A 230686-nucleotide genomic window follows, 5' to 3' on the forward strand; every position below is an offset into this window, starting at 1 on the left:
ACTGCGAAGGGGGGACGAAGAAGGCTAGGCTATCCGGGCGACGGTTGTCCCGGTTTAAGCGTGTAGGTGGGTCGATTAGGTAAATCCGGTTGACTATTAACACTGAGGCGTGATGACGAGCCACCACGGTGGTGAAGTAGTTGATGCCCTGCTTCCAGGAAAAGCCTCTAAGCTCCAGGTAACATTAAATCGTACCCCAAACCGACACAGGTGGTCAGGTAGAGAATACTCAGGCGCTTGAGAGAACTCGGGTGAAGGAACTAGGCAAAATGGTGCCGTAACTTCGGGAGAAGGCACGCTGACGTTAGGTGAAGAGACTTGCTCTCGGAGCTGAAGTCAGTCGAAGATACCAGCTGGCTGCAACTGTTTATTAAAAACACAGCACTGTGCAAACACGAAAGTGGACGTATACGGTGTGACGCCTGCCCGGTGCTGGAAGGTTAATTGATGGGGTTAGCGTAAGCGAAGCTCTTGATCGAAGCCCCAGTAAACGGCGGCCGTAACTATAACGGTCCTAAGGTAGCGAAATTCCTTGTCGGGTAAGTTCCGACCTGCACGAATGGCGTAATGATGGCCAGGCTGTCTCCACCCGAGACTCAGTGAAATTGAACTCGCAGTGAAGATGCTGTGTACCCGCGGCAAGACGGAAAGACCCCGTGAACCTTTACTATAGCTTGACACTGAACATTGAGCCTTGATGTGTAGGATAGGTGGGAGGCTTAGAAGCGTGGACGCCAGTCTGCGTGGAGCCAACCTTGAAATACCACCCTTTAATGTTTGATGTTCTAACTTTGACCCGTTATCCGGGTTGAGGACAGTGTCTGGTGGGTAGTTTGACTGGGGCGGTCTCCTCCCAAAGAGTAACGGAGGAGCACGAAGGTTAGCTAATCACGGTCGGACATCGTGAGGTTAGTGCAATGGCATAAGCTAGCTTGACTGCGAGAGTGACGGCTCGAGCAGGTACGAAAGTAGGTCATAGTGATCCGGTGGTTCTGAATGGAAGGGCCATCGCTCAACGGATAAAAGGTACTCCGGGGATAACAGGCTGATACCGCCCAAGAGTTCATATCGACGGCGGTGTTTGGCACCTCGATGTCGGCTCATCACATCCTGGGGCTGAAGTAGGTCCCAAGGGTACGGCTGTTCGCCGTTTAAAGTGGTACGCGAGCTGGGTTTAGAACGTCGTGAGACAGTTCGGTCCCTATCTGCCGTGGGCGTTGGAAGATTGAGAGGGGTTGCTCCTAGTACGAGAGGACCGGAGTGAACGCACCACTGGTGTTCGGGTTGTCATGCCAATGGCATTGCCCGGTAGCTACGTGCGGAAAAGATAACCGCTGAAAGCATCTAAGCGGGAAACTTGCCTCGAGATGAGTCTTCCCTTGGACCTTGAGTCCACTGAAGGAACGTTAAAGACTATGACGTTGATAGGTCGGGTGTGTAAGCGTAGCGATACGTTGAGCTAACCGATACTAATGAACCGTGAGACTTAACCTTACAACACCGAAGGTGTTTTGATGAGAGAGACGAATTTAAATTTCAGCGAATGTTCAGGATTGGAATGGATGGTTGTGCGGGATAGCGATATCGGAGTACAACGGTTCATGAAACGGAATATGCCTGGCGGCGATAGCGCGGTGGTCCCACCTGACCCCATGCCGAACTCAGAAGTGAAACGCCGTAGCGCCGATGGTAGTGTGGGGCTTCCCCATGCGAGAGTAGGGAACTGCCAGGCTTTAAATTAGAGAAACCCTCAGCGAAAGCTGGGGGTTTTTTGCTTTGGTGCAGATACCGTTCGTTACTCGAGAGCGTAGGACAAACTGGCGAAACAGGTTTGAATAATGCAAAGCGTTGACCCAAAGGGCGAATGACGGCGTCATTCATAAACTACCAAGCTTTATTAAGAAGAACCTCAGTCGACAGGCTGAGGTTTTTTGCTTTATACGGACAGTGAAATACCAATCGAGACATTCAGGCGCTGGGATAATGCCGGTCAGACACTATGGGGATATGCTTTTACGACCCGAATATCCGCTGAAATTAGAGTCTAAATATAGTCCTGAAGGATAGCTACAATATAAAATGAAAATAAGCCAGAAGGTTGATTGAAGGGAAGATTAAAAGGCCCCGAATCTCGAGGCCTTAAGGATTACAGAATACGACTAATTAATTTATCGATGCGAATACGTCGTAATCGACGAATCAGCTTACGTATTTTGACTGGATAGAATTGAATACTTTGCAGTTGCTGATAGTGATTAACCACAAAAGTGTGTGCCCGAATACATTCCAACTCGCGTTGACGTGCTTCTTTCAACTCACCCCTAGGGTCGTGAATCAAAATCGCATTTTCTAGATCCAGATGCCATGCTCGTGGGTTTAGATTATTCCCCGTTATTAGCTGCCACTCACCATCAACCCACATCCCTTTCAGATGATAAGTATTATCTTCATCTTTCCATAATCGAACGGTTAACAGGCCTTGATCTACATAACGCTGTAATCGTGTAACAAAGCGGCGAAGATTGATTTCATACAGATAGGGCAGTGCCCCGATAATTTTGAACGGTTGATCTTCGGGAATATAAAAATCGTTAGCGGTTTTATCACCAACGATAATTTCGACCTGTTTACCCTGACGTAATAATGAAATGATATTTTTCACTAATGGCGCGGGTAAATTGAAATAGGGTGTACATAACGTCAGTTTATGTTCGGTACTGTTCATCAGCCGATCAATGACTTTGTTCAATGGGCTATGGCGACCTAACCCAACGAATGGGGCGACCGATAGCTCTTCATTCGTCGCACTGTTTTCAAATTCATACCCATGAACACGTAGGCTTTGTCTGAACTTTTTAATGTCGTTTTTAATTTCCTGACCGCGAGGTCGGTTTTGGCAATCTAAATTACGCACGGCTTCCGCGGGTAATAGGGACTGTTTGACATAACCTACCATGCTATCCGCTAATGCGGCATTGGTGATGAACTGATAGCGGTCATAGCGGTATTTATCGTGTCGATGCAGATAGACGTCATTGACGCTGGCACCGGTATAGGCAACGGTATTATCAATAACGCTGCCTTTTAAGTGCAGCACACCTAAGGCTTCGCGGGTATTAACCGGAACACCATAGACAGGAACCTCTACCCCAGGGTGTTGTTCAGCCATTTTGAAGTACCAGTCAGCATTGGTATTTTCAGCGGCTGCACCAATACGACCCCGTTGAGCACGATGCCAGTCTACTAATATAGCGACCTCTAACTCAGGGCGACGCATTTTGGCCTGATAAATAGCAGACAAGATATCGATACCAGCATCATCATGCTCAAGATATAGGGCAATCAGATATATGCGTTGCTCTGCGCGACTAATCGAGTCAAGTAAAGTAGAACGATAATCACCTGGCGTTGATAATATTTTAATATCATCAATCCGTTGGGAAATTTTCGGCAGTTGTGCAAGGTGTTGTTGAGATTTCTTTCGTTTAAATGATGACAACATCACAAAGCGTTCTTCTCTTGTTGGGTTACGGCAACAGGCCATAACGTGCAAATATATTATCAGTTGGATCTGGTAATACTACCACCACTCGATGGGATTGTGATTAAAAAACCACGTGAATATTGCAAATCTGTTGCTGATATAACAAATTTTCATCTAAATCAATTTCAATGTATTGATATTTAATAGTATTGTAAACTGAAAATTCTAACTTTTATCACTTTCAGAGGCTGAAAAAGCGATAAAACTTTCCAATGAGCGGTTAGCTTTACCTGCCAAGTAACGTTGACGAAAATCAGCGAAATAGCGATTCAGGCTTTCTGAAGCGTGTTGTTCTCCCGTCTGGCTCAGAATTTGAATGGCAACCTCAGCGGTGCACAGTTGTTCTTTGCGACTGGCTTCCCGCAGTTGGTAATTTGAATTCTGGTCGTTATCAATAGAAAGTACCGGGAAGCGATCCAGATAGGGGCTTTTACGAAACATTTTTCTTGCTTCTGTCCAAGTGCCGTCCAGAATAATAAATAGTGGGCGTTTGGTACTCTGTTTTTCAACCCCGGTAACCACCCGTTCGGGTAACGCATAAGCGGCTGGGAAGATTATGTAAGGCTGGTAATCAGGATTGGATAGCAGAGCCAGCAACTGAGGATCAATATTGGTGCGTGACCAGAGGAATGCTTTGGTATCGGGCAGAATGTCGGCAATCAGGCGACCCGTATTACTTGGTTTTAATGGCTCGGTATCGTACATCAATAAACAGAAGGTACTTCCGGCGATGGTAGCTGAAAAGGAATGACACAAACAGTGAATTCGTGGTAACAAACAGCGATGGCAACGAATGACTCTGCATCCTCTGGCACGAAAAGGTCGAGTGGATTGAACCAGTCGCTGATCTCTTAATTGCAATACAGCATTATCAGTAAGTTGGGAGGGTACGATATCCGAAGTCATAAGCGGTAACCTGAGCCAATCTTTCGAGGTTGACGTCGATAAATAATAAAGGGCGCATAATATCGTATTCAGCGCCCCCGGGATAATTTTTTAGCGATGTCCTCAGATTTACCGAGAAATATTAGCCATGCTTAGCTAATACTTCACTCAACCACCGGTCAAATGACGCTTTTGGAAGGGAACCGTTCAACATATCTATACGTTGTCCCTTCTTGAATACCATAATGGTAGGTATACTACGAATACCAAAACGAGCACTCAGTTCCTGTTCGGCTTCGGTGTCGACTTTTACAAAGCGGACTTCTCTTTCCCTTTCTTGAGCGACATCTTCAAAGATAGGAGCAAAGTTGACACAAGGGCCACACCACGGAGCCCAGAAGTCAACGACGACAGGAAGGTCGTCATTTAATAATGAATCAAAAGAAGCTTTGTTAGCGTTAATTACTTCGCCATCAAAAAGCTCATGTCCACAGCGGCCACATTTTGCATCTTCCTGAACGCGATCTTCAGGGATTCGATTTGTAGTCAGACAAGAAGGACAAAGGGTATTCATGCTGTTACCTCAGTGAAATTAAACATCGATTTCACTTATTATGTACAACTGGTTAACTATCAACAATGTGATTTCGTCGATAGTTACAATAGATTTAGACTTTTGGCAGATGATAGTGGCTTACCGACATAACATCAGGTAATCTGCGCGCCGGATGCGATGTGGAAGTGGAGATATAGGTATGAATGACTCTTTTAGCGGTAAGAACGGCAAAGTTAAAGTAATGTACGTCCGCGGTGACGACGACAAAGATGATAAGAACAACCGTCGCTCAGATAAAAAGCGCCCGGCAAACAGAAGTAATGAGCGGGGCGATAAAAATGCACGTTGGGGAGATAAAGATCTTCCGCATCGTCCGGTCCGTAGTGCTAATGAAAAACCACCTCGTTCCCCATGGCAGGCGAAGCTGCAAGACGTCAGCGAGCCGGAGCCTTTTGATCATGGCGGAATCAGCGGCAAGAGCCATATCGATCCAGCTCAACTGCGTCGTCAGCGTGACGAAGAGACCAAAGTGTATGGCGAAAATGCTTGTCAGGCACTGTTCCAGAGCCGTCCTGATGCTATCGTTCGTGCCTATTTTGTTCAGTCGGTTACACCTAGATTCCGAGAAGCGCTGCGCTGGATGGCTGCTAACCGCAAAGCCTATCATGTAGTTGATGAAGATGAGCTTATTCGCGTTTCTGGTACTGAGCATCACGGCGGTGTTTGTTTCCTGATTAAGAAACGCGGAGGTTTAACCGTAGCGGACTATTTAGCTAAAGCAGGGAAAAGCGATTGTGTACTGGCGTTAGAAAACGTAGGTAATCCGCATAATCTGGGCGGTATGATGCGTTCTTGTGCTCATTTTGGTGTTAAGGGCGTTCTGTTACGCGATCCGGGTATGCTTGAGTCCGGTGCAGCAATTCGTACCGCAGAAGGTGGTGCAGAACATTTAACCGCTATCGGTATTGATGATTTCCCTCAAGCGTTAGATATGTTCCGTCGGGCGGGTTACACCATTGTGACTACATCCAGCCATAAAGGAACGCCACTACCAGAGGCAGTTCTGCCAGCGAAAACGGTATTAGTGTTGGGTGAAGAACGTGATGGTCTGTCAGATGTAACCATGAAACAAAGCGATATAAGCGTGTCGATTACGGGAACAGGTAATGTCGAAAGCTTGAACGTCTCCGTGGCTACCGGTATTTTACTGGCAGAGTGGTGGCGCCAAAACGCTTCCCGCTAATAGAATAGCGACAAATACCAAGATCAAAAAAGAGCGCATAGCGCTCTTTTTTACTGCCGATAGAGATATTGATAATTTAGAGTTTATCGGCATGATGTAGCAGCACGAACTTATCCCACAGTTGTTCATTACTCTCTTTATGTGCTGGGTCATGAATAATCGTGTTATCAATCGGACAGACTTTCATGCAGGTTGGCTCATCATAATGGCCGATACATTCAGTACAAAGGTCAGGATTTATTTCATAAATCTCAGCACCCATTGCAATTGCTTGATTTGGACACTCTGGTTCGCACATGTCACAGTTGATGCATTTTTTTGTGATCAGTAAAGCCATACCATATATCTCTTAAGTTCGAGCGGGGGATTATACGCTTGCCCTACGTTGATACCAATGGTTTATTCTTTTTTTTCCGCGAAAAAAAGTGCATTAAACGGTATACTCACTTCACATGTTGCTGAATAGCTGGATGTTCGCGGGCAATAGCCCCTGCTTTTAGCCAAGATATTTTAGGAGTCAATGTGTCAGATAATCAATCACAGAAGAGGAACGTATTTTTCGATCTGGATGGGACATTGCACCAGCAGGATCTCTTTGGCAGTTTTCTTCGTTATATGATTCGTCGCTTGCCCGCCAATTTGATTATTCTGATACCTTTGTTACCGGTGATTATTTTAGGGTTGCTGATCAGCGGGCGTAATAGCCGTTGGCCAATGAGTTTGATGTTATGGGCTATAACCGCAGGACAAAACGAAGCCCGGTTGAGCTGGCTGGAACAGCAGTTTATTCAGAATTTTCGGCAAGATGTCGTACCGTTTCCCGTCGTTCAGGGGCGTTTAGCTGAATATCTGAATGATGAGAACACACAAGTATGGTTACTTACGGGGTCACCTCAGCGTCTGGTTGAAGAGGCTTATGCGGACTCTTTCTTTCTTGGGAAGGTTAATCTGGTGGGTAGCCAAATGGCTAGTCGTTATGGTGGTTGGGTTATTGATTCGCGCTGTTTAGGCAAACAGAAGGTCGTTGAACTAGAACAGCGTTTGGGTAAGCCGCTGTCACTATACAGTGGCTACAGCGACAGTATTCAAGACGATCCTGTGCTTGCCTGTTGCCAACATCGCTGGCGGGTTGATGGTCAGGGCAATCTTAAAGAGCTGGAGTAGCCATCGGTAACGATGGTCGTGATTCATATAAAAGGTAGAGTTAATGATGATGACGCATTACAGTGACGAAGACTGGATGCGCTATGCGCTGGAACTAGCTGAACGGGCCGACAGCGAAGGAGAAATCCCGGTTGGCGCAGTATTAGTTCAAGATAATCGGGTGATTGCTGAAGGTTGGAATCGTCCTATTGGTACCCACAATCCAACGGCCCATGCAGAGATTATGGTGTTACAGCAGGGCGGATTAGTACTGCAAAACTATCGGCTGTTAAATACCACGCTGTATGTCACATTAGAACCCTGTGTGATGTGTGCAGGAGCAATGGTACACAGCCGTATTCAGCGTGTGGTATATGGCGCTAGTGATTTAAAAACCGGCGCAGCCGGCTCTCTGATGGATATTTTGGGGCACCCCGGAATGAATCACCATGTTGAGGTGACCGCCGGCATATTGGCGGAAGAGTGCTCTGCAAGATTGAGTGACTTTTTTAAACGCAGACGAGAACAGATTAAGTTACAAAAAATGCTGCGACAGGGGCTCTGTTAATGACCACATCAACAGTCAGTTTTGTTCCTGAGGTATTGGCTGCTTGACTTGAAATTGATTGGGTTTAATTGCAGGATAAGATTTTCCCAGTTCAACCTCTTGCTCTGTTGTTTGTTGTGCTTTAGCCAATTGGCGATCTTTTTCCTGCAAATAGCCTTCAAGACTAAGCTGATAGCGCCGAATATTCTCAACAAACTGATAGGCTTGATAGCCACGCGCATAGCCATAGCGAGTTTTACTGTAATATTGTTTTTGCGTCAGCATAGTCAGGCGCTTTTTAACGTCCACCCAACTGTCCGGATTCCCTCCTTGTTGTGCCGTCAGGCTTCTGGCATCGAGCATATGGGCATATCCCATATTATAGGCAATCAGAGCAAACCAGATTTTTTCTTCTTCAGAAACGCTATCCGGAATTTTTTCCATCAGCTGCTCCAGATAAATCAGTCCTCCTCGGATGCTTTGTTCAGGATCCAGACGGTCGGTAACACCCAATGAGTCAGCGGTACTTCGGGTCAGCATCATAATACCGCGTACACCCGTTGCTGAGGTTGCGGTTGGGTTCCAGTGGGATTCCTGATAGGCAATGGCTGCGGCCAGACGCCAATCTATCCCTTTTGCATATTTCTCGAATAAAGGATTCAGATTGGGAAGCGTGTTCTCAATAGCATTCAAAAAGGTTTGGGTGTCGACATAATCAAATTCACCAACATGGCCCAGATATTTCTCTTCCAGTTTTGCCAGAGAACCATCTTCATTAATTTGATTGAAGAAGTTCAGCATGGCTGCGTCTAGGCTGTTATCCTCAGTTTTACGCACGTACCACATTACCGGCTCTTCTTCCGTGATGTCGAAGGCAACAGCCAGATTAGGATAAACTCGCTGGATCATGGCAATAGTGACCGAGTCGGCGATGGTATAATCCAATTTACCATCGGCTACCTGCTTTAACAGATCAACGGGAGAATCGGATGGGGTTGCATCCCAACTAAGGTTTGGATATTTGCTTTTTTTAAGCTGATGCAATGTAGAAATGCTGGCAGCACCTGCCACGACCGTTAACCGACCTTTAATATTGGCCAGTGATTGAGGTTTTGGCGTATTTTGGCGATAAACCAACTGTTGTGAAACAGAATAGTAGGCTGGGCCTACATTCAGGTTTTTCATACGATCAGGGTTAAAGATCAGCCCTGCCGCTAGCATATCGGTTTCACCACTTTCTAGCTGAGTAAACAGGCTGCTAACGTTGTGTTCGGTTTCAATATTTAATTTAACACCAATATACTCGGCAAATAACTTAGCCAACTCATAGTCAAGACCGTCAATTCCGGTACTACTTTGATAGTAGTAGGGAGTAACGTTGAGAGTGGCGACATTGAGTACGCCTCGTTGCTTAATTTTCTGTAATTGGGTGTTGTTATCGCCGCGCCATTGGAGCGTTGGCCACATGGCCAACGCCAGTAGCAGTGTTACAACACCAATAAACAGATAGTTAATCTTTAATGGCTTCAAATAACGTTCTCTAAATCAAGTGAATTTTTTGCTGAATACGAATAGAGTTAAACATTCATGGGCTTTGAAATCACTCTAGTTTGGGTTATCTCGTACAGCTGCTTATCGTTTGATAATAAATGGAATTCTCAGTTAATTTCACATCAGGAAAAGGATAAGCCTGAATTTATAGACAGGCATTCTGCTTAACTAAAGGCAACATAGCAAACACTATGTTTCATTGGATTCGTTATTCGGGCTAAAAATAATAGCTACGCAAACGGTTTCGTCATTGCGTTTGATTCTCTATAATAGGCGCAGTTTTTTCCGCTTAAGCCTTAGAGGTCATCACAATAGGCGATTTTCCGGGGTGTTAATGAAGGTAAAACCGGTTGTGATGAAAGTACCTATTGTGATGGCCTCTTTAGACCAGAGAAATTCTATTATGGAAATTTTGCGTGGTTCTCCTGCGTTATCTGCTTTTCGTATCAATAAGTTACTGACAGTTTGTCAGAGTCTCCACCTGCCGATTGGCGACATTTATGCTGAATATGTGCACTTTGCGGACTTGATCACACCATTGTCAGAAGATGGGCTGACGAAGTTAAAACGGTTGCTGAAATATGGTCCATCACTGGCAGAACATGAACCACACGGTCGATTGTTACTGGTGACGCCAAGACCAGGAACCATCTCACCCTGGGCATCAAAAGCGACAGATATTGCACATAACTGCGGGTTGTCACAGATCCACCGTTTGGAGCGAGGTATAGCCTACTATATTCAGGCTGAAAATCTTTCTGAGTCGCAATGGCATATTTTGTCCGGTTTACTACACGATCGGATGATGGAATGCGTGTTTACGGAGCCTCAGCAGGCGCAAGCGTTGTTTTCTCAGCATCAGCCAGCCCCATTTGTGGTGGTTGATGTACTCACCGAAGGTCGAGAGGCGTTGGAGAAGGCTAATGAAAAGCTGGGGCTGGCATTGGCACCTGATGAAATTGACTATCTGCTGGATGCCTTTACTGGCTTACAGCGCAATCCAACTGATATTGAACTGTATATGTTCGCTCAGGCCAACTCTGAGCACTGTCGGCATAAAATTTTTAATGCCGACTGGGTGATTGATGGTAAAACACAGCCAAAATCGCTGTTTAAAATGATTAAGAATACCTATGAGCAGACGCCGGATTACGTTTTGTCTGCTTATAAAGATAATGCCGCAGTCATGGAAGGCTCAGAGGTTGGGCGCTTCTTTGCTAAACCTGACAGTGGCGTTTATGACTACCATCAGGAAGCCGCTCATATTCTGATGAAGGTAGAAACTCACAACCACCCAACAGCCATTTCACCGTGGCCAGGCGCGGCAACAGGTTCTGGCGGTGAGATTCGTGATGAGGGGGCGACCGGTCGCGGCGCTAAACCCAAAGCGGGGCTGGTTGGTTTTTCGGTTTCAAACCTGCGTATTCCTGGTTTTGAACAACCATGGGAACAAGACTTCGGTAAACCAGATCGTATTGTTAACGCGCTGGATATTATGACCGACGGGCCGCTGGGCGGCGCTGCTTTTAATAACGAATTTGGTCGGCCTGCATTATTGGGTTATTTCCGTACTTATGAGGCGCGAGTGAACAGCCATAATGGCTTAGAGCTACGCGGTTACCATAAGCCCATTATGTTAGCTGGGGGCATTGGTAACATTCGCGCCGATCACGTACAAAAGGGTGAAATTACCGTTGGCGCCAAACTGATCGTGCTGGGTGGGCCAGCGATGAATATCGGTCTTGGTGGTGGCGCGGCTTCTTCAATGGCGTCTGGCCAGTCTGATGCAGATCTGGATTTTGCTTCAGTACAGCGTGATAACCCGGAAATGGAGCGTCGCTGTCAGGAAGTGATAGACCGTTGTTGGCAGTTAGGTGATGACAACCCGATTCTGTTTATTCATGACGTTGGTGCCGGTGGTTTATCCAATGCGATGCCTGAATTAGTCAGCGATGGAAATCGTGGCGGTAAGTTTGAACTACGCGATATTCTCAATGATGAACCAGGAATGAGCCCGTTAGAGGTTTGGTGTAACGAATCTCAGGAACGTTATGTTCTGGCGGTAGCGCCAGAAAAATTAGCGTTATTTGAGAGCCTGTGCCACCGTGAGCGCGCGCCTTATACCGTGATTGGTGAAGCAACGAAAGAGAAACACCTTACCCTTCACGATCGTCATTTCGACAATGACCCTATCAATCTACCGTTAGACCTCCTGTTGGGTAAAACACCGAAAATGGTTCGGGATGTCAAAACCTTGAATACCCGGTCTCAACCGCTAGCAAAAGCAGATATTTCACTGGAAGAAGCAGTTAATCGCGTATTGCATTTGCCAACGGTGGCAGAGAAAACCTTCTTGATCACCATCGGTGATCGCTCAGTAACCGGTATGGTTGCCCGTGACCAAATGGTTGGCCCGTGGCAAATTCCGGTTGCGGATTGTGCTGTGACCACCGCCAGCTATGACAGCTACTATGGTGAAGCCATGTCTTTAGGAGAAAGAGCACCGGTTGCGTTACTGGATTTTGCTGCCTCAGCTCGTCTGGCGGTAGGGGAAGCGCTAACCAATATTGCTGCAACTCAAATTGGTGAACTGAAGCGGATTAAACTCTCCGCTAACTGGATGGCTGCTGCGGGTCATCCGGGAGAAGATGCCGGTCTCTATGCTGCAGTAAAAGCCGTTGGTGAGGAGCTGTGTCCCGCGTTAGGTATCACTATTCCAGTAGGTAAAGATTCGATGTCGATGAAAACCCGCTGGCAGCAACAGGGCGAAACTGTGGAGATGACATCTCCACTTTCTCTGGTGATTACTGCTTTTGCTCGGGTGGAAGATGTCCGTAGTACGGTTACTCCACAACTGCATATTGGGAAAGATAATGCATTGCTGCTTATTGATCTGGGTGAAGGTCGAAATGGGTTGGGTGCGACAGCATTAGCTCAGGTATATCGCCAATTGGGCGATCGACCAGCAGACGTGCACAGCGCAGATAAGCTGGCCGCTTTCTTTAATGCGATGCAGGCGCTGGTTGCCAGTCGTTTACTTCTGGCTTATCACGACCGCTCTGATGGGGGATTAGTGGTAACTCTGGCGGAAATGGCATTTGCTGGTCATTGTGGGTTAAAGGTCGATCTACAGTCGCTGGATAGCGATATGTTATCCGTGCTGTTTAATGAAGAGCTGGGTGCGGTTATTCAGGTTTCTCAAGATAAGCTAACAGACGTGAAGGCTTGCCTAGCTTCGTTCGGATTAACGGATTGTGTACATCATATTGGATGTGCCGTGTCGGGCGATGAGATAGAGATTCGTTATGGTGAGACACCAGTATATAAACAAAGCCGCCAAACACTACGGCTGTGGTGGGCTGAAACAACATGGCAAATGCAACGCCTGCGCGATAATCCAGACTGCGCTGATATGGAACATCAGGCAAAAAAACAGGCGAATGATCCGGGTTTAAATGTCAATCTGAGCTTCGATCCTAAAGATGATATTGCAGCTCCTTATATTGCTAAACAAGCGCGACCTCGGGTTGCGGTGTTGCGTGAGCAAGGGGTGAATTCTCACGTTGAGATGGCCGCTGCTTTCCATCGTGCAGGGTTTGATGCTGTTGACGTGCATATGAGTGATTTACTGTCAGGACGCATTCAATTGGATAGTTTCCATACCTTAGTCGCCTGTGGTGGCTTCTCTTACGGTGATGTATTGGGTGCAGGTGAAGGGTGGGCGAAATCGGTACTGTTTAATAACCGGGTGCGCGATCAGTTTGATGCTTTTTTCAATCGTCAGGATACGCTCTCTCTTGGCGTATGTAATGGCTGCCAGATGATGTCTAATCTGAGTGAGTTGATTCCCGGCTCTGAACACTGGCCGCGTTTTGTACGTAATCTATCAGAACGTTTTGAAGCGCGTTTCAGTTTGGTGGAAGTGACCCGCAGTCCATCATTGCTGTTGCAGGGCATGGAAGGTTCACGCTTACCGATTGTAGTTTCTCATGGTGAAGGGCGGGTTGAAGTGCGTGATACGCAACATCTGGCGGCGTTAGACCAATCAGGGTTTGTCTCTATGCGGTATGTGGATAATTTCGGTCAGGTTACCGAGAACTATCCGGCAAACCCGAATGGTTCACCGAAAGGAATCACGGCCATCACGAATCGGGATGGCCGTATTACGGTCATGATGCCACACCCTGAGCGCGTTTTCCGTACGGTTAGTCATTCCTGGCATCCCGTCGAGTGGGGTGAAGATGGGCCATGGATGCGGTTATTCCGTAATGCGCGGAAACAGCTTGGTTAATCACACATTATTAATTAAAAAGGCGACGGAAGTCGCCTTTTTAATTAAATGATAAATAAAGAATTTATTTTCATTGTTGGTAAATGAAGACAATCGGCCTAATAGTGTGTCTCAAATAAGAGACATTTAAGATATTGATTTTATTATCCAATAAAAGAGAGGCGGAACAGTGTCGGTTTTTAGAGACAGATCGAGCAGGTATTCACTTTATGGATAACGCCACTCAATTGTTCAATTAGTATAATAAAAATAAAATTAATTAATTATCAATATGTTGATTTTTATTTTTAAAATATGGCACGCTATGTGCATTACCTTGTACGTCGCTCATTCATCTTTTTATGTCAGAACACAATTTGTGGTGCTACATAAGCCTTAGAATGATGCCAAAGCCATGGTACCTATCGTCTACCAACCCGATATTCACTGCTTCGGCAGCTTATCAAACATCAGACGACACGTTGAGTGAGGTGCCAGCCTGTGTCAGGTTGTGATGAACCTTCTGTTATAAACAGCACTTCATCAATTATTGACACATATGGATGTTATTCGTCAGGTCTATCGATGTCAGGTTATACCTCCATCACTCAGAAGACGAAAACTCAGGACATCCACGTATTTCTCCCGAAGGATGTTTCCCATCCTTCGGGAACTCACGCACCAAAAGTAGACGAAATTCGTTAGGCACTTACCATTCTTGGTTAAGTGCTTTTTTTTTGGCTGCGATACGGTAGAGGAACAGCTTAACGCAGAAAAGCTTGAAAACTGTTTTTGAGTTATTATGCCGCTAATGGACAAATGCATAACAACCCGGATGTAAGAAAATCTTTGATGAAATAGGTTAAAGCGCTATTTTCTGCCATCAGGGTTAGTTAGCATCGTTATCGATTGATTTATCGTGAGAGTATTAGGTTGAAAAATTTGAGCCGTTTTCCTCATTCCCTTCGTCAACTGGTATTACTGGCATTCTTGCTGGTGCTATTGCCATTGCTGATTTTGGCCTATCAAGCCTATAAGAGTTTGGATTTACTGAGTGAGCAGGCAGCAGATATTAACAACACGACCCTAAAAGATGCACGACGTAGTGAAGCGATGACTAACCTAGCGTTAAGTATGGAGCGTAGCTATCGGCAATATTGTGTACTGGGTGATAAAACGCTGGAAACGCTCTACCTCAACCAACGTCAGCAATATGCTGAAATGCTGGATATGCATGCAGCCATTATTCCCGATCAAAACTATTATAAAACCCTCAAGCAACAACAGACAGGGCTGGCGGAAATTCACTGTAAGAATAGTGGGCCAAATGAAGAGTCATCAATTTTGTTGGAACAGTTTTCCAAAGCAAATGCGGATATGGTTCAGGCTACGCGATCTATTATTTTCTCTCGTGGTGAAAAATTACAGCAAGCGATTGCGGATAAAGGCTACTTTTTCGGGCAACAGGCGCTGTTACTTTTCTTACTGAGCGTGTTTTTGGTTTTCCTGTTTACCCGTATGATTATCGGGCCAGTAAAGCGAGTTGAGCGTATGATTAACCGCTTGGGGGAAGGGAAGTCTCTGAGTAGCCTCACTGCATTTAAAGGCCCACGGGAGATCCAGTCGCTCGCTCAACGTATTGTTTGGCTGAGTGAACGCCTTTCATGGCTGGAATCACAGCGTCATGAATTCTTGCGGCATATATCTCATGAACTGAAAACACCGCTTGCTAGCATGCGTGAAGGTACGGAATTATTACTCGACCAAGTTGTTGGGCCATTAACCGACGATCAAAAAGAAGTTGTGTCTATACTGGATAACAGCAGCCGACATTTACAGCAACTGATTGAACAATTGCTGGACTACAACCGCAACCAGACAGATGTACGTACCGAAAAAGAACATATTGATCTACAGATTATGGCTTCAGCGGTGATTTCCGCCCATAGTTTGCCTGCACGGGCTAAACTTATGCGCACGGAATGTCAGTTAGCACTGAGCCATTGTTGGGCAGAATCGGTGTTATTAATGCGTGTTCTTGATAATCTCTATTCCAATGCAGTGCACTATGGTGCGGAATCCGGTACCATTTGGGTTATTAGTCGTCAGGTTGGGCAATCTATTCAAATAGATATCGCCAATACTGGAGAAAAAATTCTGCCCCAAGAGAAAACGATGCTGTTTGAGCCGTTTTATCAGGGGAGCCGCCAGAGAAAAGGGGCGGTAAAAGGCAGTGGCTTAGGATTGAGCATTGCCCGTGATTGTATCCGCCAGATGGACGGTGAATTGTGGCTGGTCGATGTAGACTATGCCGATGTGTGCTTTCGAATTGAACTACCGTTAACCGCTGAGAAGTAATGCATAATGCCTAAAAGGTTTACCAAACAAGATTCAAATTATCATTCTGCGCTTAGCCCGGAGAACGCCGCTGGGATGACAGCGCGATGGCGGAAGGCTCGGGCGCTTTCTGCTTTTATTGTGCCTGTTATGTTGGCCGGATGTAGCTATTCGTCGTTTACTGAAAGCGTCGCAGGTGAAATCCGATATGAAACACCAAATCGTAAAGTTAGTGATTATTCACGGGTTAGTTGTGACGGTGATATATGGAAAGCACAGGATAATGAAACTTATGCCAACTCGCTGTATTGGCTACGTTTGATTACCTGTTCGCAGGCAATTCCGGCGACTCAGGCTCAGGCTCAATCTGGAGAATATGAAACGACAATCTGGGATGGCGTTATGAAACGAGCTGTCTTGTTATCCCGGGGGGAGGTCAATAATTCAGAACGCCGTCGTTCACTGGAACAGCTAAAGAATTTCCGCTCTATGTATCCGGATACGGTCTATTCTCTGATTCAGATCTGGGTTGATGAGCAGTCGATGGAGCTTAGCCTGTCGGATGAAAGAGCTCGCCATCAGCGCCAAAAAGAAAATAATGATACACAAATGGATGCGCTGCACGCTCAGTTACAGGATACCAAACGCCAGCTTCATGAGATGACACGCAAGCTGGAAAACCTGACAGATATTGAACGTCAGCTCTCATCACGTAAGAATCTTCCGGCTGATAGTGCTATCGGTAGCGCATCAAAAACCGAACCTGCATCGGCCATTATTCCGCCACCTCCAGCGGTGGCTGAGAAGCCAGCAGGGGCAACTCATTCAGAAACTCAAAAAATAGCGCCTGATGCTAAGCCCGCAATAAATGAAAAGGCGGTTGAGCCAGCAAAACCTGCATCGGAAACTAAGCCACCCGTGAGTGATAAACCTACGGAACCTGCAAAGATTGCCGCGCCAACTGCGAATAAACCCGCAGCGTCTCAGGATAAAGCAGAAAAAGAGAGTGCAAAACCAGCACAGCCACCGGCAACAACTGCTCCGGCTAAAGTAGATACTCCAGCAGCAGAGAAAAAATAGACCAGCCGTTATTAAAGGAGTTTAGTTGATATGACATCGCGTAAGCCTGCCAATTTGTTACTGGTTGATGACGATCCCAGCCTATTAAAATTACTGGGGATGCGTTTAACCAGCGAAGGTTTCAATGTCACAACGGCAGAGAGTGGACAAGAAGCACTACGTCGTTTAGGCCGTGAACAGATAGATCTGGTTATCAGCGATCTGCGTATGGATGAAATGGACGGCATGGCGCTGTTTAACGAGGTACAAAAGCATCAACCAGGCATGCCGGTCATTATTCTTACCGCTCATGGTTCTATTCCTGATGCGGTTGCTGCGACGCAACAAGGGGTCTTTAGTTTCCTGACTAAACCCGTGGATCGTGATGCATTGTATAAAGCCATTGATGATGCTTTAGTCATGAAAGTCCCGGCAGGTGATGAAAGCTGGCGTGAAAATATTGTGACTCGCAGTCCGCTGATGTTACGACTGCTTGAACAAGCCAAAATGGTCGCGCAGTCTGATGTTAGCGTGCTGATTAATGGCCTGAGTGGAACCGGTAAAGAGGTTTTGGCCAAAGCGATACATAGCACCAGCCCACGAGGAAATAAACCATTTATTGCTATTAACTGTGGCGCATTACCGGAACAGCTACTGGAGTCAGAGTTATTCGGACATGCCAAAGGGGCGTTTACCGGCGCGGTAAGTAGCCGTGATGGTCTGTTTCAGGCGGCGACTGGCGGCACACTGTTTCTGGATGAAATTGGTGATATGCCGTTACCGTTGCAGGTAAAACTGCTACGGGTATTACAGGAACGTAAAGTGCGTCCATTAGGCAGCAATCGCGATCTGGATATTGACGTACGGATTATTTCGGCGACTCACCGTGATTTGCCGAAAGCGATGGCGAAAGGGGAGTTCCGTGAAGATCTCTACTATCGATTGAACGTGGTTACACTAAAAATTCCCGCGCTAAATGAACGGGCTGAAGATATTCCTCTGTTAGCAGATCATCTGTTACGCGAGTCTGCGAAACGCCATAAGCCTTTTGTACGTAGTTTTTCGACCGATGCAATGAAACGTTTGATGGCCGCCAGTTGGCCGGGCAATGTACGCCAATTGGTCAACGTTATTGAGCAATGCGTCGCGCTGACCAGCACACCGGTTATCAATGAAGCATTGGTTCAACAGGCTTTGGATGGTGAAAATACGGCATTGCCAACTTTTGTAGAAGCGCGTAATCAGTTTGAACTACTTTATTTACGCAAGCTTTTGCAGATGACCAAAGGTAATGTTACTCATGCCGCCCGCATGGCGGGACGAAACCGAACTGAATTTTATAAATTGTTGTCTCGCCACGAATTAGATGCGAACGATTTTAAAGAGTAGCGTTTAATTTTTTTTAATCCGGGCGACAGTCATTTATACTGCTGCCTTTGTAACCTGATAGCGAACAGTGAATTGATATGAGCAAAGCTCTCTCTATCGCATTAGCGCAGTTAAATTGGTTGGTTGGTGATATTGAAAGTAACACTAACCGAATGCTACAAACCATCAGCGAGCAACAGCAGGCGGGAGCCGATCTGGTGATGTTTTCTGAGTTGGCCTTGACCGGTTATCCACCGGAAGATTTGCTTTATCGTGACGATCTCTATCAGCGTTGTGATGAACAATTAGCCCGGCTACAGGCGGCTTCCTCTGAGACGGCGGTTATTGTTGGGCATCCATGGCGGGACAATGGGCATTTATATAATGCTCTTTCTATGTTCTGGCAGGGAAATCTGGTGACTCGTTATTACAAGCAGCAACTACCCAACTATGGCGTATTTGATGAGAAACGTTATTTCAGCGCTGATGACAGAACCTGTTGCATCGAATTTAAAGGTTACCGCATTGGCTTACTGATTTGCGAAGACTTGTGGTTTAACGGCCCGGTTGATGCGCTGAAAGCGGCTAATGTTGATATGATCCTGTCAATTAACGCTTCGCCTTATAACCGTGAAAAGCCTTATATCCGTAACCAATTACTGGCTGAACATTGTCATCGTACTCACTTACCGCTGGTGTATTTGAATCAGGTTGGTGGTCAGGATGAGCTGATTTTTGATGGCTGCTCGAAGGTTTTCGATGCCACTGGCAATATGACGCACAAACTGGCGGCATTCAAAGAGCAGACACAGTTGGTTAAATTTAACGGTTATCATATTGAATCAATGGTGCTGCCATCGCAGCCATCAGAACTGTCGCTGATTTATGATGCGTTGGTATTAGCGGTGCGCGATTATGCCAGCAAGAATGGCTTTAAAGGGGCGATTCTTGGTTTATCCGGCGGTATTGATTCTGCCTTGACACTGGCGATTGCCGTTGATGCATTGGGCAAAGATAAAGTTCAAGCTGTGATGATGCCTTTCCGCTATACCGCAGAAATCAGTATTGCAGATGCACGAGAAGAGGCGGAAATATTGGGCGTTGAGTTTGATATCATCTCTATTGAACCGATTTTTGATGCCTTCATGACTCAACTGGCACCGATGTTTGTTAATACGCGTCGTGATACCACCGAAGAGAACCTGCAGGCGCGCTGCCGCGGCGTTATTTTGATGGGGTTATCGAATAAACGTGGTAGCTTGGTGTTGACTACCGGAAATAAAAGTGAAATCGCTGTAGGGTATTCAACGCTTTATGGCGATATGGCTGGCGGTTTCGATGTATTAAAAGATGTACCAAAAACGCTGGTGTTCAAGCTATCGGAATATCGTAATACTCGTTCTCCGGTGATCCCTCAGCGGGTGATTGATCGTCCACCTTCTGCGGAACTGGCCCCCGATCAGAAAGATGAAGATAGTCTGCCGCCTTATCCGGTGCTGGATAAGATCCTCGATGGCTATGTGGAACGGGATATGTCCGTAGACCAATTGGTGGCTGAAGGCTTTGATGAGGCGATTGTGCGTAAGGTTATTCGTCTGGTTGATATTAATGAGTATAAGCGTCGGCAGTCACCGGTAGGTCCGAGGATTACTGCACGTAACTTTGGCAAAGATCGGCGTTATCCGATCACTTCCGGCTTTGGCCGTAAAAACTGGTAAGGGATTGATTTAATGAAAAAAATTGACGCTATCATTAAGCCATTTAAGTTAGATGATGTTCGAGAAGCACTGGCGGAAGTGGGTATTACCGGTATGACGGTAACGGAAGTGAAAGGCTTTGGTCGTCAGAAAGGGCATACTGAACTGTATCGTGGCGCTGAATATATGGTGGATTTTCTACCAAAAGTGAAAATTGAAATTGTTGTTGCCGACGATATTGTTGATACCTGTGTTGAAACTATTATGAATACCGCCCAAACGGGTAAAATTGGTGACGGTAAGATTTTTGTATTTGATGTTGCTCGCGTGGTACGTATTCGTACCGGCGAGCAAGACGAAGACGCTATCTGATTCCCCTTCCTTTTTAGGCCGTTGCTTGTAAAGACAACGGCTTATTCATCTTTTTATAGCTCGCAGTTTACAATATCGTATGTGGACCAAAATGCTCGATAGCCGTTTTTTCTTAATTGAATGAAAAGCAATCGATTGCTTAAAAACCTCAATTTGGGTCTATTTAACAAGATGAAAACATATTACACTGGTTCAATGTTGTAATTAGTTACACCTTTACCAGTTGATTAGCTTACTCAGGAGATGCGGATGTTAAAGCGAGACATGAATATTGCCGATTATGATGTCGAATTATGGCAGGCCATACAAAAAGAAAATGTTCGCCAAGAAGAGCATATCGAGTTGATAGCTTCTGAAAACTACACCAGCCCGCGCGTCATGCAGGCTCAGGGAACTCAATTAACCAATAAATATGCCGAAGGGTATCCTGGTAAGCGTTATTACGGTGGTTGTGAGTATGTTGATATTGTTGAGCAGTTAGCTATCGATCGGGCCAAAGCGCTGTTTGGGGCTGACTATGCCAACGTTCAACCGCACTCTGGTTCTCAGGCTAACTCTGCGGTTTACATGGCATTACTGAATCCGGGAGATACTGTTCTGGGGATGAACTTGGCTCATGGTGGTCACCTGACTCACGGTTCTCCGGTTAACTTCTCCGGTAAGTTATACAACATCGTACCTTACGGTATTGATGAAAGCGGTCAAATTGATTATGACGATCTGGCTCGTCAGGCTGAAATCCACAAACCCAAAATGATCATTGGTGGTTTCTCCGCCTATTCCGGTATTGTTGACTGGGCAAAAATGCGTGAAATCGCAGACAAAATTGGTGCTTACCTGTTTGTTGATATGGCTCACGTTGCGGGTCTGATTGCTGCGGATGTCTATCCAAACCCGGTTCCTCATGCGCATGTGGTCACTACCACCACGCACAAAACGCTGGCTGGCCCTCGCGGTGGTTTGATCTTAGCCAAGGGCGGAGATGAAGAGCTGTATAAAAAACTAAACTCAGCCGTATTCCCTGGCGGTCAGGGCGGCCCATTAATGCATGTGATCGCAGCAAAAGCGGTAGCGCTAAAAGAGGCAATGGAGCCTGAGTTTAAAACTTACCAGCAGCAGGTGGCTAAAAACGCCAAAGAGATGGTGGAAGTATTTAAATCTCGCGGATATAAGATTGTTTCTGGCGGAACTCAAAACCATCTGATGCTGCTGGATCTGGTTGATAAAGATATTACCGGTAAAGATGCCGATGCTGCTTTAGGCAGAGCCAACATCACGGTAAATAAAAACAGCGTACCAAACGATCCAAGAAGCCCGTTTGTTACTTCAGGCGTCCGTTTGGGTACTCCTGCGGTGACTCGGCGTGGCTTTAAAGAAGCAGAAGTTCGCCAATTGGCTGGTTGGATTTGTGATGTGCTGGACAATATCAATGATGAAGCCACCATTGCCGCAGTGAAAGCGAAAGTTCTGGATATATGTAAACGCCATCCGGTTTACGCCTAGTTGCGTCAACAGCCATGACGCTGATTTTCATATATCGTGATAATTAGCGTCAGGAGCGACTCTGTTAATTACAGGCACTATATCGATATATAGCGCCTGTTTTTTTACTGGCAATCGTCACGACAGACACTGATAATCTACAGTGTATTTATGATAACCAAGGAGAAGTGTGTGAAAAAGCATAACCCAGGTTTTGAACAGTTGTGTGAAGCTGCGCGTAAAAATGTACATGAAGTCAGTATCCAGCAAGTAAAAGAGATGATGGATAAGGGAACAATCCCTCTGGTTCTGGACGTTCGTGAAGAGAGTGAGTTTCATAAAGACCATATTCCCAACGCAAAGCATCTGGGTCGTGGCATTTTAGAACGTGATATTGAAACCGTTGTTCCTGATAAAGCGACACCATTAGTATTGTATTGCGGCGGTGGCTATCGTTCTGCGTTGGCGGCAGAAAGTATCCAAAAGATGGGTTATACCAACGTGCTTTCAATGGATGGGGGATACCGTGGCTGGAATGAGGCCAACTATCCGTTGGTAAAAGAGTAATCTATTAAGCAAATCCTCATGGCACTGATAACTCGAACCCTGCTGTTTGTCATGATGTGCCTGCTGAGTCCATTAGCGGGCGCTCATCCCCATAGCTTTATTGATATTGATTCAAGCTTAGTTATCCAAAAACAGGAGCTGGTCGGTGTTCGTATGGTATGGGAGATGGACGAACTGACATCGGCAGAATTACTGCTGGATGCGGCCATGGCAAAAGATTCACCTACGGTTTGGCAAAGTATGGCGGATGAGCTAATGGAAAATACGCGTAATCAGCTCTACTTCAGCTATATGAAATCCAACGGTAAGCCGGTTCAGTTTGCCGAAAAGGCGGATAACTACTCGCTGTCACGACACGGTAATAAAGCCGTATTTACCTTTGTTCTGCCAATAGCCAATCCAATTCCGTTGAAAAATAGCACCATCACGCTGTCAACTTATGAACAAAGCTACTATGTGGATATGCGCTATCCGTCAGAAAAGTCAATTCATCTGCCTGATGACATCACTGGAATATGTAGCGTTAAGTTAACCTCGCCCAAACCGGATGTTTCTTTGATGGCTTATGCCAACTCGCTAGATAAAAATGATTCACCGGGAGAAGATATGATGTTGGGTAGTAAATTTGCCCAAATCGTGACGTTGAAATGCCATTAATAAAGCGTAAACCCAATAATTTCTCTGGCCGTTTTTGGCCTCTATACCTTTGCCTGATTATTCTTGTATTGCTGGCTGCGCTGGTTTGGTTAAAGTGGCCAGACTTTCTATTACAAAGCTCTGTTTGGCAAAAGCAACTGCATCAACAACTGGTTTCATTGTTACAGCAGGTTAAGCAATTTCCGCTGGAAAGCGGCGGCATGCTGATGTTATTCAGCTTTATCTACGGCGTACTTCATTCCGCCGGGCCGGGGCACGGCAAGGTGATTATCACCGCCTATCTCGCGACTCATCCCTTGAAACTGCGGGCCAGCCTGTTATTAACTTTAGCGGCTTCGTTGGTACAGGGCGTGGTGGCAATTTTGCTGGTTACCGTGGTGCTTTCACTATTTCAGCTTTCAACCCGAACCATTCATCAAAGTAATTTCTGGATGGAGAAGGGCAGCTATTTGCTGATTGTGTTGGTGGGAGGCATTCTTTGCTGCCGAGCTATACGGCAATTGAGTCGTATGGCAAAACAAAAATCTGCACCACAAATGATTAAAATAAATTCTCTGACACCGCTGGAACTCGGACATGTGCATAGTGCCAACTGTGGATGTGGTCATCGTCATTTACCTACCGCCGATGAGTTGGAGGTTTCCGGTGGATGGAAAACCAATCTAGCGATTATTCTTTCTATTGGTATTCGCCCTTGTTCTGGCGCAATTCTGGTATTACTGTTTTCTAAAGTGATTGATGCTTATCCGTGGGGAATAGCCGCAGCGATGGTGATGGCGCTGGGTACTGCCACAACCATCTCTCTGCTAGCGCTGTTTGTTCATTATGCTCGACGGCTAGCGGAAAAAGTGACGGCAACCCGCCAGCGCCCTGAATGGAGCAAGGTGGCGCTTATTTCTTTTTCATTATTCGGTGGTGTGATGCTGATTCTGTTTGGCTTGGTTCTGTATTATGGTGTGTCGCCAGCGGTATCCGGTGGATTACGCTATTTTGGGTGATGGTATTCGAGTTTATTCACGGGAAATATTATGAGAACTATTTTCGCCCATCGGGGCGTGTCATCACTGGCGCCAGAAAATACCTTATCTGCCATTAAGCTATGTACTGACTATCAGGTGCGCTGGTTTGAGTGTGATATTGATATTCTTCACGACGGCACCATTGTACTGTTTCATGACTCCACTCTCGATCGCTGTACCAACCGTTCCGGTTCGCTGTTTGCATTAAATCGGCAAGACTTGGATCAGATTGATGCCGGAAACTGGTTTGGTGATGAATATCGCGACGAACGCATTCCTACTCTGGAACAGCTGATAGCGATGATGAACCAGTATCAGCTAAACGCCAATATTGAAATCAAATCCGGTGATGTCAGTGCAGAAGCCAGCCATCGTTTGCTGGCAGGATTAGATCGAGCGTTAAATCAGCTTGATGACGGGCGGGAATATATTATTTCTAGCTTCAATCCAATGCTGTTGGCGGAGTTTAAGCGATTACGACCTCAGGCTCGAGTCGCTTGCCTGTTTGAAACCCATACGCTAAACGATGATTGGCATATGATTATGGAATGGACAGGAGCGGAGTGTATTCATCCTCAAAATGAAGGGCTGACTCAACAGCAGGTACAGCTGTTTAAAAGTAAAGGCTATCAGGTCAATGTCTGGACGGTTAACACCAAAGATCGCGCCAATCAGCTGTTTAACTGGGGGGTGGATGGCATCTTCACCGATTTTCCGCAGCACTTACCCAAATATTCACAGCTCAATGACGTATAGATGACGTATAGATGACGTATAGATGACGTATAAAAAGCGAAGTTGATTTCTCGGATTCAGGGGGAAGAGATTGAGACTTGGGATCAAGAAATGAATACCATTATATTTCAGGGAAGCACAGTGAGGCTTCCCTGAAATAAAACAAGACAGCATTAACGCTTTAATGCATCGCTTAACTCATCACGTACGGTTGAAAGCAGAGCTTTCACCACGCGTGGATTACCTGCCACAACGTTGCCTGAAACATAAGAGTTATGTCCGCCAACGAAGTCAGTCACGATACCGCCAGACTCGCGTACCAGCAGTTCGCCAGCAGCAAAATCCCACGGTTTCAGACCAATTTCAAAGAAGCCATCAACGCGAGAAGAAGCAACATAAGCCAGATCTAACGCGGCTGAGCCGGTGCGGCGGAAGTCCGCGCATTGGGTGAACAACTTGCCAACCATATTGATATAGGTCGCAGAGTGCTGTTTTGCTTTGAATGGGAAACCGGTAGCCAGAACGGTGCCGGAAAGATCTTTCGCGTTTGTACCACGTAAACGGTAGCCATTTAGCTGCGCGCCCTGACCGCGGGTCGCGGTAAACAGTTCATTACGCATAGGATCGTACACCACAGCAACTTCCGTGCGGCCTTTTACGCGCACAGCAATAGAGACGCTGAAGTGTGGGAATCGTTTAATAAAGTTGGAGGTGCCATCCAGCGGATCGATAATCCATTGTACATCCTGGTCTTCTCCAGCCAGTTCACCGCGTTCTTCACTGATGATGGTATGTTGAGGATAAGCTTTACGGATAACATCAATAATCAGATGTTCTGCTTCGCGATCAACGTTGGTGACAAAGTCATTGTTACCTTTTTGGCTTGCTTCAACGGCGTCAGGTGTTTCATAAAACTTGGCGATCAGATTGCCGGCCTTACGTGCAGCACGTACGGCGATGTTCAGCATAGGATGCATGGGTATCTTCCACTAAATGTTAAAGAACAGAGAAATATAAAGCGGGCGAAGTATACCAGAGGATCGGCAAAATATATAGGCTGTGTTACTATTCATTCCCATAACTTTTAGCGCACAGAATTTTGTTTTTTATGTCAGAGCTTATCTCCGAGAAAATTGGACTGGATAATATCCGTATCGTGCTAGTCGAAACCTCCCATACTGGCAACATGGGTTCTACCGCCAGAGCCATGAAAACCATGGGGCTGACAAATTTATATTTGGTGAATCCACTGGTAAAACCTGATTCGCAAGCCATCGCTTTGGCTGCTGGTGCCAGCGATATTATCGGTAATGCCACCATTGTCGATACCTTGGATCAGGCATTAGAAGGATGCCGTCTGGTGGTGGGTACTAGCGCGCGTTCCCGTACTCTACAGTGGCCAATGCTAGAACCGCGGGAATGCGGCGTAAAAATGTGTCAGGAGTCATCTCAGGCACCGGTAGCGCTAGTTTTTGGTCGCGAACGAGTTGGCCTGACGAATGATGAACTGCAAAAGTGCCATTATCACGTAGCGATTCCTGCCAATCCGGATTACAGCTCGTTAAATCTGGCGATGGCGGTACAGATTCTGGCTTATGAAATTCGTGTTGCCTGGTTGGATCAGCAAGAGAGCAATAAACCACAAGCCGTGGTAGTGGAAGATGATGTTTATCCACTGGCAGAAGATTTGGAGCGTTTCTATCAGCATCTGGAATCGGTACTGTTGAATATCGGTTTTATTCGCGCGGCTCACCCAGGGCAAGTGATGAATAAACTGCGCCGCTTAATTAATCGTGCTCGCCCAGAGAGTCAGGAATTAAACATTCTGCGCGGGATTTTAAGTGCTATAGATAATCCCGATACAAGAAATAGGCAGAAATAATCCTGAATGAACACCTTTTCAATTGTTAAAATACGGGCGACAATAGCGGGCCTGTCTGGATTGAGCGGTGTTTTAGTGGCTTAATAATACCTGACTAAAATACTCAACTAAATAGTTGACTGAAATACTTGGGAATGCCAAACTACCTGCATCTTCAGAAACAGATGGGCATTAACAATGAGACTGACATCAAAAGGTCGCTATGCAGTAACAGCCATGTTGGACGTGGCTTTGCACTCACAAGACGGACCTGTCCCTTTAGCTGATATTTCCGAACGTCAGGGGATTTCTTTGTCTTATCTTGAGCAATTGTTCTCCCGTTTGCGCAAGAATGGTTTAGTGACCAGTGTTCGCGGTCCTGGTGGCGGCTATTTGCTGGGCAAAGATGCCGGTGATATTGCCGTAGGTGCAGTTATCAGTGCGGTTGATGAATCTGTCGATGCCACGCGTTGCATGGGAAGCGGTGGATGCCAAAGTGGTACGCGTTGTCTGACCCATACCCTGTGGCACGATCTGAGTGAACGGATCAGCAGTTTCCTCAATGAAATTACGCTGTCTGAATTGGTGAAAAATCAAGAAATTCTGGATGTAGCCGACCGTCAAAATAACGAAACTCAAGGTTCGGTTACCAGCACTCATCGTGTATTCGATGAGGCAAAAAAGATCAATCTGCGCGCTTAATTGCTAGTGATGATTGCATTATTTAGAAGCCGTGTACGGAGCAACGAATGAAATTACCTATCTATCTGGACTACTCAGCAACAACACCGGTCGACCCGCGCGTTGCCGAGAAGATGATGCAGTATTTGACCCTTGATGGCATTTTCGGTAACCCTGCCTCGCGTTCTCACCGTTTTGGCTGGCAGGCAGAAGAGGCAGTCGATATTGCCCGTAACCAGATTGCAGAGCTGGTGGGTGCCGATCCTCGTGAGATTGTGTTTACCTCTGGTGCTACGGAAGCCGATAACTTGGCGATTAAAGGTGCAGCTAATTTTTACCAAAAGAAAGGTAAGCACATCATTACCAGTAAAACGGAACATAAAGCCGTACTGGATACCTGCCGTCAACTGGAGCGCGAAGGTTACGAAGTGACTTATTTAGCGCCACAGGCTAACGGAATTATCGATTTAAGCGAGTTAGAAGCAACCATGCGTGATGACACTTGTGTGGTCTCTATCATGCATGTGAACAATGAAATCGGTGTGGTTCAGGATATCGCTACCATTGGTGAAATGTGCCGTAGTCGCGGTATTATTTTCCACGTGGATGCTACCCAGAGTGTGGGTAAGTTACCGATTGACCTGTCGCAGCTGAAAGTTGACCTGATGTCATTTTCCGGCCATAAAATTTATGGGCCAAAAGGTATTGGTGCTCTCTATGTTCGTCGTAAACCACGGATAAGAATTGAAGCTCAAATGCACGGTGGCGGCCACGAACGCGGTATGCGTTCAGGTACGTTACCGGTGCACCAAATTGTTGGCATGGGTGAGGCTTACCGAATTGCCAAAGAAGAGATGTCCACCGAGATGTCTCGTCTTCGGGCTTTGCGTAATCGCCTGTGGGACGGTCTGAAAGACATCGAAGAAGTTCACCTGAACGGCTGCTTAGAACAGGGTGTTTCCAGCATTCTTAACGTGAGTTTTAACTACGTTGAAGGTGAATCATTGATAATGGCCTTAAAAGATTTGGCTGTTTCTTCTGGTTCAGCCTGTACTTCTGCAAGCCTAGAGCCTTCTTATGTGTTACGTGCTTTAGGTATGAGTGATGAATTGGCACATAGCTCAATTCGCTTCTCTCTGGGGCGTTTTACTACTGAAGAAGAGATCGATTACACCATTGATTTAGTCAAGAAGTCGATTGGCCGCCTGCGTGACCTTTCTCCACTGTGGGATATGTTCAAACAGGGCGTGGATATCAGTACCATTGAGTGGTCTCATCATTAATTGATTTAAATCGCGCTGGAGTATCGGGCGCGATAATCAGCAGGAGTAATAAACATGGCTTACAGCGAAAAAGTTATTGAACACTACGAGAATCCTCGTAACGTAGGTTCATTTGATAATGAAGACCCTACCGTTGGTAGCGGTATGGTGGGTGCGCCAGCCTGTGGCGACGTAATGAAATTGCAGATTAAAGTTAACGATCAGGGTATTATTGAAGATGCCCGTTTTAAAACTTATGGCTGCGGTTCGGCGATTGCTTCCAGCTCTCTGATTACCGAGTGGGTTAAAGGTAAATCTTTAGATCAGGCCGGCGCAATTAAAAACACTGAAATTGCTGAAGAACTGGCGTTACCGCCGGTTAAAATCCATTGCTCTATTTTGGCAGAAGATGCCATCAAAGCAGCCATTGCGGATTATAAAAACAAACATAGTAGTAAATAAGCAATAAACGATAGAGGTTTGGTTATGGCGATTACCATGAGCGACAGCGCCGCATTGCGCGTTCAGACATTTTTATCTAATCGTGGCAAAGGCGTTGGCCTGCGCTTGGGGGTAAGAACGTCTGGCTGTTCCGGGATGGCGTATGTTCTTGAGTTTGTTGACGAATTACACGATGAAGATACGGTGTTTGAAGACAAGGGCGTTAAGGTAATCGTCGATGCAAAAAGCCTGGTCTATCTGGATGGCACCGAGTTGGATTTTGTTAAAGAAGGCCTGAATGAAGGGTTTAAATTTAATAACCCTAATATTTCAAGTGAATGTGGTTGTGGCGAAAGTTTTAACGTCTAGTCTGCTATCGTAACGTTTGTAGATTAAATACAGCATTCGAAAATGTCGACTTTGAAAAGTGCTCCCTTGCTGATAATCGGTAAGGGAGTTTTCGCCTAACTTATATCATCAGAGCACGTCATGGACTATTTCACACTGTTTAACCTTCCGGTCCACTACGTAGTGGATGCTTCATCGCTTTCATCCCGTTATCAGGAATTACAGCGTCAATACCACCCTGACCGTTATGCGACGGCTTCTGAGAGTGAACGTCTCCAGTCGGTTCAGCGCGCTGCAACGATTAATGATGCTTATCAAACGTTGAAAGATCCGCTGCGTCGTGCAGAATACTTGTTGTCTCTTAACGGAATCGATGTCAGAAATGAACAGCAAACCATGCATGATACCGTGTTCCTGATGGAGCAACTGGAGCTGCGTGAAGAGCTGGACGGCATTGAACAGCGTAATGTCAGTCAGAAAGAAACCGAATTAGTACTGTCTGCCTTTAGCCAACGAGTAGAAAAAATGACCCGGCAGCGCAGTGAGCAACTAAAACAAGAATTGGATAGCCAGAACTGGAAGAGTGCGGCAGATACCGTACGTAAACTGAGTTTTCTGGATAAGCTTCAACAGCAGGTCGAACAACTGGAAGAAAAGTTATTCGACGCCTGACGGAAATTGAACATGGCTTTATTACAAATTAGCGAACCGGGGATGACGGCAGCACCCCATCAACGCCGGCTCGCAGCGGGTATCGATTTAGGTACCACTAATTCTCTGGTTGCCACTGTCCGCAGCGGGCAAGCCGAAACGTTACCCGACGATCACGGGCGCCATTTACTGCCTTCCGTTGTGCATTATCAACATGAAGGAACGGATGTCGGCTGGAGCGCGCGCGCTCAGGCGGCGGTCGATCCTTCTAATACCCTAAGCTCGGTGAAACGAATGATGGGTCGCTCACTGAACGATATTGTTCAACGCTATCCTAATCTGCCTTACCAGCTGCAAGCCAGTGAGAATGGTTTACCGGTTATTGTAACGGCAAGTGGAATGGTCAATCCGATTCAGGTCTCAGCAGAGATTCTGACGACGCTGGCAAAACGTGCTCAGGATACATTAGGTGGCGATCTTGATGGTGTAGTGATTACTGTTCCTGCTTATTTTGACGACGCTCAACGTCAGGGCACCAAAGATGCTGCTCGTTTAGCGGGTTTGCATGTGTTGCGCCTGTTAAATGAACCCACGGCGGCGGCTATTGCTTACGGTCTGGATTCAGGACAGGAAGGGATCATCGCCGTTTATGACTTGGGTGGCGGTACCTTTGATATCTCGATTCTTCGCCTGAGCCGTGGTGTGTTTGAAGTGCTGGCAACCGGCGGTGATTCCGCTTTGGGCGGCGATGATTTCGACCATCTATTGGCTGACTGGCTGCGTGAACAGGCCGGTTTTGGCGGCCACAGCGATCACCAGCTTCAGCGTCAGCTATTGGATGCGGCGATAGCCGCCAAGATTGCGCTTAGCGATAGTAGCCGTGCTGAGGTTAGAGTGGGTCATTGGCAGGGTACGGTGACCCGCCAAGTGTTTGACGATCTGATTTCGTCGCTGGTGAAAAAAACATTATTAGCCTGCCGCCGCGCACTGAAAGATGCCGGCGTCAGTGCAGATCAAGTGCTGGAAGTGGTTATGGTGGGCGGCTCCACCCGCGTGCCATTAGTGCGTACTTTGGTAGGTGAGTTTTTTGGTCGCACTCCTTTGACCACGATCGACCCCGATCGGGTAGTCGCGATTGGCGCAGCTATTCAGGCCGATGTGCTGGTAGGTAATAAACCAGATTCAGACATTTTATTATTAGACGTTATTCCGCTTTCGCTGGGGATTGAGACGATGGGGGGATTGGTGGAAAAGATTATTCCACGTAATACCACTATCCCGGTGGCCAGAGCACAAGAGTTCACCACCTTTAAAGATGGCCAGACTGCGATGATGGTACACGTGCTGCAGGGCGAGCGTGAGCTAGTTGATGACTGTCGTTCACTGGCACGTTTTACACTGCGAGGCTTACCGCCAATGCCCGCCGGTGGTGCACATATTCGCATTACCTATCAGGTGGATGCGGATGGTTTACTTAGCGTTACGGCGATGGAAAAGTCCACCAACGTACAGGCGTCGATTCAAGTGAAACCGTCTTATGGCCTAAGCGACGATGAAATCGCCACCATGATTAAAGACTCAATGACCAACGCACAGCAAGATGTTAGCGCTCGTATGCTGGCGGAACAAAAAGTAGAGGCCGCCCGCGTACTGGAAAGCCTGAATGCTGCTTTGAACAGCGATAGCGAACTGCTCACTGAAACTGAACGCGTCGAAATAGATAGCGCTATCAGACAACTACAAACTGTTATGCAGGGTAGTGATGCTGCGAAGATAGAGGCGTCTATTAAGACACTGGATTCTGTAACTCAAGATTTTGCCGCCCGCCGTATGGATTCATCAATACGTCGTGCTTTGGCGGGTCATTCTGTAGATGAGGTTTAAGCATGCCTAAGATAGTGTTCCTACCCCATCAGGACTTATGTCCAGACGGTGCGGTTGTCGAAGCAAAAGAGGGTGAAACCATATTAGACGCCGCGTTACGTAACGGTATTGAAGTGGAACATGCCTGTGAAATGTCCTGTGCTTGTACTACCTGCCACTGCGTTGTGCGTGAAGGATTTGATTCACTGGCGGAAAGCAGCGAGTTAGAAGACGACATGCTGGATAAAGCTTGGGGACTGGAGCCAGAGAGCCGTTTAAGCTGTCAGGCGAAAGTTACCGATGAGGATCTGGTGGTTGAGCTTCCTCGCTATACGGTTAACCATGCCCGCGAGCATTAATTGACAACGGGATATAAAAGATGAGTTTAACCTGGAAAGACAGTCGTGAAATTGGTGAAGCGCTGTACGATCAGTTTCCGGATACCGATCCAAAAACGGTACGCTTCACGGACTTACACCGCTGGGTGTGCGAGCTGGAAGATTTTGAAGATGATCCTAACGCCTCAAACGAGAAGATCCTCGAGGCGATTCTGTTAGTCTGGTTGGATGAAGCAGAATAACTATCATTGAATGGGGCCGCCTTTGGGGGCCCCTGTTTTATTGGTTTAAGTAAATATAAAAATAGCGGGAGCCATAACAATGACGAATCAATTTATGCCTGTTTATCTTTCCCATGAACCTGCAAATGCGGTTTGGGGAGACAAAGCCTTGTTGAGTACCAACAGTGACGGAATGACCATTCACCTTCATGGGAATGGCAAGCTGGGTGCTATTCAACGCGCAGCCCGTAAGATCGACGGTCAGGGTATCAAAAAAATTAAACTGGCGGGAGAAGGCTGGGATTTAGAACGCAGTTGGAGTTTCTGGCAAGGCTTCCGTGGACCAAAGGGCGAAAGAAACGTCGAGTGGGCGGCACTGGAGCAGCAAGAACAACAAGAGTTGGAGCGCCGTTTACAGATTATTGACTGGGTTCGTGACACCATTAATATGCCAGCGGAAGAACTGGGGCCTGAACAGTTGGTTAAGCGCACGGTTGATCTGTTCTGCAACATTGCTTGTGATGCAGTGAACTACCGCATTGTTAAAGGTGAAGCACTGCGTGAACAGAACTACATGGGTCTTTATACTGTAGGCCGTGGCTCTGAGCGCGAGCCCGCTCTGCTGGCTCTGGATTACAACCCAACCGGCAATCCAGACGCACCGGTATATGCCAGTTTAGTCGGTAAAGGTATCACCTTTGACTCCGGTGGTTACAGCATGAAGCAAAGCGCCTTTATGGACTCAATGAAGTCCGATATGGGCGGTGCGGCGACCATCGCCGGTGCATTGGCATTAGCGATTAGCCGTGGTTTAAAGCAACGTGTAAAACTGTTCCTGTGCTGTGCTGATAACTTGGTGAGCGGTAATGCTTTCAAGTTAGGTGATATTATTCGTTATCGAAATGGTAAAACCGTTGAAGTCATGAATACGGATGCAGAAGGGCGTCTAGTATTAGCGGATGGCCTGATTGATGCGGAAGCGCAAAACCCACAGATGATTATTGATTGCGCCACTCTCACTGGCGCAGCAAAAATGGCGTTAGGTAATGATTACCACGCGCTGTTTAGTTTCGACGATGCGCTGGCAAATGAGATGTTAAATAGTGCTAATAGCGAAAACGAACCGTTCTGGCGTTTACCGCTGGCCGAGTTCCACCGTAGCCAACTGCCATCAAATTTTGCGGAATTAAATAATATGGCCGGCGCGGCCTATACTGCCGGTGCCAGCACCGCCGCTGCTTTCCTGTCTCACTTTGTGAAAAATTATCAGCAGGGTTGGATCCATATTGATTGCTCGGCAACTTACCGTAAAGGCGCGGTTGACCAGTGGTCGGCGGGTGCAACGGGGTTAGGGGTTCGTGCGATAGCTAATTTGCTGCTGAAGTAGGGTAAGTCAGTCTGGCAACTCAGTTTTGTACCCTAAAATAGCCAATTTTGGGGAGGGACGGGGTTGGGGGCTACTTGGTGTAACTCAATGACAAACCAGATAAATTGGCTTTAATGAATATTCCGGCCGTAAAAACGATGTTGCTCATATTACCATTATGCTCGGCCGGAAGACCGTCTGCACTTTAGTTCGGAGAGCTCCGCTCCTAGTCCGCCTAGGGGCGGTTATGAAACATCTTGCGGTGTTTCACCCTGTGGGTCAGCGCTAGCGCTGTTCAAATAGGCTTTGCCTGTTTGTCGTTGGCTGACTAAGTCGACTCCAATGGCGACCTCTTCCTCCGATTGGCCGCCAGACATAAACCCATCAGACTTTGTCAGCAGTCTTGCCAAAAGACATTACCCACACTAAAAATAAGTTATTCTTGTTTTACACACTCATCTATTTTTTTAGCCATATTCCGGCTAATATGTTGTTACAGATCTGTTTATCACACCATCTTCATCTCAGAGAGAATCGCTTATGCGTCAGGGAAATTCTGATTTTTGGGGGCTGAGGGGGCTACTTCTGGCCTCGTGTTTTGGCTTCGCTTCTTTACCTCTCCACGCAGCACCGGAAGCACCACAGGTTACGCCTGCCGCAGAGCAGCAAACTTCTCGCTATGCCGGTAAGTCATTCACTATTCTTGATGCCTCTGAAGTCCAACTGGACGGCGCCAGTGCGATGGTGGTGACCTTTTCAATTCCGCTGGCGGCTAATCAGAATTTTACCTCTCTGCTGAATCTGGTGGATGAGGCCAGCGGTAAAGTTGATGGGGCATGGGAGATGTCGGACAATATGATGGAGTTGCGTCTTCGTCATTTGGAGCCTTCCCGTAAGCTGATTCTGACCATCAATAAAAACCTGAGCGGCGTTAACGGCATGAAGCTGGACAAAGAGTTCCAGCAAAAGTTAACTACCCGGGATATCGAACCATCCATTGGTTTTGCCAGCAGGGGATCCCTGCTACCGAGTAAAGTGATTACCGGATTGCCGGTCATTGCCCTGAACGTGAATAAAGTTGACGTTAACTTTTACCGCATTAAGCCAGAAATGCTCTCCGGCTTCTTGGCCGACTGGGAAGGAACAGGAGCAAAAAGTTACTGGGAATCCCAAGAATTTTTGAAAAAAGTCGATTTAGCCTATACCGGGCGCTTTGATTTAAGCCCACAGCGCAATACGCGTGAGCAGGTGTTGCTGCCCCTGAATAGCATTAAAGAGCTGCAACAGCCGGGGGTCTATCTGGCAATGATGCAGGAAGCCGGCGCTTATCAATACAGCAATCCGGTGACTATTTTCACCCTGAGCGACATTGGTATCTCTTTACACCGTTATCATGACCGTCTGGATGTATTTACCCAGGCTCTGGAAGGGGGGGAAGGCGTTTCCGGCGTTAAAGTTGAGCTGTTTGACGAAAAAGGTAACTCACTGGCTCAGGCTAAAACTTCGTCTGATGGCCACGCTCAACTGATAAAAGATGATAAAGCTAAAATCATGCTGGCCACCAAAGATGGGCAAACTAGCTTAATCGATCTGAATAAAGCGGCATTGGATCTGTCGGAATTTGATATTGCCGGGCCGGAAGGTTTTGCTACTCAATTTTTTGCTTTTGGCCCGCGAGATTTATATCGCCCTGGAGAAACGCTGATTGTTAACGGATTACTGCGCGATCCCGATGGGGCGGGGCTGCCGGACCAGCCGGTAAAAGTCGACGTGCTTAAGCCGGATAATCAAGTTACGCGCAGTTTTGTTTGGCAGCCGAAAAAGAACGGCTTCTATCAGTTTATGTATGACATTCCTAACAATGCAGCAACTGGCGAATGGTCATTACGCATTAACTTAGGGGACAAACAGCCCCGTTTCTATAAGTTTAAAGTTGAAGACTTCCTGCCTGAGCGTATGGCACTGGAGCTGAAGTCGGTTGAAGATGTTCCTGTATCTCCTTCTCAGGAAATCACTTTTGATGTTACAGGCCGTTATTTATATGGTGCGCCAGCTTCAGGTAACCGTTTGCAAGGGCAATTGTTCCTGCGTCCGGCGCGTGAGGCGGTAGCAAAACTACCTGGTTATGAGTTTGGCTCTGTTCTGGATACCAACCTGAGTCGTTCACTCAATGAGTTTGACCTGAAATTAGATTCTGAAGGGTTAACCAGCGTAACGGTACCGAGCGACTGGGCCGAGAGTAAATCACCGATGAAGGTGATTGTTCAGGCCAGTTTGATGGAATCCGGCGGTCGCCCTGTAACCCGCCGTGCCGAGCAGGCTATCTGGCCAGCCACTAACATGCCGGGCATCCGTCCGCTGTTTAACAAAAAAGAAGTTTATGACTACAAGACGAATAACTATAAACCTCAGTTTATGGTGGATTCTGACAGCTTAGCCGGTTTCGATATTGTTTATGCTAATGCTAAAGGCAATAAGCTGTCGGCGAATGGGCTGAATGTTCGTTTGGTTCGTGAACGTCGTGATTATTACTGGGAATGGTCTTCCGGTGATGGTTGGAGCTCCCGTTACGATCAAAAAGATTTAATTATTAATCAGGAAACTATATCCATCGGTGCCGATCAGGTAGCTAAAGTTAGCTATCCGGTGGAGTGGGGTTCCTATCGTCTTGAAGTGGAAGACCCTCACAGTGGCATGGTGACCAGCCTGCGTTTCTGGGCGGGTTATAGCTGGCAGGATAACACCGATGGTACCGGTGCATTACGCCCGGATCAGGTCAAACTGAAATTGGATAAGCCAGCTTACCGTCCGGGTGAGAAGGTTAACCTGCACGTTGAAGCACCAACCGCGGGTAAAGGCTACCTGATGCTGGAATCTAGCGATGGACCTTTATGGTGGCAAGAGATCGAAGTACCGGTTGGTGGCGCTAATTTTAACGTACCAATCAATGAAGAGTGGAATCGCCACGATCTCTACCTGAGTGCGTTAGTGGTTCGCCCCGGTGATAAGAATTTACAAGCCACGCCAAAGCGCGCTGTAGGCTTGTTGCACCTGCCGCTGGTGGATGAAAACCGTAAAATTACCTTGGCGTTGGATGCACCAGAGCGTATGCGTCCTAACCAAACATTGACGGTAAAAGTAAAAGCGTCAGTTAAAAATGGCGAGTTACCTAAATCGATCAATGTACTGATGTCTGCGGTAGACAGTGGCGTATTGAATATCACCAATTATGTCACGCCAGATCCTTATGAAGCCTTCTTCGGGCGTAAGCGCTATAGCATTGACCAGATGGATATCTATGGTCAGTTAATTGAAGGAAAAGGTAAAACGGCCAAGCTGAGTTTCGGTGGTGACGGTGAAGATGATGCACTGGCACGCGGTGGTAAAAAACCGGTTACCGTAGTGAAAATCGTAGCGCAACAGGCCATGCCGGTGGTGTTGAATGATAAGGGCGAAGGCGAAATTCAAATGCCAATCCCTGACTTTAACGGCGAACTTCGGCTGATGGCTCAGGCTTGGAGCGATGAAGAGTTTGGCAGCGCAGAACGTAAAATGGTCGTGGCAGCTCCGTTAATTGCCGATTTATCTATGCCGCGTTTTATTGCCGGTGGCGACCGTAGCATTCTGGCGTTGGATCTCAGTAATCTTACCGATGGCGAACAGTCTCTTAATGTGACGGTTGAAACTAAGGGTTTAGTTAAACAAACTGGCGCTGCGGAACAAACGGTTAAACTAACAAAAGGTCAGCGCAAAACGTTAAGCATCCCGGTTGAAGCTTTGAATGGCTTTGGTCAGGGGGATGTTACCGTTCGGGTCAATGGCTTGGTGTTGCCGGGTGAGCCTTCAACGGCGTTTGAACGTCACTGGACATTGGGCGTTCGTCCTGCAACGCCGGCGAAGACTAACAGCTACGCGATGACGTTGCGTGCGGGTGAAAGTTGGGCACTGCCACAGGATGCGCTATTGGGGCTATCCACACCAACGGTGGAAGGTCAAATGTCGTTGACTGCCGTGCCACCGCTGAATGTGGCGCAGCATATTCGAGAACTGTTTGCCTATCCGTATGGCTGTCTGGAACAAACCACCAGTGGGCTCTATCCATCGCTGTACACCAATCAGGCTCAATTGGCTGCGTTAGGTATCAAGAGCGATAGTGACGATGTGCGTCGTCACAACATTGATGTTGGTATCGAACGCCTGCTGGGGATGCAGAAAGATAACGGCAGTTTCTCTTTGTGGGAACATGAAGGTAGTGAGGAGTACTGGTTAACGGCTTATGTTACCGATTTCTTGGTACGTGCACGTGAACAAGGCTATTCAGTGCGTGAAGATGCGCTGAATAAAGCGAATCAGCGTCTGCTACGTTATCTACAGGACCGTAATCAGATCGAACCTCAGTATATTTCTAACGCTGCGGCGACCAATGCCGCTAAGTTTAGCGTGCAGGCCTACGCGGGACTGGTGCTGGCTCGTCAACAGCAGGCCCCATTAGGGGCGTTACGTCAACTGTACGAGCGTCGTAGCGAGGCCATGTCTGGTTTACCGATGGTTCAGCTAGGTGTTGCTCTGCAATTGATGGGAGATATGCCGAAATCCAATCAACTGATTCAGCAGGGCGTCTCTATGGGCGGCGCTAACCGTAATACTTGGTTAGGTGACTATGGCAGCGATCTGCGAGATAACGCCTTGATTCTGGCGCTGTTGAATGAATATCACCTGTTACCTCAGCAGCAGGATAGTGCTTTGATGTCGCTGTCAGATGCGCTAGTTTCAAACCGTTATCTGTCGACGCAAGAGCGTAATGCTGTTTATCTGGCGGGACGCGACTTACCAAAACGTGAATCGGCAGAGTGGGAAGTTGAAGTCTCTGGCGTTGAAAGTAAAGACTATGAAGAAACCAAGTCAATTTCTGCGCTGTATGATGCCAATCAGTTGGCAAAAGGCATCAACCTGACTAACAGCGGTAGCGTAACGGTGTACCCTCGAATTGATATCACCGGCTATCCATTGAAACAGCCAGCGCCGGTGAGCAACCGCCTGCATATTGAACGTAACTTCCTGAATCTGGATGGTTCCACCGCTTCTCTTGACCACGTTAGTAGTGGTCAGCTATTGGTGGTTCATTTGAATCTGTGGTCTGACAATCAGGTGAACGATGCGTTAGTAGTGGATCTGTTACCGGCTGGTTTTGAGTTGGAAAACCAAAACTTGGGCAGCAGCAGTGCCAGTCTGAGTGAAAGTGCGGGTGAGCTGATGGCATTACAAACCAAGATGCAAAGCGCTGAAATCAAGTATCAGGAATACCGTGACGATCGCTATGTTGCCGCCGTTAAAGTGGATGGTTCCAAGAGCAATCCGGTGACGTTGCTGTATCTGGTGCGCGCAGTAACGCCAGGTACCTATAGCGTTCCGGCTCCGCAGGTTGAATCGATGTATAAGCCTGAGTGGCATGCAATAGGTTCGACTCCGGCGAAGTTGGAGATTAAATAAGGTTGTAAATGGGGTGATGAGCATCGCCCCTCTATAGCTTATTTAAATTGGCGTTAGAGAATATTCCGGCCGTAAGGACATTGTGCCTATATTATTTTATGTGTGCGGCCGGAAGACCATCTGTACTTTGCACTGGTGTGCGTCGGGCCTACCTTCCCTAGGGGCGGTTATGAAACACCTTACGGTGTTTCACCCTCCGGGTCAGCGCAAGCGCTGTTCAAACAGGCTTTGCCTGTTTGTCGTTGGCTTAAGCCAAGTCGACCCCAACGGAAAGGTCTCCCTCCGTTTAACTCTGCTAATAATATTGGTTTGATATTGTTGACGTTGTCGAGCTAATTTCCGCTTTATATGAGTAACCGAATTGCGTAGTTTATTTTCCCGATGGTTCACATTTCGTTTTTGGCGTAGGCTGGCGATTGTTGTGGTGGTGTTGGTTGCCGTTACGGCGTCGGGGCTGTGGCTGGCGAATAAGATTTGGCCTTTACCGGCGCCGGATGTGCAAGTGGCGAAGGTGGTGGTGGCGGAGGATGGTTCCCCGCTGTGGCGGTTTGCCGATGCGGATGGGGTATGGCGTTATTCGGTTTCGCTGGATGAAGTGTCTCCTTATTATTTACAAGCCTTGTTGACCTACGAAGATCGCTGGTTTTATTCTCATCCGGGAATTAACCCCTTGGCTATTATGCGAGCTTTGTGGCAGAACTTGACTAATCAGCGCATTGTCTCCGGTGGTAGTACCCTTTCAATGCAGGTGGCTCGCCTGATTGAACCTCATGATAAAACTTTCCTTGGTAAGCTGCGGCAGGTGTTTCGTACTCTGCAACTGGAGTGGCATTACACCAAAGATCAGATACTGACGATTTATATCAACCGAGCCCCTTATGGCGGTACTCTACAGGGCATTGGTGCTGCAAGCTGGGCTTATCTGGATAAACCACCTTCAGAGCTTACCCGCTCAGAAGCGGCGCTATTAGCCGTATTGCCTCAGGCTCCCAGCCGTTTACGGCCCGACCGTTATCCTGAGCGAGCACAGGCCGCTAGAGATAAAGTCCTCGATCGTCTCGAAGAGTATGGAATTTGGGATAAAGAAAAAATAGCCGATATAAAACAAGAGAGCGTTTGGTTGGCTGAGCGCCAGGCCCCGCAGTTGGCACCGTTGCTTTCACGACGTTTGCTGGCAGAAAGCAGTTCCGATGTCATTCATACCACCATTGACGCCTCGCTACAGCGGCGTCTCGAAGATATGGTCATGGGCTGGAAGAGTCAGTTACCTCCCAGTACCTCCATGGGTATTCTCGTCGTTGACCATGCGGATATGTCGGTAAAAGCCTATATTGGCTCAGCGGATCTCAACGATCGCAGTCGATTTGGTCATGTGGATATGATTACCGCATGGCGTTCTCCTGGTTCCACCTTGAAGCCTTTTGCTTATGCGATGGCGTTAGATGACGGTCTGATTCATGCGGAATCGCTGTTGCAGGACGTACCGCGTCAGTTTGGTGATTATCGCCCCGGAAATTTTGACACCGGATTTAGTGGCCCAGTCAGCGCTTCCGACGCGCTGGTTCGCTCACTAAACCTGCCGGCGGTTCAGGTTCTGGAAGCTTATGGCCCCAAACGATTTACCGGAAATATGCGTAATGCCGGTATTATTTTGCGTTTCCCGCTTAACAGCGATCCTAATCTATCTCTGATTCTGGGCGGAACCGGTATGCGGATGGATCAGTTGGTTAGCGGTTACAGTGCGTTTGTGCGACAGGGCAATGTTGCAGCATTACGCTATCGACCGGAAGATCCTCTGGTGGAGCGCCCGTTAGTCTCCCCCGGTGCAGCGTGGATTGTTCGCAGAATTATGGCTGGCGAAGGTCGGCCGGTTCCCGATAGTCAGATTTCAGATATTACGCCATTGGCATGGAAAACCGGTACCAGTTATGGCTACCGCGATGCCTGGACTATTGGCATGAACGGCGGTTATCTAATCGGTATTTGGGTTGGGCGTCCGGATGGTACTCCGGTAGCCGGTCAGTTTGGTTATGCCACCGCGGTACCGATTTTGCATCAAATTAACCATCTGCTGATAAATCGTAATAGTCAATTAGCCAAAAATTGGCCAAAGGATCCGCGTCCAAACTCTGTCAGTCGTGCGGTCATTTGCTGGCCTCAGGGACAAAGTTTGGAGACTGGTGATACCAACTGTCGCCAGCGTCGTCAGGCATGGATTCTGGATGGCACTATACCGCCGACGCTATCGTCTATTGGGCAGGATACGGGTATTGGTGGCTGGTTGAACCTTTCGGTTAACGCCGAAGGGAAACGTGTTGCTCCGGACTGTAGTGGCGCAATATCACGTCGAATTGCTTTGTGGCCGGTTGCATTGGAAACCTGGTTACCGCCGTCTGAGCGCCGGGCCAGCCGTCTACCTGAACGTGATACTGAGTGCCCACCTATCAGTTACGATGTCAGCCCGCCATTGTTGATTCTAGGATTAAAAGACGGGGCGATTCTTAAACGGATTCCGGGAACGCAATCCCTTGATTTACGGTTGGATACTCAGGGAGGACGGGGCAAACGCTGGTGGTTTATTAACGGTGAATCTCTGATGGAAACCGAAGAAGACAAACCAATGATTCATACTCTGACGAATTCCGGTAAATATCAGATTAGCGTGTTGGATGAGAGTGGGCAGGTTAGCAGCGTAGGGTTTGTGTTGGAGTAATATTTATGTTCTTGACCTTATGTTTTTGCTCTCTCAGAACTCTGGAATTCAACCGACAACTGAATGAGGGTAGCACGCCGAACATGGATGTTAGGCGGGGCACAGCGACGTAGGGAGCGACTCTGTGTCGGTGCGTAAGCCCGAATGAAGGCGGAGGGAAGTCGCGTAGCGATCTGGATTCGGGTGCGAAGGTGAGGAGGCGCAGGAGGCGTTCGCCTTAATGCCTCTTGCCCGGCCACTTGCGCATTTGCTCATTTAGACTCAGTACTATTAGTGGACGAAATTTCCTCGATACTACATTCATCGCATTTTGCTTTAATATTGCACCTCAAGTCTCAATCTGCCGTTATTCTGCGCTAAAAATGCGGCATACCTCCAAAAATGTGTATTAACTTCGGTTTATTTTAAAGAAATGTTACATCCGAGATAGGCAAGCCTGATATCTGCTCGTATAATCAGCCACGAATTGCGTCTAGCTACAATGATTTACCCTATGAATTAAAGAATATAGAACAGTTATCAGTAACCCCGAGGTGAATATGTCTATCGAACGTACTTTTTCCATCCTTAAACCTAATGCCGTTGCTAAAAATGCGATTGGCTCTATTTACTCGCGTTTTGAACATGCAGGATTCACCATTGTGGCTGCAAAAATGCTACACCTGACTCGAGAGCAGGCTGCAGGTTTTTACGCGGAACATGATGGAAAGCCGTTCTTCAATGGTCTATTGGATTTTATGACCTCTGGCCCAGTCGTCGTGCAGGTGCTGGAAAGTGAAAATGCGGTTCAGCGCTATCGTGACCTGATGGGAGCCACCAATCCTGCCAACGCTTTAGCTGGGACGTTACGCGCTGATTATGCGGATAGTATGACTGAAAATGCAGTTCATGGTTCGGATTCACTTGCCTCAGCCGTGCGTGAAATTGCTTATTTTTTCAGTGATGATGAAGTTTGCCAGCGTACTCGCTAATCTGAACGAATTAATGATAGAAGCCAGAGAGTTATCCTTCTGGCTTTTTACTGATTTCAAGTTCATTTCAGCGGTAAATAAGTGTATCAGTTAATGACAAAATGATGGGGGCAATATTAAAACTCTTTTAATATCAAACAGTATTTTCGACCCTACCAGACTATGACTGAATATTCATTTTTAACTATGCTGATGCGCATAGAAACGTTTAACTAAAAGCAGTACAATGCCACCTGCACCATGCCCTGCAAATTAAGTATCGCAGGGGTAATTTTAATACCCTTTAAATTCTCTAGATTTTCTAGCGCCATAAAGTGTAATAACGAGGCCTTCAATACCATGTCCGAGCAGATTTTAACGTCATCTGACGCGGCTGTTTTATCAGCCAATCCGTCAGAAAAAATTAACTTATTAGATCTTAACCGACAGGCAATGCGTGAGTTTTTTGTCTCTTTAGGCGAAAAACCATTCCGAGCCGATCAAATCATGAAATGGATTTATCAGTTCGGTTATGACGATTTTGAGCAGATGACGGATATTAATAAAGTTCTGCGTGCCCGCTTACAGCAAGTGGCAGAAATTCGTGCACCGGAAGTGGTGGCAGAGCAGCGTTCAGCAGACGGCACCATTAAGTGGGCATTGGCGGTTGGTGATCAACAGGTTGAAGCTGTATACATTCCTGAAGAGGATCGGGCAACACTGTGTGTTTCATCACAGGTAGGTTGTGCATTGGAGTGTAAGTTTTGCTCAACGGGACAGCAGGGTTTTAACCGTAATCTGCGAGTATCTGAAATTATTGGTCAAGTCTGGCGCGCAGCCAGAGTAATAGGCCCTGCTCGGATTGCCGGGCAACGTCCAATTACCAACGTGGTGATGATGGGCATGGGTGAACCCCTACTGAATTTATCCAATGTGGTTCCGGCGATGGAAATTATGCTGGATGATTTTGGTTTTGGCTTGTCCAAACGTCGGGTAACGTTATCAACATCGGGGGTGGTTCCTGCTCTGGATAAGTTGGGGGAGATGATCGATGTTGCGTTGGCAATTTCGCTGCATGCACCTAACGATCAAATCCGTGATGAAATCGTACCGATAAACCGTAAATATAATATTGAGACCTTCTTAGCGGCTGTTGGTCGTTATTTGGAGAAGTCTAATGCTAATCAGGGGCGAGTTACCGTTGAGTATGTGATGCTTGATCACATCAATGATGGAACAGAGCATGCCCATCAGTTAGCTGAGTGTTTGAAAAACACTCCTTGCAAAATTAACTTAATTCCGTGGAACCCATTCCCTGGAGCCCCCTATGGACGAAGTTCAAATAGTCGGGTAGATAGATTCTCTAAAGTACTGATGGAATATGGTTTTACCGTCATTGTACGTAAAACCCGCGGAGACGATATTGATGCGGCTTGCGGCCAATTGGCGGGCGATGTTATTGACAGAACCAAGCGTACTTTAAAAAAGAAAATGAATGGGGAACCTATTTCAATTAAAACGCTCTAAAACACGATATGTTACAACCATATATGAAAGTGAATTATTGTTGTAGTATAGGGCGTTATAGATACAAGGACTGTAATATCAGTGCAGAAGATATTGTTATCTATACCGTTGTTGGCTGGTATATTGATGGGGTGCAGCAGCCAAAGAACAGATGAAAATGTCGCCGATATGGGACAGGCCGCAGAGATTCGACTAACCTTAGGTATGGCTTATTTATCCCAAGGTGATATTGTGGCTGCTCGAAAAAATCTTGAACGAGCAGTGAATTATGCTCCACAAGACTACCGGACACAGTTAGGCATGGGGCTATACCTGCAGGGGATTGGAGAGAATGAACAAGCGGCTTCGCGCTATCATTTGGCTTTGCAGCTAGCGCCAGATAATGGTGATGTGTTAAATAATTACGGTGCGTTTCTCTGTAGTTTAGGGCAGTATGATGTAGCGCAACGTTATTTCGAGCTGGCAGCAGCCACTGAGCGTCTCGATGATGTTTCCAATAGCCTTGAGTATTCAGGTTATTGTTTATTGCAGGCCGGGCAACCAGATGAATCAGATAAAAAATTAACCCGGGCAGTAAAGCAGAATCCAGAAAAGGGTGTGCGGATATTAAATACCGCGGCCCGTTACTGGCAGGAAGGCAAGCGCGAAGAGGCTCAGTCATTGCTTAACCTCTACCAGCAGGTACTTCCTGTCAGTGCTGAAAGTTTATGGATACAGATTCAATTTGCGGCGTCAGATAATCGCTTAAATGATATAAAACGTTATGGTAAGCAACTGGCGCAAGGTTTTTCACAATCAAAACAATACCAATTATTCTTAGCTCATGAATACTGATACACCGCAAGAAAGACAAACACCACTGGCTGAAATCGGTTACCGACTCAGTGAAGCCAGAAAAGCATTGAACCTCAGCCAACGTACTGTGGCGGAGCAACTGCGTTTAAAGGTGAGTACCATCAAAGAACTGGAGGATGGCTTAAATCCGTTAGATTTAGCGCCAACTTTTATCAAAGGCTACATCCGTTCTTACGCCAAATTGGTTCAGGTGCCAGAAGATGAGCTAATTGCATTACTGCCGAAAGGTGGCGCAGAAAAGAATATTATTGAAACTAACCGAATAAAGGGTTTTACGCTGGGTAAGCCGCGTAAAAAGGTTGACCGTTGGTTGACGCTATTTACTTGGTTGATTTTGTTCGTGGTGCTTGGATTGACGGGTGCTTGGTGGTGGGAAAACCATAAGGCACAGCAAAACGAGCTGACTCAGTCGTCATCTGGTGAACAAAACCAAATCCAATTGTCAGCTAATCAGCCTGATACAACACCGTCTAATGCAGTCACATCTCAGCCGTCTACGAATTCAGTAAATCCGGATTCGGCCAACAGTGCGCCTGTGGCTAATAATGTTGTTCAGATACCCTCTCCAGCTCAACCTACTCAAAATGTGGCTCCAACGCTGGAAGAAGCGGTTGCCGCTCAGGTCGCTGAAGCGGAAGCTGCAACGGGTACAACAGTACAGCCAGTGCAGGATACTAATGATATCTATATGACCTTTATTCAGGATTGTTGGGTAGAGGTGACTGATGCCAGAGGTCAGAGTCTATACAGCGGCCTACAGAGAAAAGATGGTAAGTTGTCACTATCCGGACAAGCCCCTTATCGGGTGAAAGTGGGTGTGCCAGCAGCAGTAGAAATTAGCTATAAAGGCAAACCTGTCGATATGAGCCAGTATAAAAGTTCAAATCGTCCTGCTCGCCTGACGTTAGCGGCTGAATAACAAATAAGGTTAACCAGTCGTGGTAGTTTTCGGGGAGAGCTTATAATGCATAATGAAACGCCGATTGTTCGTCGTAAATCAAAACGTATTTATGTAGGTAATGTACCTATTGGTGATGGCGCTCCCATCGCCGTTCAGTCAATGACCAATACCCGAACTACGGATGTAGAGGCAACGGTAAAACAAATTGAGTCGCTACAGCGGGTCGGCGTCGATATCGTGAGGATCTCTGTTCCAACGATGGAAGCCGCAGAAGCGTTTAAGCTGATTAAACAGCGCGTTTCAGTTCCTTTGGTGGCAGATATTCATTTTGATTACCGCATTGCTTTACAGGTTGCTGAGTACGGTGTTGACTGTTTGCGTATTAACCCTGGCAATATCGGGCGTGAAGACCGTATTCGTGCAGTGGTTGATTGTGCTCGAGACAAAAATATTCCTATCCGTATTGGTATTAACGGCGGTTCGTTAGAAAAAGATATTCAGGAAAAGTATGGTGAGCCAACGCCTGAAGCGTTGGTAGAGTCTGCTTTACGTCACGTTGAAATTCTTGACCGCATGAACTTTGATGCATTTAAAGTTAGCGTTAAAGCTTCAGACGTCTTTTTGGCAGTGCAATCTTATCGCTTGTTAGCAAAACAGATTGAGCAACCTTTGCATTTGGGTATTACCGAAGCAGGGGGAGCACGTAGTGGTTCGGTGAAGTCAGCGATCGGTTTGGGTATGCTACTGGCAGAAGGTATTGGTGATACATTACGTATTTCACTGGCGGCAGATCCGATAGAAGAAGTAAAAGTTGGTTTTGATATTCTGAAAGCGTTACGCATTCGCTCCCGAGGGATCAACTTTATTGCCTGTCCAACGTGTTCTCGTCAAGAGTTTGACGTTATAGGTACGGTTAATGCACTGGAACAACGTCTGGAAGATATTATTACTCCGATGGATGTTTCAATTATTGGTTGCGTGGTAAACGGACCGGGTGAAGCGTTAGTATCTGATATCGGTGTAACAGGTGGTCATAATAAGAGCGGTTACTATGAAAATGGTGAGCGCCAGAAAGAACGGTTTGATAACGATAATATGATCGATCAACTGGAAGCGAAGATCCGCGCAAGAGCCAGTATGCTGGATAAATCCAAGCGTATCGATATCAGTCAGGATTAATGAAAAATTGTGACACTATGCGTGACGATAGGTAAAAAAACAGATTAATCGGGCGGTATTACTGTGTAATAACCGCCTGTTTGCATTGATGTGGAGAGGGAATACCTCCTATAATTATCAAAATTTTAAAGCATATAGAGAATTGACGTGTCAAAGAAAATTCAATCTGTACGTGGTATGAATGACTATTTGCCAGAAGACACCGCAGTATGGCAGCAAGTTGAGGACATTATTAAGCGTGTTGTTGAGTCTTATGGATATAGTGAGATTCGCACGCCGGTTCTTGAACAAACGCCACTGTTTAAGCGTGCTATTGGTGAAGTTACCGATGTAGTAGAAAAAGAGATGTACACCTTCAGCGAGCGCGATGGTGAAGAGATAACATCGTTAACTATGCGCCCAGAAGGAACTGCGGGTTGCGTTCGCGCCGGTATTGAACGGGGTCTTATCTACAATCAAGAACAGCGCCTATGGTATTTAGGGCCAATGTTTCGTCATGAACGCCCGCAGAAAGGACGTTACCGCCAATTCCATCAAATGGGTGCCGAAGTATTCGGCCTTGCTGGGCCAGATGTGGATGCTGAACTGATTATGCTGACGGCTCGCTGGTGGCGTGAGCTGGGTATTTTGGATCATGTTACTCTAGAGCTGAACACTATCGGTTCGCTGGAAGCTAGAGCCAATTACAAAGAAGCATTAGTTGCGTTTCTGGAACAGCATAAAGATAAGCTGGATGAAGACTGTAAGCGACGGATGTATTCCAACCCGCTGCGAGTGTTGGACTCAAAAAATGCTGAGGTTCAGGTTCTGTTAAATGGTGCTCCAACATTGATGGATTATCTGGATGACGAGTCTAAACAACATTTTGCCGGACTGTGCGTATTTTTGGATAATGTTGGTATCAGTTATACAATTAATCCACGTTTAGTTCGTGGGTTAGACTACTATAATCGCACGGTGTTTGAGTGGGTAACCACCAGTTTGGGTGCTCAGGGTACAGTTTGTGCCGGCGGTCGTTATGATGGTCTGGTTGAACAACTGGGTGGACATGCAACACCAGGGGTTGGCTTTGCGATGGGGCTCGAGCGTCTAGTGCTATTAGTTCAGGCGGTTAACCCAGCGTTTAAAGCCGTGCAGGCAGTCGATGTTTATCTAATTTCTTCCGGTGAAGGTACGCAAATTGCGGCTATGAAGCTGGCAGAAACGATTCGTGATACAACGCCAGAGTTGCGTCTGATGACCAACTACGGTGGCGGTAACTTTAAAAAGCAGTTTGCCCGAGCCGATAAATGGGGTGCTAAAGTGGCTCTGGTTCTGGGTGAAAATGAAGTATCAGCCGGGCAGGTGGTAGTGAAAGACTTGCGTAACGGCGAACAACAAACTGTGGCGCAGGCTGAAGTCGCTGTGCATTTAGCAACATTGATCGGTTAATCAAGAGGGACACCGTGGAAATCTATAACAATGAAGACGAGCAGCTAGATGCGGTGCGTAACTTTTTCCGTGAAAACGGAAAAGCTATCGTGGTGGGTGTCGTATTAGGTATTGGAGGTCTGCTTGGATGGCGTTACTGGCAGTCGCATCAACATACCAGTTTAACGACTGCTTCGGTCTCCTTTGATAATGCTATGTTGCAAAGTGAGAATACTGCTGGTTTAGAGGCATTTATTCAGGGCAATGACAACACTTATGGTGTTTTCGGTGCACTGAAACTGGCTCAGGATCTGGTTGAGAAGGGTGATTTTGCCAAAGCTAAGCAACAACTGCAGTGGGCGCAGACTCATACCAAGGACGATAATCTATTGCCAGCCATCAATCTGCGTCTGGCGCGTATTCAACTGCAAGAGAAGCAGTTCGATGATGCGCTAAAAACGCTGGATGCCGTACAAAAAGGTGGTTGGTTTGCACAGGCTCAGGCAATTCGTGGGGACGTTTTAGTGGCTAAAGGTGATGCAAAAGGCGCTCGTGATGCTTATACGCAGGCGTTTGAAGATAATTCATCACCGGTACTGAAAGAGTTACTGCGCATTAAACTGAACAATCTGGCCGCCTAAGGGGATTTGAATGAAATTACGTAGAATTTTTTGCGTAGGGTTACTTTCTGTAACCATGTTGAGTGGCTGTTCGCTGTTTGGTGGTGATGATGACGCTGTAAAGGTTTCACCATTGCCGCAGGTTAATAACCAATTCTCACCGAATAAGATGTGGAGTACGTCAGTGGGGAATGGTGTTGGTGAATATTATTCTCACTTACGTCCTTCTTGGCAGGACGGGCGCATCTATGCAGCAGCGCGTAATGGTCAGGTCAAAGCAATGGATGCTGATAGCGGCAACCAAGTTTGGAAAACGGACGTTACTGAAAAAGCAAGCTTTTTCTCTTCAGATAAATCACCGATGTTATCCGGCGGGGTAACGGCGGCGGGTGCACATGTTTATGTCGGTAGTGAAAACGCGATAATTTATGCCCTCAATAGTGCCGATGGCACGTTGGCATGGAAAACGCTTGTTGCAGGTGAAGTGTTATCTCATCCGGTGGTTAACAATGGCTTAGTGCTGGTTCACACGACTAATGGTGTGCTGCAAGCGTTAAGTGAAGCGGACGGTAGCATTAAATGGACCGCCAACCTAGGCATGCCTCTGCTTTCTTTACGCGGTGAATCAGCGCCTGCAATTGCACATGGTGCGGCGGTTGTTGGTGGTGATAACGGTCGTGTCAATGCGGTATTGTTAGAGCAAGGTCAGTTAATTTGGCAACAGCGTATTTCCCAGCCAAGTGGTGCAACTGAAATTGACCGTTTAGCTGATGTGGATAGCTCGCCGGTCATTGTTGATAATGTGGTTTATGCTCAGGGTTACAATGGTAGCTTTACTGCAATGGACCTGCGTTCAGGCCAGATTATCTGGAAGCGCGATATGGGTTCAGTCAGTGATTTCTTCATCGACAGTGGCCGCGTTTTCCTAGTCGATCAGGATGATAAAGTAGTTGCTCTGTCGCTAAACGGCGGAACCATCCTGTGGACACAGAACGATCTGTTGCATCGTCAACTGACGGCGCCTGTGCTGTTTAATGGTTATGTTGTAGTCGGTGACTCAGAGGGTTATCTGCACTGGATGGATAGTGCAACAGGTCAGTTTGTTGCACAAAATAAAGTTGATAGTGATGGATTCCTGTCCTCGCCAATCGTTGCAGGCGATCGACTAGTGATTCAGGCTCGTGGCGGTAGTGTCTACTCCTACAACCGCTGAGTTAATCGTTATCCATAAGGCATGATGTTGCGTAATGATGCCTGTTGAAAAACGGCTCCTGACACCAGGAGCCGTTTCGTCTTCTATAAAGCTGGCGATGTTTTTTAATTAATCAGCTTAAAATCATAGAGTTATAAAGAAAGAGGCTTTAATAATGATCCCTGTTATCGCGCTGGTCGGGCGTCCCAACGTGGGTAAGTCCACGCTATTTAACCGCTTAACGCGTACTCGTGATGCATTGGTTGCTGATTTCCCGGGATTAACCCGCGACCGAAAATACGGTAAGGCCGAATCTGCTGGCCACGAATTTATCGTTATTGATACCGGTGGTATTGATGGAACTGAAGACGGCGTTGAAACCCATATGGCAGGTCAGTCGCTACTAGCGATTGAAGAAGCAGATGTTGTTCTATTTATGGTGGATGCACGCGCAGGGTTGATGCCTGCGGATCAGGGCATCGCTCAACACCTTCGGATGCGTGAGAAGGCGACTTTCTTGGTTGCTAATAAGACTGATGGCCTGGATCCTGACAGTGCGGTAGGCGATTTTTATGCTTTGGGATTAGGGGAAGTTTATCCGATAGCGGCTTCTCATGGGCGCGGTGTGACCTCTTTAATTGAGCAAGTGCTGGGGCCGGCCGTTGAGGAAGATGAGTCTGCCGAATCAGAATATGAACAGTTTGCCGGTATCGATGGCGATATTGGGGATGAAGAGTTTGATGAAAATGCGGTAGAAGATGAGGAAGAAGATACCTCTTATCTGGAAAATTTACCGATCAAACTGGCAATTGTTGGTCGGCCAAACGTGGGTAAGTCAACGCTAACTAACCGGATTCTGGGTGAAGAGCGCGTCGTAGTTTATGATATGCCGGGAACAACCCGCGACAGTATTTATATTCCAATGACTCGGGATGAAAGAGAATATATCCTGATTGATACCGCTGGCGTGCGGAAACGGGCGAGAGTGACAGAAACGGTAGAGAAATTCTCCGTCATTAAAACCCTACAGGCCATTGAAGACGCTAATGTTGTGTTGCTGGTGATCGATGCCCGTGAAGGCATTTCCGATCAGGATCTTTCCCTGTTGGGATTCATCATCAATAGTGGGCGCTCACTGGTTATCGCGGTAAATAAATGGGATGGCCTATCGCAGGAAATCAAAGAACAAGTCAAAGAGGCATTGGATATGCGCTTAGGCTTTGTTGATTTTGCTCGTGTTCATTTTATCTCCGCTTTACACGGTAGCGGTGTGGGTAACCTGTTTGAATCAGTCCAAGAAGCCTATCGCTGTGCAACCCGTAGAGTGAGCACTTCTTTACTGACGCGTATTATGCAAATGGCACAAGACGATCATCAGCCACCTTTAGTGGGTGGTCGCCGTGTAAAGCTGAAATACGCTCACGCGGGTGGCTATAACCCACCGATTGTCGTGATTCATGGTAATCAGGTAAAAGACCTGCCGGATGCCTACAAGCGTTATTTGATGAATTATTTCCGTCGTTCGCTGGAAGTAATGGGAACACCAATCCGTATTCAGTTTAAAGAAGGTGATAATCCGTTTGCGGGTCGCCGTAATAAACTGACGGCAACCCAACAGCGCAAACGTCGTCGATTGATGCAGCATATTAAGAGTCGTGGCAAGTAAGATTAAAGAAAGTAAAAAGGGGCGCAATACGCGCCCCTGAGTCTACCGACAAACCAGATAAATTGGCATCAATGGATATTCCGGTCATAAAATCTAAAATACTTATATTAGCTTTGTGCTCGACCGGAAGACCACCTGTACTTGGCTTTAGTGCATACCGGTCCTAGCCGGGTTAGGGGCGTTTGGTTGGCTTACGCCAAGTCGACCTCAACACCCGTCCCTCCCGTCAATTGGCTAACTTAAGAACTATCAGGCTTTGTCATCAATCTCAAGGGGCGCGAGCGCCCCTTTTGCTATGTTGGTCAGAACTCTGATTCCAGATAATCCCTGTGATAAAGAATGCTTATCAACCCGCTTCTGGTCGTTGATGTGGTTCCAGAGTTTTATCATCGACATCGGATGGAAGCTCAACATCAGTATCAATGATGAGAGGAGCCCTTGCTGTATTTGATTCTGCTTCAGCATCGTCAACTTCTGGTTCTTCTGCCGTTGCCATCATTCCATCTTTACGCAGAGAATCGACCAACTCGGATACTTCCTCATCCGCCACGCCCAGAACTTTCAGCGCTTCGGCACCAATATGCAGACTGCTTTCCAGCGTTTCAATGACAACCCAGTTCGCACCGGCTTCTAGCAGTTGATCTTTTAAATCTCTATCCAGTACTCTGGCCAATATCTTTAGCATTGGATAGAGGGTACGTAGCGTCGATACCGCTTTCAACGCACTGGCGTTATGGTCAATAGATACAATCACCATTTGAGCCTGCTCAACACCAATCACATTAAGTAGCTTTGGATCGGTGATATCACCAAAATAGGCTGGAACACCTGCTTTTTGGGCCTTCTTCACGACTTCTGGATTCTTCTCAATCACAATATGAGGAATTGAGGTGTCTTGTAGCATTTGCGCTAAGACATGGCCGGTATCGCCGTAACCGGCTACCACCACCCGTGCGTTATTGGCGGTTTCATCCGGCATCAGCGACTGGTCAACTTCGGACAGTAGACCTCTTCTGGTCAAACGGCAGCCGAAGGCATACAGGCTCGGTGTAAACGCCATACTTACCGATATAACGCCGATACCCATGATAAAGGTCTTATCATCAATGACACCGAAGGCTTTAGCTACGCCAAACAACACGAAACCGAATTCACCACCCTGACAGAGTAGGAAAGCGACTTTGGTGGCGGCTTCTTTGGAGGTGCCAAACAGTAGCGATAGTAAAAACAGAATAATAATTTTAATCAGCAGAATAACTGCAACATTACTGACAAACAGCAGCGGGGTTTGTGCCAGAGTAGCGAAGTCGATAGACATACCCACTGAAATAAAGAAGATGCTCATCAGCAGGCTTTTAGCCGATTCAACGCTGGCGTGAATTTGGAACCCATATTTTGATGTCGACAGCATCATACCCATGATAAATGCGCCCAACGCCATGGATAAACCGAAGTGTTCCATCACATAAGCTGCCAGTACGACAGCGAACATCACAAACAGTGAAAAGCTTTCACGATAGCCTTTACGCGCCATTCTGTTCAGTAACCAAGGCACCACATAACGGCCAAAGATAATCACCAGCAACAGTGCGCCAATAACTGAAATGGTCTGCATCCACATAGGGGAATCATCTGGCAGTACCGCAATTTTATCGGAAAGTAATGGAACCAGTGCTAACAACGGCACAATAGCTAGATCTTGCATCAGCAGAATAGCAAAACCAATACGCCCGTGTTCGCTAGAGAATTCATTATGTTCCTGTAATATCTGAATCACGAAGGCGGTGGAAGAAAGCGCCAGCGTCAAGCCAATAATGAAAGCCGCATTGGCTGAATTTCCAAGCAAATAGAAGTAGATACCGATGGCGGTGCCAGACAGTAAAATTTGCAGCGAACCCAGACCAAAAACCACTCGTCTCATTGACCAGAGGCGCTTTGGTTGCATTTCTAAACCAATAATGAACAGTAACAGGACGATACCAAATTCGGAGACATGTAGAATATTATCAACATATTCTTTATGGATAACCTGACCTGGTGTATGAGGTCCGATAATCACACCAGTGATCAACAAGCCAAGGATAGAGCCTAGCCCGATCTTTTTCGACAGCGTAACGGTAACCGCCGCAACAAACAGAATAATGGTAAGTAGTAACAAAGGCTCATTCATCGGGCATGTTTCCTGTTGTTGTTGCCCGGCAAAATATAGCCATCGGGAATGTGATTCTCCATAGAAAGATATTCCTTATCATCAATTTTATCGTTAGGTTTCATATTTGAAGTGTTGTATCACGCAGGGCTGAGGAGGAGGGTAAGCCCGTAAACACTAACGTCCGAGAGATTATTATACTCAACAGTTACCACTTATAGCAGATAAATTTATTGATCGCGGTAAACTTATTAATATATTTTATAAATATTTTCATTTGTTATAGTTATCAAGGGAATAATATTATTCAGGGCCTTATATATAAACCTCACCAAAAGGGTGGTGTTTACTTATTTGTTTTGGGCGATAGAATGGCAATACTTTAGTCTTATCCTTATAGAATAATAATATCTTAGCGATGTTTCGGCTCTAATGAGCTGTTTGAAGGAATAAACAGAAATGATGTCATGGGAAACATGGAGTTTCGCTTTTAGCGTAACGGTTCCTACCTTATTAATGATGTTGCTTGGTATTCTCTTGCGGCATCTTCGCCTGATTGACGACCGATTTTGCGATACAGCCAGCAGGGTGGTATTTAATATCGCACTACCTTGCCTGCTATTTTTCAGTATTGCAGGTAACCATGAAGATCTTCAAAGCCACCTCCCAATGATGCTTCATGCTGCGGTTGGTACTATTGGCAGCTTTTTATTGCTGGAGTTGGTTGCGCCTTATTTGGTTAATGATCCCAGAGAGCGGGGGATTTTTGTTCAAGGTGGTTTTAGGGGAAATGCGGCAATATTAGGGGTTGCATACGCGTCAATGGCATTTGGTAGTGAAGGGGTTTCTGTGGCTTCATTCTATATCGTCGTGACGGTCATTCTGTATAACGTTTTGTCGGTGATTACCCTTGCACGCAGTTTATCTACCGGACCGAATGGGCGGCCAAGCTTCACCAGCATAGCGAGAGGAGTAGCAACCAATCCTCTGATTATCGCTATTCTGCTTGCGCTACCGTTCTCTCTATATTCTATTCCTATTCCAGAAGTTCTAACCAAGACCGGCAATTATATCTCTGGGATAGCGTTACCTCTGGCGTTGTTGTGTACCGGTGCCAGTTTGGATTTTCGTGCGATGTTCCGATCATCAAATGTTGCCATGCTCTCCTGTGTTGCTCGGGTTATCGTGGTACCGCTATTGTTGTTTTTAGGTGGATGGTTATACGGCTTCCGTGGTGCTCCTTTAGGCGTTATATTTTTACTGGCGGCGACACCGACTGCCGCTGCCAGTTATGTTATGGCGCGAGCGATGGGTGGAAACCCCACGTTAGCGGCCAACATTATTGCGCTGACGACTCTGACGTCATTTTTCACCACCGCACTCGGTTTGTTGTTATTAAGAGGGAGCGGGCTGATTTAGCGAGGAACCATAATGGATACGCTCTGTCCCCACTGCCACCGAGCTATGCGCTGGAAGCAAGGTAATCTATTTTATTGTGAAGGCTGCTGTAAGGCTTATCAGCAGTTTGCCCTTTGTCCTGATTGCAATAAGCCACTGGAAAAAATGCAGGCCTGCGGTGCGGTAGATTATTTCTGCCAGCATGGCCATGGTTTGATATCGAAGAAGCGTATTACGTTGAATTACGCTGAAGATAAATAGATAAGTATTTTCGGGTCTTCACAAGCGCTTCCCGTTTAATATTTTAGTTTAATTGAATAGAAATGGGCGTCTTTATCGCCCATTTCTATGATGGAGATATTATTGTAATTTACAGTCATTGTGAGGATATGACTTCTTATTGCTTTTATCTTTATATACTAATGTACCCATATCGCCTTTGAGTGAAAGAATATATTGCTTGCTCACGTATTTTTCACCAGAACCTGACTGCTGTATTTTTAATGTGGATGTATTGCCCGCAGCATCGACAATCTTAACTTTATTTGAATTTATACGGGTAAGTTCAAATGTATAATTGCCCTCATCACAGCTATAGCTGGTCGTTTTTTGTGTTGAGGCAGCGATAACCGATGTTGATGCCATTCCGAGAATCATAATCATAAGTAGATTTTTCATTTCATATCTCCATATATTGTTAATTACCAATTTTTGGTAGTTAACAATATATCTCATTAATTAACTCAAATAGGTAAATTGATAATAGTAACTTAATGTAACAACATGGCTGATTGTTGTATTGATAATCGGTTTATGACTTGATGAATATCATATATAGGCATACAGAAAAATATGATGTTCGATGAGTTTTTTTGATGGTTTTTTAAATATTTATAATTACAAATAGAGAAATATTTTTCAGAATCAAGATTTATTATTTGTTGAATAAATACCGCTTACTTGGCTTTCAATCCAACCATCACTAAGACGAGTTTTCAACATATCTCCTGTTTTCACCTGCTTTGATTTTTTCAGCATTTTTCCATCGGGTGCGGTTGTCACACTATAACCTCTGGCAAGCGTTGCTAGAGGGCTTACCGCTTCCAACTGCGAATACCCGACACTAAAACGCTGGCGAGCGGCGTTAAGTTGTCGTTCTAGCGCTTGCTGCAATTGATATTGGTACTGTTGTAACTGCTGTTGGCAACGGTGAACTTTAACCTGCGGTTGGGTGTGTAACAAACGCTGCTGTAAACGTTCTGACTGGCGGTTTGCTAGGCGTAGACGGGTTTGCATCCCTTCTTCCAGCCGACTTTGCAGTTTCAATAGCGCCGTTTGTTGGCGGGATAATCTTAACTGAGGGTGCTGCTGTTGTAAGCGGCTGTCCTGACGAGTAAGACGCTGACGCAAATGGGTTAGATAATAATCCATTGCCATTTCCAACCGCTGCTGCTGGGACTGCAAACGACGGATTAATTCAGGTTGGTTACGGCTAATAAGTTCTGCTGCCGCAGATGGCGTAGGTGCCCGCAAATCTGCTACAAAGTCAGCAATAGTGACATCGGTTTCATGACCCACCGCGCTAACAATAGGAATCTGGCTGTTAAATATGGCCCGTGCAACCAGCTCTTCGTTAAAACACCAGAGATCCTCAAGGGATCCCCCGCCACGGCCAACAATCAAAACGTCACATTCATTGCGCTGATTGACCAGTTCAATGGTTCGGGCAATTTGTAACGTCGCTTCACTACCCTGTACCATGGTTGGATAGATGATCACTGGCAGAGAGGGATCGCGCCGCTGAAGGATCTGCAACATATCGTGCAGAGCTGCTCCAGAGGCGGAGGTAATAATACCAATACAGGTTGCCGGAGAAGGAAGAGGGCGTTTACGCGCTGGATTGAATAACCCTTCATCAGACAACCGCTGTTTAAGCTGTTCAAATCGCTGCTGTAATAAACCATCGCCAGCGGGCTGCATGCTTTCGGCAATCAGCTGGTAGTCACCACGCGGCTCGTATAGGGTAATGGACGCCCGCACTAAAACCTGCTGACCATTTTGTGGTTGGAAGGTCGTTTTGCGGTTAGCGGTACGGAACATCGCACAGCGCACCTGAGCTTTATCGTCTTTTAGCGTGAAATACCAGTGACCAGAAGAGGGTTGAGAGAAGTTAGAAATCTCTGCGGATAGCCATATCTGGCCCATCTCCATTTCCAATAGTTGACGAACCGTTTGGTTTAAACGGCTGACAGTAAAAATGGGGGGAGACGAAGGTAGTGACATCATGTGATGAAGATCAAACTCAATAACGGCGGCTTAATTCACCGATACTACATAGCTATACGCACTAATCAAGTTTTTTTGAAAAAAGGATGGTGTGGGAGGATATGTTTCTGTATACTTCCTCTGCAATATTTTATCTGTTTCTAAACCCCTAACCCGGTGAGATATTGCCCATGCTACGTATTGCTAAAGAAGCCCTGACATTTGACGACGTTCTGCTCGTCCCCGCTCACTCTACGGTATTACCCAATACTGCCGAATTATCAACGATGTTGACCTCAACAATTCGTTTAAACATTCCCATGCTTTCTGCCGCCATGGATACCGTGACTGAAGCCAGTCTGGCAATCGCTCTGGCACAAGAAGGCGGGATCGGTTTTATTCATAAAAATATGCCAATTGAACGCCAGGCGGAAGAAGTTCGTCGGGTAAAAAGACATGAAAGTGGCATTGTCAGTGACCCTATTGCCGTCACGCCGGAAACGACAGTTCGTGAAGTTAAAGAGCTAGCGCTGATTAATGGTTTTGCCGGTTATCCGGTGGTGACTAAAAATAACGAACTGGTGGGTATTATCACTGGCCGTGACGTGCGTTTTGTGACTGATCTTGACCAACCCGTTAGCGCATGGATGACGCCAAAAGCGCGTCTGGTAACGGTCAACGAAACCGAAGCTAAAGATCGCGAAACCGTATTCCAGAAAATGCATGAAAAGCGGGTAGAAAAAGCGCTGGTTGTGGACAGCAAATTTCATCTGCGCGGTATGATTACGGTTAAAGATTTCCAGAAAGCCGAACGTAAACCTAACGCCTGTAAAGATGAATTGGGCCGTTTACGCGTCGGTGCTGCCGTCGGTGCTGGTGCTGGCAATGAAGAGCGTGTAGCGGCACTGGTGGAGGCGGGGGTTGATGTTCTATTGATTGACTCCTCTCACGGTCATTCTGAAGGGGTATTACAGCGCATCCGTGAAACGCGCGCCGTTTATCCTGACTTACAAATTATTGGTGGTAACGTGGCTACGGCTGCCGGTGCCTTGGCGCTGGCACAGGCGGGTGTTAATGCGGTGAAAGTGGGTATTGGTCCTGGTTCTATCTGTACCACTCGCATCGTTACCGGCGTGGGCGTACCGCAAATTACGGCTATTGCCGATGCGGTTGAGGCGGTTGGTCACTTGGGTATTCCGGTGATAGCCGATGGCGGTATTCGTTTCTCTGGTGATATTGCTAAAGCCATTGCTGCCGGTGCTGCCTGCGTGATGGTGGGTTCGATGTTAGCCGGTACGGAAGAGTCCCCGGGTGAAATCGAACTGTATCAGGGCCGCTCTTTCAAGTCTTATCGCGGTATGGGATCGTTGGGTGCGATGTCCAAAGGTTCTTCTGACCGTTACTTCCAGACCGATAATGCGGCAGACAAGTTAGTGCCGGAAGGTATTGAAGGTCGCGTGGCTTATAAAGGTCTACTGAAAGTGATTATTCACCAACAAATGGGTGGATTACGCTCCTGTATGGGGCTGACCGGTTGTGGCACCATTGATGAACTGCGTACTAAAGCGGAGTTTGTTCGTATCACCGGTGCCGGTATTCAGGAAAGTCATGTGCACGATGTGACCATCACTAAAGAGTCACCAAACTACCGTATGGGGTAATTCAGATCGCTTCTGGATGCCAAAAAATTGAAGCGGGAGTGTGAGTTATCCACATTCACCTCTCGTATTCTTCTTGCCGACAACGCTATAATACCGGGCAATTTCTTCTTGTTCGGTCTGCTATCAGGCCTCACATTACCGTTTTTGGAAAGCGATACATGTCAAAAAATATTCATCAGCAACGCATTCTGATTCTGGATTTTGGTTCTCAGTACACTCAGTTAATTGCTCGTCGCGTCCGCGAAATCGGCGTTTATTGCGAACTCTGGGCATGGGATGTCAGCGAAGCGCAAATTCGTGAATTCAATCCAACCGGCATTATCTTATCCGGCAGTCCGGAAAGCACCACCGAAGCCGGAAGCCCACGCGCACCGGAATACGTATTTAACGCCGGTATCCCTGTTCTGGGTATCTGCTATGGCATGCAAACCATGGCAATGCAGCTAGGTGGTAAAGTTCAGGGCTCTGATGAGCGTGAATTTGGTTACGCCAAAGTTGATATTATTCATGACAGCCAATTTGTGCGCGATATTCGCGACTCCCTATCCGCAGAAGGCAAGCCACAGTTAGACGTGTGGATGAGTCATGGGGATAAAGTTACCGCTATTCCGGCAGGCTTTACCGCCGTTGCCAGTACCGATACCTGTCCTTTTGCCATTATGGCAAACGAAGAAAAACATTTTTACGGTCTGCAGTTCCACCCGGAGGTGACCCACACCAATCAGGGACTACGCCTGTTAAAACGTTTTGTACTGGATATCTGCGGCTGCGAAGTTCTGTGGACGCCTGCATCAATTATTGATGACGCCATCGAACGCATTCGCCAGCAAGTGGGTGAAGATGAAGTTATTCTCGGCCTGTCCGGCGGCGTTGACTCATCGGTAACTGCTATGCTGCTGCATCGCGCTATCGGCAAGCGTTTAACCTGCGTATTTGTGGATAATGGCCTGCTGCGTTTGAATGAAGCAGAGCAAGTGATGGATATGTTTGGCGATCGTTTTGGTCTGAATATTGTTCATGTGCCTGCGGAACAGCGCTTCCTTAGTGCACTGGCCGGTATTAACGATCCGGAAGCCAAGCGTAAAGTGATTGGCCGTGTATTTGTTGAAGTGTTTGATGAAGAAGCGTCTAAACAGTCTAACGTGAAGTGGTTGGCACAAGGCACCATCTATCCTGACGTGATTGAATCTGCCGCCTCTGCGACGGGTAAAGCACATGTGATTAAGTCTCACCACAACGTGGGCGGCTTACCAGAAGAGATGAAGATGGGGCTGGTTGAGCCGCTGAAAGAGCTGTTTAAAGATGAAGTGCGTAAAATTGGCTTAGAGCTAGGCTTGCCTTACGACATGCTGTACCGCCATCCATTCCCGGGCCCAGGCTTGGGCGTTCGCGTACTGGGTGAAGTGAAGAAAGAGTACTGTGATTTACTGCGTCGTGCTGATGCCATCTTTATTGAAGAGCTACATAAAGCGGACTTGTACAATAAAGTCAGTCAGGCATTTACCGTGTTTTTACCGGTTCGCTCAGTTGGCGTAATGGGGGATGGTCGTAAGTACGATTGGGTTGTTTCGTTGCGTGCGGTGGAAACCATCGACTTTATGACCGCTCACTGGGCGCATTTACCGTATGACTTCCTTGGTCGGGTATCTAACCGCATCATTAATGAAGTGAATGGTATTTCTCGTGTGGTTTATGATATTTCGGGTAAACCTCCGGCAACGATTGAGTGGGAATAGTTGACAGTGAGCTGAAACGCCTTTAAATAAGGTGGTTTCAGCTCCTTTTTATTTATTATTGCGTTGTCATTGCATTTTTTTCTACGGTTTTTTCTAAATATCGTGCCGTATGAGCATTATTTTGTTGGTGATGAATTTGTTTAAATAACGTCTGCTAATAAGCATTTTAATAAATTAGTAGCAACTCATTAAATTTGTATTTCTATCGTTTTTTTCGACATATCTAATTTACATTTCCTCATGGAAATATTTTATTTTATGCTTAGATATTAGAAAGAAATGATTTTTTTGACAACGATTGGTTATATTCAAAATTTTAATAATAGAAGATTTATATCCTGACGATACTGTTATTCCTGACCTTAGTCATATTGCTTCTTCTTTAGATTTTTTGATTACTATTCTTAATAGAATAAAGCACTTTGATATTATCCCGATCTTTATAAAATAAAATATCAATACCTCTGCCATCAAATTACCACTCTTCATTTTTTTATTATCAAACGCCATTGATTTTTTAAAAATGATTACTCAAGGAAGTTGTATCGTATCCGTATTATCTAGCGTATTTTTATTAGATAGTTGCTTTCTACTCGTTCATTTTAAAACCAAAGCGCTATGATATAATCAATAACATTATGATTCCCGTATGGACTTGTTAATAAAGGATTCTATTTGATGGCCAAAAAGGAAAAAATTTTACCAAAAAACATCAATGAACTACTGGACGCCGGTGATATTGATGAATTAAAAGCGATTTACGATAGCTGTGAGTTGGATGCTCGTGGGGGCTTGGTAAGAGAACGGCTTTGAGCCTTTTTAAGATCCCCGATGAATTGACTCGCTGGCTGATTGAGCAGGGGGCAGACATCGAAGCGACAGATAATTATAAGCGTACCGCGCTACATGAGCAGGCTGGCACTCTGTACGGTAATATTGAATTACTTTTGGCGTTAGGGGCAAACATTGAAGCGCAAGATTATCAGGATGCTACCCCATTACATAAGGCAGCCAGCGCTTATCGTGTAAATCACGTTCAGACATTAATTGCTCATGGGGCAAATATTTACGCTGAAGATCAGATGGGGCGAACCCCGCTAGCTGCTGCGCTTGACCGCTGTCAAAATGCTAACATTAACCGAATGGCTGATATCGCAGAGCTTTTGTTGGAGGCGGGAAATAAAATTCCACCAAAAATGCGTGAGCGTGTTACCAGTATCGGTGAAATGTTTGAATTTCACCGCGCTAATTTTTCTAAAGATAATATTGCTAAAACTGAGGCCGGCTTATCAAAGCTGTACCGCTTATTTGATGTTACGCCAGTGGCTAAACGGCAGATGTATGATGGTGTTTCTGATATCGTTGTCAGTTCTTCATGCTGGCAGCAGGCTCATCAGGAACTATGGGAACGTCTGGTACCTTCCAGCGGTAGCGCCGATACGGTGCAGGGTGAGGTGATTCGTGTCACTGGTCGCTTATCTCATGAAATATTGGATAACGGCGGAGCTAACTGGGATGCAGATTTTCGCAAAATGCTGAGTGCATTGCTGGTGTATTTTAAGTTAGGCAATGCGCTTGAGGCGGAAAAATGGGAAGAAGCAAAAACCATTGCGGCTCCAATCAAAGACGGTAGTGGTGATACAGAGGCGCTTTACCGTTTAACCGAGTTTGCGGTTGATTGGGTGAGGTTGAATCCAGTGCCGGTGGCCGTTGGGAAGGTGGAGTATCGGCGGTAATAACTCCAGATATTCAGTGGGCTTCATCACCTCTATTAACCAAACTTATTCAGGAAAATTGCAAAATGCTCAGAAGTTGCTTAATGACAATCATGCTGATGTTTTCCTCTTACGTGTTGTCGGCAGAACACTGGATTGATGTTCGCATAGCGGAACAGTATCAGGCCGAACACATTGCCGGCGCTATCAATATCCCGTTGAGGCAGCTTAAAGAGCAGATCGCCAGCCAGATAAGTAATAAGGATGATACGCTGCACCTTTATTGTAACTCTGGACGTCAGTCGGGAATGGCAAAGCAGCTCCTTCTTGAACTGGGATATACCCGGGTGCTGGATGAAGGAGGGATCGGCGGGATAGATCGTCCAAAAGAGAATCAAAATGGCGGTTGATAATCATCTCGCCAGATACCACGGTTATGTTACATAGCGCTCAGATTTATTCTTTTGAAACGATGATTAAGCCGAAACAGCTACGGATTCTTTACTAAAAGACGAAAAGGCATCGATTCCTTAGCTCAATAAATTTAGGGGGTTAAGCTAGTGCCTGACTAAATTGTTCTAACTGTAACTATATTATGTTTAATGATTGCATTTGATTGTCTTAAATCGCTTCATGCACTATTTGGGGTATGCCGTCGTCACTAAACGGCATAAATTGAAATAGGCATGAGGTTTTTGTTTATTGAAACTAGACAAAGGTTAAAACCAGTTAGAAATACAGCGGATATAGGCTAGCAGCCCCTGTAATATACAGAGAAATGGAGCGGTAAATGAAAGTGATAAAACTCTTTTTGATGATCGGCGCACTATCATGCAGTGCTGGTGCGATGGCAACGACTGTTGAGCAAAGCTGTCTGGATTATGGCAAGAAAGTGATGAAGCAGAACCCAGATATGGTGTCTTTGTTACGTCAGGCCAAGATTGATCCGCAGGATGTTGTCGTTGAACGCTTTGAAGGGAAAGTGGGTAAGCAGCCGGTGAGCACGGTTGTGACAGCGAAAATTCATAGTACGCAGGAAAAACTGGGAACAATTTTTTGCCTAGTTAATAACTCTCCACTGTATTTTCATTATATCCCCATTGAAGAGTAATCTGACTTAGCGGTTTAATCCGAAGTGGCTCATCCAATCATGGTTTTGGGTGAGCCATAGTTTTGGGATGAAAGATAAAAATCTTACTTCTCAATCAGCTGTTGCCAGCTATCCTTCAACTGTTCCGCATTGGGCGTACTATTGCAACTGGCTGGAAATTCTTGATTGGTTCTAGCCATATCGGCAATTTTTTCTGGCTGGCACAGCTCATCCTGACCTTTGGCGAACCCCTGTAAATAAGCGGTGCGGTTAATTTCTGCTTCGCCATACCATTCGGACAACACCATATTGTCTTTAACACCGTTACCTGTGATGGCTTCATAGTGACCGATTTCAAACCATTTTGATGGTAGTCCGCTGTTATCTGAACTGTCCAGTATGCCGTCTGGTGAGCTGGAACAGCCGCTAATAAATAACAGGGTGCATAATATCGCTATCATATGTTTCATCACATTGCCTTTGTCTTAAAGTTCCTGCACATCATATCAGGATTGAGCATCATATTGAAAACGATACCCAAGGCTATGACAGGCCCAACTGCTCTTTCAGTGGTTTTAGGTAACGGCGGCTGACAGGAATATGCTTTCCTGAGCGGGTGATGACTTCGGCAGAACCATTTTCTAATAGCTGAATTTCTCTGACCTGATCGAGATTGATCAAATATTGGCGGTGACAGCGTGTGAAAGCGGTTTTTTCTTCTAAAATTTTCAGTGTAAGCTGGGTATAACCGCTTTGCTGAGTACCAATGACGTGAACACCGCTAAGTTCGGAGCTCAAATATTCGACCTCTTCCAGACGAAGTAAAAAGATTCGGTTATGTCCGTAACAGGGAATATGTTTTAAGGTCGTATCGGTGATTAGTTGTAAATTATTATTTACGGTTTTTGCATTCTTTAATCGAGAAATAGTTTTGGTGAGGCGCTGAAGGTCGACCGGTTTTAACAGATAATCAAAAGCGTGTTGCTCAAACGCTTTTATGGCGTATTCGTCATATGCAGTGATAAAAACGATGTGGGGCATGTTGGCAGGGTCGAGCATTGCAGCCATTTCCAAACCGTTAATTTTTGGCATTTGGATATCAAGAAAAACCACATCTGGTTGCAAACGATGGATGGTTTGAATAGCCTCCAAAGCATTGCTGCACTCACCAACGACGGTGAGGTCGTCTACTTCAGAGAGTAGCTCAGACAGCTCTTCTCGGGCTGGCTGTTCATCGTCAACAATAAGTGCTCTAAGCATAAACCCTCCATTCGTTTTCTCTAGTTTAACATGGTAGCGGTTATCTGCGAATTCTCGTCATTGAAGACAGTACTTATTGAGAGCGTTTACCGCATTATCGGGGATATATTTTCAGATTAAAAAATAGAGTAAAAATATGTTTACAAAATTGGATTTAAAAGTTTACACTGGATTTGTGCTATCCTGATTTCTATCACTATCTGGTGTTTGGCCGCCAACGGGAGCGGCGATTATTTAAGGAATTACTATGATTATGCAGAAAGATGTACTTAACAACGTCAATATCAGTGCGGAGCAGGTTTTAATTACACCAGAAGAACTGAAAGCACGATACCCGCTGAGCGCCAGTGACGAAGTCAATATTTCTGCAGCTCGCCAGACTATCGCCAACATTTTACACGGCCGTGACGATCGTTTGTTGGTGGTGTGTGGGCCTTGCTCGATTCACGATCCTGATGCCGCTATCGATTATGCACATCGCCTGAAGAAACTGGCTGATGAAACACAGGATCGCCTGTACATCGTGATGCGGGTTTACTTCGAAAAGCCAAGAACCACCGTAGGCTGGAAAGGATTAATTAACGATCCCCATATGGATGGCTCATTTGATATGGAGCATGGCTTACACCTTGCCCGTCAATTATTGCTGAAGCTGGTTGAAATGGGATTGCCGCTGGCAACCGAGGCGCTTGATCCAAATAGCCCGCAATACTTAGGCGACCTGTTCAGTTGGTCAGCCATTGGGGCGCGCACAACCGAATCACAAACCCACCGCGAAATGGCATCTGGCCTGTCGATGCCGGTTGGTTTTAAAAATGGTACCGACGGCAGCCTAGGAACCGCGATTAATGCGATGAAAGCCGCTTCTATGCCGCATCGCTTTATGGGAATTAATCAATCAGGTCAGGTTTGTCTGTTGCAAACGCAGGGCAATCCAAATGGTCATATCATTCTGCGCGGTGGTAAGACACCAAACTACGAAGCGGAACACGTACAGGATTGTGAAGAGCAAATGCGTAAGGCTGGACTTAACCCGGCGTTAATGATCGACTGTAGCCACGGTAACTCCAATAAAGATTTCCGCCGTCAGGCTGACGTAGTCTACTCCTTGCTGGAACAAATTAAGGCCGGTAACCGTTCTATTATTGGAATGATGCTGGAAAGCAATATTCATGAAGGCAATCAATCATCGGAACAGCCAAGAGCTGACATGTGCTATGGCGTATCCGTAACCGATGCCTGCATCAACTGGGAAACTACCGACACCTTATTACGCAAAGTACATGAAGAACTGAAGGTAAAGACCTTAGTTTGTCCGTGATTTGTAGTGATATTTGTTGATATATTAGCCTACTAAATTCAGTCACCAGCAGGTGACTGAATTGTCTTTATCCGACAGCTTATCGGAGGGAGAGACCGCCGTTGGCGTCGTAGCAGCTTTAGCTGCCGGAGTGCCCCTAAGCGGGCTAGTTCCGAGGTTCTCCGATGCTAAGTACAAATGGTCTTCCGGTCGAGTACAAAGATAATATGGGCACAATGCCGCTATGGCCGGAATATCCTCTGAAATTTATAAACAACAAGACCATATCCTTATCCCAGGAGAAATACACACAATGGTGGCTGAACTAACGACACTGCGCGACCAGATCGATGAGGTGGATAAAGCGCTACTCAAACTACTGGCCAAACGATTAGATTTAGTGGCAGAAGTAGGTGAAGTAAAAAGCCAACATGGGTTACCTATTTACGTTCCTGAACGTGAGAGCAGTATGTTGGCTTCCCGCCGTAAAGAAGCTGCTGATTTAGGTGTTCCCCCCGATCTGATTGAAGATGTACTGCGCCGGATCATGCGTGAATCTTACTCCAGCGAAAATGATAAAGGTTTTAAAACCTTAAAACCGGAAATGGGGCCGATAGTGATTGTTGGTGGTAACGGCAAAATGGGGCAGCTATTCAGCAAGCTGTTTCAACTTTCAGGTTATCAAGTCCGGGTACTGGAACAGCAGGATTGGGAGAGGGCAGAGACTATTCTATCCGGTGCTGGCATGGTGATTGTTAGCGTCCCTATCCACATTACCGAACACATTATCCAGCGTTTACCCAAACTGCCTGATGATTGCATTCTGGTGGATATCGCGTCGGTAAAAAACCAGCCGCTAAAGGCAATGCTGGAAGTGCATCAGGGACCGGTATTAGGTTTACACCCCATGTTTGGACCCGATGTTGGCAGTCTGGCGAAGCAAGTTATCGCTTACTGCGATGGTAGAGGCGCAGAAAGTTATCAGTGGCTTCTAGAACAGTTGCAGGTATGGGGGGCGAAGTTACATGCTATTGATGCAGTGGATCACGATAAAAATATGGCCTTTATTCAGGCGCTGCGTCACTTTGCAACGTTCACCTATGGCTTGAATCTGTCTCAGGAGAATGTGAATTTGGCACAGTTACTGTCATTGTCTTCGCCCATTTACCGTCTGGAGCTGGCGATGATTGGGCGTTTGTTTGCTCAGGATGCACAGTTGTATGCGGATATTATTATGTCATCACAGGACAATCTGGCACTGATTCAGCGTTACTATCACTGCTTTGGTGAGGCGATTAAACTGATTGAGACGGGTGATAAAACTGAGTTTATTGAGAGCTTTAATCAGGTGAAGAACTGGTTTGGTGATTATGCAATACGCTTCTTAAACGAAAGTCGAACGCTGTTACGCCAGGCCAACGATAGTCGGCAGTAAATCAAAAGTTTCTCTTTTTGTACCGCCACGCCCGAATGGGCGTGGCGTATTCCTCGCTATACCATGACTTCCGGCATGTTTCTACCGTAGTAAATTTCTTGCATCTCTTTACGTAGCAAACGAGTGATATGTCGGCGCTCGTGCTGATTCAGATCTTCCGGTCTGGTATTAAACAGATAATGGTCAAGCTCGAACTCTTTTAGCATCATCTTAGTATGGAAGATATTTTCCTGATAAACATTCACATCCACCATATGGTAGAGGGAGGTAATGTCATCAGTCATAAAGTTCTGAATCGAATTAATCTTGTGGTCAATATAGTGTTTCACCCCGTTGATATCACGAGTAAAGCCGCGAACACGATAGTCTAGCGTAACAATATCTGATTCCAGTTGGTGGATCAGATAGTTCAATGCGTTAAGCGGAGAAATCACGCCACAGGTTGAAACTTCAATATCCGCCCTAAAGGTACATAGGCCGCCCTGAGGATGACTCTCTGGATAGGTGTGAACGCAAATATGACTTTTATCTAAATGCGCCACGATAGAGTCTGGCAGAGGGCCAGGATGCTCTGACCGATCAACCAGACTCGGATCCATCGGTTCTTCACTGATGAGGATGGTAACGCTGGCACCTTGAGGATCGTAGTCTTGACGGGCAATGTTCAGAATATTGGCGCCGATTATGGAACAGGTTTCGCTCAGAATCTCAGTCAGCCGGTTTGCATTATACTGTTCGTCAATATAAGCAATGTATTGTTCTCTGTCATAATCCGTTTTGGCATAGCAGATATCGTAGATACAAAAACTCAGGCTTTTAGTTAAATTATTGAAGCCGTGCAGTTTTAGCTTATGCAATTTGGTTCACTGCCTTATGTTTTATGGTTGAAGAAAGCGGTGTTATTGATTTAGGGCATCTTGTAAATACTGGGGCAGGGCGAAACTGCCAATGTGTATGGCCGGATTATAGTAGCGGCAATGAATTCCCAGTGACTTAAAGCGTGACTCCAACGTCGTCAAATCGAGCTGACGTAATAGGGGGTTTTGGCTTGCCCAAGCGAAGGTCATAATGCCACCGTAATAGGTGGGAATAGCAGCTTGGTAAAAGCTGGCATCTTCAAAATAGGTAGAGAGTTTTTGATGGCTGTTTACCGCTTCATCCTGCTGTAGAAAGCATACGCCGTTCTGGGCCACGAAGATGCCGTTTTCATTCAGGCAGCGAGCGCAGCCCTGATAAAACTCAGAGGTGAACAGACTCTCTCCGGGGCCAATAGGATCGGTACAGTCGGAAATTATCACATCAAACTTCAGATCGGTTTGGTTAACGAAGTTTACACCATCTTCAATCACCAAATTGAAACGCGGGTCTTCATAGGCACCGGCACTGTGATTAGGCAGGTACTCACGGCAAAACTCCACTACGTTTTCGTCAATTTCCACCATGGTAATATGTTCAACGCTCTGGTGGCGGCATACTTCACGCAGCATTCCACCATCGCCACCGCCGATAATCAGAATCCGCTTGGCTTTACCGTGGGCCAAAATCGGCACGTGGGCCATCATTTCGTGATAGATAAACTCGTCGCGCTCGGTGGTTTGTATTACCCCATCCAGCGCCATCACTCTACCCATGAGGTCATTTTCAAAAATGATCAGATCCTGATGTTCCGTTTTGCTGTGATATAAAGTTTTATTAATAGAAAAAAACTGACCAAAGCCGCTGTAAAGGGTTTCAAACCAGATTTCTTTATTTGACATCACCGCTAATCCTCTGGGCTGGATGAAAAAGTTAGCGCAACATAATAGCGAACTGGCGAGCGTTATGCACGATTAATGGCTATTTAATTGTTTTATTGAGGAAATTAGCCTGAAGCTAACGAAAGAAAAGGATTAATGCCCCCTACAGATGAAAACAGGAGACGAATGGAAAAACCGATGTGTTGCTATAACGGACAAGTTTAAAAGCACAGTACTGTCTGGGCTAATTATTCATGATGCCAAACGAATCTTTAGCTAACCCTGCACATTTCTTATCTTTATCGATAGGAATACGGTTTAAATCGTCATAACTTGACTGACCTAATTGCTCCATATTTATCTGGTTGTAGTTCGCTAGATCCCAATGATTTTGTTGGGCAAAATAGATTAAAGCGCGTTTTATTTCTGGAATCGGTAGGTCTTTATATCCGCACTCTTTTTTCAGATAGAAAAATACCGCTGTAAGATCGGCAAGCTCTTCTGCTTCTGAATCTGTTAATGCCTGACAGGTAGATGAAAACCCAATAAGCGACAGCAATAATAACGGTAAATTAAATAGGGATTTGTTGTTCATTGGCTAGCTAATAAGTTCATTAAGGTAATGACGGTATCATATAGTTAGGGGATGACAAATCTTTTTATAACGTTGTGATACAGTGAATTCAACATATTCATTCTGATTGAGTACCTGCTATTTTGTCCAGTTCCAGCACAATTTTAATTGTTACTATCCGCTTTATTATATTTTCATAAGTTGACATAGGTGACCGTCTGTCAGACAGGTATCTGGCCCGGCAATCGCTTTTCCCTCCTGAAAATCCAGCGTATGATGAGCCGAATATAAAATCCTGAAGGATGAAAGCCATGAAGCTATTTTCGATGCTGGCTGCGGCATTTCTCGTTTTTAGCCTTAATTCGGCTTATGCCATCACTGAAATTATCAATACTGAACAGGCTGAAAAGATGAATCTCGCCAGTTTGGGGGTCGTCAGCGATACGGTAAGAGTAGAGACGTTAGATCAGGCGGTGCAGGCCATAGGGGAGAAGGCGGAAAAAGCCGGAGCGACCTATTTTCGTGTCATTGGCGCTCGTTCTATTGATACCGCACTTTACTGGCGAATTTCTGCGGAAATCTATAAGTAGCTAATAATCTGTTGATAATAACGCCCGTCTGCATATGCAAACGGGCGTTATTTTTTAGTTAGCGACTGATGTTTTTAAACTGACGGGTCGTGTCCGTCAGCGCGGATTCTGTTGGCAGACGTTCCATTGAGCTGGCGCCGTAGAAACCATCGCAATCTGGGCAGTTGGCCAGAATGTAGTGAGCATCTTCTGGAGAAGAGATAGGTCCACCGTGACAAAGAACAATAATGTCCTGACGCACAGTTTTAGCGGCTTTAGCCCAAGCGTTGATCGCCGGAACACAATCTTCTAACCGCATGGCGGTTTCAGCACCAATGTTACCGCCAGTGGTCAGGCCCATATGGGGAACGATGATATCAGCCCCGGCTTCCGTCATGGCAATAGCGTCAGCTTCACTGAATACGTATGGCGTCGTCAGCAGGCCTTTTTGATGAGCCTGACGGATCATCTCCACTTCCAGCCCATATCCCATACCCGTTTCCTCAAGGTTGGCCCTGAAGTTACCATCGATCAAACCAACGGTAGGGAAGTTTTGTACGCCAGAAAAACCAACCCGAGCGATATCGTCTAAAAACACATCAAGATTAATAAAAGGATCGGTACCGTTGACTCCGGCTAAAACCGGGGTGTTTTTTACGACCGGCAATACTTCTTTCGCCATTTCCATAACGATATCGTTAGCATTACCGTAGGCCAGCAAACCAGCTAGAGATCCTCTGCCTGCCATGCGATAACGTCCTGAATTATAGATAACAATCAGGTCGATACCACCCGCTTCTTCACACTTAGCTGATAGCCCAGTACCGGCACCACCGCCGATGATGGGTTCTTTACGAGCAATCATGGTGCGAAATTTTTGCAATAGCTCTTCACGGGTAAAACGTGACATAAGGACTCCTTATTTTTTGTTCCAGATTTGGTTAAATTGGTTAACAGCCTCATCAGCAAAACGCGGATCGTTAATATTATAAGGAACGCGGATCAGACGACGACGTTCAGTTTGGATCACGGTTTTTTCTAGCGCTTCAAACAAGGCGGCGTCATTTTCTGGTGACCAGAATAGTTGGCCCGGTGCATCTAATGCTGAAACGCCGCCTTCAGGTATTAAAAAACGGACTTCGCCGTTACAGGCATTCAGTTTACGGCCTATCCATTCCCCCATCAGTTGATTTTCCTCTTTGGTGGTACGCATTAGCGTTACCTGAGCATTATGGGGATAGAACAGGCGGTCTTTATAGTGAGCCGGTATGGTATTGGGGTTGCCGAAATTAACCATGTCCAGCGCACCGCAGGAGCCAACATAAGGAAGTTCGGTTTGGGCCACAATATCCAAACGGTCAGGGCCACAGGCAAGCACTCCGCCAAACAGCAGGTCACAGATTTCAGTCGTGGTAATATCCAGCAGTCCGTTCAGCAAATGGCTGGCAGCCAGTTTTTCCATTGCGGTGCCGCCGGTTCCGGTTGCGTGGAAAGTCAGACAGTCAAACTTATCGATTAGCTGGGCTGAAATGGCTTGCATGCAGGGGGTTGTCACACCAAACATCGTCAGGCCCAGAGCCGGTTTCTCATTTTTAGCTTGAGGAATAACGAATTTCACCGCGCCGGCAATGCTATGGGCGGCATTGGCCAATACCTGACGAGAAATTCGGTTCAGACCGGCAATATCGGTCACGGAATAGAGCATGGCGATATCGCTAGCACCGATGTAGTTTGATACATCGCCAGAAGCCATGGTGGAAACCATTAGCTTAGGTAAGCCAATCGGCAGGGCTTGCATTGCAGGCGTAATCAGAGCTGTACCTCCCGAACCGCCAAGGCCGATAATTCCTGCTATATCATCTCGGGATAGCATAAATTTTTCAAAAGCTTGAGCCATTGCCACCATCGATTTTCCACGGTCATCGCAAAACACGCTTTTGGCACCCTGAGGATGATGATGAGCAATTTCTTGAGCTGAAAAGGTCGTATCAAAATGACTATCTGGTGATTTGGTCGATAAATCCACGGTGGTGACTAAAAGGTCAGTTGCATTAATCAGGTCGCAAATGTAAAAAGCCTCTTCACTTTTTGTATCAAAAGTCGTTGCAACATAAACAGTTTTTCTTTTCATCGTAACACTTCCTTGGCTCTGAATTTATTTAGACGAGGTATAAGCTAGTAAACGTAACATACTGTACCCCATGTATGTAAAATAGCCATAATGAGACTAGAGTATCATATTAAAAATGAGAAATGACTTACAAAATGAAAAAAAAGTCGCTTCAAATGAAGGGCAACCAACAACGTTAACTCGCGCTCGGGCCCGTACGTTAACCAAGCTCATTTCCACTGCGATGGTAATGCTTGAGAAGGGATGGTTCCCCTCCATTACCGAGCTGGCAAATGAAGCAGGGGTTTCTCGTGCCACAGCTTATCGCTATTTTCCTACTCAAAGTGCTTTGGTTTCGACGATTGTCGATGAAAGTTTAGGGCCAATACAAGAGTGGCGGCCTCAGCAAGATACAGTAAGTGAGCGAATTTCGGCTTTATTGTCATTTGCTTATCCGCAGATGGAAAAGCATGAAGGTGCATTGAGAGCGGCTTTACGCGTCTCTTTGCAGCAGTGGGCCGATTTACGCGCCCAGAAGTTGGATAAAGTAGCAGATCAAGAAAAATTGTTTGTCCGGGGTAATCGTAAACGTTTAGTTGAGATGGCGGCGGAACCGCTGAAAAACCGGGTAACGGAAGCGGATTTGGATCGCATGAAACATGCCTTCTCGTTAATTTATGGTTCAGAAGTTTTTCTGGTGTTTAAGGACATCTGGAACCTAGAGTCAGATCAAATTCAGGATATCGTTCAGTGGATGGGGAAAGCCATTGTTCGTCAGGTAGAAGAAGATGCTGGGTTAAAAAATTAATGATCTGGCCGGTTAATTCTTTCGTTAACCGGCTATTTTTATACATAAATAGATTTTTTCAACAAGAACGGCGACTAAAGCACGCATCGCGCCAGTGAAAGAGTTGTGGTAAACTCTGTTGCTTTCTTTCAGCCAAAGGATCTACGTTCAGGCAAACTGAACGGATTTTTCTATGAAACACATTGTTGAAGTTATGATTTCCGAGCAAGACGTGAAAGTGCGTATTGCTGAACTCGCCACCCAAATTAATCAACACTATCGCGATAGCGGCAAAGAGCTGGTCCTGGTTGGGCTACTGCGAGGTTCGTTCATTTTTATGGCTGACCTATGCCGTATGATCACGGTAAATCACGAAGTCGATTTTATGACCGCTTCTAGCTATGGCAGCGGCATGAGCAGCAATCGTGACGTCAAGATTCTGAAAGATTTAGATGAAGATATTCGTGGTAAAGATGTGCTGATCGTTGAGGATATCATTGATACCGGCTATACCCTGACCAAAGTGCGTGAAATTTTGCAGTTGCGAGAGCCTAACTCTATCGCGCTGTGCACCCTGCTAGATAAGCCATCGCGCCGTGAAGTCCCGGTGCCAATCGACTATATTGGTTTCTCGATTGAAGATGAATTTGTGGTTGGCTACGGCATTGACTACGCACAACGTTATCGCCATCTGCCTTATATTGGTAAGGTTGTGCTGCTGGACGAATAATTGCCGATAAAAATAAAAGCGGAATCGCCATTGTTCAGCCATTCCGCTTTTATTGTCTTGCTGACGGGGGTTATTTACTGTCCGTTGCCAACAAGTTAGATATCGCTTTGCGATACAGTAGCTCGAGGGATTCACGGCTATTAGCACTGACTTCTAAATCGCGTAATTTGCCATCCTGCATACCGTACACCCATCCATGAATCAGTACTTTTTGCCCACGTTTCCAAGCAGACTGAACGATAGTGGAGTGGCCTAGGTTATACACTTGCTCAACCACGTTGATCTCACTTAACAGGTCGGCGCGTTTTTCTGGCGGTAGTTCACCAATCAGTGAGCTGTGTTTATACCAGAGATCGCGAATGTGTAGCAGCCAGTTATTAATCAGGCCCAGCTCCGGGTTGTTAATTGCCGCTGTTACCCCGCCACAATCGTAGTGACCACAAATAATAATGTGTTCCACTTCCAGCACTTCAACGGCGTATTGAACTACGGATAAGCAGTTAAGATCGGTATGGATGACCAAGTTAGCAACATTACGGTGTACAAACAGTTCGCCTGGTTCTAGACCGGTTAACCGTTCTGCGGGAACACGACTGTCCGAGCAACCAATCCATAAAAAGCGTGGCCGTTGTGCCAATGCCAAACGCTCAAAAAATTCGGGGTCGTCCTTGCTGATACTGGCTGACCAGACCTCATTATTATGCATTAGTCGTTCTATTTCTTTCATACAGTTTAATAGCTCGTAGTTTTTAATGGCGTTAATATAAGGTAATGGTGGTACTTTTCAAAACAGAACCACGGATTGACTATCGTTTTATAGTGTTGCAGGTTATTCATACTGACGGTGCGGGCGTCTATGGCAATCAGCGAAGATAGCTGGCCTGACTCGTTGGGGCAGTAGGATAACAGCAAGATGATTATGTTATACCTGATTGATATGTTTCAAAAGTGTTAATGTTTAAATTGTTAACTTTTGATGTAACGATTAAGCTAGCACAATAAAGAACAGTCGTATTTTTCAGCCTGTTTCTATTTTTTGCATCGATACAAGGTAATCCTTAATTTATGACATACGCGTTGGAGTTATCGCAATTAAGTAAAGTTTACGCCGGTGGTGTGGAGGCATTGCGAGGCATAAATCTGAACGTGGAAGCCGGCGATTTTTATGCGCTGCTTGGCCCTAATGGAGCCGGTAAATCCACAACAATTGGCATTATCAGCTCTCTGGTGAATAAAAGCGCAGGTCATGTGCGCGTGTTTGGCTACGACATCGATAATAATTTAGTGAATGCCAAACGCCAGTTGGGTCTGGTTCCTCAGGAGTTTAACTTTAACCCGTTCGAAACGGTTATGCAGATTGTGATAACTCAGGCGGGATATTATGGCGTTCCTCGCCAAGAGGCATTGTCTCGTGCTAAAACCTATCTGCAACGTTTAGAGTTATGGGAAAAGCGCAATGAGAAAGCTATGCGCCTTTCCGGAGGGATGAAACGTCGTCTGATGATTGCTCGTGCGTTAATGCATCAGCCAAAGCTGCTAATTCTTGATGAACCAACCGCCGGTGTTGATATCGAGCTGCGTCGCTCAATGTGGCAGTTCCTGAAAGAGCTAAATCAGCAGGGGATTACCATTATTCTCACTACTCACTATCTGGAAGAGGCGGAAATGCTATGCCGCAATATCGGTATTATTCGCCAAGGGGAACTGGTGGAAAATACCTCGATGCGCGAGCTGCTGTCGAAACTGAAGTCGGAAACTTTTATTCTCGATTTAGCGCCAAAGAGCCCAATTCCTCAGTTGGAAGGCTATGTCAGCCGTTTATTGGACACTTCGACATTAGAAGTAGAAGTTGAAAGAGAACAGGGGCTAAATAGCGTATTTGCTCAGCTTAGTGCTCAAGGGGTTTCTGTGCTGAGTATGCGTAATAAAGCCAACCGACTCGAAGAGCTATTTGTTAATCTGGTTAATGATTATAAGGAAGAGGCGGAATGATGAATCTCTACTGGATAGCGTTAAAAAGTATCTGGATAAAAGAGGTCACTCGTTTCGGCCGTATCTGGGTGCAGACTCTGGTTCCACCAGTGATCACCATGACGCTCTATTTTATTATTTTTGGTAACCTGATTGGCTCGCGTATTGGTGAGATGCAGGGCGTAGACTACATGCAGTTTATCGTACCTGGCCTGATTATGATGTCAGTGATTACCAACTCGTATTCTAACGTGGCGTCGTCATTTTTTGGTGCCAAATATCAGCACAGCATTGAAGAATTGCTGGTAGCACCGGTACCCACGCACATCATTATTTTGGGTTTTGTCGGGGGTGGCGTCGCTCGCGGTATTTGTGTCGGCGTACTGGTTACCGTGGTATCACTGTTTTTCGTCTCGCTGGAGGTTCATTCTTGGTGGGTGATTGCCGTAACGCTGCTGCTGACCTCCGTGCTGTTCTCATTAGGTGGGTTGGTGAATGCGATTTTTGCTGAAACATTTGATGATATCAGCATTGTTCCAACCTTCGTGTTGACGCCGCTGACCTATCTGGGCGGCGTGTTTTATTCGCTGACGCTGCTTCCTCCGGTATGGCAGATGATATCAAAAGTAAATCCGATCGTTTATATGATAAGCGGTTTCCGTTACGGTTTTCTTGGTATCTCAGACGTATCATTAACGTTGACTTTTGGGGTGTTAATGGCGTTTACCGTGGCGTTTTATCTGTTAAGCTGGTGGTTAATTTCTCGCGGACGTGGGTTGCGTAGCTAGCGGTAATTATGCCGTGGGGGCCCGAATTTCAATGCGGTTTGAATCACATCACATTTATCTTCGGGTTCTTTTGTTAAGGTCTATTCGAAAAGGATTTAGAAATGAAGGTTTTCAGTAGGGCTATCGCGCTTCTCTCCAGTCAAAAAGCAGACTAATCAAGCATTGGCATTAAGCACCGAAGATCAGATAGGGAAAATCCGACTTATGCTTCTCTGCCGTATCCCGACGGTGACGGTGACGTTGATATTGAACGAGGCGTTTGCTCTGATGTGGTGATCCGGGCTTTACATCAGCAAGGGGGCGATTTGCAGAAGTTAGTTCACCTAGATATGAAAGCCAATTTTTCTTCTAACCCACACCATTGGGGATTGACGAAACCGGACACAAATATTAATCATCGGCGAGTGCCGAATCTTGAAACTTATTTTAAACGGCATAAAATAGAGCAGCCAGTCTCACTTCATGCAAGGGATTACTTACCCGGCGATATTGTTTCTTGGCGTTTGGATAATAGACTACCCCATATAGGTATTGTGACTGACCGTTATACCCGCGAAGGCAGGCCGTTGGTGGTGCACAATATAGGTTCCGGAGCTCGGACTGAAGACATTCTGTTTTTATGGAAGATTAATGGGCATTACCGCTATTTCAGTCAATAGCGGTATGTGAGATGCGTAGATCCTATAATAACGCGCTTTGTTTCATCATCGCATAAGAACAATTTTCATCTTCAGTTCTACTATTTCCGGTGTTTTGTATTCCTATAAGAAAAATATAACTTATGCGTCTTAAGTCGCTTCTCATTACGCTGATTACATTACCTTTGTTTATATTTTCGGTTTACGCTGCGGCGGAAGGCGAATCGCAAAGTGATGATATAAAACCAGTTCAGGTACGCATTATTCGTGACAGCCAGATCATGGCTCAAGTTGGCAATGATATTATTAACGTGGGTAATCTGAACAAAGATCAGGAGATAATGGTTTACCCTCTGAGTCCTAACTATTATGAATTTACGTTCGGTAATGCTCATGGGCTGATCCCGAAAGATGCCGTATTACCTCTCAGTAAGTCGAAAAAAGCATTGGGGTTGGCCTTAGCCGATCTGCAGAAGCTAAACCAGAACTTGATTACTATTCGCCCGACCACGGTTTACGATCAGCCAAAAGATACCAGCAAAGTGTTTGGGGTACTGAATGATAATTTACGTTATCCGATTCTTGGTCGCTTAAAGGATGAGGATGGTTTGCTCTGGTATGAAATCAATATCGGTGATGATGCTAAATATATTCAGGCGGATGAGTGCGAACTGGATAACGGCGTCCCGGTACTGACTTATCACCACATTTTGCAGGACAGCGAGAATAAGTATTTTCGCCATACTTCAACGACGACCTCAGTCACGGCATTTGATAACCAAATGGCTTATCTGAAGGAGGCGGATTACCAAACTATCAGCCTGTATCAGTTAGAGGGATATTTGAATAACACCGTCAATATTCCTGCCAGAGCGGTGGTACTGACGTTTGATGATGGGTTGAAATCGGTTCACCGTTACGCTTACCCGATACTGAAAAAGTATGATCTCCAAGCCACGGCTTTTATTATTTCATCGCGGATTAAGCATAATCCTCAAACTTGGGATCCGAACTCTCTGCAGTTTATGAGTATCAGTGAGCTAAAACAAATTCAGGACGTTTTTGATATTCAGTCGCATACTCACTTTTTGCATCGTTATTCGGATGATAAACGACCGGTATTGTTGAGTCGTGATGAACATAATATTGAGTTGGATTTCGAACGTTCCCGTCGGGCGTTAACTCAATTTAATCCACGGGTGCAGTATATCTCTTACCCGTTTGGTGGTTATAACGACAATGCGATTCAGGCGGCGAAACTGGGGGGATATCATCTGGCGGTAACCACCGTTAGAGGAAAGGTCAAACCTGGGGATAATCCTTTTACCCTTAAGCGTTTGTATATCCTGAACTCAGATAGCATTCAGGCAATGGCGGAACGCATTGCCAATACCCGCTCGGATATTAAGCCAATGGTGCCAAAGCAATAAATTGAGTTATCAATTGGAGTTTTGCGTACTCGATATTATCAGACGTGTAGAAGATTCGGTTTCTACCGTCTGAGACAGCAAAAGTATCGTCGCCTGACGCCCTGTCAAAGCGACTTATCGCTAACAGTTGGTGTTATTGCGAGTGCTGTAATTATGACGAGAACCAAGGCATGAGCCCGTCAGCCGGTACTTGAGAGAGCCGTGAGGCGAGCGATACGCCATCAGGAAAAATCAGGTCTGGGGCAATATCGGCGAGTGGATAAAGCATAAACGCCCGGTTGTACATATCATAATGAGGTACTGTCAGACGCGGAGTATTAATGGTCTGATGGCCAAACAGTAAAATATCCAGATCCAGTGTGCGTGGTCCCCAACGATGGGCTTTTCTTTCGCGCCCTTGGTTCAGTTCAATAGCCTGAGTTGCATCAAGCAGGTTTTCGGCTGGTAGCTGAGTATCGAGTTCTACGACGGCATTCAGATAATCAGGCTGATCTTGTGGGCCTAGCGGTTTGGTGCGATATAACGGCGAGCAGGTGACCAAACGGGTTTGAGGGATCTGCTTTATAGCATTCAATGCCGCTTCAACCTGTGCCAGTGGCTGATTAAGATTACTGCCTAATGCGATAAATACCTGAGTCATTCTCTCTGTCCATTATGTTATTAAGCCTCCGTCAGGAGGCTTAAATTAGAACGCTATTGCGGTTTGGCAGTATTCTTGCGTGGCCGCCGCGACCTGCGATGGCGGGACGGTTCATCCCCCAGCACATTAAGCATGGTCTTTTGACGCTGCATATCAGCCTGTTGAAATTCATCCCACCAGTAACTAAGTTTTTGCACTTCGCCTTTTTCAATTTCGGCTCTGAGCAGCAATAAGTCAAATGAAGCACGGAATTTTGGATGTTCCATTAGCTTATAGGCTTTCTTACCTTGACGACGCGGCAGACGCAACTGCAATTGCCAGATATCCCGCACTAACGACGTTATACGTTTAGGGATGGCCAGCGTCAGGCACTGTTCATCCAGAATATCATTCATGGCAAGCGCAAAAGCATCATAATAGGCTAGGCCACTTTCTTGCGTTAGTTCCTGAGCTCGCTCAACCAGCGGATACCACAACATGGCTGCAAACAGAAACGCTGGATTGACGCGCTTACCGTTTTGCAGACGTTGATCGGTATTCTTCAGCACCTGACCGAGGATCTTCTCCATATTGCTATCGCCTTGCGGCGTAAAGTGCTTATCAATCAGCGGGAACAGCGCCTTAAACAGATTCTGTTCACGCAGCAATTGATACGTGGGGTAGCCATACCCGGCCTGCAGTAGCTTTAAGGCTTCTTCAAACAGACGTGCAGGAGGAATCTCTCGCAGCAAATGGGCTAAGCGGGTAATAGGTTCCGCTGTTACCGTCTCTATACGCATATCAAGCTTAGCGGCAAAACGGATTGCTCTCAGCATTCTCACCGGATCTTCGCGATAGCGGGTTTCCGGATCGCCAATCAGACGGATAACGCCCTGCTGTAAATCTTGCAGCCCTCCGGTGAAATCACGCAGGGTGAAATCATCAGCGCTGTAGTACAGGCTATTAACGGTAAAATCGCGACGGTGGGCGTCTTCAGTAATCGAACCGTAGACGTTATCACGCAGCAACATGCCGTTATTAGCCTGTTGAGATTCATTTTTATCATTGTTATCGCTGTGTACGCCGCGGAAGGTAGCGACTTCGATAATCTCTGGTCCAAACATAATGTGGGCCAGACGAAAACGACGACCAATCAGACGGCAGTTGCGAAACAGTTTACGCACCTGTTCTGGCGTTGCATTGGTGGTGATATCAAAATCTTTTGGTTTTTTATTCAGCAGCAGGTCTCGGACACCGCCGCCAACCAGATAGGCCTCATATCCCGATTTATTTAATCGGTACAGGACTTTCAGGGCATTATCGCTAATGTCCTTACGAGAAATAGTGTGTTGCGCACGGGGAATGATAACCACATCATTAACGGTGTGGCTCTGTTCCTGTATGTCTGAATCAGACTCTCGAGTGAGTACCTTGCGGCAAAAATTAGCTACGCGGGTAAAAATAGGGCACCTCGGTCATAGTGTATCTGTCAGTGATGAGCGGCGCCGTTTAGGAGACTCATCAAATAATAAAATAGTCGTCAGTAAACCACGTATGGTAAACGGCGGCTTATAATAGCTCACACTGAATCATTTGAGAATGGAAAGTATGTGGTTAGCTCCGGCGTTGCGGGGACGCGGCGATAGTCCCAATGGTCAATACCCCACGCCAGTAATGCTTCGATGGACGCATCCTGCCAGTCATCGGGTAGTGACTGTCCTAAAAACTGCATAGCTTCAACCAGTATCGGCAACGGATGCTCAAGGGATAACGGTGGGGCATGATTCTGCTTCGACAATTTATGCCCCTGATTATTTAACGCCAGTGGAAGATGGAAATAGTCTGGCACTTTCCAACCTAACTGCTGGTGTAGGGCAATTTGTCGTACGGTAGGCTGAATCAAATCGGCACCGCGTACAATTTCTGTTATCCCTTGAAAATGGTCATCCACCACCACGGCGAGATTATAAGCAAACAGTCCATCTTTACGATGGATAATAAAATCTTCACTGGCAAAGGCCGGTTCAACCACTAATGTTCCCAAATGGCGGTCATAAAACTGATAAACCGGTTGTGTCACATGTAATCGTAAAGACGCATCCTGCGGTGGCAGTGATGAATAGCGACAGTGCTCATCATAAAAGCCGCCGGCTTGCTGAATTCGGGCGCGGGTACAGTGGCAATAGTAGCAACGATTTTGCTGATAAAGCTGATGCAGAATCTGACGATAGTCGTCACTGCGCTGCGACTGGTAGAGCACTTCACCGTCCCAGTGTAATCCATAACGTTCTAAGGTGGTCAGAATACGGGAAGCGGCACCGCTAATTTCTCTGGGTGGATCAATGTCTTCGATGCGAACCAACCAATCCCCATGATTTGACCGCGCCTGCAGAAAACTGCCCAACGCGGCAATCAGGGAACCAAAATGTAAATCTCCAGAAGGAGAAGGGGCAAAACGCCCCACATAGCGGTTAGTCATTATTGTGGTTGAACGACCAGAATCTATCATCTCTGCGCCCTTGTTCTGCCATCAAAAGGTGGCAGAACCAATAAGGGAATCAGATATTACCGATAGATTAACCCGCCATTTGTTTTTCGCGAATCTCAGCCAACGTTTTACAGTCGATACACAAATCGGCAGTAGGACGGGCTTCAAGACGGCGAATACCGATTTCCACGCCGCAGGATTCACAGTAACCAAAATCGTCTTCTGCGATTTTTTGCAGTGTTTTATCGATTTTTTTGATCAGCTTACGTTCACGGTCACGGTTCCGTAGTTCCAGGCTAAACTCTTCTTCCTGCGTTGCACGGTCTGCAGGATCGGGGAAGTTCGCCGCTTCGTCTTGCATGTGGCTGACAGTACGATCGACTTCGTCTCTCAGTTGGCCTCGCCATGCTTCAAGAATCAGCTTGAAATGTTTAAGCTGGGCTTCGTTCATATATTCTTCTCCCGGCTTCTCTTTATAAGGCTCTAAGCCTGCGATAGCCAGGATACTTAAGGACGATGTTTTACGCTTTTGCCCTTCTTGCATTTTGCTTCTCCTACAAAATACGCGTTGTAGTTTTAACACTAGAGAAAAAATCAGGCCGCTATAAATAACAGATGAAGATGAAGTTAGCAATTTTTCCTACCTTAAGTATGACAATGCTTTGCAGAAAAGCATGTTCATGCAAGTGTAATTGCTGGTTATTTGACCAAAAACATCTTCTTTCGTTACTGCTTACCTGAAAATTTAACCCGTGACGGATACCGGACTTTGTAGTATCACCTCTGTTGGCGATAGTCTGGCTTTATAACAGACGACTTCGACACCGTGTTTCTTAACTTGTTCAAAAAGCTTTGCGTAAATTGGGTCAATATGTTGTGCCACTTTAACGCTATCAATTCCACTGTGTAGCACGGCAAAGAAAAGCATAGCCCGATGTCCATTTTCTGCCATTATTTCTAATTCGCGCAGATGTTTTTGACCGCGCGTTGTGACCGCATCGGGAAAATAGCCACAGCCTTGATGTAGCAGGGTGACGGATTTCACTTCAACATAGCACTTTGGTCGATCGGGATGCTCTAGCAGAAAATCAATGCGGCTGTTCTCATCACCATAACGGACTTCACTGCGTAGCGAACTGTAGCCAGTTAACTCTTTAATCCAGTGGTTTTCCAGCGATTCTTTAACCAGTGCGTTGGCCTGTAGCGTGTTGACACAAATAGTATCACCCGCTTGGGTTTGGGTTAGCTCCCATGAATGGGGATATTTCCGCTTGGGATTATCAGAGGTGGAGTACCAGACGGTGTCGCCGGGTTCGGCACAGCCGGTCATGGCACCGGTATTGGCACAGTGTAGCGTGAGTTCTTCCCCCTGCGGAGTGATGACATCGGCAAGGAAACGCTTGTAGCGTTTGATTAGCGTGGCGGGTTGCAGTGGGGTGGTGAAGTTCATGGTGGATCCTAGTTTGGGATTAACTATTTCTGGTAAAGGTTAAAATTATCATTCGGGAATATTCCGACCGTAATGGCAGTATACCTATATCACCTCCGGTGTGTGGCCGGAAGGGCCATATACTTGGCTCGGGAGCGCGTTGGGCCTAGCCCACCTAGGGACAGTGTTGAAACACCGAAAGGTGTTTCACCCTTCGGGCCAGCGCAAGCCAACCCCAACGGTGGTCTCTCCCAACGATTAGCATTACTAACAGAGCTAATAGATAGGGGATTTTATTTACGCGAAGTCGATTTTAACGCGCCTTATTATTCACCATGTCTCCAGTTTGGTAAATCAATGAAAGTTATCCTGTCGGTTGTTTTGGTGGCTGGTACACTATGGGCCGATAAAATTTATTTTGATACCTAAGTTATCTGATTGAGGTTATGCGTGTCTCTGCCGGTAAGTGAAGTTCTTCAGCCATTACTTGATGCCTTACAGCATTCGCCGTGCGTATTGTTGCAGGCCCCGCCCGGTGCGGGGAAGTCGACGTGGTTGCCGTTGAAGTTGCTTGAACAGTCATCTTGGCTGTCAGGGCGGATTATTATGTTGGAGCCGCGCCGTTTGGCGGCTCGCAGTGTTGCCCAACGGTTAGCACAGCAGTTGAATGAGCCCGTGGGGGAACGAATTGGTTATCGGATGCGTTCTGAAAGTCTGAGCGGGCCGGCGACGCGACTGGACGTGGTGACGGAGGGGGTGCTGATCCGTATGCTGCAACAGGATCCGATGCTGGAAGATGTTTCGCTGGTGATTCTGGATGAATTTCATGAACGCAGTTTACAGGCGGATTTAGCCCTTAGCTTGTTGTTGGATGTTCAGAGCGGCCTGCGGGATGATTTGAAGCTACTGATTATGTCGGCAACGTTGGATAATCAGCGGTTGCAACAGTTTTTACCGGACGCCCCCGTGATTTCGGCACAAGGGCGCAGTTTTCCGGTTGAACGTCACTATCTATCGTTACCTGCCAGCGGATATTTTGAAGATAAGGTGGCTCAGGCGGTCAAGCAGATTGTGAATCAACATTCAGATTCAATGCTGCTGTTTTTGCCCGGCGTAGCAGAGATTCGGCGGATATATGATTTGTTATCCGGCAGCCTGACGGATGAGATCGACCTTTGCCCACTGTATGGCGCACTGTCTCTGGCGGAACAGCAAAAAGCAATTTCCCCCTCTCCTTCAGGGCGTCGGAAAATTGTGTTGGCGACCAACATTGCAGAAACCAGTTTGACCATTGACGGTATTCATCTGGTGGTCGACAGCGGCCTTGAACGAGTGGCGCGTTTCGACCCGCGCACGGGGTTGACGCGCTTAATCACTCAACGTATTTCTAAAGCGTCCATGACCCAACGAGCTGGTCGTGCTGGACGTTTATCTGCCGGCGCATGCTGGCATCTGTTTTCCCGCGAGCAGGCAGAGCGTGCAGCAGAGCAGGGTGAAGCAGAAATTATGCAAAGTGATTTATCCGGGCTGACGATGGAACTGCTGCAATGGGGTTGTCGCGATATTCAGCAAATGCATTGGCTGGACTCGCCTCCTTCCTCTTCTCTGGCTGCCGCTCGACGGCTCTTGATCCAGCTTGAAGCCGTTGACGAACAGGGAAGCTTGACCCAAATTGGCCGTCAAATGGCCGAAACCGGCTGTGAACCGCGGCTGGCGGCGATGCTCGTTTGTGCGCTGAAACAGAAGCCAGGATCTTTAGCTACCGCCTTATTATTGGCCGCTATCGTGGAAGAACCGCCGAGAAGCGGAACCAAAGATATTAGCTATTGGCTGATGCATCCACAGGCAACATGGACAAAACGCGCTCGACAACTGGGGCAACGATTACAATGTCGCCATACCACAATAGACAGTGATGACATTCCCTTTTTATTGGCGGCTGGCTTTGCCGATCGTATTGCTCAAAAACGTGGGGAAGAGGGCCGCTACCTGTTGGCTAACGGCATGGGTGCCCAAATTGATACGGATGATGGCCTGTGCCGCTCCGAATGGTTGATTGCAGCTTCACTATTGCAGGGGGCTAACAGCCCAGATGCGCGTATGCTGTTGGCGGCCAAAGTAGAACCAGATGTATTAGCGCAACGTATGCCACGGCTGGTCACACAGCAAAGTGCCATTGAATGGGATGAAGAGAAAGGAACATTGCGCGCTTGGCAGCGCCAACAAATTGGTCGTCTGGTGCTAAAGGCCCAACCGCTTAGTAAACCTTCGGAAGCGCAATTACACGCAGCATTGTTGGAGTGGGTGAGAACGCAAGGTATTTCGGCTTTAGCTTGGGACGAAGAGGCGGTGCAATTACGTACCCGTATTCAGCGAGCACAGGAGTGGCTGCCTCAGTATCCGTGGCCGTCGGTGGATGACAGCGAACTGTTAGAAACGCTGGATGCATGGTTATTACCCTCACTGAAAGGCGTTAGAGATATTAAGGGGCTCAAACAGATTAATCTTTCTGAAGCGTTAAAAAGCAAGCTGGACTGGCAGCAGCGCCAGCGTCTGGATGGTGAATTGCCCGTCAGCTATTGCGTGCCGACCGGTTCACGCTTACCAATACGCTACGATAGCGAACGACCGCCGGTACTGGCGGTTCGGTTACAGGAAATGTTCGGCGAAAAGCAAACTCCGGTGATTGCTGATGGTCGGGTTTCTCTGGTGGTTGAGCTGCTATCCCCGGCACACCGGCCATTACAAATTACTCAGGATTTAGCCGCTTTTTGGCAGGGGGCTTATAAAGAGGTGCAGAAAGAGATGAAGGGCCGCTACCCAAAACATGTATGGCCTGACGACCCGGCGAACGCGCTTCCTACCCGTAAAACTAAACGTTTTCATAATGGTTGATATCTATTTCTCGGCGGGCAAAAACCAATGGTCTACCCTGCCGGTTAATTAGGGTACAATACGCCCGCTATTTTATTACCTGTAGTGAAGCTAAACGATGATGACTGAAATCAAGAGGAAAAGCGCAATGATATCGGGAGCTGTTCATGCCGCCTAAAGTAAAAAAATCCCGTAAGCCTAGCTGGCTACGCCGTACCGTCGGACTTTGTATCAAGCTGGCGATCGTGGTTATTGCCCTGATGGCATTTTATGGCATCTATCTTGACTCACAAATCCGTAGCCGTATTGATGGTAAGGTTTGGAATCTACCGGCGGCGGTGTATGGGCGCATGGTAAACCTTGAACCGGGTATGTCCTACAGCAAGAAAGAGATGGTGGATTTGCTTAATGGCATGCAGTATCGCAATGTCACTAAAATCACCCGTCCTGGCGAGTATACCGTTCAAAATAATAATATCGAGATGCTACGCCGTCCGTTTGATTTCCCTGACGTCAAAGAAGAGCAAATTCGTGCCCGATTGGAATTTAATAACGCCGGGTTGTCACGCATTATGAATCTGGATACGGGGCGAGAGTTCGGCTTCTTCCGTCTCGATCCTAAACTGATTACGATGTTGCAGGCCCCTAACGGCGAACAGCGCCTGTTTGTAGCCGGTAAAAGCTTCCCTTATCCAATGGCAGATATGCTGATTGCCACTGAAGACCGTAACTTCTATAGCCATGACGGTATTAGCCTGTTCTCTATTGGTCGTGCGGTATTAGCTAACCTCTCTGCAGGTCGTACCGTTCAGGGGGGAAGTACTTTAACGCAGCAATTGGTGAAGAACCTGTTCTTAACCAATGAACGTTCCCTGTCGCGCAAATTACGTGAAGCCTATATGGCGGTTATTCTGGATGCCCGATACAGCAAAGAACGCATTCTTGAACTGTATATGAACGAAGTCTATCTGGGGCAGAGTGGTGCCGATCAGATTCGTGGTTTCCCGTTAGCCAGTCTCTATTTCTTTGGTCGTCCAATTAATGAATTAAGTGTCGATCAGCAGGCCATGCTAGTGGGCATGGTGAAAGGGGCTTCCCTGTATAACCCGTGGAAGAACCCGGATATCGTTCTGGAGCGGCGTAATTTGGTATTGCGTTTAGCTCAACAGCAAAATGTTATCGATCAGGAACTCTATGGGGTGCTAAGCGCTCGACCACTGGGTGTTCAGCCTCGCGGTGGGGTAATTTCGCCTCAGCCAGCGTTTATGCAGTTAGTTCATAATGAACTGCAGGAAAAGCTGGGGGATAAAGTCAACGATCTGTCCGGGGTGAAGATTTTTACTACGCTCGATCCCGTATCGCAGAATGCGGCAGAAAAAGCGGTGGAAGATGGCATACCGGCACTACGAGCTGCGCGTAACGTAAACGATTTAGAAGCGGCAATGGTGATTGTTGACCGCTTTAGTGGAGAGGTTCGTGCGGTAGTGGGTGGTTCACAGCCGCAGTATGCCGGTTTTAACCGCGCAGTTCAGGCCCGTCGTTCTATTGGTTCTTTGGCTAAGCCACCCACTTATCTGACGGCGTTGAGTGAACCTAATAATTATCGTTTAAATACCTTGCTGAAAGATGATCCGCTGTCGGTCAATATTCCCGGGAATAAGCCGTGGCAGCCGCAAAACTATGACCGTCAGTTCCGTGGCCGAGTGATGCTGGTTGATGCACTGGCAAATTCGTTAAACATTCCGACGGTAAATCTCGGTCTGGACTTAGGTCTGGATAAAGTGAAAGACATGCTTCAACGCTTGGGTGTGCCAGATAGCTCAATTCAAACTGTTCCGGCTATGCTGCTGGGCTCAACCAGCCTAACGCCAATGGAAGCCGCGCAGATGTATCAAACGATCGGTAGCGGTGGTCAGCGGGCGAAGCTTTCTGTTTTGCGCTCAGTACTCTCGGAAGATAATACCGTGTTGTTCCAAAGCTTGCCTCAGGCCCAGCGCGTTGTGGAGCCTCAGGCGGCTTATCTGACCTTATATGCTATGCAGCAAGGGGTTGCTCGCGGAACCTCGCGTTCACTGGCGGGTAAGTTTGGTAATTATAATCTGGCGGCAAAAACGGGGACTACCAATGACCTGCGTGATAGCTGGTTTGTGGGTATTGATGGTAAAGAGGTTTCCATTGCTTGGGTTGGTCGTGATAATAATGGCCCGGCTAAACTGACGGGCGCTAACGGTGCATTAACCCTGTACCGCCGCTATCTGGAAAACCAAACTCCACTGGCCCTAACCTTAACGCCTCCAGAGCATATCAGTATGATGGGCACCGACAGCGATGGTAATTTCATATGCAACGGTGGCGATCGCCAGTTACCGGTTTGGACTGACAACCCTGAAGGCCTGTGTGTGGCACCACAGCAGCCGGTTCAGCAACAACAGCCACCGCCACAACAACAGCAAAATGAGAGCAGCGCCCCTGAGTGGGTGAGGGATATGTTTGGTGGGTAGCTAAGTCATTGCCGTTTGTATTCAATCGCGGCATGACGTCAATATCTTTAATGAGTAAGGCCGCGATATAGCGGCCTTACTATTATAAACGGCGTCCATCTGACCAAAATATCCAATGAAGCCGATTTACTCATGGTTAAATCAACTAACTTACTTTAACCGGCACCACGGTTTCACTCGGATAACACCCTACTACCTTCACCGACCGGGTAATGGGCATTAGGTCTTCCAGTGCGTTTTGCATGGCTTCTGATTCGAGGTTGACCTGCATATCGATATAGAACATCTCTTCCCACGGGTTACCGTTAATTGGCCGAGATTCCAGTTTAGTCATCACCACATTGTGTTTACGCAACACCAGCAGGGCTTCCACCAGTGCACCAGACTGTTGACCGGTGGCAACGATAATGGTGGTTTTCGCCGGTATCTGTGGCGCGACTTCAACCGGTTTACGCGCCACGACAATAAAGCGGGTGATGTTCTCTTTTTGGTTAGCCAGACTGTGTTCCAGCACCTGAAGATTATACAGTGCACCACCGGGCTCGCTGCCCAAGGCTACCGCTTTAGAAGATTTCAGGCTGGCGACTTTTTCCATTGCCGCTGAGGTGCTTTCGCAATATTCGATTTTCCAGTTCGGGAAGCCGTTAAGGTACTGGCTACACTGCTGGAAAGGTTGTGGATGACTATAAACCACTTCAATCTGGTTCAGATCGGTATCGACCGACGATAGCAGACAGTGATTAATCGGATTGGTTAATTCCCCCACGATAAACAGATTAGTGGACTGTAACAGGTCATACACTTCATTGATGGAGCCGGAGCTGGTGTTCTCGATAGGGAGAATTCCGTAGTCAGCCTGACCGATTTCGACCTGTCTGAAAATATCATCAAACTTATTGCAGCCGCATTCTACCAAGGTATCAAAGTGGCGCGCGGCGTATTGACGCGCCGCCAGATGGGAGTAAGAACCTTTAGGCCCCAGGAATGCGATACGTGCCGAGCTAAGTTTGTCCTGATTAACATACTGTTGCAGCAGCGCTTGCTGGGTCAGTACCGAGTCTTCAATGATGATTTGAAACAGACGGGTAATATAGTGACCATCAAGCCGATGCTTTTTCCCTTCTTCCACCAAGCGTTTTAGCAGATCGCGTTCGCGCTCTTTATCGCGAATAGGGAGATGGGTTGATTGTTTGGTTCTGGCTACGTCTAGTGCTAAATCACGACGTTCGGCCAGCAGTTCCAGCAGTTTAAGATCGAGTGCGGTGATACGTTCTCTCAGCCCCGATAGTGGGTTATCGCTCATGATGTCGTCTTACCTTATTTTTATCTTATCCAATAAAAAAGCCCCCCGGTGGTGGGAGGCTTTAATGTTCGTCTTCGCTTTATCTCTGCTCGTTTCCAAGCCACGGACGAATCGCCTCCCAGTCAGGGGACGCTAAAAAAGAAAGCGAAGAAAAACGGTATATAGCGCATAAATAACAAAACTCCGATATATGACGCCTCTAACTTAACCGCGCGGTTTTGGTTCTGTCAACCGCTATTATTATTTAGGGGGGCGTGGTGAGTGGGCAAAGGGGGGCAGTTTGGGATAAAAAAACGCGCCCGAAGGCGCGTTGATAAACGAAAAAAATGATTAATCTTCTTCAAGCTGCTGCAAATTGGCCTCTTTCACGCTGCCCTCGGTACGCCGGGCTTCACTCTTATGCTGTACTTTGTTGAGTTGTCGTTCGAGCTTGAGTAGTAGCTCATTGATGGCGACATACATATCTTCATGCTTAGCACTTGCAACCAGAGGGCCATTTGGCGTAGTGATTGTTGCGTCGGCGACGAAACCTTTGGGGTCTTTCGATAACACAATATGCGGATTAATTAACTGAGCCTGCCATTTATCTAGCTTTTTAAGACGGTCCTCGACGTGTGAACGGATTGCCGGTGTAATGTCCATTTGTTTGCTAGTAATATTTAATGTCATATAACCTACCTCTTTGTCAGTCAATTGCCGTCAGATATGATTTTAGAATACCTATGTGACCAGACAATTGTGTGATCTGGATCGATTTTTTCGGTGCCCTAAAACAAAGATGACAGAAGTGTGATAGCCATAATGATTTATGCCTCTCCGCTTGTATATTGAGTATAGCTCAATCAGTATTAGAGGTTGTGTATTTCTCCTGAATGTGTGTAAAAATCCACCTCCCTCTTTTTTCATCAATTACGTCCTTTTTCATCGAGTTATATGCCAATTATTTCTTTGTGATTTTTCAGTAATAAATTAGGCCTTTTGTTTTGTTAAATTATTATTTGTCCAATGTGTTAGATGAACGTTTTTTTGATACTATAGTCCAATTATTAACAAGTATTTTTTATATTATTTTTAATTTATTGCTTTTATTTTGCATTATTTGGATATTTGATTTTATTGCCATATCGCTTTGTTTTTATTGTTGTTATTTTTATTTTTCTTGATTTTGTCATTTCAAATTATTTCGTAAATTAATTAATCGAAATATTTTTTCTCATTTATTTTGCGTAAATGAAAATCATTGCTTATATATCTACTAATAAAAAATAATGAAAACTCATTATTGCTTATTTCTTCTTATGGATATTTTTCCCTCGGACTGAGATTCACTCTCTGGTAACGAAACCGTTATCAAGGGGTACTTACTGATGCCGATTTTTACGGCACATTTACCTAATTTATATAGCAAGGGGTTATCAATGGCTCAGGAAAATAGCGTCTTAGGAACTGTTGAAGTTGTCGCTCGAGATAATGGCGCTCAACTGGCACACTATACTCAGGGAAGTCAGGTAGTTACATTAACTCAATCCAGTGTAGTGCGAATTCATGGAACTTCTGCGCTAGTTTCCAGCTATGAACGACAGGGAAACGATCTGATTGTTCATATGAAAGATGGCAGTACCGTACGCTATCAGGGCTTCTTTACCCTTGATGAAAAAGGTGAACACAGCGAACTGGTATTTGATGATGGTAAAGAGGTCAACCACGCGGTATTCCCATTAGCGGATATGCCGGGACCCGCGGCGGCAGAAGCGATTTCACCGACTTATACCACTATCGGTGCTGACAGCCTGCTTGACGATGGATTATCTGCGGGCGCTATTGCCGGTATTCTGGGCGCTCTAGCCGTCGGTGCAGGCATTGCTCTTGCCGCTGGCGGTTCCGGAGGTGGAGGAGGAGGCCATAGCAGCAGTAATCAGGATAACGGCGGTAATCTCGGCAACGGTGATAATAGTAACAATAATGGAAATAGCGGTAACAATGGTGGTGGAGACAATAGCGGTAACAATAACGGAAACAATAGCGCTACGACGCCAACCATCACGGTAAACCCTTTCGCAACGGACGATGTACTTAACGCAGTTGAAGTGAAATCTGTTCAAACGCTCAGTGGTTCTACGACCCATGTCGAGGCCGGACAAACGGTTACCATCACCTTAGGCGGCAAAACCTATACAACACAAGTCGCCGCCGATGGAAGCTGGCAAGTCAGTGTTCCTGATACGGATCTACAACTTTTAGCCGATGGAAAGACATCACTTCAGGTTAGCGTGAGTAATCAGGCTGGCCTAACCGCTCAGGATAGCCATGACTTCACGGTTGACGTTACCCCTCCGGTCCTGACGATTTCCTCTTTTGCCGGCGATAATACGCTGGATGCGAGTGAATCAGCCGCTAATCAAACCGTCAGCGGAACAGCGATAGGGGCAGAAGGCCAGATAATCACGATTACGCTCGGACAAAATAGTTACACCGCGACGGTGGATGGGCAAGGAAATTGGCAAACGGTAATTTCCAGTACTGATTTACAGGCGCTATCGGACGGAAATTATACCGTGAGTGCTTCCGTCAGCGATGCGGCGGGTAACAGCGCCAGTGGTACGTTGGATATCGTTAAAATCACTGCGCCAGCCATTAGCATTAGTACATTTGGTGGCGATGATAAGATTGATAGCGCGGAATCGAAGAGCGATCAAATTCTAAGCGGGATGACACAGAATGCCGAACCAGGCAGCTCGGTGGTGGTCAATATTTCTGATAATAGCGTATTAACTCGTTCTCTGTTCGTCAGTGAAAAAACCTTCCAGCCCGCCAGTGGACAAACCTATCTGGCTACGGTTGATGCAGATGGCAGTTGGCATCTGACAATACCAGCCGGGGCGTTGGAGCAATTCTCCTCTGGTACCTACACCATTGTGGCAACGGTCACCAATCTCGACGGGCAAACCGCCACCAATACCCATACCTTTGTTGTCGATCTTGACCAGTCAGGGATCTCCATTTCGATTGTTTCTAATGATGATTACCTGAGCGCGGTTGAAGCAACTCAGGACTTATCCATCAATGGCGTCACCACGGGCGTTGATGCGGGTTCTGTGGTTACGGTGATCTTAAATAGCAAAAGCTACCTCGCCATTGTCGATGGTGCTGGTCATTGGAGCGCGTTGGTTCCGTCCAGTGACCTGAAACTGCTAAGTGATGGGGCAACAACCATCACTGCGTCGGTAACCGCACCGGCGGGAACCTTTAGTACTGAACATATTTTAAACGTTCTGATTAATCAGCTACCGCAACCGACACTGGATACCCCATTTGGCGATGGAATTGTCAATGCTGCCGAAGCGCTGTCAAACCAAACCCTTGAGGGAAAATCAGGCCTTACCGGGGCGGGACAAACAGTGGTGATTTCCCTGAACGGAAAAAGCTATGTCGCTACCGTTGATGTGCAAGGGAACTGGAGTACAACAATACCAACGGGGGATTTACAACTGCTGTCTGACGGTAGTTTCCCGCTGGTGGTCAAAGCGACGGATATTGCCGGAAATATCGGTTCAGTCGCCCTCAATATCGTGGTAGATACCACGCCGCCAACGCTGGCAATAAAAGCGTTGGCTACCGACAATATTTTGACCGCTTCTGAAATGGCGGTCACTCAGACCATATCCGGTTCGGCATCAATTACCGAGCAGGGGCAGACGGTCATTATCACGCTGAATGGAAAATCTTATCAGGCTCTGGTTGGTGCGAACGGGCAGTGGAGTACATCCATACCGTCATCCGACCTTCAACTGCTGAGCAGTGGCGATGACACCATAACGGTTTCACTGCAAGATGTCGCCGGCAATAGCAGCCAAATTTCACAAGTTATTACGGTTAAAACAGAATTACCAGAGGTCACTATTCTACCATTTGCCGGTGATGATGTACTGGATGGTTCAGAAGCTAAAACCGCTCAACTGTTGAGTGGCTCCACCACCCATGCGGAAACGGGTAGCCTGATTACCGTAGAGCTTAACAGCCAAACTTATACGACACAGGTATTGGCAGACGGTTCTTGGAGCATCATTGTTCCAGCAGGGGATTTGGCTCAACTGGCCAATGGCACGTTTACTATTCAGGTTAGCGTGACTGACGTTGCTGGACAAACCGCTCAGGCAGAACACAGTTTTATCGTTGATAACAATCAGGGCGGAATTGCCATTGCGATTGTAGCGACAGATGATTATCTGAATTTTCAAGAGGCCAGTCAGACTCAGGTAATTAGTGGCACCACCAGCCATGTTGATCCCGCACAGCCCGTTACGGTGATGCTAAATGGTAAAACCTATACCGCGATTGTACAACCGGATGGTTCTTGGAAAATCGCTATCAGCAGCAATGACTTACAGCTGCTACAGGATGGCAAAGCCACCATCACCGCCTCTGTGACAGACAGTGACGGTAACACAGTGACAACCAGCCATGACTTTACCGTTATTATTCACGATCTGCCGCAGCTAACGATTGATACCCCCTTTGTGGATGGTTACTTGAATGCACAGGAAAGCCAAAACAGCCAAACCTTGAGCGGCAGAACAGGAATAAACGGCGCGGGTCAGGCGGTGATCGTAGCGATTGGTGACGATACTTACCAAGCCAGCGTTGATGCGGATGGGCTTTGGAGTGTCACTTTACCGGCGGGGGCGTTACAACAGCTTCCAGAAGGCAGTGTTTCAATTAGTGTCTCTTACACTGACGTCGCCGGTAATACGGACACGTTAGGAATAACGGCGACGGTTGACAGAGTGCCGCCACAGCTAACGGTAAATAGTTTTACGGGCGACGATCGCCTCAATATTGCTGAGGCATTAGTCGATCAAACCCTGTCTGGCACGGTGTCGGGTGCAGATAACGGTCAGATAATCACCGTCATTCTGAATGGTCAAACCTATACCACTACCGTGGATGGCAGCAGTTGGAGCGTGAATATTCCTGCCGCCGATCTGGCGGCGCTACAGGATGGTCAACAAAATATTCAAGTCAGCGTATCGGATGTTGCTGGAAATACCGCGCTGGTTCAGCATCCGGTAGAAATTAATGCCAATCCATTTAGCGCACCGTTAATCAGTGTTTATCCTTTTGCTGGCAATGATGTACTAAGCGCCGCTGAACAGCAGGTTAATCAGTTAGTCACCGGTAAAGTGCTCAACGTTGAAGAGGGGCAAACGGTTACCGTTGTGCTGGGTGGTCAGTCCTACTTCGGCGAAGTCACTACAGGGGGAAACTGGGCCGTTTCAATTTCTCCTTCGGTTTTAACTGAGTTATCCGATGGTTATTACACCTTTGAGGCTAGCGTTAGCGATCTCAGCGGCAATAGTATATCGACAACCCATGGATTTACCGTCGATACCCTAGCCAGTTCAATATCGGTTGCGCCCGTTACCGAAGATAACTACCTCAACCTAGAAGAAGCGAGTCATGGTTTCTTTATCACCGGTACTTCGGTGGGGGTATTGCTCGGTACGACGGTCACTTTGACATTGAACGGAAAATCTTACGTTACTGCGGTTCTGCCGAATGGCTCATGGTTTGTTGCAATCGCTGCAGAAGATGCGCTGGCGTTAGCCGATGGCACTGCCAGCGTCGTGGTTTCAACCATAGACAATATGGGAAGTGTGATATCCGGCAGCCATAACTTTACGGTAATCACCACGGTTCTCCCTGCGGCCACTATCAATCTTCCCTTTGGTGATGGTTATTTGAATTTGCAGGAGTCAAATCAGGATCAAACGCTGAGTGGTTCAACGGGGATTACCGGCAGTGGACAAAGCGTAACGGTAACTATTAACGGCATTGATTACACTGCGAACGTTGACAGTAACGGCAACTGGCAAGTGATGCTACCTAGCACCGATTTAGTCAAACTCGACGATGGTCAGCAGCAAATTACTGTTGTTGCAACCGATATCGCAGGCAACAGCTCAACGCTGGACAGTTTGGCAAACATTGATAGAACACCACCTACGTTATCCGTGAACCTTATCTCTGACGATAATATTCTTAATGCGTCGGAAATTCAGGATGCTATTTCGATTAACGGTTTTGCGTCACTGAATGATGCAGGGCAATTGGTGCTGCTCACCTTATCTTCTACCGGCGTTACCTACTCCGGTATCGTTCAGCCTGATGGTTCTTGGACGATTATATTACCGGCGGGAGAACTGGCGGGTGTCGACGATGGAACGGTTAACTTCAGCTTTAGCTTGACCGATGTGGCCGGTAATACCACCACACTCCCGGTTACCATTCAGCTTGATACCGCAGCCGAGATTCATATCAATGCGATTTCTGGTGATAACTATATCAATGCGATGGAGTCGTTGACTCCTCTGGTGATTTCGGGGACATCGGCTGACATAGAACCCAATCAGGAAGTGACGATCGCCCTGAATGGTAAAACTTACACCACCACCATACAGGTGGATGGAAGTTGGAGTTATACGGTTCCTGCCGATGATGTACAACAACTGCCTGATGGGGCATTGAATGCCACGGTAAGCGTGACGGATGTTGCTGGCAATACCGCACAAGACAGTCATGGAATTACCGTTATTACCGATACGGTTAACCTCCCGCAACTTCACCTAAATACCATTGCTGGCAATGACGTTATCGATAGATCTGAAGCACAAAATGATGTGGTGATTAGTGGATTTACGCAAAATATCACTCAAGGACGAATTGTCAGCGTAACGTTAAACGACGTGAAATACACCGCAGTGGTTGATGCAGATGGCAACTGGTCTCTGAGTATTCCTGCTCAGGTAGTTCAGGGATTACCACAAGGCTCTCAAGCGGTGACGGTTGAAGTCAGTGACTTAGCCGGCAACCCCGCCACGGTTACCCATACGATTGAGGTTGATACCATCCCACCATTATTAACCATCGATATTTTTGCCGGAAACAATGTACTTAATTTCGATGAGGCTTCGCTGGGCCAGCTATTAAGTGGCACCACGGAAGCCGATCTGACAGTGAATATCACTCTGAATGGCGTAACGACTCAAGTTACTGCCGATAGCGATGGCCATTGGCAGTTAGCCTTATCAGCCAGTGAGCTGCTGGCTTTAACTTCCGGCAAGGTGTCGGTGATAGAGGTATCGGTAGCGGATGAGGCGGGTAATATCAGTTCAGGATCGCTAAATCTGGCGGTAGCAACTGCATTGCCGGTAGTCACCCTGGACCAGCCTTTTACCGATGGCTTACTGAATATTATTGAAGCAACGGCTGGCGGCGTGATTACCGGAACGACCACAGAATTGGGCGCGACGGGATCGATAACTATCACCATTGGTGGTCAAAGCTACCCGGTAGTCGTTACGGGTGATGGTCGCTGGAGTGCCACTATTCCCCCAGGCGCACTGCTGTCATTAACCGATGGTACGGTGCCTATTGTGCTTACGGCGGTAGATTCAGTCGGCAATACGACCTCGGCCTTAAGCTCAGTGGATGCGTTAGTACATACTTTACCTATCGCCGAGCTTAACACCCCGCTGTTTGGTGACGACGTGCTGAATTTATCTGAGGCGACCTCCGGGCAGATTCTTACCGGTAGGAGCGGCCTGACAGGATTGGGGCAAACGGTTGACCTAAACCTTGATGACACGACATATTCCGGTTCGGTTGATATTAATGGTAACTGGACGGTTTTACTCCCGCCAAATGCACTGTTAGCGCTGGAGGATGGGCCTCACGACATAAGCGTGACGATCTCTGATCGGGTAGGCAATAACACCACCAGCGGCGGGTTAATCTTCGATGTGGTGATCCATCATCTACCGGCACCAACCATCGATTTACCGTTTACGGATGGAATATTGAATGCTGCCGAAGCGGCAGTGGGTGGAACGCTTACCGGTTCAACCCATGTGACCGGAGAGGGCCAAAGCGTAACGGTTAGCATCAATGGTCAATCCTATTCCGCTACTGTAGATAGTAGCGGTAACTGGAGCCTGTCACTGACCTCTGACGATCTGAAGGCGCTGCCGGATGGCACTTGGCCCGTCACCATTATTGCCAGCGACAGTGCGGGCAATACGGTTAACGGTAGTGCCTCGGTAGAAGTGCTGACCCATACACTGCCAAATGCCAAAATTAATCTGCCTTTCGGCGATGGTTTACTGAATATAGCGGAGGCGAATTCATTAACCGGACAGGTTATTAGTGGAACCACCGGCATTACCGGAGCAGGGCAAACGGTGACGGTAACCATCGATGGCAAACCGCAAACCGTGACGGTATTAGCCACCGGTCAATGGAGCGTAAGCCTAGACAGTACGGCACTCAATGCGTTAGGAACCGGTGAACATGATGTTCAGGTGACGGTGACGGATAGAGCGGGTAATACCTCGCAACAGGATCTCAGTTTTAATGCGCTATTAACGCTGCCAACCCTGACCATTGAACCACCGTTTGGCGACGGCATTCTTAATCTCAGTGAGGCCGGAAACATCGCGGCAATCACCGGAACCACCAACGCCAATATTTCCGGGCTGGGTGCAACGTTAACCTTAACCATTAACGGTGTTTCTTACCCAACGATTATCGATGCTAACGGTAACTGGTCAGCCAATATTCCGGCCAATGCACTGTCAACGCTGATGAGTGGAGGTACCTATCCGATTGGTCTGACCGTCACTGATGCAGCGGGTAACAGCACCTCTATCACCCAGAATTTCTCTACTCAGTTCTCTTTGCCGCAGCCAACGTTGGCAACGCCGTTTGGTGATACCTATCTGAGTATCAGCGAGTCCGGTGCCGATCAGACGCTAAGTGGACAACTGAATGTCGTGGGGGATTCGAGCAAAGCAAAAGTCAGCGTTTCTATTGGTGGTATCGATCATGATGCCATCGTGAATAATGACGGTACTTGGTCTCTGCTCCTGACATCGAATGAACTGAAAGGGCTGGGTAACGGCGATAAACCGATTGTGGTTACCGTGACCGATGAAGCGCTGAATACTAACAGCGTGAGTGGATTGGCGCATTTCTCCCTGACACCACCAACCATTAGCATCAATGCTTTTGCCGGTGACAACACACTGAACTATGCGGAAAGTCATCAAACTCAGATTTTGAGTGGTACCACCAGCAATGTAGAGGTAGGGCAAACGGTACAAATCAGTATTGGTGGTCTGAGCCGAAGTGCGTTGGTGACCACCGATGGTAGTTGGTCTATTGCATTAACGCCGGCAGAACTGGTATTGCTGGCTTCTGGGCAAATTACTGCCACCGTAGCGGATAAAGCGGGTAACAGTGCCGACGCATCGGCAATCAGCCTCGTGGTAGACATTGCGGAACCGACCCCATTCCTGACTCTCGATCCGGTAGCGGGAGACAACGCCATCAACCTGATTGAATCAGGCGGAATGCTAACTATCAGTGGAACAGCCGATCCCTCTATGGCTTTACAATTGATTAGCCTGAGCCTTGGCAACTTATCGATTCCGGCGGCCATCATTGCTCCCGACGGTAAGTGGAGTGTCTCGATTCCTTCCATTGCACCGCTGCCTGATGGTAACTATGTTTTATCTGCATCAACCCTCAGTGGCGCAACCGCATCAGCCAATATTTTGGTTGATCGCATTCCACCTCAACTTTCGGTAGGCGTTTTTGCCGGAAACGATGTGCTAAACGTTTCTGAAGCGGGAAGCGTACAGATTCTTCGCGGTACCGGCAGTGAAATTGGCACTAACGTGTCAATCACATTACATGGCGTAACCCATTATGCTCCGGTGCAGAGTGACGGTAGCTGGAGTCTGTCACTGAGTTCAGCAGAGCTGAAGTCGTTGCCACAAGGGCCTCAGGACATCGTGGTTGAACTGGCGGATAAGGCCGGTAACCTCACCAGTGTGACCCACCCCATTACGGTCGACACGATTACGCCATTCCTGACGGTTGACGCTCTCGGCGTAGGAAACGTACTGACGGCGGCGGAAATTCTGCTTGGCTTACCGTTAGGTGGAAAAGGCGATCCGGGGGATAACGTAACGGTAAAACTGGGGCCATTGCAGTTGTCGGCCATTGTTGATGATAACGGTAACTGGAAGGTTAATTTCCCAACCCTACAATTAGAGACACTGACGGATGGCCCGCAGGTTATTAACGTCAGTGTAGGGGATAGTGCCGGTAACGTTACGTCAGTGAACGTAGGCCTCAATGTCGCATTGAACAGCACATTGGGGGCCGGAATCAGCACCATCTTTGGGCCGGACGGTATTTTGAATCTGGCAGAATCACTGCTGATACAAACCTTGAGTGGAACCGCAACCGGTGACTACAACGGAGCGAAGGTTAGCGTAACGCTACTGGGGCAAACCTTCACCGCCAATGTGGGTAACAATGGTAAGTGGAGTATCGACCTTACCCCTGATTTATGGCTGGGCCTGACGCAAAAAACTCTCGATGTAAATATCGGTATTACCGATGCCAATGGCAATACTGTTAATCAACTGGTGCATACCGGATTAGCGCTGACTGATTTGCCTGTCATCAACAATATCATCGCGTTTGGGGATAACTTCCTGAATAAAGCTGAAACTGCCCTCGATCAACTGATTAGCGGTAAGATTGGCAATATGGCGGCGGGAACATCGGTTAGCGTAACGCTGGGTACCAATACTTATAGCGCAGGGGTTGATTCCAACGGTAACTGGTCGGTATCCATTCCTAAAGCGGATTTAACATCGCTACTGGATGGCATAACTAAAGTCGGTGTGACCGTCACGGATGCTGGTGGCAACGTGGTGAAACAATCCATCGATCTTGACGTTATCACCCATAACCTGCCAACCATCAAATTTAATCCACTGTTTGGCGATGGCGTATTGAGCCTGAGTGATTTACTGGGGCTGGTATCCATCGGCGGAACCGCAACCGGGCTGACGGGGCGAACCATTACACTAAGCATTGCGGGTTCTTCAACCCTTAGCGCGGTCGTGGGGGACGACGGCAGTTGGAGCGTGGCACTGACCCCATCGATTATTAATATCCTGAAAGGTATTGGCAGCGGTGATATTACCGTTTCGGCTAGCGCCACCGATATTGCGGATAACCCAGTAAACGTGAGCGCGGGCGTGCATCTTTCGCTGTTGGCTCCGCTGTTGCAAACCGTATCGGTATTTGGCGATGGCCTGCTGAATGCGGTGGATGCCAGCGCATCACAGCTCATCAGTGGAACCATAGGCAATGCGCCGGAAGGCACTAAAGTGAGTGTTCTGCTGGGAGGGAAAACCTTCGCCGGTATCACGCTGGCAAACGGTTCGTTTTCGATTGCCCTGTTACCGTCTGATTTGTCTCAGTTACCTGATGGGCCTCTCACGGCGGCAATTACCATTACCACTCCGGATGGCAACACCAACACCGGCAGTGCCAACGTGGTGGTTGGGTTGAAAAATCTGCCGCAAATTAACCTCGATCCTCTGTTTAATGGCGATGGCTTCCTCAATCATCTGGAAGCTGGCGCGGCTCAGTTAATCAGCGGAACCGTGACGAATCTTACCACGGGTAGTGTCGCCATTAAGGTGGGTGATAATACGCTGACGGCGACGATTAATCCGAACGGCACTTGGAGCACGACGATCCCATCCAATATCCTGAGCTTATTGCCTGATGGGCCATTGGCCGTCAGCGTATCGGTCAGCGATAGCGTGGGGAATACCGCCAGTGCGGGTCTCTCACTGAATACCATTATTCACAACTTGCCGACCATCTCCATTGGTTCGATTTTTGGTGATGGCATTCTTAGCCTGGTGGATTTACTGACATCACAGGTGATTAGCGGCACCAGTGCTAATCTGGCGGTTGGGGCGGAAATCAGCGTGAAGCTGGGCAGTCTGGCATATACCGCTAAAGTGGGTACCGGTGGAGCATGGTCGTTATCGATACCGCCTCTGGATCTGAAAGCCTTGTTGGACGGCAACTTTAGCGTAGACGTGTCGGTTAAAGATGTGGCGGGGAACGTTGCCACATCCAGTGGGTTGCTGAATGTGATTTCTCACGTACTACCAACCTTGTCACTGGACAGCATCTTTAACAATGGCGGTCTGAACGCGACGGATATCCTGAATGCACAGGTTATTAGCGGTAGTGCAACCAATGCGGAAGGCTCAATCGTTAATATCACGTTGGGGCTGAACCATTACACCGCGACAGTAGATGCCAATGGTAAATGGACGCTAAGCGTGCCGAAGCTGGACCTGTCGGCATTGGCGGATGGTAACTTCGACGTCAATGCAACCTTGACCAACGCAGCCGGAGAAGTGGCGAATGCCCTTGGCAAACTGGATGTTATCACGCACAACTTACCGGATATTTTACTGGGTAGCCTGTTTGGTAACGACAGTATTCTGAATATCCTCGATGCGGGACAAACCCAAACCCTGAGCGGAACGTTGAGCAATTTGGTGGGGGGAAGCGTAGTGGTCTCGCTGGGCAGTACCAATTACACCGCGACTGTGGGAGCAAATGGAACTTGGTCGCTGGATCTATCATCCAGCGTACTGAACTTATTGAAAGACGGTTCACTGCACGTCGGGGTGACGGTCACCGATAAGGTTGGCAACAGTAAAACCATCGGAACAGATGTCTACGTTAAGCTGAGTCCGCCGTTGCTCTCCTACAACCCATTAGCCACGCTGGATATTCCAACCCTATTGAGCAAGGGGCTGACGATTGGCGGTAGCTCACGCAACCTTAAAGTGGGGGCTGAGGTCAATGTTTCACTGCTGGGGCTGGCTTCGGTCGTAGCCCAGGTCAAAACGGATGGAAGTTGGAGTGCCAACATTCACCTGACGCTGCTTCAGTTACTGTCGCTGAATCTACTGACGCCGATTCTTCATCTGTCCGCACAGGATGAGGCACAAAACGGATTTAGCGTCGATTTGGGGTTGGGCACGGTGCTGAATCTGCCTCTGCTGGCTGTTACCGCACAGGCAGAACCCTTGATGCACGAAGCGGATGCCTCTGCCAATTCTGATGCCTTACATACCACTCCACTCCTTTCGACGGAAAGCACAACGGAAGAGCGCCTGAGTTCCACGTTGACTTCAAGCAATGACGCTTCAGCTACGGCGGAGAAGAGTGCTGCCGCAGTTTCGGGAACCTTCACCATTGGCGGGGTGAGCATCGATTTAGCCGATGGAACCCACAATAGCGGAAGCAGCGTTCAAGGGGGCAGTGGAAACGATGTGATTCACCTGAGTACGCTGGGCTTTAGCTATATCGATGGCGGTGCCGGCGTCGACACCTTGGTGTTGGATGGCGCGAACCTCCATCTGGATCTTACCCAACTGGGCGAGAAGATAACTCATATCGATATCTTCGATCTGGGTCTGTCCGGTAGCAACAGCATCACCTTGGATCTGAATGAGGCGCTTAACGTTAAAGATCCAACTCAGGAGCAGCTACTGATTAAGGGTTCTGAAGGGGATAAGGTCAATTTGGTTCATGGTCAGGGCGACATCTGGAACTTAAATGGACAGAGCACCATTGGCGGGGTGATTTACGACGTTTATCACAATTCATCCCAAGGGAATAACACGCTGGGCGATGTTCTGGTTCAGCAAGGCTTGCACGTTAATCTGGTTTAAGCAGTAAACACCGGTGCGATCATTGGTCGCACCGGTCAGAGATAGGGATCGACTCTGGTATAGCATTATTTATAACAACCATCATCTAATAGAATGTGGGAAAAATGAAATACACCAAACATTGTCCCCGTGCCGAACATCGATCCACTGTTCGGCCCTCTGGTTATATCATCGGGTTATGTTGTGGATTAAGTAGCCTATTTCTAACTTTTCCGCCCGTAAGCTATGCGGCAGAAGAGTATCAGTGGCAGGTTGCGCCCAGTGAACAAAACCAATCCAGTTTATCCATTCATGAAGCGGTTCTGCGGGCATTTGCCCGCAACCCGCAAATAGCGCAGGCCGCAGCACAAATTCGCGTAGGGAAAGCCAACCTGAACGTGGCGAAAAGCGGTTGGTTTCCCCAAGTTTCATTGCAGGGGGGCGTAGGCCGTTCTCATCAAACCGATTCTTCAGGTTCGTTGGATAATAATGGTTCCGTTGGCCTTAACCTAAAACAACTGCTGTATGACTTTGGTAAAACCGGAGGCAGCATTGATGAGCAACATGATTTATCCGATGCCTACAATTATCAGCTTTACAGCACCCTAAATGGCGTGGGGCAACAAACCCTACAGAGTTATCTTCAGGTCAAACGCTATCAGGAGTTGGCGCAGGCAGCGCAGCGTAATCTGGCTTCCCTTGAAAGCGTCCGAGAAATGGCCACGCTGCGCGCAGAGGCAGGATTAAGCTCTCAATCAGATGTATTACAGGCAGAAACGCGTATTGCCGGTATGAAAGCCACCTATCAGCAGTATCAGGCTCAGGTGATGTCGGCGCAGGCTTCGCTATCGGCGTTGACCGGCGTTGTTGCGACTGACTATCCGGATTTACCGAAAGATCTGTTGGGACAAAAAATTTCCGTTAAGTCATTACCCTATCAACAAAATAACGCGGTACGCAGCACCCAAGCTAAACAACTGGCCGCCGAGAAGCGCATCCAACAGGCTAAAGCTCAACATTGGCCCACCATTTCAGTACAGGCTGGGCGCACCCGTTATGCCGATGGCGACGGTTCGTATTGGGACGATCAGGTACAGCTGGTGGTCGACGCGCCTATTTATCAAGGTGGTGCCACCTCGGCTCGGGTCGATGCTGCCGAAGGGGAACGCCAGAATGCACAGGCTGAAGTTGAAGCCAGCAAGCTGGATATCGATCAAAAAGCCTCAACCGCTTATGCGGATCTGCTAGGCGCACAGCAGCGCCAGCAGGCTGGAGAAGCACAGCAAGCCAGCGCGGGACAAACGCGCAGCGTCTATCAGGATGAATATCGCCTGAACAAACGTAGTTTGAATGACTTACTCAGCGTTGAACAAGATGTTTTACAGGCAGATAACGCCGCCATTATGGCTCGCTACGACGCTTGGGATGCCGCAGTACGCTATGCCGGTGCAGTCGATAACTTGTTAGATATGTTGGGGATCGAACGTCAAAAAGTGACCGGCGATGACCTCCCGACACTTGGAGGATCGTCTTAATGGCTAATTTACCTAATTCTGATAACTGGATAATCGCAATGTCCCGGGCTGCCGGGCGTTTCGGCATCTCGACCGATATTCATGCGCTGCGCCAGCAAATGCGCTGGTATGAGAGCTTACCGCTGCCTCGCCGGTTGGAGCGATTAAGTAACCTGATGAACATGCAGGTAAAAATTCAGCCGGCGGCCAATGTTCGCTGGCGCAATGAGATCCTGCCGGTGATGGCACAGTTGCAGGATGGCTCACTGATTGTTCTGGAGTCATTGGATGAAGAGCAGCGCGCTGTTTATTGGCTGGGAGAGGGGGGCGACTTGCTTCGGGAAGAGCCGTTGCCTGAACTGCTTGCCCGTATTCAGCCCGATGTGGTGTTGCTGGGCATTGCCGCCCGCGGGCAGGACTCACGTATTGATGAGTTTGTACAGCCTTACCGTGAGCACTGGTTTTGGCGTCATTTTCGCCATACCGGTCGACAGTTAGCGGAAATTTCACTGGCTTCGATTATCAGTAATGTCTTGGCGCTAGCGGGAATATTGTTCTCCATGCAAGTGTATGACCGAGTTATTCCATCACAGTCTTATCCCACATTATGGGTGCTGTTTTTTGGGGTGTTGCTGGCAGCGTTAATGGAGTTTTTTATTCGCCTGTCGCGTACCCATATTTCGGATTTGATGGGTAAGCATATCGATTTAAAAGTGTCTTCGATGTTTTTTACGCGTGCGCTGGCGATTAAAAATGATGCGCGTCCCAAATCGACAGGCTCCTTTATTTCTCAACTGAGAGAAATCGATCAGGTACGTGAATTGCTCACTTCAACCACCGTTGGCGCCGCGTTGGATATGCCGTTTGTACTGCTGTTCTTGGCTATTATGGCTGCGGTGGGCGGTGAACTGGTGTTGATTCCACTGTTGGCCATTCCGCTGATTGTCATTCCCGGTTTGCTGGTACAGTGGCCGATGGCCAAATTAGCCAAAGAAGGAATGCGTGAAAGTGCGCTGCGTAATGCGGTATTGGTGGAATCAATCGAGGGTGTTGAAGACATTAAAGCGTTACAGGCCGAGCCTTACTTCCAGCGCCAGTGGGAACAAACGCACAAAGTGAGTGCTGCGATTGGCATGAAACAGCGGGTATGGGGCGCGAGATTAAGCGGTTGGGCATCGTCGGTTCAGCAAATAACTTACGCGGGAATGCTGGTATTTGGTGCCTATCTGGTACTGGAGGGCACGATTACCACCGGTACGATGGTGGCCTGTAGTTTATTGTCCTCCCGCACCATTGCTCCCCTGATGCAGCTCACTATGGTGTTTTCGCGCTGGCAGCATGCCAAAAGCGCCATGACCGGGCTTAACGATCTGCTTAAAAAACCGTTGGATCGCAATACGGAAAAACCGATGGCGCGCTGCCCGGTTTTGGCCGGTCATTACCAGCTAAAAGATGTGCAATATAGCTATGACGAAGAAAAAAGTGATTTAGCGCTACAGATATCCAGTCTGGATATTAAGCCGGGCGAGCGGATAGCGATTCTTGGCAAGGTAGGGATGGGGAAATCAACTCTGCTGCGTCTGCTGTCCGGGCAGGCATTAGCCACCAAGGGAAAAGTTATTATCGACGGTGTCGACATGGCGCAAATCGATCCGGCGGATATCCGGCGTCAGGTGGGCTACCTGTCACAAGACTCGCGGCTATTTTTTGGCACTCTGCGTCAGAATTTGATGCTGGGTCACCCTCATGCTACCGACCAGGAACTGATTCAGGCCTTACGCATCAGCGGGGCATTAACGCTGGTGCAGCAGGATGCTTCCAGTCTTGACCGGTTAATAAACGAAGGTGGGCGAGGGTTATCCGGAGGCCAGCGCCAGATGGTGATGTTGAGTCGACTCATTGTGCGAAATCCACAGGTGGTATTACTGGATGAACCTACCGCATCCATGGATGAACAGCTGGAAAGCTATGTTATCCGCCAGCTCCAGTGTTGGCTGGTTGGTCGTTCACTGATTTTAGTGACGCATCGTCCGGCGTTACTGGCTTTGGTGGATCGTATTGTGGTGGTTGATGGGGGAAAAATTGTCGCAGATGGCCCACGCGATGAGATCCTGAATCAGGCTCGCCATAACACCCATGTCGCATCTATCGTCGCTTGAGGATAAAGCCATGACTGAACTATCAATGCAGGAAGATATGGCCCAGCAAGGACGCCGTCATTCATCAGTGGTTTGGCTGACGTTATTGGGTGGAATACTGCTGTTTATCTGGGCGAGTTTTGCTTCATTAGATGAAGTGACCGTGGGAACGGGGAAAGTGACGCCTTCAACTCGCGCTCAGGTCATAGAGAGTCTGGATGGCGGCATTGTTTCTGCCATGCCGGTACATGAAGGCGACATTGTTAACAAGGGACAGGTGCTGGCCCAGCTCGATCCTAAACGTTTCCAGTCTAACTATGGTGAGGCGGCATCACGGGTTAGAACTCTGCGAGCCTCTGCAGAGCGTTTGCGTTCTGAATTGACTGGGGCACCGCTGGAATTCAGTCCCGATACATTACAGGAACCAGAACTGGTGGCGCGGGAACGTCAACTGTATGAATCAAGGCGGCGTAATCGGGACGAAACGGTTTCCAACTTGCAGCGTTCGTACGATCTGGTTAACGCCGAACTGAAAATGACCCAGCCACTGATTGAAAAAGGGGCCGCCAGCCGGGTTGAAGTGATTCGCTTGCAGCGTCAGGCCTCTGAGTTACAGGGAAAAATTGATGAAGCACGTAATCAGTATGCGGTGCGGGCGCGTGAGGAACAGGTAAAAAATAACGCCGAGCTGGATGCCCAAATGGAGGGGATGACGGGCAAAGCCGATCAACTGGATCGCGCCACGCTCTATTCTCCGGTGCATGGTGTGGTAAAAGATATTCAGGTCACCACCGTGGGCGGCGTTTTGCCTCCGGGCGGTAAGTTAATGGAGATTGTGCCGCTGGAAGACCATCTGCTGATTGAAACCCGAATCAACCCGCGTGATATCGCGTATATTCGGCCAGATCTTCCGGCAACGGTCAAACTTACCGCTTACGACTCCTCTATTTATGGCAATCTGGATGGAACCGTGGTGGTGGTTTCACCGGATACCATACAGGATGAGGTGCGGCGAGATCAGTACTATTATCGGGTTTATGTACGCACCAAAAATGCCGATCTGCATAATAAAAACGGTAAGCGTTTTCCGATTATGCCCGGCATGGTTGCCAACGTAGAGATTAAAACCGGACAGAAGACGGTGCTGGATTATTTGATTAAACCGCTGAATAAGGTGCAGGAGGCATTGCGGGAACGTTAATGATTCCCCCGACAATGTCTTGATCCTTTGACTCAATCGTCTAATATGTTACTTCGACTCGGGGTGCCCTGTGCAACATGTACAGCGGCTGAGATATCACCCGTATTACCTGATCTGGATTATGCCAGCGTAGGGAAGTCACGGTATCCCACCGGTACTGCCTTCTTTAACGCCGGTTGGGAGCTTTATGAATTTATCTCACAACCTTCAACCTTTTCCCGCTTCTGCTGCGGCCCATTGGCTGACGCAACTACGAACCGCTTCCCCCTTAGTTCACTGCCTGACGAATCAGGTGGTGCAAAATTTTACCGCCAATGTTCTGCTGGCTTTAGGTGCTTCACCGGCAATGGTGGTGGCTCGACAAGAAGTCGGTGATTTTAGCGCGATTGCCAACGGGCTTCTGGTCAATGTGGGAACCCTGAATGAAACTCAGGCAGAAGCTATGTTGCTGGCCGTTGCGTCGGCAAATGGTGCGGGTGTTCCTTGGGTTTTGGATCCGGTAGCGGTCGGCGGACTGGGCTACCGTACCGACTTCGCCCGCCAATTACTGACCATGAAACCCACAGCCATTCGCGGTAATGCTTCCGAAGTTATGGCGCTGGCCGGTTTTAACTCAGCAGGACGCGGCGTTGACAGCACCGATGACTCTTTAGCTGCGCTACCCGCCGCCATCGAGTTAGCCAACCACAGTGGTGCCGTCGTGGCGGTGACCGGCGCTATTGATTATGTGACCGACGGTCAAACCTGCTATGCCTTACCTTTTGGCGATCCGTTAATGACCCGAGTGGTGGGAACGGGCTGCGCGTTATCGGCGGTAGTGGCCGCATTTTTATCACTGGATAAAGAGAAGGCTCTCGAGCTGGTTGCCAGTGCCTGCATGATGATGGCCTTTTGCGGTGGTATGGCTGCCGGAGCAGCGACCGGGCCGGGGAGTTTTGTTCCTCGTTTTCTTGATTTACTTTATCAACTGCAACCAGAACACCTGATGGGTAAAACATTATGAGAATTAATGCATTAACTATTGCCGGTACCGACCCCAGCGGCGGTGCTGGCATACAGGCTGACTTAAAAACCTTCTCTGCCTTGAGTGCTTATGGTACCAGCGTGATAACCGCGTTGGTTGCACAAAACACCCTCGGTGTGCAGTCAGTTTATCGCATTGAGCCTGATTTTGTGGCAGCCCAGCTTAGTTCGGTGCTGGACGATGTGCGTATCGACAGTGCCAAAATTGGCATGTTGGCCGAATCAGATATTGTACAGGTCGTGGCTGAGTCATTAAAACGCTACCCCATTCCTTATGTGGTGCTGGATACCGTGATGGTAGCGAAAAGTGGCGATCCGTTACTGGCTTTGGATGCAGTAGAGGCCATTCGCCGTCAGTTGTTGCCGATAGTTTCTCTGATTACGCCTAACCTACCGGAAGCTGCCGCTCTGCTTGATTGTCCTGTTGCCACCAGTGAGTCAGAAATGTTGGAGCAAGGGAAAGCGCTGTTAGGGATGGGCTGTTCGGCGGTGTTAATGAAAGGCGGTCATTTAAGTGAGGCGGAAAGCCCGGACTGGTTGATTACCCCACAGCAAACGCTGCGCTTTAGTGCCAAAAGAATCGCTACGAAACATACCCACGGAACCGGGTGTACGCTTTCCGCCGCGCTGGCAGCGTTACGCCCTCGCTGTGATAGCTGGGCGCAGACGGTACAAATGGCTAAAGATTATTTGCAGCAGGCATTGATCATGGCGGACAGTCTGGAAGTGGGGCACGGCATCGGCCCGGTACACCATTTTCATCGCTGGTGGTGATAATAAAATCTTCTGTAATTAACTAACGGGCTAGGCCCGACACACTCTATGGTTGAGTTCAGATGGTCTTCCGGTCGAGCACGAAACTAATATACGCGCTTTAGGTTTTACGACCGGATTGTCCATTGACGCTTATTTATTAGGTTTTCCTGTCAGGTAACAAACACAGTGAAGACTACAGACTGTGTTCCGTGACTTTTTCAGCGGAGCTTTCTTCCGATAACTGCTCACTGGCAACCATAGCCAGTGTGGTATCCAGCATACGGTTAGCAAATCCCCATTCGTTATCACACCATACCAGCATTTTTACCAGATGCTGACCGCTGACTCGGGTTTGTGTACCATCGACAATGGCGCTGTGCGGGTCGTGGTTGAAATCGGTGGAGACCAGCGGCAGTTCGGTATAATCCACAATACCCTGAAAGGTATGTTTAGCCGCCTGTACAAACAGTTGATTGACATCCTGTACGCTCACCGGTATTTCCAGCGTAACGCTCAGGTCGATCGCCGTTACATTGATGGTGGGCACTCGCACCGAAATCGCTTCAAAACGATCGCAAAACTTAGGGAAGATACGGGTAATCCCTGCTGCCAATTTGGTATCTACGGGAATGATTGACTGGTTAGCGGCACGGGCGCGGCGTAAGTCTTTGTGGTAAGCATCAATGACGGGCTGATCGTTCATTGCAGCATGAATGGTGGTTACCGTGCCGGAGCGAATTTCAAAGTTGTCATCCAATAGTTTGATTATCGGAATAATGCAGTTAGTGGTACAAGACGCATTGGAAACGATACGGTGTTCAGCTTTCAATTCATGGTGGTTAACGCCATACACAATGGTTGCATCTAAGTCGTTTCCTCCTGGATGGGAGAAAAGAACCTTTCTCGCACCGGCTGCAATATGCGCTTCACCATCGGCACGGCTGCCGTAAACGCCGCTGCAATCCAGTACGATATCTACGTCCAATGATTTCCACGGCAGATTGGCAATCTCTTTGTGATGAAATAGCTGCATTGCATCATCATCTACCCATAGCATTCTGCCTTCTTGGCGGACGCGACGGGCAAAGCGTCCGTGGGTTGAATCATATTTCAATAAGTGCGCCATACCATTAGGGTCGGCTAATTCATTGATAGCAACCACACTGATTTTTTTATGATGTTCTGACTCGTATAAAGCGCGTAAAACGCTGCGACCAATACGGCCAAATCCATTAATAGCTACTCGGATGGTCATGTTATTCCTTTATTGTTCGTTATCATGCCGGTTGGTTAGCGTAATGCAAGAAAGTGAGTGTGCTGTGAGATAAAAATATCACAAGCTAGACTAGCGATAATTGTTCTGATGATGCCGGAAGATAATGGACAAGATGACAGACTTCAGGTGCCTGTGTAAAGCTCGCTAATATCCTCCTTGTATAATTCGATGGACTATCATTAACTGTAGTCATTATCCCGTAGTGATGAGGTCGGAATCTTTATGATTAGAATATCGTTAATCTCTTGTATTGCGCTGTTTTTACTGGGATGTACTTCCCAGTCTTACACGGAACCTTGCCCGCGTGGCTCCGGCTGTGTTGTTAACGATCGGGAACAACCGATTTATGATTATGACGCTGACTCCAATAGCATGAAAAGGGATCGCCGCATGGAGAGGATCAGAGATCAGGGGGCGGCAGATAAATCTACCGATCAGGGAACCGTATTTGGCTGGTAGCGCTATTTTAGGCTAGGGGCAGCAAGATCCGGCTACAACACTGATAATGGATATCCTAGCCATAGACCTTTTATCAGACATCGGCGTACCCGTGAGGCGGTAAAGGTTGATTATCCATCCAGACTTTGCCCTCACGCATTGCCAGTCGGCCATCCATAAACCAACTGACAACTAGCGGATAGATGCGATGCTCTTCAATTTGTACACGTTTAATCAACTCAGCTTCGCTATCCTGAGCTAATATCGGTACTGCGGCTTGCAGAATAATCGGGCCGCCATCCAGCTCTTCGGTAACAAAGTGAATGGTTGTACCGTGTTGCTTATCCCCGTTACTCAGTGCCTGACTGTGGGTATGCAGACCCGGATATTTAGGCAATAGGGAAGGGTGAATATTTAGCAACTTCCCCGCATAGCGATTAACAAATATCGGGCTCAGAATACGCATATAACCAGCGAGAACGATCAGGTCGGGTTTATAGCGATCGATGGTATCCGCCAGCGCTAAGTCATAATCGGTACGGCTGTTAAAATACTTGGGCTCAACCACTTCCGTAACAATGCCAGATTGCTGTGCCCGTACCAATCCATAAGCTTCGGGAACATTGCTGAACACCGCACTGATGGTTCCGTTAATTTGCTCATTATCACAGGCATCAATGAGGGCCTGAAGATTAGAGCCGCTACCGGAGATTAGAACAACAATAGTTTTCATTAGCCGATAACCACCTGCTCATCAGACGTAGACGCTTTGATAGTGCCGATTTTCCACGCAATTTCACCGGTAGATTGTAATTGTGTGATGGCGGCATTCGCCTGAGCTTCCGGCAGGGCAATCACCATACCGACGCCGCAGTTAAAGGTCCGGTACATTTCATGGCGACTGACGTTACCTGCCTGTTGTAACCAGTTAAAGACTTCTGGCCATTGCCAACTGGACTCGTCGATCGCTGCCTGAGTACCTTGCGGTAAGACGCGCGGAATATTTTCCCAGAAGCCACCGCCGGTAATGTGGGCGATAGCGTGAACGTCGATCTGCTCCAGCATTTGTAAAATGGATTTTACATAAATTTTGGTTGGTGTTAGCAAATGGTCTGCCAGTGATTTACCGGCTAGCATGGTCGCCTGTGGATCGGTTTTGCTGACTTCAAGAATTTTACGTACCAGTGAGTAGCCGTTGGAGTGCGGGCCGCTAGAGGCTAAGGCTATCAGGGTATCACCCGCAGAGACTTTGCTGCCGTCAATGATTTCGGATTTTTCTACCACGCCAACGCAAAAACCGGCCACGTCATAATCTTCACCCTGATACATGCCGGGCATTTCGGCAGTTTCACCGCCGACCAGCGCGCAGCCAGATTGCTTACAGCCTTCGCCAATGCCGGTGACCACACGGGCAGCGGTATCGACATCCAGCTTGCCTGTGGCGTAATAGTCGAGGAAAAACAGCGGCTCTGCACCCTGAACAATCAGGTCATTAACACACATGGCAACCAAATCGATACCGATAGTATCGTGGCGCTTTAAGTCCATAGCTAATTGAAGTTTGGTGCCGACACCGTCGGTACCTGAAACCAGAATCGGTTCACGGTATTTTTGGGGCAGTGCGCAAAGTGCGCCAAACCCTCCGAGTCCACCCATAACTTCAGGACGACGGGTTTGTTTTACGACACCTTTGATTCTATCGACTAAAGCGTTACCAGCATCAATGTCAACACCAGCGTCTTTGTAGCTTAGAGAAGTTTTATCGGTCACTGCGGGGTTCCCCATGGAGATAGGTGATATTGAACAGAAACGCTGGCATTCTATCAGTTATAGCAAACGTTTGCCTATGGTTTTTATCGCTGACTTATAAACTCATTTTGCTATCGTCTGAGTTTGAATTTCCTTATGCTTGGGGTGATGTTTTATCACCGCCAATGATTAATTGGAAAAAACAGCGCTCTGTTAACAGTATTAGCACAATCTATAGCCTATCATGATCAGAATCATGCATTTCTTTGTCACGGCTCTCACATTATCAGGTATAATTTGCCGATTTTTTTGAGAGCGACAGTGCACCATCCGCGATATGGGAGAGGAATAAATGAAGATCGTTGTAGTTAAGCATCCACTGGTTAAACATAAGTTAGGCCTGATGCGTGAAGAAGATATCAGCACTAAACGTTTTCGTGAATTAGCCTCAGAGGTTGGTAGTTTACTAACCTACGAAGCAACAGCAGATTTAGAAACTGAAAAAGTTACCATCAATGGCTGGAATGGCCCGGTAGAAATCGAGCAAATCAAAGGTAAAAAAATCACCGTAGTGCCGATTCTGCGTGCTGGTCTTGGCATGATGGAAGGCGTATTGGAGCACGTTCCAAGCGCACGTATCAGCGTCGTTGGTGTGTATCGTGATGAAGAAACCTTACAGCCAGTTCCTTATTTCCAAAAGTTGGTTTCCAATATTGAAGAGCGCATGGCTCTGGTAGTTGACCCCATGTTGGCAACAGGCGGCTCGATGATTGCAACCATCGATTTACTGAAAAAAGCAGGCTGTCAGTCAATTAAAGTCTTGGTGTTGGTTGCGGCTCCTGAAGGCGTTGCCGCATTAGAGAAAGCGCATCCGGACATTGAGCTATACACCGCCTCTATCGATCAGGGCTTAAACGAGAAAGGTTACATCATTCCGGGGCTGGGTGATGCCGGTGATAAGATCTTCGGTACTAAATAGTCAGTAAACTGTAAATAGTCAGTAAACTGAGAGATAACAAGGATGTTGTTGCCGGGGCCGGCGTTGATTGCGCTACCTACTCTACCTCTGATAATTAGGGTGGAGCATCAGTAGCCGGTACCCGTTTGATTATGATAAAAATTTCGCTGAATGACATCACCAACAAGATATCCAATTAGAGATCAGGTCAGTGGGCATCGCTCTATTGTGGCGGCGCTCTGAATGGCTGAGTCATAGACAGATAAATATGGGCGACACGATCGCCCATATTTATGGATGCGAGTTGGCTAATCGTATGGTGTCTTTACTTAGCGTCCGGGTGTTATCAGGCTAAAAAAATTAGCCTGTAGTAGTTATATAAGTCATAAGAAATTGGTTACAGGCAAGACGAGCGGCACCAGTATCAATGTGTAGCAGTGCCGGATAACAACATCATTTCAAATTAGAGGTTTATTTTATGCAACAGCCGTCAATGACCGGCGCACAGCCACCTACCTGGCAGAACGTTCTGGTGGGAGCTCAAATGCTGTTTGTGGCATTTGGTGCGTTAGTACTGGTACCGCTGATCACAGGGTTAGATACCAACGTAGCGCTGTTTACCGCAGGCTTCGGTACCTTGCTGTTCCAACTCTGTACTAAAGGTAAGGTGCCTGTATTTCTGGCGTCGTCTTTTGCCTTTATTGTTCCTATCAGCTACGGCGTTCAAACCTGGGGGATACCTGCCACCATGGGGGGATTGTTTGCTGCTGGCGTGATGTACATGATTTTTGGTGGGCTGATTAAGCTGCGTGGTTCGCACATTATTGAAAGGCTGCTGCCACCGGTGGTTACCGGCCCAATGATTGCGATTATTGGCCTGACGTTGGCACCAGCAGCGGTCAACATGGCATTAGGCAAAAGTGGTGATGGTGGTTCAGTGATTCTGGGGGATTACCGTACTGCGCTGTTCATTTCAATGCTGTCGCTGTTGACCACGTTACTGGTCGCCGTTTGGGCTAAAGGTATTTTCCGTTTAATCCCCATTTTGTCCGGTATTGTGGTGGGCTATGTCACGGCATTATTGATGGGTGTTGTTAACTTCCAACCAGTGTTAGATGCGCCGTGGTTTGCTATCCCTAATTTTACCGCGCCGGAATTCCACTGGCAGGCCATTCTGTTTATGTTGCCGGTAGTTATCGCGCCAACCATTGAACACGTCGGCGATATTATGGCGATTAGTTCGGTTTCCGGTAAAGACTATGCGAAAAATCCTGGCCTGCACCGTACGCTGGCCGGTGATGGCTTGGCCACTTCGGCAGCAGCCTGCTTTGGTGGTCCACCGTGTATTACCTATGCAGAGGTTATTGGAGCAGTAACCCTGACCCGCAATTTTAATCCATTAGTGATGACCTTTGCTGCCTGTTGGGCGGTGTTCATGTCATTTATCGGTAAAATTGGTGCTTTCCTGAATACCATTCCATCGGTGGTCATGGGCGGTATTATGGTTCTGCTGTTTGGTTCTATCGCCGCGGTAGGTATCAATATCCTGGTGAAAAACCGGGTGGATATGTCTATTGCGCGCAACCTGTGTATCGTCTCTATCGTTTTGGTATTCGGTATTGGCGGCATGGTATTTAATTTTGGTCAGTATTCACTACAGGGTATTAGCCTGTGTGGTGTGATTGCAATTCTGTTAAATCTGATCCTGCCTAAAGCGCCGGTTTATCCTGAAACAGAGAAATCAGTCCATTAAGTTGGCAACCGGCAACCTTGTGTTGTCGGTTCTCCCCCTCACTTCGGTATGATAAACTGCATCGATTTCCAATTTTTTAGTTTGAGGTGTTTCTGAATACATCGACGCAGCTATCGTTTCCTCTCTATCTTTCTGATGACGAGACGTTTGCCAGTTTTTATCCCGGCGAAAATGCGTCACTGCTTTCTGCTATTCATTCCGCACTGGAGCAGGATCACAGCACTTATATCTATTTCTGGTCTGGGGATGCCAGCGGAAAGAGCCATTTGTTAAATGCAGCCTGTTCGGCACTGTCTCAAAAGGGCGTCGCGGTAGGTTATGTGCCGCTGGATAAGCGAACCTATTTTGTGCCCGAAGTGCTGGATGGTATGGAACAATTGGCGCTGGTCTGCATTGATAATATTGAATGTATTGCCGGTGACAGTGAGTGGGAAATGGCAATCTTCAACCTGTACAACCGCATTCTTGAAACAGGGTTTACCCGTTTGCTGATTAGCGGTGATGTTCCACCCCGTCAGTTAAACTTGTCATTACCCGATTTGGCTTCACGCTTAGATTGGGGGCAAATCTACCGATTACAGCCATTATCAGACGAAGATAAGCTTCAAGCTCTGATTCTACGGGCAAAACTACGCGGTTTTGAATTACCGGAAGACGTGGGGCGTTTTTTGCTTAAACGACTCGAGCGGGATATGCGAACGCTGTTTGAAACGCTGGATCGTTTAGATTCGGCATCTATCACGGCCCAGCGTAAATTAACCATTCCTTTTGTTAAAGAAGCTCTGAAGCTCTGAAACTATAGGCTTCATGCGTCATTTCATAACGTTCAGGGCTGAAAACGCTCAAAATCAGTTCTGGTTTCACCCAATGGACCATAAGTCACATTAATAATCAGCTCATCGAGATCGGAAACCATCGAGTACGGCAGATCTTTATTGGCTTTTTTCATGGCTTGATAGAACGGCTGATAAAAGTCAGCGGTTTGCCCTTGAGGGTCGTATTTGAGGCTGACATAAAACACCGGATAATCGCTGCTATTGCATAGTTTGGCGGCGGTGACATCAACGCCATACTTGGCTAGAACATCTCTGGTTGCTGGTTTCCAGTCTTTCAGTACCACATCCTGACAGTCATGGGTTATTTCGGTAAATAGCTTGGTTTTTTCCAGTGACGGAATATGCTCATTGGCGAAAATGCTGCCGGAAATAACCAGGCAGGCAGAGAGCAGGCTACCCATAAATAATGAGTGTAGATACGGCTTTTTCATCATTCTTCCTTAAACAACATAGGGATAGATTCAGATAATTTCTAATACATTCTCTGGTGGTCGACCTAACCGTGCATGATCACCAACCACCACGATGGGGCGCTCAATCAACTTAGGATTTGCCGTCATGGCGTCAATCAGTACCTGTTCTGATGCATCGGCCAGATTTAACGCTTTGTATAGATCTTCTTTAGTGCGGATTAGCTGGCGCGCAGAGCTAAAATTCAGCTGTTTTAACAGCGTGTGAATCTGTTTATTATCCGGTGGCGTGTCCATATATAAAACAACATCAGGCGTAATCCCTTTTTCTTCCAGCATCTCCAGCGTTTTTCTACTGGTGCTGCAACGCGGGTTATGAAAAATAGTTACTGTTCTCGTCATTATTATTGTTCTCCTGAGGCCATTCTTAAGATCTTTCAAACTGCTTAAAGCGCTGCTGCAACTGGCGTAGCTGGTCGATACGTGCATCATAACGTGCTTGTTTCAGGCTTCCAACCTGCACAGAAGAACTGGCTGTGGTGAGCAGATTAATCGCCTGATCGAGACGGCCTAGCAATGCCATGCTCTCGGCCCGGGCAGCCAGCTCTTCATCACGTAGTCCCTGATCGGCAGCGGCTTTAGCCAGCAAGTCCCAACCGTTAGGATCTTCCGGATGGCTATAGGTATAGCGATTCAGCAGCGTGGTGGCCTTAGCTGCCTGACGCGCTTCAATATAGGCATTACCCAGATTGAGCTGTAGCACGGCACTATTTGGCTGGCTCTTAATCGCTTGTTCTAAGCGGCTAACGGCCTGTGGAGCACGGTTCTGTTCCAGATCGATATCGGTGGCAAGATCGAGAAACCAAACATTACTTGGCTGTTGGGTTAGCAGCGGCTGAATGACGTTACGAGCTGCATCGTACTGTTTTGATTTGTAGTAGAGAATGGCTTGACCATATTTTCCGGCCATCTGCTCACGCGCATTGCCTTTTTTATACTCATCCAGCATAAATTGGCTTATCCCATCCATATCGCCATACATGCCCAGTATCCGTAGTTTAGCGAACAGGTAATCCTGAGAAGACGCAATAACTTTATGGCCCAGTTGTTCAGCACGACTGCGCGTATCAGACATTCTGCTATCAGGCATAGGGTGGGTTAGTAGCATTTCTGGAGGCTTGCTGGCATAGCGATATTTGTCTGCCAGTTTTTGCATAAAGTCTGGCATGGCCATTGGGTCAAAACCTGCACGCTGCAGTACGCGGATGCCAATGCGGTCAGCTTCTTGTTCATTGGACTGGGTAAAACTGATCATACCCTGTTGGGTTCCGGCGATAGTGGTGCTCAATGCTGCCATACCTGCCTGCGGGTTGGCCATCGTCAATAAAATAGACCCTAAAGCGCCTACCCAAGTAAGCGGTGCGTTACGCTGCTGTTCTTCCATGGCGCGAGCTAAATGGCGTTGAGTCACGTGTGAAATTTCGTGCGCCATGACTGAAGCCAGTTGGTTTTCATTGTCTGTTTCGCGAAATAGCGAAGAGTGAAGCACGACATTGCCCCCAAAGAAGGCGAAGGCGTTGATCTCATTATTTTGAATGAGATAAAAATGGAAGGGTGTTTTTACCGCATCGGCTTTGGCAACCAGCCTTTGACCCAGGCTATTAACGTAATCAGTCAGCAGTGGATCGTAAATCAGTGGTGCACCAGAACGCAGTTGCCGCAGGTAAAAATCTCCCATCAGCAATTCTTGATTGATACTGAGAGTCCCACCAGCAGTGGTACCAATATCTGGCAGGTCACTGGTAGTATCAGCAATAACTGGAATGGCTAGGCTGCATAGCAGCGTACTACTTAATAAGGTGGCGAGTAAGGATTTACCAAAACGGGTCGACATATCGATATTAATTCCAGAAGTTTATTAGCCTACAGAACACACTCTGATGCTTATGCAGCAGGAGCTGTTTTCCCTAAACCTACATTTGTCTGTATTTTCCCGAGAAAACCATCGGGTTACCTTAAATCTTATCGTGTTAACAGCTGATTTGTTGTTATTATAGCGATAGCTTCGGTTAGCCATCCTTCAGTATGCAATACAGGATAAATTATCACTGTTATGCGGCGGTTGCACCGAATAACTGAAGCTTCGTAGAGGCATTTTCGAACGAGTATTTATTCGCTTGGTGATGTAGACAACGAATATCATGTTTTGTCCTGTCTATTTTTGTTCTTCATATGGGTTTTTTATTTGAATCTATATGAAGAATTGAAACAGATTCAATGAAAGATTTTCTCCCCCGGAGGTTGTTATGTTGGATATGTTGTCTCGCTGGTATCGCCGGCGTTTCACCGACCCCCAAGCCATAGCGCTACTGATTATTTTAGTCGTAGGCTTCGGTATTATCTATTTTTTCCATGGCATTTTAGCGCCGCTATTAGTGGCGATTGTACTGGCCTATTTATTGGAATGGCCAACCACCAAAATACAAGGTCTGGGGCTTTCTCGCGGGTTGGCGGCGACCAGTGTTGTCATCTTGTTTGGTGGAATAATGTGCGTTGCCATTCTGGTCGTGATGCCAGCCGCTTGGCAACAAGGGGTGACTCTGGTTGCAGATCTGCCAAAGATGCTTAATCGTTTTCATGACTTTGCCGCAACGCTTCCTGCTCGTTATCCGGCGCTGGTTGACGCGGGCATTATTGATTTGTTTGCGGAAAATTTGCGTACCAAACTGGCGGGGCTGGCGGATTCGGTGGTGAAATACTCGATGGCATCACTGATGGGGTTATTAACACTGGCGATCTATTTGATTCTAGTACCACTGATGGTCTTTTTCTTGCTGAAAGATAAGCGGCAGATGATTTATGCGGTACACCGCATATTACCTCGTAATCGAGGGCTAGCGGGTAAAGTATGGCTGGAGATGAATCAACAAATCACCAACTATATTCGCGGCAAAGTGGTAGAGATGGTGATTGTTGGCGTGGCGACCTATCTGGTGTTCTGGTTTCTGGATATGCGTTATTCCCTACTGCTGGCGGTGCTCGTTGGAATATCGGTATTAATTCCTTACATTGGCGCGGTGCTGATCACTATACCGGTGTTTATTGTGGCGTTATTTCAGTGGGGGATTGGGCCTGATTTCTGGACGCTGGTGATTGCCTATCTGGTGGTGCAAGGGCTGGACAGCAACTTACTGGTGCCATTTTTATTCTCAGAGGCCGTTAACCTGCATCCGTTGGTCATTATTCTGTCGGTTGTGATTTTTGGCGGGTTATGGGGTTTTTGGGGGGTGTTCTTTGCCATTCCTCTGGCCACACTGGTTAAAGCGGTTATTCACGTTTGGCCGGACGATCTGATTGCAGAAAACCTGCGTTGAAAAGACGAGACAAACAACGGCTACCTCCCCTGATGGGGTAGCCGTTGCTAGAAAAACCCCTCAACGGTTACCGTTAAGATAGTTAAGTACAATCTCATGGTGGTTGTTGGTTTTGAAATCATCAAAGACGTTTTCGATTTTTCCGTTAGCGCCAACTAAAAAGCTGATGCGATGAATGCCGTCATAGGTTTTGCCCATAAAGGTTTTTTCACCCCAAACGCCAAACAGTTCAGAGACTTGGTGTTCTTCGTCGGAAAGCAGCGTAAAGTTCAGCAGATCTCTTTCAACAAAGCGAGAGAGCTTTTCTGGTTTATCGGTACTGATACCCAAAATGTCCACGCCGAGTTTTTTCAGATCATCCATGTTGTCCCGTAATCCGCAGGCTTGTACGGTGCAGCCTGGGGTCATGGCTTTTGGATAAAAATAGATAAGAACTCTCTGCCCTTTAAAATCACTCAGGCTGATATCTTCACCATCTTGATCCGGGAGTGTAAATTCAGGGGCGGTATCACCGGCTTTTAATGGGTTTATCACTAGTTCCTTCCTTTTTCATGCTTGTGGATTGATTACGATGTTAATACTGCCTTGTGCATTTAATTCTGTACAGAGGCGATAGAAATCTTGTTCAACCTTTTTATGTGTGCCGGTCAGGGCACTGTGTAACGTTATCTCAATATAAAGCTTAGCTTCTTTTGTTATTTCGCACGTGCTGGTTTTGGAAGTAAGTTCAGCAATGCTGGTTTCTGCTGCATCAAATAAGTTGGTAAAACGTTCAATTAAGTGGGGGGAATCTTTTACTTCTACTTTTACCCACATCGTGACCGGCATGGGAGGACGAGGGTGCTGAGTTGTGCGCTTCATCACAATCAAGAGCTCTAATTCAACACCTTTTTGTGGCAGAGTAGATTCGAGCAACATCATGGCGCTCCATCCACCGGAAAGCAGCATAATAAAAGTAAATTCTTCACCCAACAGTGCCAGACGGCTATCCTCTATATTACAGCCGCAGCTACTGACATGCCGGGTAATCGTATTGACTATTCCCGGACGATCGGTACCCAAGGCGGTAATGACAAGGTAATATTCAGATTGCTGTGGCACGTTAAAACTTCCTGCCTAAAAATGGTGATACTATGGTAAACATAAAAAAATCACCCAGACAAGCAGTTAGAGTGATGTTGTTGCTTGCTTTTCGCTATTGGTCAAAAGTACCATGTTCGGTATATCTATTAAGGGGAATCGCTTATGTTTACGGGAAGTATGGTTGCACTGGTAACGCCAATGGACTCAACAGGTTCAGTTGACCGTGCTAGTTTGAAAAAACTGATTGATTATCATGTGGCTAGCGGCACTTCTGCGATAGTTTCCGTAGGCACCACAGGGGAATCAGCCACGCTTAATCATAATGAACATGTTGATGTGGTGAAATTAACGTTAGATTTAGCCGATGGTCGTATTCCTATCATCGCCGGGACTGGCGCTAATGCCACGGCGGAAGCTATTTCTCTGACCCAGCATTTCAATGATACCGGTGTTATCGGTTGTTTATCCGTAACACCCTATTACAATAAGCCAACTCAGGAAGGTTTATTCCAGCATTTTAAAGCGATCGCCGGGCATACTGATTTACCTCAGATCCTTTATAATGTTCCTGGTCGCACCGGTTGTGATATGTTACCTGAAACCGTTGCCCGTTTAGCGGAAGTACCAAATATTGTTGCATTGAAAGATGCAACCGGTAACTTAAGCCGGGTTAGTCAAACTCAGGTGCTAGTAGGAAATGATTTCAAATTACTCAGTGGCGACGATGCGACCTCTTTAGAGTTTATGCAGTTGGGTGGTCACGGTGTAATTTCTGTTACGGCAAACGTTGCTGCACGTGAAATCGCAAAATTATGCGAATTGGCTGCACAAGGAAACTTTGCTGAAGCTCGTTGTCTTAATGAACGGTTAATGCCTCTACATCTGAAATTGTTTGTTGAATCTAACCCAATTCCAGTGAAGTGGGCATGTCATCGTTTAGGTTTAATTGCTGATGATACGATGCGGTTACCAATGACTCCGCTGGCGCAAAGTGCCCGGCCGATAGTTGAACAGGCGTTAAAGTCTGCTGGTCTGCTATAAATCTTAGGAAAAATTAATGGTTCATTCATTACAAAAAATAGTAGGTGTCTCGCTGGTTGTGCTGTTGGCGGCTTGTTCTAACGATCAGACGTATAAGCATCAGGTCAGTGGCGATGAAGACTATTTAAAAGCCCCTGCGTTAAAGGAATTACGCGCGCCGGCAGGAATGATATTACCTGTCCAGAATGGTCAGTATGCGGTAAGTAACCGTGCCGTCTCAACGGGTAATGTTGGTTTAGCGCTGGATATTCGTCCGCCATCTCAGCCGCTGGCTCTGATGACGGGATCGCGAGTACAGTACAGTGCAAACACCGCGACGCTTTCATTAGAAAACAGCGGCAAGAATCAAGCGCTTTGGCCTCAGGTTATTGCGGTGCTTGAGCAGAAAGGTTACCGAATTGCCGATCGTCAGGACGCCAATCAAACCCTGACAACTGACTGGGTTAACTGGCAACGTAGCGATGAAAACACCGCTCACAGCGCCCGCTATCAAATCACGGCTCAGCCTCAGGGCTACCAGAACCAGCTATCAGTAAAAGTATTAGAACTGAAAGCGGGCGACAAGAGCGTGTCTGATGCGGCGTCTATGCAGCGCTATAGCATCAGTATGCTGAATGCCATTACTGAAGGGTTAGATAAAACTCAAAGCAACCTGATTTCTCAGCAGGCTGGAAAAGCGGGTGGCAGCATTGTTCTGCAAGCCGCTCATGATGATACAGGCCTGCCAGTAGTGATCGTTCGCGAGGCTTATGCCAACGTTTGGGAGCGCCTGCCAGCGGTGCTGGAAAGTGTGGGGATGAAGATCAACGATCGTAATAAGCAACTGGGCTTAATTACGGTGACCTTCAAATCATCAAACAGCAACTGGGCCGCATTAAGCGTGCCAAATCCAGATTTGAAAAACGGTGATTACAAAATTCAGGTGGGCGATTTAGATAACCGCAGCAGCCTGCAATTTAGCACCGATAAAGGCCAGGTGTTAAAAGAGTCAGACAACAATGCACTGGTTACAATTCTGCAATCCGCGTTTAACCATAGCTCGATAGCTGAATAATGAAAAAAGGGGCTAAATGCCCCTTTTTTATTCTACATCTCATCATAACCATCACATTTGAAATCAACGGAGAAAACTGAAGATGCAAAAGGTAGCCGAACTTTATCGTGGTAAGGCAAAAACCGTTTATACAACAGAGGATCCGGACCTGCTAGTTCTGGAATTTCGTAATGACACTTCAGCCCTAGACGGTGAACGTATTGAACAGTTCGATCGTAAAGGAATGGTCAATAATAAATTTAACCATTTCATTATGAGCAAATTGGAAGAGGCGGGAATTCCGACTCAGATGGTGCGCCTCCTTTCTGATACTGAAGTTCTGGTTAAAAAACTGGACATGGTGCCGGTTGAATGTGTTATTCGCAACCGTGCGGCAGGATCACTGGTGCGTCGTTTAGGCGTAAAAGAAGGAATGGAATTAAACCCACCGTTGTTCGATCTGTTTTTGAAAAATGATGCTATGCACGACCCAATGATCAATGAATCTTATTGCACTACGTTTGGTTGGGTGAATGAGTCTAATCTGGCACGGATGAAAGAACTGACCTATAAAGCTAACGACGTGCTAAAAAAACTGTTTGATGATGCCGGTCTGATTCTGGTGGACTTTAAATTGGAGTTTGGTCTGTTTAAAGGTGAGGTTGTACTGGGTGACGAGTTCTCCCCAGATGGTAGTCGCCTATGGGATAAAACAACCCTTAACAAAATGGATAAAGACCGTTTCCGCCAAAGCCTAGGTGGCTTGATTGAAGCGTACGAAGAGGTTGCACATCGTCTCGGTATTAATTTGGGCTAATTACGCAATCGATTCCGTGAGGTCAGTATCATCTCTAAAGCCGGTTTATCCGGCTTTTTGCTTATCTGATGGTGGGGGCGCTCACAATAAAATGGTTTTTTATTACGGGTTTTATCCTACATGAGTAGGGTTTTTATGTTTTGCTGCATATACTCAGGTTATATAATGTAACTATTGGCCTGAATTGTGGCCGTTGATGATGAGAGACAAGATTATGCGTTGGCAAGGTCGTCGGGAAAGCGATAACGTTGAAGATCGCCGCAGTGAGTCAGGTGGTTTTTCTCGTGGAATGGGTGGCGGCGGTATGCGAGTGCCCCGAGGCAAAGGGGGATTGGTTCTGCTGGTTGTTGTGCTGGTCGCGGGATACTACGGCGTAGACCTGACTCCACTGTTAAACGGTGGCAATGTACCGCCTACGCAGCAAACTCAGGCGCTTTCTCCACAAGATAACGAAAAGGCTAAATTTACGTCGGTGGTTCTGGCCTCAACGGAAGACACTTGGGATGCCATCTTTAAAAGAGAGGGCAGTAACTATCAGGATCCTAAGCTGGTGCTGTATCGTGGTGCAACCCGCACCGGTTGTGGTACCGGAGAATCAGTGATGGGGCCGTTCTATTGCCCGGTAGATAAGACCGTATATATCGATCTATCGTTCTATCAAGATATGGAAAACCGCCTGAGAGCGGGTGGCGACTTTGCTCAAGCCTACGTTGTTGCTCATGAAGTTGGGCATCATGTGCAAAACCTAATGGGTATCGCTAACAAAGTTCGCGCCATGCAGCAACAGTCCCGCAATCAGGCTGAAGTGAACCGTCTTTCTGTGAAACAAGAGCTACAGGCTGACTGCTTTGCTGGTGTCTGGGGCCACAGTATGCAAAAGCAACAGATACTGGATATGGGCGATATGGAAGAGGCGCTCAACGCGGCTCAGGCTATTGGTGATGACCGCCTGCAAAAGCAAAGCAGCGGCCGCGTGATTCCAGATAGTTTTACTCATGGTTCCTCACAGCAGCGTTATACTTGGTTCAAACGGGGTTTTGATTCTGGTGATTTCCGCCAGTGCGATACTTTCTCGACCGATAAACTGTAACGCTTCTGATTATTTGCGGTATGATGAATATCGGAACGTATTAGCCGATATTCATCAAGCCATCATTGGTATCTTTATTCATGAGAATTACCGCAAATGCCCAGTATTGATCCCACACTTATCATCCTGTTGGTATTGGCCGGGCTAGGTATTCTTAGCCACAACAATACGGTCACTATCGCCATTCTGGTTCTGCTTATCCTCCGACTGACGCCACTTGAAGCTGCATTTCCAATGGTGCAGAAATATGGATTAACCGTGGGTATCACCATCTTAACCATTGCGGTGATGACTCCGCTGGCCAACGGTAAGATGAGCCCGGCCATGCTATTGCAGGTATTTGTTAACTGGAAATCGATAGTGGCAATCATCATTGGAATTGCCGTAGCTTGGCTGGGGGGACGAGGTGTGACGTTGATGTCCAGCCAACCCACCATTGTGGCCGGGTTGCTGATTGGTACCATTATTGGCGTGGCCTTTTTCCGTGGGGTGCCGGTTGGCCCATTGATTGCCGCCGGAATGGTGTCACTGATTGTTGGTCGAACCTGACGGGAGTCTTGATTTCGGAAAAGGACGGTTTCTTCTCTATCGCATCTTTCTGGATTATAGGGCCGAACAATCGCCCCCTGATTTAACCCATATGTATTCAGCAATAATATGAATATAATCAACTACCGGACAAATGAATCAATCATAAAGTGATAGCTCAGCGATGAATATTGATTTAGCGCCTTACCTTAGTCAGATGCAGCAGTATGGTGTGCGCCGCCTGTTGATTTTAAGCGGTCAGGCAGCATGGTGCCGCCAGCAGGCGCTGGACGTTACCCGTCAATATTCTGGTGATTGGTTATGGGTAGCCGATACGCCAATCTCGGATTACCCCCATTTACAGCGAAAACCAGAATCTGTCCAAAGTTTGCTGGGTTCAGAGTTTAGCCACGCCGTGTTTGATGCCAGTAAAGGGATTCATGCTGAGGCGTTGATTGCGATTTCCGGCACGTTGTCATCAGGAAGTCTGTTGGTGTTGTTGTTACCAGAGTGGGACAGACTGGATCAACAACCAGATAACGATAGCCTGCGCTGGAGTGAAACACCTGAACCCATTTGTACTCCCCATTTTATTCAACATATTAAACGCCAACTGCAGGCTGATAACGATGTCCTGTTTTGGTCTCAGAACAGTGGGTTCACTGGCCAATTACTGGCAAAACGAAACCTATGGATGAGGCCTGACGGCACTTCTACACGGGAACAGCAGCATTTATTGGAGAGCCTATTGCAGGCCGATACCGGAACCTATGTTTTAATTGCTGGTCGCGGGCGGGGGAAATCTGCGCTGGCGGGAATGCTGGCAGCTCAGTGGTCGGGTGAAGGTGAATGCTGGCTGACGGCACCGGCTCAGGCATCAGTGAATACTTTACAGCAATGGGCTGACGGTAAGGTTAGCTTTTGGGCGCCTGATGCGCTATTGGAGCAGTGTCTAGCAGAACAACCGCAACATGTTGACTGGCTGATTATTGATGAAGCGGCCGCCATACCAACGGCACAACTCTATCGTTTAATATCCTGTTTTCCCCGAGTATTACTGACCACCACCGTTCAAGGCTATGAAGGTAGCGGCAGGGGCTTTTTATTAAAGTTCTGCGCTGGCTTAACGGATATGCACCTGCTAAATCTGCAACAACCCATTCGTTGGGCGGACAACGATCCACTGGAACGCTGTATTCATCAATTATTGCTGGTGGAAGCAGAAAATAGCTTGAGTGAACAACCGGGTAAGCTAAAGCAGATTATGGATATTAATCAGCATCAGTTGGTTAATAAGGAAAAGCTGCTTAATCAGTTTTATGGTTTATTAACCAGCGCACATTACCGCACGACACCGCTAGATTTACGCCGTTTATTTGATGCGCCAGGTTTATCTTTTTCCGTTGGTTTAGATGATAAGCAGTCAGTGATTGCCGCGCTGTGGTTGGTGGATGAAGGTGGACTCTCTCCAGAGTTGGCTCGGGAAGTTTGGGCCGGACGTCGGCGACCTCGGGGAAATTTGGTTGCTCAGTCACTGGCGGCTCATGGCACCGAGTATTTGGCTCCTCAGCTACATTCCGCCAGAATTAGCCGTATTGCAGTGGTTTCTTCTCTGCGTCGTCAGGGTATTGCTCGAGCCCTGATTGCTCAGCAAATTGAACGGGCAAAGCAGCGTGGCTTAGATTATTTGTCGGTGAGCTTTGGCTATACCGAAGAACTATGGCAATTCTGGCAGGCTTGTGGCTTTGAACTCATTCATATGGGAAGCCACCAAGAGGTCAGTAGTGGATGTTATGCAGCAATGGCGATTGTACCTTTTAGCCAAGATGCGGTCTTACTAGCCAGAAGAGCGAAACGGCAGTTTTTACTCAATCAATTACTGTCTTGCGTCAAATTGCACCATGTTAATGATATTGCTCCGGCAGAGTTGGCACAGGAAGATTGGCGTGAGCTGGCCGGTTTTGCATTTGCTCATCGCACGTTGGAGGCCAGTCAGGTATCACTGTATCGTCTGCTGCGCCATCCGTCAGCAATATGTAGTAGTTTAAGACAGCGATTAGAAGGCCAGACGACACCCGATATATTAGTAAAAGAAGGCAACCTCAGTGGACGTAAGGCGTTAATACAGCAGTGGAGGTTAGAGGTTGCCGAGGCGCTGTTGATGTTAAATCAGGAAAAATGTCACCACTGGAAAAACTGGGTAGCGGCGCAACTGCCGGTTATCAGTCCGGCAGTCGAGAGCATACAATAACCTATTTTTTATTGTTGCGGTTCCACTCTTCATCTTCCTCTTTGTCCCATGCCGCGTTGTTATCTCGGTGAGGCGGAAGTTTAGAGTTCTCTTTCATTGAACTCTTATAATTCACTTTATACAGTGCTTTTATACCATTGATAATCATACCGACCAAAACGATCAGGATTACCCACCAGTAGTCTGCGAGCCAATGCATGATGATGACACTCCGTTGGGTAGGGTGAGAAAACGTTTAAATATCTGGTTAAGATGGCAAGAGAGCCAGTCAAAACCCGCAATTTCTTTATCTTGCCAAGCGAACAGCAAAAGTTCTGGTGTCAACAGATGTTCTGCCTGCTGAGCCAGTGGATAATAGCTGAGATGCCAAGGTTCTGCGGCAACACCACCCAGATCGCTAACAAAAGGTCGATAGAAGCCGTATCTATTCATATTAGCGCTTAACCAACAGGTTAGCGGATAAAAATAGCCATTTTCTTCATATTCCCAAGGTTCCAGCTGTAGCTTTACCCCTTCAGGTAGCAGGTCGGGATCGTAAATATCCAGATCGGTTCCCCAATGGTGGCGGCTAGCACCCGGCATAGCCGACCAACGCAAAATTGCGCAGCAGCGTTGCTCATCGTCCAGCGTAGAGATATCCATCGGTTGACTCATGGCATCCATAACTGGACGCAGGCCGATAAACTTCTCATTCCAAATCATTTGTTGGCGGGCAAAATCACGAAAGGTGCTAGCGGGTTGAAGGTTAAATCCAGCCTGCTTTGCGGCGGCCTGCATGGCAAGAAATGCATTGACCGCTTCCGGCTGCAGGCGGTGATTTCCCGTCAGTGTGACCAGATGTTCTTCGCTTTGGCCAGTCAACATAGCAGGGGTCATCATACCAATAACTGCTCCATGATTTTCTGATACATGCGGCTAAGCAGTTGCAAATCCGACGCTTTAACACATTCGTTCACTTTATGAATGGTGGCATTGACCGGCCCAAGTTCGACTACTTGGGTTCCCATTTGGGCAATAAAACGACCATCGGAAGTACCACCGTTAGTGAGCAACTGCGGCGTGGTGGCTGCGTAATATTCCACCGCATGGGATACGGCCTCAACCAATTTACCGCGCGGGGTCAGGAACGGTTTACCGGACAGGTTCCATTCGATGGTATAGCGTAACTGATGGCGCTCCAGCATGGCCTGCACTTGATGCATGATCTGTTCATGGGTCAGTTCCGTACTGTAACGGAAGTTGAACTGCACAAACATCTCACCGGGAATCACGTTATTGCTGCCGGTTCCGGCACGAATATTAGCGATTTGCATGCTGGTTGCTGGGAAGAACTCATTGCCTCTGTCCCATTCGGTATTCACTAGCTCGTTGATAAATGGTGTAGCACGATGAACCGGGTTGTCCGCCAGATGAGGATAAGCCACGTGGCCTTGAGTGCCATGAATGGTCAGATTGGCGGTAATTGAGCCTCTACGCCCATTTTTAACTACATCACCCACTCGCTCAGTACTGGAAGGCTCCCCCACCAGACAGTAATCAACGCGCTCGCGACGAGCGGCTAACGCTTCAACAACTTTAACCGTACCGTTAACCGCGCTGGCTTCTTCATCAGAGGTGATGAGAAAGGCCAAACGGCCACTATGGGTAGGATTGGCCGCAACAAAGCGTTCGGCGGCAACCACCATAGCGGCCAGCGAACCTTTCATATCTGCGGCACCTCGACCATACAGGAAGCCATCCTGAATGGTCGGTTCAAACGGAGGCTGATGCCAGTGGCTTTCGTCACCAGGCGGAACCACATCGGTATGACCAGCAAACGCTAACGTAGGCGCTCCACCATAACCACCGCGCCATGCCCAGAAGTTAAGGGTGTCGCCAAAATTCATCTCTTCAACGGTAAAGCCAATGGCTTTTAGCCGTTCAATCATAATTTGCTGGCAGCCTTCATCATGAGGGCTTAAAGAAGGGCGTTTAATGAGCTGTTGAGCCAGAGTAATCACCGGACAGAACATTATTTATCTCCACCGATAAATTGCTGATAATTGTCTACGGAAAATCCTAACAGAATTTTGTCATTAGCAACCAGTACCGGGCGCTTGATAATCGATGGCTGTTCCAGCATGAGTGCTTTAGCACCGGCCACAGTAGCAGCCGTCGCTTTTTGATCGTCACTCAACGTGCGCCAAGTAGTTCCACGGGTATTGAGTAGCGGCTCCCAGCCCAATCCATCAATAAGCTGCTGTAGTAATTGGTCATCCAAACCATCAGTGCGGTAATCGTGAAAACGGTAGTCTATTTGGTGTTCTTCCAGCCAACGGCGGGCTTTTTTGATGGTATCGCAGTTCTTAATGCCGTAGAGGCGGTATGTCGTTTTCAAAGAAATTCCCTCATCAGTCAAAATTTGTACACCTGCCGTAAACTTACTCCTTCAGCAAAAGGCTGACAAAGCAGGGAGGATAGCGAATAAATTTACCATTAAATCAGGGGAGAGAGGGAAAGTATTTCAGTTATCGAATGAAGCAGGTTTAAAAATTCGGGCATATCAACATGGTGAAAAATAGAACGTTTTTTTAAAAAACCTCTAATTTTAATAAAAACTAGTAATTATAACAGGATGAATTATGAGCATTTGAAGGATAGTATGCTTTTATCAATGATTATAACGCGTTGTTTTTAAATAGTTATTTGCAACACATTTATGAGGCGTATCTTTTGTCTTTTTTGCGGTAGCTGTTTATTGCAGGGTATCTGTAAGGATATAGAATGAAAGATTTGTTGATGAAAACGGGTAAAGAACTGCTAAACCAACAGCTTAATGACTATGGATTCGGGGATGCGGCAAGTTTATTGAAAAGAGGATATTCAGCGTCAGAGGAGGGTCTAAGTCGCTATCTGTTAGCGGTTGACGGATTGAACGCTCAGTTTTCAGTATTAAGTGTACTCGGGTATGAGCACTTAAGTGAACCATGGTCATATGAGATCCAATTTTCGGCTCAACACGGCCTGACGATGGAACAGGTTCTGAGTGAGAACGCGGTGCTTATCCTGAAGCCGAGCGGTGCCAGCGGACTGGGCGGTGAGCTGAGTCATGAATTAATGAGTGCTTTCAATGCATTTGGCGGCATGTTCAGCGATAAAATTGGCAATGTCGGTAATTCTATTTCACATCAGGCCAACTCGGCAGCCGGCAAGCTGGGAAGCGTAGCAAACTCGATAGGCGGTACTACCAGTAAAGCCTCAGGCTTACTGGGCAAAGCCGGCTCCAGCCTGTCGACCCTCAGCGGTATCACCCGTTCACTAGGCGGTAGTGAAAGCGAAACCCGAATTTTATACGGGGTGGTCACCGCGTTCAGTCAGTTAGCCACATCGGCAGACGAAGCCCGTTACGCCATTACGCTCGCCCCGCGTTTAGCCCTGCTGGAAAATACCCAAAACAGCGCCATCTACCAGAACCAGACGGTTCCCCAAGTGGTAGAGCAGGTGCTGCGTCAACACGAAATGACCGGGGTGGATTTCCGCTTTGAGCTCACGGAAAGCTACCCGGTCAAAGAGTACATCTCTCAATGGCAAGAGAGCGACCTGACCTTTATTCGCCGGTTGCTGGCGGACAGCGGTATCTGGTTCCGCTTTGAAACCCACACCAAACACAACTGTGATGTGGTGGTGTTTGGCGATTGTGAACAGCAATATCAGGACGGCCCAACCGCCAGCTATCGTCAGCCTTCTGGCAATAACGATAACGGGGTGGAATCGGTATGGGATATGTCGGTAGCCCGCAAGACCGTGCCCAAAAATGTGCTGACCCAAGACTATAACTACCGTAACGCCCAAACCGGCATGAAGTCCGACGTTAACAGCGCGCAAAAAGATAACACCACCCGCGGTCAACATTATGTTTACGGTGAGCACTATCGCGACAAAGGCGAAGACACCAACCACGCCAATGCACAGGATGATTTAGTCGGTCAGTTCAGCAATATGATGCCAAACGGCTTAGGGGATATCCCCGGCGTCAGCCAGTTAAGCGGCGTGGCAGGCTCGGTGGGCGGTGCGGTCAGCGGCGTTAAGGGTGGGGTTTCATTACCCTCGCCAGCGGGTATCGCCGGTGGAACATCGGCTGCGGGTATGGGCAATATCGCCAGCGCTGCCGCGGGGTCAGTGGGTTCCTCTGCTCGTTCAGCGGTTTCCGGCGTGACCGGTACGGTACAGAACATGGCGGGTCAGGCCAAAGGGGCTTTCGACAGCGTCGGCAGTTCGCTGGGAGGCTTATCCGATAAAGGTGGAGACCTGCTCAATGGCTTGAGCGACAGTGAAAGTGACGCTGCTGCCAGCGAAGAGCCAGAAGGCGTGGGTCAAGGCGCGTGGTATGCTCGCCTGCGCCATCAGCGCTTTATGACTGAACAAATCACCATCAGCGGAAAGACCACCTTATCCCATCTGGCACCGGGGCAAATTCTGACCGTATCCGGCTCACCGATAGCGGAAGCGGGCAGCGGCATTCTGATTGTTTCAGTAGAGACGCAGGGCGACCGTCAACAGGCCTATGTCATCAGCTTCACCGGTATTCCTTACGACGTTCTGCGCCCTTACCGCCCAGCTCGTTTGCCTTGGCCGACCATCAGCGGCACCTTACCGGCAAGGGTCACCAGCCCAGATAACGACACCTACAGTTATATCGACGCACAGGGTCGCTATCGGGTGAAGATGGACTTCGACCTGAACGACAACTGGCGTAAAGGGGAAGAGAGTTTGTGGATGCGGTTGGCGAAATCCTACGCCGGTGAAACCTACGGCATCCACTTCCCGCTGATTGACGGCACCGAAGTGGCTATCGCCTTCACCGAAGGCAACCCCGACCGACCGTATATCGCCCACGCCATGCACGACTCCCGTCATGGGGATGTGGTCACTCTTGCCAACCATAAACGCAACCTGATCCGCACCCCAGCCAATAACAAATTGCGAATGGACGACGAGCGCGGCAAAGAGCACATCAAAGTCGCCACCGAATACGGCAAAACCCAGCTGAATATGGGGCATCTGGTGGATGCCGAACGGAAACAGCGGGGAGAAGGGTTTGAGCTACGCACCGATGAGTGGGGGGCTATACGGGCGGGGAAAGGGCTGTTTATTAGTGCGGATGGGCAACCGAAAGCCAAAGGTGAAGTGCGGGGGATGGAGCCTGCACTGAGCCTGCTAGACGCGGCCTATGCGCAAATGCAAGGGCTAAACCATGCGGCAGAGCAGGCCCAGGCGCTGGTGGCTGAAATCGCGGCACAGAAGACGTTAATAGAGCAGAAGCTAAAAGACCTGACGGCAAGCGTGATATTGGCCAGTGCGCCGGACGGTATTGGTATCGCCAGCGGTGACGATATGCAACTGTCGGCGTCCAGTAATCTGTATATCAATACGGGCAGCAATGCGGATATCGGCGTGGGTAAAAAATTGACGCTGGCAACGGGCGGCGGCATCAGCCTGTTTACTCAGCAGAACGGCATGAAACTGCTGGCGAATCAGGGAAAGGTGGAGGTTCAGGCGCAAAATGACGCGATGCAGTTGGCCTCGAAGCAGGATATGGAGATTGCCAGTGTGGATGGAACCTTATCCATTGCGGCGAGTAAAGAGCTGATATTGGTTTGTGAAGGGGCATACATCAAAATCGCAAATGGGAATATAGAACTGGGTTGTTCGAAGAATGTCACCATTAAGTCGATTGCGATGCAGAAGATGGGGCCAGCGCAGTTAAATAATGAGCGTAAACCAATGCCAATTACTCACTATAAGTATGTGAAACCCTCAACCAAAAAATTTAGTTTCTCTATGTAACTCACTGTTATATGGATAATAAGGATATATGATGAGTACACTCGCACCGGTAAACAAATGGTCTCTGTTTTTAAAAGAGGGGCCTGATAAAGCGAATCCAACCAATACCCCTAATCGAAATGAAACTCCTGCAGAGGTCAAACCGGGAAAAATTATTCAGGAGCCCGCTATCTACTATCAACGTCAGGCTAATGCAACTGGCGGATTTTATCCCATGGGTGTTCATGGTATATGGCATGGTGGTATTCACTTTGATTACGGCTCTGAGCTTCAATGGGCTATGTCTTTATATAATTTGGCTGATGGTGAAGTGGTCGCCACTCGAATTAATAATGAGTATGTCTCTGTCAACGTAGATGAGCCACAGGTGCTATTTTCCTCAAGCTTTGCTTTAATCCGCCATCGCCTTGAGTTACCTCCGGAGCCTCCCGCGGAGAAAGAAACTAAACCGGAGGAAACGCCCGCACCGGCCACACAACCTGCTCAAGCCCCCGTACCCGCTACGCCTGACAGCAATAACGCACCTGCGGAAACTCCAGCTTCACCCACAGAACCCCCAGCGGCAACACCGGAACCACGTCCGTCCATGACGTTCTACAGTTTGTTTATGCATATGCTGCCGTGGAAAATGTATCAGCAAGAAGGGCTTAAGCTTCCCGCGTTTTGGGGTAAATCCCAATATCAGATAAAAGCAGATAAAAAGAACGATGCACTTATCGGTATTCGTATGCGGCCACTGAAAGCGGGTGTGACAAAGGATATCAATAACAAATCTGTTCTATGCGTCATTGCGAGGGGAAGTATCATTCGTGTTGGCGATGCGCTGACAACCAAGCCTAAGTATAAAAAGGTGGAAGAGATTGTCTCTGGCGCAGCCTATCCTGCCTGGGATGGCACAACGGAGGGCTATGTATTTACCAACGATCTGGAGGCGGTACCGGGAGAAACTGATCTTTGGTTTGTGGGAGTAAAGTCCAAAGATCCACACGAAGAAACGGTGTTGAAAACGGTAAAAGGACAGAATATTCGGGAAACGGCAGACGCTACGTCAAAGATACTGGCGGTGCTATTACCGGATAAAAAAGTCACGTTGGGAGAGGCAACGGGAAGCCGCAGTAAACTTAAAGGGCTTGAGTCGGCGGACTCAACGGTTCCACCATTAAAAGCTGACGCTGAAGGAAATTTACCCGGTTGGTTATCTACTGCTGATTTAGAGGTGGTTGCCACGGTTCCTGAAAAATTGGATCAAATACAAATATTAGAGTCGCCTGTTCCTATTAAAGCCGGCGAGATGGTGGGTTATCCGGGCACTGATAATTTGAAAGTCGAGGCAGGATACGGTTGTCATGGTTATCCCATTCTCCATCTGGAGTTTTTTAGCGGTGATAACGTTCCCGAGTTTATGGTTAAGAGCAGGGAGTTTGCAGGGCGTCTACCGGATAATCAGAAGAGCTTGTTAAAAGTCGACAAAGGTACGCGTCTGACTCAACCGTCAGCATCTGATACAGAGATCCCTGCGGGGTGTGATGTTGAGCCTGAAAGCGATTCGCCAAAAGATAGTGGTTGGTTAAAAGTTAAAATTTTCTATCTTGTAAAAGTGTTAGATAGAAGCACTGAGTTAGGTGCTTATACGGCAGCGAAAAAGCAGTATGCGATAAATAAAGATCAACAAAAGGCGATTGCTGACAGTGTGTCGTTGGATGCCACTAAGATGCCGGCTAGCGTCAAACTTATTGAGGAACTGGAGGAGAATGATAAGAAAGCACGGCTGATTGGTTTCTCCCCGACGGATGCTCAGCCATGCTGGGTGGCCAAAGGGGGTCTTAATGAGCGGGGGCGCAGGACGGATACTGCATCAGCCTTGCCGGCATGGAAAAGTTTTCCATTGAAAGAGGTGACGGCAGAAAGCCCTGTTACCGGCTTTATGCGAGTGTTGCCGCTGTCTCAGATAAAGAAAGAGGATAAAGTCAGTGAGGGGCAAACGATCTGGTGGCGAATTGAGTCAGGGAATGAACAGGGTGAGGATATCAGTGGCTGGGTCAAGGAGGGGGGAACGGTTACCCGCTGTTCTCCTTGGTCGTGGCCCGGATTTGAGTTAATCGAAGAACAAAGTCAGCCTTCTGAGCAGGCGGCGGCGAAGGAACTTAATCATGGCGATCCCGCGTCAGAAGAGGGGACTAAAAAGGAAGTCAACCTGCGAGCTCAGGCCAATCAGGCAGATCGGGGAGAGTTATTACAGAAGCTGCATGAAATTATCGATGGGCAGGGTGAGAAGGATGATCGACTGATGGTATATGAATATCAGAAGGCGTTGTCTAAACCTTGGCTAGCAGAACAAATGGCCCGGTTGGTGGTGAAGTATGAAAGTGAATGGTATGCGGATGAAGGGCTGAGTAAATGGGAAGCACTGTTTAACGTTCTGGATCCGGAAAATAAAGATGCAAAGCACTGGGAAAATGAGAGAGAAAAGATTAAGGCGTTGATTTGGTATAAGGATGTGGCGGGGAAGTTGGGGTTGCCGGAGGATGGGAGGGTGTGGCATTTTCATCCGGTGGGGGTTGTTGATTTGATGCTGGCTGATAGAAGTTGTAGGTGTGTACAAGAATTAACTATTGATTTGCTAAAATCACTTTCTGTTAGTGAGCGAAATGCAAATAAATACTTAAGTCATTTTAATGAAAGCTTTGTAACATATGATGTTGATACATGTTTACGGAAGGGACATTTTTTATCTCAACTTTTAACTGAAAGTGGATATCTTCAGTACACAAAAGAGTTAGGTAATGATTTAAGTTATGACCCTTGGCGTGGACGGGGCTTGATACAAATAACATTTAAAGATAACTATAAGGAATATGGTGATTATATTAATGAGGATGTCACTTCGGGAACAAATTATATAAAACTTGAATCTGAACCTCATAGCATAACTTCAGCTATTTGGTATTGGAATGTTAAAGCAATACTAACACCACATGCAGATAATGACGATTTTATATGGATAACAAGGAAAATTAATGGGGGATATAATGGGTATGACCATAGATTATCAGTGTTAAATAAATTTATAGAGAAAACTAATGGGGCGTTATGTTTTAAAAAGAATCATAGTGGAATATATTATATAGAGGAAAGTCAAGCATATAATGAAATGAGAGGTATTTTTGCGTGGGGGTTATGGAATGACCCTGAAGGTAATAAGTCAGGGATAAGTGAAAAGTCTAAGGTAGAAGCGTTGAAAGGATATAGAAGATATATTTCATTACATGATGCTGCAGGAAAACCAGAGCAAAAAGGTAAATGGTATGGATATTCGGATGCAAGAGAACACAGTGAGAATAGAATTTTGGAGTTATCTAAATGAAAATTAAAAATTTTATAATAAGGTTTTTATGTGTTTTTTTTGTAACTCTTATTTTTAAAAATTACACGTATGCTAATGTGATTACGTATGATTATGATTATGATAATGATGGTATTCACGATAAGATAGAAGAAAATAAAATTAATGGCATTTTACATTTAACCATGTACTTGTCCTCTGTAAATGAAAGAATCAATTACATTATTAAACCGGACGATAGTGAAATTATTCCATCCATCCATAAAAGCTATAAAAAAGGTGATATTGAAGTAGATAGTACCTACTACAGTATGGGGGGGCAAGTTTATTCAGAGGTATATAGTTGGTTTTTAAATGAAAAGCAGTTTTTTCTTACCAGAGTCATAACTGGTGAAAGAGCAGATCCTATATCTGAAGTTTTTTTCCCCTCATTGAAAATAGATAGAGTAAAGTGCTGTAGGGTTCTTGGTAGTAATGAGAAATATATTATTGTGCCAGATGTTGATGTGAAAAAAGAAGTCATTTCTAGTTTAAGAAAAATTGAAGTATTAATAAACGAAAAAAAGACAGATGATGCTATTTCAGGTGTTAGTATTTACGATGCAATAGAGTATGCAGATATTTTAGATGATAACAATGTTGTTCTATTAAATGATTTGGCATTTTTTCTTGCTAAAAATGATATGATATCAAGTGGTATTATACTAGAGAAAATAGTAAACAACTATCCTTCTAGAGTAGTAGCCAAGCTTAATCTTGCAGATGTATATTGGGAATTAGGCAAGGAATATAATAAATATGATAAATCTAAGCAGTTATATAAAGAGTATAAAGATTTTATGATAGAAAAAGGAAAGGGGGGGAAGATTCCAAAAAGAGTGTTTGTAAGATTAAGTTCCTAGCCTTATTGTTTGTGATTAATAAGTTTCTCATCTAGAATTGAATGACTAAAAAATAAGAGAAATGACAATGTGGTTATATTTTTTAGGGGAATGATTAAGGTTTGCATGATGTGTAAATTTGTTATTTTTATTATTGTTCTCTTTGGATGCACTTATGTATATAGTGACGTTACAATACCGCATTCACCAATTACAATAGATAGAGCTAAAGGAAAAACTATCTTGTTATTCATTCAATTACCATGCCAGAGTGAAGGTGAAAAGTATTGTACTGGTATGTATAGCATTAATATGAAAAATAATAAGATGAATTTCATATTTAGTTTTAATGATTGGAAAGTAATATCTGTGTTTTCTGTGAACATACCAGGTAAACCAGTATTTGTTTTGTCAACAAAGACCTCTGATGTAAAAAATTTGAAAGGAAAATACTATAGAGCATTACAGTTTGAGGTTATTGAAGGGAATGATGGTGTTTATGTGGATTTTTTCCCCAAAGAACCTCAGTATGATAAGTTTAATTATTGCTTTGATGGTATTGATGAAAATAATAATATAGTATCGTGTTCGTTTAAAGATTCATCTTCAATTAGAAAAGAATTGATTAATATTTATAGAGGGATTTAACTGTGAGGCTCTGGGGAAGTGAATATAATTGGTAAGAATAATTGAATGGCTTAGATGGGGGATTTAATGGGGAAGAATCATTTTTTAAGTACAAAGATTCTTCATCATTAAGAAATTATCTAAAAAATAAATTTAATTAATTGAGGTTTACTGGTGCTATTTAATGATGTAGCGTTATGTTTTTACTGTTAGGGATATAGATTCTATAGTTATATGCTCAATTGAGGGGAATTGAAATGAGACTATTGATAATAATATTAAGCTTTCTCTTTTCGATACCAGTATTAGCTGATTGAGGTTATTAAATCATCTAATGGAAATGAAATTATATTTTCTACTCCATTAAAAGGAAAAAATATTGATAGTAACTCATGGGAAAAAATATTTTTTATAAAAAACGGAAAAAAAATAGACATATCAAAAAATGAGCGTTATTACAATTATTCGAAATCATCCACAAACCTCTTATCTCCATCCGGAAAATACTTTAGAGTAACTAGTATTGAGGGAGGGATCGTATCCATGATCTGTCCTTGATTTAACACCACAGAAAGTGATATCTCATGTCCATGGTTAAAAATAGCATGGGGAGAATATCACAAGTATAAAGATGTGAAGGAAACTGATGAGCCATTATCATCAGCAATAAGAATATATCATAATACGACTAATGCAGCGGGAATGGGCCCAGGTACTTCTTGGTGTGCTTCATTTGTTAATTGGTGTATGAATCAAGCTGGATATATTAATACCTATAGTTACCCTGCATTAGCTTATGGATGGAAACCAAATGCCTGGGCTGAGGGTGAAATTCATGGGATAGATAGAGATCCGAAAGGTGTGCCATTTTTAGGGGCAATTGTTGTATTTAATTTTAGTCATGTTGCTTTTGTCGTAGGTCAAACTAATGATGGTAGAATAGTGGCATTAGGGGGGAATCAGGGTAACTATTATATGAATATTACAAGTGTTGGTAGTGGGGCAGTGCTATATTATATGAAACCCAGAGGATATATAGTTTCCTCAGAATCTGAAAAGTTACCAGTGCTAAATGTAGCAGGAGGAGAAATGACATATGAAAATACTCATAATTAACAAGAATGAATTAATTAGGAAATTATTATTGGTATTGATTATGCTCATATTATCATCATTTCCTTTAAGGGCTGAAGTAAATAAATTTAATTCCTCTATAAATAAACTATCTTCTTTTATAAGTAAGAAAAAACTGACCGATGAGGAATTTAACACATTTTTATATGCTGAGGTTTTTTTTATATAGCGAAAATCGAGGCCGTTCTTAATAAAAAAGATGTAATAAATAATGCAAAAAGTGACATAAACTATCTTTTCCCAGATATGTATTCATATAAATATACAAGGTCTTTTTTAAAATGGGTGTTATATAATTTTAAAACTATTACACAAAAAGAATATATTAATGGAAATAAAAAATACATACTCACATTAAATTGTAAAACTGATAATAATGATATTTTTATCGACATAAATATGAATATTGAAGGAGCGGCTGTTGATGGTTTTTGTTGTCCAGAATTTTCATATATATACACATTTAAAGTAACAAGAGATAAAATTTATTTATATAAAATTAATGCTGCAGGATAGCTGCTAATGGTGGGAGTAATGGTCTTGAGGAAAGACAAAGTAATTTTGATAAAATTAAAAAAGAGTGGGAAATGAAATGATTAAGTTTATATCGCTTTTTTTGATGATTTTTCTTTCTTTTATTTCAGATTTACAGGCTGAAGATAAGAGTTGTTCAATTGATTTTTGTGGTGGAATTGCCCTTCCCAAGAGCATTAAAGATTTAATTAATGGCGGTTATAATAATATAGAGGTGGTGAATTTGCTTAATAAAAGATATTTGACAATCACATCTAATAATGAAATTAATAAGTGTTCTATTTTATTTTCAATAAATGAAAATAGCATTGATGATACTTCTGTTTTTCCAAAAGGTAACCAAATATGTAATTATAAAATTATAAATAATAACTTTGTAAGTCATTGGCGTGATGGTGGTAAATGGTATGAAGATATTTATCAAATGAAGGATTCAAAGGGTGAGTTGATTTTTCGGGATGAATGCATTGGATGTGACCTTATAAAAAGGACAGTATATTCAAAAAATAAAATAAAAAGCACAGCTTTACTTACTGGTGATGACAACTTCACGGAAAGAAAGACAATATCAGGTGTTATTTCAGTAAATAAAGCCATTCTTCTAAAATCAGCTAATTCAAATGATAAGTTAAGAGCATATCTGATCAAGGGGGATGTGTTTGATCTGATTGACATGAGTGATGATGGGGGTTTTTATAAAATAAAATATTTAATGAAAAATAATAAGATACTTGTTGCTTGGATTAGTGTTGATGAATTTTCAATTAGTAGATAGATATAATCGAAGGGTTTCATATGCTAATAGGTGAGTTAAGAACTTTTTTTGCATAGGGCTTTTTTTGGTCAGTTTTAATTGCCATTCAGTATTTAATAATCAAGAGAATGAACAATTAAATGAAGTATCCAAAAAAACTAAATGAATCAAATGAAAATGCTAGGTTGGCAATGGAAAAAATAAATAAAATTTATCCGGAGAGACGGCGGTTAATTAAGTCATTAGATATAAAAAATGGACTAAGTTTGCCATTCTATATAATGGTGCTGGTTATAAAAAGAATGAATATGATACAAAACTTGAGGGGATATACAATGGATTATAATAAATGCTTTTTTGGGATTCTTGTGTGTTTTTTGTCTTTTCAAAGTTATGCTATTAATCTTGAAGATTATTTCAATTCCTCATACAGTTTTGACAAGGTTTACTTTCTATGTGAAACCGATAAAGGAAAGTTTATTGCATTATATGGAGATGTAAACAATGAAAAGAAACCAGTCTCATTATTTTATTCATATGGATATAAGAATAAAACTGAGATTACTTACCCATCTTTAGATTTAAAAAATAGTCTGAAAGCATTTGAATATAAGTATTATAGTCGTCCGCTTACATCATATTTATTTATTACCTTCAATAATAAAGGATACTCTTATACATTGAAAGATACACAAGAAAATGGAGTTGAGTCAATAAGTCTGGGTGTACGAACTTTGAAAAATGATAAAGAATATAATTTTTGTGTAAAAGTGTTTTAGCTAATAAATTGTATGATATTGTTGATTACTTACCTTGTAATAAGAATAATGATGGTCCGTTTGTATGTTTAGGGGATAAGTAATCCAATAAAATAATTAAGGGAACCTGATCTGTCCTTGAATTAATACCCACCTTGTTTTCAAATCAATTAGCAAAATCGAAACTGAAAACTCAAAGAATATATGACTACGCTCGGAATCTGAAAATACTCATACCTGACTAATAAACCGGACTCCCCACCGAAAGCCCGGTTTTATCACCGCATGAATCCACGATAGTTACTGGCTTTTTCTTTCCAGATACATCACGGTTGCCGCCACGCGTGAACGCACGTTCAGCTTACGCAGCATATTACGGATATGCACTTTTACCGTTTCTTCGGAGATGTGCAAATGAGAGGCGATTTGTTTATTAGACATACCGCGAGCCACTTCTTGCAGAACATCTAGCTCACGTTCAGTTAGCGACTCAAATGGATCGCTCTGATCATCGCGGGTACCAAGGTATTCAAGAATAATGTCGCTAAACACATTCTCACCGTTGGCCGCTTGCAGAATTTTCTTCAATAGCAGTTCAGGTTCGCTGTCTTTTAGCAAATAGCCATCGGCACCGGCATCAATCAGCGCATAGATATCACTGCGGGAATCAGAAACGGTCAGCACGATAATACGGGCCGCAATACCCTCATTACGTAAGGCTTTCAACGTATCCAGACCGGACAGACCTTTCATGTTCAGATCCAGCAGAATCAAGTCAGGTAACAATTGACAGGCATAGGTAACTGCTTCATTGCCGTTGCTGGCTTCTGCAACAATATTGAGTGAAGGTTCCAGTTCAAGCAACTGCCGGACTCCACGTCGCATCAAGGGATGATCGTCTACGATCAAAATATTGCATTGTTCTTGCACTGTCATTACTCCGTTTTTAAAATTATTGAAAGGCGCCGCAAATCTATTTTTAACCTTGCCATTCTTATTGTTGAGGGAAGATGAGACGGACTAATGTCCCACCACCTTTATGCGGCCCAATGGCTAACGTTCCACCTAAACGTGAAGCACGTTCGCTCATAATGTTGAGTCCATAATGTCCTTCAGGCTCATCTAAACTTTTTATCCCAGCTCCATTATCGGTAATGCTAATCATATTATTACCGTCATTCGTAGGCTCACAGTTGATGCTGATAAGACTTGCGTTGGCATGCTTTATGGCATTCAGGACGGCCTCTCGAACAATTTGTAATGCATGAACCTGTTGTTGTGCATTTAATGCCTGTGACGAAAGGGCACAGTGCATTTGAATCGGAACTTCCGTTTGCCCTTGCAACGGAGTGATTAACTGATTTAGCGCTTCGTGTAAGTCAGCTTCCTGAATTGTGAGTCGAAATGTTGCTAATAGTTCCCTTAACTGACGATAGGCACTGGACAGTGCCTGATCGAAATCAGTGATTACACTCATAGCTTGCTCATTATTACTGGGAATAACGCGTTTAAGCAAGGTGAGTTGAATTCTCAAAAAAGAAAGAGACTGTGCCAGCGAGTCATGAAGTTCCCGGGCGATAGTGGCTCGTTCTTCCATAAGTAACACCTGCAAATAACGCTTTTGTGCCCGGTTAAAATAGATCCCTCGACTAAGGATATTACTGACGTTTTCAATTAGCTGAGGGTGAACGGCCGTGTCAGAACATTGCCAACTCAGCTTACCTAGAATTTGTTCATCTTGTTGTAGTGGCAGATGCTGCCATGTGCGGCTTTCATCTTCAGCACCCTCTTCAAGTACCCAGCGGCCTTCGCCGCCGTCTTGAACTTCCAGACGAATCGCTACCAGATTTTCACTGGTACGTACAATATGCAGAACCTGCTCGAAACACTGGCGGTCAACCTGACTAACGCTCAGGGCCTGAAGGCAATCGTATAGCACGCCCAATGAACGATTGGCCTGAGTTAGCTTGACGGTTTTCTCTTCCACTTTTTCTGCCAGCGATTGATACATCTTTTCCAAATCAGATGACATGGAGGTAAAAGCCGTTGCCAATACACCCAATTCATTATGCTGTCCTACATCTAACGGTTGATGGTCAAAACGTCCCGTCTGAATATAGTGGCTGGCGGTAACCATGCGGCTAAGTGGCTCGACGATTTCTCGACGACTGAAGTGAATAACATAAAATACCAGCCCAATAGTGCTCAGTACGCTGATAATACTGATAAAAACCGCTATTTTTAGTTTCAATTCAGAAAAAAGTTGGATGGCAAGCACGAACTCATTAATTTCATTAACGTAATCAGCTAACTGATCGATGTAGATATCACCGTTATTATGCGTTAACTCTTGTTCCAATTCTTGCCAGCGATCCAGTAAGGTTTGGTATTTTTTTTGTATATCTGCTGGAAAGTAAAACTCATTAATTTCTTTTAATGCAGGGGCATTTATCGACAGCGCATACTGTTGGATATGGGGGTTCAGATAGGGGGAGTTAGTGGTCAGATCATAGGCTAGGCGGTAACTCTGCATACGCAAAGAACCCGAAATATTTATTGCCTCGGCGTCCGTGCGGCTGGCTGCTAACGAAATCAAAGCAAGCCCTGTGGAAAGAATCGAAAGGATCACGATTGCGATCAGCATACGGGCTATACTATTGGTTACTGAACGTTTAACAGATGCCATAAATCCCCAAAGCGTTAATTGATTTGTACTTTGTTGTCTGTGTACCAGACAAATTATCAGTTTGCCGCTGTTAATCTGTAGTGGTGATAACCTGCTTTACTATTAGTTTACTGATTATTCTGCGGGGCTTTAACCCAAAAATAACTAAATAGGATGCAGTGTGGGGCAAATATTGGATTAAAAATCCAACGAACGATTGATCTAGCGCAAGCTACCTACCTATTTACCCCTTAAGAGTAATTATATATCTACCTCGCAAGGATTAACTTACTCTGGCCAGAATCTCTAAATAGGTTGTTTTTGGTAATAGAGATGATGTAAGTAATAAATGATGTCCTCCTGAAGGAGTGGAGTAATAAAGCATGTCAATCTTATCCCGGCGAAATCTGTTACGTGGTCAATGGCGAGGCCACGATGTTATTAGGCCGCCGTGGTCGGTAGATGAAGCGTTGTTTATCGATGGCTGTAGCCGTTGCCATGCTTGCGTTGAGGCCTGTGAAACTGGGGTCATTACCGTAAGTGGTAACCAAGGTTTTCCTGAGCTTGATTTTCAACATGCCGAGTGTACGTTTTGCAAACGTTGTGTGGAAGTTTGTCCGGAACCGATATTTCATTCAACTGAAAGTCAGCCTTGGCAGCGTTATGCGGTGATTAATCAAACGTGTCTCACTTATCAGGGGGTGGCCTGCCGAAGTTGTCAGGATGCCTGTGAGCCTTACGCGATTAAGTTCAAATTGCGGTTGGGGGGCATTGCTCAACCGGAGATCGAAAGAGAAAGCTGTACAGGATGTGGGGGCTGTGTCCGAAGCTGTCCGGTTCAGGCAATAACAACCCGTGAGAGTGATAAAGATAATGACGGAAAATAATGACTGGCACGTTTGTAGTTTGATTGTTCAGGTTCGTCCACAGGACATACCTAAAGTAAGTGAAGCGTTGTACGCACTACCAGGAACAGAGATTCCCGGGGTGAATGAAGACGAAGGAAAGTTAATTGTTGTTATGCAGGCGGACAATTCAGATGATCTGTTTGCCCAAATTGAGTCAGCACGAGATATAGCCGGTGTGTTGGCGGTGTCGCTGGTTTATCACCAGCAAGATGAGCAAGGTGAGGATACGCCATGAAACTCAGTCGTCGAGACTTCATGAAAGCAAATGCAGTAGCTGCTGCCGCAGTTGCCGCAGGAATGACTATCCCAACAGTGGCTGTTGCTGCTGAAGGGGAACAATCAATTAAGTGGGATAAAGCTCCGTGCCGCTTCTGCGGTACCGGCTGTAGCGTACTGGTTGGTACGCAAAACGGTCGCGTAGTGGCTTCTCAGGGTGACCCGGATGCACCAGTTAACCGTGGGTTAAACTGTATCAAGGGTTACTTCTTACCTAAGATTATGTATGGAAAAGACCGTTTAACTCAGCCGCTACTGCGGATGAAGAACGGTGAATATGACAAAAATGGTGAATTTACTCCGGTTAGCTGGGATAAAGCCTTCACCGTTATGAGTGAAAAATATAAGAAAGCCTTTAAAGATCAAGGGCCGAACGGTGGCGGTATGTTTGCTTCCGGTCAGTTCACTATTTGGGAAGGTTACGCCGCAGCTAAACTGTTTAAAGCGGGTTTCCGTTCTAACAATATTGACCCAAATGCCCGTCACTGTATGGCTAGCGCTGTAGTTGGTTTTATGCGTACTTTCGGTATGGATGAACCAATGGGCTGTTACGATGACATTGAGCATGCCGATGCCTTCGTACTGTGGGGCTCCAATATGGCAGAAATGCACCCGATCCTGTGGTCGCGCATTACTGACCGTCGTCTGTCTAATCCAAATGTTAAAGTTGCGGTCATGTCGACTTATGAAAACCGCAGCTTTGAATTAGCCGATAATCCAATTATCTTTAAACCGCAAACGGACCTGGTTATCCTGAACTATATTGCTAACTACATTATTCAGAATAATGCGGTTAATCAGGACTTCCTAGACAAACACGTGAACATTCGACGTGGTGATACCGATATCGGCTACGGTTTACGTCCAAATCATCCGTTGGAAAAAGCAGCTAAAAACCCAAACAGCGACAAATCAACCCCAATGACTTTCGACGAATATAAAGCGTTCGTTGCAGAGTACACATTGGAGAAAACCGTTGAAATGACCGGCGTACCAAAAGATTCGTTGGTTGAGCTGGCGAAGTTATATGCCGATCCAAATGTAAAAGTGGTTTCTTACTGGACCATGGGTTTCAACCAACACACCCGTGGTGTATGGGCCAATAACCTGTGTTACAACATTCACCTGTTAACCGGAAAGATCTCCACGCCTGGCTGTGGTCCATTCTCGTTGACTGGTCAGCCGTCTGCCTGTGGTACCGCTCGCGAAGTGGGTACTTTCGCACACCGCCTGCCTGCGGACATGGTGGTGACCAATGAAGAACACCGCAAAATTTCTGAACAGAAGTGGAAATTGCCGGAAGGTACCATTCTGGGTTCTATCGGCCTGCATGCTGTAGCTCAAGACCGTGCGCTGAAAGACGGTAAGCTGAATGCTTACTGGACGCTGTGTACTAACAATATGCAAGCTGGTCCAAATATCAATGAAGACCGTATGCCGGGCTGGCGCGATCCGCGTAACTTCGTGGTGGTATCCGATCCTTACCCAACCATTAGTGCGCTGGCCGCAGACCTGATTCTGCCTACGGCAATGTGGGTGGAAAAAGAAGGGGCTTACGGTAATGCTGAACGCCGTAGTCAATTCTGGCGTCAACAAGTTAAAGCTCCAGGTGAGGCAAAATCTGACCTGTGGCAAATCGTTGAGTTTTCCAAGTACTTCAAAACAGATGAAGTCTGGCCTGCTGAACTGTTAGATAAGAATCCGGAATATCGCGGTAAAACGCTGTATGAGATTCTTTTTGCTAACGGTCAGGTTAATAAGTTTAAGCTGGATGAACTGGCGGAAGGTCAATTAAACGACGAATCCCATGACTTTGGTTTCTATCTACAAAAAGGGCTGTTTGAAGAGTATGCCGCTTTTGGTCGCGGTCATGCTCACGATCTGGCTAATTTTGATGATTACCACAAAGCTCGCGGTCTGCGCTGGCCGGTTGTTGATGGTAAAGAGACCCTGTGGCGTTACCGCGAAGGTTATGACCCGTATGTTAAGGCGGGTGAAGGCGTCAAATTCTACGGTAAGCCAGATGGTAAAGCGGTTATTTTTGCTCTGCCTTATGAACCACCGGCAGAAAGCCCAGATGCAGAATATGACCTGTGGCTGTCAACGGGTCGTGTGCTAGAACATTGGCATACGGGTTCAATGACGCGTCGCGTACCGGAATTGCACCGTTCTTTCCCTGAGTCAGTACTGTTTATTCATCCACAAGATGCTCAGAAACGTGGCATGCGTCGTGGCGATAAAGTGAAGATTCAGTCACGTCGTGGTGAAGTCATCTCTATTGTGGAAACTCGCGGCCGTAACCGAGTGCCAGAAGGGCTGGTGTATATGGCGTTCTTTGACGCAGCACAGTTAGTTAACGTATTGACATTGGATGCAACCGATCCACTGTCAAAAGAAACTGACTACAAAAAATGTGCGGTTAAAGTCGTTAAAGCATAAGGAAAACAGAGCGCACGATGATGGCTAATGAAAGGGATAAAGGACCCGCACGTCGCCGCTTTTTACGCGACGTAGCGCGCAGCGCAGGCGGTTTGGCCGGGCTGACGCTGCTGCTGGGTATTCCACAGAAACAGTCTCAGGCACGTGAGGGGGTCGCTCTGCGTCCACCTGGCGCGTTGCCTGAGGAGGCGTTTAATCGCGCCTGTATCCGCTGTGGGCAATGCGTACAGGGCTGTCCTTACGATACGTTAAAGCTGGCAACTCTGTTGTCACCGGTATCAACGGGCACTCCGTATTTTGTCGCTCGCCAGATTCCCTGTGAAATGTGTGATGATATTCCTTGCGTTAAAGCCTGTCCGAGCGGCGCTCTCGATTCTTCTCTGACAGATATTGATCATTCCCGTATGGGACTAGCGGTATTGCTTGACCATGAAAACTGCCTGAATTGGCAGGGTTTACGCTGCGACGTTTGCCATCGCGTATGTCCGTTGATTAATAAAGCGATTACGTTGGAATTACATCGTAATGAGCGAACCAATAAACACGCGATGTTTTTACCCACAGTGCACAGTGAATACTGTACCGGCTGTGGTAAATGCGAAGAGGCTTGTGTACTGGAGGAAGCCGCAATTAAGGTGCTTCCTCTGTCACTGGCGCAGGGCAAACTGGGTAAACACTATCGGCTGGGATGGGTAGAGAAAGATAAGGCGGGGCATTCATTAATCCCTGAGACTCTGACTCTGCCAACCCGTAAACCGGAAGGGGGGCAATAATGGCAAATGCAGCTAAAAACGCAGGCCATGAGGCGCTCGTGAAGTATGGCTGGTGGTATAGTCACCGCTTTCTGGTTTTGCGTCGTATTAGTCAATTGCTTATTCTGGCGATGTATCTGACCGGGCCGTTGCTTGGCGTCTGGATTCTACGTGGTAATTACAGCGGCAGTATGCTCTTGGGTGTGATTCCGCTTAGCGATCCATTAATGATGCTGCAAACGCTGGTCAGCGGTCATGTACCTCAGGTGCCAGCGCAATCTGGCTGGGCTGCATGGTCTGAATGGTATGCCCTAATAGGTGGCATAATCATTGCGCTGGCCTACGCGCTGTTTGCCAGTCGGCTGTTTTGTGGTTGGGTTTGTCCGTTAGGATTGGTCACCGATTTCGCTGCTTGGTTAAGGCGTAAGCTGGGGTTGCGCAGTAGCGCAACGATTCCGGCGACGCTGCGCTACGGCATTTTGGTGGCCATTATCATCGGCAGTGCTATTACTGGCACGCTGGTGTGGGAATGGGTAAACCCAGTATCCGCATTGGGTCGGGGGTTAATCAGTGGGTTCGGCCACTCAGCATCATCTGGTGTTATTACCGGTTTGATCTTCGGTTTTGGTGCCAGCATATGGCTGATTGTGGTGGTATTCCTGTTTGACCTGTTGGTGGTGGAGCATGGCTGGTGTGGTCACTTATGCCCTGTTGGTGCTCTTTACGGCGTGATTGGCTGTAAAGGTGTACTGCGCATCAGCGCGGAAAATCGTCAGGACTGTACCCGTTGCATGGATTGTATTCATATCTGCCCGGAACCGCAGGTGCTGCGAGGCCCCCTGTTTGGTAAACAGGAGAGCCCATTAGTGCTGAGCAAAGAATGCATCTCCTGCGGTCGCTGTATTGATGTCTGTTCAGAGAAAGTATTTCAAATAAAAACACGATTCCATCGTTCGGGAGTAGAGGAATGAAGAGTAACGTCTTGAAAAAGCAGCTTACTTTATGGACTATGCTGGTAGCATTAGTTTCCGGTAGTGTAGCGTTTGCTGCCGATAGCGTTGATTTGAGCCAGTCACCGGAAGTATCTGGTACCGCTGAAGGCTCAATTGTTATGCCTAAAGAACAATCTCGTATGGCGCTCGATTATGTAAACCAACCTCCGATGATTCCACACAGCGTGGAAGGCTATCAGGTGACAGCTAAAGTGAATACCTGTCTGAAGTGTCACGGGGTACAAAGCTATCGTACCACCGGCGCACCGCGTATCAGCCCAACTCACTTTGTTGATAGTGAAGGTCATGTCAGCAGTAACGTGGCACCGCGCCGCTACTTCTGCCAGTCTTGTCACGTGCCTCAGGCTGATGCTGCACCAATCATTGGTAATACGTTCACACCGGCACCGGGATATGGTAAGTAATCGGGGGATTCATGAGTAAAGATAAAAAACCAGGTGTAATTCGCCGGGCATGGACTTGGTTCCGAACCCCCAGTCGTCTGGCGATCGGTACCTTGTTGGTAATGGGCTTTGTGGCGGGAATCATCTTTTGGGGCGGTTTCAATACCGGCATGGAAGTCATGAACAGCGAAAAGTTCTGTATCAGCTGCCATGAGATGCGCGATAACGTCTATCAGGAGTATATGGATACGGTGCACTACACTAACCGAACTGGCGTGCGCGCCATTTGTTCGGATTGCCATGTGCCGAAAGAGTTTATTCCTAAGATGATCCGTAAGATTCAGGCATCAAAAGAGCTGTATAGTAAAGCGATGGGCGTTATCGATACTAAACAGAAGTTTGATGAGCATCGCTTGGCAATGGCGAAGAATGAGTGGGCACGGATGAAAGGTAACAACTCTCAAGAGTGCCGTAACTGCCATAGCTTTGATTACATGGACTTTACCGAGCAGAAAACTGTAGCCGGGAAGATGCACTCTATGGCGATTAAAGAGGGTAAAACCTGTATTGATTGTCATAAGGGGATTGCGCATAAGCTTCCGGATATGACGGGGATCCCGAACGGGTTCTAATGCTGAGATTATGGTTGACGAGATTGCTTTAGTCGGCTGCTTAGGGTATTCCGGCCGTAATGATAGGGTGCTTATATAAGCGCTTTACCCGGCCGGGAGGGTATCTGCACTTAGCATCAGAGTGCGTCGGGCCTAGATTCCCTAGGGGCGCTTCGTTGGCTTACGCCAAGTCGACCCCAACGGGAATCTCTCCCTCCGTTTGAGTTTCTTAATATTAAAAACCCGCAAACATAGTTTGCGGGTTTTTCTATTTCGGTTATTTAAACAACAAAATCTATAAATATATACTTCCAGACTTTGACTGGGGATAGCGTTAAGTAGCCAATCGCCGGGAGAGGGCGCTGTTGGGGTCGACTTGGCGTAAGCCAACGAAGTGCCCCTAAGCGGCCTAGGCCCGGCGCACACGGTAGCTAAGTATGGCGGTTCTCCCGACCTATTCGGTGCTCATTAAAGCACACGGCTTTTACGGTCGGAATATTCACTGATGTTGATTAATTTGGTTTGTCAGCGATCAACATTTCTGCTGCTTAAACATCAACAACCATTTATCCAATTCATTGGCGAACTGTTGGCGATCGCGTTGGTTCAGGGTGCTGGGGCCTCCGGTTTGGATGCCGCTGGAGCGCATGGTGTCCATAAAGTCGCGCATGGTGAGCTTTTCACGGATGGTGGCTGGCGAGTAGCGTTCACCTCTGGGATTGATGGCGGCACCACCCTTCTCCAACACTTCGGCAGCCAGTGGAATATCGGCGGTGATCACTAAATCACCGGGTTCGGTGCGTTTAACGATTTCGTTATCTGCTACGTCAAAGCCTGATGCAACCTGCATACTGCGGATATAAGGGGAAGGTGGCGTTTTGATGAATTGATTGGCTACCAAGGTGACCATGACGTGCGCGCGATCCGCGGCGCGAAATAGCACTTCTTTTATCACATTGGGGCAGGCATCGGCATCGACCCAGATTTGCATAGTTGATCCTTATCGCTCTGATGTCATCATCAGGAAAATTGAGTGAAGATTCAGTACTTAATTTAAGCAATGAACCGGTGAATCTTCACTTATCTGTTGCACTTAACGCTAAACTTACCATAATCGTGCACTATAACAGGGTTAAACGGTGAAGATGATGGAAATCCGTATCTATAAACAAGATGACTTTGAAGATGTTGTGACGCTGTGGGAACGCTGCGATTTGCTACGCCCGTGGAACGATCCTGAAACTGATATTGAACGTAAACAGAATAACGATCCTGAACTGTTCTTGGTTGCGGAGGTCGGAGGTGAGGTAGTTGGTTCTATTATGGGCGGATATGATGGTCATCGTGGCTCCGCTTATTATCTTGGTGTACACCCTGACTATCGTGGCCGAGGCATTGCCAATGCCCTTATCAGCCGTTTGGAAAAAAAGTTGATAGCGCGTGGGTGCCCGAAATTACAGCTCTTATTGCGTGACGATAACGATGCCGTTATTGGTATGTATGAGAAACTGGGTTATGAAATCCTGGATACGGTGTGCATTGGTAAACGTCTGATTGAGGATCAGGAGTATTGAGACGTTGTATGATGCCCTGATTTTATTCACTTAATAGGATAATAGATGAATATACGTATTGTTTTACTGTTGGTTCCTTTTTTAATTACAGGGTGTTCAACAGTCAGTAACTTTTCCTGGTCTAAGCTATCGCCAACGAATTGGTTTGGCAGTGCTCTGGAGTTAAATAATGCAGGATTAGGAGCGATTTCCTCTATGACTCCGATGGAAGATAACGCGCTGAATCAAACGTTGAATGGTGATTACCGCTTGCGTAAAGGGATGGGGATGAGTGCCGGTCAGATGACCAGCTACTATGAGGCGCTGGACGGCGATAAAGTGATATTGGTTTTCCATGGCAATCCATCAAACCGGGTTGAGCGCATTGAAGTGATGGATAAGTCTATTGAGACACCAAAAGGCTCTCATGTCGGGACGCCATTCAGCGATCTGTATCAGAAAGCATTTGATGTTTGCCGAGTGGGTACCGGAGATGATAGCGGCAAAGTGCTTTGTCGTTCACCGGAAAGTACTCGCATCACTTATGTGTTTAGCGGCGAGTGGATGGGGCCATCAGAGATTATGCCTTCAGATGATAAGTTAAAAGTCTGGACTATCAGTAAAATGGTATGGCAATCAAAGTAGTAGATTAAATCTTTATTCAGATTTGAGCTAGCGCATGATAGCGCCGTCTGATTTAGTTATTATAGACCGATGCTTAATTAAAGCGGTGCCTGTAAACAGCACCGCTTTTCATTGATATGAGGATGAGTCATGGCTCAGGTTCAGAGCGGTATTTTGCCGGAACACTGTCGTTTTGGTATTTTTATTGAAGCTAAGGTTGGCGAGGATTTAGAACAGATCCGTACCGGCTGCAAAACGTTTGTTAACACATTGACCGAACTGCAACAAAAATTTCCTGACGCTGCATTAGGTGCTGTCATCTCCTTCGGCTCCAATCTGTGGAAGACCTTGTCTGATGGTCGTGGCGCGAGTGAGCTTAAGCCATTTACTCCGTTGGGTAATGGATTAGCACCCGCGACTCAGCGCGACATACTGATTCATATTCTATCTCAGCGCCACGATGTTAATTTCACTCTGGTTCAGGCAGCATTAAAAGCCTTTGGTAAAGCCATTACCGTGGAAGAAGAAACTCACGGTTTCCGCTGGACAGAAGAGCGCGATTTAAGCGGCTTTATCGATGGTACAGAAAACCCAGCAGGGGAGGCGCGTCCCGGTGTAGGTATTATTCCTGAAGGGGAAGATGCCGGTGGTAGCTATGTCATGGTACAGCGTTATGTCCATAATCTTGATGTCTGGAACGATATGCCGGTGAAGGCACAAGAAAATGCGATGGGTCGGACCAAAGTGGATAACGAAGAGTTACCATCCGACAAGCGCCAACCAACATCTCATTTGGGGCGGGTTGACCTGAAAGAAGATGGCAAAGGGCTGAAAATTATTCGCCAGAGCCTGCCGTACGGGACTGCTAGCGGTGAACATGGTCTGTTCTTTATCGCTTATTGTGCACATTTGCACAATATTGAGCAGCAACTGCTGAGTATGTTTGGTGAACGTGATGGTAAAACCGATCAACTGTTAAGATTCAGCAAACCGGTAACCGGCAGCTATTTCTTCGCACCATCGTTAGATAAGTTACTCTCTTTATAATTTGAATCAGAACAGGGCGGAGGTAATCCGCGCTGTTCGATTGTTTTTTCTGATAAATTCCCTTCTGTTATTTCCTTCATGCCAACGTCCATATTGCATATTCTTTTTCGCTCTTAATCAGTGCGAAACGGTATATGAAAATGTTATAAAAAAGTGAATTCAGCCCATACACTATGACTTATCAAAGCATCATTTTTAGCGATAAGTGAGAGGGTAAAATGAAAAAATTAGGGCTGAAAAGCTGGGTTATCGCAACGATGATTGCGACCTCTTCTGTCTCTGCTGCGGAGCTGCTGAATAGCTCCTATGATATTTCTCGTGAGCTGTTTGCTGAAATTAATCCGGTATTCGAAAAAGCATGGAAGCAAAAAACTGGCGAAGAGTTAACGATCAAACAATCTCATGCGGGTTCATCAAAGCAAGCGCTAGCGATTTTACAGGGCTTGAAAGCCGACGTGGTCACTTACAATCAGGTGACTGATGTACAGATTCTTCATGATAAAGGCAATCTGATCCCAGCCAACTGGCAAAGCCGTCTGGCAAATAACAGCTCCCCTTATTATTCCACTATGGCGTTTCTGGTACGCAAAGGAAACCCGAAAAAGATTCACGGTTGGAACGATCTGGTTCGAGATGACGTGAAGCTGGTTTTCCCTAATCCTAAAACTTCTGGTAACGGTCGCTATACCTATCTGGCAGCCTGGGGAGCCACTAATCTGGCAGATGGTGGTAATGAACAGAAAACTCGTGAATGGATGACCCGCTTGCTGAAAAACGTGGCGGTGTTTGATGTGGGCGGACGCGGCGCTACGACCTCATTTGTTGAGCGCGGATTGGGTGATGTGCTGATTAGTTTTGAATCTGAAGTGAAGAACATTCAGAAGCAGTACGGTGCCGATAATTACGATGTGGTGGTTCCTGACGTCGACATTCTGGCGGAGTTTCCTGTGGCATGGGTCGATCGTAACGTTGAACGTAACGGTACGGAAAAGCAGGCTAAAGCCTATTTGGATTTCCTCTATTCCCCGGAAGCCCAGCAAATCTTTACTCGTTACAACTATCGCGTCTATGACAAAGCGGCGATGGATGCGGTGAAGGATCAATTCCCACAGGTAAAACTGTTTAAAGTGGAAGATCAGTTTGGTCGCTGGGAGCAGGTAATGAAAGTCCATTTCAATACCGATGGTGTCTTAGACCAACTGCTGGCTGCGGGGCATAAAAGCTAATGTTGTTCTCTATACCTGCTAAGCGTGTATTACCGGGTTTCTCCCTGAGTTTAGGGAGCAGCCTGTTATTTACCTGCTTAATTCTGCTGTTGCCCATGAGCGCATTAGTTATGCAGCTCGCCAAGATGAGCTGGCATGAATACTGGCAGGTAGTCACCCATCCACAGGTGGTAGCGGCTTATGAGGTCACATTAGCCGCTGCCGCAGTAGCCAGCATCTTCAATGCGGCCTTCGGCATGCTGATGGCATGGGTTTTAACCCGTTATCGCTTTCCAGGCCGGACGCTGTTGGATGGCCTGATGGATTTACCCTTTGCTCTGCCAACGGCGGTTGCAGGCTTAACGTTGGCCAGCCTGTTTTCAACCACCGGCTGGTACGGTACCTGGTTGGCGGAACTGGGAATTAAAGTTTCGTTTACCTGGTTAGGTATTGCTGTTGCTATGGCATTTACCAGTATTCCTTTTGTGGTGAGAACCGTTCAACCGGTATTGGAAGAGCTGGGGCCTGAGTATGAAGAAGCCGCCGAAACGCTGGGAGCCAGCCGCTGGCAAAGTTTTCGTCGGGTCGTTTTACCCGAAGTCGCTCCAGCACTCATGACTGGCACGGTGCTTTCGTTTACTCGCAGTTTGGGGGAGTTTGGTGCAGTGATTTTTATTGCCGGCAATATTGCTTGGAAGACGGAAGTGACTTCGCTGATGATATTTATTCGCCTGCAGGAGTTTAACTATGCGGCGGCTAGCGCCATCGCTTCTGTGATTCTGGCGGCTTCTCTGGTGCTGTTATTTATTGCTAACGTTTTGCAGAGCCGCTATGGCAAACGCGTTGGAGGCCACTAATGACAGACTTCACTGTCCAACAGACATTGAGCTTTCGCCAGATTAACTGGGGTAAGTGGGCGCTTATTATCACTGGTGTGGTGATTTCGTTATTGCTGTTAGTGATACCGATGGTGGCTATTTTTGTCACTGCATTTTCTGCCGGACTTGAAGCGCTATGGAATAACCTGAGCGATTCAGACATGCTGCACGCGGTTTGGTTGACTGTCCTTATTGCGCTAATTACGGTACCGGTGAATCTGGTTTTCGGTACTTTGCTGGCGTGGTTGGTTACGCGTTTTGAGTTTCGTGGCCGCCAGCTTCTGCTGACATTGATTGATATTCCTTTTGCCGTATCGCCAGTGGTGGCGGGACTACTGTATTTGTTGTTTTATGGTTCAAACGGTGTGGTTGGCGGCTGGTTGGAATCACACAATATTCAACTGATGTTTTCGTGGCAGGGTATGGCTCTGGTCACTATTTTTGTCACCTGTCCGTTTGTGGTGCGTGAACTGGTACCCGTAATGATGAGTCAGGGTAGTCAAGAAGATGAAGCCGCTGTACTGCTTGGCGCTTCCGGCTGGCAAATGTTTCGACGCGTCACGCTACCCAATATTCGCTGGGCGCTGCTGTACGGTGTGGTATTGACCAACGCCCGGGCGATTGGTGAGTTTGGTGCGGTTTCGGTGGTGTCAGGTTCCATTCGGGGCGAGACCTATACCTTACCGCTACAGGTTGAGCTACTTCATCAGGATTATAATACGGCTGCCGCTTTTACTGCTGCTGGTCTGCTAACCCTGATGGCGATTGTTACCTTGTTCTTAAAAAGTACCCTGCAATGGCGTATTGCCCGTCAGAAAAAGCAAGACACTCAGGAGATAAATCATGAGCATTGAGATTAAAGGTATTAATAAATACTTTGACCAAACCAGAGTCTTGCAGGACATCTCTCTGGATATCCATTCCGGTGAAATGCTGGCGCTGCTGGGGCCATCTGGCTCAGGAAAAACGACGCTGTTGAGAATTATTGCCGGGCTGGAGTATCAAAGCTCCGGTCTGTTAAGTTTTAATGGTAAAGATGTGAGCCGCCTTCATGCTCGGGATCGTCAGGTCGGTTTTGTATTCCAGCACTATGCGTTATTCCGCCATATGACGGTGTTTGATAATGTCGCCTTTGGCTTGACGGTGCTGCCTCGCCGTGAACGCCCAACGGCAGCGGTAATTAAACAAAAGGTTGAAGGGCTGCTGGAAATGGTACAACTGAGCCATCTGGCAAATCGCTTCCCTTCCCAATTATCCGGGGGGCAGCGTCAACGGGTGGCATTGGCGCGTGCGCTGGCGGTAGATCCACAAATCTTATTACTGGATGAACCCTTTGGTGCGTTAGATGCTCAGGTTCGTAAAGAGCTGCGTACTTGGCTGCGTCAGTTGCATGAAGAGCTAAAATTTACCAGTGTATTTGTGACTCATGACCAAGAAGAAGCGATGGAAATTGCCGATCGCGTGGTGGTAATGAGCCAAGGGCATGTTGAGCAGGTTGGTACACCTGAAGCGGTGATGCGCGAACCGGAAAGTCGCTTTGTGCTGGAGTTTCTTGGGGAAGTTAACCAGATTAAGGCGGAAATTAAAGGTCATCGTTTGCTGGTGGGATCGCATCACTGGCCGTTGGACGTATCGCCAATACATCAGGGGGCGGTGGAGCTTTATTTACGCCCGTGGGAAGTAGAGCTAAGTGCACAACCGACATCTCGTTGTGTATTGCCGGTACAGGTGATGGACAGCATACCAAAAGGCCATTACTGGCAGCTCACATTGCAACCGTCAGGCTGGCAACAAGCGCCACTTAGCGTTACCTTTAGTCATGAACATGGCGCACCACCACAAAAAGGCGAGCGCTACTATATCGGAGGAGAGCGGGCGCGTCTGTATGCCGGGGATAAGTTGTTGTTGCAAAGCTATCCCTACGCAAAAAGCGCCTGAGGCCTCTATGTGAATAGCCATCTGCATCCGGAAAAGCACGTGTCAACTTTAGAAGACTATATTGGAAATACGCCGCTGGTAAGACTACAGCGGCTGGCGGAAGGACTGGAAAGTGAGGTTTGGGTTAAGCTGGAAGGCAATAACCCGGCAGGATCGGTGAAAGACCGCGCTGCTCTATCAATGATCCAGCGAGCTGAACAGCGGGGTGAAATTCACCCGGGCGATCGACTGATTGAAGCCACCAGTGGTAATACCGGTATCGCTTTGGCGATGATTGCTGCACTGAAGGGGTACTCTCTGCGTTTGATTATGCCGGACAATATGAGTCGTGAACGTCAGGCTTCTATGCGTGCTTATGGGGCGGAGTTAATTCTGGTAAGCCGTGAGCAAGGTATGGAAGGTGCCCGGGATCTGGCGCAACAGATGGCCACAGAGGGGCAGGGGAAGATTCTCGATCAGTTCAATAATGATGATAATCCTTACGCGCACTTCACCACGACGGGCCCAGAAATCTGGCGGCAAACTTCAGGTCAGGTTAGCCACTTTGTTTCCAGTATGGGAACTACCGGAACTATCACCGGCGTTAGCCGTTATCTGAAATCGCAAAGTTCATCTGTTCAAATAATTGGTTTGCAGCCTGCCGAGGGCAGCAGCATTCCGGGTATTCGCCGTTGGTCTCCCGGATATCTGCCGGGTATCTTTCGCCCTGAACTGGTAGATACCATTATGGATATCAGTCAGGTTGAGGCGGAATTTACCATGAAGCAGTTGGCTATCCGTGAAGGTATTTTTTGCGGAGTCAGTTCCGGCGGTGCGGTCGCGGGAGCATTACGTATTGCTGCCCAGAATAAAGGAGCGATGATTGTGACGGTTATCTGCGATCGTGGGGATCGCTATTTGTCTACTGGGGTATTTGATGAATAGTATTGGATACTACTGATGGTGAATGCCTGTAGTCGTTGTGAGCTGGTTATAAACTTAATAAATCAGCACCTGCAAATATTCCGACCGTAAAAACAATGTGCTTATATCTGCATCGAATGCGGTCGGTGAACCGTCTGTACTTAGCAATGGCGTGCGTCGGGCCTGGCCTGGCTAGGGGCGCTTCGTTGGCTCACGCCAAGTCGACCCCAACACCCGTCCCTCCCGACGATTAGCTATCTTAAGGTACAAAAATTAGACTATCAGATTTTATTCTTGATCTGATGCCCACAGTCGTTGCGGGCATTTTGCTTTTACAGGAAATGCTATTCTCGCTCCAGAGCGTTGATAGGGTCCATTCTTGCGGCTCTGCGGGCGGGGAAGAAACCAAATACCATACCAATCATCGTTGAACAGACAAACGCGGCAACGATGGATGTGATGGAGTAGATCATGGAGAAGCTACTGACTAACCGATCGAAGATGGCGCCAATACCCAGAGCCAACCCCACGCCCAATGCGCCGCCTAGCAGGCAGACTAGAATCGCTTCGATCAGGAATTGCTGCATGATATCGCTGGAGCGGGCACCAACGGCCATGCGTACCCCAATTTCCCGAGTTCGTTCGGTTACCGATACCAGCATAATGTTCATCACGCCAATACCACCCACGATCAGTGAAATTACGGCAATCATGGAAACCAGTAGCGTTAGCGTTGCGGTGGTCTTTTCAATCGTTTGGCGAATACTGTCGGTATTCAGAATAAAGAAATCCTGAGTGCCGTGGCGTTGGGTTAATAACTTAGTAACCCCTTGTTCAGCCACATCCATATCAATATTGTCCTTGATACGCACAGTGATACTTCTCAGATATGACTGACCAAGCATGCGTTTCATCACGGTAGTGTAAGGAAGCCAGACGTTAAGGCTTTCACTGCTGCCAAAGCCACTTTGCTGCTCTTCTGCTACGCCAATGATGCGGGCAGGCAGGTTGCCCAATAAAATCACCTGACCAACGGGATTACTGCTCTTACCAAACAGCTTCTCTTTGGTGTTAGCGTCAATGACCACATCCTGAGCCAGAGAATCGACACTGCTTTGGCTAAAGGCCATACCCAGTTCCATTTTATAGCCGCGTACATCAAAGAACTGTTGGCCTACACCGTTCACCGTCCCCGTCACTGACTGATTATTGACCCGAAAAGTCGTGGAGGTGGAGACGCTGGGGGTAACGCTGTGGACATAGCTTTGCTGACTGAGGGCATCCGCATCTGTTCCGCGTAGCGTGTGTATAGTAGAGGCTTTACGATCGCCAAAGTCTTTGCCGGGAAAGACTTCCAGTGTACTGGTGCCCATTGAGCTGATATCAGCCAGAATTTTCTGACGAGATCCCTCACCCAATGCCACCACGGAAACCACCGAGGCGATACCAATAATGATACCCAACATGGTCAGAAAGGTGCGTAAGCGCTGGGAAAACATAGCCAGCAGCGCCATCTTGAAGGCATCAACAAAGCGATCGCGTAGGGCAAACCAACCGTTGTTGGTTTTGGTTGCATGGGATGATGACGATTTTTGAACTACAGCTTCTGGTGCTTTATGCACTTTTCGATCGGCGATAATATTGCCATCGCTGATTTCGATAATGCGTTCTGCGTGTTCAGCAATTTGCATATCGTGGGTAACAATCACCACAGTATGGCCTTGACTGTGCAGATCCTTAAGGATCTTCAGTACTTCTTGCCCACTGTGCTTGTCTAACGCACCGGTCGGTTCGTCCGCCAGAATAATCTGGCCGCCGTTCATCAACGCACGAGCAATACTCACACGCTGCTGCTGGCCGCCGGAGAGCTGACTAGGGCGGTAGCTGGTACGTTCATCCAAACCTAGTCGTGTTAATAGCGCTACGGCCCGTTCCTTGCGTTTTTGACGCTCGGTTCCTGCATAGATAGCAGGAACCTCGACGTTACCCGCGGCGGTTAGATCGCCCAGTAGGTGATAACGCTGAAAGATAAAGCCAAAGTGTTCACGACGTAGCTCCGCCAAATCATCGGGAGCCAGTTCATTGGTGGCTCGCCCGGCAATACGGTAAGTTCCGCCGCTGGGCTTATCCAGACAGCCGAGGATATTCATCAACGTTGACTTACCTGAACCGGAGGCGCCAACAATTGCGACCATTTCGCCGGAATGAATCGTTAGATTTATTCCTTTCAGGACGGTAACGGTTTGCTCTCCGGCCGGGAACTGGCGAGAAATATTATCCAGTTGCAGTAACGGTTGGCTCATCAAATTACATCCTCATCCGCATGCGTGCCGGTTGAGTCGATCCCGCAGCCCCTGATTCGCTGATAATGACATTTTCACCCTCTTCCAGACCAGAGGTGATTTGTACGTCAACGTTATTGTTGATACCGGTTTTGACTTTCTTCTGGACGATCTTTCCCGACGTGTCAACAACCTGAACGCTGGCGTTACCTTGGTTATCCGTATTGTTGAGCGCCGTGGTTGGGATAACAATGGTGTCTTTAGCCTGATCCAGAACAATGTAGACTTGAGCCGTCATGGATATACGTAGCTTGCCATCCGGGTTTTCCGCATCGAACAGACCGTTGTAGTAAATTGCGGTGGTTGTAGCACTAGATGAGGTAGTTGTGGTGGTATCGCTGCTATTGATAGAGTCTGGCGCAGGCTCGATGGCGCGTAACTTGGCGCTATAGTGTTTGCCTGGCTCTCCCAGAATAGTGAAGTAAACCGGCATACCGATTTTAACTTTAGGTACATCTGCTTCAGAAATTTGAGCTTCAATAGTCATGGTGTCTAATTGAGCAACTTTCATAATCGTTGGAGCACTTTGTACGGCGTTAACCGTTTGTCCTTCCTCAACAGGAATAGCGACCACAACGCCATCAATAGGGGAGCTGATTTTGGTATAGCCAAGATTCAATTTGGCGGTATCCATCGCGATTTGCGCCTGAATAATTTGCGCATCCAGTGATTCAATTTCCGCTTTAGTGACATCTAATTGGGCTTTAGCCGCATCATAATCCGCTTGAGCACCAACGCCTTTTGCCAGAATTTGGCTTTGGCGATTGAAGGCTAATTGATAGTTTTTTAACGCGGCTAATTTGGCTTGACGTTGGGCCTGTACGCTTTTTAAGCCAGCTTCAGCATTATGTAAGTCATTGTTTTGCGGTAGATCATCAATTTCTGCCAGCGCCTGGCCTTTGGTAACCTTATCACCCAGCTCTACATGCAGCGCTTTAATCTGACCAGAAACTTGAGCACCTACGTTAACCTGTTTTAAGGCTTTAATGGAGCCGTCTGCCAGAACGGTTTGCTCTATACTCGTCTTCGTTGCCGGCGTAGTAATATAGTTAGGTTTTACCACTTCGGGAAAAAAGAATAGCTTTATCAACCAACCGGCGATCAAAATGGCTGCAATAATCAGCACATATCGTAGTTTGGATGTAGGTAATTGCATAAGTTTCAGTTGCCTTAAAAGTACTAAACATGGAATAAAAACTTGAGGACTTCGCTGTCCGTTATGGATTATGCACTAATGTACAATGAGTTTATGGCGTCTGGAGTAAGCTCATCATAAGGAAAGTGTAAGGTTTAAGTAAAAGTAGCTGCATATTACAACCGAAGACGTGAGAATGATAAAAATATATCCGTCATCTTTAGCGTTTGCTACCTTCCGGCAGCCCGAAATCTAACGGATATAAACAGAATAATCAGGAGAAAGGCATGAAAATTCTTTTGGTCGATGACGATGTGGAACTTGGCAGTATGCTACGGGAATACCTTCAGGCTGAAGGTTTTTCGGCTACCGTCGCCTTAACCGGACAGGCGGGCATTGATGGTGCCATGTCGGGAGAATATGCCGCCATGATTCTGGATATTATGCTGCCGGATATGAGCGGTATTGATGTTTTGAATAAAGTCCGTAAGAAAAGTCGCTTACCCATCATTATGTTGACGGCAAAAGGCGACAATATCGATAGGGTGATTGGTCTGGAGATGGGGGCTGATGACTATGTACCAAAGCCTTGCTACCCACGAGAGTTAGTCGCTCGCCTACGCGCCGTATTACGCCGTTTTGAGGAGCATGTTGAGCCTCAGGATGAAGTGATTATATGTCTGGGGGACTTATGCCTAGATGCATCTCAACGCACCAGTGAATGGAAAGGGGATGCGTTTGAATTAACAGCATCTGAATTTAATTTACTGATGCTGTTAATGAAAGAGAAAGACCGGGTGGTTTCTAAAGATGAACTGTCTGAGCAGGGATTGGGGCGACCAAGGGAAGCTTATGACCGTAGCGTAGACGTTCATATCAGTAATATCCGTCAAAAATTGAGTCAGATTGCTGGCGATACCTTATCCATTGAGACAGTGCGTAGCATTGGCTACCGCATCAGGTAACAAATTATGCGCCGAAGTCTGTTTTGGAAAATATTGATTGGTTTCTGGATAACCTTCATTGTGATTACTCAAGCGGTATGGCTGGTGTTTTATTATTACGCCAGTCAGAAAGAGCCGCTTGAAAACAGAATCGCCAATCGCATTGTTTCGCTTCAATTTACCTCGGCGGTCACCGTGCTGGAAGCCGAAGGTATTGATGGCCTTAATCGCATGACCGATGGCTGGCCAACTACCGATCAACGGCATATTGCGATTATTCCACTGAAAATCCCATTAACTCAAAATCCTCAACGCACATCATTGATTCCACTCACGGATGATGTGCGGGTTGAACATGTTAAAGGTGGGGATGGTAAATACTATTTGTTGAAATACGATGTGGAAGCGCTTAGGAAGGAATATCGTCCAAATCGTTCAGGTAGAGTATTGTTCTTCAATATTCCTAATCCATTATTGATATTAGGTGGAATAGGCGGCTTCTTATTTAGTTTTATATTGGCATGGCACTTAACCCGCCCAATGCGTCTGTTGAGATCCGGTTTTGATCGGGTTGCTCAGGGTGACCTGAATGTGCGACTTTATCCTGTGATGAATAAACGTCGGGATGAACTCAGCGATATGGCGCGTGATTTTGATTCTATGGTGGAACGTTTAAAGTTATTGGTAGGGGCAAGAGAGGCATTACTACACGATGTTTCTCATGAATTGCGTACTCCGCTGGCGCGTTTGCAGTTGGCTATAGGGTTAGCGCGACAGAATCCGCAAAATGTAGAAAACTCTCTACAGCGCATTGAGCATGAATCTGTGCGGTTAGATAAGATGATTGGCGAGCTGCTAACGCTGTCTCGGACTAACGCCGCCGGCCTTTCTGATGAAGAGTATTTTGACCTGTATGGCTTATTGGAAGCTGTAGTCAGCGATGTTTGCTATGAGGCTCAGGTGCCTGGAGTAGATATCCTTCTTGAGGCTGATGACTGTGTCAAAGAGGATGCTACGGTAAAAGGTAATTCTGAACTAATGCGACGCGCGGTAGAGAATATTGTACGTAATGGATTACGCTTTTCGAAAGGCGGGCAGCAGATTCGGGTTGAATTGAGTAAAGTAGAAAGTGAATTTGTTATTAAGGTCAGCGACCAGGGGCCTGGTGTGGATGAAGATAAACTCTCCAGCATTTTCGACCCATTTGTTCGGGTGAAGTCAGCGGCTTCAGGAAAAGGCTATGGACTGGGGTTAGCCATCGCTCAGAAGGTTGTTAAGGCCCACGGTGGCACTATAGAAGCTAAGAATGGTGCAGATGGTGGATTGATTATCGATATTCACCTTCCGCTTTGGGAAGGGTGCTGAACCAGTCAATATTCAAACCAATAAAAACGGAGCCAGAAGGGGCTCCGTTCTCAAATAAAATTTAATCATTACTTCTTAATACGAATGACGGGCGTTTCTCCCACGACAACACTGCCGCTAAGCTTAGTCAGCTCTTTGATTTCATCCATATTAGAGATTACAACAGGAGTCAGTGTAGATTTAGCTTTCTCTTCAAGTAAAGCCAGATCAAATTCGATCACTAAATCGCCTTTCTTGACGTGTTGGCCTTCTTCAGCAATACGCTTAAAACCTTCACCTTTCAGTTCAACGGTATCAATACCGAAGTGAACGAACAGCTCGATACCACTATCAGATTCGATAGAAAACGCATGGTTAGTTTCGAAGATTTTACCAATGGTGCCATCAACAGGAGCAACCATTTTGTTGCCGGTTGGTTTAATTGCAATGCCATCACCAACGATTTTTTCAGCAAAAACAACATCAGGTACATCTTCAATGTTGACAATTTCACCGGACAGCGGAGCAACAATTTCAATGCTGCCTGCATCTTTCTTATCATCAGAAACGAGTTGTTTCAGTTTGTCGAACAAACCCATGATTTTCTCCTCAGCAATAATATTTTAATCGGCGTTGCCTTAAGCTTACCTATTAGACTATTTTACATGTTCTTTTGTGCCTGAGTAGTGTAAAAATACCTCAATTATACGTTTGTCGCTTGAGGTATTTGTTCACTAATTCGGCACAAAGTGACTGTAACAATAGCGGCTACAGGGATCGGCTTTTATTATAAAGCGAACTTAGCAGAGCGTTTTTTCTTCAATGAATTTATTTACAATCGCTAATATCTGCTCAGCTGTTGGCTGTGCTAATGCATTTTCCGCCAGCGTTTTTACATCAGAATAGTTCGCGTTGCGAATAATTTTCTTGATGCGAGGTATTGAGATTGCACTCATACTAAATTCATCCAAGCCCATGCCGAGCAGCAATAGGGTGGCACGTTCGTCACCCGCTAACTCACCACACATACCCGTCCATTTGCCTTCTTTATGAGAAGCATCGATAACCTGTTTGATTAAGGTTAACACAGATGGAGAGAGTGGGTTATAGAGATGAGAAATCAGCTCATTGCCACGATCTACTGCCAGAGTATACTGGGTTAAGTCGTTTGTCCCAATACTAAAGAAATCAACTTCTTTTGCTAAGTGATGTGCGATAGCAGCAGCGGCAGGGGTTTCTACCATGACACCCACTTCAATAGACTCATCAAAAGCAACATTTTCTTTTCTTAGCTGATCTTTTAGCATTTCCAACTCAGTCTTCAGTAAACGCACTTCTTCTACTGAGATGATCATTGGGAACATAATACGTAACTTACCGAAAGCAGATGCACGCAGAGTTGCACGCAACTGTGCATGAAGGATTTCTTTACGGTCTAAGCAGATACGGATAGCGCGCCAGCCAAGGAATGGGTTTTCCTCTTTCGGCAAATTCATATACGGCAGGTCTTTATCACCGCCGATGTCCATAGTACGCAGAATAACAGGTAAATCACCCATGGCTTCAACCACGGCTTTATAAGCCTGAAATTGCTCTTCTTCTGTTGGAAAAGCATCGCGATCCATAAACAGAAACTCAGTACGGTAGAGCCCAACACCTTCAGCGCCATTACGCTCAGCACCCGGTACATCGCGTACAGTACCTATGTTAGAGGCGACTTCAACCTGATGACCATCCAGCGTAATTGCTGGCAGATCTTTTAGTTTAGCTAATTCATTTTTATCACTCAGGTACTGAGCCTGAGCCGCTTTTAGCTGCTCAATGGTTTCTGTTGGTGGGTTGACGTAAACCTTGTTGTTAACGCAATCCAGAATCAGATAATCACCATTTTTCACCTGTTTGGTGACATCATTTGTGCCGACGATCGCAGGAATTTCTAGCGAACGAGCCATAATGGAGGTGTGGGACGTCCGGCCACCTAAGTCGGTGATAAAACCGAGAACTTTATCTAAATTTAACTGAGCGGTTTCTGATGGAGTCAGATCGGTTGCAACCAGAATAGCTTCATCCTGAATAGCACCCAGATCGACAATGGACATCCCCAGAATGTTTTGTAATAGGCGCTTGCCGATATCACGAATATCAGCAGCGCGCTCTTTTAAGTATTCATCTTCCAGACTTTCAAGTTCGATAGCCTGAGCTTCAAACACGCCATGAGCGGCGGCATCAGCACTTTCTAATTTCGTTTTGATTCGGCTTTCGACTTCCTGCTCGAGGTCTTCGTCCTCCAACAGCATGATATGACCTTCAAAGATGGCCGCTTTTTCTTCACCAAACGTTTCGCTCGCTTTTTCCATAATGGCATTAAGCTGGGTGCTGGCTTTATCACGACCAGCTTTAAAACGGGCTATTTCTTGCTCGATGTTATCGCTGGAAATTTTCTTGCTATTAATAACGATAGGGTCGTCTTTTAATATAAGAGCCTTACCAAATGCAATGCCTGGAGATACTAAGATGCCTGAAATCATAAGCCTACCTTAATCTAAAACGGGTGTTAAAATGTAATACAGGGCTTATTCAAGTTCTGCCATTAATTTTACAAGATGCTCAACAGCCTGTTGTTCATCTTCGCCTTCAGCTGAAATAGTTACCACAGTACCTTGAGTCAAACCAAGCGTTTGTAATTTAAACAGGCTCTTAGCGCTTGAGCTCTTGCCATTTGAAGTGACAGTGATATCAGAAGTAAAAGCTTTAGCTTCTTTTACAAACTGTGCTGCTGGGCGGGTATGCAGTCCGTTTGGCGCGGTTACTGTAACATCTTGCTGGAACATAGTGATCCTCAACTTAGTTGGATTAAAGCTTTTGGCGTTAACACTTAAGTTTAGCCTATTATTTTTATTAATACGGCGTTAGCGTAACAGCAACATTGCCATATTAATGCTGGGATGCGCGGGATAGAAGGAACGAACTTCGGTGCTTTTAATGCTCCACCGTTTTGTTGTTCCGAACTACGCTATATCACTTACGCTATTATATATGGCTCCTTTTAGCAAGAAGCTAAACGATTAAGAAGTGATTTAATTCGCGCATCGAAAAAAGTATTTAGCTTGATACTCGCTGAGACGAAAAAAATCAAATTTTTTTATTTAAAAGCGAGATATGGTGCACAGAAAACAGACTAAAAATGACATTGGTTACAAAAATGTTATTGATTGAATCATGGGTTTAAACAGAATGGATAATTTTTAACGACCGAATATTTAATAGGAAATTGATTATCTGGTAATCTAAAAAAGTTGATTTTTTATTCAAGTAAAAAAGCTACCGCAAGAAATTTTGTAGTAGCTTTTAGCATAATGGTTAGTGAGTGCTCTCTTACTGCTGCAACTCTTTTTCGGTAAATAAGTCAGCAAAAAGAGGGGTGCTTAAATAGCGTTCTCCAGATGAAGGCAGAATCACTACGATATTTTTGCCGGCAAACTCTGGCTTCTCAATTAAACGTAAAGCAGCAGCCACCGCGGCACCGGATGAAATACCGGCCAGAATGCCTTCTTCGTCCATCAAACGACGAGCTGTGGAAATAGCTTCTTCATTACTGATTTTTTCAACCCGATCAATCAGACTAAGGTCAAGGTTGCCTGGAATAAAACCGGCACCAATGCCTTGAATCTTATGTGGTCCAGGTTTCAAATCTTCACCGGCTAATGCCTGGCTAATAACCGGAGAGTCGGTTGGCTCTACAGCGACTGAAATAATTTTTTTACCTTTAGTCTTTTTAATATAGCGGCTTACACCCGTCAATGTACCACCGGTACCAACGCCAGCGATAAATACATCAACGTTACCATCCGTATCTTCCCAAATTTCAGGGCCGGTCGTTTTCTCGTGAATTGCGGGGTTAGCTGGATTGTTAAACTGCTGCAGCATTAAGTAATGTGCAGGATCGGATGCAACAATCTCCTCTGCTTTTGCTATTGCACCTTTCATTCCTTTAGCTGCTTCGGTCAACACAAGGTTTGCGCCTAACGCTTTTAACAATTTACGGCGCTCAAGGCTCATTGATTCTGGCATAGTAAGCGTTAACTTATATCCACGGGCGGCAGCAACAAATGCTAAGGCAATCCCAGTATTACCACTGGTAGGTTCGACTAACTCAACACCTTTCTTTAATGCACCACTCTTTTCTGCATCCCAAACCATATTTGCACCAATTCGGCACTTCACACTAAAGCTGGGATTGCGGGATTCTATTTTTGCTAGGATTTTTCCATTCCCAATGCTATTCAGGCGCACCAGCGGGGTATGACCGATGGTCTGTGAATTATCTTCATAAATCTTAGTCATGGTTTATCCTGTATATATTATGAGTTTTTTAGAGAACTCATATAGCATAGCGCCAAACTTATGAGAGTGAAGGAAAGTTTTGATATATCGATATGTGATTAGGGAATAAGTTTTATAAGAAGTCACATAATCTTTGATGATCTTTGGTTGACGTAGTATAGTCGGAGAATAAACCTATGGTACCTCATGTAATAGTTGAAATAGTGATTTTCAACATGATCAACTATTGGTTTGTTTAAGCTTTTAATGAGCATGATTATACACCGTTAATTCATCTGAAATTTAATTAGTAATCATAAGTGTGTCTGGAAATATATAATTCATAACTTATGTATTAGTCATGTTAAATATTAAATTGTTTTTTTTGGATTAATAATGGGTTTTAGTTTTGTTACATTGTTGTGAGTATATTAATTTTGATTGTATTGCATTGGTGTTTATTGAACCAAGGGCGGTAGCGTAGATTTTTTAGAGTAAAAATCCCACTGATTGTAAGGTCTTATATTGTTGATTTTATAAATAAATATTTAAGAAAGTTAACGTAAATTTAATTTTGCTGTAGCTTGTAACTAATACTCAGTAAATAATAATTTTATTAACTTGTTTGTTTTGTATCTATTTTCTTGAGTTTTATTTTAAATCATTAAAGCCAATCAAATTATAATCCAAAAGGGAAGCCACTATTAAAGTCTGTTTTCGTAATGCGTGCATCTGACTCATCAATAACCCATTGAAATTATAATGATTTAAGTTGATTTAACATTTGTAATATTTTGTAGTTACATGGAGTTGCTTAAATAAACAATGAAGTATAAAGCCAGTGTTTGATAAAGGGCTATGTAAGTTGTTTTATTAAAGCTAAAATTATTTATAGGATATAATATGAAAAAAAAGGTCATTCTTATCGGTGCTTCAGGTTTTGTTGGCACTCGTCTTATTGAAAAGACAATTTCTGATTTTGATATTAAGAATTTAGATAAACAACAGAGTCATTTTTATCCTAATATTACGACATTAGGTGATATTCGTAATCAGAACTCTTTTGATAGTCACCTGGAAGGGCAAGATACAGTGATCCTTCTTGCTGCGGAGCATCGTGATGATGTTCACCCTACATCCCTTTATTATGATGTAAATGTACAGGGCACTCGAAATGTTTTAGCTGCAATGGACAGAAAGAATGTTAAAAATATTATTTTTACAAGTTCTGTGGCAGTTTATGGACTGAATAAAGTTAACCCAGATGAGGGGCACCCTGTCGATCCTTTTAACCATTATGGTAAAAGTAAGTGGCAAGCCGAAGAGGTACTAAGGGAGTGGTATCATCGTAATCCTCAAGAGCGTTCATTAACTATCATCAGACCAACGGTTATTTTTGGTGAGCGTAATCGAGGGAATGTTTATAATTTACTTCGACAAATTGCCAGCGGAAAATTCGCCATGATAGGAGATGGAAATAATTATAAATCTATGGCCTATGTTGGTAATGTTGTTGAATTTATTAAATATAGACTAGAAAATCTATCTCAAGGATATGAGGTTTATAATTATGTTGATAAACCAGACCTTAGTATGAATCAACTGGTAGCTGAAGTGGAAAAAAGTCTGGGTAAAAAAATTCCATCGTTTCACTTACCCTATACTTTAGGCGTATTAGGTGGTTTCGGTTTTGATGTCTTAAGTAAAATCTCTGGTAAAAAGTACCCTATTAGCTCAGTGCGTGTAAAAAAATTCTGTGCAACTACGCAGTTTGATGCAACTAAAACGCACGACTCTTCTTTTCTTGCTCCATACACTTTATCGCAGAGCATTGATCGTACGATACAATATGAATTTGTAAAAGTTAAAGAAGACGATGTTACATTTATTTCTGAATAAATTCGAATTGAACGTTTAAAATTATTATAGATACGTATTATATTAGGTATAAATTGTATGAAAAGAGTAATAACATTTGGTACGTTTGATGTGTTTCATATTGGGCATATAAATATACTTGAACGAGCAGCTCAATTTGGTGAGCATTTAGTTGTTGGCGTGTCATCAGACAAACTGAATTTTTCAAAGAAGAATAGATATCCTATTTATAATGAAAAGGATAGAGTGAGAATTATCTCGTCAATGAGAGTTGTTAATGAAGTCTTTATAGAAGAATCTTTAGAATTGAAATTGGAGTATATAAAGAAGTATAGGGCTGATGTATTAGTTATGGGAGATGATTGGGAAGGGCGTTTTGACTGGGTTAAAGATACGTGTAACGTAATTTATTTACCAAGAACACCATCAATATCAACTACTGAAATAATAGAAGTTGTTAAGACAACTAGGTAAACTCTATAAGGTCTCTTGTGAGTAATAGTAATAGACTTTTTAAAAATATACTATCGCTGACTATTGTTCAGTTTTCTAATTATATTGCGCCATTATTAGTGTTACCATATCTTACTCGTATATTGAGTGTGGAAAATTTTGGCATTGTAGTAATATCTTTTTCTATTTGTAGTATAGCTATGATTATTACTGACTTTGGCTTTGGTTTGTCAGGTACTTATTGGATATCTAAGAATAGAAATGATAAAAAAAACGTGGCAAGTTATATAGGTGCTATCTACTTAATTAAATTGATGTTAAACGCTGTAATTGTTTTTTCTCTTCTTCTATATATTTTTATATGGCAAGAAAACTTTCTAAATGAGCCCTTATTGGTTATTGGTATATTATTAACAATAATTTTTCAATCTTATCAGCCAATGTGGTTTTTTCAGGGAATTGAGCGAATGAAAAACGTCACCATTTGCATGGTGGCATCTAAGTTAATTTATTTGATTTCAGTTCTTGTATTTGTAAAAGGAAAAAGTGATTCAGATATTGTCTTATTATGCCTTGCTTTAAGTTCTTTAGTTTCTGCAGTATTAGGAATAATTAGAATTTATAAAGAGAATTATAAACTAGCTTGGCCACATATAAGTTTAATAAAAGAAGTTATCCAAGCTAGCTTTAATTTTTTTATCTCTCGGGCATCGGTGGGTATTTATACCAGCGCCAGTACCTTTATCGTCGGAAGCTTTTCTGGTCTGGGTCAAGCGGCTCTATATTCAAGCGCAGAAAAATTGTATCAAGCAGGGTTAAGTATATCATCACCTATATCACAAGCAATTTTTCCATATTTGGCACGATCAAGAAATATAGGCGAATTATTTAAAATACTGCTGGTAATATTTCCATTGTTAGTGGTAACTGTCTTTATCTGTTTATTTTATACAGAAAATATAATTATTATTTTTTATGGTGATTTATATAAAGATGCAGCTCCAGTTTTAAGAGTGTTCCTTATTACATCACTGTTCAGTTTCATCAGTATAAATATGGGTTACCCTGCGTTTTCTATATATGATCGGTTAGATCTTGTAAATCTTTCAGTTTATATTGCTGCAGTACTGCATATACTGGGACTCGTAATTTTATATTGCGGTAATAATATAACGGCAATTAATGTGTCTTTATGTGTTTGCATTATAGAGTTTGTTGTTCTTATTATTAGAGTTTCGATGTTCATTAGTTTGAGGAAGAGAAGTGGAAACTAAATTAGAAATCATACAAAAAGAAATGTTAAGAATTGCATTATATTTTCATGAATTTTGTCAGGATAATAATTTAAAATATGCCATTTGTGGGGGCACATTACTGGGCGCCATTCGTCACCATGGATTTATTCCATGGGATGATGATTTCGATGTTTTTATGCCCAGAGAGGATTTTAATAGATTTCAAGAGTTATGGAAAAATTTGGATGATATTGAAGTAATAAAAAATGGTGATGAGGATTATTATAAAGTTGCCACACCAGCTAAATTGCATAATCCGAATACCAGAGTAATCGAGTTAAATGAAAGAGAAAATGGAGTGAGTGAGCGGTTTTTAAACAATGGTATCTTTATTGACATATTTCCTATAGATTATTATCCCGATAATTATTTTGGGAAGTTTCTAAATCTATATTTGGGTAAAATCAATATCAAGAAGTCTCTGTCTCGTTTTCCAATGTCGACATTACCTTTTAAACATAGACTATTCATCAGGCTTTTTAAATTCATTCCTTCATTTATTGTAAATTATCTCATTAAAGCAGGTATTAACTATCTGGAAAATAGACATAGTGGGATGGTAGGTTACGGAATAGAATCTGCTATAACGAATTTGTGGTTAGAGGATAGGGCTATTTATCCATTTAAAAAAGAAGTTTGTATTAATGGATATGAGTTTTATATGCCAGCAGACCCACATAGGTATCTTACTCATAGATTTGGTGATTATATGAAAGTACCTTCTCCTGAAAATAGAATTAGCCATATTAGCCAGCTTTATATTATGGGTAAAGAATATATTTGAATGTGAAGATTATGAAATTACACTCCAAGATGGTTAACTCTTCTCTCTTAATATTAATAACGTTATTTTTGATTTTTTTGTATTCTTGTGATCTTATTAGTTCAAACATTCTGTTTGTATTAAGTGTGGCGATTGTTATTGTTTTTTCTCTTTATAAGAGACGTATAGAACTTCAGACCCTTTTCCTTTTAGCTGTTATTGTCTTCATCCTTGGTCGAGGAGTTATTGGTGCTTTTGGAAATACTGATGTATATAGTGTGATTTGGGGAAGAGCGTATAATCTAGATAGTCATCATGTTGATAGTTTACTCGAATTCTGGTCATATACTCTTTTATTTCTATATATAGCTTTCATATCTTTTGATAAACAAGTGAATGAGGAGTCGGCCTATTCTTTTTCAGACAATATTGACTATTCATTTTATCGTTTTACTTTTAGTTGTTGCTACTATAGTAGCCTAATACTAATACCAATAAGTTCTTATTCAAAATTATTAGCTTTTATAGGTGGTGGATATGCTGGTCTATATAGTGGACAAACAGAGTATTCATTTAGTTTTCTGAGGTTGATTACATTTTTTATACCAATAATGTTTTCTTTAGCGCTAATTATTAATGAAAGCAAAATAAAAAAGCAGTTTGTTTTTATTCTTAGTTTATTCCTTATTGCGTCATTGATCGTTGGGCAAAGAGGTGCGTTTGGGTCATGGATGTTGGTTTATATATGGTATTTGACTTGCTTTAAGAAAAAAAGAAACTCTACATTTATGTTAGTTGTATTAGGAGCAGTTTGTTTGCCATTGTTTCAATTTATTGAAGCTTATCGTAGTGGGTTAGGTCATTGGGATAATGTTATATTTTCCTTTTTCACCAATCAAGGAATGACCTTCTTTATGCCATATTTTTATTCAATATCAGGTATCCCGCCAGTTCATACAATACTCGCCAGCCTTTTACCTTTAGGTGGGATATTCCAGACTTTATCAATATCTACTCCAGAGACAGCAACAATAAGTAGCTGGATTAGTTCTGGTCTTAGCTCCTCCCATTTTGAGCAAGGATATGGAGTAGGTAGTAGTATATTTGTAGAATTATTTGCTTTTTCGGGTAATAATCTGGGGATATATTTACCAGTATTATTTCTATTTTTTTCGTTTATTCAAATTATTAATATAAAGGCAATGACGAATAGAAAATATTTTTCTGTTTTCTGTCTTATATTACCATATATATTTTTATTGCCGAGGGGCTCTATTGGTCAATTAACTTCACAAGTGTTTTACTCAATTATAATTGTATCTTTTTTTTATATCATCTATAGATCCTTACCTAAAAAATTGGCTAAATAATGAACTACAATCCTTTGGTTAGTGTATTAATACCTGCCTATAATGTACAAGATTATGTCGAGGAGGCTATTAATAGCCTTTTAGATCAAACATATGATAATATTGAAATTATTGTTGTGGATGATTGCTCTAACGATAATACATTATCTGTACTGAGAGAAATTGAGCGTCAGAATAAACATGTTCGTGTATTTTCAAAATCAGAGAACTCTGGAATAGTCGATTCACTTAACTATGGATTATTATATTGCCAAGGGGAATTTATAGCTAGAATGGATGCAGATGATATTGCTATTAATAATAGGATTGAGTTGCAGCTTAAATATTTGCTTGAACATTCTAATATCGATATTGTTGGTTCATCCACTATTACGGTTGATATGCATGGGAAAGGGAAGCAAATTTCTAATGTACCTATAGGTAAGGATAAAATTAATAGAACAATTACTCTATTTTCACCGTGTTTTCATATATGGTTAGCTCGTGCTGAAGTTTATCGACAGCTTGAGGGGTATAGGCAACTTGCACCGGCAGAAGATTACGATTTTTTATTGAGAGCTGTAACTTATGGTTATGGAATTGATAATATAGATATTCCATTGATGAAGATTCGTTGTAGAACTGGAAATACTGCTGATATTGCAGGATTAAAGCAAAGAAAAGCGCACAACTATGTGGTACGACTTTACGATTATAGGAAAAGTAATAATAAAAAGTCAGATTTATTTACTGCTAAGGAATTTAAGAATTTTATAGTCGAGGGTAGTTTAGAAGCTAAATTATATGCTCTATCAATTAAATTTATTAAGAAAGGCTTTATGCAGTCTAATAAGATTAAGAAGATTGGATTTTTCTTCTTGGCATCAATCGTATCTAAATGGCAATTTATTTATGCGATTAAACGAGTGTACTTCAAAATTTTACTGAAGATATAATATGCAGAAGATAATTTTCCTTATACATGATATTACCAAGCCTGGTGGTACAGAAAGAGTAACATTAACGCTGGCGAGAAATTTTCAAAAAGAAGATGTTCCGTGTGAAATTTTTTCTTTGAATAAAGAAAATAATATACCATTCTATTCCAGTGGTAAAACACTAATAAAATATGCTAAAAGTAATATAAGAATATTGTCTATCATTGAAGCGATTAATTATGCAAAAAGAAATAATGCTAAGTTAATAGTGGTTTCTATGGGGCGACTTTCAATTGAAGTTTCATTTTTGGCTAGAGTATGCTTATTTAAAAATATTTATCTCTATGAACATATCTCATTTGAATCATTTGGGATGCATATAAGAATATTAAAATATTTTTCATATCTAATTTCAAAAGGAACAATCTTTTTAACTAGGCATGATGTTGAATTCGTGAAATCTAAGTTGCCAAAAATTAAAGCGTATTCAATAGATAATATTAATCCATATGAAAACATTAACTATATAGATATTAATGAGAGAGAAAATATCGTATTAGCTGTAGGGAGATTGACAGATCAAAAAAATTTCTCCAGGTTAATCAATTTATGGAGCAAATTTGAAAATTTAGGTTGGAAGTTACTGATTATTGGTTCTGGGCCTGAGAAGAAGAAGCTTGAAAATGATATTGTTGATCTGAAAATTAAAAATATACTTATTCATGATGCAACACCAAATGTTGATAGCTATTATAAAAGATCAAAAGTATATGTAATGACTTCTAAATATGAAGGTTTACCAATGGTTCTTATTGAGGCTCAGGGTTTTGGTCTGCCTGCTATATCTTTTGATTGTAAAACAGGGCCAGCTGATATTATTCAAAATAATGAATCCGGATATATTATTCCATACGATGATGATGATGATTTTATTAATAAGCTACAATCGATTATGAATGATGCAGCATGTTTAAGCAATATGAGTAAAAAGGCTTTTGTAAATGCTCAACGATTTACTTTCTTGGAAGTTAAAAATGAATGGTTTAAGATATTATCCGAGGAGAGTAAATGAAAGAAATCGTTTCAATTATCATGCCTGCTTATAATGCTGCTGATACTATCCATGAAAGTATTATGTCTGTTTTAGAACAAACATTTACCGATTTTAGACTATATGTAGTAAATGATTGCTCAACTGACAAGACAAAAGATGTTATTATGAGTTTTAGTGATAAACGTATTGTTTATATTGAAAATAACATTAACTTAGGGGTGTCAGAATCAAGAAATCTAGGAATAAAAGAATCAAGAGGGAAATATATAGCATTTTTAGATAGTGATGATCTATGGAAATCTGAAAAACTAGAAATACAATATAACTTATTGTTGGAAGGGTGGGATATCGTATGTAGTAACTATCAAACTTTTTCAGGTTCACCCGATAATATATTGAATTTACGTATTTCACCGGAAGTAATCAGTTATAAAGAAATGCTTAAATCAAACTTCATTGGTAACCTTACTGGAATTTATAATTCTGATAAGCTATCTAAAATTTATCAAAATAAAGTTGGGCATGAAGATTATGTAATGTGGTTAGAGTTAGTAAAGAAAGCTCAAAAAATTTATTGTGTCCAAGAATCATTGGCTTTATATAGAGTTACTGATAAATCTCTTTCATCTAATAAAGTTAGAGCGATGTTTTGGCAATTGAAAATATATCGCAATGTACTTGGATTTTCTTTAATAAAAAGTGGCTATTATTTTTTCTTCTATATTTTATATGCGATTCATAAAAGAAAGTAATTAATATTCTATGAAAGTGCGAGTGTAATTAAGATGTCAATACTAGTAACTGGTGGTGCGGGTTATATCGGTTCACATACAGTCCTACTTTTATTAGAGTATGATTATGATGTGGTAGTTATAGACGATTTTTCAAACTCATCCTACGAATCATTACGTAGAGTAGAGCATTTGACCAATAAGCATATAAAATTTTATCAAGGTTCTATACTTGATAAGGATCTTCTTAATAATGTTTTTTCTGAAAATGATATATCTGATGTTATACACTTTGCAGGACTTAAGTCTGTTAGCGAATCAGTAATAAATCCACTACATTATTATTCAGTAAACGTTAGCGGAACTTTATCTTTACTGAATACAATGAAAGACTATAAAGTCAAAAGCTTTATTTTTAGTTCTTCTGCTACTGTATATGGCAAACCAGATAGGCTCCCTTTAAAAGAAGAATCAAATACAGGTAATACAACGAATCCCTATGGTACTAGTAAACATATGGTTGAACAAATATTGTTTGATTTGGCTAAGACTTGCCGTGAATTAACAATTACTGTTCTTCGATATTTTAATCCGGTAGGTGCTCACCCTTCAGGGTTAATTGGTGAAAATCCAAATGGAATACCAAATAATTTAGTTCCTTATATTTCACAAGTGGCGAGTGGAAAACTAGAATGCTTGAATATTTTTGGAAATGATTATCCAACTATTGATGGGACTGGTGTAAGAGATTATATCCATGTTATGGATTTAGCTGCCGGTCATATCAATGCTCTAGAAAAAAGAGATAATCTTTCGAATATTAATGTATTCAATTTAGGTACTGGCATAGGTTATTCTGTACTTGAAATTATTCATGCATTTGAATTAGTTTCTGGGTGTAAAATTAATTATTCATTCAGTAGCAGAAGGGCTGGAGATATTGCTGAGTGCTGGTCAGATCCTACCCATTCCAATAAGATTCTTGATTGGTATGCAAATTATAGCTTGGAAGATATGATGAGGGATACATGGAATTGGCAAAGAAATAATCCTGACGGGTATCCAAAATAGAATATTTAAAGATAATGAACTGAACTGTAAACATACTATTTTTAGTTTCATGTGCTTTTTGAGATTTCCGGTTTTTTAGCCGTCAGCCGGTATTCTTTCGGTGTCAGGTTATTCAGGGACTCATGAGGTGTAAGTACACCCATTTTAGTACCACATATTTTTTGAGATTTCTGGGTTTTCAGCCATCAGCCGGTATTCTTCCGGTGTCAGGTTATTCAGGGATTCATGAGGTCGCTCACTGTTGTATTCATTCAGCCAGCGATCTGTGATCTCCCGTACTTCATTCAGCGTTTTGAACAGGTAAAAATCCAGTATTTCTGTCCGATACGTCCGATTAAACCGTTCGATATACTCATTCTGCGTCGGCTTGCCCGGCTTGATAAATTCTAGCTTCACACCATGATCTTCAGCCCATTGTGCCAGCGTCAGTGATATCAGTTCCGGCCCATTATCCATTCGCATCTTCAGCGGATATCCCCGGTTTTCCACTATCCTCTCCAGTACTCGAACGACGCGCTGTGCCGGGATATTCAGATCAATTTCTATGGCCAGAGCCTCACGATTAAAATCATCCACAATGTTGAAGGTCCGAAAACGTCGGCCACAGACCAATGCGTCGTGCATAAAATCGATGGACCAGCTCTGGTTAAGTGCGTCCGGCGTTGCCAGCGGAGCCGGATTGCGCACCGGCAGGCGTTGCTTACCTTTACGACGAAAATTCAGTTTTAGCAGGCAGTAAATCCGGTGCACACGTTTGTGGTTCCAGACATGCCCCTGCCTGCGAAGCACCTGAAAAAGTTTCTTAAATCCGTAGCGTGGATAACGCTCAGCCGCTTCAGTCAGCGCCTGGATCACCGGTTCATCACGTCTCGTATCCGGTTGGTAGCGAAACACTGTCCTGCTCAGCGATAACGTCCTGCATGCCTGGCGTATGCTCATCGTAAATTGTGTAGTCAGATAGCCGACGAGTTCACGCTTTATCGCTGGTTTTAAAGCTTTTTTTCGATGACATCCTTCAGCGCTCGGCATTCCAAACTCAGATCGGCAAACATCTGTTTCAGGCGACGATTCTCGTCCTCAAGATCTTTGATTTTTTTGATATCAGCAGCTTCCATACCGCCATACTTCGCCTTCCAGTTGTAATAGCTGGCTTCAGAAATAGCGGTCTCACGGCAGACATCTTTCACCGTTCGTCCGGCTTCAACGGATTTAAGAACGGCGATTATCTGGTGCTCTGTGAATCGGATTTTACGCATGGTGATCTTCTCTGGGGATATAATCAGTATGTCAGAAGATCTCTAAAAGTGAATGACTCGTTTTGATGGGGTACTTACAACAGCATACCGCGCTTTACTTGCGATTGGGGGGCAAGTGAGTATAATCGACCAAGAATATGACATCATATTTATAAGCCTGTATAAAATATAAACAAATTTATTTTTTTATATTGGTTTTGGTTTAACTAGTTAACTTAGATATGCTAGTAACTACCTTTTATCATTAACTATTATGCTTTTAGGAGCCTCACCTAAGGGCGGTAGCATGTGTAAAAAGTATACAAGAGCTTTATTATTTAATAAATACATTAAATTTCAATTAATTGGGATGTCAATGAGCGATAAAGAGCAAATTCAGCCACACCTGCAACCAGTTATTTCTGGTTACTATCCTATGTATCAAGCGCCGAAAAATGATGAGATCGATTTATTTGATCTCATTGTACAAATATGGAAGAAAAAATACTGGGTGATTGGTTGTATTTTGGCAACCACACTTGTGGCGGCCGTTTATGCCTTTACAGCTAAAGAACAGTGGACAGCAACCGCTGTGGTTGATATACCAAGCTTCGATACAATGGATAACTATTATCAAGGTGCGAGGCTGTTGGAAGGCAATGTTGATAAACCTACCTCATCGGAAGAAGTTGCTAATAAATTTTTCAAGCAATTTATTTCACAGGCTGGCTCCTATAATGAGTTAAGTAGGTTTATTAGTGAAAGCGATTATTTTAAGAAGTTAGCTGAAGGAAAGAACGAACAGAGCAAAGCGAATTTATTGAATGAACTTATTGATAATATGAAGTTAACGAAGAATCTGGAAAGCTCAATTTATTCTTTTAGTCTTTCAGCCACGACACCTTCTCAAGCAAAGAGTCTATTGGAAAAATATATTGATGGTGTTAATGCTAATGTTAGCCAGATTTGGTATGCCCAGTTAATTTCTCAAATAAAGAATAAAAAGCAAACACTAAAAAATCAGATGGCAGCTATTAAGAAAGTGGCTGAAGAACAGCGTCAGGAAGAAGTTAAGAATATAAAAATGGCGCTTACCATTGCAGAAAGAACTAATATTCAAAAGCCAGCGATAACTGGGTTAACTCAACTAGATAGCAACAGATTGTTTTTATTAGGCAAAGATGCATTGAGTGCTATGTCTGAAAGCATTGAGAAGCAGCCTTTGACATTAGGTGATTTTTATTATGATTTGCAGCGCCAGTGGATTAATTTAGATAATTTCAAGGTTGATAGTACAGATGCTAAAGGGTTTAGTTATTTGAAAAGCCCAACGCTTCCAGTAAATAAAGATAAACCCAGAAAGTTATTAATACTTACATTTGGTAGTTTATTTGGATTGTGTGTGAGTTCTTTTTTGGTTTTAATTTATGATGGTATAAAAAGAAGAAAGTAGACTAAAGATAATTCGTATATGAATTTTATATGATTTATTGTTCTTCGCTTTTAGACACTATTATTAAGCAACTAGCTATATCCTGAGTTAGAAGTTACCAGAAAGCGTTGAATTTAGTATTTGGATAACTTAATACATTGAAAATGTTAAAAGTTGTGTTTATAACAGTTGAATTAAACAGAACTATTATAGAGAAATAGAAATGTCGATGACAAAAATTCTTTTGTTTGGCAAAACAGGGCAAGTAGGCTGGGAGTTGCAGCGCTCACTGGCGCCGTTGGGAAATATCATTGCAGTTGATGTCCACTCTACTGAATATTGTGGTGATTTTAGCAATCCGGAAGGAATTGCTGAGACTGTGCGCAGTGTAAAACCCGATATTATCGTCAATGCTGCAGCACACACTGCTGTAGATAAGGCAGAAAGCGAACCTGATTTTGCTTACTTGCTGAATGCTACTAGTGTAGAAACTATTGCGAAAGAGGCTGAAAAGCTAAAATCTTGGCTGGTTCATTATTCGACTGACTATGTTTTTCCTGGTAACGGCGAAAAACCTTGGTTGGAGACAGATATGACTGTCCCGCTAAATGTTTATGGCAAGACTAAACTTGGGGGGGAGTTGGCAGTTCAAAATAATTGCACAAAACATCTGATTTTTCGTACCAGTTGGGTATTCGCATGTAAGGGTAATAATTTTGCAAAAACGATGCTGAAGCTGGCAAAAGAACGTAATTCGCTCTCGATAATTAATGATCAATTCGGGGCACCAACAGGTGCTGAATTACTTGCCGACTGTACTGCACACGCTATCCGTATTGCGTTAGATAAACCCGAGGTTACAGGGCTTTATCATCTCGTTTCTGCGGGAACGACTACGTGGTTTGACTATGCTAAATTTGTTTTTGATGAAGCGAGAAAGGCTGGTTTAGTTTTGGCTGTGGAAAACACTTATCCGGTGTCAACAAGTTCCTATCCAACAGCTGCAACTCGTCCCCATAATTCACGCCTGAATACACAGAAGTTCCAGCAAACGTTTAACTTAATATTACCTGAATGGGAAGTTGGTGTTAAGAGGATGCTGGTAGAGTTATTTTCTGCCACAGAAATCTAAAACTGTATTATTTTTCAAGACTGCATCAGTAAAGAATGATTGCAATAGATATTTGCTGGAAATGATTAAAGGTTATCTATAAATGATGAATGTTATTAAAACTGAAATCCCTGATGTATTAATTTTTGAACCACGAGTTTTTGGTGATGACCGTGGATTTTTCTTTGAAAGTTTTAATCAGAAGGTTTTTGAAGAGGCTGTAGGATATAAAATAGACTTTATTCAGGATAATCATTCTAAATCAAGCAAAGGTGTTTTACGCGGTTTGCATTATCAATTGCCACCATTTGCGCAAGCTAAGTTAGTTCGCTGTATAGTGGGTGAGGTTTTTGATATAGTGGTTGACATACGTAAGAATTCACCAACCTGCGGTAAATGGGTTGGAGTAAATTTATCTGCTGAGAATAAGCGCCAACTTTGGATACCTGAAGGATTTGCTCACGGTTTTCTTGTTTTGAGTGAATTAGCTGAATTCGTTTACAAAACGACAAATTATTATTCCAAAGAATGTGAAAGAAGTATTATTTATAATGATCTATCATTAAATATAAATTGGCCTGGTGACAGTGTTTCTTTTGTGCTTTCTGAAAAAGATAAATTAGCAGATAAATACAAAGATATAATATATTTTTAATTTAAAAATCATATATCTTTGCTAAAGAATATCATATATCACAATTACATATTACGAGAGAAATAATGGAAATTCAATTAATTCCTTTACAAAAACATGGCGATGAAAGAGGTCTATTAATTGCACTGGAAGAGGAAAAGAATATTCCATTCCCTATAAAGCGTGTTTATTATATGTTTGATACATTGAAAGACATTCGCAGGGGGTATCATGCCCATAAATCAATTAGACAAATAGCTATTGCCGTTAGAGGACAATGTAAATTTCATCTTGATGATGGAAAGTTAAAAAAACAAGTATTATTGGATGATCCCGCAAAGGGATTATTAATTGAACCATATATATGGCATGAGATGTATGATTTTAGTGATGATTGTATATTAATGGTATTAGCAAATGATTTTTACGATGAGGCCGATTATATTCGTAACTATACAGAGTTTATGGAGGATATAAATGAACATCCATAGTCTTAGTGACGTAAAATCAACGTCTATAGGTAAGGGGACTAATATTTGGCAATTTGTCGTTGTATTGAAAGGCGCTGTTATTGGTGAAAACTGTAATATTTGTGCAAATACTTTAATAGAGAATGATGTAATAATTGGAAATAATGTCACCGTTAAAAGTGGTGTATACATTTGGGATGGTGTAGAACTTGAGGATAATGTATTTATTGGACCGTGCGTGACATTTACGAATGATAAAATTCCACGTTCAAAAATATATCCTGATAAGTTTTTAAAAATAAAAGTCAAAAAAGGTGCTTCAATAGGAGCAAATGCAACTATTCTTCCCGGTGTAACTATCGGCGAGATGGCTATGGTTGGTGCTGGCAGCGTGGTGACCAAAGACGTTCCTGCATATGCTGTTGTTGTCGGCAATCCTGCAAAAGTAATTAGGTGGATGAGTCAAGATGAATAATATTATTTTTTTGGATTTAAAAAAGATAAATTCTCAATACGAATATGAATTAAAAGAAGCATGTAGCAGAGTAATTGATTCTGGCTGGTATATCATGGGAAAAGAGTTAACTGAGTTTGAGGCTGAATTTGCTTCTTATTGCAATACTAAGCATTGTATTGGAGTAGCTAATGGGCTTGATGCCTTAATATTGGTGTTAAGAGCATGGAAAGAACTTGGCTTACTCAATGATGGCGATGAAGTTATTGTCCCTGCGAATACCTACATCGCATCAATTTTAGCAATTTCTGAAAACGGATTGAAACCGGTATTGTGTGAGCCTAATATAGATACTTATAATCTTGATGCTCAGGGTATTAAAAAGTGTATTACATCTAAGACAAAAGCCATTCTACCTGTCCATATTTATGGAACCATATCTCCAATGGATGAGATTTGCCAGTTAGCAAAAGATCACAATTTACTTATTCTGGAAGATTGTGCTCAGTCACATGGTGCAGAAATTGCTGGCGTTAAAGCTGGGGCATGGGGAGATGCCAGTGGATTTAGTTTCTACCCAGGTAAAAACCTGGGAGCGCTAGGTGATGCCGGTGCTATAACAACAAATGATGATAAGTTAGCTGATATCTTAGTTGCTCTTAGAAACTATGGCTCACATAAAAAATATGAGAACCTATACCAAGGGGTCAATAGTAGACTTGATGAAATCCAAGCTGCAATGTTGAGAGTGAAAATAAAATACTTGGCTGATGAAACTATACTTAGACAGAAAATTGCTGAGTACTATTTATCAAAAATTAATAATCCGCTAGTTACATTACCGAATTATCAAGAGAGAAATAGGCATGTCTGGCATTTATTCGTGCTGAGATGCAAAGAAAGGTCCAGATTACAAAGCTATTTATCAGAAAATGGCATTCAAACACTAATTCACTATCCTATTCCTCCACATAAACAGAAGGCATATCAAGAGTTCAATGATTATGTTTTACCTCTAACGGAACAGATTCACAGGGAAATTTTATCTATCCCTATAAGTCCTGTTATGGAGACTGCTGAAATTGATTGTGTTGTAAATATCATTAATAACTTTAGATAATGAAAAAAATTTATAAAGTCACCTTCTTTTCTGGATGTTATACACTTCTAAAGATGGCGGCTGGGTTTATTGTTAGCAAAGTCATTGCAATATATGCAGGACCGTCAGGTATGGCGATGCTTGGCCAATTGCAAAGTATTATTGTTATTATCAATGGACTTGTTACAGCCCCGGCAGGCAATGGTCTTGTACGATATACAGCAGAAAATCATAACCAGAGTATAGTTTCATGTATTCCATGGTGGCGAGCATGTTTATGTATTTCATGTGCTCTAATGTTGTGCATAATTCCTTTAGTAATCTTTTGTGCGGATACTATTTCTTATTATGTATTTTCTACGAATAAATACGCATGGTTAATTATCTTAGGTTGTGTGGTATTGCCATTCTCGTTGGCTAATACGATTATATCATCAGTATTAAATGGTAAGGAGAAGTATAAGGAATTTATTTCACTTGGTATGTTTTCCGTTATTATATCTACGACTTTAATAATAATACTGATAATCAATTATGGCTTAACAGGTGGATTGATTGCTATTGTACTAGGTAGCGCCTTATCTGGACTAGTTATGCTTATTTACGCAATGACAACATCATGGTTTAAAATAAAGTATTGGATAGGAAAGACAGATAAGGAAAGTTTAAAAGGAATATTTGGTTATACCATTATGGCATTAACCACTGCAGTAACGGCTCCCATTGCTCTAATATTAGTGCGTAATATCATAGTTGAGGAGTCCGGTTGGAATCAAGCTGGTCAATGGCAGTCAGTATGGAAAATATCTGAAGTTTATCTTAGTGTAATTACAATAGCACTAAGCACATATGTTATACCAAAGCTTTCATTGCTTAAGAATCCAATAGTTATTAAGAAAGAAGTTGCAGTATTAATGAAAAATATTCTACCGATTGTTGTTCTTATGGCTGCTGGTATTTATTTTATGCGAGATATCTGCATTACTTTACTTTTCACAGAAGAGTTTAGAGCAGCTAGGGAGCTGTTTTTATATCAGTTAATTGGTGATGTAATTAAAGTGGCTGCATTTATCTATGCATATCCTATTTTGACTCAAGGTAAAACTAAGATTTATATTATATCTGAAGTGCTATTTTCATTCGGCTTTGTTATATTATCGTTAATTTTTGTTAAACTGTATGGAGCTCAAGGAGCAAATATAGGTTATATGATTAATTATATACTTTATTTTATCTTTGCTTTTACATACACAAACATCATAAGCATAAAGAAAGAAGAGGCCATAAGTTGAAAATAATATTTCCTGTTTTTGGGTTTGGGAAATCTGGTGGTGAAAGAGTAATTTCAAAACTAGCAACACAACTTAAGAATTGCGGTCATGATGTGATCTTTATAGCTCCAGAACATAATGCTAAGCCGTATTATCCGACCTCAGCTGATATTGTAAAGGTTAAACGAGAAACTCGATATATAAAAATAATATGTTCGGTAATTAATTTTTATCGAATATTGAGAGTTTGCAAAGCTATTAAACCTGATTGTGCAATAGCTAGTTTTCATCCAACTGCATTTTTAGTTTTTCTGTTACCATCTAAGCTAAAGAAATTTTATTATATACAAGCGTATGAGGTCGTTTTTTATAAGCAGTTGTGGCGACGAGCAATAGTTTATTTAAGCTATATTTTACCTTTAAGAAAAATAGTGAATAGTGCCCAGTTGTTGCCAAGAAGTATCAATAATTTTGATGGGATAGTTTCAGCAGGTGTTGATACAGATCTCTTTAGACAAAGAATAAATGAAAACGAAGGAAGGAAAAAAACTGTTGGGTTGGTAGGAAGAAAAGAAGCGCATAAAGGAACTAATGAAGTCATTGATATTTTGATATCGGGCAGTTTTAGTAGCCAATTTAATATTAATATCGCGGTTTATTTGAGTGAAGAAAATAAAATTAAGCTAGATAAAAACAATATGTCTTATACGTATATTGATATCAATTCAGATGAGGAACTGGCAAATTTTTATCGTATGAATGATATTATGCTGGCCGTTGGGTTAGTTGAAGATGGTGCGTTTCATTATCCATGTGCGGAAGCAATGGCTTCCGGGTGTTTGGTTATATCTAATTATGCACCATTAGTAGGTACCAATAGTAAACTTGTACTAACTACTTTTGGTGCTCACTACATATTTGATAGCCTTAATACAGCATTGGAATTGAGTGATGTAGAAATAAATCATGAGATTGAACGTAACTTGAAAATAATAAAAAAAATCTCATGGGATATAGTCGGTATTGAATTTAATAATATACTTACAAAAAATAATTGAATACTTGTAATGTATTTTTATGAAAAATAATAACTTCTTTTTCTTGATGTATTAGAGAGAAATGAATTTTGCGATATCAAACGAATATATTTAAGGTAATTACTACTAATGGCTAACAAAAGCGTACTAGCTATAATTGTACTTTTTAATCCTGACTTTTCGACATTAAGTCGACTACTAATTAGTGTTGTCAATCAGGTTGAAAAAATTATTATTGTTGATAATACTCCTAATGCTAATACAGAAGAGTTAAAGAAGGTTTTTTTGCAGTTTAATAATAAAATCATATATAAACCCCTTGGTGATAATTATGGAATAGCTGCAGCGCAGAATGTAGGTATTAAATTCTCCCAAGGTAATTCTTTTTCCCACGTGTTACTTTTGGATCAAGATAGTGAATTACCATTGAGTATGGTCCGTGATTTGCTTGATGCAGAACATAAACTGCTAAACAACAATATACAAGTAGCTGCTGTTGGACCTGCATTTATTGATGAAAAAACAGGTGAAAAGGCTCCGGCGATTAATGTTAAGTTGCTGCATACTAAAAAAATACCTATAGATGAAAATAAAGAATATATTAAGAGTGATTATATTATTGCATCAGGTAGCTTAATAAGAACAAACATTCTTAGTAAGTTTGGTATGATGGATGAAAAATTATTTATAGATTGGGTTGATATTGAGTGGGGAGAGCGATGCAATAAGCTGGGTTATTATACTTTTATTATACCTTCAGTTTTAATGAAACATAGTATTGGCGATGATTTCGTTAAATTTACGGGGAAAAATATTAATTTACATACTGATTTTAGAAACTATTTTATTGTCAGGAATGCAACCTACTTGTTATTTAATAATAGTCTTCGATTCAGAAGTCGTTTATTGTTTCTTTTTAAAATCCCGTGTTATATTATTTTTTATTCTACTGTATCTAAAAGAAAAATTTATTCTGTAGGGTTATTATGTAAAGCAGTTATAGATGGTTTTTTTCGTAATATGTATAAAGGGCATTTTAAATAATGTATCAGATGCTTTATACAGGAGTGATTCTGTGTTTGTGTCTGACGGGGCTTTTTAAGATATATGTAAGCCCCAAAAAACACTTTCAGTCATTGATGTTGCTATCTATGGCAATTTTCTTATCTGTATTTTCTGGAAGTCGAAAGCCATTGGTTGATCGAGATTATCTTGGCTATACCCGCTGGATCGATAATATTGGAAGTTCTTTTAGTGACGTAGTAGCTCAAGGTAAAGATATAGGGTTTATTTTAATTTATAAATTTTCATCAATTTTTAGCGATGGTTATATTCTATTTTTTACTTTAGTCTCTTTTCTTTCCATTCTATTCAAACTTAAATTCTCATCAACCATTTTTAATGGAAAATTTACTTTATTAATTTTTTTTCTGATATTTTCTAGATTCTATTTATTACATGATTTCACACAGGTTAGAGCCGGTCTTGCGATTGCGCTAGCGTCATATAGTATAGTGTTTTTAATGAAATATCATAAGAAAAAGACATATTTATTTGTATTGCTTGCTGGGTTAATACATCTATCTTCATTATTATTAATAGTTTTGTATGTAATATATGGTTTTATTAAAAACAAAAGGATGTTTTTTTTCTTATTATTAGCATTACCCCTTCTGGGGATTTTTATGGGGGAGGGAATAAAAAATATTTTACCATTGATAAATTCTGATAGATTAAATGTTTATCTCAATGGTGAGTATATGACTGAGAAAGTTTCACTACTTACATCCTATTATTTAGTGAGATTTTTTGTATTCTATTTTTTAATGTTTATCTGCTATTCTAAATTGATATCTGAATATAAAATTTATTTATTTTTTACTTCTCTGAGCTTGTTTTTTCACGCCGCATTATCATGGAATGATGCGATAGCATTAAGAACAGTTGAAGTAATAGGCTTGTTTGATATGGTGACGCTTATTTTACCTTTGATGTGTCTTAATAATAGAAGTCGCCTGCTATATGGTTTCTTAATTATAATTGTAGGTATTCTGTTTTATATGTCGACGATGAAAATAGTGAACCCATACGAAAGCTATATTTTTTAATAATATTCATTATGAATGCTTTAAGGAAATATATTTATCTATACATTCCTTACAAAGAATACGCGTAGCAATACTACTTGTGGCTTATAATGGAATAGGCATGCTTATCTTTGCATGATGTTACGCCGAACGTTGTAAGCAAGTATCGTTTTGTTTATTGCCATAATCCGTCGCCTTTTTATCGCCGAGCAGGGTTGAGGGAATTAACTATAGAACCATCCTTTTTCGTTTTTAGATACCTTTATAGCTTTTTTTATCGATTTAACATCCGAAAAAATGATGCGATATTCGTTCAGCAACAGTGGTTAGCTAAAGCATTTAAAGAACGATATGATGTTAATAATATCGTTGTTTCATACCCCACTGATTCACGTAACTCTGATAATAATGTTGATGTTAGGGTTAAAGAATTTGCTGATGATAAGATTATCCGGGTTATTTATCCTGCGGTGCCTCGGGTTTTTAAGAATTATGAATATCTTTTTCAGGTGGCTGAGTTAGTTGAGAAAGATGGTGGTTTTTCATTTAACGTTACAATTGACGGTAGTGAAAATAAGTATTCTAAAGAGTTATACAGAAAATATTCACATTTAAGGAATGCTAATTTTCTTGGTTATCAATCAGCCAAAATGATGAAACAGGCATATCAGAATTCGGACGTTCTTTGTTTTCCATCGATGCTGGAAACTTGGGGGTTGCCAATTAGCGAAGCCAAAGATTATGGTTTAAGAATCTTTGCCGCTGATTTACCTTATGCTCATGAAACTGTAGGAAAGTATCCCTATGCTAGTTTTTTTTCTCCTGGATCACCTAAAGAGTTAGCCAATTTATTGTTGGATTTGAGAAATCAAAAAAATGATTTTTCTTTTTCTAATAAGGGCAACAATAGTGATGATAATCATAGTGATTCAAGGGAAATATTTGGATGGGATGATTTTCTAAAATTTATCATATATAAGGTTAAAAATGATTAACATAGTCATTGTTTCGCACGGCCATACTGAGTTTATTTACAACTTAGTAAATTTGCTTAACACTTCATCTGATTTTTATAATCTTTATGTGAAAGATAATCTAAAAGATAATGCTCTTAAACATTTCTGTTCTAAAAATAATATAGGTTATATTGTCACTGATAATTCACTAGGATTTGGAGCTAATAATAACGAAGTTGTTAGATGTTTAAATGAGAATCATGAGTTTCATAATGATGATTATTTTTTATTTCTAAATCCAGACGTTAGTATCACCGATGATTCTTTAAGAGAACTTTATAATATCACTATCCAAAATAATTATGAACTCGTAACGGTAAATTTATTTAGAGATAATGAACTTACTCTTTCTGATAATTCAATTAGAACATTCCCAACGATTATTGATTTTGTTTCCTCTTTATTATTTCGTCAAAATAGAACTATCCTTAATAAAAACAATATATCTAGCCATACAAAAGTTGATTGGTGTGCGGGTTCATTTATTTTAATCAAATCTAATACTTTTATTTCGATTGGTGGATTTGATGAATCGTATTTTATGTATTGTGAAGATGTGGATTTATGTTGGAGATTAAAAGATAAAGGTATCTTAGTTACTTATCTTCCCGAAGTAAAAGCAGTTCACTACGCCCAGCATGATAATAGAAAACTGATGTCAAAAGCATTTTTTTGGCATTTAAAGAGTGCATTAAGATTTTCATTGAAGTCAACATTACACAGTTTAGGTTTTTCGTTTGGAATAAAATCTAGGTTATAAAAGTTATTGTTCTCTCTAATCGGTAATGAGATATGTTAATAAAGAAAACTAAAATATCAGGTGTAAAAATTATTGAGCCCAAAGTCTTTGGTGATAAGAGAGGCTTTTTTCTTGAAACGTATGAAAAAAAACGCTACCAAGATCTTTTAGAACTCGACGTTGAGTTTGTTCAAGATAATTATTCGCGCTCCCAAAAAGGTGTGCTTCGTGGCTTACATTTTCAACGTATAAATCCTCAAGGTAAGTTAGTACGAGTAGTGCGCGGTGAAGTCTTTGATGTTGCAGTTGATATTCGTCCCGATTCGCCAACATTTGGTCAATGGGACGGTGCGTTTCTTTCTGAAGACAATAAAACTCAATTTTGGATTCCTCCTGGATTGGCACATGGCTTTGTGGTGTTATCTGATATTGCCGATTTTGAGTATAAATGTACTGACTATTATAACCCAGCTAGTGAGGGATGCTTGATCTGGAATGATCCTGACGTTGGTATTGAATGGCCAATTGATAACCCAATACTTTCAGATAAAGATATGTTAGGTAAAAGATTTAAGGATCTTTTTTGATGCGTGTATTACTTACTGGTGCCGATGGGCAGTTGGGTCGGTGTTTTCAGGATCGTTTGCCTGTCGGGTGGGTGATCCGTGAAACTGATGCAAAAACATTAGACATTACTGATAGTTTAGCTGTGTTTGCTGAAGTCGATTCTTTCAAGCCAGACCTAATTGTAAATGCAGCAGCCTATACTGCCGTGGATAAGGCTGAATCAGAGTCTGAAATTGCATCACTAGTGAATGTTGATGGTGCTAGAAATTTGGCTAATGCAGCATTACGAGTTAATGCTAAATTTATCCATATCTCAACGGATTATGTATTTGATGGGAATGCGGTAACTCCATATCAAGAAACAGATGTTACTAATCCATTAGGTATATATGGAAAAACCAAACTGGATGGTGAATTATCAGTTTTAGCTGTGAACGATGAATCTATCGTTATTCGTACAGCTTGGGTTTTTAGTGAATATGGTAATAATTTTGTAAAAACTATGTTGAGGTTAGGAGTAGACCGTGCCTGCTTAGGAGTGGTTGCCGACCAACGTGGTTGTCCAACTTATGCTGGAGATATTGCAAATGCTATATTGTTATTAGTGCAAAATAGCAATGTTAAAGGTGGTATCTACCATTACTGTGGCGATAAAGACGTTAGTTGGTTTGAGTTTGCTGAAGCCATCTTTAAACAAGCGAAAATGGTAGGTTACTCTGGTAGTCCTGAAGTAAAAGGAATTACAACGAAAGACTATCCAACACCAGCTGCCCGGCCTAAATATTCAATATTGAACTGTCAAAAGATCAAGCAATATTCAGGTATTGAAGAGTCTGATTGGCGAACGGCATTAGCTGCAATATGTATTAAGTTAATTTAAATTTCGTAGGCGGCCCATTTTTACTGAAATGGGCCATATTGCGTGTTTTATCTGGTTATTTATTCCCCGACCAACTTCCCCCGATACCTCTCAACCCACATCGCCGTCGCACCACACACGGCAACCGGCATAATGAACAGATTCAGAAACGGTATCATGGTGAACAGGCTGACGACTGCGCCAAACTGGATATTGCGAACTTTTTCCTGACTCAGCGTTAGCTTCATATCTTTAAAACTAACTTTATGGTTATCGAAAGGATAGTCGTTGTACTGGATGGAAAGCATCCATGAGCTAAACAGAAACCATAAAACAGGAAATAGTGTTTGGCCAACGCCAGGAATAAAGTAAAGAACCAACAGTAGTAGAGCTCGAGGCAGGTAATAAGCCAGTTTTAGCCATTCGCGCTTCATAATGCGTGGGATATCTTTGATGATGCTGGTATCAGGTAATGGTTTTCCTGTTAACTTTGCTTCAAGCTTTTCGGCTAAGAGGCCATTAAATGGCGCAGCAATCCAGTTAGCTATAGTACTAAAAAGATAACCAAAAATTAGTAGAATGGTGATCACTGACACAGGCCAGAGCAAATAACTCAGCCACTGCAACCAGTTCGGAACATAGCTCATAAGAGTGGGGATCCATTCGCCTAACTGGCTGTATAACCACCAGAATGCACCACCGATTAGCAAAATATTGATTAATAGGGGGAGGATAACAAAGCGTTTGATACCAGGAAGAGTAACAAGCTTAAAACCTTGTGTGATATAGTGAAAACCGCTTTTAGCGGATTGGTCATATTGATCAGATTGTATTGTCATGCATTAAAAGTTCCAGTTATAAACGCAAATCAGGTTATCATATTCTATGATAAATACATTGCGAACTTTGTGAAGGCTAAAAAGTAAGCAAAAAAGTAAAAAAACGTATTTATCGAGAATAAAATCAAGCACAGGCTTGCACTTGGATACGCGGACAAATAGATTAGTAGGGTGAATGTTTGCCGCGGTGGCATGTATTAGAAGAGCAGAGATAGCGATGATGCAGAATTTGCGTCTAGTATTGATAGTTGTTGGAGCTATAGCAATTTTAGCGTTGTTAATACACGGTTTATGGATCAGCCGTAAGGAACGCTCGTCAATTTTTCGGGATAAACCACCGAAGCGTGGGATGACACAAGAAAACTCAAGGCCTTTTGACTCTTTGGAGGAAGGGGTTGGAGAAGTTCGTGTTCGCTCAGTTTCAGTATCTCGAACCGAACCATTATCTGTTCAGGAACCGGTTGTGGAAACTAAACCACTGCCCGAGTTCTCGTTAGTATCAAACGAGCTGAAGCCGCCAGCCTCTGAATTAGAGCTGGAGCCTGAAGATGATGAGGTTTCACCGATTCAGATGTCTTTTGATGATGTTTTGGCTTTCCCGGAAGAACCTAAACCGGTAGAACAAGAAATCGTGGAGGTTATTACTGCTTCTGCACAGGTGCAGGAGGAGACCAGAGCTCAGCTTACGGATAAACCACGGGAACTGGTGATTGTATTACACGTTTCTGCATTGAATGGCGGTAGTATTGCTGGCGATGTACTGTTACCGAGTATTTTGCATGCAGGATTTAAATTTGGCGCTATGGGTATATTCCATCGCCATGTTGATCCGGCAGGAAGCGGCCCGGTATTGTTCAGTTTGGCTAACATGATCAAACCCGGTTCGTTTGATCCAGAAAATATGGCTGACTTTTTAACGCCTGGTATCTCCATGTTTATGATGGTGCCGTCTTATGGCAATGCTCATCAGAACTTTAAGCTGATGCTTCAGTCTGCACAGCGTATTGCTGATGATGTCGGTGGCGTGGTTTTAGATGATGCTCGTCATATGATAACTCCTCAAAAGCTTGAAACTTATAAGGCCCAAATCAGAGAAGTACTTGAGAGTGCATCCAAGTAATAATGAATAAGGCTGTTATTTGATTATCTATTTATTTAATAAAACCCCCGCTAGCCGGGGGTTTTTTATCATTATCGGTGAATGAATGATGGAATCCCTTAAGCAACGTTTAATTGAACTCTGTGAACAACTGCGTCATCACGAATATCTGTACCATGTTCTTGATGCACAAGAAATTCCTGATGCTGAATATGATCGTTTGATGCGCGAACTGCGAGATATTGAGGGCGCTCATCCTGAGTGGGTAACCGATGATTCACCAACACAACGCGTTGGCGCTGCGCCTTTATCTGCATTTGAGCAGGTAACTCATGAAGTCCCAATGTTATCGTTGGATAACGTATTTGATGAACAAAGTTACTTGGCTTTTGATAAACGGCTACATGACCGTTTAAAGATCGATGAAGATATCACGTTTTGTTGTGAGTTGAAGCTGGATGGATTAGCCGTCAGTTTACTATATGAAGATGGTCGTCTGGTACAGGGCGCTACTCGGGGCGATGGTACTACCGGAGAAAATATTACCTCGAATGTGAGGACAATTGGCGCTATACCTTTACGTCTGACGGGCGAAAATATTCCACATCGTCTTGAAGTTCGGGGTGAGGTTTTTATGCCGCAGGCAGGCTTGGAACAGTTGAATGAGCATGCTCGACGTAATCATGAAAAAATATTTGCAAACCCACGTAATGCCGCAGCAGGGTCATTAAGGCAGTTGGACCCAAGAATTACGGCCAAAAGGCCGCTGACTTTCTTTTGTTATGGTGTGGGCCTGATTGATGGCGGAGAACTTCCTGATAGCCACTGGGAACGTTTAATGCAGTTTAAGCGCTGGGGATTACCTGTCAGCGATCGTATTCAATTATGTAAGGGTAGTCAGCAGGTATTGGATTTTTATCATCAGGTTCAAGAGCAGCGTGTTAGCCTAGGTTTTGATATTGATGGTGTCGTTATCAAAGTTGATGATTTAGCACTCCAGAAAGAGTTGGGGTTTGTGGCTAAAGCACCTCGCTGGGCAGCGGCATTTAAATTTCCGGCTCAGGAACAGATGACCATATTACGTGATGTCGAGTTTCAGGTAGGACGTACTGGGGCAATAACGCCGGTGGCTCGTCTGGAGCCGGTTACCGTTGCTGGGGTCACTGTGAGTAATGCGACTCTGCATAATGCCGATGAGATTGCTCGTTTAGGGCTCTGTATTGGCGATACGGTAGTGATTCGTCGCGCAGGTGATGTCATTCCTCAGGTCGTCGGCGTTATCGCGTCAAAACGTCCCTTAGACGCAAGAGAAATCGTTTTCCCGACCGAATGCCCTGTATGTGGTTCAAGCGTTGAAAAGATAGAGGGTGAAGCAGTCGCTCGTTGTAGTGGTGGCTTGGTTTGCGCCGCTCAAAGAAAAGAGTCTCTGAAGCACTTTGTTTCTCGCCGGGCCATGGATGTAGAAGGGATGGGGGATAAGATCATCGAGCAGTTAGTGGATAAAGAATATGTTCATACGCCTGCTGATTTATATCGCTTGTCGATTGGTATTCTGAGTCGCCTTGAACGCATGGGGCCTAAGTCAGCACAGAATCTGGTCGAAGCGCTGGAAAAATCCAAAAAGACCACGTTTGCTCGTTTTCTGTTTGCTTTAGGTATTCGTGAAGTGGGAGAAACAACGGCAGCTAATCTTGCCAGCCATTTTGGTTCTCTAGAGGCTTTGCAAGCTGCGGATATGGATGCGCTTAAAACTGTGCAGGATGTAGGAGAGGTTGTGGCTAAACATACCTTCAATTTTCTGTGTGAAGAGCATAATCAGCACATTATTAACGAGCTAACTGGTCCTGAAATTGCGATTCATTGGCCTGCACCCGTGGTGATTGTTGCCGAAGAGATAGATAGTCCTTTTGCTGGTAAAACGGTGGTGCTAACGGGGTCACTTAGTCAAATGTCCAGGGATGACGCTAAAGCCAGACTGATTGCTTTAGGCGCAAAGGTTAGTGGAAGCGTGTCGAAAAAAACGGATATGGTAATTGCCGGCGAAGCAGCAGGTTCAAAACTGGCTAAAGCTCAAGAGTTGGATATCCCGGTGATTGATGAGGCAGAGATGATCCGCTTACTTGACGCATAATAGCTAAACAGGATACTGATGGAATGATAGAGAAAGAACATTTGCTTCAGATTGCCAATACGCCAATGCCGTTTGGTAAATATAAGGGCAGAATGTTGGTGGATTTACCCGACGAATATCTATTATGGTTTTCTAAGAAAGGTTTTCCTGCGGGTCCATTAGGGCAACTGATGGAGCTGACCTTAGCGTTAAAGATAGAAGGGCTGGATAATGTTATCCGACCATTAAAACGCGGATAAAGTTATTTGAGAGAGTCTGACTTGTTCAGGCTCTTTTTTTGTATTTTTGATATTGAGATCGGTTATAGAAGCGAAAATAAGAGTGTAAGTACACCCGTTTTAGTACCACATATTTTTTGAGATTTCTGAGTTTTCAGCCATCAGCCGGTATTCTTCCGGTGTCAGGTTATTCAGGGATTCATGAGGTCGCTCACTGTTGTATTCATTCAGCCAGCGATCTGTGATCTCCCGTACTTCATTCAGCGTTTTGAACAGGTAAAAATCCGGTATTTCTGTCCGATACGTCCGATTAAACCGTTCGATATACGCATTCTGCGTCGGCTTGCCTGGCTTGATAAATTCTAGCTTCACACCATGATCTTCAGCCCATTGTGCCAGCGTCAGTGATATCAGTTCCGGCCCATTATCCATTCGCATCTTCAGCGGATATCCCCGGTTTTCCACTATCCTCTCCAGTACTCGAACGACGCGCTGTGCCGGGATATTCAGATCAATTTCTATGGCCAGAGCCTCACGATTAAAATCATCCACAACGTTGAAGGTCCGAAAACGTCGGCCACAGACCAATGCGTCGTGCATAAAATCGATGGACCAGCTCTGGTTAAGTGCGTCCGGCGTTGCCAGCGGAGCCGGATTGCGCACCGGCAGGCGTTGCTTACCTTTACGACGAAAATTCAGTTTTAGCAGGCAGTAAATCCGGTGCACACGTTTGTGGTTCCAGGCATGCCCCTGCCTGCGAAGCACCTGAAAAAGTTTCTTAAATCCGTAGCGTGGATAACGCTCAGCCGCTTCAGTCAGCGCCTGGATCACCGCTTCATCACGTCTCGTATTCGGTTGGTAGCGAAACACTGTCCTGCTCAGCGATAACGTCCTGCATGCCTGGCGTATGCTCATCGTAAACTGTGTAGTCAGATAGCCGACGAGTTCACGCTTTATCGCTGGTTTTAAAGCTTTTTTTCGATGACATCCTTCAGCGCTCGGCATTCCAAACTCAGATCGGCAAACATCTGTTTCAGGCGACGATTCTCGTCCTCAAGATCTTTGATTTTTTTGATATCAGCAGCTTCCATACCGCCATACTTCGCCTTCCAGTTGTAATAGCTGGCTTCAGAAATAGCGGCCTCACGGCAGACATCTTTCACCGTTCGTCCGGCTTCAACGGATTTAAGAACGGCGATTATCTGGTGCTCTGTGAATCGGATTTTACGCATGGTGATCTCCTCTGGGGATATAATCAGTATGTCAGAAGATCTCTAAAAGTGAATGGCTCGTTTTGATGGGGTACTTACAAGAGGATGCTACATTTGAAATGGTGCCCGGGGCGAGACTTGAACTCGCACGGCGTTGCCGCCGAGGGATTTTAAATCCCTTGTGTCTACCGATTTCACCACCCGGGCCACGCTGGAAGTTTACATAAAAAAAGCGCCTTGAGCGCCATTTCCATACTATCACAAACTATCCATAATTGGTGGGTCGTGCAGGATTCGAACCTGCGACCAATTGATTAAAAGTCAACTGCTCTACCGACTGAGCTAACGACCCAATTAATGGTGGGTGATGACGGGCTCGAACCGCCGACCCCCTCCGTGTAAAGGAGGTGCTCTACCAACTGAGCTAATCACCCAAAACTCAATACTGCTATTTTTACTACGCTACACAAATCATGGTGGGTGATGACGGGCTCGAACCGCCGACCCCCTCCGTGTAAAGGAGGTGCTCTACCAACTGAGCTAATCACCCAATACTACATGCCGTTATTTTACTGCGTTTTTACTACAGTACACAAAGAATGGTGGGTGATGACGGGCTCGAACCGCCGACCCCCTCCGTGTAAAGGAGATGCTCTACCAACTGAGCTAATCACCCTTCTCGTGTGGAGGTGCATTATAGGGATCCGTCCAACTGAGTCAATGATTTTTTGAATGAAACTGACTGTTCGTCGTAATTTTAGTCAGTATGGTAAATACTTTTTAAATTTATCTCTGTTTTCAGTGTGCCTTGAACATTGAGGATTCAGTATGGAGTGATAGAATGTGCGCCACTATAGCGAAAGGTAGATATTAAATTGATCTTTGCTAATTAAATCTTGTAACAAGGCTAACGCTCCATGACCATGAAAATAAAAACACGTTTTGCTCCAAGTCCAACCGGTGATTTACACGTCGGTGGTGCTCGTACCGCGCTTTATTCCTGGCTGTTTTCACGTCATTTGGGCGGTGAGTTCATTTTACGAATTGAAGATACCGATCTGGAACGTTCAACCCAGAAAGCAATCGATGCGATTATGGATGGCATGAACTGGTTAGGTATTGATTGGGATGAAGGCCCTTATTTTCAGACTAAGCGTTTTGACCGCTACAACGCTGTTATTGATGAAATGTTGACGGCGGGTACTGCGTATAAATGCTATTGCTCTAAAGAGCGTCTGGAAGCATTACGTGAAGAGCAAATGGCTCGTGGCGAAAAGGCTCGCTATGATGGTCATTGCCTTCATGAGCAGTGCAATCATGCGGATAATGAACCTCATGTGGTGCGTTTCCTGAACCCACAAGAAGGTTCAGTGATTTTTGATGATAAAATTCGTGGCCCAATTGAAATTAGCAATCAGGAGTTGGATGATTTAATCATCCGTCGTACTGATGGTGCTCCAACCTATAACTTCTGTGTCGTGGTAGATGACTGGGATATGGAGATCACTCACGTAATCCGTGGGGAAGATCATATCAATAATACACCTCGCCAAATTAATATTTTGAAAGCGCTGGGTGCACCAATTCCTGAATATGCCCATGTTTCAATGATTCTGGGTGATGACGGGCAGAAGTTGTCTAAACGTAATGGTGCTGCCAGCGTGATGCAGTATCGTGATGCAGGTTATTTACCCGAGGCGCTGTTGAATTATTTGGTTCGCTTGGGGTGGTCTCATGGCGATCAGGAAATTTTTAGCGTTGATGATATGAAGCAGCTATTTACGCTGGACGCTGTTAGCAAATCAGCCAGTGCATTCAATACTGAAAAATTACAGTGGTTAAATCATCACTATATTAATCATTTGCCACCTGAATATGTCGCAGTTCATTTATCATGGCATATACATGAACAAGGTTTTAATACTCAGAATGGTCCACAGTTAGTCGAAATTGTTCAACTGCTGGGTGAGCGTTGTAAGACTCTGAAAGAAATGGCGGAATCGTGCCGTTATTTCTATGAAGAGTTTGATGAATTTGATGCCGATGCCGCTAAGAAACATCTGCGCCCGGTAGCGAAAGAGGCTCTGGATTTGGCTCGGGCTAAACTGAGTGCAATTAGTGACTGGAGCGTTGAGAATGTTCATCATGCGATTGAAAGCACCGCTGCCGAATTAGACGTGGGGATGGGTAAAGTCGGTATGCCGTTGCGTGTTGCGGTAACCGGCTGCGGTCAGTCTCCGGGAGTTGATGCAACGGTACATGCAGTCGGTAAGTCTCGTAGTCTGGCTCGAATCGATCGCGCACTGGCATTCATTTCTGAGCGTGAATCACAACAATAATAGATCTAATGACGGAGAAGGTTATTAGGTGAATAATAAAAGTCGGGCTGTAAAAGGTCCGACTTTTATATTGTTCTACCTATAAATTGACAGCTTTGCTTTCTTTTTCATCATTCAGATTAATTCTGCAAATTAGCCGTTGACAGACCTCCCTGATGTTTCATATTATGCGCCCGTCCTAACGATGTTGTTACCAGACACGCATCATATAGATTTGGGGTTATAGCTCAGCTGGGAGAGCGCTTGCATGGCATGCAAGAGGTCGGCGGTTCGATCCCGCCTAGCTCCACCAAATTTGAAGAAGCCGACTGTGAAGTCGGCTTTTTTATTTTTTAACGAAAAAAACAGGGCAGGGTCTGAATGCCCCACCCATGCCAACCACTAATCCCGATAAATACTCACATATACCGTTTGCCCCACGCGGCCAATGCCCCGGTACATGCCTTCGCTATTAAACGGGGTCGCTACGTTTCCCTTTGAGTCAATGGCAATTAAGCCTCCGCGTCCATTGATGGCGGGTAACTTTTCCATGACGACTTTATCCGTCGCTTGTTCTAGTGACATTCCGGCATATTCCATCATGGCGGAAACATCATATGCAGCAACGGTTCTCATAAACATTTCGCCTGTACCGGTGGTGGATACCGCAACGGTGTGGTTATTGGCATAGCAGCCAGCGCCGATAAGGGGTGAGTCACCCACTCTGCCTACTTGTTTATTGGTCATGCCGCCGGTAGAAGTAGCCGCAGCCAGATTGCCATGAATGTCGATAGCGACAGCGCCCACAGTACCGAATTTTTTGTCTGGATCGATAGGTTCACTTTGGCTTTTTTGAGCTTCCTTTGTTGCACCATCGTGATCCAGCACCGCACCACTTTGTTCTCGCAAAGCGCGTTGGAGTTGTTCATAGCGTGCTTCAGTAAAGTAATATTTAGGCTCTACAAATTCAATTCTCTGAGTTTTAGCAAATGCTTCAGCGCCATCGCCAATAAACATTACGTGGTTGCTATGTTCCATCACTGCACGGGCGGCCAAAATTGGATTACGGATATGAGATACGCCAGCAACAGCGCCTGCATTTAGTGTGGCACCATCCATAATCGATGCATCGAGTTCATTAGTACCAGCATGGGTGAAAACGGCCCCTTTTCCTGCATTGAATAGCGGGTTTTCTTCCAATAATCGAACCGCTTCGGTTACCGCATCCAGTGCGCTGCCTCCTGAGGCAAGAATGGTTTGACCTGCGGTAACTATCTCGGAGAGTGCCTGACGGAATTCTTGTTCTTTTTCTGTAGTCATGGCTGTTCTGGTGATGGCACCAGCACCACCATGGATGGCAATTACAGGAGTGAGAGTCATAGTTGTATCTGGTCCGTTGGTGAATGCGTTTAAGATTATGTTGTCGCAATATTTCAGAATGAATCGGTTTCGATGGTTAATTTTTCATTATTTGAAATGTGCTCAACTGAATGATAGGCCTACTGGACTATATGTTTTTTGATTACTGAAGGTAAAGTGGAAAATGACTAAAGAGTGGTGGATGTCTCTAATTAATTGTCAGTGGGTATGACACGGATTCGCGATTTACTTGATTCAATACAAAATTATTATCGTCATATCTTGATTAAATCGCGTTAGCCCGTTTCTTTATACCTGTTTAAATTCAGTTTATTACCTTCTGTTTTCTCCAGTATATTTCCCTGTGGAATAAATCTGACGCTCTTGTGGTCACCGGCTATAACAAATTATGAATAGTTTTTATTCTATGGTTAATGCAATGATTGTTAATGAATAATTTTATTATTGTTACATTTGGTTTCTTAAATGTTGCATCTGTGATGTGCGCTATAGTTTACTGTATTATAGTAACCATAATATTTACGTTGATTTAGGTAATACAGCTGCGGTTTTCGATAAGAAATACAATCTAGCTGTTTAATTTCACCTATCTGAGCAATAAGTGTAATTGAATTGATATTTGAATAAGAATCATTATCATTTAAGTATGTGTTGATTCGGGGAATATAGCCATGTCAGATTCAGGTGCCATCGTTCAGTCAGGTAAAGTATCAAGAAAGATTAGACTTGCTTTGATGGGGCCTGCTTTTATTGCCGCCATCGGCTATATCGACCCAGGTAACTTCGCAACCAATATTCAGGCTGGTTCAGCTTTTGGTTACCAGCTTCTTTGGGTTGTTGTCTGGGCCAATATCATGGCGATGATAGTACAGCTTTTTTCCGCTAAGCTGGGGATTGCTACCAATAAAAACTTGGCAGAACATATTCGCGATCGGTTCCCACGTCCGGTTGTCTGGTTCTATTGGGTGCAGGCTGAGTTGGTCGCAATAGCGACGGATCTGGCGGAGTTTATTGGCGCAGCGATTGGGTTCAAATTATTGCTGGGTGTGAGTTTGTTAAACGGCGCAGTGATAACTGGCATCTGTACTTTTCTGATTTTAATGTTGCAGAGTAGGGGAGATAAACCGTTAGAGCGGGTAATTGGTACTTTTCTGCTATTTGTTGCTGGAGCCTATATCATTGAGTTGGTTTTTTCAGCACCTGATGTTGTTGAGCTCTCTACCGGCATGTTAATACCGGGATTACCAAATAACGAGGCCGTATTTCTGGCTGCGGGGGTATTGGGTGCGACTATCATGCCGCATGTTATCTATCTACATTCTGCATTGACACAAAATTCAAAAGGCTCTCGGGAAGAACGCTATTCAGCTACCAAGTGGGATGTTGCTGTGGCGATGACCATCGCTGGTTTTGTTAATTTATCGATGATGGCAATGGCGGCAGCCGTGTTTCACTTTCATGGACAAACGAGTGTTACTGCACTGGATCAGGCCTATGTTACGTTAGAGCCTTTGTTAGGCAAATTTGCTGCGGTGACTTTTGGTCTCAGTTTGGTGGCTGCGGGACTGTCTTCTACTGTTGTCGGAACGATGGCTGGACAGGTTGTGATGCAAGGTTTTATTCACTTCAAGATACCGCTTTGGCTACGCCGTGCAGTGACGATGCTGCCCTCGTTTGTAGTGATTATGAGCGGTATGGATGCTACCCGTATTCTGATTGTCAGTCAGGTATTCCTCAGCTTCGGTATTGCACTGGCACTTATTCCACTACTGAGCTTTACTGGAAATCGACAGCTGATGGGGGACTTGGTCAATAGTCCATTGATGCAAAATATTGGGCGGATAATCGTAGGATTGGTCGTTAGCCTGAATATCTATTTGCTAATTAGTTTCTTCTTATAGCAGATAGTCGCCACGATAAAGGTTATCCGTGGCGACTATGGGAGCTATCTATTTTATTTGACCAGAATTGTTTCTATCTCATTCAGTTCCTGTTGGCTAAACGTCAGGTTATTTAACGCAGCTACTGCATCTTTGATTTGGCTGACTTTGCTGGCACCAATTAAAGCGGAGGTCACTTTTCCCTCCCGTAAAACCCATGCCAGAGCCATTTGAACCAATTTTTGTCCACGGCGTTGGGCTATTTCATTGAGTTGACGAATTTGAGTTAGCCGTGCGTCTGTTAACTGGTCGCTGGTGAGGAACGGACTGTCACTGGCGATACGTGAACCTTCTGGAATACCCGACAAATAGCGGTCGGTTAAAAGACCCCCTGCCAGCGGAGAGAACGCAATTGATCCAACCCCTTCTTCTTGTAAAACATCTTGTAATCCATTTTCAATCCAGCGTTCAAACATGGAGTACTTGGGCTGGTGAATAAGACAAGGCGTTCCTAGGGCATTAAGAATACGAATAGCTTCTGTGGCTTTATCCGCTGGATAGTTGGAAAGCCCGACATACAGCGCCTTGCCCTGGCGCACAATCAAGTCGAGTGCTGACATCGTTTCTTCCAGTGGAGTATTCGGGTCAGGGCGATGGTGATAAAAAATATCAACATAGTCGAGATCCATACGTTTCAGGCTCTGATCAAGACTGGAGACCAGATATTTTTTAGACCCAAAATCGCCATAAGGGCCGGGCCACATGGTATATCCGGCCTTGGAAGAGATAATCATTTCATCGCGATAGTGCTGAAAATCCTGCTTCAAAATGCGCCCGAAATTGATTTCTGCTGAACCAGGAGGAGGACCGTAATTATTTGCCAAATCAAAATGAGTAATACCCGCATCAAAAGCGGTGCGGATCATTTCACGACTGTTTTCATACAGGGTAACATCACCAAAATTGTGCCAAAGGCCAAGCGATATTTTTGGTAGCTGTATTCCGCTGCGACCACAACGGGCATATTGCATGGAAGTATACCGTTGTGGATTGACGAAGTGGGACATTCATATCTCCTTAGAAAGGTACATGCCGATGACTGATGTACCGAATAATAAAATCAGATAAAGCATAGTGGAGTGACAATAATTAGTTCTCATTACCTAGCTGAATAACTAATTTTCCGAAATTCTCGCCGGTTAACAGACCAATAAATGCCTCTGGTGCATTTTCTAACCCTTGGACCAGATGTTCCCGGTGTTTGATATTTCCTTCTGCTACCCATTGACTCATTTGCTGGATGAACTCACCAAAATGGTGAGCATAGTCATTGAAGATAATGAACCCCTGCATGCGGATTCTCTTTTTCAGAATAATGCTTTCCAACAGGCTGAGTCGGTCTGGGCCATCGGGTAGGGCTGTTGCGTTATATTGAGAGATGATGCCGCAAACCGGAATTCGGGCGCGTGGATTTAACAGAGGAAGAACGGCATCAAATACTTTTCCTCCTACGTTTTCATAGTAAATATCAATACCCTGAGGGCAAGCATTGGCCAATTGCTGGGCTAAATCTGGTTGATAGTGGTCGAGACATAAATCGAATCCTAATGTTTCTACCGCATAGCGACATTTTTCGGCACCGCCAGCAATACCGATTACCCTACATCCTTTTAGTTTAGCTATTTGGCCGACAGTACCGCCCACAGGCCCTGTTGCAGCAGCAACAACCAATGTTTCTCCTGCTTTGGGTTGACCAATATCCAAAAGCCCCATATAAGCGGTAAATCCCGGCATTCCCAAGATCCCTAACGCATAGGAAGGATGAGGGATTGCACTGTTTAGCTTAATGATGTCTTGGCCATCAGTAACCACATAATCTTGCCAACCAGCTTGGCCAACCACCCAGTCACCGGCCTGAAATTCGGGATGGTTAGATTGCACCACTTTACTGACCGTACCACCAACAATGACGTCATTTATCTCCATCGGAGGAGAATAGGATGGCGCATCGCTCATACGTCCACGTACATAAGGATCGAGGGAAAGGTAGACATTACGTAGCAGCAACTCACCCGAACCAATTGCGGGAACTGGCTGTTGTTCTAGGCGGAAATTACTTGGCGTAGGGGCACCATAAGGGCGGGAAGCAAGAACAATACGACGGTTGATATTTGGGCTTTGACTCATGACGGCTTCCTTTATTAATGCAGATAAGGGGAAACTGAGCTTTATTTGTGTAACACAAAGTACCTCTAATCATGGTCAATAAACAGCATTTGTGTTTGTTTAATTGAGTGAAAAAATGAAAAGCCTGATGGGCGAAGGAAATACAGATAGGTGGAAATAAAAACGTCACTGGACTCAGTGACGTTTTGGCGAAATAGGCGATTATCCCATCATTAGGACTAGCATATAAGCAACAAATACGGCCAGATGAGCTGCACCATTCAGTACATTAGTTCTGCCAGTTGCAAACGAACTCTGACAAAGTAGTAACACCGTAACAAGTAATACAACGTTAGAGGTTGATAGGCCAAAGACCAGATGCTGACCGGTGATCATCGCAATAACAACGACTGCTGGTACTGTCAGAGAAATCGTCGCCAGTACGGAACCAAAAAACAGGTTCATCGCGCGCTGCACCTGATTATTCATTACGGCCTTCAGTGCACCTAGACCTTCCGGTGAAAGAATCAATAATGCGATCAGGAAGCCGGTAAACTGTGGTGGCGCATGTAATTCAGTTAATAAGTACTCTAGTGAACCCGCATTGATTTTAGTGACGGCGATAACGGCGACCAAATGAATCACTAACCAACAGGCATGCCAAGCATTACCGTGAGCAGAGGGTTTTCCGTGATGTTCATCCGGGCCATCTCCTTCATCTTCGTGTTCATATATAAACAAATTCTGATGAGTTTTCGTCTGAATTGTCAGGAAGACGATATACATTCCCGCAGACAGCAGCGCAATGATTAAGAGTTGACCAGAACTAAAGGCTCCACTATCAAACGTTGCGGGTAATACCAGAACGATAATTGCCAGCGGCAGTAGCGCTGTTAAATATTGTTTAATACCCGCGAGATTAACGTGTTGAGTTGCAAACTTGCGACCGCCCAGTAATAAAGAGATCCCCACCAGCCCACTCATGACTATCATAATGACAGAATATAGCGTATCCCTCATCAGCGTTGGTCCAGTGTCACCGGTCACCATCAGCGCAGAAATTAGGCTGACTTCCAGTATCACCACCGCCAGACTCAGGATCAGTGAACCGTAAGGTTCTCCCAGTCTGTGGGCCAGTACGTCAGCATGACGAACCACGCTAAAAGCTGCTCCCAGAATAGTAATCAGAGCAAGAAGGTTAATTAAGACAGTAATCAGAAGGTTAGTATTGTACTGCATAAAGAGCAGTACAGGGATGGTAATCATAGTCAGAATGAGTGAATACTCTTTATGACGCGTTTTGCCTGAAGGATGGTGTTGTGCTTGATCCATAAACTCTCTCTGTGGCTAAGGGATAATCAGATGATAAAGTGAAGTTCTATTCTTATTACATTCAGAATGAATATTAATAGAACTTTAGTCACAGGGCTAAAAAATAATCAGGCTAAGCGTTAACTTACCTGATAAAAAGCGTTAAAGCGACTGGCTCGGAGAAAGCGTTCCGCTAGAACTGCCAGCGAGCCCAGGTAAACAGGACATTACCGTTATTATAGGTACCGGGAATATAAGTGTTTTGGATAGCAAACCGCTTATATTCTATCGAGAATAACGGCAGCGGTAACGGCAGTGGAATATAGGAATAATCGTGGCGTGCAGTAATAGCGGCAGTAAAACCCAATCCTAAACGCCAATCTCTGTCTTTACCAAAATACCAGTTTTTCTGATAGCCATAACCGACGATGGGTTCAAATTCATTATGTGAATCCTGAAATTCCATGGCGTAAATAGAGTGCCAGTTACCATCATTGTCAAAGCGCGATACGCCATAGCCAATACCCCAAGGCCTCTCGTTATAAGAGTCAACCTTATCTTTGTCGTACATGGCGCGGTTATGCCAAGTATTCAGAGGTACATACAGGTCACGCGTAGGGGAGTCCCAAGTTTGTTTAACATTACTCTTAATGGTTTCCCAAATACCGTCATCTGTGGCCTCTTCTGCAATGGCATTGAAGGACAACGTGAATAAAAGAGCTGATGTAGTAATAACGGCTTTCATAATTTGAGAATGACTTTCCAGTATATGTTTATGTCCCTATTCTGCGCGTTTCCAAATAACAAAACGTCGCGCATAGAATCTGTTTGGCATGGTGCCCTAGCGGTGAACCGTTGGGTATTATAGTAAAAGCAGGTATGAAATTCACTATAAACGCACTATTTATGTGGTGTATCAGTTACAACATATTGTTCTGAATAGATAATGATTTCGTGGAAATAGCTACTTCTTTTATTAATTCTGTAAATTACCTTAATAAATGAAGGGGATTATTAGATATAACATAGTCAGCTACCAAGTTAACTCAATAAGCGACATTAATTGGCTTTTAAGTTAAAGTAACCAAATAGTTTGTTATCTGTTACCTAAATATTGAGAGGTCTGTCATGTATGACCGCTATCAGGGGTTGATCTTTGATATGGATGGCACCTTGCTGGACACGGAAGAAGGGCATCGAAGAGCCTGGACGGAGGTACTGGCAAAATATGGCATGGCGCTGGATTTAGAAAAGGTAATCGCTCTGAATGGTTCGCCTTCTTGGAAGATTGCCGAGTTTGTCATCAACAGTTATCAGATTGATATGGACCCTCATCAATTAGCGCAGGAAAAATCTGATATTGTCGCAGAGATGGTATTAGACATGGTCAAGCCATTGCCGATTGTCGAAGTGGTAAAATCCTATCATGGAAAACGCCCAATGGCAGTGGGAACCGGCAGTACGCATAGTTTTGCAGAAAGGCTCTTGCAACATGTTGGGCTAAAAGATTATTTTACAGCAATTGTTGGTGCTGATGATGTGCACAATCACAAGCCTGCACCGGATACTTTCCTACTTTGCGCACAATTGATGAAAGTACCCCCTGATTCCTGCATTGTCTTTGAAGATGCACCGTTTGGCCTTCAGGCGGCTAAAGCTGCAGGTATGGATGCTGTAGATGTTCGTTATTTGTGAGTGATTCACTATCGCTATCGGCGCTATTCAGCAGCAGTTTTCTGAGTGCGACGATACTGCCAGGTAATTCAGAAGTGGTATTTGCCACTTTGTTAACCACGGTAAATACGGCTCCGTGGTTATTGTTGGTAGTTGCGATTACAGGGAATACGCTAGGAGGATTGACGAATGTCATTATTGGCCGAATAGCGCCAGTATCTAAACATCACCCACGATTAGAATTGGCTATGAAATGGCTACAACGCTATGGTTCTTCGGCGTTGTTATTAAGTTGGTTGCCCGTAATGGGTGATTTATTGTGTCTGCTGGCCGGTTGGTTACGTTTACCCTGGTGGTCGGTTACTTTTTTTATGCTGTTAGGGAAATCACTACGCTATTTGGTTGTGATGATGATTACCCTAAAGAGCATCTCTTTTTTTAGCTAATAAAAGAGAAAAGTAACGATATGAATCTTCGGTTTTGGCAGGTTGTATGAACATTGATTACGGGAGGTCGAATTGATCCCGGACGTATCGAAAGCGCTATCCTGGCTGGAAGCGAACCCTCAAGCTCTAAATGGTATTCAACGTGGTATTGAACGTGAGACCCTTCGTATAACTCCAGATGGTCATCTGGCGACGACTCCACATCCTAAATCATTGGGTTCGGCATTGACCCATCGCTGGATAACCACGGACTTTGCTGAGGCATTGCTCGAGTTTATTACGCCAGTGGACGAGAATGTCGATCACTTGCTGGCTTTCCTGCGTGACATTCACCGCCACGTGAGTCGCGATTTGGGTTCTGAACTGATGTGGCCACTAAGTATGCCATGCGTTATCAGTTCAGAAGATAAAATTGAGTTGGCTCAGTACGGTACTTCAAACGTTGGTCGCTTTAAGACCCTGTATCGTGAGGGGTTAAAGAATCGCTATGGCGCGTTAATGCAGACAATTTCCGGTGTTCATTATAATTTCTCTCTGCCGTTAGAATTTTGGCAGGCACGAGAAGGAATAACTGACGCCGAAAGCGGTAAAGAGAAAATTTCGGAAGGGTATTTCCGACTGATCCGTAACTATTATCGCTTTGGCTGGGTGATCCCTTACCTGTTTGGTGCTTCCCCAGCGCTTTGCTCCTCTTTTATCAAAGGCCGTGAAAATAAAATGCCTTTTGAAAAGTTGAAAAGCGGAGCCTGTTATTTACCTTATGCGACCTCATTACGTATGAGTGATCTTGGATATACCAATACCGCTCAAAGTAATCTTGGTATTACCTTCAACAATCTGACCACTTATGTGGAAGGATTGAAAAAAGCCATTTCCATTCCAGCTCAGCAATTTAAACCGTTAGATGAGAAGAAGAATGGCCACTACCAGCAGCTCAACAGCAATGTTTTGCAAATAGAAAATGAATTCTACGCGCCAATTCGGCCGAAGCGTGTTACGCGCAAAGGTGAATCACCATCCGATGCGTTATTGCGTGGCGGCGTAGAATATATTGAAGTCAGAGCGCTGGATATTAACCCGTTCTCACCCATTGGTATTGATGCCGATCAAGCACGCTTCCTCGATTTGTTCCTGATTTGGTGTGCATTGGCAGATGCGCCAGAAATGAGCAGTGAAGAACTCCAGTGTACACGCCATAACTGGAACCGAGTTATTCTGGAAGGACGTAAACCGGGGCAGACTATTGGTATCGGTTGCGACACTGCTCGCCAGCCGTTGGAAGTCGTTGGTAAATCATTGTTTGCGGATTTATTGCGGGTTGCCGAGGTACTGGATGGCTCAAACAAAAATTCGCAATATCAGAATGTATGCAATAAATTAATATCAGCCTTTGAAGATCCTGAGCTGACGTTCTCCGGCAGAATGCTACAAGCTATCAAAGATGTGGGTATTGGCAGCTTTGGTTTGGCACTGGCGGAACAATATCGTCAGATGCTGCAGTCAGAGCCATTAAGCGTGTTAACGGAAGACGCTATGGAATCTGAACGTGTCGCTTCTCTCCGTCGTCAGCAAGAGATGGAGCAGCAGGATACGATAAGCTTTGATGAATATCTGGCGGAACAAAACCAGCGTTAATTAGATAAAAGAAAGGCCACATATCTAGTGGCCTTATAAACATCTCTAAAAAGGGATGATGATAACGAGTGTTCTTGTACTTATTAGGACTCACGTTTTCGAGAAAGGTTTCCTGTTTCAGTAAAAAAATATATTTTTTTTATAAGGTGACGAAAATGCCATTGTTAGATAGTTTTACCGTTGACCATACCCGTATGGCTGCACCCGCGGTTCGGGTTGCAAAAACAATGCAAACGCCTCATGGCGATACCATCACAGTATTTGATTTACGTTTCTGTCGCCCAAATATGGAAATTCTACCTGAGAAGGGCATCCATACATTAGAGCATCTGTTTGCCGGATTCATGCGTGACCATCTGAATGGTAACGGCGTTGAGATTATCGATATTTCTCCAATGGGATGCCGTACTGGATTCTATATGAGCCTGATTGGTCAGCCGGAAGAAGGTAGGGTAGCTAAAGCATGGGAAGCCGCAATGGCTGATATACTTAAGGTGCAGGATCAAAATAAGATCCCTGAACTGAATGAATTCCAGTGTGGCACCTATGAGATGCACTCACTGAAAGAAGCTCATGATATTGCGCGCCACATTATTGACAGCGGTATTCGGGTGAATCACAACGATGAGCTGGCATTACCGGCAGATAAATTATCTGAGTTACATTTGTAATTTCATTATCTGTTACTAAATCATTGGTGTTAAGCCGATAAAATAAAACCCGCTAAAGCGGGTTTTATTTTATCGGTAATCCAATCATACCCCATTATTTCTTTTTTAGGCTCTTCGCCAGCGGTTCATCATTGAGTGGGCGAATCAGCACCTGCTTAATCATATTGTTATTCACTTCGATAATATCGACAGAATAGTTTTTGAAGTCAACGTGGGTACCTATCTCTGGAATATCTTCAAAATGTTCCAGCAGTAATCCATTAATGGTCTTGGCTGTGGAGGTTGGTAAGTGCCAGCCGAAGGCTTTATTCAGTTCGCGGATACTAGCACTACCGTCAATGTAAACGGAGCCATCTGCTTGAGGTATCACTTCTTCCGCTAGTGAAGGAGACATGGAGGTAGTGAAGTCACCTACGATTTCTTCAAGAATGTCTTCTACACTAACCAGCCCCTGAATATCGCCATATTCATCGACGATGATGCCGACCTTTTCCCGATTGCGTTGAAATTTGACTAATTGTACGTTCAGTGGAGTCCCTTCTGGAATAAAGTAGATTTTGTCCGCAGCACGTAGCATCGTCTCTTTATTGAACTCATTTTTTTCCATCATCAGACGATAAGCTTCACGAACCCGCAACATACCAATGGCGTCATCTAGTGAGTCACGATACAACACAATACGACCGTGGGGAGAGTGGGTTAGCTGCTTAAGAATATCCTTCCATTCATCGTTTACGTTGATGCCTACAATCTCATGGCGTGGAACCATAATGTCATCCACGTTAACGACTTCTAAATCCAATACGGATAACAACATGCTTTGGTAACGATGGGAAATCAGCGGATTTGAGGCGTTTACAATAGTCCGCAGCTCATCTTTACTGACCGCATCACTGCCTTTAACGTCAGAGCGCAAACCAAACAGATGCATAATCAGGCGAGTTATACCATTCAGTAACCAAACCAACGGTGCCATGATTTTTTGCAGTGGTTTTAGTAACAAACTGCTGGGAAATGCAACGCGCTCAGGGTAAAGGGCCGCAACGGTTTTCGGCAAAACTTCTGCGAACACCAAGATGACAAAGGTCAGAATACCGGTGGCAATGGCGACACCAAGGTTGCCATACAGACGGATACCGATAACGGTAGCCAGAGAGGAGGCCAGAATATTAACCAGATTATTGCCAATTAAAACCAGACTAATTAAACGATCCGGGCGCTGCAGCAGTTTTTCTACGCGTCGTGCCTGATGGTTGCCTTTGCTGGCAAGGTGGCGGAGCCGGTAGCGGTTCAGCGTCATCATCCCCGTTTCCGAAGCTGAGAAATAGGCTGAAATTAGCACCATAACAATCAAAATAATAATTAGGGTGCCGGTTGATACGTCGTCCACCGATGAATATCCTTAGTGATGATGAGCTATACGATCAGTATATAAACAGCATGTCTAAAATGCTGTCAACGAACCAAAAGTTCCTGAATCAGTCGGCTGCCAAAATAGCCCATAGTCAGTAAAAATGCGCCACTCAAGCTAAACCATACCACTTTACGACCGCGCCAGCCTTTAGTGTAGTGACCCCAGAGTAATACCAGATAAACCAGCCATGCGATGGTAGATAGCGTAGTTTTATGCACATTTTCCTGACCAAGCAGATTGTCCAGATAAAGTACGCCACTCAGTAATGTGAGAGTAAGTAGAATCACACCAACCTGAGTGATATGAAAACACTTACGCTCAATCGACAACAGTGGTGGCATATCCGGGCTGAACGTTAACTTTTTATTTTTCAGCCGATAATCAATCCAAGCAATTTGAATAGCATAGAGTGCTGCAATAATCAGTGTAGCATAAGAGAACAAGGCTAAAACAATGTGCACCAACAGTGATGGGCTATCTTCCAGATGGGTAATAAATTCCCAAGGAGTAAAGCTAGCTAATGCCAGATTAATGACGGAAAAACTATAAACAATGGGAAGCAGTATCCAACCGCGATCCTTAGAAGCCACAAATGTCATGATGGCGCTGATCAGCAGGCTGGCTCCAGAGGCGATATTAAGCAAACTTAGATTTTGGCCATAGTCGACATCAAAAATACGCTGTTGAAGAGCGATTCCGTGAAAAACGATCGCAATAGTGGCCGATATCAACGTCCAGCGACGATGAATGCCTTTTTTTCTTAACAGGCTGGGGATAATCAATCCAAGACTGGTCAGATATGCGATCAGTGATAATATGGCGAAGACAGGCATAATAATTAATGTTTGCATAAACCATGGAAAAAAGTGTAACCAGTATAACGTTAGTGGCGATTCCCTCCAATCAATTCTCAATAAGTATCGGTAACTGACCTGAGTATTGTTCGTGTTATACTTGCTAAAATTTTACCGCTGTCGCGGATTACCATCATGTTGGGCATAAGACGATGTTTGAAAACTTAACCGATAGATTGTCGCGCACGCTGCGCAACATCAGTGGCCGTGGGCGACTGACCGAAGATAATATTAAAGATACATTACGTGAAGTCCGTATGGCGTTGCTGGAAGCCGATGTGGCTTTACCGGTAGTTCGTGATTTTATCAATAGAGTAAAAGAGAGTGCCGTCGGGCAGGAAGTCAATAAGAGCCTGACTCCAGGGCAAGAGTTCGTCAAAATTGTTCGTAATGAACTGGTTGCTGCGATGGGTGAGGAAAATAATAGCCTCAACCTGGCTGCTCAGCCGCCAGCAGTAATTTTAATGGCCGGTTTGCAGGGGGCGGGTAAAACCACCAGCGTTGCCAAACTGGCTAAATTCCTGAAAGAAAAACAGAAGAAAAAGGTATTGGTCGTCTCTGCTGACGTATATCGTCCGGCGGCAATTCGTCAGTTAGAAACGTTGGCGGAAGCCATCAGCGTTGATTTTTTCCCGTCGGATGCTCAGGAAAAACCGGTTGATATTGTTAACAACGCCTTAAAACAAGCCAAGCTCAAGTTCTATGACGTTTTGATTGTCGATACCGCTGGTCGCTTGCACGTTGATGAAGCGATGATGGACGAAATCAAACAGGTTCATGCGGCTATCAATCCGGTAGAAACACTGTTTGTTGTAGATGCTATGACCGGTCAGGATGCGGCTAATACGGCGAAAGCTTTCAATGAAGCACTGCCGTTAACCGGTGTGGTACTGACCAAAGTCGATGGCGATGCCCGTGGAGGTGCCGCGCTTTCTATTCGTCATATTACCGGTAAGCCGATTAAGTTTCTGGGGATTGGTGAGAAGACCGAAGCGTTGGAGCCTTTCCATCCCGATCGTGTAGCATCGCGAATTCTTGGCATGGGTGACATGCTCTCTTTGATCGAAGATCTTGAGAGTAAAGTTGACCGTGAGCAAGCGGAGAAGCTGGCAAATAAACTGAAGAAAGGTGACGGTTTTGACCTGACCGACTTCCTCGATCAGCTTAAACAAATGCGAAACATGGGCGGAATGGCTAGCATGATGAGCAAATTGCCCGGTGCAGGCCAGATTCCGGATAACGTAAAAGCTCAGATGGATGACAAATTGCTGGTGCGCATGGAAGCGATTATTAACTCCATGACGTTAAAAGAACGCGCCAGCCCGGAAATCATCAAAGGTTCACGCAAGCGCCGTATTGCCGCAGGTTCAGGTATGCAGGTACAGGATGTTAACCGCCTGCTGAAGCAGTTCGACGATATGCAGCGCATGATGAAGAAGATGAAGAAAGGTGGATTAGCGAAAATGATGCGCGGAATGAAAGGCATGATGCCGCCGGGTATGATGCGCTAATTTTGAGTATTGATATTCCATGGGGGAGATGCGGTAAATGGCCTGTTTGGCTGTGATGGCCACCAATCTGGCGCAGTTTCCCCCAATGGAAAAGAATATTCCTGAATACATACAGGAAAATGCCAAAAGAATTAGAGAATTGTCCTCTCAGGAACTGGCGGCGATCTTAAACATTAGCCAGTCTCAGGTAGTTAAATTGGTGCTAAGTTGGTAACGATTGCCTGTTTAAAAACTAACCCAGTAAAAAATTTGGCTAACAATGCGCTTCATTCCGTCGCGGACAAAAAGCAGTGGCGCAGTTCTTCGCACTCACTTAGTGAATAAAATCACGCTGTAATCATTTCTCTGGTTAATTCTTCGAATTCTCAACCTGTGATTTTTATCACGTATCAGTTGTTCAGCTTTTCGCTCTTTAATGGGATAATTTATTATTAATTAATATGTTATCTTGAAATAAAAAATCCCACTCATGGTTAGTAATAATTAGCTTACTGAGGCTTACATGAATATTGATTTAAGCTCGATGGTCACTGAAAGCCGCAATATGGCAAGCAAAGATATCGACCAGCTATCAACGCTGGAGATGCTGCGGGTGATAAACAACGAGGACAAAAAAGTTGCGTTGGCGGTTGAACAAGAGTTACCGCACATTGCGGATGCAGTAGACATTATTAGTACTGCGTTCACCCAAGGTGGCCGTTTGGTGTATTGCGGGGCGGGGACATCTGGGCGATTGGGTATTTTAGATGCCAGTGAATGCCCACCAACGTATGGTACTAAACCTGAACAGGTTATTGGCTTGATTGCCGGTGGTCATCAGGCAATCTTTAAAGCAGTAGAAAATGCAGAAGATAGTCTGGAGTTAGGTATTGAGGATTTGAAAGCCATTCGTTTCAGTCATAACGATGTGCTGGTTGGCATTGCCGCCAGCGGCAGAACGCCTTATGTGATTGCTTCCATGGAATATGCCAAATCACAGGGCGCTAAAGTTATCAGTATTAGCTGTAACCCAGATAGCCCGATAGCCCAACAGGCTGACATCGCAATTACCCCGGTTGTGGGTGGTGAAGTGGTTACCGGTTCATCACGAATGAAAGCGGGAACCGCTCAAAAGCTGGTGCTGAATATGCTGACTACTGGCTCAATGATAAAAATTGGCAAAGTGTACGGAAACTTAATGGTAGATGTGGAAGCGACCAACGCCAAGCTGGTAGAAAGACAAAAAAATATCGTGATGCAGGCAACGGACTGTAGCCGGGAAGAGGCAGAGCAAGCGTTATCACAGTGTCAACGCCACTGTAAAACAGCCATAGTGATGGTATTAACCGGTATGAGTGCAGAACAGGCCAAACAAGCTTTATCAGCCAGTCATGGATTTATCCGTACAGCAATCGCCTCTAAATAATCAGTGCGGGGGCATCTTCTCAGAAGTAATGGGTGATGTGTTCGACGGGTTAATTCGAGCTAAATTTTTTAGATTTTATCTCCACGATTAAATTAAACCATGTCGAAATGCTTTATTCCGACATGGGTAATTGATTTATGTGGTAAGTTACTCCCGTTTATTGAGTGATACAGTCTCTGTTCCAGCCACTTTTGGAATTGAATCACTAATATCAGGCGCTTTAGGTTGCTTTTTGCGCCAAAATGAGTAAAATTTTCGGGCTTTTTATATTGCACCAGACCCCGTTCCTCGATGGGGTCTGTGTGTTTTATTAACTAAAGAGGATGTTATGGTAACAATTCGTTTAGCTCGTGGCGGCGCAAAAAAGCGTCCGTTTTATCAAGTTGTTGTGACCGACAGTCGTAATGCACGTGACGGTCGCTTCATCGAACGCGTAGGCTTCTTCAACCCGGTTGCAACCGGTCAAGCAGAACGTCTGCGTTTAGATCTGGACCGTATCAATCATTGGACTGGTCTGGGTGCAACCGTTTCTGATCGCGTAGCTACGCTGATCAAAGACGCAAACAAAGCAGCATAATTTGTCTGGGTGTCAACAAATGAGCAAACTACTAAATCCGATAGTTCTCGGGAAACTGGGTTCTACATATGGCATCCGGGGTTGGCTCAGAGTGTTCTCATCCACCGAGCAGTCTGAAAGCATTTTTGATTATCAGCCGTGGTATATCCAGCGGGCTGGTGAATGGCGGGTTATCGAGCTGGAAGGCTGGAAACGCCACAATCAGGATTTGATCATCAAGCTGAAAGGCGTTGACGATCGTGAAGTTGCCAACAGTTTGACCAATTGTGAAATTGCCGTTGAAGCTGGGCAACTGCCTCCACTGGAAGAGGGGGATTACTACTGGAAAGACCTTATGGGCTGTCAGGTAGTAACAACTTCTGGTTACGAACTGGGTAAAGTCATTGACATGATGGAAACCGGTTCGAATGACGTTTTAGTGGTTAGAGCAAATCTGAAAGATGCTTTTGGTGCCAAGGAACGTTTAATCCCGTTCCTGGATGGACAAGTTATCAAAAAAATCGATCTCACTGCTCAATTAATTACAGTTGATTGGGATCCTGGTTTCTAACTCCGTATTTGACGTGTTGAGCGTCTGGCGGTAGTAGCAAATGGAACGTTAAGTATGTGGATTGGTGTAATTAGCCTGTTCCCCGAAATGTTCCGCGCGATTACTGATTATGGGGTAACCGGCCGAGCAGTAAAAAATGGCCTGCTGAGTGTAACCTGCTGGAGTCCACGAGACTTCACACACGATCGGCATCGTACCGTGGACGAGCGACCTTATGGCGGCGGACCGGGAATGTTGATGATGGTTCAGCCCTTACGGGATGCAATACACGCAGCAAAAGCAGCGGCAGGCGAAGGGGTGAAAGTGATTTATCTTTCACCACAGGGTCGCAAACTGGACCAACAGGGTGTTTGCGAGCTGGCAACGAATCAGAAGCTGATTTTGATTTGTGGTCGGTACGAAGGCGTGGATGAGCGCGTAATACAAACCGAAGTCGATGAAGAATGGTCTATCGGTGATTATGTACTCAGTGGCGGCGAGCTTCCCGCGATGACATTGATCGATTCAGTTTCCCGATTTATACCGGGAGTGCTGGGGCATCAAATGTCAGCGGAAGAGGATTCGTTTGCCGACGGTTTGTTGGACTGTCCGCACTATACCCGACCTGAGGTGTTAGATGGCATGGAAGTACCGGCAGTATTATTATCGGGCAACCATGAACATATTCGTCTTTGGCGCATGAAACAGTCGCTGGGTCGAACCTGGCTTAGAAGACCTGAGCTTCTAAAAAGCCTAGCTCTGACTGATGAGCAAGCAATGCTGTTAAAACAGTTCCAACAGGAACATCAACAGCAAGACTAATAAGGGAAGGATAATCGTTCCCGCAGTTTCAGTTTACCTAGGGTAAGAGAGATATTATGAGCAACATTATTAAGCAAATTGAACAAGAACAGATGAAAAAGGACGTACCTGCATTCCGTCCGGGTGATTCCGTGGAAGTCAAGGTATGGGTCGTTGAAGGTAGTAAGAAACGTCTGCAGGCATTCGAGGGCGTGGTTATCGCTATTCGTAACCGCGGTCTGCATTCTGCGTTCACTGTTCGTAAAATTTCCAACGGCGAAGGTGTAGAGCGTGTATTCCAGACTCACTCACCTGTTATTGACAGCATTGCTGTTAAACGTCGTGGTGCCGTTCGTCAGGCTAAACTGTACTATCTGCGTGAGCGCGCTGGTAAGTCTGCTCGTATCAAAGAGCGTCTTGGTAGTAAAGCTTAAGCAACATCCAAAAGCTATTAGTTATATACAGGGCTTAGCAGTGCTAAGCCCTTTTTTTCGCACTAAAAAGTAATATTGGAATATTACATAGGGTGTTTGATGGTTAACCGAGCAAGAAAAAAGTTAATCAAATATATGATATTAGCTGTGGTGATATCTTCTTTACTGCTGGCAGTAAACTGGTATCTGCTTTGGTCAGCATCGATATCTAATCGTACGGTTCTTATCCCTGAGTTTCCTTTTTTTACTATCACACTAATCGTCAGCGCCATTTTTGGTATTATTTTCTTACTGTGTAAGCAATTTAAGCGAACTATAAAAGAGCGATTGGTGATATTTTTGTTCGGTACCTGTATTAGTCTTGTCGTCTGCTCAAATTTATTTGATGTTTATGTTTATCTATTTCCTGAAAAAACAATAAGCTATATAACGGAGTATAAAGTATCTTATCTCGGACCTCGTAGAGGAAAATTTGGGCGTTGCGAAGCTGGATTACGGATTAAAGAACAATATACTGGGCGGTGGATTGAATTTTGTTCTTCGAAAGAGGCTTTGAAGCCTGGTGAACAGCGTAAGCAAGGGATGAATGGCGTGTTTGTTGTTGCAAAGGTTAACAAGCTGGGTGCTTATATTGTCCAATATGAGTTTACTGATGGGTAGGGTGCTACATATAAGTCAAACGTAGCGAAAGGATAATATGTTAATTGCTATGCATTCACGTGAGACTGTAAATGAGATTAACTCATGACTTCTCTTCTCTCCCACTCTATCCTTCTTTTCTTTGAGTAAATTTATTTTCTGATATTTACAATATTCATAAAATTCGCTAGGTTATCGCAGAAAATACATATTTTTTGAATAAATATTCATTATAAGCGAGAAGATCATGGATAGACGTACACTATTAAAATCATCAGGATTACTGCTGGGTGGATTAACCTTTGGAAATTTAGCCACCGGTGTTGCCAGAGCCAGTCAGGATCATCAAACTGCCAGTACTGCAAAAATTTTACCGACACCTACCAAAGACCAACCACTGTTGCTTAACTTTAATGAGAACTCCCTAGGGATGTCCCCTAAGGCACAGCAAGCGGTGGTTAATGCCTTACCTCAAGCCTTCCGCTACCCGGATGCCGCCAGAGAGCAATTAATTGAAAAAATAGCTGAGAGCCACAAACTACAATCAAAAAATATCTCATTAGGTAATGGCTCATCAGAATCCATTCAGGCTGTGGTTCAAATGGCTATTTATCAGGCCCAAAAAGCGGGTCAGAAGGTTCAGGTTATTGTTCCTGATCCTACCTTCAACTACGCTGAACTGTATGCCAAAGCGCTTGGCGTTGCGGTTATCAAGGTACCATTGAATGATAAGCTGGCGTTTGATATTGAGGCAATGAAGAAGGTCGCCAATGAATTCCCCGGCTTATCCATTGTATATCTGTGTAATCCAAATAACCCAACGGCAACCATTACGCCGGCTGACCAAATAGATCCTTGGATTAAAGCAGCATCAGAACGCACTTTGTTCCTGTTGGATGAAGCCTATGCGGAGTTCGTCACCGATCCGCGTTTTCAAAGCGGCATCGAGCTGGTTTTAAAACAGCATAAAAATGTAGTGGTAACCCGTACTTTTTCTAAAATTTATGCGTTAGCAGGTTTGCGTATTGGTTATGCCGTCGCCCATGAAGAGATTATTGCTCAGGTTGAAGACTTTATTTCACTGGATAATACCAATGCAGCCGGTGCAGTTGCGGCACTTGCTTCGCTGGATGATAAGACCTTCCTCACCATCAGTAAGACTTCAGTAGAAACCGCACGTAAAATTGTGACCAATGCGCTGGATGAACTGGGTCTGGAGTATTTACCATCACAGGCTAACTTTATCTTCCACAAAGTACCGGGGGAGGTAAAAACCTATCAGGACAGAATGAAGGAATATCATGTGTTTGTTGGACGAGAATTCCCACCCGCCAAAGGCTGGAATCGACTGACGCTGGGTACGCCAGAAGAGATGACGACGTTTGTTAGCATACTGAAAGAGTTTCGTAGCAAAGGTTGGATCTAACTAAAAATGAGTGCCACATAAAAATCCAGTGGCACTCTAACTAAAAATTAGAATTTACTGATTAAAAATACAATCCCTACCTGAAGGCGAGCCCACCAGACGAGACATTTTTTCACAAGTGATGACGACAGTTTGGCCTTTCTTCAAATTCAACGCTACGCTTTTACTACTGCTATCCATAGTCATACGTGCTGGCATGAATTCATTTGATGTACGCAAATTAATAATAATGTTATCAAGAAAGTCTTTATCAATAGCTTGAACGACACCCTTAACTTCAATTAGTTTGCCTTTCATTTTTTCATCTACTGCAACTTCATTTTCTTCATAATCATTAAATAATGCTTTGGCTGTTGTCTTATATATCTCTGGTTTTACTTCTGCCTGAGCTACTGGTTTTGGCGACTCAGTTGAAGGTGTTGAGGTACCAACATTACTTCCAGTACTTGATTCTTTATTTTTACCAGCAAAAAATCCGATTACCATTAAAGCAACAAATATAATAACAATCCATTTTAAAACCTTCTTCATCACGAGTTCCCTCATTATTAATATAACGTTATTTTAATCCAGGCATAAAACAATAAGCCAAAATAATCAATATGTTATCGATTATTAATACTTGTTAATGCATCAATAATTAGGGGGAGGAACTAATTAAACAAAACAAAAAAGGGCTTAGCACTAAACGGTAATATTAAAATATTATATGGGGCTGGATGGCATTTTTGTTGTTGCAAGGCTTAACAAGCTGGATGCTTATATTGTCTATTATGAGTTTACTTATAAGTAGGGTACAACATATAAGTAAAACGTAGCGAAGGGATGAGATGTTAATCGCTACGCATTCACGTAGCGATTAACTGAAGGCGATAAAATAATCAGTCTTTGATTTCGTTAGTTTCGATAATCTTTTTGACTTTATCCGCCTGAGACGCCAGATTTAGCTGCCGATAAGCATTTTCCATTAACGGTAATGCATTGCGTGTTGCTTCAGAATCAGGATAATCATGCAGCATTTGCTCAACACGGTTAACTACTGCAACAAAAGCGCCGCGCTTAGTGTAATATTGCGCAACGGAAAGCTCGTAGCTAGCCAGACGGTTGTGTAACGCGACTAAGCGTTTTTGAGCATCAGCGGCATAGGCGCTTTGTGGGAAGTTTTGCACTACCTGAGTAAAGTCGCGGAATGCGGCGCGGGCATGTTGCGGATCGCGATCCGAACGGTCAATACCAAAGAAATTTTGTACGGTATTACCGTCGAACGCCATATCGGTTAAGCCGCGCATATACATAACATAATCAATGTTAGGGTGCGTAGGGTTTAAACGAGTAAAGCGATCAATAGTGGCTTGTGCCATTGGTAGCTCATCTGCTTTATAATAAGCGTAGATCAGATCCAGTTGCACTTGCTGTGAATAAGGACCAAACGGATAGCGATTATCAAGTGCTTCCAGTTCAGTGATGGCGCCCCGGAAGTTGCCGCTTTGTAGTTTTTCTTGCGCGGTGGCATACATTTCCGATGGCGGATTATCGGGGACAGTGTCCGATGAGCAACCTGCCAACGTCAGGCTCAATATGGCAGAGGCCACTAAATATTTCATACGCATCATGACGTTTTGCTTATCCTCAGAGTGTTGTTCTGGAAGCTATCCATTCAGCTTCCGGTGAGTACCAGTTACAATAGCACATTATTTTAAACGGCATTGCCGCGAAAACCCAACTTAAAACTTAAGAAGTTATTTTATGTCACAGCAAGTACAACTCACAGCAACAGTTGCCGAGTCACAACTCGGACAACGATTAGATCAGGCTTTGGCCGAATTGTTCCCTGATTATTCACGTTCTCGCATAAAAGAATGGATTTTGGAAGAGCGTGTATCAGTAAACGGTCAAATAATCACTAAACCTAAAGAAAAAGTTTTGGGTGGAGAGTGTATCGCAATTGATGCGCTGATCGAAGAAGAAGTACGTTGGGAATCGCAAGATATTGCATTAAACATTGTTTATGAAGATGACGATATTATCGTTATCAATAAACCAAGAGATTTTGTAGTCCATCCGGGAGCCGGTAATCCTGATGGTACGGTGTTAAATGCCTTGTTACATCATTATCCTCAGATTGCCGATGTGCCGCGCGCCGGTATTGTTCATCGTCTGGATAAAGACACGACAGGCTTAATGGTGGTAGCAAAAACAGTACCTGCCCAGACACGGCTGGTGGAAGCGTTGCAGGCCAGAGAAATTACCCGCGAATATGAAGCCGTGGCGATCGGTACTATGGCCGGTGGCGGCACGGTAGATGCGGCGATTGCACGTCATCCAACCAAACGTACTCATATGTCCGTTTATCCAATGGGGAAGCCAGCGGTAACACATTACCGGATTATGGAGCACTTTCGCGCTCACACTCGGCTACGTCTACGTCTGGAAACAGGCCGAACTCACCAGATCCGTGTGCATATGGCGCATATTACTCACCCATTGGTGGGGGATCCGCTGTATGGTGGTCGTCCTCGTCTACCGAAGGGCGCATCCGAGGCATTTATACAGCAACTACGATCTTTCGACCGTCAGGCACTGCACGCCATCATGTTACGCTTGCATCATCCCATTACCGGTGAACTGATGGAATGGCATGCGCCATTGCCGGAAGATATGGTACAACTGATAGCTGCACTACGTGCCGATACTGAACTGTTTAAAGATGAGCTGAACTGGTAATGATTCCACTAATAACGCCGGAATGGATAGCACCTGCGGGGGTGAAAGCGGTTAACACTACGCGTAATGGCGGTGTCAGCGTTGCGCCTTATCATACGTTGAATCTGGGTAACCACGTCGGTGATGAGCCAACCGCAGTGCTACAGAATCGTCAGCGCTTAGAGCAGCAGCTAAATATTTCCGGCGATATTACTTGGCTTGAACAAGTTCATGGCGTCGAGGTATTAACCCTGACGCAAAGTACACCCATATCTTTGTGTGCCGATGCCAGCTATACCCGCATGCCGGGTAAAGTTTGCGCCATCATGACTGCTGATTGTCTTCCTGTACTATTTTGTTCAGTGAACGGTGATGAAGTGGCGGCGGCTCATGCGGGTTGGCGGGGACTTCAGGCGGGAATTCTTGAACGGACAATTGAAAACTTTATGGCCGCGCCGGATAACATTATCGCGTGGTTAGGGCCAGCAATCGGTCCAACACAGTTTGAAGTCGGGCCAGAAGTTCGTGATGCTTTCATGACGGTAAATCCAGTTGCTGATAGCGCATTTTCCTCTAGAGACGATAAATATCTGGCGGATATCTACTTGTTAGCTCGCCAGCGCCTTCAGTCACTGGGTATACAAAAAATTTATGGTGGTAGTTACTGCACGGTTAGCCAACCTGAGCTATTTTTTTCATATCGGCGTGAAAGAGATACGGGCAGGATGGTCAGTTTAATTTGGTTTGATTAATCTCTTGATATTAAGTAATTTCTTTATTTTGTGAACTTACCTCAATAATTTATATTGACTTTGAACTTGAAAAACGCCTTCGCACCCCTATTTATATGACATAGCAACATATATTGTTGAACTGTTTTTGGGAGGTGTTATGCGTCTGGATCGTCTTACTAGTAAATTTCAACTCGCTCTGGCCGATGCTCAATCATTAGCGTTGGGGCGTGATAATCAATTCATAGAACCTATTCATCTGATGAGCGCTTTGCTCAGTCAGGATGGAGGAAGTGTTCGTCCATTGCTCACCTCTGCCAGCGTTGATGTTAACCGGTTGCGCCGTGACCTAGATGATGCCCTGAGTCGTGCACCGCAGGTCGAGGGGGCGGGGGGGGATGTTCAGCCATCAAATGAGCTGGTTCGTATTCTGAACCTGTGTGATAAATTGGCTCAAAAGCGCAACGATAAATTTATCTCTTCCGAACTGTTTATTCTGGCCGCATTACAAGAACGCGGGCAGTTAAGCGATCTGCTGAAAAAAGCCGGGGCAATCAGTGAGAGGTTAACCCAAGCGGTTGACCAATTAAGAGGAGGCGAAAGCGTGGACGATGCGAGTGCAGAAGATCAACGTCAGGCATTGAAGAAATATACCATCGATCTGACTGAACGAGCAGAGCAAGGCAAACTGGATCCCGTGATCGGTCGTGATGAAGAGATCCGTCGTACCATTCAGGTATTACAGCGTCGTACTAAAAATAATCCGGTACTGATTGGTGAACCCGGCGTAGGTAAAACAGCGATCGTAGAAGGTTTAGCCCAGCGTATTGTGAATGGAGAAGTGCCAGAAGGGCTGAAACACAAGCGTGTGCTCTCGTTAGATATGGGCGCATTGATCGCTGGCGCAAAATATCGCGGTGAATTTGAAGAACGTTTAAAAGGCGTTTTGAGCGATCTGGCGAAACAGGAAGGCAGCGTTATTCTGTTTATTGATGAGCTACATACTATGGTTGGCGCGGGTAAAGGTGATGGCGCAATGGATGCCGGTAACATGCTCAAACCCGCGCTGGCTCGTGGTGAGTTACACTGCGTAGGTGCCACAACGCTGGATGAATATCGTCAGTATCTTGAAAAAGATGCGGCATTAGAGCGCCGCTTCCAGAAGGTCTATGTCGCAGAACCAACCGTTGAAGACACCATCGCTATCTTGCGTGGTTTAAAAGAGCGTTATGAACTGCACCATCATGTGCAGATTACTGACCCGGCTATTGTGGCGGCTGCTACGTTGTCGCATCGCTATGTTTCCGATCGTCAGTTACCGGATAAAGCGATTGACCTGATTGATGAAGCTGCATCCAGCATTCGTATGCAGATGGACTCTAAACCCGAATCATTAGACCGTTTGGATCGCCGTATTATTCAGTTAAAGCTGGAACAGCAGGCGCTGATGAAAGAGTCTGATGAAGCCAGTAAGAAACGCCTTGAAATGCTGAACGAAGAGTTAGAGCAGAAAGAGCGTGAATATTCTGAACTGGAAGAAGAGTGGAAAGCGGAAAAAGCCGCGGTATCTGGCACCCAAACCATTAAGTCCGATCTTGAACAGGCGAGAACAGCGCTGGAACAAGCTCGTCGCGTAGGCGATCTGGCTAGAATGTCTGAACTGCAATACGGTAAGCTCCCAGAGCTGGAAAAGCAGTTAGCGCTGGCAGAAAGCTCCGAAGGTAAGACCATGAAGCTGTTGCGTAATAAAGTGACTGACGCAGAAATTGCCGAAGTACTGGCTAAAGCGACGGGTATTCCGGTCGATCGCATGTTGGAAGGCGAACGCGACAAACTGCTGCGCATGGAAAATCAGTTGCATCAGCGAGTGATTGGTCAAAATGAAGCGGTTGAAGCGGTATCAAATGCGATTCGTCGTAATCGCGCGGGTTTATCCGATCCGAATAAACCCATTGGTTCTTTCCTATTTTTAGGGCCAACTGGAGTAGGTAAAACCGAGCTGGCAAAAGCACTGGCTAACTTCATGTTCGACAGTGATGATGCAATGGTACGTATTGATATGTCGGAGTTTATGGAGAAACACAGCGTTTCTCGTCTGGTGGGTGCCCCTCCAGGCTATGTTGGTTACGAAGAGGGAGGCTATCTGACTGAAGCAGTTCGCCGTCGCCCATACTCGGTTATCTTGCTGGATGAAGTAGAAAAGGCGCATCCAGATGTATTTAATATTCTGTTGCAGGTATTAGATGATGGGCGCTTAACCGATGGTCAAGGGCGTACCGTCGATTTCCGTAATGCTGTTGTGATCATGACATCTAACCTAGGATCAGACATGATTCAGGAACGTTTTGGCCAACTGGGTTATGGTGAGATAAAAGAGTTGGTGATGAACGTGGTTGGTCATCACTTCCGCCCGGAATTTATCAACCGTATAGATGAAATGGTGGTATTCCATCCTCTGGGTGAGAGCATGATTAAATCCATCGCCCGCATTCAGTTGGAACGTTTGTATCAACGTTTGGACGATCGCGGTTATATCATCAGTATGTCTGAAGCTGCTTTAGATCTGTTAGCTAAAGAAGGATATGATCCGGTTTACGGTGCGCGCCCATTGAAACGGACTATTCAACAGGCACTTGAGAACCCGCTGGCGCAGCAAATTCTCTCCGGTCAGTTATTGCCGGGAGTACCAATAGTGCTGGATGTTGAGGGTGACAGAATTGTGGCCAAGCAATAACCGATAACCAATTGAACAGAGGGTGACAATAGTCACCCTCTGTTTTGTCTGCTTGTCTGATATAACGAGAGAGAATAATCAAATTTCTGTTTTGTCTTTTTTCACGGCTTCCCAACTCAGGCCAAAACGGGAGAGATATTTTCTTAATCTATCTGCATCATTTGGGTTCTGTTTTTGCTGGCGAGAAACGGCAAATAGTTTCCTTCCCGCCTCAGACAGGCTACTGCTGGCGTGGCAGATTTCAATAACCGCCTGCAACTGGTACTGGTCAAACAGATCTATTGGCTGATCCAGCTCCGGTAATGAAATCGGTTTAGTAGTATATCCCCAGCTTTCCTGTAAACGCTTTATTTCATCGCTGACAATATCATCACTAATTCTGCCTGATTCAGCCAGCGTTGCCATACGGGTGATGGACGCGCCCAGCTCACGGAAATTACCAGACCAAAGCGCCTCAGATGAGGTGGCAAAAGAGAGATATTTACGGCGTGATTCAGCATTAAAACGAGTTTGTTCCCCTTGCTCACGTGCAAATCGAGCCAGTTCATAATCCAGATTGGGTTCGATATCTTCACTGCGCTGAGCCAGACCGGGAAGTTTATAGGTCCATAAATTAATACGCGCATATAGATCTTCACGGAATAGACCTTCGCTGACTTGCTTGCGTAAGTCCCGATGGGTACCGGCAATAAGCTGAAAGTGGCTCTGCGTTTCTTTATCACTACCGAAAGGGAGAAATTTTTTCTCTTCGATGGCTTTCAGGAGCATCGCCTGTTCATCTAGGCCCAATTCCCCGATTTCATCCAAAAATAGCATGCCGTTATCTGCGGCCCTAAGTAGGCCTGGTCGGTCAGTTTGAGCGCCGGTAAAGGAGCCTTTAACATGGCCAAACAACGTCGACATTGCGCTATCTCCCCGAAGCGTGGCGCAGTTCACTTCAACAAAGCGGCCACTTATTTGATGTCGTTCCAGCTTGAGTTCATAGATTCTTCGGGCCAAAAATGATTTACCTGCCCCGGTAGGTCCCACCATTAATATCGGTGCGGTAGAGCGAATAGCGACACGTTCAATTTCTTCAATCAGGCGGTTAAATGTGGCATTACGAGTAGCAATGCCGGCCTTCAAATAAGAGACAGAGTTTTCACTGATTTGTTGAAAGCGAGTAGAAATCTGATCGTACCGGCTTAAGTCCAAATCGATAATGGTGTAATTGCCTTCTGGTTTACCCGAGTATTCATCGTCCCTATTGTGCCTGTTTGGCATGGTC

The 230686-nt window shown here is 45.0% G+C and carries 196 protein-coding genes, 6 tRNA genes, 2 rRNA genes, 2 pseudogenes, 1 riboswitch and 1 other annotated feature (2 of these 208 running past the window's edge); of the genes and pseudogenes, 142 read left to right on the top strand and 64 right to left on the bottom strand.

Annotation, left to right across the window (positions count from 1 at the left end; translation table 11 throughout):
• Both HYN51_RS03470 and rrf read left to right on the top strand, forming a co-directional pair.
• Positions 1 to 1494 (top strand): 23S ribosomal RNA (locus HYN51_RS03470) (it extends 1412 nt beyond the left edge of the window).
• 122 nt (positions 1495 to 1616) lie between these two features.
• Positions 1617 to 1732: ribosomal RNA gene (gene rrf, locus HYN51_RS03475) — 5S ribosomal RNA — on the top strand.
• Positions 1733 to 2146: 414 nt separating this feature from the next.
• On the opposite strand, the gene pssA is transcribed toward rrf, so the two are convergent.
• From pssA to trxC, 3 genes are all read right to left on the bottom strand, one after another.
• A complete protein-coding gene (gene pssA / locus HYN51_RS03480) occupies positions 2147 to 3502 on the bottom strand; it encodes a CDP-diacylglycerol--serine O-phosphatidyltransferase (protein ID WP_108901567.1) in 1356 nt (451 codons plus the stop codon).
• 207 nt (positions 3503 to 3709) lie between these two features.
• Positions 3710 to 4450 carry a tRNA-uridine aminocarboxypropyltransferase gene (locus HYN51_RS03485; RefSeq protein ID WP_108901568.1) on the bottom strand — a complete coding sequence of 247 codons (741 nt, stop codon included), beginning with the start codon at positions 4448 to 4450 and terminating at the stop codon, positions 3710 to 3712.
• A 121-nt stretch (positions 4451 to 4571) separates the two neighbouring features.
• Positions 4572 to 5003, bottom strand: a complete 432-nt coding sequence (gene trxC / locus HYN51_RS03490; RefSeq protein ID WP_108901569.1) for a thioredoxin TrxC — start codon at positions 5001 to 5003, stop codon at positions 4572 to 4574.
• A 181-nt stretch (positions 5004 to 5184) separates the two neighbouring features.
• On the opposite strand from trxC, the gene HYN51_RS03495 reads away from it, so the two are divergent.
• Complete coding sequence (locus tag HYN51_RS03495) at positions 5185 to 6228, top strand: tRNA/rRNA methyltransferase (RefSeq protein WP_108901570.1); 1044 nt, start codon at positions 5185 to 5187, stop codon at positions 6226 to 6228.
• Between the two features lie 76 nt (positions 6229 to 6304).
• Here the strand turns inward: HYN51_RS03495 and HYN51_RS03500 are convergent, their stop codons facing one another.
• The gene (locus tag HYN51_RS03500; protein WP_108901571.1) at positions 6305 to 6565 is read right to left on the bottom strand and encodes a YfhL family 4Fe-4S dicluster ferredoxin; all 261 of its coding nucleotides are present in this window, start codon (positions 6563 to 6565) and stop codon (positions 6305 to 6307) included.
• A gap of 185 nt (positions 6566 to 6750) precedes the next feature.
• Between HYN51_RS03500 and yfhb the strand changes: the two genes are divergently transcribed.
• Both yfhb and tadA read left to right on the top strand, forming a co-directional pair.
• Positions 6751 to 7392, top strand: coding sequence for a phosphatidylglycerophosphatase C (gene yfhb, locus HYN51_RS03505; protein WP_108901572.1), 642 nt, complete (start codon positions 6751 to 6753; stop codon positions 7390 to 7392).
• A gap of 49 nt (positions 7393 to 7441) precedes the next feature.
• Positions 7442 to 7939: a tRNA adenosine(34) deaminase TadA gene (gene tadA / locus HYN51_RS03510; protein ID WP_108902143.1), complete on the top strand. Its 498-nt coding sequence runs from the start codon at positions 7442 to 7444 to the stop codon at positions 7937 to 7939.
• 15 nt (positions 7940 to 7954) lie between these two features.
• On the opposite strand, the gene mltF is transcribed toward tadA, so the two are convergent.
• A complete protein-coding gene (gene mltF / locus HYN51_RS03515) occupies positions 7955 to 9448 on the bottom strand; it encodes a membrane-bound lytic murein transglycosylase MltF (protein ID WP_108901573.1) in 1494 nt (497 codons plus the stop codon).
• A 421-nt stretch (positions 9449 to 9869) separates the two neighbouring features.
• On the opposite strand from mltF, the gene purL reads away from it, so the two are divergent.
• The 11 genes from purL to HYN51_RS03570 all read left to right on the top strand — a co-directional run bounded on the left by purL (position 9870) and on the right by HYN51_RS03570 (position 25053).
• Entirely contained in the window at positions 9870 to 13760 is a 3891-nt protein-coding gene (purL, locus tag HYN51_RS03520; RefSeq protein WP_192878469.1) for a phosphoribosylformylglycinamidine synthase, read from the top strand.
• Between the two features lie 912 nt (positions 13761 to 14672).
• Positions 14673 to 16097 (top strand): sensor histidine kinase, encoded by a 1425-nt coding sequence (locus HYN51_RS03525; RefSeq protein ID WP_108901574.1) that lies wholly within the window; start codon positions 14673 to 14675, stop codon positions 16095 to 16097.
• Positions 16098 to 16172: 75 nt separating this feature from the next.
• Positions 16173 to 17156 carry a hypothetical protein gene (locus HYN51_RS16685; protein ID WP_157952971.1) on the top strand — a complete coding sequence of 328 codons (984 nt, stop codon included), beginning with the start codon at positions 16173 to 16175 and terminating at the stop codon, positions 17154 to 17156.
• Positions 17157 to 17186: 30 nt separating this feature from the next.
• The gene (gene glrR / locus HYN51_RS03535; RefSeq protein WP_108901576.1) at positions 17187 to 18524 is read left to right on the top strand and encodes a two-component system response regulator GlrR; all 1338 of its coding nucleotides are present in this window, start codon (positions 17187 to 17189) and stop codon (positions 18522 to 18524) included.
• Between the two features lie 77 nt (positions 18525 to 18601).
• The gene (locus HYN51_RS03540) at positions 18602 to 20221 is read left to right on the top strand and encodes an NAD+ synthase (RefSeq protein WP_108901577.1); all 1620 of its coding nucleotides are present in this window, start codon (positions 18602 to 18604) and stop codon (positions 20219 to 20221) included.
• 12 nt (positions 20222 to 20233) lie between these two features.
• Complete coding sequence (glnB, locus tag HYN51_RS03545; protein ID WP_108901578.1) at positions 20234 to 20572, top strand: nitrogen regulatory protein P-II; 339 nt, start codon at positions 20234 to 20236, stop codon at positions 20570 to 20572.
• Positions 20573 to 20821: 249 nt separating this feature from the next.
• Positions 20822 to 22075, top strand: a complete 1254-nt coding sequence (gene glyA, locus HYN51_RS03550) for a serine hydroxymethyltransferase (protein WP_108901579.1) — start codon at positions 20822 to 20824, stop codon at positions 22073 to 22075.
• 171 nt (positions 22076 to 22246) lie between these two features.
• Complete coding sequence (locus HYN51_RS03555) at positions 22247 to 22621, top strand: rhodanese-like domain-containing protein (protein ID WP_230514012.1); 375 nt, start codon at positions 22247 to 22249, stop codon at positions 22619 to 22621.
• An 18-nt stretch (positions 22622 to 22639) separates the two neighbouring features.
• Positions 22640 to 23278 carry a DUF1007 family protein gene (locus HYN51_RS03560; RefSeq protein WP_157952972.1) on the top strand — a complete coding sequence of 213 codons (639 nt, stop codon included), beginning with the start codon at positions 22640 to 22642 and terminating at the stop codon, positions 23276 to 23278.
• Complete coding sequence (locus HYN51_RS03565; protein WP_108901581.1) at positions 23269 to 24276, top strand: nickel/cobalt transporter; 1008 nt, start codon at positions 23269 to 23271, stop codon at positions 24274 to 24276. Before HYN51_RS03560 ends, HYN51_RS03565 begins: the two co-directional genes overlap by 10 nt.
• A 30-nt stretch (positions 24277 to 24306) precedes the next feature.
• Entirely contained in the window at positions 24307 to 25053 is a 747-nt protein-coding gene (locus tag HYN51_RS03570; protein ID WP_108901582.1) for a glycerophosphoryl diester phosphodiesterase, read from the top strand.
• A gap of 152 nt (positions 25054 to 25205) precedes the next feature.
• On the opposite strand, the gene suhB is transcribed toward HYN51_RS03570, so the two are convergent.
• Positions 25206 to 26009 carry an inositol-1-monophosphatase gene (suhB, locus tag HYN51_RS03575; RefSeq protein ID WP_108901583.1) on the bottom strand — a complete coding sequence of 268 codons (804 nt, stop codon included), beginning with the start codon at positions 26007 to 26009 and terminating at the stop codon, positions 25206 to 25208.
• Between the two features lie 131 nt (positions 26010 to 26140).
• Here suhB and trmJ point away from each other — a divergent pair, with 131 nt between their 5' ends.
• The 10 genes from trmJ (at position 26141) to pepB (ending at position 34085) form a co-directional block, all read left to right on the top strand.
• On the top strand, positions 26141 to 26914 hold the full coding sequence (trmJ, locus tag HYN51_RS03580) for a tRNA (cytosine(32)/uridine(32)-2'-O)-methyltransferase TrmJ (protein ID WP_108901584.1): 774 nt from the start codon (positions 26141 to 26143) through the stop codon (positions 26912 to 26914).
• Positions 26915 to 27091: 177 nt separating this feature from the next.
• The gene (iscR, locus tag HYN51_RS03585) at positions 27092 to 27595 is read left to right on the top strand and encodes a Fe-S cluster assembly transcriptional regulator IscR (protein ID WP_108901585.1); all 504 of its coding nucleotides are present in this window, start codon (positions 27092 to 27094) and stop codon (positions 27593 to 27595) included.
• A 47-nt stretch (positions 27596 to 27642) separates the two neighbouring features.
• A complete protein-coding gene (locus tag HYN51_RS03590) occupies positions 27643 to 28857 on the top strand; it encodes an IscS subfamily cysteine desulfurase (RefSeq protein WP_108901586.1) in 1215 nt (404 codons plus the stop codon).
• 54 nt (positions 28858 to 28911) lie between these two features.
• On the top strand, positions 28912 to 29298 hold the full coding sequence (iscU, locus tag HYN51_RS03595; RefSeq protein ID WP_108901587.1) for a Fe-S cluster assembly scaffold IscU: 387 nt from the start codon (positions 28912 to 28914) through the stop codon (positions 29296 to 29298).
• 24 nt (positions 29299 to 29322) lie between these two features.
• Positions 29323 to 29646: an iron-sulfur cluster assembly protein IscA gene (iscA, locus tag HYN51_RS03600; RefSeq protein WP_108901588.1), complete on the top strand. Its 324-nt coding sequence runs from the start codon at positions 29323 to 29325 to the stop codon at positions 29644 to 29646.
• 120 nt (positions 29647 to 29766) lie between these two features.
• A complete protein-coding gene (gene hscB, locus HYN51_RS03605) occupies positions 29767 to 30297 on the top strand; it encodes a co-chaperone HscB (protein WP_108901589.1) in 531 nt (176 codons plus the stop codon).
• A gap of 12 nt (positions 30298 to 30309) precedes the next feature.
• A complete protein-coding gene (hscA, locus tag HYN51_RS03610; RefSeq protein ID WP_108901590.1) occupies positions 30310 to 32160 on the top strand; it encodes a Fe-S protein assembly chaperone HscA in 1851 nt (616 codons plus the stop codon).
• A 2-nt stretch (positions 32161 to 32162) separates the two neighbouring features.
• The gene (fdx, locus tag HYN51_RS03615) at positions 32163 to 32498 is read left to right on the top strand and encodes an ISC system 2Fe-2S type ferredoxin (RefSeq protein ID WP_108901591.1); all 336 of its coding nucleotides are present in this window, start codon (positions 32163 to 32165) and stop codon (positions 32496 to 32498) included.
• 20 nt (positions 32499 to 32518) lie between these two features.
• Complete coding sequence (gene iscX, locus HYN51_RS03620) at positions 32519 to 32719, top strand: Fe-S cluster assembly protein IscX (protein ID WP_108901592.1); 201 nt, start codon at positions 32519 to 32521, stop codon at positions 32717 to 32719.
• Between the two features lie 79 nt (positions 32720 to 32798).
• Complete coding sequence (pepB, locus tag HYN51_RS03625) at positions 32799 to 34085, top strand: aminopeptidase PepB (RefSeq protein WP_192878446.1); 1287 nt, start codon at positions 32799 to 32801, stop codon at positions 34083 to 34085.
• Between the two features lie 224 nt (positions 34086 to 34309).
• Here the strand turns inward: pepB and HYN51_RS16275 are convergent, their stop codons facing one another.
• Entirely contained in the window at positions 34310 to 34474 is a 165-nt protein-coding gene (locus tag HYN51_RS16275; RefSeq protein WP_157952973.1) for a hypothetical protein, read from the bottom strand.
• Positions 34475 to 34604: 130 nt separating this feature from the next.
• Between HYN51_RS16275 and HYN51_RS03630 the strand changes: the two genes are divergently transcribed.
• The 11 genes from HYN51_RS03630 (at position 34605) to der (ending at position 52567) form a co-directional block, all read left to right on the top strand.
• The gene (locus tag HYN51_RS03630) at positions 34605 to 39554 is read left to right on the top strand and encodes an alpha-2-macroglobulin family protein (RefSeq protein ID WP_108901593.1); all 4950 of its coding nucleotides are present in this window, start codon (positions 34605 to 34607) and stop codon (positions 39552 to 39554) included.
• Between the two features lie 361 nt (positions 39555 to 39915).
• Entirely contained in the window at positions 39916 to 42267 is a 2352-nt protein-coding gene (gene pbpC, locus HYN51_RS03635; protein WP_108901594.1) for a peptidoglycan glycosyltransferase PbpC, read from the top strand.
• Positions 42268 to 42806: 539 nt separating this feature from the next.
• Entirely contained in the window at positions 42807 to 43238 is a 432-nt protein-coding gene (ndk, locus tag HYN51_RS03640) for a nucleoside-diphosphate kinase (protein ID WP_108901595.1), read from the top strand.
• 339 nt (positions 43239 to 43577) lie between these two features.
• Entirely contained in the window at positions 43578 to 44744 is a 1167-nt protein-coding gene (locus HYN51_RS03645) for a bifunctional tRNA (adenosine(37)-C2)-methyltransferase TrmG/ribosomal RNA large subunit methyltransferase RlmN (protein ID WP_108901596.1), read from the top strand.
• Between the two features lie 126 nt (positions 44745 to 44870).
• Complete coding sequence (gene pilW / locus HYN51_RS03650; RefSeq protein ID WP_108901597.1) at positions 44871 to 45578, top strand: type IV pilus biogenesis/stability protein PilW; 708 nt, start codon at positions 44871 to 44873, stop codon at positions 45576 to 45578.
• Entirely contained in the window at positions 45568 to 46518 is a 951-nt protein-coding gene (gene rodZ, locus HYN51_RS03655; RefSeq protein ID WP_108901598.1) for a cytoskeleton protein RodZ, read from the top strand. The genes pilW and rodZ overlap by 11 nt, the downstream gene beginning before the upstream one ends.
• Positions 46519 to 46563: 45 nt before the next feature.
• Positions 46564 to 47679, top strand: coding sequence for a flavodoxin-dependent (E)-4-hydroxy-3-methylbut-2-enyl-diphosphate synthase (gene ispG / locus HYN51_RS03660; RefSeq protein WP_108901599.1), 1116 nt, complete (start codon positions 46564 to 46566; stop codon positions 47677 to 47679).
• A gap of 147 nt (positions 47680 to 47826) precedes the next feature.
• Entirely contained in the window at positions 47827 to 49110 is a 1284-nt protein-coding gene (hisS, locus tag HYN51_RS03665) for a histidine--tRNA ligase (protein WP_108901600.1), read from the top strand.
• A 14-nt stretch (positions 49111 to 49124) separates the two neighbouring features.
• Complete coding sequence (locus HYN51_RS03670) at positions 49125 to 49730, top strand: YfgM family protein (RefSeq protein ID WP_108901601.1); 606 nt, start codon at positions 49125 to 49127, stop codon at positions 49728 to 49730.
• Between the two features lie 10 nt (positions 49731 to 49740).
• Positions 49741 to 50922: an outer membrane protein assembly factor BamB gene (gene bamB / locus HYN51_RS03675; protein WP_108901602.1), complete on the top strand. Its 1182-nt coding sequence runs from the start codon at positions 49741 to 49743 to the stop codon at positions 50920 to 50922.
• A 154-nt stretch (positions 50923 to 51076) separates the two neighbouring features.
• Positions 51077 to 52567, top strand: a complete 1491-nt coding sequence (der, locus tag HYN51_RS03680) for a ribosome biogenesis GTPase Der (RefSeq protein ID WP_108901603.1) — start codon at positions 51077 to 51079, stop codon at positions 52565 to 52567.
• 346 nt (positions 52568 to 52913) lie between these two features.
• On the opposite strand, the gene HYN51_RS03685 is transcribed toward der, so the two are convergent.
• On the bottom strand, positions 52914 to 54737 hold the full coding sequence (locus tag HYN51_RS03685) for a monovalent cation:proton antiporter-2 (CPA2) family protein (protein ID WP_108901604.1): 1824 nt from the start codon (positions 54735 to 54737) through the stop codon (positions 52914 to 52916).
• A 441-nt stretch (positions 54738 to 55178) separates the two neighbouring features.
• On the opposite strand from HYN51_RS03685, the gene HYN51_RS03690 reads away from it, so the two are divergent.
• On the top strand, positions 55179 to 56135 hold the full coding sequence (locus HYN51_RS03690; RefSeq protein ID WP_108902147.1) for an AEC family transporter: 957 nt from the start codon (positions 55179 to 55181) through the stop codon (positions 56133 to 56135).
• Positions 56136 to 56147: 12 nt separating this feature from the next.
• Positions 56148 to 56375 (top strand): zinc ribbon domain-containing protein, encoded by a 228-nt coding sequence (locus HYN51_RS03695; RefSeq protein ID WP_108901605.1) that lies wholly within the window; start codon positions 56148 to 56150, stop codon positions 56373 to 56375.
• 99 nt (positions 56376 to 56474) lie between these two features.
• Here the strand turns inward: HYN51_RS03695 and HYN51_RS03700 are convergent, their stop codons facing one another.
• Positions 56475 to 56792, bottom strand: coding sequence for an MliC family protein (locus HYN51_RS03700; protein WP_157952974.1), 318 nt, complete (start codon positions 56790 to 56792; stop codon positions 56475 to 56477).
• Between the two features lie 246 nt (positions 56793 to 57038).
• On the bottom strand, positions 57039 to 58397 hold the full coding sequence (xseA, locus tag HYN51_RS03705) for an exodeoxyribonuclease VII large subunit (RefSeq protein WP_108902148.1): 1359 nt from the start codon (positions 58395 to 58397) through the stop codon (positions 57039 to 57041).
• A gap of 173 nt (positions 58398 to 58570) precedes the next feature.
• Between xseA and guaB the strand changes: the two genes are divergently transcribed.
• The 6 genes from guaB (at position 58571) to HYN51_RS03730 (ending at position 64602) form a co-directional block, all read left to right on the top strand.
• Entirely contained in the window at positions 58571 to 60040 is a 1470-nt protein-coding gene (guaB, locus tag HYN51_RS03710) for an IMP dehydrogenase (RefSeq protein ID WP_108901607.1), read from the top strand.
• A gap of 158 nt (positions 60041 to 60198) precedes the next feature.
• Positions 60199 to 61776 (top strand): glutamine-hydrolyzing GMP synthase, encoded by a 1578-nt coding sequence (gene guaA / locus HYN51_RS03715; RefSeq protein ID WP_108901608.1) that lies wholly within the window; start codon positions 60199 to 60201, stop codon positions 61774 to 61776.
• Positions 61777 to 62454: 678 nt separating this feature from the next.
• Complete coding sequence (locus tag HYN51_RS16690) at positions 62455 to 62589, top strand: hypothetical protein (protein WP_268993527.1); 135 nt, start codon at positions 62455 to 62457, stop codon at positions 62587 to 62589.
• Positions 62586 to 63512 (top strand): ankyrin repeat domain-containing protein, encoded by a 927-nt coding sequence (locus tag HYN51_RS03720; protein WP_230514013.1) that lies wholly within the window; start codon positions 62586 to 62588, stop codon positions 63510 to 63512. The genes HYN51_RS16690 and HYN51_RS03720 overlap by 4 nt, the downstream gene beginning before the upstream one ends.
• A gap of 65 nt (positions 63513 to 63577) precedes the next feature.
• The gene (gene pspE / locus HYN51_RS03725) at positions 63578 to 63901 is read left to right on the top strand and encodes a thiosulfate sulfurtransferase PspE (protein ID WP_108901609.1); all 324 of its coding nucleotides are present in this window, start codon (positions 63578 to 63580) and stop codon (positions 63899 to 63901) included.
• Positions 63902 to 64281: 380 nt separating this feature from the next.
• On the top strand, positions 64282 to 64602 hold the full coding sequence (locus HYN51_RS03730) for a hypothetical protein (RefSeq protein WP_108901610.1): 321 nt from the start codon (positions 64282 to 64284) through the stop codon (positions 64600 to 64602).
• An 83-nt stretch (positions 64603 to 64685) separates the two neighbouring features.
• Here the strand turns inward: HYN51_RS03730 and HYN51_RS03735 are convergent, their stop codons facing one another.
• Positions 64686 to 65051, bottom strand: coding sequence for a DUF2799 domain-containing protein (locus HYN51_RS03735; RefSeq protein WP_108901611.1), 366 nt, complete (start codon positions 65049 to 65051; stop codon positions 64686 to 64688).
• 73 nt (positions 65052 to 65124) lie between these two features.
• The gene (gene btsR, locus HYN51_RS03740; RefSeq protein ID WP_108901612.1) at positions 65125 to 65841 is read right to left on the bottom strand and encodes a two-component system response regulator BtsR; all 717 of its coding nucleotides are present in this window, start codon (positions 65839 to 65841) and stop codon (positions 65125 to 65127) included.
• A gap of 253 nt (positions 65842 to 66094) precedes the next feature.
• Between btsR and HYN51_RS03745 the strand changes: the two genes are divergently transcribed.
• Positions 66095 to 67162 carry a 3-deoxy-7-phosphoheptulonate synthase gene (locus HYN51_RS03745; protein ID WP_108902149.1) on the top strand — a complete coding sequence of 356 codons (1068 nt, stop codon included), beginning with the start codon at positions 66095 to 66097 and terminating at the stop codon, positions 67160 to 67162.
• Positions 67163 to 67454: 292 nt separating this feature from the next.
• Positions 67455 to 68576 carry a bifunctional chorismate mutase/prephenate dehydrogenase gene (tyrA, locus tag HYN51_RS03750; protein WP_108901613.1) on the top strand — a complete coding sequence of 374 codons (1122 nt, stop codon included), beginning with the start codon at positions 67455 to 67457 and terminating at the stop codon, positions 68574 to 68576.
• Between the two features lie 56 nt (positions 68577 to 68632).
• Here tyrA and speD read toward each other — a convergent pair whose 3' ends face one another.
• The 3 genes from speD to HYN51_RS03765 all read right to left on the bottom strand — a co-directional run bounded on the left by speD (position 68633) and on the right by HYN51_RS03765 (position 70907).
• Positions 68633 to 69433, bottom strand: a complete 801-nt coding sequence (gene speD / locus HYN51_RS03755; protein WP_108901614.1) for an adenosylmethionine decarboxylase — start codon at positions 69431 to 69433, stop codon at positions 68633 to 68635.
• A 42-nt stretch (positions 69434 to 69475) separates the two neighbouring features.
• Positions 69476 to 70333, bottom strand: a complete 858-nt coding sequence (gene speE / locus HYN51_RS03760) for a polyamine aminopropyltransferase (RefSeq protein ID WP_108901615.1) — start codon at positions 70331 to 70333, stop codon at positions 69476 to 69478.
• Between the two features lie 223 nt (positions 70334 to 70556).
• Positions 70557 to 70907 (bottom strand): YacC family pilotin-like protein, encoded by a 351-nt coding sequence (locus HYN51_RS03765; protein ID WP_108901616.1) that lies wholly within the window; start codon positions 70905 to 70907, stop codon positions 70557 to 70559.
• Between the two features lie 290 nt (positions 70908 to 71197).
• Between HYN51_RS03765 and HYN51_RS03770 the strand changes: the two genes are divergently transcribed.
• Positions 71198 to 71476 carry a YdgH/BhsA/McbA family protein gene (locus HYN51_RS03770; RefSeq protein WP_157952975.1) on the top strand — a complete coding sequence of 93 codons (279 nt, stop codon included), beginning with the start codon at positions 71198 to 71200 and terminating at the stop codon, positions 71474 to 71476.
• Positions 71477 to 71534: 58 nt separating this feature from the next.
• On the opposite strand, the gene HYN51_RS03775 is transcribed toward HYN51_RS03770, so the two are convergent.
• Together HYN51_RS03775 and HYN51_RS03780 are read right to left on the bottom strand one after the other, a co-directional pair.
• On the bottom strand, positions 71535 to 72365 hold the full coding sequence (locus HYN51_RS03775) for a phosphoenolpyruvate hydrolase family protein (protein WP_108901618.1): 831 nt from the start codon (positions 72363 to 72365) through the stop codon (positions 71535 to 71537).
• 9 nt (positions 72366 to 72374) lie between these two features.
• Positions 72375 to 73586 carry a Tm-1-like ATP-binding domain-containing protein gene (locus HYN51_RS03780; protein ID WP_108901619.1) on the bottom strand — a complete coding sequence of 404 codons (1212 nt, stop codon included), beginning with the start codon at positions 73584 to 73586 and terminating at the stop codon, positions 72375 to 72377.
• Positions 73587 to 73701: 115 nt separating this feature from the next.
• On the opposite strand from HYN51_RS03780, the gene HYN51_RS03785 reads away from it, so the two are divergent.
• Complete coding sequence (locus tag HYN51_RS03785) at positions 73702 to 74373, top strand: TetR/AcrR family transcriptional regulator (RefSeq protein WP_108901620.1); 672 nt, start codon at positions 73702 to 73704, stop codon at positions 74371 to 74373.
• 172 nt (positions 74374 to 74545) lie between these two features.
• Positions 74546 to 75082: a hypoxanthine phosphoribosyltransferase gene (gene hpt, locus HYN51_RS03790; protein WP_108901621.1), complete on the top strand. Its 537-nt coding sequence runs from the start codon at positions 74546 to 74548 to the stop codon at positions 75080 to 75082.
• A 70-nt stretch (positions 75083 to 75152) separates the two neighbouring features.
• Here hpt and can read toward each other — a convergent pair whose 3' ends face one another.
• Positions 75153 to 75809 (bottom strand): carbonate dehydratase, encoded by a 657-nt coding sequence (gene can / locus HYN51_RS03795; protein ID WP_108901622.1) that lies wholly within the window; start codon positions 75807 to 75809, stop codon positions 75153 to 75155.
• Positions 75810 to 76147: 338 nt separating this feature from the next.
• Here can and HYN51_RS03800 point away from each other — a divergent pair, with 338 nt between their 5' ends.
• The 4 genes and pseudogenes from HYN51_RS03800 (at position 76148) to HYN51_RS03815 (ending at position 79909) form a co-directional block, all read left to right on the top strand.
• Positions 76148 to 77074: an ABC transporter ATP-binding protein gene (locus HYN51_RS03800; RefSeq protein ID WP_108901623.1), complete on the top strand. Its 927-nt coding sequence runs from the start codon at positions 76148 to 76150 to the stop codon at positions 77072 to 77074.
• Complete coding sequence (locus tag HYN51_RS03805) at positions 77071 to 77841, top strand: ABC transporter permease (protein ID WP_108901624.1); 771 nt, start codon at positions 77071 to 77073, stop codon at positions 77839 to 77841. The genes HYN51_RS03800 and HYN51_RS03805 overlap by 4 nt, the downstream gene beginning before the upstream one ends.
• 194 nt (positions 77842 to 78035) lie before the next feature.
• Positions 78036 to 78500: pseudogene (locus HYN51_RS03810) on the top strand (DUF1287 domain-containing protein); the annotation flags it as partial.
• 122 nt (positions 78501 to 78622) lie between these two features.
• Positions 78623 to 79909 (top strand): polysaccharide deacetylase family protein, encoded by a 1287-nt coding sequence (locus HYN51_RS03815; protein WP_108901626.1) that lies wholly within the window; start codon positions 78623 to 78625, stop codon positions 79907 to 79909.
• Between the two features lie 151 nt (positions 79910 to 80060).
• Here the strand turns inward: HYN51_RS03815 and folK are convergent, their stop codons facing one another.
• The 5 genes from folK to sfsA all read right to left on the bottom strand — a co-directional run bounded on the left by folK (position 80061) and on the right by sfsA (position 84466).
• Positions 80061 to 80549, bottom strand: coding sequence for a 2-amino-4-hydroxy-6-hydroxymethyldihydropteridine diphosphokinase (gene folK, locus HYN51_RS03820; RefSeq protein WP_108901627.1), 489 nt, complete (start codon positions 80547 to 80549; stop codon positions 80061 to 80063).
• 53 nt (positions 80550 to 80602) lie between these two features.
• Positions 80603 to 81991, bottom strand: a complete 1389-nt coding sequence (gene pcnB, locus HYN51_RS03825; RefSeq protein ID WP_108901628.1) for a polynucleotide adenylyltransferase PcnB — start codon at positions 81989 to 81991, stop codon at positions 80603 to 80605.
• A gap of 116 nt (positions 81992 to 82107) precedes the next feature.
• The gene (gene gluQRS / locus HYN51_RS03830; protein ID WP_108901629.1) at positions 82108 to 83037 is read right to left on the bottom strand and encodes a tRNA glutamyl-Q(34) synthetase GluQRS; all 930 of its coding nucleotides are present in this window, start codon (positions 83035 to 83037) and stop codon (positions 82108 to 82110) included.
• 67 nt (positions 83038 to 83104) lie between these two features.
• Complete coding sequence (gene dksA / locus HYN51_RS03835; RefSeq protein ID WP_108901630.1) at positions 83105 to 83560, bottom strand: RNA polymerase-binding protein DksA; 456 nt, start codon at positions 83558 to 83560, stop codon at positions 83105 to 83107.
• 201 nt (positions 83561 to 83761) lie between these two features.
• Positions 83762 to 84466 carry a DNA/RNA nuclease SfsA gene (sfsA, locus tag HYN51_RS03840; protein ID WP_108901631.1) on the bottom strand — a complete coding sequence of 235 codons (705 nt, stop codon included), beginning with the start codon at positions 84464 to 84466 and terminating at the stop codon, positions 83762 to 83764.
• Between the two features lie 429 nt (positions 84467 to 84895).
• On the opposite strand from sfsA, the gene hrpB reads away from it, so the two are divergent.
• Together hrpB and mrcB are read left to right on the top strand one after the other, a co-directional pair.
• Positions 84896 to 87340, top strand: a complete 2445-nt coding sequence (gene hrpB / locus HYN51_RS03850) for an ATP-dependent helicase HrpB (RefSeq protein WP_329958625.1) — start codon at positions 84896 to 84898, stop codon at positions 87338 to 87340.
• A gap of 146 nt (positions 87341 to 87486) precedes the next feature.
• Positions 87487 to 89820: pseudogene (gene mrcB, locus HYN51_RS03855) on the top strand (bifunctional glycosyl transferase/transpeptidase); the annotation flags it as partial.
• 145 nt (positions 89821 to 89965) lie between these two features.
• On the opposite strand, the gene pheA reads toward mrcB, so the two are convergent.
• Positions 89966 to 91123: a bifunctional chorismate mutase/prephenate dehydratase gene (gene pheA / locus HYN51_RS03860; protein ID WP_108901634.1), complete on the bottom strand. Its 1158-nt coding sequence runs from the start codon at positions 91121 to 91123 to the stop codon at positions 89966 to 89968.
• Between the two features lie 31 nt (positions 91124 to 91154).
• Positions 91155 to 91294, bottom strand: a sequence feature (Phe leader region).
• 159 nt (positions 91295 to 91453) lie between these two features.
• The gene (gene raiA / locus HYN51_RS03865) at positions 91454 to 91792 is read right to left on the bottom strand and encodes a ribosome-associated translation inhibitor RaiA (protein ID WP_108901635.1); all 339 of its coding nucleotides are present in this window, start codon (positions 91790 to 91792) and stop codon (positions 91454 to 91456) included.
• A 749-nt stretch (positions 91793 to 92541) separates the two neighbouring features.
• Between raiA and HYN51_RS03870 the strand changes: the two genes are divergently transcribed.
• From HYN51_RS03870 to thiD, 6 genes are all read left to right on the top strand, one after another.
• Positions 92542 to 104751 (top strand): Ig-like domain-containing protein, encoded by a 12210-nt coding sequence (locus HYN51_RS03870; RefSeq protein WP_108901636.1) that lies wholly within the window; start codon positions 92542 to 92544, stop codon positions 104749 to 104751.
• Between the two features lie 104 nt (positions 104752 to 104855).
• Positions 104856 to 106265, top strand: a complete 1410-nt coding sequence (locus HYN51_RS03875; RefSeq protein WP_108901637.1) for a TolC family outer membrane protein — start codon at positions 104856 to 104858, stop codon at positions 106263 to 106265.
• Positions 106265 to 108403 carry a type I secretion system permease/ATPase gene (locus HYN51_RS03880; RefSeq protein ID WP_108901638.1) on the top strand — a complete coding sequence of 713 codons (2139 nt, stop codon included), beginning with the start codon at positions 106265 to 106267 and terminating at the stop codon, positions 108401 to 108403. Before HYN51_RS03875 ends, HYN51_RS03880 begins: the two co-directional genes overlap by 1 nt.
• Before the next feature lie 10 nt (positions 108404 to 108413).
• A complete protein-coding gene (locus tag HYN51_RS03885; protein ID WP_108901639.1) occupies positions 108414 to 109583 on the top strand; it encodes an HlyD family efflux transporter periplasmic adaptor subunit in 1170 nt (389 codons plus the stop codon).
• A gap of 49 nt (positions 109584 to 109632) precedes the next feature.
• Positions 109633 to 109736: riboswitch (TPP riboswitch) on the top strand.
• A gap of 34 nt (positions 109737 to 109770) precedes the next feature.
• Positions 109771 to 110586, top strand: a complete 816-nt coding sequence (gene thiM / locus HYN51_RS03890) for a hydroxyethylthiazole kinase (RefSeq protein WP_108901640.1) — start codon at positions 109771 to 109773, stop codon at positions 110584 to 110586.
• The gene (gene thiD, locus HYN51_RS03895) at positions 110580 to 111380 is read left to right on the top strand and encodes a bifunctional hydroxymethylpyrimidine kinase/phosphomethylpyrimidine kinase (RefSeq protein ID WP_108901641.1); all 801 of its coding nucleotides are present in this window, start codon (positions 110580 to 110582) and stop codon (positions 111378 to 111380) included. The genes thiM and thiD overlap by 7 nt, the downstream gene beginning before the upstream one ends.
• 175 nt (positions 111381 to 111555) lie before the next feature.
• On the opposite strand, the gene epd is transcribed toward thiD, so the two are convergent.
• The gene (epd, locus tag HYN51_RS03900; protein ID WP_108901642.1) at positions 111556 to 112617 is read right to left on the bottom strand and encodes an erythrose-4-phosphate dehydrogenase; all 1062 of its coding nucleotides are present in this window, start codon (positions 112615 to 112617) and stop codon (positions 111556 to 111558) included.
• A gap of 243 nt (positions 112618 to 112860) precedes the next feature.
• On the opposite strand from epd, the gene HYN51_RS03905 reads away from it, so the two are divergent.
• Positions 112861 to 113097, top strand: coding sequence for a hypothetical protein (locus HYN51_RS03905; protein ID WP_108901643.1), 237 nt, complete (start codon positions 112861 to 112863; stop codon positions 113095 to 113097).
• Positions 113098 to 113170: 73 nt separating this feature from the next.
• Here the strand turns inward: HYN51_RS03905 and purN are convergent, their stop codons facing one another.
• Both purN and purM read right to left on the bottom strand, forming a co-directional pair.
• Positions 113171 to 113809 carry a phosphoribosylglycinamide formyltransferase gene (purN, locus tag HYN51_RS03910; RefSeq protein ID WP_108901644.1) on the bottom strand — a complete coding sequence of 213 codons (639 nt, stop codon included), beginning with the start codon at positions 113807 to 113809 and terminating at the stop codon, positions 113171 to 113173.
• The gene (gene purM / locus HYN51_RS03915; protein WP_108901645.1) at positions 113809 to 114846 is read right to left on the bottom strand and encodes a phosphoribosylformylglycinamidine cyclo-ligase; all 1038 of its coding nucleotides are present in this window, start codon (positions 114844 to 114846) and stop codon (positions 113809 to 113811) included. Before purM ends, purN begins: the two co-directional genes overlap by 1 nt.
• 331 nt (positions 114847 to 115177) lie before the next feature.
• Here purM and upp point away from each other — a divergent pair, with 331 nt between their 5' ends.
• From upp to hda, 3 genes are all read left to right on the top strand, one after another.
• The gene (gene upp / locus HYN51_RS03920) at positions 115178 to 115804 is read left to right on the top strand and encodes a uracil phosphoribosyltransferase (RefSeq protein WP_108901646.1); all 627 of its coding nucleotides are present in this window, start codon (positions 115178 to 115180) and stop codon (positions 115802 to 115804) included.
• 457 nt (positions 115805 to 116261) lie between these two features.
• Positions 116262 to 117536, top strand: coding sequence for a uracil-xanthine permease family protein (locus HYN51_RS03925; protein ID WP_108901647.1), 1275 nt, complete (start codon positions 116262 to 116264; stop codon positions 117534 to 117536).
• 86 nt (positions 117537 to 117622) lie between these two features.
• Positions 117623 to 118330: a DnaA inactivator Hda gene (hda, locus tag HYN51_RS03930; protein WP_108901648.1), complete on the top strand. Its 708-nt coding sequence runs from the start codon at positions 117623 to 117625 to the stop codon at positions 118328 to 118330.
• Positions 118331 to 118362: 32 nt separating this feature from the next.
• Here hda and HYN51_RS03935 read toward each other — a convergent pair whose 3' ends face one another.
• The 3 genes from HYN51_RS03935 to bepA are packed head-to-tail and all read right to left on the bottom strand — an operon-like array spanning position 118363 to position 120676.
• Positions 118363 to 118806 (bottom strand): hypothetical protein, encoded by a 444-nt coding sequence (locus HYN51_RS03935; protein WP_157952976.1) that lies wholly within the window; start codon positions 118804 to 118806, stop codon positions 118363 to 118365.
• Positions 118807 to 118833: 27 nt separating this feature from the next.
• Entirely contained in the window at positions 118834 to 119184 is a 351-nt protein-coding gene (arsC, locus tag HYN51_RS03940) for an arsenate reductase (glutaredoxin) (protein ID WP_108901650.1), read from the bottom strand.
• 25 nt (positions 119185 to 119209) lie between these two features.
• The gene (gene bepA / locus HYN51_RS03945; RefSeq protein ID WP_108901651.1) at positions 119210 to 120676 is read right to left on the bottom strand and encodes a beta-barrel assembly-enhancing protease; all 1467 of its coding nucleotides are present in this window, start codon (positions 120674 to 120676) and stop codon (positions 119210 to 119212) included.
• Positions 120677 to 121088: 412 nt separating this feature from the next.
• On the opposite strand from bepA, the gene HYN51_RS03950 reads away from it, so the two are divergent.
• On the top strand, positions 121089 to 122156 hold the full coding sequence (locus tag HYN51_RS03950; RefSeq protein WP_108901652.1) for an AI-2E family transporter: 1068 nt from the start codon (positions 121089 to 121091) through the stop codon (positions 122154 to 122156).
• A gap of 60 nt (positions 122157 to 122216) precedes the next feature.
• On the opposite strand, the gene bcp is transcribed toward HYN51_RS03950, so the two are convergent.
• Together bcp and HYN51_RS03960 are read right to left on the bottom strand one after the other, a co-directional pair.
• Entirely contained in the window at positions 122217 to 122687 is a 471-nt protein-coding gene (gene bcp / locus HYN51_RS03955; RefSeq protein ID WP_108902151.1) for a thioredoxin-dependent thiol peroxidase, read from the bottom strand.
• 18 nt (positions 122688 to 122705) lie between these two features.
• On the bottom strand, positions 122706 to 123257 hold the full coding sequence (locus tag HYN51_RS03960; RefSeq protein WP_108901653.1) for a glycine cleavage system transcriptional repressor: 552 nt from the start codon (positions 123255 to 123257) through the stop codon (positions 122706 to 122708).
• A gap of 144 nt (positions 123258 to 123401) precedes the next feature.
• On the opposite strand from HYN51_RS03960, the gene dapA reads away from it, so the two are divergent.
• The 6 genes from dapA to HYN51_RS03990 all read left to right on the top strand — a co-directional run bounded on the left by dapA (position 123402) and on the right by HYN51_RS03990 (position 129999).
• Positions 123402 to 124280: a 4-hydroxy-tetrahydrodipicolinate synthase gene (gene dapA / locus HYN51_RS03965; RefSeq protein ID WP_108901654.1), complete on the top strand. Its 879-nt coding sequence runs from the start codon at positions 123402 to 123404 to the stop codon at positions 124278 to 124280.
• 16 nt (positions 124281 to 124296) lie between these two features.
• Positions 124297 to 125334: an outer membrane protein assembly factor BamC gene (gene bamC / locus HYN51_RS03970; protein WP_108901655.1), complete on the top strand. Its 1038-nt coding sequence runs from the start codon at positions 124297 to 124299 to the stop codon at positions 125332 to 125334.
• Between the two features lie 82 nt (positions 125335 to 125416).
• Complete coding sequence (gene purC, locus HYN51_RS03975; RefSeq protein WP_108901656.1) at positions 125417 to 126130, top strand: phosphoribosylaminoimidazolesuccinocarboxamide synthase; 714 nt, start codon at positions 125417 to 125419, stop codon at positions 126128 to 126130.
• A 214-nt stretch (positions 126131 to 126344) separates the two neighbouring features.
• On the top strand, positions 126345 to 127220 hold the full coding sequence (gene ypfJ / locus HYN51_RS03980) for a KPN_02809 family neutral zinc metallopeptidase (RefSeq protein ID WP_108901657.1): 876 nt from the start codon (positions 126345 to 126347) through the stop codon (positions 127218 to 127220).
• Positions 127221 to 127316: 96 nt separating this feature from the next.
• Positions 127317 to 127769 (top strand): DUF441 domain-containing protein, encoded by a 453-nt coding sequence (locus HYN51_RS03985; protein WP_108901658.1) that lies wholly within the window; start codon positions 127317 to 127319, stop codon positions 127767 to 127769.
• A gap of 163 nt (positions 127770 to 127932) precedes the next feature.
• Complete coding sequence (locus HYN51_RS03990) at positions 127933 to 129999, top strand: tRNA(Met) cytidine acetyltransferase TmcA (protein ID WP_230514015.1); 2067 nt, start codon at positions 127933 to 127935, stop codon at positions 129997 to 129999.
• A 1-nt stretch (position 130000) separates the two neighbouring features.
• On the opposite strand, the gene HYN51_RS03995 is transcribed toward HYN51_RS03990, so the two are convergent.
• The 4 genes from HYN51_RS03995 to HYN51_RS04010 are packed head-to-tail and all read right to left on the bottom strand — an operon-like array spanning position 130001 to position 132376.
• Entirely contained in the window at positions 130001 to 130198 is a 198-nt protein-coding gene (locus HYN51_RS03995) for a YpfN family protein (RefSeq protein WP_108901659.1), read from the bottom strand.
• Positions 130168 to 130878 carry a M15 family metallopeptidase gene (locus tag HYN51_RS04000; protein ID WP_108901660.1) on the bottom strand — a complete coding sequence of 237 codons (711 nt, stop codon included), beginning with the start codon at positions 130876 to 130878 and terminating at the stop codon, positions 130168 to 130170. The genes HYN51_RS03995 and HYN51_RS04000 overlap by 31 nt, the downstream gene beginning before the upstream one ends.
• Complete coding sequence (gene dapE, locus HYN51_RS04005) at positions 130875 to 132011, bottom strand: succinyl-diaminopimelate desuccinylase (protein ID WP_108901661.1); 1137 nt, start codon at positions 132009 to 132011, stop codon at positions 130875 to 130877. The genes HYN51_RS04000 and dapE overlap by 4 nt, the downstream gene beginning before the upstream one ends.
• A complete protein-coding gene (locus HYN51_RS04010; protein WP_230514016.1) occupies positions 132011 to 132376 on the bottom strand; it encodes an ArsC family reductase in 366 nt (121 codons plus the stop codon). Before HYN51_RS04010 ends, dapE begins: the two co-directional genes overlap by 1 nt.
• A 386-nt stretch (positions 132377 to 132762) precedes the next feature.
• Here HYN51_RS04010 and HYN51_RS04015 point away from each other — a divergent pair, with 386 nt between their 5' ends.
• The 7 genes from HYN51_RS04015 (at position 132763) to HYN51_RS16855 (ending at position 143877) form a co-directional block, all read left to right on the top strand.
• Positions 132763 to 135825 (top strand): DUF2345 domain-containing protein, encoded by a 3063-nt coding sequence (locus HYN51_RS04015; protein ID WP_108901663.1) that lies wholly within the window; start codon positions 132763 to 132765, stop codon positions 135823 to 135825.
• Positions 135826 to 135853: 28 nt separating this feature from the next.
• A complete protein-coding gene (locus HYN51_RS04020) occupies positions 135854 to 139189 on the top strand; it encodes a glycoside hydrolase family 19 protein (protein ID WP_157952977.1) in 3336 nt (1111 codons plus the stop codon).
• Positions 139186 to 140070, top strand: a complete 885-nt coding sequence (locus tag HYN51_RS04025) for a tetratricopeptide repeat protein (protein WP_108901665.1) — start codon at positions 139186 to 139188, stop codon at positions 140068 to 140070. Before HYN51_RS04020 ends, HYN51_RS04025 begins: the two co-directional genes overlap by 4 nt.
• 105 nt (positions 140071 to 140175) lie before the next feature.
• On the top strand, positions 140176 to 140697 hold the full coding sequence (locus tag HYN51_RS04030; protein ID WP_157952978.1) for a hypothetical protein: 522 nt from the start codon (positions 140176 to 140178) through the stop codon (positions 140695 to 140697).
• Between the two features lie 612 nt (positions 140698 to 141309).
• Entirely contained in the window at positions 141310 to 141792 is a 483-nt protein-coding gene (locus HYN51_RS04035; protein WP_157952979.1) for a CHAP domain-containing protein, read from the top strand.
• A gap of 610 nt (positions 141793 to 142402) precedes the next feature.
• Complete coding sequence (locus HYN51_RS04045) at positions 142403 to 143119, top strand: hypothetical protein (protein WP_108901669.1); 717 nt, start codon at positions 142403 to 142405, stop codon at positions 143117 to 143119.
• Between the two features lie 119 nt (positions 143120 to 143238).
• On the top strand, positions 143239 to 143877 hold the full coding sequence (locus tag HYN51_RS16855; protein WP_230514017.1) for a hypothetical protein: 639 nt from the start codon (positions 143239 to 143241) through the stop codon (positions 143875 to 143877).
• A 279-nt stretch (positions 143878 to 144156) separates the two neighbouring features.
• On the opposite strand, the gene narL is transcribed toward HYN51_RS16855, so the two are convergent.
• Positions 144157 to 144792 (bottom strand): two-component system response regulator NarL, encoded by a 636-nt coding sequence (gene narL / locus HYN51_RS04055; RefSeq protein ID WP_108901670.1) that lies wholly within the window; start codon positions 144790 to 144792, stop codon positions 144157 to 144159.
• A 58-nt stretch (positions 144793 to 144850) separates the two neighbouring features.
• Positions 144851 to 146542, bottom strand: a complete 1692-nt coding sequence (narQ, locus tag HYN51_RS04060; RefSeq protein WP_108901671.1) for a nitrate/nitrite two-component system sensor histidine kinase NarQ — start codon at positions 146540 to 146542, stop codon at positions 144851 to 144853.
• Positions 146543 to 146904: 362 nt separating this feature from the next.
• On the opposite strand from narQ, the gene napF reads away from it, so the two are divergent.
• From napF to napC, 7 genes are read left to right on the top strand one after another with little or no spacing between them, the layout of a single operon-like run.
• Entirely contained in the window at positions 146905 to 147408 is a 504-nt protein-coding gene (gene napF / locus HYN51_RS04065; RefSeq protein ID WP_108901672.1) for a ferredoxin-type protein NapF, read from the top strand.
• On the top strand, positions 147395 to 147664 hold the full coding sequence (napD, locus tag HYN51_RS04070) for a chaperone NapD (protein WP_108901673.1): 270 nt from the start codon (positions 147395 to 147397) through the stop codon (positions 147662 to 147664). The genes napF and napD overlap by 14 nt, the downstream gene beginning before the upstream one ends.
• A complete protein-coding gene (gene napA, locus HYN51_RS04075) occupies positions 147661 to 150144 on the top strand; it encodes a nitrate reductase catalytic subunit NapA (RefSeq protein ID WP_108901674.1) in 2484 nt (827 codons plus the stop codon). Before napD ends, napA begins: the two co-directional genes overlap by 4 nt.
• A 20-nt stretch (positions 150145 to 150164) precedes the next feature.
• A complete protein-coding gene (gene napG, locus HYN51_RS04080; protein ID WP_108902154.1) occupies positions 150165 to 150917 on the top strand; it encodes a ferredoxin-type protein NapG in 753 nt (250 codons plus the stop codon).
• The gene (locus HYN51_RS04085; RefSeq protein WP_108901675.1) at positions 150917 to 151867 is read left to right on the top strand and encodes a quinol dehydrogenase ferredoxin subunit NapH; all 951 of its coding nucleotides are present in this window, start codon (positions 150917 to 150919) and stop codon (positions 151865 to 151867) included. The genes napG and HYN51_RS04085 overlap by 1 nt, the downstream gene beginning before the upstream one ends.
• The gene (napB, locus tag HYN51_RS04090) at positions 151864 to 152313 is read left to right on the top strand and encodes a nitrate reductase cytochrome c-type subunit (protein WP_108901676.1); all 450 of its coding nucleotides are present in this window, start codon (positions 151864 to 151866) and stop codon (positions 152311 to 152313) included. Before HYN51_RS04085 ends, napB begins: the two co-directional genes overlap by 4 nt.
• Before the next feature lie 11 nt (positions 152314 to 152324).
• The gene (gene napC / locus HYN51_RS04095; protein WP_108901677.1) at positions 152325 to 152924 is read left to right on the top strand and encodes a cytochrome c-type protein NapC; all 600 of its coding nucleotides are present in this window, start codon (positions 152325 to 152327) and stop codon (positions 152922 to 152924) included.
• A 511-nt stretch (positions 152925 to 153435) separates the two neighbouring features.
• On the opposite strand, the gene HYN51_RS04100 is transcribed toward napC, so the two are convergent.
• Positions 153436 to 153894 carry a YaiI/YqxD family protein gene (locus HYN51_RS04100; RefSeq protein ID WP_108901678.1) on the bottom strand — a complete coding sequence of 153 codons (459 nt, stop codon included), beginning with the start codon at positions 153892 to 153894 and terminating at the stop codon, positions 153436 to 153438.
• A gap of 157 nt (positions 153895 to 154051) precedes the next feature.
• On the opposite strand from HYN51_RS04100, the gene HYN51_RS04105 reads away from it, so the two are divergent.
• The 8 genes from HYN51_RS04105 (at position 154052) to cysM (ending at position 161072) form a co-directional block, all read left to right on the top strand.
• Entirely contained in the window at positions 154052 to 154477 is a 426-nt protein-coding gene (locus tag HYN51_RS04105) for a GNAT family acetyltransferase (protein ID WP_108901679.1), read from the top strand.
• Between the two features lie 45 nt (positions 154478 to 154522).
• Positions 154523 to 155101, top strand: coding sequence for an RpoE-regulated lipoprotein (locus HYN51_RS04110; protein ID WP_108901680.1), 579 nt, complete (start codon positions 154523 to 154525; stop codon positions 155099 to 155101).
• 129 nt (positions 155102 to 155230) lie between these two features.
• Positions 155231 to 156127, top strand: coding sequence for a Dyp-type peroxidase (locus HYN51_RS04115; RefSeq protein ID WP_108901681.1), 897 nt, complete (start codon positions 155231 to 155233; stop codon positions 156125 to 156127).
• Between the two features lie 218 nt (positions 156128 to 156345).
• Entirely contained in the window at positions 156346 to 157353 is a 1008-nt protein-coding gene (cysP, locus tag HYN51_RS04120; RefSeq protein ID WP_108901682.1) for a thiosulfate ABC transporter substrate-binding protein CysP, read from the top strand.
• Positions 157353 to 158189 carry a sulfate/thiosulfate ABC transporter permease CysT gene (gene cysT, locus HYN51_RS04125; protein WP_407936333.1) on the top strand — a complete coding sequence of 279 codons (837 nt, stop codon included), beginning with the start codon at positions 157353 to 157355 and terminating at the stop codon, positions 158187 to 158189. Before cysP ends, cysT begins: the two co-directional genes overlap by 1 nt.
• The gene (gene cysW / locus HYN51_RS04130; RefSeq protein WP_108901683.1) at positions 158189 to 159064 is read left to right on the top strand and encodes a sulfate/thiosulfate ABC transporter permease CysW; all 876 of its coding nucleotides are present in this window, start codon (positions 158189 to 158191) and stop codon (positions 159062 to 159064) included. The genes cysT and cysW overlap by 1 nt, the downstream gene beginning before the upstream one ends.
• Positions 159054 to 160148: a sulfate/thiosulfate ABC transporter ATP-binding protein CysA gene (cysA, locus tag HYN51_RS04135; RefSeq protein WP_108901684.1), complete on the top strand. Its 1095-nt coding sequence runs from the start codon at positions 159054 to 159056 to the stop codon at positions 160146 to 160148. Before cysW ends, cysA begins: the two co-directional genes overlap by 11 nt.
• Positions 160149 to 160187: 39 nt before the next feature.
• The gene (cysM, locus tag HYN51_RS04140; RefSeq protein ID WP_108901685.1) at positions 160188 to 161072 is read left to right on the top strand and encodes a cysteine synthase CysM; all 885 of its coding nucleotides are present in this window, start codon (positions 160188 to 160190) and stop codon (positions 161070 to 161072) included.
• A 323-nt stretch (positions 161073 to 161395) separates the two neighbouring features.
• Here cysM and HYN51_RS04145 read toward each other — a convergent pair whose 3' ends face one another.
• Positions 161396 to 163354, bottom strand: coding sequence for a MacB family efflux pump subunit (locus tag HYN51_RS04145; protein WP_108901686.1), 1959 nt, complete (start codon positions 163352 to 163354; stop codon positions 161396 to 161398).
• A gap of 4 nt (positions 163355 to 163358) precedes the next feature.
• Positions 163359 to 164549 (bottom strand): efflux RND transporter periplasmic adaptor subunit, encoded by a 1191-nt coding sequence (locus HYN51_RS04150; protein WP_108901687.1) that lies wholly within the window; start codon positions 164547 to 164549, stop codon positions 163359 to 163361.
• A 266-nt stretch (positions 164550 to 164815) separates the two neighbouring features.
• On the opposite strand from HYN51_RS04150, the gene HYN51_RS04155 reads away from it, so the two are divergent.
• A complete protein-coding gene (locus HYN51_RS04155) occupies positions 164816 to 165493 on the top strand; it encodes a response regulator transcription factor (protein WP_108901688.1) in 678 nt (225 codons plus the stop codon).
• Positions 165494 to 165499: 6 nt separating this feature from the next.
• Positions 165500 to 166837, top strand: a complete 1338-nt coding sequence (locus HYN51_RS04160) for an ATP-binding protein (protein WP_108901689.1) — start codon at positions 165500 to 165502, stop codon at positions 166835 to 166837.
• Positions 166838 to 166905: 68 nt separating this feature from the next.
• On the opposite strand, the gene crr is transcribed toward HYN51_RS04160, so the two are convergent.
• From crr to cysK, 4 genes are all read right to left on the bottom strand, one after another.
• Positions 166906 to 167415 carry a PTS glucose transporter subunit IIA gene (gene crr, locus HYN51_RS04165; protein ID WP_108901690.1) on the bottom strand — a complete coding sequence of 170 codons (510 nt, stop codon included), beginning with the start codon at positions 167413 to 167415 and terminating at the stop codon, positions 166906 to 166908.
• A gap of 201 nt (positions 167416 to 167616) precedes the next feature.
• Positions 167617 to 169344 carry a phosphoenolpyruvate-protein phosphotransferase PtsI gene (ptsI, locus tag HYN51_RS04170; protein ID WP_108901691.1) on the bottom strand — a complete coding sequence of 576 codons (1728 nt, stop codon included), beginning with the start codon at positions 169342 to 169344 and terminating at the stop codon, positions 167617 to 167619.
• A gap of 45 nt (positions 169345 to 169389) precedes the next feature.
• Positions 169390 to 169647: a phosphocarrier protein Hpr gene (gene ptsH, locus HYN51_RS04175; RefSeq protein ID WP_047781613.1), complete on the bottom strand. Its 258-nt coding sequence runs from the start codon at positions 169645 to 169647 to the stop codon at positions 169390 to 169392.
• 544 nt (positions 169648 to 170191) lie between these two features.
• Positions 170192 to 171160: a cysteine synthase A gene (gene cysK / locus HYN51_RS04180; protein ID WP_108901692.1), complete on the bottom strand. Its 969-nt coding sequence runs from the start codon at positions 171158 to 171160 to the stop codon at positions 170192 to 170194.
• An 882-nt stretch (positions 171161 to 172042) separates the two neighbouring features.
• Between cysK and HYN51_RS04185 the strand changes: the two genes are divergently transcribed.
• From HYN51_RS04185 to galE, 9 genes are read left to right on the top strand one after another with little or no spacing between them, the layout of a single operon-like run.
• Entirely contained in the window at positions 172043 to 173038 is a 996-nt protein-coding gene (locus HYN51_RS04185) for an NAD-dependent epimerase/dehydratase family protein (RefSeq protein WP_108901693.1), read from the top strand.
• 57 nt (positions 173039 to 173095) lie between these two features.
• Positions 173096 to 173491: an adenylyltransferase/cytidyltransferase family protein gene (locus HYN51_RS04190; RefSeq protein ID WP_108901694.1), complete on the top strand. Its 396-nt coding sequence runs from the start codon at positions 173096 to 173098 to the stop codon at positions 173489 to 173491.
• A 17-nt stretch (positions 173492 to 173508) separates the two neighbouring features.
• Positions 173509 to 174744, top strand: a complete 1236-nt coding sequence (locus tag HYN51_RS04195) for an oligosaccharide flippase family protein (protein ID WP_157952980.1) — start codon at positions 173509 to 173511, stop codon at positions 174742 to 174744.
• Positions 174734 to 175549, top strand: coding sequence for a LicD family protein (locus HYN51_RS04200; protein ID WP_108901696.1), 816 nt, complete (start codon positions 174734 to 174736; stop codon positions 175547 to 175549). Before HYN51_RS04195 ends, HYN51_RS04200 begins: the two co-directional genes overlap by 11 nt.
• A gap of 11 nt (positions 175550 to 175560) precedes the next feature.
• Entirely contained in the window at positions 175561 to 176898 is a 1338-nt protein-coding gene (gene wzy / locus HYN51_RS04205) for an O-antigen polysaccharide polymerase Wzy (protein ID WP_157952981.1), read from the top strand.
• Positions 176898 to 177833 (top strand): glycosyltransferase family 2 protein, encoded by a 936-nt coding sequence (locus tag HYN51_RS04210; protein WP_108901698.1) that lies wholly within the window; start codon positions 176898 to 176900, stop codon positions 177831 to 177833. Before wzy ends, HYN51_RS04210 begins: the two co-directional genes overlap by 1 nt.
• 1 nt (position 177834) lies before the next feature.
• Positions 177835 to 178887 (top strand): glycosyltransferase, encoded by a 1053-nt coding sequence (locus HYN51_RS04215; protein WP_108901699.1) that lies wholly within the window; start codon positions 177835 to 177837, stop codon positions 178885 to 178887.
• On the top strand, positions 178884 to 179621 hold the full coding sequence (locus tag HYN51_RS04220; RefSeq protein ID WP_230514018.1) for a glycosyltransferase family 2 protein: 738 nt from the start codon (positions 178884 to 178886) through the stop codon (positions 179619 to 179621). Before HYN51_RS04215 ends, HYN51_RS04220 begins: the two co-directional genes overlap by 4 nt.
• A 33-nt stretch (positions 179622 to 179654) precedes the next feature.
• On the top strand, positions 179655 to 180671 hold the full coding sequence (galE, locus tag HYN51_RS04225; RefSeq protein WP_108901700.1) for a UDP-glucose 4-epimerase GalE: 1017 nt from the start codon (positions 179655 to 179657) through the stop codon (positions 180669 to 180671).
• A 144-nt stretch (positions 180672 to 180815) separates the two neighbouring features.
• Here galE and HYN51_RS04230 read toward each other — a convergent pair.
• Positions 180816 to 181927 (bottom strand): IS3 family transposase gene (locus HYN51_RS04230; protein ID WP_407936334.1). Its coding sequence is split into 2 segments (ribosomal slippage): positions 180816 to 181675 and positions 181675 to 181927, totalling 1113 coding nucleotides; the frame shifts between segments, so codons are not numbered across the junction.
• A gap of 355 nt (positions 181928 to 182282) precedes the next feature.
• Here HYN51_RS04230 and HYN51_RS04235 point away from each other — a divergent pair.
• From HYN51_RS04235 to rfbD (HYN51_RS04300), 14 genes are all read left to right on the top strand, one after another.
• The gene (locus HYN51_RS04235; RefSeq protein ID WP_157952982.1) at positions 182283 to 183359 is read left to right on the top strand and encodes an LPS O-antigen chain length determinant protein WzzB; all 1077 of its coding nucleotides are present in this window, start codon (positions 182283 to 182285) and stop codon (positions 183357 to 183359) included.
• A 208-nt stretch (positions 183360 to 183567) separates the two neighbouring features.
• Complete coding sequence (gene rfbD, locus HYN51_RS04240; RefSeq protein ID WP_108902157.1) at positions 183568 to 184470, top strand: dTDP-4-dehydrorhamnose reductase; 903 nt, start codon at positions 183568 to 183570, stop codon at positions 184468 to 184470.
• Between the two features lie 85 nt (positions 184471 to 184555).
• A complete protein-coding gene (rfbC, locus tag HYN51_RS04245) occupies positions 184556 to 185104 on the top strand; it encodes a dTDP-4-dehydrorhamnose 3,5-epimerase (RefSeq protein WP_157953065.1) in 549 nt (182 codons plus the stop codon).
• A 65-nt stretch (positions 185105 to 185169) separates the two neighbouring features.
• Complete coding sequence (locus HYN51_RS04250) at positions 185170 to 185574, top strand: sugar 3,4-ketoisomerase (protein WP_108901704.1); 405 nt, start codon at positions 185170 to 185172, stop codon at positions 185572 to 185574.
• The gene (locus tag HYN51_RS04255) at positions 185561 to 186028 is read left to right on the top strand and encodes an acyltransferase (RefSeq protein WP_108901705.1); all 468 of its coding nucleotides are present in this window, start codon (positions 185561 to 185563) and stop codon (positions 186026 to 186028) included. Before HYN51_RS04250 ends, HYN51_RS04255 begins: the two co-directional genes overlap by 14 nt.
• Positions 186021 to 187127: a DegT/DnrJ/EryC1/StrS family aminotransferase gene (locus tag HYN51_RS04260; protein ID WP_108901706.1), complete on the top strand. Its 1107-nt coding sequence runs from the start codon at positions 186021 to 186023 to the stop codon at positions 187125 to 187127. The genes HYN51_RS04255 and HYN51_RS04260 overlap by 8 nt, the downstream gene beginning before the upstream one ends.
• Complete coding sequence (locus tag HYN51_RS04265; RefSeq protein ID WP_108901707.1) at positions 187127 to 188398, top strand: O-antigen translocase; 1272 nt, start codon at positions 187127 to 187129, stop codon at positions 188396 to 188398. The genes HYN51_RS04260 and HYN51_RS04265 overlap by 1 nt, the downstream gene beginning before the upstream one ends.
• Positions 188395 to 189435: a glycosyltransferase family protein gene (locus tag HYN51_RS04270; protein ID WP_108901708.1), complete on the top strand. Its 1041-nt coding sequence runs from the start codon at positions 188395 to 188397 to the stop codon at positions 189433 to 189435. Before HYN51_RS04265 ends, HYN51_RS04270 begins: the two co-directional genes overlap by 4 nt.
• A gap of 108 nt (positions 189436 to 189543) precedes the next feature.
• On the top strand, positions 189544 to 190458 hold the full coding sequence (locus HYN51_RS04275) for a glycosyltransferase family 2 protein (protein ID WP_108901709.1): 915 nt from the start codon (positions 189544 to 189546) through the stop codon (positions 190456 to 190458).
• A 107-nt stretch (positions 190459 to 190565) separates the two neighbouring features.
• Entirely contained in the window at positions 190566 to 191522 is a 957-nt protein-coding gene (locus tag HYN51_RS04280) for an EpsG family protein (protein WP_157952983.1), read from the top strand.
• Positions 191523 to 191632: 110 nt separating this feature from the next.
• A complete protein-coding gene (locus tag HYN51_RS04285) occupies positions 191633 to 192496 on the top strand; it encodes a glycosyltransferase (protein ID WP_108901711.1) in 864 nt (287 codons plus the stop codon).
• On the top strand, positions 192489 to 193277 hold the full coding sequence (locus HYN51_RS04290; RefSeq protein ID WP_108901712.1) for a glycosyltransferase: 789 nt from the start codon (positions 192489 to 192491) through the stop codon (positions 193275 to 193277). The genes HYN51_RS04285 and HYN51_RS04290 overlap by 8 nt, the downstream gene beginning before the upstream one ends.
• A 32-nt stretch (positions 193278 to 193309) precedes the next feature.
• A complete protein-coding gene (gene rfbC / locus HYN51_RS04295) occupies positions 193310 to 193843 on the top strand; it encodes a dTDP-4-dehydrorhamnose 3,5-epimerase (protein WP_108901713.1) in 534 nt (177 codons plus the stop codon).
• Positions 193843 to 194703, top strand: a complete 861-nt coding sequence (gene rfbD, locus HYN51_RS04300) for a dTDP-4-dehydrorhamnose reductase (RefSeq protein ID WP_108901714.1) — start codon at positions 193843 to 193845, stop codon at positions 194701 to 194703. The genes rfbC (HYN51_RS04295) and rfbD (HYN51_RS04300) overlap by 1 nt, the downstream gene beginning before the upstream one ends.
• A gap of 59 nt (positions 194704 to 194762) precedes the next feature.
• On the opposite strand, the gene cysZ is transcribed toward rfbD (HYN51_RS04300), so the two are convergent.
• Positions 194763 to 195521: a sulfate transporter CysZ gene (gene cysZ, locus HYN51_RS04305; RefSeq protein WP_108901715.1), complete on the bottom strand. Its 759-nt coding sequence runs from the start codon at positions 195519 to 195521 to the stop codon at positions 194763 to 194765.
• Between the two features lie 217 nt (positions 195522 to 195738).
• Between cysZ and zipA the strand changes: the two genes are divergently transcribed.
• The 3 genes from zipA to HYN51_RS04320 all read left to right on the top strand — a co-directional run bounded on the left by zipA (position 195739) and on the right by HYN51_RS04320 (position 198990).
• A complete protein-coding gene (zipA, locus tag HYN51_RS04310; protein ID WP_108901716.1) occupies positions 195739 to 196641 on the top strand; it encodes a cell division protein ZipA in 903 nt (300 codons plus the stop codon).
• 88 nt (positions 196642 to 196729) lie between these two features.
• Positions 196730 to 198751, top strand: coding sequence for an NAD-dependent DNA ligase LigA (ligA, locus tag HYN51_RS04315; protein WP_108902158.1), 2022 nt, complete (start codon positions 196730 to 196732; stop codon positions 198749 to 198751).
• Between the two features lie 23 nt (positions 198752 to 198774).
• On the top strand, positions 198775 to 198990 hold the full coding sequence (locus HYN51_RS04320; RefSeq protein ID WP_108901717.1) for a DUF3820 family protein: 216 nt from the start codon (positions 198775 to 198777) through the stop codon (positions 198988 to 198990).
• 99 nt (positions 198991 to 199089) lie between these two features.
• Here HYN51_RS04320 and HYN51_RS04325 read toward each other — a convergent pair.
• The 6 genes from HYN51_RS04325 to HYN51_RS04350 all read right to left on the bottom strand — a co-directional run bounded on the left by HYN51_RS04325 (position 199090) and on the right by HYN51_RS04350 (position 200856).
• Positions 199090 to 200201, bottom strand: a protein-coding gene (locus HYN51_RS04325) for an IS3 family transposase (protein WP_407936335.1) whose coding sequence is annotated in 2 segments (ribosomal slippage) — positions 199090 to 199949 and positions 199949 to 200201 — 1113 coding nt in all. Because the reading frame shifts where the segments join, the coding sequence is not laid out codon by codon here.
• Positions 200202 to 200300: 99 nt separating this feature from the next.
• Positions 200301 to 200387: transfer RNA gene (locus HYN51_RS04330), tRNA-Leu, on the bottom strand.
• Positions 200388 to 200456: 69 nt separating this feature from the next.
• Positions 200457 to 200532: transfer RNA gene (locus HYN51_RS04335), tRNA-Lys, on the bottom strand.
• A gap of 6 nt (positions 200533 to 200538) precedes the next feature.
• A tRNA-Val gene (locus HYN51_RS04340) sits at positions 200539 to 200614 on the bottom strand.
• A gap of 40 nt (positions 200615 to 200654) precedes the next feature.
• A tRNA-Val gene (locus tag HYN51_RS04345) sits at positions 200655 to 200730 on the bottom strand.
• A gap of 50 nt (positions 200731 to 200780) precedes the next feature.
• Positions 200781 to 200856, bottom strand: a tRNA-Val gene (locus tag HYN51_RS04350).
• A 247-nt stretch (positions 200857 to 201103) separates the two neighbouring features.
• Here HYN51_RS04350 and gltX point away from each other — a divergent pair.
• Positions 201104 to 202519 carry a glutamate--tRNA ligase gene (gltX, locus tag HYN51_RS04355; RefSeq protein WP_108902159.1) on the top strand — a complete coding sequence of 472 codons (1416 nt, stop codon included), beginning with the start codon at positions 201104 to 201106 and terminating at the stop codon, positions 202517 to 202519.
• Between the two features lie 216 nt (positions 202520 to 202735).
• A tRNA-Ala gene (locus tag HYN51_RS04360) sits at positions 202736 to 202811 on the top strand.
• Between the two features lie 89 nt (positions 202812 to 202900).
• Here HYN51_RS04360 and HYN51_RS04365 read toward each other — a convergent pair.
• A complete protein-coding gene (locus HYN51_RS04365; RefSeq protein ID WP_108901719.1) occupies positions 202901 to 203878 on the bottom strand; it encodes an isoaspartyl peptidase/L-asparaginase family protein in 978 nt (325 codons plus the stop codon).
• Positions 203879 to 204549: 671 nt separating this feature from the next.
• Between HYN51_RS04365 and HYN51_RS04370 the strand changes: the two genes are divergently transcribed.
• A complete protein-coding gene (locus HYN51_RS04370; RefSeq protein WP_108901720.1) occupies positions 204550 to 205779 on the top strand; it encodes an Nramp family divalent metal transporter in 1230 nt (409 codons plus the stop codon).
• 53 nt (positions 205780 to 205832) lie between these two features.
• Here the strand turns inward: HYN51_RS04370 and mgrA are convergent, their stop codons facing one another.
• From mgrA to pagP, 4 genes are all read right to left on the bottom strand, one after another.
• Positions 205833 to 206825: an L-glyceraldehyde 3-phosphate reductase gene (mgrA, locus tag HYN51_RS04375; protein WP_108901721.1), complete on the bottom strand. Its 993-nt coding sequence runs from the start codon at positions 206823 to 206825 to the stop codon at positions 205833 to 205835.
• Between the two features lie 82 nt (positions 206826 to 206907).
• Positions 206908 to 207945 (bottom strand): NADP-dependent oxidoreductase, encoded by a 1038-nt coding sequence (locus HYN51_RS04380; RefSeq protein ID WP_108901722.1) that lies wholly within the window; start codon positions 207943 to 207945, stop codon positions 206908 to 206910.
• 201 nt (positions 207946 to 208146) lie between these two features.
• Positions 208147 to 209256 carry a sodium-potassium/proton antiporter ChaA gene (gene chaA / locus HYN51_RS04385; RefSeq protein ID WP_108901723.1) on the bottom strand — a complete coding sequence of 370 codons (1110 nt, stop codon included), beginning with the start codon at positions 209254 to 209256 and terminating at the stop codon, positions 208147 to 208149.
• A 172-nt stretch (positions 209257 to 209428) separates the two neighbouring features.
• Positions 209429 to 209980: a lipid IV(A) palmitoyltransferase PagP gene (pagP, locus tag HYN51_RS04390; protein WP_108901724.1), complete on the bottom strand. Its 552-nt coding sequence runs from the start codon at positions 209978 to 209980 to the stop codon at positions 209429 to 209431.
• Positions 209981 to 210363: 383 nt separating this feature from the next.
• On the opposite strand from pagP, the gene yqaB reads away from it, so the two are divergent.
• The 4 genes from yqaB (at position 210364) to luxS (ending at position 213661) form a co-directional block, all read left to right on the top strand.
• Entirely contained in the window at positions 210364 to 210930 is a 567-nt protein-coding gene (yqaB, locus tag HYN51_RS04395; protein ID WP_108901725.1) for a fructose-1-phosphate/6-phosphogluconate phosphatase, read from the top strand.
• The gene (locus tag HYN51_RS04400; RefSeq protein ID WP_108901726.1) at positions 210927 to 211355 is read left to right on the top strand and encodes a YqaA family protein; all 429 of its coding nucleotides are present in this window, start codon (positions 210927 to 210929) and stop codon (positions 211353 to 211355) included. Before yqaB ends, HYN51_RS04400 begins: the two co-directional genes overlap by 4 nt.
• Positions 211356 to 211427: 72 nt before the next feature.
• Complete coding sequence (gene gshA, locus HYN51_RS04405) at positions 211428 to 212990, top strand: glutamate--cysteine ligase (protein ID WP_108901727.1); 1563 nt, start codon at positions 211428 to 211430, stop codon at positions 212988 to 212990.
• A 155-nt stretch (positions 212991 to 213145) separates the two neighbouring features.
• On the top strand, positions 213146 to 213661 hold the full coding sequence (gene luxS, locus HYN51_RS04410; RefSeq protein ID WP_108901728.1) for an S-ribosylhomocysteine lyase: 516 nt from the start codon (positions 213146 to 213148) through the stop codon (positions 213659 to 213661).
• 94 nt (positions 213662 to 213755) lie between these two features.
• On the opposite strand, the gene HYN51_RS04415 is transcribed toward luxS, so the two are convergent.
• Both HYN51_RS04415 and HYN51_RS04420 read right to left on the bottom strand, forming a co-directional pair.
• Positions 213756 to 215051 (bottom strand): CNNM domain-containing protein, encoded by a 1296-nt coding sequence (locus tag HYN51_RS04415; RefSeq protein WP_157952985.1) that lies wholly within the window; start codon positions 215049 to 215051, stop codon positions 213756 to 213758.
• Between the two features lie 65 nt (positions 215052 to 215116).
• Complete coding sequence (locus HYN51_RS04420) at positions 215117 to 215908, bottom strand: cytochrome C assembly family protein (RefSeq protein WP_108902161.1); 792 nt, start codon at positions 215906 to 215908, stop codon at positions 215117 to 215119.
• A 173-nt stretch (positions 215909 to 216081) separates the two neighbouring features.
• Here HYN51_RS04420 and ffh point away from each other — a divergent pair, with 173 nt between their 5' ends.
• From ffh to HYN51_RS04470, 9 genes are all read left to right on the top strand, one after another.
• Entirely contained in the window at positions 216082 to 217440 is a 1359-nt protein-coding gene (gene ffh / locus HYN51_RS04425) for a signal recognition particle protein (protein ID WP_108901729.1), read from the top strand.
• 37 nt (positions 217441 to 217477) lie between these two features.
• Entirely contained in the window at positions 217478 to 217654 is a 177-nt protein-coding gene (locus tag HYN51_RS04430) for a hypothetical protein (RefSeq protein ID WP_108901730.1), read from the top strand.
• A 288-nt stretch (positions 217655 to 217942) separates the two neighbouring features.
• Positions 217943 to 218845 carry an N-acetylmuramic acid 6-phosphate etherase gene (murQ, locus tag HYN51_RS04435; protein ID WP_108901731.1) on the top strand — a complete coding sequence of 301 codons (903 nt, stop codon included), beginning with the start codon at positions 217943 to 217945 and terminating at the stop codon, positions 218843 to 218845.
• A 328-nt stretch (positions 218846 to 219173) separates the two neighbouring features.
• Entirely contained in the window at positions 219174 to 219422 is a 249-nt protein-coding gene (rpsP, locus tag HYN51_RS04445) for a 30S ribosomal protein S16 (RefSeq protein WP_108901733.1), read from the top strand.
• 19 nt (positions 219423 to 219441) lie between these two features.
• On the top strand, positions 219442 to 219972 hold the full coding sequence (gene rimM / locus HYN51_RS04450) for a ribosome maturation factor RimM (RefSeq protein ID WP_108901734.1): 531 nt from the start codon (positions 219442 to 219444) through the stop codon (positions 219970 to 219972).
• Between the two features lie 54 nt (positions 219973 to 220026).
• The gene (gene trmD, locus HYN51_RS04455) at positions 220027 to 220773 is read left to right on the top strand and encodes a tRNA (guanosine(37)-N1)-methyltransferase TrmD (RefSeq protein ID WP_108901735.1); all 747 of its coding nucleotides are present in this window, start codon (positions 220027 to 220029) and stop codon (positions 220771 to 220773) included.
• Positions 220774 to 220829: 56 nt separating this feature from the next.
• The gene (gene rplS, locus HYN51_RS04460; protein WP_108901736.1) at positions 220830 to 221186 is read left to right on the top strand and encodes a 50S ribosomal protein L19; all 357 of its coding nucleotides are present in this window, start codon (positions 220830 to 220832) and stop codon (positions 221184 to 221186) included.
• 99 nt (positions 221187 to 221285) lie between these two features.
• Positions 221286 to 221846: a hypothetical protein gene (locus HYN51_RS04465; RefSeq protein ID WP_108901737.1), complete on the top strand. Its 561-nt coding sequence runs from the start codon at positions 221286 to 221288 to the stop codon at positions 221844 to 221846.
• 226 nt (positions 221847 to 222072) lie between these two features.
• The gene (locus HYN51_RS04470) at positions 222073 to 223251 is read left to right on the top strand and encodes a pyridoxal phosphate-dependent aminotransferase (RefSeq protein ID WP_108901738.1); all 1179 of its coding nucleotides are present in this window, start codon (positions 222073 to 222075) and stop codon (positions 223249 to 223251) included.
• A gap of 54 nt (positions 223252 to 223305) precedes the next feature.
• On the opposite strand, the gene HYN51_RS04475 is transcribed toward HYN51_RS04470, so the two are convergent.
• Positions 223306 to 223782, bottom strand: coding sequence for an OB-fold protein (locus tag HYN51_RS04475; RefSeq protein WP_108901739.1), 477 nt, complete (start codon positions 223780 to 223782; stop codon positions 223306 to 223308).
• 350 nt (positions 223783 to 224132) lie between these two features.
• Positions 224133 to 224864 (bottom strand): outer membrane protein assembly factor BamD, encoded by a 732-nt coding sequence (gene bamD, locus HYN51_RS04480; protein WP_108901740.1) that lies wholly within the window; start codon positions 224862 to 224864, stop codon positions 224133 to 224135.
• 133 nt (positions 224865 to 224997) lie between these two features.
• Here bamD and rluD point away from each other — a divergent pair, with 133 nt between their 5' ends.
• From rluD to clpB, 3 genes are all read left to right on the top strand, one after another.
• Positions 224998 to 225975, top strand: coding sequence for a 23S rRNA pseudouridine(1911/1915/1917) synthase RluD (gene rluD / locus HYN51_RS04485; protein ID WP_108901741.1), 978 nt, complete (start codon positions 224998 to 225000; stop codon positions 225973 to 225975).
• The gene (gene yfiH, locus HYN51_RS04490) at positions 225975 to 226706 is read left to right on the top strand and encodes a purine nucleoside phosphorylase YfiH (protein ID WP_108901742.1); all 732 of its coding nucleotides are present in this window, start codon (positions 225975 to 225977) and stop codon (positions 226704 to 226706) included. Before rluD ends, yfiH begins: the two co-directional genes overlap by 1 nt.
• 139 nt (positions 226707 to 226845) lie before the next feature.
• Positions 226846 to 229419 carry an ATP-dependent chaperone ClpB gene (gene clpB / locus HYN51_RS04495; RefSeq protein ID WP_108901743.1) on the top strand — a complete coding sequence of 858 codons (2574 nt, stop codon included), beginning with the start codon at positions 226846 to 226848 and terminating at the stop codon, positions 229417 to 229419.
• Positions 229420 to 229497: 78 nt separating this feature from the next.
• Here clpB and rtcR read toward each other — a convergent pair whose 3' ends face one another.
• Positions 229498 to 230686: the 3' portion of an RNA repair transcriptional activator RtcR gene (gene rtcR, locus HYN51_RS04500; RefSeq protein ID WP_108901744.1), read on the bottom strand. It continues 413 nt past the right edge of the window; 1189 of the gene's 1602 nt are visible here — the last part of the coding sequence; its start codon lies beyond the right edge, outside the window; the stop codon is at positions 229498 to 229500.

Origin of the sequence: Limnobaculum parvum, assembly GCF_003096015.2 — a bacterium.
GTDB lineage: Bacteria > Pseudomonadota > Gammaproteobacteria > Enterobacterales > Enterobacteriaceae > Limnobaculum > Limnobaculum parvum.

What these genes read in the sequence shown, in the direction of transcription:
- HYN51_RS03590 (WP_108901586.1), top strand. Translation starts at nt 27,643, where the DNA reads ATGAAATTACCTATCTATCTGGACTACTCAGCAACAACACCGGTCGAC.
- HYN51_RS03870 (WP_108901636.1), top strand. Translation starts at nt 92,542, where the DNA reads ATGGCTCAGGAAAATAGCGTCTTAGGAACTGTTGAAGTTGTCGCTCGA.
- HYN51_RS03500 (WP_108901571.1), bottom strand. Translation starts at nt 6,565, where the DNA reads ATGGCTTTACTGATCACAAAAAAATGCATCAACTGTGACATGTGCGAA.
- HYN51_RS04025 (WP_108901665.1), top strand. Translation starts at nt 139,186, where the DNA reads ATGAAAATTAAAAATTTTATAATAAGGTTTTTATGTGTTTTTTTTGTA.
- HYN51_RS04030 (WP_157952978.1), top strand. Translation starts at nt 140,176, where the DNA reads ATGATGTGTAAATTTGTTATTTTTATTATTGTTCTCTTTGGATGCACT.
- HYN51_RS03745 (WP_108902149.1), top strand. Translation starts at nt 66,095, where the DNA reads ATGCAGAAAGATGTACTTAACAACGTCAATATCAGTGCGGAGCAGGTT.
- HYN51_RS03700 (WP_157952974.1), bottom strand. Translation starts at nt 56,792, where the DNA reads ATGAAAAATCTACTTATGATTATGATTCTCGGAATGGCATCAACATCG.
- pheA (WP_108901634.1), bottom strand. Translation starts at nt 91,123, where the DNA reads ATGAGCGATAACCCACTATCGGGGCTGAGAGAACGTATCACCGCACTC.
- HYN51_RS04215 (WP_108901699.1), top strand. Translation starts at nt 177,835, where the DNA reads ATGCAGAAGATAATTTTCCTTATACATGATATTACCAAGCCTGGTGGT.
- HYN51_RS03785 (WP_108901620.1), top strand. Translation starts at nt 73,702, where the DNA reads ATGAGAAATGACTTACAAAATGAAAAAAAAGTCGCTTCAAATGAAGGG.
- hpt (WP_108901621.1), top strand. Translation starts at nt 74,546, where the DNA reads ATGAAACACATTGTTGAAGTTATGATTTCCGAGCAAGACGTGAAAGTG.
- HYN51_RS04105 (WP_108901679.1), top strand. Translation starts at nt 154,052, where the DNA reads ATGGAAATCCGTATCTATAAACAAGATGACTTTGAAGATGTTGTGACG.
- ispG (WP_108901599.1), top strand. Translation starts at nt 46,564, where the DNA reads ATGCATAATGAAACGCCGATTGTTCGTCGTAAATCAAAACGTATTTAT.
- HYN51_RS03985 (WP_108901658.1), top strand. Translation starts at nt 127,317, where the DNA reads ATGCCCAGTATTGATCCCACACTTATCATCCTGTTGGTATTGGCCGGG.
- bamB (WP_108901602.1), top strand. Translation starts at nt 49,741, where the DNA reads ATGAAATTACGTAGAATTTTTTGCGTAGGGTTACTTTCTGTAACCATG.
- cysZ (WP_108901715.1), bottom strand. Translation starts at nt 195,521, where the DNA reads ATGACAATACAATCTGATCAATATGACCAATCCGCTAAAAGCGGTTTT.
- HYN51_RS04250 (WP_108901704.1), top strand. Translation starts at nt 185,170, where the DNA reads ATGGAAATTCAATTAATTCCTTTACAAAAACATGGCGATGAAAGAGGT.
- ptsI (WP_108901691.1), bottom strand. Translation starts at nt 169,344, where the DNA reads ATGATTTCAGGCATCTTAGTATCTCCAGGCATTGCATTTGGTAAGGCT.
- luxS (WP_108901728.1), top strand. Translation starts at nt 213,146, where the DNA reads ATGCCATTGTTAGATAGTTTTACCGTTGACCATACCCGTATGGCTGCA.
- HYN51_RS03905 (WP_108901643.1), top strand. Translation starts at nt 112,861, where the DNA reads ATGATTAGAATATCGTTAATCTCTTGTATTGCGCTGTTTTTACTGGGA.
- HYN51_RS04100 (WP_108901678.1), bottom strand. Translation starts at nt 153,894, where the DNA reads ATGCAAATCTGGGTCGATGCCGATGCCTGCCCCAATGTGATAAAAGAA.
- HYN51_RS04235 (WP_157952982.1), top strand. Translation starts at nt 182,283, where the DNA reads ATGAGCGATAAAGAGCAAATTCAGCCACACCTGCAACCAGTTATTTCT.
- HYN51_RS04150 (WP_108901687.1), bottom strand. Translation starts at nt 164,549, where the DNA reads ATGCAATTACCTACATCCAAACTACGATATGTGCTGATTATTGCAGCC.
- HYN51_RS03775 (WP_108901618.1), bottom strand. Translation starts at nt 72,365, where the DNA reads ATGTCACGTTTTACCCGTGAAGAGCTATTGCAAAAATTTCGCACCATG.
- HYN51_RS03925 (WP_108901647.1), top strand. Translation starts at nt 116,262, where the DNA reads ATGCAACAGCCGTCAATGACCGGCGCACAGCCACCTACCTGGCAGAAC.
- HYN51_RS04475 (WP_108901739.1), bottom strand. Translation starts at nt 223,782, where the DNA reads ATGAAGAAGGTTTTAAAATGGATTGTTATTATATTTGTTGCTTTAATG.
- rimM (WP_108901734.1), top strand. Translation starts at nt 219,442, where the DNA reads ATGAGCAAACTACTAAATCCGATAGTTCTCGGGAAACTGGGTTCTACA.
- HYN51_RS03780 (WP_108901619.1), bottom strand. Translation starts at nt 73,586, where the DNA reads ATGAAAAGAAAAACTGTTTATGTTGCAACGACTTTTGATACAAAAAGT.
- btsR (WP_108901612.1), bottom strand. Translation starts at nt 65,841, where the DNA reads ATGCTTAGAGCACTTATTGTTGACGATGAACAGCCAGCCCGAGAAGAG.
- trmD (WP_108901735.1), top strand. Translation starts at nt 220,027, where the DNA reads ATGTGGATTGGTGTAATTAGCCTGTTCCCCGAAATGTTCCGCGCGATT.
- mgrA (WP_108901721.1), bottom strand. Translation starts at nt 206,825, where the DNA reads ATGTCCCACTTCGTCAATCCACAACGGTATACTTCCATGCAATATGCC.
- HYN51_RS03885 (WP_108901639.1), top strand. Translation starts at nt 108,414, where the DNA reads ATGACTGAACTATCAATGCAGGAAGATATGGCCCAGCAAGGACGCCGT.
- xseA (WP_108902148.1), bottom strand. Translation starts at nt 58,397, where the DNA reads ATGTCACTACCTTCGTCTCCCCCCATTTTTACTGTCAGCCGTTTAAAC.
- HYN51_RS03485 (WP_108901568.1), bottom strand. Translation starts at nt 4,450, where the DNA reads ATGACTTCGGATATCGTACCCTCCCAACTTACTGATAATGCTGTATTG.
- dksA (WP_108901630.1), bottom strand. Translation starts at nt 83,560, where the DNA reads ATGCAAGAAGGGCAAAAGCGTAAAACATCGTCCTTAAGTATCCTGGCT.
- rfbC (WP_157953065.1), top strand. Translation starts at nt 184,556, where the DNA reads ATGAATGTTATTAAAACTGAAATCCCTGATGTATTAATTTTTGAACCA.
- narL (WP_108901670.1), bottom strand. Translation starts at nt 144,792, where the DNA reads ATGACAGTGCAAGAACAATGCAATATTTTGATCGTAGACGATCATCCC.
- HYN51_RS04020 (WP_157952977.1), top strand. Translation starts at nt 135,854, where the DNA reads ATGATGAGTACACTCGCACCGGTAAACAAATGGTCTCTGTTTTTAAAA.
- upp (WP_108901646.1), top strand. Translation starts at nt 115,178, where the DNA reads ATGAAGATCGTTGTAGTTAAGCATCCACTGGTTAAACATAAGTTAGGC.
- HYN51_RS03495 (WP_108901570.1), top strand. Translation starts at nt 5,185, where the DNA reads ATGAATGACTCTTTTAGCGGTAAGAACGGCAAAGTTAAAGTAATGTAC.
- dapE (WP_108901661.1), bottom strand. Translation starts at nt 132,011, where the DNA reads ATGTTCTGTCCGGTGATTACTCTGGCTCAACAGCTCATTAAACGCCCT.
- guaB (WP_108901607.1), top strand. Translation starts at nt 58,571, where the DNA reads ATGCTACGTATTGCTAAAGAAGCCCTGACATTTGACGACGTTCTGCTC.
- gluQRS (WP_108901629.1), bottom strand. Translation starts at nt 83,037, where the DNA reads ATGATAGATTCTGGTCGTTCAACCACAATAATGACTAACCGCTATGTG.
- pilW (WP_108901597.1), top strand. Translation starts at nt 44,871, where the DNA reads ATGGGGTGCAGCAGCCAAAGAACAGATGAAAATGTCGCCGATATGGGA.
- HYN51_RS04470 (WP_108901738.1), top strand. Translation starts at nt 222,073, where the DNA reads ATGGATAGACGTACACTATTAAAATCATCAGGATTACTGCTGGGTGGA.
- cysA (WP_108901684.1), top strand. Translation starts at nt 159,054, where the DNA reads ATGAGCATTGAGATTAAAGGTATTAATAAATACTTTGACCAAACCAGA.
- pssA (WP_108901567.1), bottom strand. Translation starts at nt 3,502, where the DNA reads ATGTTGTCATCATTTAAACGAAAGAAATCTCAACAACACCTTGCACAA.
- galE (WP_108901700.1), top strand. Translation starts at nt 179,655, where the DNA reads ATGTCAATACTAGTAACTGGTGGTGCGGGTTATATCGGTTCACATACA.
- ndk (WP_108901595.1), top strand. Translation starts at nt 42,807, where the DNA reads ATGTCTATCGAACGTACTTTTTCCATCCTTAAACCTAATGCCGTTGCT.
- fdx (WP_108901591.1), top strand. Translation starts at nt 32,163, where the DNA reads ATGCCTAAGATAGTGTTCCTACCCCATCAGGACTTATGTCCAGACGGT.
- HYN51_RS04115 (WP_108901681.1), top strand. Translation starts at nt 155,231, where the DNA reads ATGGCTCAGGTTCAGAGCGGTATTTTGCCGGAACACTGTCGTTTTGGT.
- bepA (WP_108901651.1), bottom strand. Translation starts at nt 120,676, where the DNA reads ATGTCGACCCGTTTTGGTAAATCCTTACTCGCCACCTTATTAAGTAGT.
- zipA (WP_108901716.1), top strand. Translation starts at nt 195,739, where the DNA reads ATGATGCAGAATTTGCGTCTAGTATTGATAGTTGTTGGAGCTATAGCA.
- HYN51_RS04045 (WP_108901669.1), top strand. Translation starts at nt 142,403, where the DNA reads ATGATTAAGTTTATATCGCTTTTTTTGATGATTTTTCTTTCTTTTATT.
- HYN51_RS03880 (WP_108901638.1), top strand. Translation starts at nt 106,265, where the DNA reads ATGGCTAATTTACCTAATTCTGATAACTGGATAATCGCAATGTCCCGG.
- iscU (WP_108901587.1), top strand. Translation starts at nt 28,912, where the DNA reads ATGGCTTACAGCGAAAAAGTTATTGAACACTACGAGAATCCTCGTAAC.
- arsC (WP_108901650.1), bottom strand. Translation starts at nt 119,184, where the DNA reads ATGACGAGAACAGTAACTATTTTTCATAACCCGCGTTGCAGCACCAGT.
- cysK (WP_108901692.1), bottom strand. Translation starts at nt 171,160, where the DNA reads ATGACTAAGATTTATGAAGATAATTCACAGACCATCGGTCATACCCCG.
- HYN51_RS03950 (WP_108901652.1), top strand. Translation starts at nt 121,089, where the DNA reads ATGTTGGATATGTTGTCTCGCTGGTATCGCCGGCGTTTCACCGACCCC.
- trxC (WP_108901569.1), bottom strand. Translation starts at nt 5,003, where the DNA reads ATGAATACCCTTTGTCCTTCTTGTCTGACTACAAATCGAATCCCTGAA.
- glnB (WP_108901578.1), top strand. Translation starts at nt 20,234, where the DNA reads ATGAAAAAAATTGACGCTATCATTAAGCCATTTAAGTTAGATGATGTT.
- glyA (WP_108901579.1), top strand. Translation starts at nt 20,822, where the DNA reads ATGTTAAAGCGAGACATGAATATTGCCGATTATGATGTCGAATTATGG.
- pepB (WP_192878446.1), top strand. Translation starts at nt 32,799, where the DNA reads ATGACGAATCAATTTATGCCTGTTTATCTTTCCCATGAACCTGCAAAT.
- HYN51_RS16690 (WP_268993527.1), top strand. Translation starts at nt 62,455, where the DNA reads ATGGCCAAAAAGGAAAAAATTTTACCAAAAAACATCAATGAACTACTG.
- HYN51_RS04220 (WP_230514018.1), top strand. Translation starts at nt 178,884, where the DNA reads ATGAAAGAAATCGTTTCAATTATCATGCCTGCTTATAATGCTGCTGAT.
- HYN51_RS03770 (WP_157952975.1), top strand. Translation starts at nt 71,198, where the DNA reads ATGAAGCTATTTTCGATGCTGGCTGCGGCATTTCTCGTTTTTAGCCTT.
- HYN51_RS03695 (WP_108901605.1), top strand. Translation starts at nt 56,148, where the DNA reads ATGGATACGCTCTGTCCCCACTGCCACCGAGCTATGCGCTGGAAGCAA.
- hscA (WP_108901590.1), top strand. Translation starts at nt 30,310, where the DNA reads ATGGCTTTATTACAAATTAGCGAACCGGGGATGACGGCAGCACCCCAT.
- HYN51_RS04420 (WP_108902161.1), bottom strand. Translation starts at nt 215,908, where the DNA reads ATGCCTGTCTTCGCCATATTATCACTGATCGCATATCTGACCAGTCTT.
- wzy (WP_157952981.1), top strand. Translation starts at nt 175,561, where the DNA reads ATGAAATTACACTCCAAGATGGTTAACTCTTCTCTCTTAATATTAATA.
- napB (WP_108901676.1), top strand. Translation starts at nt 151,864, where the DNA reads ATGAAGAGTAACGTCTTGAAAAAGCAGCTTACTTTATGGACTATGCTG.
- rpsP (WP_108901733.1), top strand. Translation starts at nt 219,174, where the DNA reads ATGGTAACAATTCGTTTAGCTCGTGGCGGCGCAAAAAAGCGTCCGTTT.
- HYN51_RS03570 (WP_108901582.1), top strand. Translation starts at nt 24,307, where the DNA reads ATGAGAACTATTTTCGCCCATCGGGGCGTGTCATCACTGGCGCCAGAA.
- iscA (WP_108901588.1), top strand. Translation starts at nt 29,323, where the DNA reads ATGGCGATTACCATGAGCGACAGCGCCGCATTGCGCGTTCAGACATTT.
- can (WP_108901622.1), bottom strand. Translation starts at nt 75,809, where the DNA reads ATGAAAGAAATAGAACGACTAATGCATAATAATGAGGTCTGGTCAGCC.
- crr (WP_108901690.1), bottom strand. Translation starts at nt 167,415, where the DNA reads ATGGGTTTGTTCGACAAACTGAAACAACTCGTTTCTGATGATAAGAAA.
- HYN51_RS04430 (WP_108901730.1), top strand. Translation starts at nt 217,478, where the DNA reads ATGGCCTGTTTGGCTGTGATGGCCACCAATCTGGCGCAGTTTCCCCCA.
- bamC (WP_108901655.1), top strand. Translation starts at nt 124,297, where the DNA reads ATGGTTCATTCATTACAAAAAATAGTAGGTGTCTCGCTGGTTGTGCTG.
- der (WP_108901603.1), top strand. Translation starts at nt 51,077, where the DNA reads ATGATCCCTGTTATCGCGCTGGTCGGGCGTCCCAACGTGGGTAAGTCC.
- suhB (WP_108901583.1), bottom strand. Translation starts at nt 26,009, where the DNA reads ATGCATCCTATGCTGAACATCGCCGTACGTGCTGCACGTAAGGCCGGC.
- HYN51_RS04290 (WP_108901712.1), top strand. Translation starts at nt 192,489, where the DNA reads ATGATTAACATAGTCATTGTTTCGCACGGCCATACTGAGTTTATTTAC.
- HYN51_RS04280 (WP_157952983.1), top strand. Translation starts at nt 190,566, where the DNA reads ATGGCAATTTTCTTATCTGTATTTTCTGGAAGTCGAAAGCCATTGGTT.
- rfbD (WP_108902157.1), top strand. Translation starts at nt 183,568, where the DNA reads ATGACAAAAATTCTTTTGTTTGGCAAAACAGGGCAAGTAGGCTGGGAG.
- HYN51_RS04255 (WP_108901705.1), top strand. Translation starts at nt 185,561, where the DNA reads ATGAACATCCATAGTCTTAGTGACGTAAAATCAACGTCTATAGGTAAG.
- HYN51_RS16685 (WP_157952971.1), top strand. Translation starts at nt 16,173, where the DNA reads ATGACAGCGCGATGGCGGAAGGCTCGGGCGCTTTCTGCTTTTATTGTG.
- ptsH (WP_047781613.1), bottom strand. Translation starts at nt 169,647, where the DNA reads ATGTTCCAGCAAGATGTTACAGTAACCGCGCCAAACGGACTGCATACC.
- HYN51_RS04380 (WP_108901722.1), bottom strand. Translation starts at nt 207,945, where the DNA reads ATGAGTCAAAGCCCAAATATCAACCGTCGTATTGTTCTTGCTTCCCGC.
- HYN51_RS04190 (WP_108901694.1), top strand. Translation starts at nt 173,096, where the DNA reads ATGAAAAGAGTAATAACATTTGGTACGTTTGATGTGTTTCATATTGGG.
- bamD (WP_108901740.1), bottom strand. Translation starts at nt 224,864, where the DNA reads ATGATGCGTATGAAATATTTAGTGGCCTCTGCCATATTGAGCCTGACG.
- HYN51_RS04000 (WP_108901660.1), bottom strand. Translation starts at nt 130,878, where the DNA reads ATGATGACCCCTGCTATGTTGACTGGCCAAAGCGAAGAACATCTGGTC.
- HYN51_RS04320 (WP_108901717.1), top strand. Translation starts at nt 198,775, where the DNA reads ATGATAGAGAAAGAACATTTGCTTCAGATTGCCAATACGCCAATGCCG.
- raiA (WP_108901635.1), bottom strand. Translation starts at nt 91,792, where the DNA reads ATGACATTAAATATTACTAGCAAACAAATGGACATTACACCGGCAATC.
- HYN51_RS04275 (WP_108901709.1), top strand. Translation starts at nt 189,544, where the DNA reads ATGGCTAACAAAAGCGTACTAGCTATAATTGTACTTTTTAATCCTGAC.
- cysP (WP_108901682.1), top strand. Translation starts at nt 156,346, where the DNA reads ATGAAAAAATTAGGGCTGAAAAGCTGGGTTATCGCAACGATGATTGCG.
- HYN51_RS03630 (WP_108901593.1), top strand. Translation starts at nt 34,605, where the DNA reads ATGCGTCAGGGAAATTCTGATTTTTGGGGGCTGAGGGGGCTACTTCTG.
- HYN51_RS04210 (WP_108901698.1), top strand. Translation starts at nt 176,898, where the DNA reads ATGAACTACAATCCTTTGGTTAGTGTATTAATACCTGCCTATAATGTA.
- tyrA (WP_108901613.1), top strand. Translation starts at nt 67,455, where the DNA reads ATGGTGGCTGAACTAACGACACTGCGCGACCAGATCGATGAGGTGGAT.
- folK (WP_108901627.1), bottom strand. Translation starts at nt 80,549, where the DNA reads ATGACTCAGGTATTTATCGCATTAGGCAGTAATCTTAATCAGCCACTG.
- HYN51_RS04260 (WP_108901706.1), top strand. Translation starts at nt 186,021, where the DNA reads ATGAATAATATTATTTTTTTGGATTTAAAAAAGATAAATTCTCAATAC.
- HYN51_RS03685 (WP_108901604.1), bottom strand. Translation starts at nt 54,737, where the DNA reads ATGAATGAGCCTTTGTTACTACTTACCATTATTCTGTTTGTTGCGGCG.
- HYN51_RS04015 (WP_108901663.1), top strand. Translation starts at nt 132,763, where the DNA reads ATGAAAGATTTGTTGATGAAAACGGGTAAAGAACTGCTAAACCAACAG.
- epd (WP_108901642.1), bottom strand. Translation starts at nt 112,617, where the DNA reads ATGACCATCCGAGTAGCTATTAATGGATTTGGCCGTATTGGTCGCAGC.
- tadA (WP_108902143.1), top strand. Translation starts at nt 7,442, where the DNA reads ATGACGCATTACAGTGACGAAGACTGGATGCGCTATGCGCTGGAACTA.
- napC (WP_108901677.1), top strand. Translation starts at nt 152,325, where the DNA reads ATGAGTAAAGATAAAAAACCAGGTGTAATTCGCCGGGCATGGACTTGG.
- HYN51_RS03875 (WP_108901637.1), top strand. Translation starts at nt 104,856, where the DNA reads ATGAAATACACCAAACATTGTCCCCGTGCCGAACATCGATCCACTGTT.
- HYN51_RS04185 (WP_108901693.1), top strand. Translation starts at nt 172,043, where the DNA reads ATGAAAAAAAAGGTCATTCTTATCGGTGCTTCAGGTTTTGTTGGCACT.
- dapA (WP_108901654.1), top strand. Translation starts at nt 123,402, where the DNA reads ATGTTTACGGGAAGTATGGTTGCACTGGTAACGCCAATGGACTCAACA.
- ffh (WP_108901729.1), top strand. Translation starts at nt 216,082, where the DNA reads ATGTTTGAAAACTTAACCGATAGATTGTCGCGCACGCTGCGCAACATC.
- speE (WP_108901615.1), bottom strand. Translation starts at nt 70,333, where the DNA reads ATGTCAAATAAAGAAATCTGGTTTGAAACCCTTTACAGCGGCTTTGGT.
- trmJ (WP_108901584.1), top strand. Translation starts at nt 26,141, where the DNA reads ATGTCAGAGCTTATCTCCGAGAAAATTGGACTGGATAATATCCGTATC.
- thiM (WP_108901640.1), top strand. Translation starts at nt 109,771, where the DNA reads ATGAATTTATCTCACAACCTTCAACCTTTTCCCGCTTCTGCTGCGGCC.
- HYN51_RS03935 (WP_157952976.1), bottom strand. Translation starts at nt 118,806, where the DNA reads ATGATGAAAAAGCCGTATCTACACTCATTATTTATGGGTAGCCTGCTC.
- HYN51_RS04370 (WP_108901720.1), top strand. Translation starts at nt 204,550, where the DNA reads ATGTCAGATTCAGGTGCCATCGTTCAGTCAGGTAAAGTATCAAGAAAG.
- purC (WP_108901656.1), top strand. Translation starts at nt 125,417, where the DNA reads ATGCAAAAGGTAGCCGAACTTTATCGTGGTAAGGCAAAAACCGTTTAT.
- HYN51_RS04155 (WP_108901688.1), top strand. Translation starts at nt 164,816, where the DNA reads ATGAAAATTCTTTTGGTCGATGACGATGTGGAACTTGGCAGTATGCTA.
- HYN51_RS04465 (WP_108901737.1), top strand. Translation starts at nt 221,286, where the DNA reads ATGGTTAACCGAGCAAGAAAAAAGTTAATCAAATATATGATATTAGCT.
- HYN51_RS03730 (WP_108901610.1), top strand. Translation starts at nt 64,282, where the DNA reads ATGAAAGTGATAAAACTCTTTTTGATGATCGGCGCACTATCATGCAGT.
- HYN51_RS04160 (WP_108901689.1), top strand. Translation starts at nt 165,500, where the DNA reads ATGCGCCGAAGTCTGTTTTGGAAAATATTGATTGGTTTCTGGATAACC.
- HYN51_RS04085 (WP_108901675.1), top strand. Translation starts at nt 150,917, where the DNA reads ATGGCAAATGCAGCTAAAAACGCAGGCCATGAGGCGCTCGTGAAGTAT.
- rfbC (WP_108901713.1), top strand. Translation starts at nt 193,310, where the DNA reads ATGTTAATAAAGAAAACTAAAATATCAGGTGTAAAAATTATTGAGCCC.
- napA (WP_108901674.1), top strand. Translation starts at nt 147,661, where the DNA reads ATGAAACTCAGTCGTCGAGACTTCATGAAAGCAAATGCAGTAGCTGCT.
- HYN51_RS03565 (WP_108901581.1), top strand. Translation starts at nt 23,269, where the DNA reads ATGCCATTAATAAAGCGTAAACCCAATAATTTCTCTGGCCGTTTTTGG.
- clpB (WP_108901743.1), top strand. Translation starts at nt 226,846, where the DNA reads ATGCGTCTGGATCGTCTTACTAGTAAATTTCAACTCGCTCTGGCCGAT.
- HYN51_RS03800 (WP_108901623.1), top strand. Translation starts at nt 76,148, where the DNA reads ATGACATACGCGTTGGAGTTATCGCAATTAAGTAAAGTTTACGCCGGT.
- napD (WP_108901673.1), top strand. Translation starts at nt 147,395, where the DNA reads ATGACGGAAAATAATGACTGGCACGTTTGTAGTTTGATTGTTCAGGTT.
- HYN51_RS03690 (WP_108902147.1), top strand. Translation starts at nt 55,179, where the DNA reads ATGTCATGGGAAACATGGAGTTTCGCTTTTAGCGTAACGGTTCCTACC.
- sfsA (WP_108901631.1), bottom strand. Translation starts at nt 84,466, where the DNA reads ATGAACTTCACCACCCCACTGCAACCCGCCACGCTAATCAAACGCTAC.
- napG (WP_108902154.1), top strand. Translation starts at nt 150,165, where the DNA reads ATGGCTAATGAAAGGGATAAAGGACCCGCACGTCGCCGCTTTTTACGC.
- napF (WP_108901672.1), top strand. Translation starts at nt 146,905, where the DNA reads ATGTCAATCTTATCCCGGCGAAATCTGTTACGTGGTCAATGGCGAGGC.
- pagP (WP_108901724.1), bottom strand. Translation starts at nt 209,980, where the DNA reads ATGAAAGCCGTTATTACTACATCAGCTCTTTTATTCACGTTGTCCTTC.
- rluD (WP_108901741.1), top strand. Translation starts at nt 224,998, where the DNA reads ATGTCACAGCAAGTACAACTCACAGCAACAGTTGCCGAGTCACAACTC.
- ligA (WP_108902158.1), top strand. Translation starts at nt 196,730, where the DNA reads ATGGAATCCCTTAAGCAACGTTTAATTGAACTCTGTGAACAACTGCGT.
- HYN51_RS03765 (WP_108901616.1), bottom strand. Translation starts at nt 70,907, where the DNA reads ATGAACAACAAATCCCTATTTAATTTACCGTTATTATTGCTGTCGCTT.
- purN (WP_108901644.1), bottom strand. Translation starts at nt 113,809, where the DNA reads ATGAAAACTATTGTTGTTCTAATCTCCGGTAGCGGCTCTAATCTTCAG.
- HYN51_RS03540 (WP_108901577.1), top strand. Translation starts at nt 18,602, where the DNA reads ATGAGCAAAGCTCTCTCTATCGCATTAGCGCAGTTAAATTGGTTGGTT.
- HYN51_RS04145 (WP_108901686.1), bottom strand. Translation starts at nt 163,354, where the DNA reads ATGAGCCAACCGTTACTGCAACTGGATAATATTTCTCGCCAGTTCCCG.
- cysT (WP_407936333.1), top strand. Translation starts at nt 157,353, where the DNA reads ATGTTGTTCTCTATACCTGCTAAGCGTGTATTACCGGGTTTCTCCCTG.
- gltX (WP_108902159.1), top strand. Translation starts at nt 201,104, where the DNA reads ATGAAAATAAAAACACGTTTTGCTCCAAGTCCAACCGGTGATTTACAC.
- HYN51_RS03645 (WP_108901596.1), top strand. Translation starts at nt 43,578, where the DNA reads ATGTCCGAGCAGATTTTAACGTCATCTGACGCGGCTGTTTTATCAGCC.
- cysW (WP_108901683.1), top strand. Translation starts at nt 158,189, where the DNA reads ATGACAGACTTCACTGTCCAACAGACATTGAGCTTTCGCCAGATTAAC.
- hscB (WP_108901589.1), top strand. Translation starts at nt 29,767, where the DNA reads ATGGACTATTTCACACTGTTTAACCTTCCGGTCCACTACGTAGTGGAT.
- yfiH (WP_108901742.1), top strand. Translation starts at nt 225,975, where the DNA reads ATGATTCCACTAATAACGCCGGAATGGATAGCACCTGCGGGGGTGAAA.
- rodZ (WP_108901598.1), top strand. Translation starts at nt 45,568, where the DNA reads ATGAATACTGATACACCGCAAGAAAGACAAACACCACTGGCTGAAATC.
- murQ (WP_108901731.1), top strand. Translation starts at nt 217,943, where the DNA reads ATGAATATTGATTTAAGCTCGATGGTCACTGAAAGCCGCAATATGGCA.
- HYN51_RS03995 (WP_108901659.1), bottom strand. Translation starts at nt 130,198, where the DNA reads ATGCATTGGCTCGCAGACTACTGGTGGGTAATCCTGATCGTTTTGGTC.
- HYN51_RS03805 (WP_108901624.1), top strand. Translation starts at nt 77,071, where the DNA reads ATGATGAATCTCTACTGGATAGCGTTAAAAAGTATCTGGATAAAAGAG.
- narQ (WP_108901671.1), bottom strand. Translation starts at nt 146,542, where the DNA reads ATGGCATCTGTTAAACGTTCAGTAACCAATAGTATAGCCCGTATGCTG.
- guaA (WP_108901608.1), top strand. Translation starts at nt 60,199, where the DNA reads ATGTCAAAAAATATTCATCAGCAACGCATTCTGATTCTGGATTTTGGT.
- iscX (WP_108901592.1), top strand. Translation starts at nt 32,519, where the DNA reads ATGAGTTTAACCTGGAAAGACAGTCGTGAAATTGGTGAAGCGCTGTAC.
- yqaB (WP_108901725.1), top strand. Translation starts at nt 210,364, where the DNA reads ATGTATGACCGCTATCAGGGGTTGATCTTTGATATGGATGGCACCTTG.
- chaA (WP_108901723.1), bottom strand. Translation starts at nt 209,256, where the DNA reads ATGGATCAAGCACAACACCATCCTTCAGGCAAAACGCGTCATAAAGAG.
- glrR (WP_108901576.1), top strand. Translation starts at nt 17,187, where the DNA reads ATGACATCGCGTAAGCCTGCCAATTTGTTACTGGTTGATGACGATCCC.
- HYN51_RS03815 (WP_108901626.1), top strand. Translation starts at nt 78,623, where the DNA reads ATGCGTCTTAAGTCGCTTCTCATTACGCTGATTACATTACCTTTGTTT.
- ypfJ (WP_108901657.1), top strand. Translation starts at nt 126,345, where the DNA reads ATGCGTTGGCAAGGTCGTCGGGAAAGCGATAACGTTGAAGATCGCCGC.
- rfbD (WP_108901714.1), top strand. Translation starts at nt 193,843, where the DNA reads ATGCGTGTATTACTTACTGGTGCCGATGGGCAGTTGGGTCGGTGTTTT.
- HYN51_RS04265 (WP_108901707.1), top strand. Translation starts at nt 187,127, where the DNA reads ATGAAAAAAATTTATAAAGTCACCTTCTTTTCTGGATGTTATACACTT.
- HYN51_RS16855 (WP_230514017.1), top strand. Translation starts at nt 143,239, where the DNA reads ATGAAGTATCCAAAAAAACTAAATGAATCAAATGAAAATGCTAGGTTG.
- HYN51_RS04110 (WP_108901680.1), top strand. Translation starts at nt 154,523, where the DNA reads ATGAATATACGTATTGTTTTACTGTTGGTTCCTTTTTTAATTACAGGG.
- HYN51_RS03560 (WP_157952972.1), top strand. Translation starts at nt 22,640, where the DNA reads ATGGCACTGATAACTCGAACCCTGCTGTTTGTCATGATGTGCCTGCTG.
- HYN51_RS04365 (WP_108901719.1), bottom strand. Translation starts at nt 203,878, where the DNA reads ATGACTCTCACTCCTGTAATTGCCATCCATGGTGGTGCTGGTGCCATC.
- HYN51_RS03990 (WP_230514015.1), top strand. Translation starts at nt 127,933, where the DNA reads ATGAATATTGATTTAGCGCCTTACCTTAGTCAGATGCAGCAGTATGGT.
- iscR (WP_108901585.1), top strand. Translation starts at nt 27,092, where the DNA reads ATGAGACTGACATCAAAAGGTCGCTATGCAGTAACAGCCATGTTGGAC.
- rplS (WP_108901736.1), top strand. Translation starts at nt 220,830, where the DNA reads ATGAGCAACATTATTAAGCAAATTGAACAAGAACAGATGAAAAAGGAC.
- HYN51_RS03735 (WP_108901611.1), bottom strand. Translation starts at nt 65,051, where the DNA reads ATGAAACATATGATAGCGATATTATGCACCCTGTTATTTATTAGCGGC.
- pspE (WP_108901609.1), top strand. Translation starts at nt 63,578, where the DNA reads ATGCTCAGAAGTTGCTTAATGACAATCATGCTGATGTTTTCCTCTTAC.